This is a genomic window from Pseudomonas sp. D1-1 (genome assembly GCF_051132225.1).
GTDB lineage: Bacteria > Pseudomonadota > Gammaproteobacteria > Pseudomonadales > Pseudomonadaceae > Aquipseudomonas.
The window spans coordinates 2,780,222-3,010,907 of sequence record NZ_CP071676.1 but is presented as its reverse complement, the minus strand read 5'-3'; the positions used below and the strand labels follow the sequence as shown (position 1 = coordinate 3,010,907).

The following is a 230,686-nucleotide window of genomic DNA, read 5'->3' as shown; positions in this document are numbered from 1 at the left end:
AGGCGGACGGCAGCTCGATGCTGGCGGAAATCGTCGGCTTTACCGACCAGTGCACGCTGCTCAGCGCCCTTGGCACACCCGCCGGCATTCAAGTCGGAGCACGCATCCAACCACTTGGAATGGCGCATCGCATAGGCGTCGATGATCAGCTGCTCGGCAGCGTGCTCGACGGTTTTGGCCGACCATTGCTGGGCGATGGCGTCGGCGCTTTTGCCGATATCCATGACTGTCGCAGCACCACCGCGGTGATTGCCGATGCTCTGCCGCCGATGCAGAAACCACGCATCAGCAACCCGCTGCCCACCGGTATCCGCGCCATCGACAGCGCGATTCTGCTGGGCGAAGGGCAGCGCGTCGGCTTGTTCGCCGGCGCCGGCTGCGGCAAGACCACGCTGCTGGCAGAGATGGCCAGGAACATGGATTGCGAAGTCATCGTTTTCGGCCTCATCGGCGAACGGGGACGCGAACTGCGCGAGTTCCTCGATCATGAACTGGATGATGAACTACGCCAACGCTCGGTACTGATCTGCGCCACCTCGGATCGCTCCAGCATGGAGCGTGCGCGTGCCGCGTTCACCGCGACCGCCATCGCCGAAGCCTACCGTCAGCGCGGCATGAAAGTGCTGTTGCTGATTGACTCGCTCACCCGTTTTGCCCGCGCTCAACGGGAGATCGGCATCGCCGCCGGGGAACCGATCGGACGTGGCGGCCTGCCTCCCTCGGTGTACACCCTGTTGCCGCAGCTCGTCGAGCGCGCCGGCATGAGCGAGAACGGCTCGATCACCGCCATCTACACCGTGCTGATCGAGGCTGACTCGATGAACGACCCCATCGCCGACGAAGTCAGGTCGCTACTGGACGGGCACATCGTGCTGTCACGCAAGTTGGCCGAGCGCGGACACTATCCGGCCATTGACGTACCCGCGAGCATCAGTCGGATCCTCGGCAACGTCACCAGTCGCGAGCATGTCCGGGCCAATAACCGTTTGCGCCAACTAATGGCAGCGTACAAGCAGGTGGAAATGCTCTTGCGCCTGGGCGAATACCAGGCCGGCGCCGACCCGGTCACGGATCTGGCGGTGCAACTGAACGACAGCATCAACCGCTTCCTGCGCCAGGACCTTCGCGGGCCAGTAGCGCTTGATGAGACGCTAGCCCAGCTCAATCACATTACCTCGCAACTGGCGGACTGACCTTGGACGAAGACCTCGATATGGACCCGGAGCGCCAGGCGCTGGAGCGTGTCATTGGCCTGCTCGGCCCCTTGCGCCAGCACCGCCAGGCCAGTGCCGAGCGTGCCCGCGGGCGCCTTGCGCGGGAGCTGGCGAAGTTGCGCGAGCAACTGCTGGCGAGCGAAAGCTCAATGGACCAGGAACGTACCAATCAGAAGCGCAAGCGGCGCGCCTTAGCCGATACCCACCTGCAAACCACCCTGGAGCTGGCGGATATCGACCGCTGGCACGAAAAGGAGCGGCGCATGCTCGATCGCCTGGCACAGATCCGCCAGGACGTCAGCCAGTTGCGTTTGCATATCGAAACGCAGGAGCAGTCGTTGCAACAAGCACAACTGGACGTCAAGGCGCGACAACGTGCGGTGGAAAAACTGGCCTGCATGAGCGAGACACTCAGTGAGGAATAGGTAAGAAATGACCACTCCAATCAAGCAATCGCTGCCCCAGCGCCCCGCTGCGCCGACACCTTCCGCGGCGGCCACGAGACCCAGTGCCGCGGCATCCTCGACGCCGCCGGGCAGGGCTGCAGAGACCCAGCGCAACCGTACGGGCGATCCCGGTTCTGCCAGCGACGGCACCAGGCAGCTGAGTGCCGACGCGATGTTGTTCATGCAGATGCTTGTACCGCCGCCGCCCGCCTACTCGGGTGACCAGGGCAACTCGGGTAATGGTTCGAGTTCGTTCTCGATGTTTGCTCCGCTCGACGGGATACCAACGCAGCTGATTGATGAACTGGCCGTGCAGCTGCCGCAACACGGCAATCGCCCTTTCAGCGCCACCTTACTCATGCCCAACCTGGGTAAGGTGCAGATCCGTGCCCAGAAACGGGACAGCCATTGGGACATCGAGCTGGGCCTGGAACGGGCTGACGTGCTGGAGCGACTGAGCAAGCACCATGGCGCCTGTCAGCAAGCGTTCGCCCAGGCGTTGGAGCACGACGTCGAGCTGCGGCTACGGCCGACGGGGCATGCATGAAAAAACTCAGCCTGCGGCGCCTGTCCAGCACAGCCTCAACGGCCTCCCTGGCGTTGGGGCGCGGCCGTTTTCTGGAGTTCACCAGCGGTGCTGAACAGATACGCATGACGCTCGGCCCGCTGGCACCTTGGGGCGTCGTGGCCGGCGAGCGCCACACAGGTTTTTCCAGCCGACACGGTCCCTTGTTGTTATCCAACGCCAACGCCCTGCTGAGCCTGTGCGGAGAAGTTCCGGTTCTTGCCACCGAGCCGCCGCAAGCCTGGTATTGGCAGTTGATCAATCAACAGCTGGCTCCCGGGCTGTGCGACCTGCTCGCCCCGTTGGAGCCACTGGCCGACGAGCCACTGCTCGACGATCGTCAGCAGTGCCGGGTGTTGATAGAGCGCGGCGCCGAAACGGCTTATGGGGTGCTAAGCCTCGGTGCGGCAACCCTGTTGCAGGTGCTCGATAACGGACCTTGGCGATTCATCGAACACGTCGTGCCAGAGCATTGGGCCCTGTCTCATCCGGTCATCGTTGGCCGCATGGACTTGCTGGCCAATGAGCTGCGCTCGCTACGTCCGGGCGATGTGCTGCTGCCCACCGACGCGGTCTTCGACATCCAGGGTCGGGGAAACCTGCAGTTGGGCCACCAGCGGTGGTCGGTGTGTACCGAAGACCGGAATGATCACTTACAGCTCAGGCTGATTCACGAGGAAGGTTCCATCAATGAGCAATGACCGGCAGGATGAAGATCCGTTGTACGAATTCGACAATAACGATGAGGTGCCAGCCCAAGAGGCAAATGGCAAACAGCAGGAACAGCCAGGGCTGGCGCTCGCAAGCGACGAGCCCGCGCAAGACGCCGCGCCGCAGCAGCCATCTCCCCTGTCCGGCCTTACCCTGGCGTTGACCGTGCGGTGTGGCGAAGTGCGGCTGAGTCTCGAAGCGCTCGGTCGGCTGGCGGCCGGTAGCGTGGTCGATGTAACCGGCATGGCGCCGGGCGCCGCGACCTTGTGCCATGAAGACCGGGTGGTCGCCTACGGTGAGCTGGTGGACGTGGATGGACGCTTGGGCATGCAGATCACTCGCTTGGTATTTGATCAATGATTCTGGATGGCATGAATCCGATCATGCTCGTGCTGTTTCTGGGTGCGCTGTCGCTGATCCCCTTGTTTTTGATTGTCTGCACCGCATTCCTGAAAATTTCCATGGTCCTGCTGATCACGCGCAATGCCATCGGCGTGCAACAGGTTCCGCCCAATATGGCGCTGTACGGCATTGCCCTGGCGGCGACGATGTTCGTGATGGCTCCGGTGGCGTATGAAATCCAGCAACGGGTTGCCGACAACCCTTTGCAGTTTGGCACCGCCGAACAACTTCAGGCCAGCGTAGACACGGTCATCGCGCCACTGCAAAACTTCATGAGCCGCAACACCGACCCGGACGTCCTGGCTCATCTGGTCGAGAACACCCACCGTATGTGGCCTCCCGAACTGGCCGAAAAAGCCAGCAGCAAGGACCTGCTGCTGGCGATTCCGGCGTTCGTATTGTCGGAACTGCAGGCCGGGTTCGAGATCGGCTTTCTGATTTACATTCCGTTCATCGTCATTGATCTGATCGTCTCCAACCTGCTCCTTGCGCTTGGCATGCAAATGGTCTCGCCCATGACCATTTCGTTGCCGCTCAAACTGCTGCTGTTCGTCCTCGTCCAGGGCTGGACGCGATTACTCGACAGTCTGTTCTATTCCTATCTGTGAGGCTGCCGTGGAAGCGTTGGAGTTGTTCAAGCAGGGCATGTACCTGGTGGTAATTCTTACGGCGCCGCCGCTGATTGTCGCGGTGCTGGTGGGCGTATTGACGTCCCTCGTGCAAGCCTTGATGCAGATCCAGGACCAGACGCTGCCCTTTGGTATCAAGCTGGTTGCCGTGGGCGTGACCCTGGCGGCAACCGGCCGCTGGATCGGTGTCGAATTGATCCTGTTCATCAATATGGCATTCGACCTGATCGCTCGCACCGGAGGCGCCGTTTGATGCCGTTCAATGCCGAGTATCTGTTCGAACTGATGCTCGGTATCGCTTTAGCCATGGCCCGGATCCTGCCGTGCATGATGCTGGTACCGGCATTTTGCTTCAAATACCTCAAAGGGCCGCTACGTTATGCCGTGACCTGTGCGGTTGCGATGGTTCCGGCGCCGAGCATCGGTCGGGTGCTGTCCGGACAACATGATAACTGGCTGATGATCGGTGGCTTGTTGCTCAAGGAAATGGTCCTGGGCGTGCTGTTGGGGTTACTGCTGTATATGCCGTTCTGGATGTTCGCGACGGTCGGCGCGTTGCTCGACAGCCAGCGCGGTGCACTCAGCGGCGGCCAGATCAACCCTTCCCTCGGGCCCGACGCGACACCGCTGGGCGAGCTGCTGCAGGAAGTGCTGATCATGCTGGTCATCCTCTCCGGCGGCCTGTCGCTGATCACCCAGGTTATCTGGGACAGCTACATCATCTGGCCGCCCACCGCATGGCTGCCGATCATGACGGTGGAGGGGCTGGACATATTGCTTGGCGAACTGAACAGGACCATCCAGCACGCATTGTTGTATGCGGCGCCGTTCATAGGGCTGTTGCTGCTGGTCGAGGCCGCTTTCGCCATCGTCGGTCTTTATGCCCAGCAATTGAATGTTTCGATTCTGGCGATGCCGGCCAAGAGCGTCATCGGACTGCTGTTTCTGCTGGTGTATCTGCCCACGCTCCTGGACCTGGGTAACGCCGAGCTTGAGCGCTGGTTCGATCTGAAATTTCTGCTGAGCCTGCTGGTAAAAGTCCCGTGAGCGAAAAAACCGAAAAGGCAACGCCCAAGAAAGAGCGCGACGCGAGGGAAAAAGGCCAGGTTGGGCAGAGCCAGGACCTGGCCAAACTGCTGGTGCTGATGGTGGTCAGCGAAGTCTGTCTGGGCATGGCCGAAGAAAGCATGACGCGCCTGCAGCACCTCACCGAATTACCCTTGCGACGATTGAACGAACCCTTCACCAGCACGGCCGTCGAGCTCGGCGGCACAGCATTGTGGACGCTGATTTCCTTCATTGTGGCCAGCGTCGGCGTGGCGATCCTGATACGCCTGGCCGGCACCTGGATGCAGATCGGTTTTCTCTTTGCCCCCAAGGCCCTCGAGGTCGACCTCGGCAAGCTCAATCCAGTCGGCCAGATCAAGCAGATGTTCTCTAAACAGAATCTGATGAACCTGTTGCTGAGCATCCTCAAGGCACTGGCCATTGCGATCATTCTGTATGTCTCGATCATGCCCATCCTGGGCAAGCTGGTGCTGTTGGCCGACACCGATCTCGTTACCTACTGGCGCTCGTTGCTGGAGGTATTTCAGAGCATCTTGCGCAACACCCTTGGGCTGTTGCTGGTAATCGGGATGGTCGACTTTGCCCTGCAAAAATATTTCCACGCCAAGAAGTTGCGCATGAGTCACGAAGACATCAAGCAGGAATACAAGCAGTCCGAAGGCGATCCGCATGTGAAGGGTCATCGCCGTCAGCTGGCGCACGAATTACTCAACTCCGAACCCAGCACCGCCCCCCGGCCGGTCGAGGACGCCGACCTGTTGCTGATCAATCCAACCCACTACGCCGTGGCGCTGTTCTATCGGCCAGGCCAGACCCCTTTGCCGCTGATCCATTGCAAAGGACAAGACGATGAAGCACTGGCGCTGATCAAGCGCGCCCAGATCGCCAGGATTCCGGTGGTCCAGTGTGTCTGGCTGGCGCGCGCGTTGTACACCGTTCGTACGGGTCGACATATACCGCGGGAAACCCTGCTGGAGGTCGCGCACATTTACCAGGTCATTCGCCAGCTTGATGAGGTGACAGAGGAAATCATCCAGCTCGAAACCCACTGATCCATCCGTGCGGTCATAAAACCTTAATATCTGCGCGCTTTAATGGTGGTCAAAACTTCTGGAAGTCTACCCCATGCATTCGTTCAGCTCGCGGTCCCGATCTTCGGGATCAATCCCGCCCCCAGAGCAAACGAGCACATGGTTGTCCGAGGCTGCGGAGCGGCTCGGCATCCCCTCTGCCCAGGCACGAACATTCGCCCGCAGCACCCAACTGTCATTGCCGGGGATGACCTTGCAATTGTCACTCTGGCAGACGTCTCCGGCTCAACAATGGGTAGCGTTTGGCCTGCTGTCACGGCCAGGCGGGTTGCCGGTTGAAGCCTGGAGCGAGTTGCTGCTGCGGTCCAATTGCGCCATATCGGCGATGAACACTAGCAGCGTGAGCCTGAACGACAGCGGTGACGCCTTGCTCGTACTGCGCCTCACCTCACAACCGCACCACCAGCGCGAGATGCTTGCCGATGAGCTGAGCGATCTGTTGTCCATCGCCGAAAGCCTCGTGGCGGGCGCTACCGCACTGCAAGGTAACAAGAGCGGGGCAACTGCACCCGTCAGCACGATGCCCAAGCAAAATGAGCGCTCCGCGCAACAGGCGCAGGCGGCGATGAATCGGCAATGGCATCGTCCAGTGCTGATCGCTGCGCTGCAACATTTGGGTGTCGCCGTCCCACCCGTCGAGCAGATCAAGACTGTCGGTGTCATCCAGGCCAACGGCCGTGTCTATGAAGTGATCGCTGACAGTGATCACCAACACCTGCTCGTCAGTACACCGCTGCCCACCTCACTGATCACGGCGACCCAACGCGAACGCGCACTACTGGCCAACCTACACCTGATGATGCTGACGCAATGTGCCGTGGTTCTCGCGCCGCACGGCAGCGCGTTACAGGCGCGCTGGAACAGCGCGGGGCTGGACGGTCAGGCCTTCGCCGAATGGCTGCTGGATTTCGGCCAACTGGCGGAAAGCTTCCGGCAGACCTCGGCCATTGGTACATCAAGGAATCTCGCATGGACCCGATAGCACCGAACCTGGGACGTACCCTGCCGGATGCTCAAGTCGAGCTTCGGCACCGCCATCGCGGCGCTGATTTGAATGCCTTGGAGCGTGGCGAGGCACCTGATCACCTGCCTGCCTTCACTTCGCGTGCCCGCGCACATGTGGCGGGGCTGAGCCAGGCCTTCCATCGCGATTACCTGGCGCCGGCAGGCAGAGCCACGGGCGCGCTATGGGAAAGCGCCAAGGAACACAGCGCGGCGGTGGGCAACAGCGTTGGACGAGGGGCAAAACTTGCATTGAGCGACAGCCTGGCCAATCTGCCCTCCTCGCGTACGACGCTTGCCGCTGCGGGCCATACGGTCCAACAGATGGTCAACTGCGGAGCACCTACCTATCTACGCGAGTTGGCATTCATGCATGCCTACAGTGCGCTGAACGAGGGCCTGGCGAAAAAAAGCCCAGGGGCAATGCTGGCTTTGCAGGCCGCCGTGTCATTGACGACCATTGCCACCCAGCTCTATGTGCGCCAACCGCGCCTGGATCGTCTCGCGGCCGACTCCAGCGATGCGGTACGCGGGCACTTCGCCCTCAGCGAAGCGAAATGGAACGCTCTGCCCCCCGATAAACAGGACGCGCTGCGGGGACAGATGAAGCGCGATTCGCGCAACATCACGCGCAACCAGGTCGTCGCGGAAGCGCTTTACCTGGGCATGGGCGCCATGGGCGTTGCGCGTGGTGATGGTGCGCTGAGCGCGAGGGTTCTGGCGACCCAGTTACGCGACGTGACCTATGCCCTTTCTCGCGAAACCATGCAGGCCACCTTCAGCATGACCGCGCCTCAGGACAACACCAAGACTTACGGGGTCGACGAGGACAATATGCCAACGCTCGGCTGGGCCTACGGTGCGATGACCCTGAGCATGGGTTTCATGCTTGACTCGATCAGCGAACAGGTTCTACCGCCAGGCCAGACACTGACGAGTCCGGCACTGCTCGGGCCCGATCAGCAACCGTTGCTGGGCGAGGCACTGGCCTCCTCCATCCAGTCACTGGCCGGCACCCGAGCGGCGTTCAACACGGTAGTGGCAGCCCTGGACAATCATCTGCAACGGCATTTCGACACGCGCCAGGTCGGCACCAACCAGGAGTTGAAGCCGAACCTGCCGCTCAAGGACTATGGTCGGGTTCTCGATCAATCGCCGGCCCGTGTTGCCTGGGTCAGCCTTGCTGGCGCAATCAATATGGCCACCGGCGAAGCACTGCGCGACAAGGTCCCGCCCGCTCTTTCCGGTTTTCTCGGCAATCTGGGGACCGCTGCGGCCATGGGGCTGGCCTATCGCACGGTCAACCAAACGTTTCAGTCCCACGCTAGTGTGCGCAAGGCCGTCGACAAACAGTCGACGACAGCTGCCGCCGGGCAACAGCCAGCCTGACGCGCAACGCTACCCCGAGCGGCCGACAGTTCGGAGAGTTGTAAAAGGAGGGAAAAATGCGCCAGCAAACGTCGCTGGCGCATTTGATCGCAGGTCAGTCCAACGGGCTCAAGCCTGCCAACAACAACTGATGTCGGCAGATATCATCGAGCACCGCGCGACCTTGGGTAGACGACGGCACCGCATGCCACACGACGAAATCGCGGTGGGCATCGAGGAACAGAAAGTAGTCTGGGAACAGGTAGGACTGCGTGAAGCGCCGCTCCAGCGCCTCACGCAATTGCTGGGGCTCCAGCGCGCGACTGTCGATGTGCAAGGCGATGCCCCAATCATGGTGCTCATGGCGACTCACGAAAGAAACCCCCGCCGCTACCGGCCATATCGCTGTTTGTCCAGCAGCAACCTGTTCGTAGAATTCCGCTTTCCCCGACACCTGCATCATGATGCTCAATCCCGCAGTGGCACGATAGTATAGTCCGTGGTCTCCCGCGGATTCTCCAAGCCAGTACGCATGTCCGCTGGCCACCAGATCACCAGTTCCCGGCTATTGGAGTCCGGCCGGTCGCAGGACGGTCCCGAACAGCCGCCCGACGCTGTCGAGCAACCGGAGAGCACCACACACAGAAGGCCGCACCCAGCCCAGTTCATCTTGCTCATTGGGTAGTCTCCTTGAGTAACGAGTCGCGAAGGGGCGCGTTGCTCCTGAGCGACTGGGGATTACGCAACGCGACATATACTTCGCTCTGTTCCCCAGGCTGCAACCAGGCGCGAGGCCATGCACTGACACCCAGGACCCAGCGCCCGCCACAATTGCTTTCATCGATGCGCAGCGGTTTATCGCCAGTATTACGCGCGACCACCACGCCGATACTCCAGGCATTGCGCCCATACCACTGGCTGCGATCGGCATCGATGACCAGGCCCTGCTGCGTCGCGCATAAAGTCGACGGCGTGAACAAAGGCTCGTTACTCGGCGTAAAGCCAGTCGGTTGCACGTCACTCAACAACTGAGTGAACGCGCGCTGAATCTCAACTCGGGTGGGTTGCCCGTCGCCATGGCGCCCATTGATCCGCTGGCCGGCGGAGTCGATATCTTCCGGGTTGCCGCTTTCGACATAACGTGCCGGGTCAACCTGGTTGCCCACCAACCGAGGCGTCAGAATGAACAAGCGTTCAATCTTGCTGGTGCTGCGGCTGCTGGAGGTGAACAGCAATTTTCCGATCAGCGGAATGTCACCGAGCCAAGGGATTTTGCTGACCCTGTCGCTCGATTGCAGAGAATGGAAACCACCGACGACCAACGATCCACGCTCGGCGATGACCGCCTGAGTGCTGACACTGCCGTTTCGCACGCTGGGTTTGGTGCCATCAAGCAGTGATGCTTCGATTTGCCCGTCCTCGATATCAAGGATCAACTGCACCTGCGTCTTGCCGTTGTGCTGCATCGAGCGCGGCACCACTTGCAGGCTGGTTCCGGCAGTAATCGGCTGGATATCGGCGACCCGCTCTCCGGTCGCGGTGAGGAACTCGGTCCGGCTGAAATCGATGACAGCGGGCTGGTTCTCCAAGGTGAGGATCGAAGGATTGCTGATCACCGTCGCCGCCCCCTTGGCTTCAAGCGTACGGACCGCCAGGGCGAATCGCCCGGCGTTTTCGGCCGACAGCGTGGAGCTGCCGGATTCAAGCAAGGATCCCCTGACATTGGTCCCTCCGGCCCAGACATTCCAGTTACTGGACAACTCGGCCAACTCGTCGCGGTCGATGTCGTAGATCACTGCGTCGATTTCGATCAGGTTGCGCGGCACATCAAGCTGCTTGACCAGATTCTCGTACAAGGCGCGGCGTTTGGGCGAATCGTAGATCAGCACCGCATTGTTGCGGACGTCGGCTGCGACCCGTATCCGCGACCTGCCAGCGGAGCCGCCCTTGTTCTGAGCGCCGCCGGCGCCGGCAATCACGCGATCCAGGGTTTGCTGCAACTGATCATCGGCCAAGCCGCCCAGCAAACTCGGAGTACCTGCAAAGCTGCTTCCGCTGCTTGCCCCAGCGCCCAGTCCCGCGCCTTGCAACACATTGAAGACGCTACCTGATCCGCCTTGCGGGCGGCTATCCAGCAACTCCTTGAGGATCGTGGCTACCCCTGAAACGGTCAGCTGTTCATCACGGTAACTGATGGTGCGATCAGCGGCGTTTGCGTAACGCAAGGGCAACACCACGACATCCTGCTTTTCCTCGGGTTTGTCGACGTTACTGCTGTAGTCGCGAATGAACTGAACATACCGCGCGGGCCCGCTGACCAACACCACGCCCTCATCCGGCAGGACACCCCAGCCAAATCGTGAATCGAGCAAGCCGAGTTCAGTCAGTGCGCCTTTGAGGTCATCAACGGCGTCCGGGGATACCTCGATTCGCTCGGTTATCTGGTCACGGGCCGCGCTGACGTACAGCGTGTTGTTGTAGACGAACCACTGAAATTGATGCTGTTGGCCCAATCGATCCAGAAACGCCTGCGGGCTGTCCGCGCGGATACGCCCCTCAACGACCCCTTCGACGGGATCCATTTCAAGGCTGACGCCAAACTCTCGGGAAAATGCTTCAAGAACACTGGAAAGCTCGCTCTGTTGCGCGTCGAACGCATAGGCCGTTTGTTTCCACTCTGGCGGTATCGCCGCGAGCGCCGGGGCGCTCAGTCCCAATAACAGCCACGGTAACCACCGGTAGGCCTTATGCATATCACACTCCAGTGTGCCAATTAGTTGCTAGACGGGACTCGGCCGAAGGCGAGTCAAATAAGGTTTTATGCATCAGGCTAAGCATGGCTGCGCGCTGATTGGCCAGGGTCTCTAGCACTCCCAGCAAGGCCTCGACCGAACCGGGCGGTGACATCCAGTACACCAGCACCAAACACTGGCTTTGCGGGTCGGTACCCAACGCCCCCGGACAACGGCACGCAACGCTTGCGCCACCCTGTGCCAGGATGCCCATCAATCGATCTGGCGCGCTGGCGTCAAACGGATCCAATACGTCGATGCTGCAGCGCACTCCTTCTTCAACCCAGGCAAGCTGCACGTTCGCACCGTCAACCCAGCAATCCAGAGGTGCGACCGAACGGTCATCGAGCCACCGGGTCAGTCCCGCGCTGAACTCACTGAATTCCATCAATGATCGCTTTGGTCATGCCGTGATGAGCACGCATACCCTCGCTCATGACAACGGTCGCGGTGGCCACTGATTGGCTCGCTTGAGCGAAAGCCCTCATGTCTTCAGGGTTGCCGCTCTCAGCAGCAGCCAATGCTGCATCATTCGCCGTTTCATGGGCGTTGGAGAAATTGTTCTCCAACTGGTTCTGGACGGATTTAAAGTTGATCATGCAGGCATCTCCTTGAGATTTACGCAATATGAGTGGCGACGCCCGTCTTGCAGGTTCCAAAAAATGGCGATTCAAAATAAACAGGATTGCCGAAGCGTTAAATTGCCGTGGCCCGGAATGAGCGTTGTAGACCGATCCAATCAACGTCGTACTCGCCGGCGTCGGTGCTCAGACGAATGGACTGGAGCGGCATCGTAATGTCCTCTCTCAGTTGCCAAAGAGCCGAAGCGTTGTCGGCTGCAAGCCAAGCCTGCACTTCGCTGAAAAGCTCTGGATGGCACCTCAAGGTGGCGCTACCGGTGGGGTATGCACGGGAAGCCGCCAGGTGCTCCAGCAAGATTCTGGCACGCTCCTGGGGCTGGAACTCATCGAACAGCCGGTCAATGACAATGTTCAATAATTCCCGGCAAACATCAATCACACTGTTCCTGCATTGCTGACGTTCTGCCTCAAGCGCTTGCAGAAAACAACTGGCCTGGCCCCAGAACTCAGCGAGCGCTTGATCCAGATATTCCTGCCGCAGGTTTTCCGCCTGCAGCACCAATGCATCCGCGTCGGCCCGTGCCTGCGACAGCACATCAATGGCTGTCCGGTAGTCGGCGAACCGTTCTTGACGAACGATCAACTCGCTCCCCAGGGGGTGATCGCCCAAGGACAAATTTCGGCGAACTAACATTTTCGATGCCCAACCTGCGTATCGTTCATGCCCGAACCCGCCACAATACAGATCGCCACAATGCATCGAGTTTGCGGGAGGGAACGTTAAAAGCCGGCTCCAGTGTTGTCTCAGGTGGCCACAACAGGCGCAAGCGCGACCAGCATCGCTCGCCCAGCCAACCAGCCAGTATTTCGCGTGGGTCGGTGACCTCTTCAGTCAACCACAGCCCCGGGCGTAGCGCCTTGGCTATACCTCGGCACCAGGACCACTGCGCATAGGACAATTGATCATCTGCCGCGGCAAAGCAGATTGCGCGCACCAGAGCCAGAGCCTGCAACCTTTGTGCTTCTGTCAAAGACAGCCATTCGATTACGTTGGGCTGTGGCTCGGGCGGCGCCGAGGGAGGGATGCCCAGCAAGGTCAGCAACGCATCGTGTCGGCTGCGCCAGACGCCCATGCAAACATCAAAATCAATCCCCCGTTGCTCCCACACGCTGGACTTCCACTTCGGGTGCATCCAGCGCCATGTACAGCACCACCACCCGACCCATTGCTCATCGATCATAGCTGTGCGGGCAAACCGGTTGGCCGACGCTTGGCGCGCAAGCGCGCAAACAATGCCTGGCGCCAGTCCGGACGCAACATCAGGACCCCGCCCCCCGCGATGGACACCAGGCACAGCGGCAAGGTGACGACCATCACCCACCAGAATCCGGCATCCTCGCTGTCAATCAGAAACGGACCGAAAGGCACCAGATGTTCCGGATCCTGAAACTCCACCGCCGGCACGAATACAATCGAAAATTTCTTTGCCGCGCTGCTGTCCTGACTCATCCCAGGAATGCTGCTGGCAACCATCTGTTGAATACGCCCGCGGACACTGTCCGGATCCAGCGTCGACGCCGCATACTTGATGAACACCGAGGCGGAAGCCGGCTGAACCGGCTCGCCCGGCGCGATACGCTCCGGCAAGACGACATGCACGCGAGCGACGATGACCCCGTCGATCTGGGACAACGTCGACTCCAACTCCTGCGACAGCGCATGGATATAGCGGGCACGCTCTTCCAGAGGCGTAGAGATGACCCCTTCCTTCTTGAATATCTCTCCCAGGCTGGTCCGTGTCTGATGCGGCAGACCTGCTGCATCAAGCACCCTCACCGCGCGGTTCACATCACCGTTGGCAACGATTACGGTGACGCCGGCTTTTTCCATCTCCTTACGGGCCGCGATGTGCTCCTGGGCCAACTTGGCGATCACTGAGTTGGAGTGCTGCTCAGTCATGCCACTGAACAGCACGGTGTCGTCGCTGCATCCGGCGAGCGCGAGCAACGCCAGAACGGTTAATAAGCCGGGTACTTTCACACAGAACCTATTGCAGATTGGTCAGTTTATCGAGCACTTGTGCGCCTTTGCTCACTACCTTGGTGGTGAGTGCCGTTTGCAATGAATATTGGGAAAGGGTTCCACTCATCTTCAATATATCCATCGGATCCGTGGAAACCGACGCGGACTTCATTGCGCGCTCAGCCTGATGCGAGAGTTCGGCTTGGCCGGCGAGGCGATCCGAAATGGCACCCATCAGGCTACTTGCCAGGCCAGCAGGTTCATGATTGCCGCGCATGGCATTGTCAAACAGATCTACATCGGCCTGGGCGGGAGCGGAAACCATCTCCAGCTCATGTTCTGGGGCGACGCCCCTGAATGAATTCACATTGGAAATGGTCACCGGGTTTCTCCTGTGGAACGTAGACGACGGGATATCTGAAACGGCGTACAGGCCTTAAGTTACGCTGGCGCGCATCACGTCGAGGACGTTCTGCGCGGCATGGGCAGCGGTGTGTTCGCCTTGATTCATCGCGAGGCCGGACGGCGAGTCGGAAGCGATTCCCAACCCTAGCTGCAATCCTTGTTGAAAACCCTCCATGCCTTCGCTACCTTTTATCATCTGGCGCACTTGCTCAATATCACTCATGCCCCCACTCGTTGGCGCAGGACTGCTGCCCAAGCCACCTTGTCCTCCCGCCGTCACCCCGGGATAATCAGTTCTGCTCCCCGAGCCTCCCGTGTGCTGAGCCACTTGTTCAATCGCCTGTTTGAATTTGGCGGTTTCCCCCGTTGACAGATAGTTGTCCTCATCCAGCTCTTTACTCCAGGAACCGGAATCTGGCGCTCCAAAGGTGGCCTTGTTCTTGTCCATATAATCAGCCACTTGCTGAAGCAGTGGCTTGTCAGCCTTGGAAAAGGTCGTCCCGTCGCCTTTGCGTTCCAGTGCGTTATTCAACGCGGACTGAGCCAAGCCGCCCACCACTTGCCCCATGAGGTCTTTACTGTCCCGGCCTCCGGCATTGGCAATGAAGTTGCTACCCATCTTGTCTTTAACAACGTCCATCAGGGCGTTCTTCAAGGTCTCTTGAGGATTCGATGCCATACCCATTAGACCCATCCCGCCCTTCTCGGACAGTTTGTCCTTGACCATCTTGCCCAAGGGGCTGTCAAAGTCTGGCTTGCCGCCGGACATCATGGAGTTCGCAAGCTGCGAAACTACGCCTGACAATGAGGGCGAGGCGTTTGACGAACCGGTATTTTTTAACGGCGAAATACCAGAATTAACTATTCCGCCGACAGCTTGTGCTGCCAAGCCTATAACAGAATTCAGCATGTTCAGACTCTCACTGATATTAAACGCTTAGACCGCAACAAGCGGTCGGACGGGGGCTATTAATAGCTAATGCCTTTCATCGTCTGGGCGACGTTCGAAATAGACTTGTTCGCCGTATCGGCTTGAGCCCCGGCAATAGAGGCCATGGTATTCTGCATCAGGTTCTGCTCAGCCGCCTTATTCTGCAGCGCAATCATCTGAGCCTGTTTTTTGTCCATGCTTTCCATTGCCGCCACTTGTGCAGACGCGGCATCACCCCCGCCAGACATACGCGTCGCTTGAGATTGCTGCGCAGCGTTGCCTTTAACATCATTGACTGCTTGCTTGGTACCTTGAAATGCATTGGTGCCCGCAATTGCGGCATCGGTAATGTTCGCAAAAGGATTACTAGACGAGATTTTTCCGACCATGACAAGACTCCTCACATGCTAGCGAGATTGCTAGGTAATAATGGGTGGAAAGTTCTCCGAATCAGGTTCCAGATTTTTTTCAAGCAAAGATGCCTTGCCGAATACATCCAACGATTTGATCCGGTGATAAAGGGTTCTACGGGGTATGCCCAATTCCACACTCGCCGCATCAATCGAGTGCCCGTGACGCTTGAGGGCTTCCTGGATAAGGATGCGTTCGATAGCACGCATTTGCGCCTTGAGCGTGCGCCCCTCGATCTCCGTGCCTGAGCCTAGGGTTATCGACGCCAGCCCCAGGACATATCGCTTGGCCGCCGATTTCAGTTCACGGATATTGCCCGGCCAGGGATGGCTCAGCAGTGTCTGCATGAGCTCGGGAGATATGGGTTTCGGTGCGCACCCCAGGTCTTGCCCAGCTGCGTTCACGAACTGGGAAAACAGTGGAACGATGTCTTCGCGATGGTCACGTAGCGCTGGCAACTGGATCGTCAGCACATTGAGGCGAAAATACAGATCGCGCCTGAACTCACCCCGCTCCACCAACTCGGCCAAGGGCCGCTGGGCCGAGGCAATCACACAGATATCCAGTGGAATGACCGTGGTAGAGCCCAAACGCTCGATGGCTCGCACCTCAAGGACACGCAGCAACTTGGCTTGCAGGCTGAGTGGCATGCTGTCGATTTCATCGAGGTACAAAGTCCCGCCCTGCGCGGCCTCGATATAGCCCTTGCGCGAGCGATTGGCACCGGTGAATGCGCCGCTGACCACACCAAACAATTCACTTTCAGCCAATGATTCCGGGATTGCCGCGCAGTTCATCGCGACGAAGGCACCCTTGCGCCCGGACATCAAATGAATGCGCTGAGCCAGGGTGTCCTTGCCGGTCCCGGTCTCTCCGCAGAGCAACAGATCGACGCCAAGCAGTGAAGTACTTTGGGCAATGACCTTGATATCAGGCGCTTCGGCCAGGTTGTCCGGCCCGCAGTAAAAGTAATCGCACACACTCATATATTCCCCGTGATCGGCCCTACTTTTACGACCCCGTCGCAAGCACGAGGCGAAGCATGGCCATAAACTGCGCGATCATTAATTATGAACGCAGGTCGGACAGACCCGTTACACCAAGCCTGACGACTGCACGCGCATGGCGCCTACAGTCTATTTATTGTTCAGATGCCCACGGCAGATCCGAAAGTGCGTGTGTGACGAGCGCTGCGACCAGTTATTCCACCGAGCGTTGCTGATATTTTTCGAAACAATTTGAATGGCCATTTGATGCCACGGTTGCGCGTCAGTATTTCATGGCCGCCACGAGCACTTCTTATTGAAAGCCATTCAAAACAACAAGTGCTTTTGGGCGGCAGAGAATACCGCTCACCCAAAGCCTGTCAATCACCGTTGTCATTAACGGTAGGACTTCACAGTTCGGATACAACGCGGTTTGGACCGAAGCGCTCGAGAAAGTTCGATATACATTTCACGCTTGAGGTTATTTTTTAAAAATACATGGAACCTGGTCAATGCCCTGCACCACTCACTACTCGTGACAGTTCGACGCAATAAAACACAATGACCACCCTACAAATAGCTCAGAGAAAAAAAATGAATGAGCGCTATCATCGTTTGGTTACAGATATCTGCCAGCTCTCTCAGATCCCCTTGGCTGCAATTGATTTAGAGTTGGTTCAGTTAAGCGTGAAAGGCATTGACTTCAGCTTTTCCAACTTGGCAGATACCGTCATGATCCACGCGGACTTCGGTCCGTTACCAGTCCGCCGCAGAGAAGCCATCTTGCTTCAGCTCATGAATGTCAACTTTCATTTGTTTGGCGGAGACAGCCCCTGTTGCTTTTCACACAACGATGGCACGGGCCAAGTGCAGTTCAGTTGCACAGTGGGGCTGACCCAGATTGGCGCGCCTCAGTTCGTGCAGTTGCTGGGCCATATCGCTGAGTATGCGCAATCATGGCAGCACAGCTATTTCCTCGATGAGGGCTCGAAGCGCGAAGCTTCAGTGCGCACCAATTTGGGGGGCTTATGATAGGTCCCACACTGCCGGCAGGAAATTTTCCCCTCTTTACCCCAGCCGGATCACAGCCGACCCATATCGCCTTGACGCCCATGCGTCCTCGCGCGCGCGCCAACAACCCTGCCCCACAGATCCATCCGCTGCCACAACCTGGGCACCCCTCCCGCGCGCTTGCCAGGGAGGCTGCGCAATTGGCGCCCCGCCTGGGGCAGCCCGGCTTTGAGGGCACGGTAGCCAGGCAGCGCATGGTTCTGGAAGGTAAATATCTGCAGGAGCACCCCGATATTCCCTACGCCGATATAAGTAACAAGCTATTTGCGAAGGCCAATGGGAAAGCGCCCGCATCCATGACCGGACGCTTACTGGCCGATGCCAAGCAAGCGCAACAGACGCTGATCCACGAGTTGGAAAAGCTGACTGAGGATCCACAACGTCCACCGGATCTGGAGGCATATCACAAGGTGCTGACGGAGGCAGTGCGCGCGCAAACCGATTTGCTGGGCGCACACGTCGCTCTCTACGAACAGGCATTGACCGATCCACAACTGTCGACCGCCGACAGACAACACATAGAACGTAGCGAAAGCGCCTTCGCGCGTCATGCCCAACAGACCGTGGGCCTGATACCAGGCGCGTTGAAAACGGCCTTGACCAAAGCGGACGCAACGGTCAGCGCACTGAAGCAACTGAAGCAACCGTCAGAGGAATGGGAGCATATCAGCACGATGCTCAGTGACCTGGTCGAGCACACCTCAGTCGATGGAGAATTCAAAGATGCGCTGGATAACGCCAAACTTCCCGCCGAGCTTCAGAAGCTCCATCAGCACAACGACGGCTGGGTAGCGACTGCCAAGGCCGCGGCCGCAGGCGCCATGCCCCAAATGCTCGCGTCGGGCCTGGCGTTCGGCTTTGCGCGCGCGGTCGTAGAGTCCGCGGTCCCCGACCTGAAGGCCCAGGCATTCGCTACCGCGCCCGTGATGGCGGCGGCACATGAAGTAGGCACTAACCTGCTTAAGCCCATCAGCCAGGAGATGATGGGCGGGTGGTCGCTAAAACCGGTGAAAGCGTCAGAGGTCATTCCAAACCCTAACCCGCGCACTATTGTCGATGGCGAGCTCCAGCCCCTGCCCATCGAACAAAAAGAAATCGCCATGCAGGAGGTTGATGAACAGCGCAGCCGCCATCTCAACGCCCAGCAAGCCAACAAGAATGGAACCGGCATTGGCGAGGCTGAAGCCTTCGGCGCGTTTAGCCTGGCACAAGGCATCCGGCAAGCAATAGGACTGGCCAAGCCGCATATTCCTGTGGAGCAATTTGGTCCCCGCACGCTGGCCTCCATGGCAGGCGGCCTGTTCATGGGCGGCCTGCAATCGGCTGCGCAACTGCGCAGTAGCGTTCCGGACCGACGTGGACGCGAGCTGCCGACCCACACCTTCAAGGAAGTCGACGAACCGTTGGCGAATCGCTTGGCTAAAGCGGCATCGGACGCGGTGTTGGCCAGCGACCCGAGCAATCCTGAGGTTCGTCAAAGCCTGTTCAGTAAAACCTATGGCTCACTTGCCGGACTGGGCAGCGCCATGGGCGTCAGCTTCGCGGCAGGGCGCTTTGACTCAGACACGCCGGTGAAGCAGTTTGGCCAGGTGCTTTTGGCCGCGTTGGGCTCGCCTGCTCTCCTTATTCCTACCTATGCCGGCTTTCAAGCCGGTGCTGAGACCAAGGCTTATCAGGCGGCACTTGAACAGGAGCGCAAAGCGCAGGAGTTGCCCGGGCCGGGCGCCCCCGCCCCGCCCCCCGCGTCCAACTTCCCGCGGACACAAACGGCAATCCAGAACTTCCTGTCGCCCGACCGAGCCGACCTACCGCATGGCTCCATGCCAGGAACCTGGGGCAGAGTTGCAGAAAATACCTACCACCGTGTGCGAGGGGGGTTGCAGGTCGCGTCCCAAATCCCGACTGAACTCACCGAGCTTGCAATCAAAAAGGCTATCACTCGTGAGGGAAACAATGCTGATGACGAGGCGGCCCCACAACCACCTGAAGCTTTGCCGCAGAAGTGATGCGGCTCGATAGCATCCGATAACCGGACGCTTCAACCTGCCGCCCCATCCGTGCTGCACGGTTGAAGCGTCATCTATGCACCCTGTCACGCCTCCCACGGCGCCAGGCTGTCCACGTCAATGGCGTACCGGGCAATCGCCTCGACGCATACATCCGGCGCCAATGCCTGGGCTTGAACCAGCGCGGTCAGGGCACTCAGGACGATCTGATGCCGATCAACTTCGAAGAATCGGCGCAGCTGAGCGCGGGTGTCGCTGCGGCCGAAACCATCGGTGCCGAGCACCGTGTAGCGCGCCTCAACGTAGCTCGCTATCAAGGCTGGCACGGCCCGGACATAGTCGCTACAGGCGATGACCGGCGACGCATTGTCGAGCAACGCCTGCAGGTGGCTCCTGCGCCCAGGTTGTTCAGGATGCAGTCGATTGTGGCGTTCGACCTCGCGCGCGTCCCGTGCCAGCTCGGTGAAACTGGTGACGCTCCATACCTGGCTGTCGATGTTCCAGTCGCTGGCGAGCAGTTCAGCGGCGGCGATCACTTCGCGCAGGATAGTGCCAGAGCCCAGTAGCTGAACACTGCCACGCGCCCCTTTTAATTGCTTGCGGGCGAACAGGTACATGCCTTTGAGAATGTCTTGCTCGACACCGGCTGGAGGGTCGGGCTGCGGGTAGTTTTCATTCATCAGCGTGACGTAGTAGAGCTCGTCCACCTGGCGCTCCAGCATCTGGCGCATGCCGTGGTCGAGGATCACCGCAAACTCGCCGGCGAACGCCGGATCATAGGCTCGGCAGTTGGGTACCGTTGAGGCCATCTTTGCGCAAAGCCGCGTTGCATCTTTTCAGTCAGGAACGAAACAAATTTTCGTTATCTATCAGATAATCAATTTTTATTGCAAATTGTTGGCCAGTTACGCAATAGAAACAACAGCGCATCCAGTCGAAATCTATTCTGCCCGTGCGCAAACGAACCTGCCGAGACCGACGACATAGTCAAGCAACTGAATTAGAAGACCTATTTCCACCGGGTCTCAAATCAACCCCAGCGTCAGCGCTTTGAGCGTCGCAGCCGCGCGGGTGGTGCATTGAAGCTTGCGGAACAGGTTTTCCACATGGGTGCGCACGGTGCTAGGACTGATGCCTAGCTGGCGCGCCACCTCCTTGTTGCTGCCCCCCGTGCTGATGCGCCGGAGAATTTCCGTTTCGCGCTCGGACAACAGGCCAGCGGTCGGCTTGCAGGCCGCCATCGTTGCATCCCCGCGCGCCGCCGCAATGACTGCCTGGCAGGCTCGGTGTTCGAAGCGGCCCTGCTGCGCCTCGTCCAGCAGCAAACGGGCGGCGGCATCCTGCGTGAGGGCCGGCCGCCACGGTCGCTCGCTCAGCAACGCTTGCCAAGCCAGGGCTGCGGCGAGCAAGCGATGTTCACTGTGCAGCGCGTCGGCGTTGAGATTACGGAAGTAGCCACTGCCATCCAGTCGCTCGTAGGCGTGGGCCGCGATCTGGCCCGACACTGCAAGCGATGGTATCTGGCTACAGGCCCGCGACGTCCAGTAAGGCACCAACCGCACGAGCTCAAGATCGCCTTCCAATAACGCACCTGGGGTGTTCCAGACTCTATTGGGCACCGCTGCGCGGCCCAGGCCATGGATCAGCGCCGCCTGGCCAAGATGGTCGACCGAGGTCTCTGGCAGTCCGCCAAGTCTGGCGGCGTCCCGGACCAGCTCCGAAGCGCGTCGCGAATACCCTGCCAGCCACGGCAGCTTGAGATCGATCACATCGCCGACCAGCGTCAACGGCACCGATGGCGCGGTTTGCCGCGAAGTCGTGACCTGTGGCGTGCGCAGTTGCGCGAGCCAGTCTTCGGCGTGTTGCAGCATTTCAGCGGCGAGCGCTGCCGGATAACGACGATCGCTCCTGCTGGCAATCCATCGCAATGCGGTTTCCAGTCCATGCGTACGGGACAGGATTTCCAGATCTCCCGCCAGCGACACTTGATATACCACCTCCGGCACCTGGGGATGACGCAGGCCAGACGGCCTTCCCTCACCGTCGTATTGCTCGAACACATGGCGCAGCCCGTGTTCGACTTCGGCGCGCAAGCCCAATGTATGAGCAATATCACCTGACACCTCGCAATGGATCTGCGCCAACGGTGTGGACCGGTGCATCGCTCGCTGACCCGCCTCATCGAGGGTATGCGTCAACATCGCGTTGCGGCCCTCGACGTCATCGCCCAGCAGACGGGTAAAGCCCTGCGCATTGGCGGTGCATCCGGACCAGCGCAGCAACGCGACCTGGCGTCCGATCTCGGTGTGCTCGCCAGCGCCGTTGCACGCCTGTGCGAGCATCTGCACCAGCCGCGCGGTGCGGCGCGACTGATCGAACGGCTGGCCCATGCTCAGGTCGCCGACCATGGACAACGCCAGGATGGAATCTTCCAATTCGATACAGTCCGCTGCCGACATGTCGTTTCCTCTGCGCATCCGATTGAACAGTGTTGATGGCCTCGGATAAATGACCGATACCTCAGCCGCCGAGTATCGCTGAAACTGCGCTCACCCCCTACAGGAGATCGCATCATGTTCACACCCAAGGCCCTTGCCCTCACACTCGCCATGACCTGCTCACTGCTCGGCGGCGCGGTCCATGCCGCGGCGCAGCAACCTTCTGTCGTTATCGTTCACGGCGCTTTTGCCGACGGCTCCGACTGGAGCAAGGTCGTTCCGCTGCTGCAGGCGGAAGGCATCAAGGTCACCGTTGTACAAAATCCGCTGACGTCGCTGGCAGACGATGTCGCCGCCACGCAGCGTGTTCTGAACAACCAGGAGAACGACGTCGTGTTGGTCGGCCATTCCTGGGGCGGCACGGTCATCAGCGAGGCTGGCAGCGACAAGAAAGTACGCAGCCTGGTGTACGTCGCCGCGTTCGCGCCGGATGCCGGTCAAGCCAGTAAAGACCTGGGCAAGGACTACCCGGCACCGTCCGGCGTGAAAGATATCGCCGCCGACAAGAACGGTTTCCTGTACATGACCGCCGAGGGCATGGCCACCGGTTTTGCCCAGGATCTTTCCGCAGAACAAACCGCCGTCATGACTGCGACGCAAGGGCCGATCCGCGCCTCGGCATTCGATGACAAGACCAGCGTTGCTGCCTGGAAAGGCAAGCCAACCTGGTACGTCGTGGCCAAGGAAGACCGGATGATCCAGCCTGATCTGCAACGCGCTTTCGCCAAGAAGATCGGCGCCAAGGTCACCGAAATCGAAGCCAGCCACGTGCCGCAACAATCGCGCCCGGCAGACGTCGCAAAAGTCATCATCCAGGCCGTTCAAAAGAGCCAGTAACTCCAGGTTCGTTCCACGTTGAATCGAGGGAATTGCTGTTGCGTCTGAATGGATTGCCACCGGTCTCTGGACCCTGTGGCTGGACGCTCGGACGGGACGCACTTCCCTCGCAACGGTTATCGCATCAGGCGGGAGCTCATTTCGCCTTCCGACTTCGCTGCCGGCCAACGCCTGGCGACGCTCGACATCCGTTGGAACCTTTTACCTCCCTGTCGTCACTCATTGCGCAACAAACAAAACGGCGATCGCTTGATCCGCCATCGTGCCTGGCCTTACCCATCAATACCCTAGCGAGATTCACCGCATGTTCTCCCCAGCAACGACTTTGCCCTTCGATCAATGCTTGAGCCTGGCGAGTGACGCCACACCACTCAAGGAATCCCGCTCATGCCTGTGAATCGCGAGGTGAAAAAGCATTATTTCGATTTTATCGTCTGTGGGGCGGGAGCTGCCGGCTCCGTCGTGGCCGGTCGCCTGGCCGAGAATCCTGAGGTAGAGGTATTGCTTATCGAGGCCGGCGGCAGCGACGAACATCCCCACGTGCTGGAACCGGGGAACTGGCCGCTGAACCTGGGCACCGAGCGCGATTGGAATTTCGTGGGTGCGGCAAACCCTCATCTCAACGACAGGAAAATCCCGCTGAATATGGGCCGCGGACTGGGCGGTGGGTCCAGCGTCAATGTCATGTTGTGGGCCCGCGGTCATAAAAACGACTGGGAAGATTTTGCCGCGCAAAGTGGCGACCCGGCGTGGAGCTACGCCTCGGTCCTGAAGATATATCAACGCGTGGAAGACTATCGGGGCACCTGCGATCCGGTCCGTCGTGGCAAGGGCGGACCGGTTCATGTCGCGCCTGTACGAGATGCTCAGCCGATTGCCAACGCCATGATCAGCGCGGCTGTCGGCATGGGTATACCGGCTTTCGAGAACCCGAACGGCGCGATGATGGAAGGTCGCGGAGGTGCGGCCCTGAACGACCTCATCGTTAAGGACGGCCAGCGTAACTCCATTTACCGCGCCTACGTCGCTCCACGCATTGGCCAGCCCAACCTCACGGTCCTGACTGATACGCTTGTCAGCCGCGTGCTTTTCCGGGACCAGCGCGTCATTGGCGTGCAAACCATACGCAATGGGCAGACCGAGTGTTTTTACGCCGACCACGAAGTGGTTCTTTCTCTGGGGGCGGTCAACACCCCCAAAGTCCTGATGCAATCAGGCGTGGGACCGGAGGAAGAATTGCAGCGTCATGGCATCCCGCTCGTCCAGCATCTCCCCGGCGTTGGCGCCAATCATCAGGATCACGTGTCCTTTGCGGTTATTTTCGAATACGCGACGCCACAACCGGTGGGCTATGGTGGCTCGGAGGCGACGCTCTACTGGAGCAGCGAAAGCGCTTTGCATCTCCCGGACATGTTCCACTGCCAGGTTGAATTTCCCGTACCCAGCGCAGAGACCGCTTCACTCGGTGTTCCCGCACATGGCTGGACAATGTTTGCCGGCCTTGCCCACCCGGAAAGTCGCGGACGGGTCAAGCTCAGCGGCCCGGATGTGACCGATGCCCCGATCATTCAGCCCAACACCCTCTCTCACCCCACCGATCGACGCAACGCGCTGGAGAACATCCGTTTTGTCCAGGAACTGGGCGCACAGGCACCCTTCAAGGGCTTGGTCAAACGTGAAAGCCTGCCGGGAAAACTCGACACCCAATCGCTCGAACATTATGCGCGCAACGCCGCCGTTACTTACTGGCACCAGTGTGGTACGGCAAAAATGGGCCAGGACGCGATGTCCGTGGTCAATGGTCAGCTGCGTGTCTATGGGGTCCAGGGCCTGCGCATTGCCGATGCATCCATCATGCCGCACGTCACGAGCGGCAATACGATGGCCCCTTGTGTCGTGATCGGTGAGCGGGCCGTGGAAGCCATACGGACCACTTACGACATATAAGCTTCAAAGCAAACTCAACGAAAGCTCCTTTGGTTGGCCGCATCCAGCCAATTTTCTATGCGCTCCTTCGGAGCGCTTTTTTTCGGCGCGATTGTTCATGGTTGTCCTGTCTCAAGCATGCCAGCCCATGAGAGGCTGTTCAGGCCGGCAGCGCCAGTGTTTCGTTGCCGACCAGGCTGGCGCGGGCCAAGTCGGTAAACGCCTTGAGCACTGCCGAAGGGTTGCGCCGGTTGGGGTAATACAGACACAAGTTGTCTCGCGCGGGGGTCCACGCCTCCAGCACCCGCTCGAACTCCGCACGCTCGATTTCGCCCTGAACGTCCTGTTCCATGAAAAAACCGAGAGCCACGCCCGCCCCGACTACCGCCTTGGCAAGGCCAGGTTCGTCCAGCGTGAATTGCCCGTTCACATCCAGCCTGATGACCTCCCCGTCGCGTTCCAGATGCCACGGATAAATGGCACCGTTGGGCAGGCGGATCCGCAAGCAGCCATGGTTGAGTAGATCGGCTGGCGTTCGAGGTCGGCCGTGCTTTTCGAAGTACGCCGGCGCGCCGACGATGGCGTAACGTTGCGGTCGGTCCAGCGGGACGACAATCATGTCGCTGGGTACCAGATTGGCAGACCGCACCCCAAGGTCGAAACCGTCAGCGACGATATCCACCAGGCGCCCTTCGGTCACCAGATCGATATGCACCTTCGGGTAACGCTGCGAAAACTCCAGCAACAGCGGCATCAGTGTCATACGGGCAGCACTGGCAAATGCGTTGATGCGCAATATTCCCGAAGGTCCGACATTGTGCGAGCGCACCGTCTCAAGCGCCGCGCGAACATCCTGCAGCGCCGGCCCGACTTGGGCCATGTACATCCGGCCGGCCTCGGTGAGGGACACGCTGCGCGTCGTGCGATTGAACAGCCGCGTTTCAAGGCTCGACTCCACTTTGGCGATGGTATTGCTCAGCGCGGTCGTCGAAACGCTCAAGTCGATAGCGGCTTGCCGAAACGAGGCCCGGCGCGCCACCGCCGTTACCGCCTCCAACTCACTGAGCCCAACACGAAGATCCGCCATTTTATTGTCCTGCTTTTCGGGATTGGTCATTAAGTTTATGCCAGTTGAGCAAACTATCCCATGGACGGCAAGATTACCGGGTGCAATCAATCATCGTCAGAAAGGATGCGCTTATGAACCTCAAGCTTCCCAGCGTCGTCGAGCAGTACTTCGACATCACCAATGGCAGCGATGCATCAAGCCTGGCGGCGTGTTTCAGCACAGACTCCACCGTGTTCGACGAAAACCGGACACATGAAGGGATCGAGGCGATCGAGGCCTGGCGACGCGAGACACAGCAAGCCTTTGCTTTCCAGGTCGAGCCAACCGAGGTTATCGACGGTGCAGGCACGTTGACCGTCTTCGCTCGTGTAACTGGTGATTTCCCAGGCAGTCCAGTCAAGTTGAAGCACCTGTTTACCTTAGCGGATGGTCGGATCCGCGCATTGGAGATTACCCCGTGAATCTGGATCTGAAAGGCAAACGCATTCTGGTTACCGGCGGCACCAAGGGCGTCGGCGAAGCGGTTGTCGAGTTGCTGCTCGACGAAGGCGCAAAAGTACTGACCTCAGCGCGCCAGGCGACCACCGGGATGTCACCAGACTTGTGCGTTCCGGCGGACCTGTCGACCCGGGAGGGCTGCGAGACACTGGTGGCAGCGACCAAGCGAATACTCGGTGACGTCGACGTCATCATCCACGTCGTCGGAGGCTCATCGGCACCCGGTGGCGGCTTTGCCGCACTGGACGAGGAACACTGGCAACGCGAACTCGATCTGAACCTGTTTGCGGCCGTGCGCATCGACCGAGCCTTGTTGCCCGCCATGCTCGAACGAAACGAAGGCGTCATTATCCACGTGACGTCCATCCAGAATCGATTGCCGTTGCCTGAAGCCACGACCGCTTACGCGGCTGCCAAGGCTGCGCTCTCGACTTACAGCAAAAGCCTGTCGAAGGAGGTTTCGCCGAAGGGCGTGCGTGTTGTCCGGGTATCGCCGGGGTGGGTTGAAACCGACGCGTCGGTCGCATTGGCCGAGCGCCTGGCAGAGCAAGCAGGTACCGACTATGAAGGCGGCAAGCGGATGATCATGGACGCGCTAGGCGGCATTCCACTCGGCCGCCCCTCGAAGCCTGCTGAAGTGGCGAACCTCATCGCTTTCCTGGCCTCGCCCCGCGCGGCATCCATTACCGGCAGCGAATTTATCATTGATGGGGGCACCATTCCGACGGCGTCATGAGCACCGGGGCGACTTCGACGGTCCGCCCAAGGCATTCAGCAAGCAAATGCTCGGCGCGTGCGGAACCTGCATGCCGGTAATCGTCACCTATTCAATAGGTAAAATTATGGAAGCGGAAGAAATGAATAGATTAGGCCCGACTGGATGGAACCAACAGTTCAGCTTCAACCCCGGAAAAGCCCCGAAGCTCGAACATGCCACGTCGGTTTCTCCCCGCCCGTTGACGGAGGTGGTCCGCGAGGACATCAAAAAGGTCAGCCAGCAAACGGGCATCAGCGCGGAGCACTTGCATCAACTACATGCCATCGCGCGCAGACATCAATGCGTTATCGCGTTTCGCCCCGTTGATCCACATAACGCGCAGCTGATAGAGATGGGTTACCCGACCAAGGGGCTGAACATAAAAGGAAAGAGTTCCATGATCGGCCCCCTGTTCGGATTCATTCCGGTAAAACAGCAGCTCTGTGGCAAGGGCAGCACCGCATCGGACGATATAGAAAAAGCCAATTTGCACGTCGAGCAATGTGTGGCAAACGGCCATGCGGTTAAAGTCCCCTTGGAACTGCCTGCGGCACGAATGGATTATCTGAAGCAACATGATTTGATCAGGGCGCTTGATCCGCCCGCATTCGAGAGCACCAGGGAAGATGGGTCTACGTTTAGCTTCACTGCTGAAGAAACAACCAGCGGCAACTATCGAATAGCCACGCAGGGCCAGGTTGTAGAAGTCCTGGCACCAAAGATTCAACCTCACGGCGAGCCAGCTCGGCCTTTTACCGCCGACTACGACTTGCTGTTTCTGATGCCTCAATGGGATGACGTCCCGCAACAAAGCCAACGACGAGGCTCAGCAACGCCAGCCGCGCCAAACGAGCAGCCGTTTAATATTGGCGTCGCCCATATTCGGTCGAAATATGAAAATGTCGCCCCCACAGATACGCAGGATTCCCACCCGCCAGTCGACTATCTCACCCGCCTCGAGGAACGAGTCATCAACGACATCAACCACGAATTACGCGGCGAGTTGAAAACCCATCTGAACATGGACAATCCGTCCGACTGGAACCTCGTTCATCATGGCTCGGACGAAGGCAACCCAGGCACCAACATGCGCAATAACTTCCCAGCCACCGTCGTTGCCCCGCAAGCACTCGGTGAATTTGGCGCCATCACCGTCCTACCTGACATGGACAGGTTGAATGAGTTCCTGGTGGAGGCACGTGACGCTCGCGGAAGCGGTCGTACGGGCTATGTGCTGGTCGGTAACCGGCAATGGCTCGATGACGAACTAAAAACCAACGTCACTAACCGCAGCCAGGAGATCATGCGCAAGCTCAGTAGTCCGTCGTCCTTTTCGCCACCTGAAACGCGTCGTGGTAGTACAGCCTCCGGTGAAGGCAGCCGGCGTGGCAGTCATATTTCCCAGCCTGAACTGGATTTATTGAGAGGGGCTGCCGAGCGTCGCAGGGCTCAGTCCGGTAGGTTGCCTGAATGAATCCACGTCGACTGGTACGACACGGGATGTATGTGTGTGTGTGATTACTTTTACTGCGGGCCGGACAACCTGGCCGAAGCGCCTGATATCAAGGTCATTGCCCAAAGTACTTCACTGCTTGGCGTCGATCTGTTGCTCTGCGGAGAGACCGGGACCGGCAAGGACACCCTGGCTCAGCGCATTCATTTGATGTCCGGGCGCAAGGGTGCCTTCGTCGCGATGAACTGCGCGGCAATCCCGGAATCATTGGCTGAAAGTGAATTGTTTGGTGTGGTCAGCGGCGCATTCACCGGTGCCAATCGCTCGCGCAAGGGCTATATCGAGGCCGCGCAGGGCGGGACTTTGTACCTCGATGAAATCGACAGCATGCCACTCAGCCTGCAAGCCAAGTTGCTGCGTGTCCTTGAGGTGCGAGCCATCGAGCGTTTGGGCTCTACCACGGTCATTCCACTGGATATCTGTGTGATCGCCTCGGCCCAGCGGCCCTTGGCCGAGTTGGTGGAGCGGGGTGAGTTCAGGCGCGATCTGTATTTTCGCCTCAATGTGCTGACGATCCAGTTGCCAGCGCTACGTGACCGTCGCGAAGACATCGTTCCACTGTTTTCCCAGTTCGTGAACGCAGCTGGGCAAGACCTGGGGTGCGCACCGAAACCCATATCCCCCGAGCTCATGCAGACACTGCTGAGCCATCCCTGGCCGGGCAATATCCGTGAACTGAAATCGGCGGCCAAGCGATATATCCTGGGGCTGGCGTCGATAACCCTAGGCTCAGGCACGGAGATCGAGGGGCGCACGCTGAGGGCGCAACTGCGCGCTATCGAACGCATCCTTATCCAGGAAGCCCTCAAGCGTCACGGGCACTCGATTGATGCGGCGAGTGTGGAATTGGGCATCCCCCGTAGAACTCTTTATCACCGGATCAAATCGTTGGATGTATTCGGCAAGGCATCGTTGCTTGAAAAAATCTGCAAGCTGACTGCTACTGAACGCAAAAAATGTCTGGCTGACGTGGGAACCGGATAAGGCTATCGACCACTCACCTGATCAGATTTATTCTGCCAAGCATATGAGGAGAAAATCGAATGATATCGGGTGCGAGCCACTCTCCCGTTTCCATTGCTCCCTTGCGACATGAGCGAACCATCGGACCTGCCACGTCTTGCGTCCAAACCGCACACGTATCCAAGCTTTCCCCCTCGCATCTGAGTAAACAGGCCCTTGACGCGCTTAAGGCCGACTCCCCGGACAAAATACAGTCAGCCATCACCCGTATGGCGGACAACGCCATTGTCGATGGATCGCTGAATCTGTGCTCAACCGAGCACAACGAGGCGACATTCAAGCTGTTGCTCAGCCAGAGAAACAGCAGCCCCGGTGAATTGCTAGTGCACACCAGGAAAAATGAACAGCAGCGCGACGACATCCTGGAACTCAAGCATAAATCCTATGCAGCGGGCCCCACCGAAACCGTCGTGCTCATGGAACGGCCGCATGAAGGCGCGCGTTCGACTGACCCTCAACAAGAGGCGATGGAGACATCAAAAAAACTGAATTCACTGCCGCCGACGTTGGGCGATGGCTCCCACAAACAGAGTCTTCCCAGGCTGAGCGAATATGCCCGAGTGCAGATTCAGAAAAGAGATGCTCAGTTCGTCGGCCAGAAGGTGGATAAAAAAGATGCTAACAAGCGCTATCAAACGCTTGAACAGGAAAACCGCCAACTGCCCCCCGCATAAAAAAAATCAGAAACCGAAATCTGGCGAACAGCAATAAACCAAGCCGACCTGGTCAACCGTTCCGGCTTTTCCGCTCGCAACCAGATGGCAATTCGTAAAGGCAAAGCTCCACTGGAAGCAAAAGCCGTCGCCGCCCTCAGTATGCTTTACACCCCTATTGGCATGGCACGTAAAATCCTTGCATCCAAACAGCTGATAAAAGTCGGTCAGCAGGAACTCGACACAAGGCGCCAACTCGATGCTCTACCGCGGGCGGAAAATGCCGGAGTCATCGCGTCGCGTGCGAAGCGAGACAGCCTGGAATCGCTTGACCTGAACGATATCTCATTGGGGCGCGTAGAATCCGGCGAACCGGATAACCTGACAATCAAGGCCGGCGCCGCGGCTTATCAGGCGGTAAGCCCAGAGACACGTGCGGCCCTGGACGCGATTTTGGTGCTTCTCGAAAACCATGGAGAAGCCGCCTTAACGGACCTTTCCGAAAAATCACGACGTTCTCTCGACGAGTTTCGCGACGTGTCCTCCCGACTTTCCTTTGTGGACGCCGACGACGTTGGGCCAATTGTCTGGTAACTCGCCCAATGGCTCTGTAGCCCGTCGCTGCAGCACCGGATAAAACAATGCCTGTCCAGCAATGGCCCATGAATAAACCCGTCCTGCCTGTCACCTACGAGCAGATGGATCGCTGGGTCGCCTCGATACAGCCGGTGCTTCTCGAAGAGCGGTTCAGCAGCATCATCGGCATCTTGCGAGGGGGAGCGCCCCTGGCCTTAATGGTTTCGCATGCCACGGGCGTCGAAACGGCCTTTTTGCGTTATTACCGGGCGGATCAAAGCGTGATCTGGGACTCATCGGTCCCACTCCCTCCATCCGGCAGCAAAGTGCTGCTCTGTGAGGACATTGCCGGCGCCGGGCACACGCTGAAGGACTGCGTGGCGTTTTTGCAGCAGCGAGGTTTGATCGTCAGGATCTTCACTGTCGGCTTCGACGATCTAAGTGGTATTCGCCCCGATTATGGGTTGGACGGGCAAGGATATTTCTTGCAGTTCCCTTGGGAGCGGCAAACCGTTACCCGCGCTTATCGCGACCGCTGGAACGCCACCGGTGGCGGACGCGCCGGCACGATGGCCCATGACCACGATTACGACGTGTACGCCGTTGACCTCGACGGGATATTGCTCCCGGATATCCCGCTCCAGCGCTATGCGGCTGACCTGACCGCGGCGCTCGACGAACGCGACCGCCTCGATCCCTTCAACCAGCTGCCGCCCTTGGGGCGGGTAAAGGCCATCATCACCGGACGCCCGGAGATGGATCGAGCTCGGACTCAAGCCTGGCTTCGCCAGCACGGCCATGGCGCGATACAGCTGATCATGAGAGACATTCACTCGTGCAGCGACAGCCCGGACCAGGTTGCTCTCTACAAGGCCCGCGCATCCGTGCAGTTGGGGTGCACGCACTTTATTGAAAGCGATCCGACGCAAGCGATCATGATCGCGCATCAAGCGCCTTTGCTGCGGATGATCTGGTGGGATGCCGAATGCAGCCAGGGACGGTTGATTGGGGCGGCGGGCTGGAAACAGAGTGCGCCTGAGGCGCCATGCGCCATGCGCCATGGCTGAAGCTGCGCATTTGCAGATATTCACGCCAGAACCCGCTCGGAAAACATCCACAGCTGCTGCAAAAGGAGGTTAGATTATCGCCTTCGACCAGCAGAGGTGCGGCGTCATGCCTTCAACCCCCGATTCAACGGTGCGCACCAGAGGGCAACGCGGCGCGGACCTGTTCGTAGAAGTGCTGCGCAGCGAAGGCGTTCGCCATGTCTTCGGCAATCCAGGCACCACGGAGCTGCCGTTGCTCGATGCGCTTTCAGGCGTCTCTGATATTCACTACGTGCTCGGCCTCCAGGAAGCCTCCGTCGTGGCGATGGCCGACGGTTATGCGCAAGCGTCCGGGCGCCCCGCTTTCGTCAATCTCCATACGGCCGGTGGGCTGGGCAATGCGATGGGCGCCATCCTGAACGCGAAGATGGCGAACACGCCTTTGGTGATCACCGCAGGCCAGCAAGACACCCGCCATGGGGTAACCGATCCGCTGCTTCACGGTGATCTGGTCAGCCTGGCCCGACCGAGCGTCAAGTGGGCGGAGGAAATCCAGCATCCCGAACATATCCCGATGCTGTTGCGCCGCGCTCTTCAGGACTGCCGTACGGGGCCGACCGGCCCGGTGTTCCTTTCGCTGCCGATCAACGTGATGGAGCAGCACACGGATACCGGTGCTGGCCAGCCGTCGCGAATCGAACGGGGTGCGGTGACCGCAGCAATCGAGCCATTGGCTGACGCTTTATCGACGGTTACCCCGGGCCGGCTGGCGATGATCGTCGGTGAAGAGGTGTTCCAGTCGAATGCGCAAGCGGAAGCGGTGAGGCTCGCCGAAGCGCTCGGCGCGCCGGTGTTCGGGCCCTCTTGGCCCGGGCATATCCCGTTCCCCACCGCTCATCCTCAATGGCGAGGCGCCCTGGCGCCCAAGGCTGCCGACATCAGGGCAACATTCGCTGAATTCGACGCTGTGCTGCTTCTCGGCGGCCATTCGCTGATCAGTTACCAATACTCGGACGGCCCGGCGATTCCCCCACATTGCCGCCTCATTCAATTGACCGGCGATGGCCACCAACTGGGCAGGGTCCATGAAACGGCGCTGGGATTGATAGGCGACATAAGGCTGTCGTTGCAGCTGTTGCTGCCATTCCTGGATGAACAACTGGCCCCGCACGGCCAGGCAATCGCGACGCTGCGAAATCTCGCTGCGCACGAGCGCAATAACCGTCGGGTCGAAGTGGCCGAGCGCGCGCGCCGTGAATTCGATACGCCGGTGACCACGCCTTTCGTGGCGGCCCATGAAGCTGTCCGGGCCATCGGCCCTGACGTCTGGATCGTCGACGAAGCGCCGGTCACCATCCCTCACGTGCGTGCTTGCCTGGACTCACATTCGGCCAGCCAGTACCTGTTTACGCGTAGCGCCATCCTCGGCTGGGGCATGCCGGCGGCTGTCGGCACATCCCTTGGCCTGGACCGCAGCCCGGTGGTGTGTCTGGTCGGCGATGGCTCGGCGATGTATTCACCCCAAGCGCTGTGGACAGCTGCCCACGAGCGTTTGCCGGTGACTTTTGTGGTCATGAATAATGGCGAATACAACATTCTGAAAAACTACGCGCGTAACCAGGCGCATTACCGCAGTGCCGGCACCGACCAGTTCATCGGCATGGACATCCGCGACCCGGCCATCGACTTCCTGGCCCTCGCTTCTTCCCTGGGGATTGCGTCGCGCAGGGTCGAGCGAGCCTGCGACATTGCCGGGGCGGTCGAGGATGGTATTCGCTCGGGCCGTCCCAATCTCATCGAATTGCCGATCACGGCTTGAAGCTGCTTTGGCGCGAATCCATGTGGTTCAAGCCCGGAACCATTCCCTGCGCTCATCCAGCGTGTGGCGGATCAGTTCGATGAGCATCTGCACCTGCGGCACTGGCCGGGCCTCGGTGCTCGCCGCCATCCACAGGTGGCGCTGCATCGGCTGCTCAAACAACCCCGGCAAGGCGACCAGGCCGCGATCGAAATGGCTCATGTATTGCGGCAACAGGCCAATGCAGGCGCAGCAGCGGATCATTTCCAGCATCAGCTCATAGGATTGCACCTGCACCACGCCGGCGCGGCGTTGCTCGACGAGGGTATTCCACGGCGTGAAACTGCCCACCTGGCTGTCGGCCTGCCATTGCACCAACATGTAGTCGTCCAGCTCTTCCAACCGGCGCGGACGGCTGGCCGGGCGGGAATAACGCTTGGCGATGTAGGGCAGATAGTCCAGCCGCGCCAGCCGCTCCGGCGCCTGTGTCGCAACGCTCGGCACCGGTGTCGATTCCTGCCCGTCACTCAGCCACAGCACCAGGTCGGCACTGACCGCCTGCAGCGCCAGTTCGCTGTCCAGCGTGATGATTTGCAAGCGCACGCTGGCGTTGCGGCGCAGCAATGAGATCAGGTCACGACCCAGAAGGTCATGCAGGATCGACTCGGCCACTGCAAGGCGAATCAACGGTTGATCGGCCAGCGCTGGCGGACCATCCTCGCCCAGGGCAAGCAAGCGCGCCTGCAATTGCCGTCCTTCGCGGGTAAGCGCCAGGGTGCTGCCCTGGAAGCTGAACAGTGATCGCTGCAGGCGAGCTTCCAGTTGGGCCAACTGCTTGCGCAGCCAGGTGGCCTTGACGTTCAGGCTGCGGGACGCCTGCATGAAACAGCCACAACGGGCGCTGACCAGAAAACACTGCGCCACCTGCGGCTCGATGCTGGCGGCCAAGGCCAACCACGGCTCAGGTGCGCGCAAGGGCGCGCGGTATGCGGTGACAGCCTGGCGTCCTGCGGGCTCTATGAAAGACATGAGTGACTCCCTGTCATTTAAAAACCGATTAAGCGTGGCGAGGGAGCTTGCTCCTTCGCCACAAAAAACATGGCGGCGTGGCTACCTAACCTCCTCCAGCACCTTGCTCAACTGCGCGCCATCAATGCTCAACGTCGCGGTGTCGAGCATGCCGTCCAGGTAGGCCTTGGCGATCTGCTCCTGGCGCTGGGCACGCAACGCCTGGGTCAGGCGCTCGCGGACTTCATCCAGGGTCGCTTCCCGCGCCGGTTGCTGCTCGGTGAGCTTGATCACATGGAAGCCCGCCGCGCTCTGCACCGGGTCCGATACCGCGCCTACCTTCAACCGCACCACTGCCTCGCGTACCGTAGGCACCAATTGTTGCAACGGCTGGAAGCCACTATCACCACCGCGCTCGGCACTGGTGCGGTCCTGGGAATAACGGCTGGCCAGGGCGGCGAATTCAGCCGGCGCGGCCTGGGCCTTTTTGCTCAGCTCCACGGCTTGGCGGCGCACCGCCTCGACGGTCTGTGGCTCGGTCGCCGCAAGGAAAATCTGGCTGACCCGGTACAGCGCAGGCGCGGTCCAGTTGGCTTTTCCTGCTTCGTAGGCCTGTTTCAGCTCATCCTCGCTGGGATACCCGGCCGGCACCTGGCTGACCGACTGCAGATAATCCCGAAAGACAATCTGCTCGGTCGCAGCGCGCATCTGGCGCTCCACTTCCGGGCGCTGACGCCAGCCTTGGGCATCGGCCTGCTCCAGCACGGCTTTTTCCGCCAGTCTTGCGCGGATCCAGCCCTCCAGTGCGGCGCGGTTGCCGCGCATCTGCTGGCGTACCTCGGGGGCGAGCGTCGCAAGCAGCGCCTTGAGTTCTTCCGGGCTGACCTGCTGGCTGCCCAACCGCGCCAGGCTCGGCGACTCGCTTGTCGCCACGCTGACCGATTGCACCGCCGCCACCGGATCGTTGCCGGGACGCAAGCCGAGGGCAACAGCCACGGCGACCAGGCCCAGCGCCGCAGCGCTGATGACAAACGTTGGCTTTTTCACAGTGCGGCGGCCTCCTCCTGCGCGGCTTCAGCGGGCTCGGCGCCGGTGTGCAGGCGGGCGGCGTTCTGGCTGAACTCGCGCAGGTAGACGATGAATTCCTGAAGCAACCGGTCCCACAGTTCCAGGTTGCTGCGCAGGTGCTCGGCGCTGACGCCGGCCGCCACCACCACGTCCATTTCCATCACCAGGAATTCGCCCTGCACCGACAACCGGGCAAAACGTCGCGAGGCATTCCACAGTTCCGCCAGCCCGGCCGGCAATTCACCCTGCACGCGCAAGGCACAGCTGAAGGTGAAGTCCAGGTATTGGCCCGGCGTCGGTGTCGGATTGCCGAAGCGCACGGCATAACCGATGCCTTGGCTGGCGCTGAGCAGTTGCACGATACCGTTCTGCTCCGTTTCGTTGACCCGATAACCGGCGGCTTGCAACACCTCGGTGAGGGACGCGGGCGTGACGTGTTCAATCAATGAAGTCATGTTGGTTCTTCCTTGCGCTATCAATGGGTGATCGAGGCCTGGGGCGCATCGAAACGGTTCTTGTAGAGATCATCGCCAAAACCTTGGGCCAACTCTTCGAAACGTACCCGGGCCTTGCCGGCGAACGGCTGGCGGATCTTCATGACGTCGGTCACGTCGATGGTTTCGTAGGCGTGCAGCAGTTCCTTGGCGACGTCGTACATCTGCTGATTCTTGACCGAACATTGCTGCACTTGTGTGTCACGTTCATGCAACCGGGCTTCGAGGCGGGCCCGTTCGGTTTCCTTGCCCCGGGCCATGACCAGCAGCTCGTCGTAGGCCTTCTTGAACTTGCCGATCTGCTCGTGGCTGGCCGCGGCCTGGGCCTGGGCCTGGCTTTGCAGGCTTTCCTGGCGCCCGGCCAGTTGTTCGGCCAGGCCTTGCGCCTTGGCCAGCTCGGCGGTCAGGCGCTTGACCTGCGCCTCGGCTTCCTTGGCGCGGTTTTCCGCCGCCTGGCGGGCGACGCTGGCCTGGGCCTGCTCGCTCTGCAACGTCTGCAACTGGGCGGTGGTGCTGCGCAGTTGCGTGCGCAGGCGTTCTTCCAGGCCTTCGCCGTGGGCGCTGCCGATCAATAACGGACTGAGCAGCAGGCCCAGCAGCAACGCGGAAGGACAAGGGTTGATGGCTCGCCTTTTCATGAGGCCTCCCGGCGCTTAGAAGCGCGTGTTGATTTCAAGCTGCAGGACATCGATGTCGTACGGCGCGCCGTACACCGCTTCGGAACTCAGCCAGCGACCGGTGGCGAAGACGTTGCTCGCCAGGCCGTAGTTGCCGCCCAGGAAATAGCCCTTGGCGTTGGTGCCGCCCAAGTGGAACGAGGAATCGTTGAAGCCGTCCGGCAAGGCGTCCGGCTGGATATATTTGTAGCCGGCGAACATGTTCCAGTCGCCCTGGCGCTTGAGCTCCAGGGAGTTACCCAGGGTGAACTGGAGCATCCAGGCGTTGGCTCCGCTCTCGACTTCACCGTTCTCATCGAGGTTGTTGGCGAACTGCCCTTCCGAACGTTTGCGCATTTCACCTTCGTCATAACCGAGGTTATGCACGTAATGCGCCTGGCTGCGCAGCTTCAGGTCTTCCGGCAGATCGGTGTCCCACGCCAGGTTCAGGTCCAGCAGGTTGAACTCCGAGGCCAGGCCGACGTATTGCGGCTGTGGCGTGGCAGACGGATTGAGCGGATTGGGCGTGATGTCGCGCAGCAGGAACACGGTGTTGCCCTTCTGCATGAACGCCACGCGCGAGCCGTCGGTGTCGCAGCCCGGGTCACCGGCCCAGGGCTCGCACGGCGACGAGCGTTGGCCTTCGATGTCGTCGAAGCGGTAATAGGCCAGCGCACCCTTGACGCGGTTGCTGTCGTTGATTGCCCAGTTGGCGCCCAGTTGCGCGCCGTACAACCACTTGTTGTCGCTCTCTTCCTTGTCTGTGCCGTTGCTGGTGCTGGTGTCGTTGGTGTACTCCACCGGGAACGCGCCGACGGTGCCGAACAGGCCGAAGTCCTGGCTGAGCTTGCGGTTGAAAATCGCCGCCACGCCATCGAAGTTCAGGTCGCCGGAGTACAGCAGGTCGGTAGAGTAGAACGGGTTGGCGATACGCCCGCCGGTCAGGGTCAACTCGTCCGAGGGCTTCCAGGTCAGGTAACCCTGGTCGAGCCAGATATCCTTCTTGCCGAAGCCGCCGCCGAGGGTCTGGGTGGTGGACACCGGGTTGTTGTCCGAGCCGGTGCCGATGCGGATGCCCGCGGTCCACTCGGGCGCGATCACCGCCTTCATGCCCAGGCGCGCGCGCAGGCGGAAGAGGTTTTCGCGGTCCTCGCGGGTGTTGAGCAAGGGCGGCAGGTTCGAGCTGCTGTTGGGGTTGACATCGTAGGGGCCGCGGTCGTTGAGGCGAGCGAAGTCGACGATCTGGTTGCTGTTGGTGCCCGAGTAGTAGCGCGACTCGTCCCGCAGGCGGATATCGCCATCAAAACTGATGCGCGAGACCCAATCCGGGAAGGTGTTGGGTTGCGCCCAGTTTTCCTGTTTGGCCGTGGCCATGACTTCGGCCTTGACCTGGTCGCGGATCTGCTCACGCACGATGTTCGGCACGTACTGCACCCGCACATCCCCGGGCGCACCGGCGGGTGCGGCGGCAACGGCAGTGGCAGCCTGACGGGCCTGCACGGCTTCGCGCTCGGCCTGGGCGATCAGGCCTTCAGCCTGGTCCTGCTTCAGCACGCCCTGCTGCACCAGCAGGCGGATCAGATTGATCGTGGCGTTTTCCGAAGGCGCCGGGGCTGCCGACGCGTGGCCGGCCAGGCTCAAGACAACCAGGCCGACCGCCCACGACAATCGATTCACATTGGCAATCATCTGCACACAACTCCTGTTGGCAAACTTTCAAGAATTCGGGTTAACCCGGACGCCGTCCCTGCAAGGACAGGCGCACGGGCAAAGTCAGGGAGGCCGGAGGCCGTTCACTCAGATGCGGCGCGGCACGCAGGGCGGCGATCACTTGCTCATCCAACTGCGGGTTGCCGCTGGACTTGACCAGCTCGACACGGGTGATTTCCCCGACCGCGCTGAGCCAGACGTCGGCCTGCAGCGAAAACGCCAGGCTGCGCAAGTCAGGGTTCTCCCGCAGCAAGCGCTGGAAGGTGAACGCCAGAAACTGGCTGTAGGTGCCGTTGCCGAGGCGTCCGCCCCCTGCCCCGGCCATGCCGCCACCCTTACCCGCGCCAATGTTGAAAGCGTCGTTGCCGGCCTGGGCATCACCGTCCATCTGCATCGGGTTGGCCAGGTCATCCACCGGCGACGGCGGCGCTTCTTCCTCGGGCTTGACCTCTTCGGGTTCCGGGGTCGGTTCGGGCTCGGGCACTTTTTCCTCGACCTTGGGTTCCGGCTCCTTGGGTTTTTCCGGGGGCGGCGGTGGTGGTGGCGGCAGCGGGATGATGGTCGGCACCTTCGGCGCTTCACGGCGCACGCCGCTCATGTCGTTGGCCCATTGCCACAGCAGCCAGGCCGCCAGGCCAGCCAGCGCCAGGCCGGCGGCCCACTTGAGCAGGCGCAGCGGCGAGCGCTTCACGGGGGGCGGGTTGACGGGAAGTCTGGCGGTCATGATCAGCCCTGGCTCGGTTTGCCGGTCACCAGACCGACTTGGGACAGTTCCAGGCGCCGCAACAGGTCCAGCACCTCGATGACTTTCTGGTACTGCACCGTGGCGTCGCCGCGCACGATCACCGGGAAGTCCGGGCTCTGGGCCTTCTCGATGCGCAGGCGCTCCTCCAGCTCGGCCAGGGTCACCGGGTAGGCATCGAGGAATACCTGGCCACCGTCATTCACCGAAATCGCCTTGGTCTTGGCCTCGGACAACGACACCGAGGCGCTGGCCTTGGGCAGGTTGATCTGGATGCCCGAGACCTGCGCCGTGGCGGTGAGGATGAACATCACCAGCACCACCATGAGCACATCCACCAGCGGCGTGACGTTGATGCTGTCGACCGCTGCATCATCGTCGTCATCGTGTGACGTATTTACGCTAGCCATGGCGATGCTCCTCAGGCCGGTACGGACGATTGGACGTGATGGTCACGGCGATGAGCTGCTTCGCCGGACTGGCCTTCGCCGTGCATCTCCGCCAGGCGCGTGATGAACTCGTCGACGAATACGCGCATGTCGGCGCTGACTTCCTTGTTGCGGGTGATCAGGCGGTTGTAGCCAAACAGCGCCGGGATCGCGACGAACAGGCCCATGGCGGTGGCCAGCAACGCGGCGGCCATGCCCGGGGCGATGGCGTTGATGTTGACGTCACCGGCCATGGCCGTGCCAAGGAACACCACCATGATCCCCAGCACGGTGCCGAGCAGGCCGATGTACGGGCCGCCGGCGATGGCGTTGGACAGGGTCGAGAGCTTCGAACTCAGCGCCTGGTTTTCGCGGGTGCGCACGCCATCCATGGAGCAGCGGATCGCCTCGATGGTGGCGGCCGAGACGGTCGAGGTGTCGGCACCCTGATCGCGGCGGGTGCGGATCTCCTTGACCGCCACCAGGTACAGGCGCCACAGGGACGAATGTTGCAGGCGCTGGGCAAGTTCCTGGTCGTCGGCGAACATCTCCAGGCGCGTGCCGATCCGGGCGAACTGCTCGCGGAACGCTTCGTTGGCGGCACTGAGACGACTGACCATGCGGTTCTTGCGGATCATGATGACCCACGACTGGAACATCATCAGCACCAGCACGGCGATGATCACCCAGGCGTCCAGCGGCACGGCATTGAGCAGGAAACCGAGGCTGCCGAAACCGAAGCCGGACTGTTCTTCATCAACACCGTAGGCCACCAGTTTCGATTCGGCGCCCTGGGCGTTGGCATCGGCCAGGAGCAGCGGCGCGGGCCGGGCGACCTTGGACAGGCGCGCCTCGTCCATGGCCCCGCTGAACGGCGCGAAGGCACCGGCGGCAACGTCTGCCCCCAAGGCGATCGGCGAATTGAACGCCGGCATTGCCAGCGCCAGGCTCGCGGCTTCGCGGCCATTGACGTACAGCACGACTCGATCACCCAAGGCGGTCAATGCCAGGTGCTGCCATTGGCCGGGGTTCAGCGGCTGGGTCGAGACCGCACGCTGATCATTGATCGCTACGAACGGCACTCCTTGGTTGACCCCCACCAACAGACTGGCGGCAGCTTCGCGACGGGCCATGACGATTTGCTCGCCGCTGGCCTGGTCCTGGCGCAGCCAGGTGCTGAAGGTGAACGCGGCGCCGGCGGTGTGTTGCAGCGACGGGCTGGCCGGTAGCAACAGTGGCTGGCCGTTGAACTGCAGGGCCCGGCCGATCACGCCGTCGATGCTCACGCCCGCCGCGCCCTGGGCAGTATTGCCATAGGCCGTGGTGTCCCGTGGCGGAATTCCGGTGGCACCGTCGAAGTGATACAGCGCGGTGTAGTCCGGATCGAAGGCCAGTTGGCCGCTGGCGGTGGCCGGGGCTTTCTGGTTGCCGTAGTACATCCACAGGTCCTGGCGCTGGCCACCCTCGACGTTCGGCACATCGACCCAGATCAGGGCCATGCCCATCAACGGGTCGAAGCTTTCGATCTGGTGATTGAGCACGGTCTTGTCGTCGGCACTGACGAAGCGCAGGTCCGAACCATCCTCCTTGACGCCGTCGAAGGTGAAGTTGCCGGTGTGCAGGCGTACCAGCAACGCCGTGCGGCCCAAGGCCTGGGCGATGGCCGCGCCTTGCGGCGTGGTGTCCACCGAAATCTGTTTGCGGTAGTGCCAATCGTCCTGCCACCAGGCGTTGGCGGTCGCCGGAAGCAGCAGCCCCAGGCAGATCAACAGCGGAATGAATAAGCGTTGCATGGACATGACTCCTGGGTTCAAAACGTCGCTTGCAGGTTGAAGTGCAGGCGCGATTCCTGTTTCGTGGTGTTCGGCCCGTCGAGCAGCGGAAAGCCCCAGTCGAGGCTCCCGGACAGCCATTTGCTCAGGCTCGCGCGGGTACCGAGGCCGACGCTGGCGAGGCTGTAATCGGCATCCTGGTCGGGCAGCTCGTCGCGCAGGTACAGCTGCGCACCCTCGGCGAAGGCATAGAAGCGCCACTCCTGGACATAGCTGCCGAGAAACCTGGCCAGCGACGGCGTGCGCAGCTCCTGGGACAACAGGTAGCCGTCGTCAGCGGTGCGCTCGGCGGCCAGGTAGCCGCGTACCGACGTGGCACCGCCGGCGGAGAACTGTTCATTGGAGACCAGCGGCCCGGAGGCCAGCTGGAAGGCGGCTTTAGAGGCGGTCTGCCAGTCGTTGCCGAAGGTGAAGGTGTAATTGCCGTCGCCCTTGAGCACCGCAAAGCTTGGGCTGGCGCGGTAGCGCTTGTAGTCGAATTCCTCGTCGTCGCTGCCATAACCCAGCAGGCTACGGGTGCCTGCCACCAGGCTCAGGCCGAGGCCCAACTGGCTGGTTTCGGTGTAGCGGAAACCGTTGTAGGCGAAGGTGAACGGCGCGTACTTGAGCGGTGCCTTGTCGCTGGCGCCGCCCAGGTTGAGTTCTTCGTCGAAGTCCTTGAAATCCACCCCGACTGAAAAGCTGTTGGCCCATGCGCCACTGGACGGCAGGCTGTAGATCGCCGACACACCGTAGGAATGGCCCTTGCCCAACACGTTGCTGCCGCCGACGGTCGCCACGTTGCTGTCGGACTGGTGACCGGAGAACTGCACGCTCCAGCGCTCGCTCAGTGGCGCGGTGTAGGAACCCGACCAGACCTTGGCGTTTTCGGTGTCCTGGGGCGCGGTGAAAAAGGTCAGCGAAATACTGTGACCCAGTTGCCAGAGGTTGTTGTAGCCGAGGCTGGCGACCGTGCGCAGCTTCTCGGTGTCGGCGCTGTAGTCGTTGTTCAGACCGAGGCTGGCCTGCCAGGGATCCTGGTCCTCGACCTGCAAGTCCACGTCCATGGTGCCCGGCCGCTGGCCTTCGCGCACCAGCGGCATGACTTGGCGTCCCGGGGTCTTGTTCAACTGCGCCAGCTCGGTCTGGACCTGGGCGAAGTCCGGCACCTCGCCTTCCTTGAGCGCCGGCACATCTTCGCGGATTTCCACCGGCGAATAGTGCTTGGCACCGACCACCCGCACGCGGCCGATCTTGGTCTCGCTGACCTGCAGGTAGACGATGCCGTCTTCGACTTTCTGCTCCGGCAACTCGACGAACACCGATTGGTAGCCGCGAGCCTGATAGACCTTTTGCAGCGCCTCGCGAGCGCCTTCAATGTCGTTCAAAGTCTTTTGCGGGCCAAGGAACGGATACACCGCTTCCTCGATCGCGCGGGCATCCAGCACAGTGTTGCCCCGCACGAAGTACTCGTTGACGTCCACCAGGCGAGCCGGCGCCGCTTCGGCTTCCGGTGCTCCTTCTGCTGCGAATGCCGACGGCCCCCAGACCGCCAACAGCAGCCAGCCCCACAGCGCCGGCCGCGATTTGAAAAAATGCTCCACACCACCCCCTGAATTCAAAGTACGGCTCAATTGCTTGCGGTCGATGTCGTGGCGTGCCGGGCCAGCCAGGTGTGCAGCAGCGCGAAGTTCAAGGAGAACTCGGGCATTTGCAGCAAGGCGCCACAGAACACTTCACCGATGATTTTCTGGATAAGCCGCACGGCCCGCGCATCGCCCAGCAGCGTGGCGAGGTCCTTGCTCAGCACGTTGAAGCTCCAGACCTTCTGGTTCAGGTCCAGGCCGACGAACCAGCGGAACAGCAGGTTGTAATTGAGTTGTTCGTAGAGTTGCTGCTCGCTGGGCACCGAATAAAGCAGTTGCAGCAGCAGGATGTGCATGGCCGTCTGCGGCGCGATGAGCATGCCGGCATCGGCGTTGAGGCCCTGCAGCACGTCGCGGTGTTCGGCCAGCAAGTCGTCGATCTGTGGCCGTAACAGCACCAGGGAGTGGCCCTGGGGGATGTAGCTGGACACTTCCTTGAGCGCGCCCTGCCAGTCATCCTGGGAAACGATCCAGACCCACGGCGCACCGTAGCGATACACCGAGACCGGCTGCTTGCGCGCCGCCTCGACGATCTTCGATAGCCGCTGGTCCAGCTCCTGCATGCCCACTTTCGAATAACGTTCCATAGTCCCCATCGCCTCACTCCCGGCTTCGCGCCCCGGCTCCAAACGACCTGAAAGGTCCCCTCGAACACGTCACACAGGCATGACGGGAATGGCGATGTGCTACCGAACTTTTGTCATGAAAGCTTCATTTGAGATCGCGCCGCAGCTGTCGTGGCGAGGGAGTTCCCGCCGCGTCTTCGACGCTGCGCCGTCGCGCAGGGAACAGGTTCTTGTGGCGAGGGGATTTATCCCCGTTGGGCTGCGCAGCAGCCCCAAAGCAACGACCTCGATCTTACTGGCACACCGAGTTGTCTGGTTGGGGGCCGCTACGCAGCCCAGCGGGGATAAATCCCCTCGCCACAAGGGTAGCTGAGTGTCCAACTACCCTGTGGAGCGAGCTTGCTCGCGATGGCAACGACTCGGTTCTAAGCCCGGCACTACAAGCTCAACCGCCCCCGCTCCTCCTCGGTCAACCGCTGCCGCGCCTGCTCGTCCAACGGCCCGGCGCCCAGCACCTGCACCGGACTGGCCGGATCATAGGTGCGTGGCGCCTCACGGCTGGCGCCATCACGCGAAGGCGCCAGTTGCTCGGAGCCGAAACTCACCACCTGCACGGTAAACACCGAGGCCTGGTTCTGCCGCGCCGCATTCTGCTGCTGGCGCGCTACGTCTTCCGCCGCTTGCGTGGCCGAGGACGCCGCCGAACTGGCCGAGGTGATCGCCCCGGTGTTCACCGAAGCCGCCAGCGGCACGCCGCTGGACTTGCCCTGGGTCTGGATGTTGGCCGCGTTGACCACGGTCAACGCCGCAATGTTGACGTTACCTGACACGCGGATCCCCGCCTCGCCCGCATCAATGGTGCCCAGCGGCGCGATCAGGTCGATATCCCCCGGCGCTACCTCTGGAATCGGGTTGAGAGTGGCGATACCAGCCCCCGTGCTCGGCACCGACGGCGACAGGGTCACGTTGCCCCAGGTGTCGTACAGGCGCTTGGGCGGCGTGTAGACCACGGTGGTCTTCGAACCACGACCGGCGTTGATATCACCCTGAGCCGACCAACTGAGGATCGAACCACCAAAAGTGGTCATGATCCGGCTCTGCCCCAGCAGGATGCTGTTCTTCGCATACAACTGGATATCGCCCTCACCCTGGGTGATGACCCCGGCGGTGGACGGCGGCGCGTTGCCTTCGATGCCGAACGTCTGCCCGCCGCCGGGAGTGAGCATCTGAATGCCGCCACCAAAATCGGTGTGCACCCCTGCCCCGCCGAACATGGTGATGTCGCCCTTGTAGGTGATCGCATTGCCCGCCACGTCCTTGGTCGGGAACAACAACTCGATCGCCTCTCGTCCACGCAGATAGCTGCCCTGGCGCACGCCGCCGACTTCGTTGTACTCACGGCCACCGGCCTTGAGCTCGGCAAAGTACACGTCGCGGGCAAACACCCGTTGCTGCTCCGCCGGCAACGCCGCGAAGAAACTGCGGACCTGCTCGGTATCGCCGCTGAAGCCGAAGCGTTCCTTGAGCCACTTCACCAGCTCCGCTTCGTAGGTCTTGGCGACCTTGCCATCCTGGTCCGCCAGGGGCACACCGGCCAGGGCCTGGTTCGCCGGGTCCAGGTAGGCCTTGACGAAGCGCTGGTAATCGGCGCCGTCGAGGCCGGCGCCGGCTTGCAGCACCAGGCTCGCCCCAGGGCGCGAATCCCCCGGCACCACGGCGCCGATACTGGTGATGCTGACCTTGTCATCCATCAGGATGTTGCGTCCGGCGGTGATCTCCAGCAGGCCGGGGCCGGCGACGTTGAAGCTGCTGTAGAGGATGTCGCGCCCGGCTGAAACGATTGAGATGTCGGTGGGGTTGTTGTGGATGAAGAGGTTGCCGGCGCTGGTGTAATCCCCTGCCTGGGAGTTGTTGCTCAAAGAGCCGCCCAGTGGAATCCCGCTACTGACGATGTCTCGTCCTGCCATCATTCGTACAGCTCCGGCGCCTTCGTAGGCGATTCGCCCTGGCCACCTGCCAACGGATGCCGATGTCATCGACCGTCCGCTGGTGACAGCCAGCAAATCACCTTCCAGCGCATAGAAGCGCGCAGGGTCGTCATTGAGGGCCCATTCGCCTGAGGTACTGCTGGTGTCGAAGGCAAACAGCGGCAATATGTTCGCACTAGGGCGAGCGAGGTTGCCATCGGCTGAGAGATTGCTGGCTTTTATGACGGGACCGGATTCGACAGTCTCGACGATACCCACAAAGGCTGGCCTGAACGGCGTTGCCAGGGCTGCGGAGGATGCACCGGAACGACTGACCGACATGTCGCCGCCGTAGATGGAATCGCCGGCCATGAATTGCAACTCACTGTTGATGCCGGGAGCGAGCAACAGGGCTGGACGATTGTTGCCGTCATAACCTGTTCCATCCCATACCGAGGACTTGCCATAGTAAAGGCTGCCATTGGCCGCCACAGCCCTCACGATCGATGGGTAGACCACCGCCAGATCCGTCTCGACCTCTGGCACCACAGGCGTCAGATTCCCCCCCGATGACCACAGATCAACTGCCGTGTTGGCGGTCCATAACGAAAACCAGCTCACGCCGGATCCGTTAGTGGCGCCATCTTTGAAGGGCGATACGCTCATCATCGGCGCCCGGCCAGGGTCCGCTACGTCCATCACTACCAGGTCGCCCGAAGTTGTCAGATCGAACGTGGCATCGCCCGGCATCAGGGTCAGCCCGCCTGTTGGCAGGCTACGTGTGGCTCTGAAGGAGTCGTACGCACGCGTTTCCCCCGGAGACTGTGCCGAAGCAACGTTGCCATAGCGCAGGTCAATTCGACCGATGGCACCGCTGTCGATCTGCGCGTGGCCCCGCAGGTTGATGACCGCACCGTTCAGATGCCCGTCGACGAACGCGCTATCGGGATTCAAGGCGCCGCCTACACGCAGGTTGAGATCACCACCACCGGTCAATTGCAGGCTGCCATCAGCGCCCACACGCCCGGTGCTGCCCACGGCAAGAACCAGTCCTTGGCTGCGGCTGTTGCTGCCTGGCACAAGACGACTCCCTGCCATCTGTTCGAGCTCCCCCGCATCGCCGGCGACCTGAACATTCAGGTTACCGCCGCCCAGAGTACCGAAACCGGTAAACCCAACCATCAGGTCAGCCTTGCCGTCCTTCGCGGCGGTGTAACTACCAAAATTGATCCACCAAGCGGTGGGTTGTGCCTGCGTACCGGTTGCGACTGAGCCATTGCCCTGACGCCACAGCCAATTACCGACGTTGACCGTATCGTAACCAATGTCTCCTCCATTGGGCCGCCCTATACTCGCACTCGATACATCCAGGCTATTACCGGTCAGATTGCCGCCGACCTTCAAACTCAGGTTGCCGCCAAAGTCCGGGTACCAGGCGCGGTAAAGACTATTGGAACCGCCATCCACGAATTGCTCGTTTTCACCTAGTGCATCATTGAGCACCTTGCCCGCCGCCGCACGCGCCTTGGGTTGGTTGTACGGGTCGTTGGCGTACGTTTCGCTGGCTGAACTGCCGGCGGTATAGACGCCGTACAGCGAGTCCATTTTCAGATCACCTGCCGACAGCAGCTCCAAGTCCGCTGCGCCGGTGCGAATGACACTCCAACGTTGGCTGCCGGGCTCGTATTCAGGTGCTCCGCCAGCTTCACAATGAAGTGGATTGTCGACACATAAGTTGGGGTAATCAAAAACTTCAAAGTCAACCGGCAGCCCCACCATGCTGGTGTCGCCGAACCAATCCAGCGATCCTGCTTCGGTCCAGACCATCGACGCCACGCCGAACGTGCCGTAGTGACTATCAGCCAAATGCAGATCACCACCCGCCAGCACCGGCCGTACGACCCGACTGTCCGCCGCCTGCGTATCGGCACCGGCCACCAGTCGCAATGACCAGGACTGCGAGCCCTCGGCCAGCATCGGCGCGATGGCCCAGTTGCTCCCCGCCACTTCCGGACGCAACTGCACCGACTCGACACCGGCCGGCAACTTGATGTCGGTACCTGACGGAATTTTCGAACCCACACTCAGTGCCAGGGCGCTGCTGAGACGCAGCACGTTGGTCAAGCCGTTACTCGCGCCTTCAATGTCTGGCAACGCAACGCCTTTGGGCCAGATCAGGTTGCCTATCGTTGCGCTGCTGCCCAGCAGGCTGCCCGCCCCGAGCACCGTGCCCGCCTGCAGGGTTTGGGTCGAAGCCAACAACGTGCCGGCCGCGAACAACAGATTGCCCTGTGCGTCATGCACCGCCGCGGCCAGCACCGTGCCGGCCGGCAGTACCATTGGCTGATCCAGCGTGGCGGCGACCGGCAACCGCGTTCCCGCAGCCAGGGTCGCGCCCTTGAGCGGCACGTCGAAGTTGAGCACCGAGCCGGCCGGGAACGCGGTGTCGACCTCCAGGGTCACGCCAGTGCCGGGCACGACGATATCGCCCGCCGCAAAATCAATGCCTGGCAACAGCACCCAGCCCTTGTCATCGTTGCTGGCGGGCGGCTGGGCAAAACCGTCGGTGATGCTGCCATAGATGTTCAGGTCACCGCCGGCGCGCAGCGTCAGGCTGGCGGATTCGCCGGAGCCGTAGACGTTTTCATCCAAAACGTTATGCGGATTGAGGCTCGCATAGCGATATTGCGACAGGTCCAGATCCCCCTGGACCACCAGGTCGCCATCGGCCGTCGCACTCACCACCTCTACACCGGGGCGCAGGTGGAACACGTCGCGATAGCGGCTGTTGTTCAGCCCGGCGAGTTTGCGCTGCAACAGATCGTTGTTGTCGTGAGCGTTGGTGATAAAGGCGGTGTTGTCGGGGTCCACCACATCCTTCAGCCATGCCTGATTGATGACCTGATAAGGCTTGCCGCTGGCCGCCGGCACGTTCACCAGCGGCGCGTCGCTGTATTGCCACGTAGCAACCAACGCAATCGAACGGGCGCCTTGTACGTCCAGGGCACCACTGGCATCGATCGCCACGTCGCCCCCCGACACGCCACTCAGTCGTGGCGCGCTGAGTTGCAACGTCCCGCGAGGCCGACCGTCGTTCATACCGGACGCACTGCCCAGCGCGACTTCGGTACCGTGGCGCAAATCGATACGCACGCCGTTACCCAGGGTCAGGAGACCTTCCCTGGCGGTCAAGTCAACGATGGCACGGTTCGGCGAGTCGATGATCTTGCCGTAGCTGTCCACCCGCAGGCGTCGACCATGGGCGTCAAGCACGGCACCGCTGCCCAGGGTCAGGGCATTCTTGGCAGCCAGGTAAATGCTGCCGACCCGCTCACCACTGGCGTACACCGTGCCGTTGATCAACAGGCTGCCGTTGTCCAGGGACACGTCAATGGACGAAGCCTTGAGTTCGTTGCCGATCACCAGGTCGCCCTGCTTGAGCTGGAAGCTGCGGGAGCCGAACACTTGGCCGTCGCTCAAGCGTTGGTTCAACGCGGCGAACTGTTCGCTGAGACTGCCATTGTCGCCCAGGCGCTGGGCCTGGATTTGCACGCCACCGGCCAGGTATGGCATGAGCGTGCCACCGGCATCGTATTCGCCAGTGCTGCTGGCGAGGATTCGTCCTTGCAGGTCGACAACCCCGGCCGTGCTGCCCAAGGCCACGGCGCTGAGCCGTCCGGCCTGGTTGTGGCGCGCCGACAGATCAATGCTGGAGCCAACCGCCTGGCGGATGTTGCCGTTCTGGCTTTGCAGGATCACCTCGCCACCAGCGCTGTAGCGCGTGACATCGTTGAAGGTGACCGTGCGACCCGCCACGTCGATCAGCGCCTCATCGGCCAGGGTCAGGTCATCCGTCGCGCTCAGGGTCAGTTTGCCGCTGGGCAACACCACCGCACTGGCCAGGTTGAGGCTCGCTCCCTTGAGGGACAACTCGCCCCCGAGCCCGGAGACAGTGCCCGGCTTAGCGGTCGCGCCCGTCACATTGACCGCACCGCCCGCGGTGATGCGGTTGACCGAACCGGCTTCGCCAGTCAGCAACGGGGTGAGGATATTCAGGTTGCCACCGCTGTAGGCGTAGCCCGTTTTAGCGTCATAGGCGCCCTGGCTCTGATACACCGCCAGGCTGCCCTTGTGATTGGCGGTCAAGCGTTCGCTGGCACTGAGGTTGACGTTGGCGAAGCCCAGGGCCAGGCGGTCCAGGGTGGTGATCGAGCTCGGTTGGGCGAACTCGCCATAACCGAACTCGATGCGCTGGGCCTGGATGTCCAGGCGACCGGCACCGGTGCCGGCCCCGCCGGCGATGACCGAACCCGGCGCGCCGACGGCACCGTTCCAGATCAGGTTGGCGGTGCGAATGGTCGCCACGTCGTTGACGCTGCCTGCGCCATGAATGGCCGGCGTGCTGAGCATCAGGTTGGCCAACCGCGACTTGCCCGTCACCGGGTCATAGGTGTCGAGACTGACAGTGCCGTAGAAATTCAACGCCTCACGCGCCGACAGTTCCAGGGTTTCCAGGGCCGGGGCGCCGTATTCGGTGTCTCCGCGCAGCAGGCGATCGAGCACGGTCTGGCTCAGGGTCAGGCCGGCCGGCAAGACCTGACGCGCCGCTGCGTCGCTCAATGCCGGGGCGGTGCCGACGTTGATATTGCTCAGGGCCAGGGTCAGGTGACGGGTGCCGTAGCGCACCTTGTCGTCCAATTCCAGGCTCCCTCCGGTGGCGGCGACGATGCTGCCCTCGGAATGAATTCGGGTGACGCCGCTGCATGGCGTCAGGCTGCAGCCGCCGATGTTGATGGTGCCGCTGCTGCCCGATGAGGGTGCCAACACGTTGAGCAAGCCGTTGGAGGCGGCCAGCAAGTTCTGACCACTCACATTGAGGTCATAGATAAAACCGTCATGGGCATCGTAGGCAGCCGCGCCACGACCAATGGTATTGATGGCGGCGCCTTGTTCCATCGACACCTCGCCGCTGGCCAGCAGGAAAACCTCCGGTGCCGCCAACGTAACACCTTCACGCAAGATCACTCTGGACGAGGTTCTACCTCCACTGCTCGAGGGCGTGATGTAGTTTCCGCTCTGCCCATAGAGCGTCAAGAACTGGCCGCCAATAACCTGACGTGATGCATTCAAGGCATTCAGGCTTTCGGCATTGAGGGTCACGCCCTCGAAGCCGGCCGTGGCCCCGCGCCCATCGGCAACGACCTCCAACGCCCCATTACCTCCAACCACCGTGACGGTACCGCCGTAGCCACCTTTTTGAGGCGCGAACTTGCCGATGCCTTTAAAGGAGAACGCCTGATCTCCCGCTCCTTGCGCGAGCTTCAACTTCAAAGTCTTGGCGTCCACCGGCAACAGGGCTCGTGGCACGCCCAGGCGTGCGGCATCGGCTACAGCGAACTGGGCGTAGCTGGTTTCGTTGTACTGCGAATAGCGACGCAGCACATCGCCCGAAGTCAGGATGACCTGGCTGGACAGACTGTTGCGCTGCTCGGTATTGACCACCGACAGCACCCCGGCGGTGGTCCAGGAGCCGTTGCGCATCTGCAACGCACCCGCCGTGGAACCCTGACCCGCCAGACCGTTGACCTCGACCCGGAACGCCCCCGGCAGCAAGGCATAGGTGGACGGCATCAGCGTATAGGTACCGGCGGCCAGCCCCGGTACACCGGCGCCAAGGGTGATTTGTTGTCCGATCCTGGGGTCCACTGCGCCGCCCTCGGGCGCCACTGGCGCGTATGCACTCTGGTTGCCCGGCACAATGGCGTAGACCGGGTTGCTGGACAGGCCCGGTAAAGTAAAGCCGCCGTTGGCACCGATTTGCACCAGCGGGTTGAAGCGCGCGTCGGTGGAGCCGCCACGGCCGGAAATGAAACCGGCACCCAGCAGATCACCGCCGCCCGAAAGATCGAGTACCGAGCCTTCCTGGGCCACAACAGATTTTCCGCCCAGAATCACACCAATATTCAGATCCCCGTTGCCATAGGAGATGGCCCCTTGCCCCAGAAGCACCACCTTCTTGCCCGCGTACTCATAACTCTGACCATCGACGGTACCGCCGTAAGGCAGAACCAGACCGAGGCCACTGACTGAAGTGAGGCTGTTCGGCAGCAAGTCCACTTGGCTAGTGATGCTAGTGCCGTCGTTGGTGCCGACCTCAATCAACCCCAGCGGGGCCCGAACCACCCCGCCCTGCTCGATATTCGCACTGCCCAGTTGTAAGTGACCGAATGCCGAATAAGGTACCTGAGGCGTCACCTGGGTAGTCCGCCCGATGACCAAGCTGCGCGCCGGGTCGTAGGCAGAGGTGCCACTCAAGCTATACCCCGCCAATACCCGAGCCCCGACCCCAGTCGCCGGATACAGTTGCGCCGCTTGCAGGATCATGTCCGAAGGAGTCATTAATTGCGTGGTAAAGCCCGTAGGCAATCCTTCGCTGGAGAATCCCGCCAGGAAGCGCAAATCACCACGGCTGCTTAACTGGACCAGGTCGAACCCGGCGCGCTCCAACTCGACCGTGGTGCCATTGGCCTGTCTCAGCGTGCCTTTGCTGCTGAATCTCACATTGCCCTGTACATCCAACAAGTCGGCGTTGACGGAAAGCACCGCCTTGTTCGCAAGTGGCGATACGTCGCCTTCGATCAGCGGTCGGGTATAGGAATCCATATTCGGTAGACTGGCCGCCGGCCCCGCCAGCAGCAGATGAGCTGCATTAAGTTGAACACGGGTGTCGGCTGGCGCGGCTGAGCTCAACCCGAAGCTACGCGCATATAGGCTCAGGCTTTGGCCGAGGGACAGCGACACGTCGCCACCGATACTAATAATGCCGTTACTCAGCAGAGACAGGCTGTCGAAGCCGCCCGCCTGGACCTGGTCCACACCCAAACGCCCATGACCATAGATCAACGCATCCGCCGAGGCCTCGGCGGTGTCGCTTAGCGGGCTCGCCTGGGCGGTTTGTCCCAGTACCAGTTCACGCAACTGCAAGACCCGGTCATTGACCGCGCTTTTCAGGTAATACGGTGTCTCCAGCGCCACCGACAAACTTCCCCCTGCGGCCCCCGTGCCACCGGAACGGGCACTGAATTCGCCGTCCAGGTACAGGCCATTGGCCGACGCCAGGGAAATACTGCCACCGTTGCTCGTCACCGATGTGCGTCCCTGGCCAGGAACATCCAGCATTGCCTGGCTGCCATCCGCTTGCAGGCGTGCCCCCTCGCGCATCACCACGAACAATTCCGGCGCCGAAGCCGATCCTTTCGCGACATCAATCTGACCACCAATGACAATCTCGCCACCGTCACGCACCAGACCATAGGTCTGGCCGCGCATGTCCTTGGCAGTCACGGCCCGACTGGAGACATCGATCAACGCTTGCTCGCCTAACCAGATGGAGCGTCCATGGCCTTGGGCATTGACCGGGTTGCGAACTGGGTTGCTGACGCTCAGTTCGGTGAGACTGACTCGTCCTCCCCAGGCGTTGAGGGTGCCGTTGACGGTCAGTTGACCGATGCTGCGCAAGTCGATGCCTTGTCCCGGATCGACGCTGATCACGCTTCCACGCCCGATGTTCAATACCGTGCTGGCCATGTCTGCCGCGCTGGAGTTCGCGGTACCGGCACTGAGGCTCAGGCTCGCGCCGTGGCGCTGGGTGAGAACACCTTTGATCGCATCTTCCTGATACAGCTCCGGCGTCCAGCGCTGCAAGGCATCAGCCGGTTCTGCGTTGCTGCCGGGAGTCAAAGCCTGCTCACCGAAACGGTACACCGGCATCGTCACATCGACCCGGGTCCCGTCGGCCACGGTCAGGCCTTGATTACCGGTGATGTCATAGGCCGAGAAACCCTTGTCGAAGAAATCGCCGCCCAGTTGCAAAGTGCCAGGTTCGAGAGGAATGTTGCTGTTGCCGATCAGCACTTTGCTGGCCGCCAGCTTCAAGGTCCCGCCGCCACTCACGCCGGTACCGCGCAGTTCACCTTTGAGGATCAAGTCACCGTTACCGGACGATGCACCAATACTCGCGGTCAAGGTCAGGTCACCGCCCTTGCCGCCGCGAGTCTTGCCATCGGCCATCACGGCAGCGCCGGAGCTGACGTCAATCAGGCTGCCCTGCTGCACATCGATATCGCCAGTACTGCGCACGGACACGCTGCCGCCGTTGATGAACGGCAGGCCTTGGCGGTCGTTGCCGTCGAGCAGCAGATTGCTCCAGCGCCCGGCGGTGTTCAGCTTGACGCCTTCGCCCAAGGTGACCGTCGCCCGCTGTCCCGTGGCGGGTGAAAGTGTGACGTCTGCCATCTGGAAATTATCCGTCCTGACCTGTTTGAGCACGTTACCCAAGGCAATGCGACCGCTGCGGGCAGTCAGGTCGGCGTTCACCTCGACCTGCGGGGCATAAAGCGTGATATCGCCGCCGTCGGCGACCTTGAGTGCACCGTCGACCTGGATGCCTTCAGCCGCCGCCACCTTGACCGCGCCGAGCTGGAAGCCATTGAGCAACGCATTGTCCAGCACCAGCTTGCCTTGCCGGTCAGTGCCGACCACCGAGGTCAGGTCCAGCATCGCGGCAAGCTTGTCGGCCACCTTGCCGACGGTGACCTGGTCGAAGGTTGGGTTCAGGCCACTGTTGATCACGCCGCTGGTCTTGTCATAGATCGGCGAGTAGCTGCCCACCCATAATTGCGCGCGACGGGCCACGGCGTTCTGCGATTGCTTGTAGCCGTCGAGGTTGAGGTTCGGCGCTTGGGTCTGGCGTTCGCCCTGGTAGACCTCGCCGACGATCTGACCTTCCAGCACCGCGTTGCGGGTCGACACCACCAGCTTGCCGGCATCGCGGCCGACGGTGTAGCCGGCTTCAAAACGCTCGCGCGGGGCAATCAGCGGATTGTAGTAGTAATCAGTCTGGCCCCAGCGTTGGCTGTGGTCTTCGTAACCCTTGTAGATGCCGGTGTAGAGGATGTCCCCCGGCGCCTTGGACAAGTCATACAAACGCCCGTTGGGGCCCTTGAGCCAGGACTGGCGCAAGTAGCCGCTCTGTACATCCAGGGTACCGCCAGACAGGTTCAGTTGCGCCGCCTGTTGGGTCACCACGTCGTTACCGGTGAACGTCAGGGTGCCGCCTTGCGCTGCCCACTCACCGGCGCTGTGACCTCGGGTCCCCAAATAGCCGCCGACTTCCAACAGCCCACCCGCCGTGTACCAGCGGTCGGTGGCGTAACCGTTGGTACCCGCCGGGACGTAGACCAGATCCCGCACGTCCACCCACACGTCGTTGTTGGTCAACTTGCCGCCTTCGCGGTTGACCGAGGCGTCACGCTGTTCGTTGCCCTGGACGTTGACCTTGATGGAATTCGATTCCATCGCCACCTTGACGCCGATGGCGCCGGACACGTCGATCACCACGCCATCGCGCACCAGGCTGCGACCGGCCGCGCTGACCGCAACCTGGCCGCCGGTGGCCAGGGTGATGGAGCCGTTCTGGAAGTCGACGCTGCCGCCACTGACGATCTCGACCCGCGACTGGTCGGTGCGGTCGACCACGCTGCTGAGGTTGTTGAACTGGCCCGTGATCAGGTTGTTCGGCGTGCCGTCCAGGCCGGCCGGTCCGGCATTGCGTTGGCTGTCCAGGGCGCTGCCGCCCGCGGCGTCGAGCAGCACCGCCGTGGCGCTGCCCTGCCCCAGGGTCACACTGCCGCTGCTGTCGCTCGCGGCGTTGAGTAGGTGCACGGTGCCGCGCGTATCCACCGAACTGCTCGCGACCGCCACCCCGTTCTGCTGCACGCGATGTCCAGTGAGGGTGATGTCGCCGGTGCTGGCCTGGATCAGGCCACTGTTGATCACGGTGCCGGCGCTGCTGCCTGACTTGAGTGACGTCGCGACCTCGTTGCCACGGGTGGTGGAGCGCAAGTTGCCGCTGGTGCCCTGGCCCCGGCGGATGTAGAAGCTGTCGCCCGCCGCCAGGGTGGTCTGGCCCTTGGCGGTGATGATGGAGCCGGCGTTCTCCACTTCCGAACCCAGCAGCAAGGCATAGCCACCGCCTGCGGTTGAAGTGGCGGCGCGGTGGGTTTCAATTTGCGCACCGCGTTGCACTTCGACCTTGCCGGCGGCATCGGTGAAGGTTGGCTGGGTGCCGGTGGCATCGACGTACAACCCGCGCTGGCTGAACTGCTCATCGCTGATGTTCGCCGCCACCGCCGCCAGGTTGCGCACGTTGACCTGGCTGCTGCCGCTGAAAATGATGCCGTTGCGGTTAACCAGCATCACCGTGCCGTTGCCCTTGATCTGGCCCTGGATCTGGCTCGGTCGCGCCTGCGGGTCGTTGACCCGGTTGAGCACGGCCCAGTCCGATTGCTGCTGGAAATCCACCGTGGTGTTGCGCCCGACGTTAAAGGTTTCCCAGTTGAGAATCGCCTTGTCGGCGGTCTGCTCGATCTTCACCGTGGTCTTGCCGCCGTCCTGGGTCTGCTGCGGTCCCTTGGCGTTGAGCCAGCCCTGGGTCAGGCTGTTATCGACCTTGAGCCCGCCCTCGCCCAAACCGTCAGGCACCACCTGTAACTGGCCGAACGCGGCTTGCCGCCCGGCCGCCTGTGCCGCTTGCTGGGCGGCTATCGCGGCCACGGTGTTGTTGAGGTTGGTCAGCGAACGCTGCAACTGCGCATTGGCCCGCTGCTGCTGCGCCAGGGGTGGCGGCATGCCTGGCTGCGCCGTTGCAGGTCGCCCCGCACCGCCGGCCTGAGGCGCGCCCTTGGCGGCAAACCAGGCCGAACTGAACGCCGTCGCTGCGTGGGCATTGCCGGCCACCATCAGCAGGGCAATGGCCTGGGCCAGCGGCTTGAGTCGCAACATCGACAACTCGCCATCGCGACGTGGGGCATTCAGGTTCGTCTGGGGTTTGCAGCGCAGCATCCTACTCATCCTTTCGGGTTCGCTCTAAGGGGGCGCAACGCAGTGCTATCAAGCTGCTAGCGTTGGTTATAGGGGATAGGCGGTTACAGCCGCTCGGGACCGAACGGATGTCATGAAAATTTCATATGGCTGTGTTGGTACGGGTGTGACGAAAAAAATCAGCAACGGCTTGCGCCGTTGCTGATCGGGTATTGCGGGTCGTTCAAGCGTGGGCTTACAGCGGACGACCGATGCCGTTGCAAGTGTTGGCGTGGCCGATGCTAAGGGCGTTGGTAGCGGTCAGGAAGCTGCTACGAACAGCTTGCTTCCAGGCAGCTGGCAACGGCACAAAACGGTTGGCGGTGATCGCTGCGTCGTTGGTGCTGGCTACTAAGCCGTTATAGTGACGGGCGATGAAGCCTCGCACCTGCGTACTCTGGGTGGCGTCGGCATAGCACTGGCTGAAGATCACGTTGGTGAAGCCCAAGATCGGGTAGCCGGTAGTAGGGTAAGCCACGACGCTTGGATCGTTAGGGTTGGTGGTTGCGGCGAACACTGGCACCCAGGCGTTCGGGTTGGCGCGGTTGGCGGCGGCTGGTACTGGAACAGCAGCGATGGCCGCCGAAATGTTTGCTGGTGCCGGAGAAATACCACCAACCCGCGCCACTTTTGTGGCGTCATCAAGACCCGCTAGCGTCGACGCCGCATAGGCAGGGCTCATGTAGGTAATACGACCTTGAGCTGCGTTCACCGCATCCATGACACCTTGACTGCGGTTAGCTGATACTGCACCGGCCGGTAGGCCGCCACTATAGGTGGAGGCGAAGTTGGTGGTGACAGAGAAGCTGCCTGTTTCCGCGCACTTTGCGCGCAGGAAGCGGGTGAACAATTCCGTGGTTCCGCTGCTCTCGGCACGGTAAACCACAGTGATTGGACCGGTACGGCCAGAGCCGTTGATCTGGCTCCAGTCGGTCAGGCGACCGGAGAAGATCCCGCACAGTTGGTTAACGCTCAGATCGACATTGGCGGTGCCGGCCTTATTGAACGGAATGGCAACTGAGGTCGCTGCCGAGGGCACCTGGATCAATGGCCCCCAAGTGGCACTGTGAGTAGAGTTGTAGTAGCTCAACTCAGTCGACGTGAGCTTCGAATCGCTGGCGGCCCAGTGAACGTTCTTGCTGGTGTCGCCTGCCACGAATCTGGTGTAGTCATTGCTCAGGAAAGCCTGTTTGCCATTGCCGCTACCCACACCGATGTAGGGAGCGAAACCGGCCGTCAACACGCCAGGCGTTTGGTAAAGCGGCTGGGGCAAGGTAGCGCCGCCACCGTTGACATCCGCCATTGCCAACGGCGCGCATATACCGCTGCACAGCAATGCAACAGCCTTGGATAAACGATTGAACATGACAAGACTCCTGTCTTGAGAAGCGGCGCCTTACCCGAGTGCATCGACCGTAAGCGCGGCTGAAGGGTGTGAAACAACAACCGTTAACTACAAAGAAATCAGCAACGGCTTTCGCCGTTGCTGATCGGTGTTGCGTGTTGCTCAGGCGTGGTGTTACAGCGGACGACCAATGCCGTTGCAAACGTTGGTGTTACCAATGCTGAGAGCGTTGGTGCTGGTGAGGAAGCTGCTACGAACAGCTTGCTTCCAGGCAGCTGGCAAAGGCACAAAACGGTTGGCGGTGATTGCGGCATCGTTGCTGTTAGCCGCAGTTGCGTTGTAATGACGGGTGAAGAAATCACGCACCTGAGTGGTTTGTGCAGCGTTGGCGTAGCACTGGCTGAAGATCACGTTAGTGAAGCCCAGGATCGGGTAGCCGGTGGTTGGGTAAGCCACAACGCTTGGATCGCTAGGGTTGGTAGTTGCGGCGAATACCGGTACCCAGGCGTTCGGGTTAGCGCGGTTGGCGGCAGCAGGCACGGTGACGGCTGCGATTGCGGCCGACACGTTGGCCGGGGCTGGGGAAACACCGGCAACGCGAGCGACCTTGGTGGCGTCGTCCAGGCCGGCCAAGGTGGTGGCGGCGTAATCCGGGCTCATGTAGGTGATGCGACCTTGGGCAGCATTCACCGCATCCATCACAGCTTGGCTACCAGTGGCGGCTACGGCGCCGGCTGGCAGGCCAAGGCTATAGCTGGAGGCGAAGTTGGTGGTGATGGCGAAAGTGCCGGGCACAGCGGGTACAGCTGTAGGGCACTTGGCGTTCAGAAAGCGGGTGAACAGTTCGGTAGTACCGCTGCTCTCAGCACGATAAGTCACAGTGATCGGGCCGGAACGGCCGGAACCGGTGATCTGGTTCCAGTCAGTCAGTGTGCCGGCGAACACGCCGCACAACTGAGCGACGCTGAGGTTAACGTTGGCAGTGCCAGTCTTGTTGAACGGAATGGCTACCGAGGTGGCAACCGAAGGCACCTGGATCAGTGGGCCCCAGGCAGCGCCGTGGGCAGTGACGTAGTTGTTCAGCTCAGTGGTGCTGAGCTTCGAATCGCTGCCAGCCCAGTGCACGTTCTTGCTGGTGTTGCCAGCCACGAACTTGGTGTAGTCGTTGTTCAGGAAAGCCAGTTTGCCGTTGCCGCTGCCCACGCCGATGTAGGGGGCAAAACCGGCGGTCAGAACACCGGAAGTCTGGTACAGAGGCTGAGGCAAGGTTGCACCACCGCCATTGACATCAGCCATGGCGGCCTGAGCGGCGCAGAGGCCGGCGAGGGTCAGGGATACCGCGAGAACGTTGCGCTTAAACATGAAGAATCTCCTTTCATCGTGTTCGTACGTAGGTTGGGTGACGCGTGCTTGCCGTCATGGCGCTCGGTCCTGTGCCGATGGCGGTGGGGTGAGGCCATGGGTTAGAAATTCGCAGCTTCCGGTGACAGATAGAGGAAAAAACCTCGGGAGCTGAGGGCTGTTTTTCGAGTTTTTTCCTCGGGTGTTCGAGGGCTCTGGGTTGAGGGTCCGGGGTGGTTTTGCGGGGATACGGCAAGGGTTGTCAGGGAAGCCGGCGGCAGGCGGTCGTGCGGCGGGGAAACATGACAGAACGAGGAACCCGAGTTTGGCGCGGACATGACACGGGAGGTGTTGTGGCAGTGCAAAATAACTGGCTGGATCTCGGCTGTTGTGGCGAGGGGATTTATCCCCGTTGGGTTGCGTAGCGACCCCTTTCGGATTCCGCATCGGTGTGCCAGACAGAACTCAGCCAACTGAACTGAGGGCTGCTTCGCAACCCAACGGGGATAAATCCCCTCGCCACAAAGTACGTGCTATTGAACCAACTGATTGATCTCGATGATCGGCAGCAGCACGGCCATGACGATGATCAGCACCACCCCGCCCATGACCACGATCATCAACGGCTCCAGCAGCGCGGTCATGCCCATGGCGCGGCGTTCGATGTCGCGGGACAGGGTTTGCGCGGCACGTTCGAGCATGGGTGGCAGGCAGCCGGTCTTCTCGCCGCTGGCGATCAGGTGGATCAGCACCGGCGGAAAGACTTTTTCCACCCGCAGCGCCGCCGCCAGGTTGACCCCTTCGCGGACCTTTGCGGTGGCATCGCTGACGCTCAGGCTCAGGCGGTCGTTGGAGAGGGTCTGGCGCGCGGCCTCCAGTGCTCGCAGCAAGGGCACCCCGGCGCCGCCGAGGATCGCCAGGGTCGAGGCGAAACGCGCGGTGTTGAGGCCCAGCACAAATCGCCCGATCAGCGGCAGGCGCAGCACCCGCGCGTGCCAGTTCAACCGCGCCGCCGGCTGGCGCAGGTACAGGCGCCAACTCCAGAAGCCCCCGGCCAGGACGCAAAAACACAGCCAGCCCCAGGCCCGGATGAAGTCGCTGGCGGTGAGCATCGCCAAGGTCAGCCCGGGCAAGTCCTGGCGGGCCTGGGAGAACGCGCTGACCACCTGCGGCACCACGTAGCTGAGCAGGAAAATCACGATGGCGACCGACACCAGTCCCACCACGCCGGGATAGATAAACGCCGTGAGGATCTTGCCGCGCAGGTTGTTGCGCTCCTCGATGTAGTCCGCCAACCGTTCCATCACCTGGGCCAGGTCGCCGGACTCTTCGCCGGCGGCAATCAGCGCCCGGTAGATTTCCGGAAAATCCCGCGGCCGTGCCGCCAAGGCTTCGGCCAGGCGCATGCCACTGCGCACATCGGCGCGCACGGCGCTGAGGGTCTGGGCGATGTGCTTGCGTTCGGCCTGCTCCACCGTCGCACTCAACGCGGCCTCCAGTGGCAGGCTCGCCCCGAGCAGGCTCGCCAGTTGGCGGGTGGCCCAGGCCAGGTCGTTGTCCGAGAGCTTGGCACTGAACAGACCGCCGCCGTTGGCCTGCGCCGTGTTGCGCTCGAGCTGCACCTGCAACGCCGTTAGCCCGCGACTGCGCAGCAGGCTGAAGGCAGCGCCCTGGCTGTCGGCTTCCAAGTGCCCGGATTCGATCTTGCCCTGGGCGTCGGCGGCTTCGAAACGGTAGCGGTTCATCAGGCGTCCCGTGTTACGCGGAGGATTTCTTCAGGCGCGGTGGCGCCACTGCGCACCCAGCGTTCGCCGTCTTCGCGCATGCTGAACATGCCGGCCTGGCGGGCCGCGGCGCGCAGTGCCTGCTCCCCTGCCCCCTGATGGATCAGCGTGCGGATGTCGTCGTCGATGCAGAACAGTTCATGAATGCCGGTGCGGCCGCTGTAGCCGGTCTGGTTGCAACTCGGGCAACCCACCGGGCGCCAGGTGCCGGGCGTGGCCGGATCGGCTTGTTTGCAGTGCGGACAGAGCCTGCGCACCAGCCGCTGGGCCAGCACGCCGAGCATCGACGAGGCCAGCAGGAAGGGTTCGACGCCCATGTCGATCAGACGGTTGATCGCCGACACCGCGTCGTTGGTGTGCAACGTTGCCAGCACCAGGTGACCGGTGAGCGAGGCCTGCACGGCAATCTGCGCGGTCTCCAGGTCGCGGATTTCACCGATCATGATGATGTCCGGGTCCTGGCGGAGGATCGCCCGCAGGGCCAGGGCGAAGGTCATGTCGATTTTCGCGTTGACCTGGATCTGGCTGATGCCCGGCAGGTCGTACTCCACCGGGTCCTCCACGGTGAGGATGTTATGCACGCTGGCGTCCAGCCGCGCCAGGGCGGCATACAGGCTGGTGGTTTTGCCGCTGCCCGTAGGGCCGGTGACCAACACAATGCCGTGGGGCTGGCGGATCAGGTGGTCGAGCTTGCCGAGCACGTCCGGGTCCATCCCCAAAGTTTCCAGTTGCAAGCGTCCGGCCTGTTTGTCCAGCAGGCGCATCACCACCCGTTCGCCGTGGCCAGTGGGCACAGTGGATACGCGGATGTCGATCGGCCGCCCGGCGACACGCAGGGCGATGCGGCCGTCCTGGGGCAGGCGTTTTTCGGCGATGTCGAGCTGGGCCATGATCTTGATCCGCGACACCAGCGCGCCATGTAAGGCCTTGCGCGGCGAGACCACGTCACGCAGCGTGCCGTCGACCCGATAGCGCACCACCGAATGGCTCTCGTAGGGTTCGATGTGGATGTCGCTGGCCTCGTCCCGGGCGGCCTGGGTCAGCAGCGCATTGATCATGCGGATCACCGGCGCGCCGTCCTGGGTGTCCAGCAGGTCGGTGATCTCGGGAATGTCCTGCATCAACCGGTCGAGGTCCACCTCGTTTTCCGCCGCGCCGACCACGGCGGCGGCGCTGCCAGTGTCGGCGTAAGCGGTATTGAGCAGGCCGTCGAGCTCCTCGTCACGCACCCGTTCCAGCCGGACCTCGCCGAACTGGCGACGAACTTCACTGATCGACCAGCCCGGCGTTGAGGGGCAGACCATCAGCACCGCCTCCTCCCCGGACTGGCGCAATACCAGGCGCTGGGCCTTGGCCCAGGCGTATGGGAGGGTGTTCATGCCGACACCTTCTGCTCGATACAACACTTGTGGCGAGGGGATTTATCCCCGCTGGGGCGCGCAGCGGCCCCCAACCTGACAACAAGGTATGTCAGGTTGATGTTGTTGAATTTTTTGGAGCTGCTGCGCAGCTCAGCGGGGATAAATCCCCTCGCCACAGGTGCAGTGTTTTCTGGGTTGGTGTCCATCAGCGAGCGCCTCCTTCGACCGGCACCGCCTTGATCACCGCCCTCGGCGTTTGCAACCCGGCGGGCGTGGCGCCTGGAATCGCCCGGGCCGAGGCCGGCAGTTGCGGCGCCTGCACGTCCGGCAGCGCCCAGCTGCGCTCCGGTTGCAGCAGGCCTTGGGCGCGGCGCATGAAGTCGTAGCGGTTCAGGGTGATCCCGCGACCCGCCGCCGTGTCGCGGATGATGTAGGGCCGCAGGAAGACCATCAGGTTGGTCTTGGTGACCTGGCGCCGCTCGTTGCGAAACAGCGCGCCAATGCCGGGGATCGTCGACAGCCACGGCACCGCGTCGTTGCTCTGGCTGTAGCCGTCCTGCAGCAGCCCGCCGAGGACCATGATCTGCCCGTCGTCCAGCAGGATGCTGGTGTCGATCGCACGTTTGTTGGTGACGATCCCGGTGGTGCTGGAGGCGCGGTTGTCGACACTGCTGACCTCTTGGTAGATGTCGAGCTTGACCGTACCGCCCTCGGAAATCTGCGGCCGGACGTTGAGCTTCAGGCCGACCTCCTCACGGGTCACGGTCTGGAACGGGTTGTTACTGGTGCCGCCACCACCGGTGACGTAGCTGCCGCTGACGAACGGGATGGTCTGGCCGACGAAGATGCTCGCCGCTTCGTTGTCCAGGGTCAGCAGGTTCGGCGTCGACAAGACGTTGGTGCCGCCCTTGCTCTTCAAGGCCCGGGCCAGCACCTTGAGGTCGAGGATCTTGCCGATGCCGGGGATGTCCACGGTGCCGTTGACCAGGCCCAGGTTCAGGCCCTGGGGCAACACGTCGATGCTGGTCTTGCCGTTGAGGTTGAGCCCGGTGCCGCCGAGGTTGACCCCGCCGATCACGCCGCTGCCACCGAGGTTGCCGGTCTGCCATTGCACGCCAAACTCGCTGGCATCGTCCTCGCCGACTTCGACGATCAGGCTCTCGATCACCACCTGGGCGCGGCGCTGGTCGAGCAGGTCGATGACCTCGCGCAGGTTGCGATACAGCGGGTCCGGCGCGGAAATCAGCAAGGTGTTGGTGGTGGCATCGGCCTGGATGGTCACGCCACCGGCGCTGAAGGCGGTGTTCTGCTCGCTCTGCGTCGTGCTGGAGGTTTGCCCGCTGCTGCCTTGGCCATAGCCGCTGCCGCTGCCCGAGGTGGTGCTACTCACGGGGCTGGTTGCGCTTTCGTTGCCCTGCCCGCTCTGGCCGTTGGTACTGGCGCCCATGCTGCTGAGCACCGAGCGCGAATTGTCGTTGCCCTCGCCTTCGCTTTCCCCGGTGAGCAAGCCGCGCAGGGCCTGGGCGAGTTTGGCGGCCTGGGCGTTGCGCAGGTACACCACGTGCAGGTTGCTCGGGTTGTTCTGCGCGTTGTCGAGCTTGTAGATCAGGTTGCGCGCCAGCTCGGTCCGCTCCGGGCTGCCGGCGCGGATGATGATGGAGTTGGAGCGCGGGTCGCCGATCACATTGATCTTCTGCGTCTGGTCGCCGCCCTGGGTCTCCAGCAGGTCGGAAACCATCTGGGCGATGTCCACGGCGATGCCGTTCTGGATCGGCACCACATCGGTATCGATAGCACTTGGAGTGTCGATGCCCTCGATGAGCTGCGCGACGCGAGAGAGGTTCTCGGCGTAATCGGTCACCACAATCGTGTTGTTGCCGGGGTACGCGTTGATCGGGTTGTTCGGCGAGACGATCGGGCGCAGCACCGGGATCAGGTTGACCGCGTTCTCGTATTGCAGGCGAAAGGTGCGAGTCAGCATGCCGTTGCCGGCCGGTTTGTCAGCATTGTAGATCGGCCCACCCAGCAACTTGGCATCGGCTTCCGGGACCACTTGGGCGACACCGCCGACATCGACCACGCTGAAGCCCTGCATGCGCAATGCCGCGAGCAGCATTTCATAGGCCTGGCGGGCCGGCACCTGGCCTTCGGAGACCAGGGTCAGGTTGCCTTTGACTCGCGGATCGACCAGGAACTGCTGACCGGTGGAACGCGACAAGGCGCGCACCACCGCCTGGATATCGGCCTCGACAAAATTCAGCGTCACCGGTTGATCACCCAACGGATTGCTCGCAGGGGCATCGCTACGCGGCGTGCGGGCGCGGGCGGTCAGGTCGACCTGATGGCGCACCGGCGGTTTCTGCTCGCGGGACGCCTGGGCCCGTTGCCGGTCCAGCAACGCGTCACCGCTGCGCTGGGTACTGCCCAGCGGGATGCCCAGTTCGCTGTCCACCAGCAACGGTGGCTGCGAGGCCGGTGGCGTGCTGGTGCACGCGCCCAAAGCAAGCAACAGCAGCGGCGCGGCCTTGCGCCAATGTCGCGGGTATCTGGACCCCTTCATGAAGCTTCCTTAGCGCTTGACGCGTGGTTCATGCGAACGGTTCCGGACAGAGTGCCGGGGGTTGGGTCGGAACTGGCCGGGGCCGTGCGCTGCAAGCGGGCCTCGATCACTTCCAGGGAAAATTGTGGTGGACTGCCGAGCAGCCAATCGATCACCCCGTCCGCCGGCGCGTCGGTGAAAGTGAGTTGCCACGCGCCAGGCGCCGCGGTGCCCGGCGGTTGTAACTGGTAGTGCTCGCCCAGGCCGCTGGCATCCAGGGTCTGGCGCAGGGCGACTTCAAGGGATTGGCCCCGGGCGGGTCCGCCAACGTCGCGCAGCAGCACCTCGAGGGCTTCGGTCTGCGAGCGCAGCTTCGGGGTTTCGGCCTGCCAGTAAGCGATGGTTTTCAACGCCGGCTCGATCAACGCCAGCCAGACCAGGCCGCTACCGAGCACCAACGCCGCCAGGGCCACGGCACGTTGCTCGCGGGCGGCCAGGCCCTGCCAGGCCGTGCGAAGGTTTTGCCAACGCGCCTTCAGCTGTGCCGCGGTCAGCTTATTCATCGTTCGCTTCCTGGTTTTCGTCGGGGCTGTCTTGCGCTTCCTGCCCGGCCGGAGCCACGCGCAACGTCCACCCCTGGTCAATGGCCGCGACCTCGATGCCGGCCTGCGCCAGGGGCATTTTCCAGTCGTCGCCCGCCGCGACTTTCTGCGCTTCGGCGACGAGCTTGAGGCGCAACTCAGCGTTTTCGAACACCAGTTCCTGCACATTGCCGCTCATGAACGGCATGGCGCTGCCCGCCTGCCTTACCAGGCTGGCGAAGCGCTGCCCAGGCTCCGTCAGCGAACCGCTCTGGCGCGCGGCGATTTGCTGACGGGCCTGCTGCAAGGGATTGAGAATCACCGGTAACTGAGGAAACGCCTGCTTCACCCGTTGACTCATCTGCGCCTTGAGCCGCTGCCCCTGGGCCGCTTCACGGCTGGCATAAAGATTGAGCCCGCCCCCCCACACCGCCACCGCCAGCGCGCAGATGCCCGCCGCCCGCCCCCAGCCGCCGCGCCCGGAACGCCCCTGCGTCAACCCGGCATGCAGGCCCCAGCCCGGCGCGACGCCAGTCCAGCGCTGGGTGACGGGCAAGCTGTCAGTCGTCACTTGCGGCGGCGACTCGCCCACCCAATGCAGGCCGCTGCCCATTTCCACAAGCCACTCGTCCAGCGCATCTTCCAGCAACGGCTGGACCACCGCGTGCTGCAAGCCATGACGCACCAGCAAGTGCCCGTCTTCGATACACGCCACTGGCCCCGACAACACCGGCAAGGCGTAGGCGGCCGGATACAGGCCGCGCAACTTGAGGCCGGCCTGCAGCAGGATCTGACCTAATAGGTTCAGCGACGCACGGTCCAGCCAGGCGACCGCTACCTGCCCGTCCGCATCGCGCGGGCCGTGGGCCACTTGCATCTGTTCAGTGGCACCGAGCATCAGCGCCTGGGCCGCGCAGGTCACGGCGGCGGTGGTTTTCGCCGCGGACAACGGCGGCAGCTCCAGGCGCGTCAGCAAGCTGTCACGCGAATGCAGGAAGCATTCGACCGGCTGCTTCTTCGTGCCCTGGCCAAGCGCCCGGAGTGTGCTGAGACCGGCCTCACGCACCTGCCCTTGGCGATCCAGCCAGGCAAATGCCACCGGGCTGTCGAGGCCAAGACGATCCAGCGGCGCCAGGGCAATGCGCAAACGGCTCATACACCCACCCGCGACCAGATCACCTGAGGCAAGCGGTCCTGGCTGCATTGGAGCAAGGCATCCAGTTCGACCCGCCGTTGGCCGCTGCGCACCTGGCCCCGCAGGCGGAACCAGTCGCTGGCGATGCCGACCTTGACGGTGCTGACGTCCAGTTCGGGCATGCGCAGGCGGTTGACGAAATCCCCGCGATTGATGAACCAGTGGCCACCGTCGCGTTCATTGATCAGCGCCTGGGCGCGTTGCAGCGACAATCCCGGCACGTAGGCGGCGAGCACCGCGGCGCTGGCGGTGTTGCCGTTGAGCCAGGTGTTGGCCGGCAGGATCGTGACGTAAGGGGCCAGCATTTCCAGCAGTGCCGGGGTGACGCCCTTGACGCTGAGCAGGTCTTGTAAAGTGCGCAGCATCGGCCGGGTCGGCGCCAGCGTGTCGGAGGCGTCCGGCGAGGTGCTGCGGCCGCTGTCGAACGTGCTGCTCATGGACGCCTGGCCCGCCCGCGGCGGATTCAACAGGCGCGGGTAGCCAGCAATCACCCGCTCGACGATACGCGCCCGTACCGTGGCGGCGACACCCAACTGCTCGCACAGCCGCTCGAAGGCGCGCAGCTGTTCCTGGTCCAGCTGGTCATCGACCACCAGATTGCGCAGGTTGAACTTGCCTTGTTCATCCTCCAGTTGCCCTTCGAATGGCGTGTCGACCTGGCCGGAGCCCGGCATCAGAATAGGTTTCGCCCAAGGCTGGCCGAAGCGCGTCAAGGGATCGCGCTGGCGAACATCCCAGAGCAACTGGCGACTCACCTGCAGGCCGCCTTGCAACCGCGCCGCGCCCTGGATGCGCAGTTGCTCGGCTTCCAGGCTGCGGGTGAACAAGGTCTGGCGGGTGAGCATGCCGCCGGCAATGACGGCCACCACGGCAGCAATCAGCAAGGCACTGATCACCGCCATGCCGCGCTGCTTCGCCGCTGTCGGCGAATTCGTGCGCATCACGGCCCTTATAACTGCCAGGAGCCGATGTCGGCGTTCACACCGTCGCCGTCAGGCTGGCCGTCGGCACCAAGGGAAAAGATATCGACCTCGCCGTTCGCGCCAGGATTGAGGTAGTTGTAGGGGCGGCCCCACGGATCATTGGGCAAGCGGTCCAGGTAGGAACGCCAGGTGCTGTTCTTGGCATCGGCCGGCCGCTCCACCAGCACCTTGAGGCCCTGGTTCATGCTGGGGTAGCTGCCGTGATCGAGGCGATAAAGCTTCAAGGCCTGCATCAACCCGCCGATGTCCTGCTTCGCCGCCGTGGCACGGGCCTGGTCAGGTCGATCAAGAACCTTGGGCACTACCATCGCCGCGAGAATGCCGAGGATGACCACCACGACCATGATCTCGATCAGGGTGAAGCCCCGCTGCCCGCGTGGGCCTCGGGAACGGGCGTAACAAGGGGCGATGTGCATCTCGACGGTCCTTCCTGGATTCGATTCGAGGCGCAGTGTTGCAAGAAAATATGTCAGCGATATTGAAATTGCTCAGGAGCTTGCGTCGTCAATCTGTAAAGAACATTGCTCAGGCTTGGGTACTGCTTTCGTCCCCTCGAGCCGACCGATGTCACGCCCAGCCCCACAAGCCGGTTTCACCCTGATTGAAGTGCTGGTGGCCCTGGCGATCATTGCCGTGGCCATGTCTGCCGCAGTGCGCGTGGCGGCGGTGATGACCCAGAGCAACGGCTTGCTGCGAGACAAGTCCATCGCCTTGCTGACGGCTCGCAGCCAATTGGCGCAATTGCGCCTGGAAGGACACGCGACGCCGGGGATGAAGGTTTTTGAATGCGATCAGGGTCGCTTGCTGCTGCGCTGCGAGCAGAACCTGCGCCCGGCGGAAAACGGGCGGATGCTGCGGGTCGAGCTGAGCGTATCCGACCGCAGCCGCGAGGCGCCGCCCTTGGCTCGGCTGGAGACCTTGCTCAGTCGGGAAAAATAACCGGATGCACACGATTTTTCTGTGGCGAGGGGATTTATCCCCGTCGGGCTGCGTAGCAGCCCCTTTTCAGGCCGATAACCGAGTGGATATTCAGTTTTGGGGCTGCTGCGCAGCCCAGCGGGGATAAATCCCTCGCCACAAAGTTCAGCGGAGCAGCGACGGCAAACTCACTGAATCCGGCAGCCGCGCCAGTTCCAGCCGGGTCTGTTCGCTGCCGCGTTCGATCACCACGGCCTGCGCCTCGATCGCTACCAGCCTTACCCCTTGGGCTACCCGCTCGCCGGCCAGGAAACTGCGCGGTGGTCCGTCGTTGAGACTCAGGATCGCCACCGCGCCGCGGGCACCGGCCATCACCCCGCTGACCTTGATATCCACCGCCGCCGGTTGGTTGGAAAACCACTGCAATGCAGGACTGTCGGAACGCTCGGCCAGGCGTTGCGGGGCCACGTCCGGGGTGCGCGACTCGGCGGATGTCAGCAGCAGAGAAGACCAGGTCGCCACTCCGGCCAACGCTGCCACCAGTCCCAGCGCCTGGACGATATGCGCCGGGGAGACTCGTTCCGTGAACGTCATGACCTGATCTCCTTGTTTGATTCCAGCGTCCAGCGTACGCGTCAATTCTCTCCGTTTTATTTCACATCCTTATCATCTTCAGCGTGCACGATGATCATCAACGCAAAGGAGCGCGCTCGGATGCACGGCAAGCAACGCGGTTTTACCCTGATCGAATTGATGGTTGTGCTGGTGATCGTCGGCATCGCCAGCGCGGCCGTGAGCCTGAGCATCAAGCCGGACCCGGCGAAGCTGCTGCGCCAGGATGCCGAACGGCTGGCCCAGCTGCTGCAACTGGCCCAGACGGAAGCCCGTGCCGACGGGCGACCGATCACCTGGCGCTGGGACGCCAAGGGTTTCGGCTTCAGCCGCCGCCCGGACCAGGGCGCAGGACTGGACCGCTTCAAGGAAGACCCGCAGCTGCGCCCGCGACGGTGGCAAAGCCCGTCCATGGAGGTACGTGTGGAACCCCGGCAACGCGTGGTGCTCAATGCCGAATGGATCGGCGTGCCGCTACAGATCCGCTTGTCCGACGGCCAGAACAGTTTCACTGTGCAACGCAGCGCCGCCGGTCGGGTATGGGTTCAATGAGCGGCCGGGAGACAGGCTTCACCTTGCTTGAAGTCATGGTGGCGATCCTGCTGATGGCGGTGATCAGCCTGATCGCCTGGCGCGGGCTGGACAGCGTGACCCGCGCCGACAGCCACTTGCAGGCCAGCACCGAGCAGACCGAAGCCTTGCTGCGAGTGCTGAACCAGCTGGAGCGCGATGTGGCCCTGCGGGCCGGCGTCGAGTTGAGCGAACCGCTCAAGCCAGGGGTCGACAACGAGCCCTCGACAGCCCCGCCCGCCCTCACCCTGCGCAGCACCGAAGGCCAGGGTTTTCGCCTTGACGTTATCCGTGAGGCCGCCGATCAGGGCGGTGGCTTGCAACGGGTACGCTGGTGGCTCAAGGGCGACACGCTGTATCGCGCCCAGGGCCAGGCCCGCAGCCGCTACCCTCTACCGGCGCCGGGTGCGGGCGTGGCTGTGTTGAGTGAGGTCAGCGATGCGGGGCTGCGATTCTGGGACAGGGAAAAGGGCTGGCGCAAACTCAGCGGCAACCGGCAGGAGGATCCGCCGGGCATCGAAATCAGCTTGACCCGGCAGACACCGCAAGGGCCGGAGAAGTATCGACAGGTGCTGGGGCCGTTGGAGTAGCCCGTCCTTCAAGATTGTGGGAGCGGGGTTGCTCGCGTTTCCCCTGTGGGAGCGAGCTTGCTCGCGATGGCGGCCTGAGAGTCGGCCAGGGTTTCGTTGACTGACTGGGTACATATCCGTTGCTGCGGTAACGGCTGCTTGGGGTTCCGCCCTTACGGCGGGTCACTTTTTTCAGACGCCAAAAAAGTAACCCAAAAGGCTTTGCCCCACCACTCGGTGCCTCGCCAAGGCTCGGCATGCCCTCACTCCGGCATTGCTCCGTGGGCCCGCCGCGAAGGGCCGTCCCTGGCCCAGCGCGGCTATCCCGGCATCCATGCCGGGATGCCCACTGCACAATGCCTGCGTTCGGCCAGCGTGGTTAACGGGGCGTCTCAGATCAAGATCAGGATCAAGATCAAGATCAAGATCAAGATCAGGATCAAGATCAGGATCAAGATCAAGATCAAGATCAGGATCAGGATCAAGAGCGAGGCGGTCTGGTAGGCCGCCTGCCTCCTCTGCTTTACCCCGATCTAACTGTGGGAGCGAGCCTGCTCGCGAAGGGGCCAGCCCAGGCGCCGCTGAACTAACTCAACACCACCACCCCACCCGGTAACTCGGTGCACTTGGCGCCATAGGCATCGCGAATCAGCAGCGCCACCCCAGCCAGTTGATCGAGGCGGAAACGGGCCTGGACCTTGCGCAAGCCCAGCTCGCGGTTGAGTAACAGCAACATGCCAGGCCGATAACGGTTGATCTCGTCGATGACGCTGGCCAGGGTCGCATCGTTGAACACCAGCACCTGTTCGCGCCAGGCAACGGCGGCGGATACATCGGCCGCCTGTGGGCTGCCGACCTGGCGGGTGTCGTAGGTCAATTGCATGCCCGGCTCGAGGCGAAACTCTCGGCCCTGCACTTGGACTTGCACGACGCCTTCCAGGCAAGTTGCGCAGACGCTCTGGTCGATGTAGCGAACATTGAACCGGGCCCGCGCGGCGCTGATCCAGCCGGAGCCGGCCTGGACGTTGATCGTCGTGGTGCTGCTGCCGGACACTTCGACTTCGCCGGCGAGCAATTCCAGGCCCTGCCCGCCCTCGGCCAGCGGCAGGCGGCTGAGGCGAGTCTGGGTATTGAGTTCCAGGCTCACGCCATCGCCCAGCTCGACCCGGCGCTGTTCGCCCACTTCGGTGACGTAGTCCGCAGCGAGCCCGGAAACGCCACCCGGCACCGTGGCGCGGATCAGCAAGAAGCCCACGGAGGCGGCCAGCGCGCCACCGAGCAACGCCCGACGGCCAAAATGCCGAGGCCCCTGCGTCGCTTCGGCGGCCGGTCGCAGCCCATGCCACAGCGCCTTGGCCTGCTCGAACGCCTGCGCATGTTCGGCGCTCTGCCCGCACCATTGGCGCAAGGCACGGGCATCGGCGACGGTGGCGCGTCCCGAGGTCAGCAGGATCAACCAGTCACGGGCCTCGCCGGCCAGTCGGGCCTCGGGCGTATCGTCAGGGGACGCGATGCTGAAGATATTCAAGCGCACACACACTCATGAATGGGTCGGGTCTCTACTCTCAAGACGGTTTTCCCGCGCCGGGACCGAACCGTTGAATGACTTTTCTTTCCAGGCGCAGGGCGCAATGCCCCAACGCAGCCTTGATTTCCTTCTCCACCATGCGCGTGGAGATACCGAAACGCTGGGAGATCTCCAGGTGCGGGGCCTCTTCCAGGCGCGCGGCAATGAAAATCCTGCGGCGCCGCGCCGGCAACTCGTACAACGCCTTAAGCAGGGTCTGCAACTCCTTCTGGCCGCCCACCACCCGAGCCGGGTCCAGCGCTTCGTCGGAGATTTGCAGCAGCTCTTCGATCTCGCTGCCGGTGAGCAGACGAGCATCGGACTGCCGGCGGTCGGCGGCAATGTTCAGGGCCATGCGATAGAGGTAGGCGTTAGGCTGGACGATCTCCGGCGTGTCGCCCATGCGGTCGACCCGCAGGTAGGTTTCATGCAGCACATCGTTGGCCAGTTCCTCGGAACCCAGGCGCCTGCGCAGACGCACCTTGAAATCCTCATAGGAGGTGAGGAACAGCTTGACCATCGGGCTGCGGCCAGCGTCTTTCATTGCCCGAACACCTCTTCCCCTGCTGTGCATTCCATGCTTTTTCCTGATGAATCGGGTACCAAAAGCAGGGTCACCGGCTGGCGCAGCGAACTGGGCGCCGGACGGTCGATCCTGAGGTTCTGCAAACTGTTGACCAAGGCTTTGTCACGCAACACATCACCCGTGGAACTGACCAGCCGACTGTTTTGCACCACGCCGTCGCGTCCGATCCACACTTGCAACAACGCGCGAAAACTGCCCGGTCGGGTCAATGGCGAACGGCACAGGTTGCGCTGGATGACCGCCTGGATCGTTGCCGCATAGTTGCTGTCGCTCAATCCGGCTGTGGCGCCCGGCGGTAATGGCACCTCGCGAACCTGTACCGGTTGCAAGGTGAATGCATCCGCACGGGCATACTGCGCCGCCAGCCCGGTACCACTGAGCAGAACAGTCAGCCCTTGGGCAGGCGTAAACAGCCCCTGGACGCCCATCGTCTGGCGCCGGTTCGACAAGGCGTGATCCACCAGCACCGCCATGCCTGTGGCCCGACTGAATTGCTCCAGTGCCGGGGCCAGTTCCTGAGGCGCAATGTCCAGGTCCACCACGCCGGCCGCCTGGGCCGGCCCGGCCAGCAGACACCACGCCACCATCAGCCACCCCAAGGGCGCCCTGGCCAATCCACGCCTGCGTCCGCCCCCGGTTATGCCCTGCTGCACGACTGACGTATCCGTTGAAAAACGTCATCCTGATGGGTGTTTATGAATGTCGTATGACACCCGACACAAATCCCGCGCGCGGCACTAGACTGGTGCCGAAACGATGAGCCACCACCGTGGCGGGCCAGGAGGTCAACGATGAAACAGTGGATGAGCATGACGGCCGGAATCGGCTTGCTGATGACTTTGCCCGGGGTCCAGGGCGAAGAAGCCCCGGCCTGTATCGAGGTGACTGTCGGCGGCTACAAGACCCCGGATTACAACTGCCTGAGCCGCCAGATGGGCAACGACCCCGAGGCCGCCGCCGCGGCGCAACACGCGCAGGACAGGCTGGATGTGCCGGTCGACAAACGCGCACCGAACAGTGTCGGCCTCGCGACGCCGGCAGCCACCGGTGTGCGAATGGGCAACACTTTTGGCACGTCGGTCAAGCCCCAGCGACCGCCTGCTCCCGTACCTGGTTCGCCGCTGCCCAGATAAACGCTTTTTCTGAAGCGACAGTTTGCTTGCGCTCGGTGTGGCCGCGACGCCACGACTCGCCATACGCATAAAACAGCTGTCCAGTGTGCGTTATTCAGAATGGCTGCTATAACCAATAAGACTAAATGGATAGCCTTCCACTTATCGATGCGGTGGAGGTTTGGATGATTTCGCGTAAAAGGATCCATTGCGCGTTCGCTTTGGCTGGATAGATTCAAGGCCGATATGGAGATCCCCCCTGTGGTGTATGTACAACTATGTGAGCAAAGCGCCACACCCCTTGATTCTGCCTGCCTGGCTGAGGACGCTGCCCAGCCTCCTGAACGGCTGACTGCCGCTCGCACGTGAGCCAGGGGACGCCGTAATGGCAATTACGCAAAACAACCGGTTGGTGCAGGTCGACAGTCCCCTCGGCGGCGATGTGATACTGCTGCAAAGCATGGACGGCAGCGAAGAGCTGGGGCGGTTGTTCCATTACGAGCTGGACCTCACTTCCGAAGACCGGGCGATCAAGTTCGACCAGTTGCTGGGCAAGCCGATGGGCCTGACCCTCGAGCTCTATGACGGAGGCAAACGTTATTTCCACGGCATTGTCAGCACCTGCCGACAGCTGACCGGGCACGGGCAGTTCGCCGGGTATCGCGTCAGCCTCCGGCCCTGGTTCTGGCTGCTCACGCGCACCTCGGATTGCCGGATCTTCCAGAACAAGACCGTGCCGGACATCATCAAGCAGGTATTTCGCGACCTCGGCTTCTCCGACTTCGAAGACAGCCTGAGCGGCAGTTACCGCGAGTGGGAATATTGCGTGCAGTACCGTGAGACCAGCTTCGATTTCGTCAGTCGGCTGATGGAGCAGGAAGGCATCTATTACTACTTCCGCCATGAGAAGTCCCGCCATGTACTGGTGCTGGCCGACGCCTACGGCGCTCACTCCACGGCGGCGGACTACGCGTCGGTGCCCTTCTATCCGCCCGATCGGCAAATGCGCGAGCGCGACCATTTCTACGATTGGCAGATGGCCCGTGAAGTGCAACCCGGCTCGCTGGCGCTGAACGACTATGACTTCCTGCGGCCGCGCGCCAGCCTTGAGGTGCGCTCCAGTGTGCCGCGAAACCACAGCAACGGCGAATACCCGCTCTTCGACTACCCCGGTGAGTACGTCCAGAGCAACGATGGCGATCACTATGCGCGAACCCGCATCGAAGCCATCCATAGCCAGTTCGAGCGCGTGCAGCTGCGTGGCCGCGCTCGCGGGCTGGGGTCCGGCCATTTGTTCACGCTGACCGGTTATGACCGCGCGGACCAGAACCGCGAGTACCTGATCGTCGTCGCACGCTACCAGATCCGCCAGGAAGCCTACGAAAGCGGGCAACAGGAACAGGCTGAACAGTTCGTCAGCGAGTTGGACTGCATGGATGCCAGCCAGGCGTTTCGCCCCCTCCCCGTCACACCCATGCCGATTGTCCGCGGTCCACAGACCGCGGTGGTGGTGGGTCCCAGTGGCGAGGAGATATGGACCGACCAGTATGGTCGGGTCAAGGTGCATTTCCATTGGGATCGCCATGATCAGTCGAACGAAAACAGCTCCTGCTGGATTCGCGTCTCACAGGCCTGGGCCGGCAAGAACTGGGGCTCGGTGCAGATTCCTCGAATCGGCCAGGAAGTGATCGTCAGTTTCCTCGAAGGCGACCCGGACCGGCCGATCATCACTGGCCGCGTCTACAACGCTGAACAGACCGTGCCTTACCAACTGCCGGCCAACGCCACTCAGAGCGGCGTGAAAAGCCGATCGAGCAAGGACGGCACGCAGGCCAACTTCAACGAAATCCGCATGGAAGACAAAAAAGGCGCGGAGCAGCTGTTCATTCACGCCGAGAAGAACCAGGACATCGAGGTCGAGAACGACGAGACCCATTGGGTCGGGCATGATCGCAGCAAGACCGTCGACAACGACGAAACCGTGCAGGTCAAACACGACCGCACCGAAACAGTGGGCAATAACGAAACCATTTCCATCGGCGTCGACCGCACCGAGGATGTCGGCAGCAATGAAAAGATCACCATCGGCGCCAATCGCACCGAACGGGTCGGCAGCAACGAAACCATCACCATCGGCGCGGACCGCACGGAAAAGGTCGGCGCGAACGAAAAAATCAGCATCGCCAGCAACCGCACCGAGGACGTCGGCGGCAACGAGACCATCGACATCGCGGGCAACCGTAATGAAACGGTGCAGGGCAACGAAGGGATCGAGATCAATGGCAACCAGAGCACCCGGATCGGCCAGAACGAATCCCGCGACGTTGCCCATAACCGCAGCACGGGCATCAAACAGAACGACAGCCTGGACGTCGGCAAGCATTTCGTGCTCAACGCCGGCGATTCGATCAGCCTGACCACCGGTGCCGCCAGCATCACCATGAAGAAGGATGGCAGCATCGTCATCAAGGGCAAGAACATCACCCTCGATGGCTCTGGCGCCATCAACATCAAGGCCAACAAGAATGTGGTCGTCAAAGGCCAGAAAATTCTGCAGAACTGAGCCACGGAGCAGGCGTCATGACCGTTGAATATCATCTCCCCGTATCTTCCACCGCCACGCCGACGCGCGTGGATGGCGTCGTGATCGGGGTGCTGCTGGACGTACCCACGCCGGACGCTCCGGTCGTGGCCTTCCCCGGCTGTCCCGGCGAAACCGGCCTCGCCGCGCGCACCACCACCGCGCTCTGTCGTGACGACATCGGCGCCCAGGTCGCGCTGATGTTCGAGGCCGGTGACCCGGCCCGGCCGCTGGTGATCGGCCGCATCCAGCGCCTGCCGGCAAGCGCAACGCCAACGGTCGCCCACCTCGATGGCGAGCGGCTGGAGTTCAGCGCGAAACAGGAGATCGTCCTGCGTTGCGGCAAGGCCAGCATCACCCTGACCCGCGCGGGCAAGGTGATCATCCGGGGCACCTACCTCTCCAGCCGCTCCAGCGGGGTCAACCGCATCAAGGGCGGCTCGGTGCAAATCAACTGACAGGTAAGTCGCCTCATGGAACTGCTCAACGCCAGCAAACTGCAGGCTGCCTATACCCTGGGCATGGCGAGCGACGGCCGCGAATCCCTGGTCGTCGTGGCCAAGGGCACCTTCGATCTACCGCTGGACGGGCGTGCCGCGACCCTCGCAGACATCCAGCAACCGCTGCTGATGGCTGACACCTTCTTCGGCGAGCCGGGCCTCAGCGCGCCACGAGAGGAAATGGACTTTGCGCCTTTCAAGCCATTCTGCGACGTGCTGGTATCGGGCAAAGCTTATGCACCGGGTGGTCGGCCCGTGACGCAGTTGACCGCCGGTATTCGTGTCGGTCGGGTGAGCAAGGCTTTTTCAGTGTTCGGTCCCCGGCAGTGGCAACTGGGAATCTCAGGTATTCATGCCGGCTTACCGCAGCCTTTTACCGCGCAGGCTATCTCCTATGCCCAGGCTTTCGGCGGTTCTCATGCCATGGAGAAGATCCCCGACATGCGTCATTGTTACCAGGACAACCCGAGCGGTTGTGGCTGGTATCCAGGCAGTTGCGATGACGCTGGCATCGTCGGCCGGCCGATGCCGAACAGCGAAGAGCCGGGCAAGCCGATCGACAGCCCTTCTGGCGATTTCCGCCCCATGGCCCTCGGGCCAACTGGGCGCAGTTGGCCGCAACGCGCGCGCTTCGCCGGTACTTACGACGATGCCTGGCTGGCCGATTGCTTTCCGTTCCTGCCTGGGGATTTCGACGACCGCTATTTCCAGGCAGCGCCTGAAGACCAGCAAACCGATTACCTGCGCGGCGGCGAAGAGGTGTTGTTGCTGAACCTCACTTCCCGGGAGCGGGCAGGCTTTCGCATTCCCGAAATGGCTGTGCCGGTGACTTTTTTTATGAAAAAAGGCGGCCATGAAACGGTCTCGGCGGTGATCGACACCTTGCTGATCGACACTGACGCCCACCAGGTGCAACTGACCTGGCGGATTTCCCGGCCGCTACGGCGCAACATTTTCGAGATTGCCCAGGTGCTGGTCGGGACGATGTCCACGGCTTGGTGGCGTGCGCGTGAATTGGGCAAGGAGTACTACCCGTCGCTGGGTGCCCTGGTCAAAGCCAAACGTGCTCCTGAGGAAACCGATTGATGAGTGCTCTGTGCGTCATCGGTTCGGGGATGGTCAGCGCTGTTGGCCTCAGCGCACCGGCCAGCTGCGCGGCGATCCGCTGCGCCATCGACAACTTCCAGGAAACCCGCTTCATCGACCGCGGCGGCGAATGGATCATTGGCGCCAGCGTACCTTTGGAACAGCCCTGGCGCGGCCACACCAAGCTGATCAAGATGGCCGCTCGCGCCATCGCCGAGGCATTGCAGGGCACCCCAGGGGTCGATCCGGAAAAGACTCCGCTGTTGCTGTGCGTGGCGGAAGCCGAGCGTCCCGGACGCCTGAGCGGCCTGGATAAGGGACTGTTGCAGGCCATCGAGACAGAGCTGGGGCTGCGCTTTCATCCTGACTCCAGCGTCATTGCCCGGGGACGGGTCAGTGCTGCCGTGGCCCTGCTCGATGCGCGCACGCTGATCTACCAGGGCGGTCGTCGCCACGTACTGGTTGCCGGCGTCGATTCGTTCCTGAGTGGAGCGACGTTGACCGTCTTCGAAGCGCGGGAGCGCCTGCTCACCAGCCAGAACTCCAACGGTTTCATTCCCGGCGAAGGCGCCGCTGCCGTGGTGCTGGCCGCCCCGGTCGCCAGCGAAACGCCGCAGTTAACCTGCATCGGCCTGGGTTTCGGCCTGGAACAGGCCACCGTGGAATCCGAAGACCTGCCGCTGCGCGCCGAAGGCCTGACCCAGGCTGTACGCGCAGCGCTGAACGAAGCCGGCTGCGGCCTGGAGCAGATGGATTATCGCCTGACGGATATTTCCGGCGAACAGTACTACTTCAAGGAGGCTTCCCTGGCCCTGAGTCGCAGCCTGCGGGTACGCAAGGAGTTCTTCCATCTCTGGCATCCGGCGGATTGCATCGGCGAAGTCGGTGCCGCCATTGGCCCGGCAATGCTCGCCGTGGCCCTGGCTGCCAGTCGCAAGGGCTACGGCGAAGGGCCGAATATTTTCTGCCACCTGGGCAACGACGCCGGCGAGCGCGCGGCCGCACTGCTCAGCTACCGGATTGTGAGGGCTGCCTGATGGCCAACGAAGTCTTTGCCAACAACATGGAAGTTTCCTGCAAGGCGGCCGACGGCAAGTCGATCGCCTGTTTCCCGGATGTCTGCTTCACCCCCCCGCAAACCGCTGCCACTCCCCTCGGCGTGCCCATTCCCTACCCCAACACTGGCATGGCCAAGGACACTACCCGGGGCACGCGAACAGTGAAGATCAGTGGCAATGAAGTCATGCTCAAAGATAAGAGCTACTTCAAGACCAGTTATGGAGACGAGGCTGGAAATGCCCCGAAAAAAGGGATTATTACCAGCAAGATCAAAGGCAAGGTCTATTTCACGGCCTGGTCGATGAATGTGAAATTTGAAGCTGAAAACGTCGTGCGCAATATGGACCTGACCACTCATAACCACGGCTCGACTTCTAACACGCTGGCTTGGCCGTATCTTGATTCAGTAGCGATGGCAGACCCTGAAAACCCTTGCGTCAAGTCAGGGGCCGTGGAAAAAATCAAAGCAGCCTGCCCTCCGCCTGCCAAGTCATTGTCACGCGGCGCAACACCCGGCCCGGCTGACAATACCAGCCCCGGATGTTGTGAAGCACGCAAGTGCATGCTGGTGCCGAATTCTCCAAAAACCCGCTGTTCCAAGTGTGGGGGAAAGACACCGCATCACCCAGTGCCGGTAGCCGATTTATCGACACCCCGCCCCATCAACCCGAAGACCGGGAAGCTGAAAGTAAGGGGGGATGCTTTCGTTCCTAGCTACGATCACAACAAGGCCCCCTGCATATGCGTAGAGGGCGCCGACCACAACTCTCGCCAGGGCCCGACGGACAAGCTCATGCAGCATGGACGTATCGGCAGGAGTTACGTGGTCAAGCGAGATGAAATGTTGAACGGACGTAATGACTTCACGTACGCGGAAATCAGCGACCTTTCGGCACAGGCGGTTGCCGATGAGACAGGTTGCGACAAAGATTGCCTGAAGGCTCAGATCGACAAAGGCCACGAAGACCTGGGTGTCGGCCCGGAGTCCGGGATGCGCAGGGGAGAAGTTCGTGCACCTGCCCTTGAAAAAAAGCCGAAGAACCCCGCCCCTTTGATTTAGAGAAGCCATCATGAACCATGAAGACTCCCTGTTTTTTACCTGTGGCCTGATCGTCAACGCGGGCACACTCGTTATCCCTGCGCAGTACAACTCCCTGCCGGACGAACAGATGTCCCGGGTCGCATTCTGTTTCGATGGGAACTGGGTCTACAACGATGTAGACAATGATGTTATCGGGGCCGTCTGCTTCAGACACAGTGACAACAGCCTCTGGATGCTTGGTCGAAATGGCAACCTTCGTCATGTCAAATCCGGCTCGGCAGACTTCACGCTGGACAATATCCGCGGAAAGTTCGAAAACCACCGCATCGATACTGGCCGGCTCGGCGAGCTGCTTTGCATACGAGAAATCGAGAACGAGTTATATATCAGCGGCCAGTCATCACAGGTGTATCGCTACTTGAACGGTACCTGGGCGAATATCAGCCCTCCCGGAACGAAAGTAGGCTCGCCAACTCTGGAAAGCCTGGATGGCCTTGTTCACGCCGATATCTACGCCGTGGGTGAAAAGGGCATCATCCTGCACTACGACGGGTCACGCTGGAGCACGCTGGACTCCCCCACCAATCGCCCATTGTCATGCGTACGGTGCAAGAGTGAAAACGAGGTCTACGCATGCGGGAATGATGGGCTTCTGTTGGTTGGCAACCGCCATGGATGGCAAGTGATCGACACCGAGAGAACGATGAACTTCTGGGACATGGCGCTATACAACGGGCACCTCTACCTTTCCCATGTACACGGCCTCGTTCGGTATGACGGGCAAGACTTCGTCGATATCGATACGGGCATCGTCCCCGCTCCCGGCGCCCATAAACTGGATGCCCGAGACGGGTTGCTCTGTTCCTTTGGCGTGGACGACATACTCACGTTCGATGGCAATCGGTGGGAGCGGTTGATATGCCCACACAACACTTGAATCGGCCTTGCGCGTTCATGCTGCCGGTGCGTGGTTCATGAACAATTCGCTGTCCCTGGTGATCGAGCAACACGTCGAAGAGGCCAGCTTCCTCGCAGCCCTGCGAGACTATGCGCTGCGCGCTCCGCACTACGACATCGACCACCTCGGCAAACTCGATAACCGCATCGACGCTCACCTCGATGGCTTGCGTATCGCCGGGCCAACCGGCCTGGAGATTCTGCTGGCCCAGCTCGGCCCCGACGCTGTCGGCGAGATGTTCGCCAGCGTGGTGCTGGCCTTCGAGGCGGCCGAGGCCAAGGTGCTGTCGCGGCTCAGCGAGCATCTGCGCAGTGCGGTAGAAACCGAGCGTGGTTATCTGATGGCCCTGGGGTGGCTGGACTGGGAGCGGCTGTCGCCCTGGATCGAGCGCATGCTCGCCGCTCCGGAGCCGCTGTTCCGTCGCCTCGGCCTGGCCGCCTGCGGCATGCATCGTCGTGATCCTGGCCCGGCCCTGCTTGCCGGGCTTTGCGAGGCTGACCCAAGCGTGCTGGCGCGTGCCGCGCGCACGGCTGGCGAGCTGCGACGTCGGGACCTGCTGTCGGAAATTCGCGCCCACCGTCTGCATGAGGATGCGACCACACGCTTCTGGGCCAATTGGGCCACCGCCCAGATGGGCGACCAGCAGGCCCTCGATCCTCTGCGTCAATTTGCCGAGCAACCGGGCGAGTTTCAGTATCGCGCGCTCTGCGTATTGTTGGCCTGGCAGGACCGCGAACCCAGCATCGCCTGGATACGCCAGTGCGTTCAGGATCCCAGGGACAGGCGTTTGGGCATCCAGGCCCTGGGACTGCTGGGCGATCCGGTCAGCATCCCGTGGTTGATACAGCAGATGAACGACCTGCCTTACGCCCGGGTCGCTGGCGAAGCTTTCAGCCTGATCACCGGCGCCGACCTGGCGCTACTCGACCTGGAGCTGCGCAGCTCACCGGACTTCGCGGCAGGGCCGAACGATGACCCTGAGGACTCGAATGTCGCCATGGACCCCGATGAAAACCTGCCGTGGCCCACCCCGTCGGCAATCGAAGCCTGGTGGCAGGCCAATGGCGGACAATTCCAGGCGGGGACTCGTTACATGCTGGGGCTGGCCCACAGCGAACGCAGTTTTGAGCAAGCACTCGTCCGGGGCCAGCAACGCCAACGCGTGGCCGCCGCCTGCGGCCTCGCCCGCTTTCGGCCGGATGAGGTGCTCTTTCCAACCAGTGCACCGGTGTTGCGGCAACAAAGACTCTTGAAAATTACCCCGTGACCCCGGGAGGCATGCTGATCAAGCCACGTCATTGCAGCTGACGAAGCTCACCTCCCTCCTGCTCCAGACGCCGCAGATACGCGCTGGCGTCCAGTAGTTGATAAGGGAAATAAAGCCCTGGCGGCGTCGAGGGAAGGCCGTCCAGACCGAGCAGACGCTCCAGGAGCATTGCCACACTGAGGCCGGTCAGCGGTGCGGTACCCGCTGGGTGGACGACGGCATAGCGGGTGCGCAGCGGTTTGCCCTCGAGGTCTTCGCCAGCGAGTTCGATGATGATCTCGGTGGACATCGGCCCGCCCTGGCGTCGGGTTGAGCTGACCCCGATGCCAATGTTGAATTGAACATCAGGCGCACCTGTGGCGGTGGCCAGGCCGACAACATCAATCGACGAAAAGCCTGAGGCCTCGATCTGCGTACCATCCACAGCGTGGAAGCTGGCCTTGGAGTCCTTGCCTTCGCGCCAGACGAACACCCCGTCGCGTCGTGTCAGCGCGGCGGGCAACATTTTGTTCAGGTGTTCAAAGTCGCTGGCGACGGTCGGCCCGCCGGTGTCCTGTTCATCGACCAGCGCGTTGATGCTGATCTGCTGGACTCGGCTGAACGCCTGGGCACAGCTCAATGTAGCCACCGTCGTCGCGCCCGCCATCCATTCGTAGCCCAGGACTATGGGCGAAGCATCGGGCGTGTGCATGAATGTGGCGATTTCCGGCGCGATCTCGAAAATGCCGGAAGAAATGCTGAGGTGCGGCACCCCGCGCTTTTGTGCATAGCGCAATCCTGCCATCGCGTGGTCCATATAAAAGACCACAACCCCGCTGACCGGGCGAGCGCCAAGTCCCAGATCGTCCGCAGTGGAATCGATCACCACACCCTGCGCCCCGCCAATTTCCTCTGCGGCCTGCCGAGCCTTGGCAAGGTCACGGCCGCCGATCAACAGCGGTACGTCGGGATGAGCGGCGCGCAGCGCTCGGGCAGTCTGGTGACCAATGGCGCCGGAACCACCCATGAACAAGATAGGATCAAGTGACATCGTGAGTTCTCCTCGTTTCTGGACTAAAACCTACTGTTAGTAGGTAAACTATCACGCTCTCACGCCTTGTCACCTACCATTGGTAGGTTTTATTGATCTGGATGCGCTACCGTGCAGAAACCCATTAAAACCGCTACAGGCAACTCCCCTTCCCGCCGACTCTCGAAAGCCGAACGGCGCCGGCAGCTGTTGGACACTGCGTTATTGATCGTGCGCGAGGAAAACGCCGACAGCTTGACCCTCGGCCGCCTGGCCGTCCGCGCGGGCGTTTCCAAACCGGTGGTGTACGATCATTTCGCTACCCGCTCGGCGCTGTTGATCGAGCTGTACAAATGGATTGATACCGAGCGGGTCCGCGCTTTTCGCGAGGCCATGAGCAGGACTGCGCGAAGCCCGGAGGAAACCGCTCAGGTCCTGGCCAGCGCCTATATTCAGTGCGCAGCAGACAACACCGATGAATTCCATGCGGTCGGCGCAGCCCTGGCCGGCAGTGAAGAGAAGGCGGCGGTTTTCCAGGAGCTGCTCGACAACTGCGTACGGATGTTCGTGAGCGTACTTGAGCCTCACGCGACGTTGGCAAGCGCAGAACTTGAGCGCTGCTGCACCGGTTTGGTCGGTGCGGGGGAAGCACTTGCCGGCGCCCTGGTGCGGGGACGACATGCCCAGGATGAAGTGATTGAAGCGTTCGCCGCGTTGATTCGCGGCGTGTTGAGTCCGCCTGAATAAATGTTCATGTTCCAGCAATAAGCAATTGCCTACAGATACTCAGCTATGTCACTCGACGGTGACAAAAATCTTGGATCCAATTCCTGGAATCGCCTTGACAGGCTAATGGAGCCGATGAAATATTTCCCTCCGCTACGGTTCAGCTTCAATCATCATTTGGCGCGGATGCCATAACAATAATCAAATGGAGTTCATGATGGTTTTCCTCAGTACAGTTCCATCGGTTATCCCGTCACTCTCCTTCAGTTCCTCGTTTCCCAACTAATCGCTCTATTCGGCGCCTTGGCGCTGAAGGGACTGTTGTGCAATGCCCATCGTCGTCGGCAGAGGATAACCATGAAAATAGTAGACAGTTCGGTTCTGAAGGAATGGTATGACAGCGAATACAGCGCCTGTAATAACGGTGCTTTATTTGGTGAACTACGCGAAGAGTTCAAACAGTTTTTATCCACCCTGCCTGACGGCCCCGGCGATGCCCTTGAGCTCGGCTGCGGAGACGGTCGCAACCTTACCGCCCTGGCGCGCAAGGGCTATAGCCTGAGCGGCGTGGACATGGTCGACAGCACGGTACAGAGTCGCAAGCTCAATCCCTGGCTAAAGGATCTGTATTTCCAGCAGGCAGATATTCTGACGTACGAGCCGTTGCGTGAAGGTTACGACGTACTGGTCTGTTCCGAAGTTCTGCATTTCTTCAATCAAGATGAACTTCAGACGGTAATGGCCAAGATTATCGGTGCGGTAAAGCCTGGCGGATATATTTTCCTTGATCTGTTATCGGACCTGTCGCGGTACTTTCAAGCGAGCGGAGAACCCTTCATCTGGGACAAGGAAGCGGGCTTGTCTGTCCAGGACAGCGAAGGGTTATTTGATGCCTGGCTGGGTGATTTCGACATTTATGCGTCGCGGCATTTTTTTGATAAGCAAAGTTGGCCATTAAGCAATTCGGCAAACTTGCCAATAGCTCCCTATACCTGGCAAGGCACCTACGTCTCGGTGTGTGCGCGAAAACGTAAATGACTTTGCGACATTCAGCTTGAAAAGGATATTGAGCCATGCAGCTTTTCCATCAGGTTATCGCCAGCAATGCAAAAAAATACCCGTCCAAGCCAGCCATCATCCTCGACGGGCAAGCGACTTCCTATCAGCAACTGCAGCAGCGCGCGGATGACATTGCCTCGGTGCTCCCCCTGCTCGGCATTGCTCCCGGTGACCGGGTGGGCCTGTACGCGCCCATTTCCGTCGATTTGATCGCAGGTTATCTGGGCCTGCTACAGGCTGGAGTGATCAGCGCAGCGACGCACCACACCTTGAGTCGTACCAAGCTGATCCATCAGCTCAAGCACTCGGGCGCCCGGGTACTGATCACCGACTGCACGGATGACTTGCCTGGCCTGATTGACGAGGCTGGCCTGGAACTGGTCCTGCTTACCGTTCCAGCCCAGGTTGCGGTGCCCAAGGTCATGCAGCTTGCCGATGCCGTCGCTGCGCTCGGAGGAAAGAAGGCCGCGCCCTCCTCTGCGTTGCCCGCTGACCCTGAACGTCCCACCTCGATCTTTTATACCTCTGGGTCATCCTTCAATCCGAAAGGCGTGCTCGTCAATCACCGCATCATGTTGGCGGCCTGTGGCCGGGTGACTGCGTATCTGCAAAACATCCCTGATGATCGTGTCCTCAGTTATTCCACGCTGGCATCCGACTACGGGGTGTACAACGTGATGATGCCGCTGTATGCCGGGGCCACCAGTGTCATCGAGAGCCGGCCGGCCAGCAGCGCCGAGGAGGTGCTCGCGGTGGTCGAACGCGAGGGGGCCACGGCAATGCATGTGTTTCCCCCGGTGTTCTTCCTGTTGGCCAATACCGGCCCGCACTGGCAGGCGCGCGTGCCTGGCTTGCGCTACATCTCCAGCAGCGGGCAGGCCCTCTACAGTCGTCATATCCAGCGGATCCGCGAAGCACTGCCCGCGGTGCGGATTTTTTCCAACTACGGGCTCACCGAGTGCAAGCGCGTGAGCTACCTGCCGCCCGAAGAAATCGACCAACGACCGACCTCGGTGGGTAAGCCTTTGCCGGGAGTCAGCGTGTACCTGGTAGACGAACAGGGCCTGCGTATCGAGCAGCCTGGACAAACAGGCGAGTTGCTGGTGACCAGCGACTACCTGATGCTCGAGTACTGGAACATGCCCGAAGCCAATGCCAGCGCCTTTGTCCATGATGCCTTCGGCCAATCACGACTGTATCGCACCGGGGACCTGTTCAAGCAGGACGCCGAAGGCTACCTCTACTACGTCGCCCGCAAGGACGACGTCTTCGCGCGCAATATCTGGAACGTCAATCCGCGAGAAATCGAGCAGTGCCTGGCCGCGCATCCAGCGGTCGCCGAGGTCCTCGTGGTTCCGGTTGCCGACGAGTCGGCCGGGCACGTGCCCAAGGCTTGCATCGTGCTTGATGCCGATCATCTCCAGACCAGCGAACAGGCATTGCTCGATCACTGCAAGGCGCATCTGGACTGGCACATGGTCCCGGCCCAGTGGGCATTCCTCAAGGCCTTGCCGAAAACCGATTCGGGCAAGTTCACCACCAAAGGACTGATCTGACAGCAGGAGCGCTATGTCATGAAAATTTCCCCGCAGTCCATGGATGACACCGACCTCGACCGGGACCTGCAAAAAAGCGCCATGCTCAAGCTCGCCGGGCATTTCCACAGTCTGGCGACAGGCGCCAGCCAGGTGCCCATGCAGTCTCTTGGCAGCCACTTGCGCGCCGAGATTCAGGATCCACTGGTTCTCGATTACCACGATCGCCTGATCGAAGGGGCAGGACCGTTGTTCTCCCACTTTCTGGCCAGCGTGCCGTACATTCTCGAGGAGTTGTCCAGGATCGGCGCAGCCCTGACCCGCCTGGCCGAGGCCAATACCCGAGAAACAGGCCAGACCTTCAGTCTGTTCGAAGTGGACGCCTTTGATGGCAGTAACGGCCGCGCCGTTGCTGGCCATTCCAATGGACTGATCCGCAGTTTCACCTCATCGCCGAATCGGGCCAACCAGGTTGCCTTCGACCGGTATGCCGACCCGGCGCTGTCGCGGTTCTATCCGCAGTCGGTGTTCAAGGTGACACCGGACCTGCTGCAGCAACCCGAATACAGGCTTTTCAGCCAGGGCTTCGACTTCATTTACGAGATGGCCGCGTTCCAGTTCTACAGCCGCGACCGTGACCGCCAGATCGCCCATATCCAGCAATTTCTCAAGCCTGGCGGCCTGGTGTTTTTCGTTGAAAAGCTTAACCACCCGGACCCGGAGGAATACCTGCGCAGGGAACGGGTCAAGGATGAGCAATTCAAGACCCGCTACTTCAGCGAGGAAGAAATCCACTGGAAACGCCAGCAGATGCTTGAGCAAATGCAGAATGGCCAGGTCACCTTCGAAGAATTGGCAAGCGCCCTGTGCGCCCGGTTCAAGTGCGTCCATCTGTTGTGGAACAGCAGCAATTTCTGTGAGTTCGTCGCCTCCGACGATCCACAGCAAATCGAGCGCTTGGTTCGGCTGTTGGGCCCGGTGGTGCAGCCTGCGGACTTCTGTTTCGAGGGCTCGCGCCTGGGCGCCGTGGCAACGCTGCGCAGTGCCGGGGGGCCAGACGATGCTTGAGCTTGCCGAGCAGGCGTTCCATCCGGCCGCACAACCCTCGCTGTGTCAGCGGGCCGTCGAGCACTTGCCCGGCTGGCGCGAGCGGGCCGCCACGGCTGAAGCGAATCGACGGCTGAGCAACAGCACCTTCGACGAATTGTTTGCCGGCGGCTGGCTGGATCTGTTGACGCCGCGCGCGCCGGTGACGAGCAGCGGACACTGGCCCACATTGGTGGAAAGCGCGCGGATCGCCGCGCGGGCGTGCGCCTCCACGGGCTGGATGCTCGCGCTGGTGGGCGGCCACGGCGCCATCGCCCGACGACTGCCGCCTGCCTGCACGGACCAGCTCTACACCGACGGCCCACGACAGCTCTTCGCCTCAGCCTCCGTCAGTGCCGATAGCCGGCTGACCTTTGACTCCGCCGGGGTACGGATCGATGGGCGCTGGCGCTTCGGTTCAGGGATCGATGACGCGACCTGGCTGATGCTCAACGCCCCCTGCCCCAACCACCCGGACGCGGCTCACACCCCACGTTTCCTGGTGCTGATCGCCGCCGATGAAGTCGAAAGACTCGACAGCTGGGACAGCTGTGGTATGGCGGCGACCGGCTCCCATGACGTACTGACCCGCCAATTGCTGGTGCCGCATGCTCGCGTATTCGCGCTGCATGAAGTGTTTGCGCAGGCCACGCATGCACCGGCGTCCGACTACATCGACCGTATGCCCCTGGTGCCTTACCTCACCACGTCGATCGTCGGTCCGCTGCTGGGGTGCGCCGAGGGTGCTCTTGGCGCGTTTGTCACTGGGCTCAACGGTTCGTTGGCGGTGAGCGATCCGCGGATCGCCGAACAGGCCGCCCACTCGGCAGCACAGCTGTACAGCGCCGGGTTGTTGTATGACTCGCTGATCACCCGACTGCATGACGCCGGTATGAATGACCGGCCGCCAGATACGCGACAACTGATGCAACTCAAGCGCGACCGCGCCTATCTGGCAGGCCAGTGCGTGCAGGCCGTGCGCCGTCTGGTGGAAAGGCTCGGTGCGTCGTCCCTGGTCGCCGGCAACCCGCTCCAGCGTCACTGGCGTGATATCCAGGCCATGGCCGCGCATCGAGACGTTGCCTGGAACGAGGCGATGCTGGCCAGCGGCGATGCGCTGCTGCGGCCCGTCGCCGCCGGCACTGCAAAGAGCTGATTTGTTTTCCATCGACTATTTCAAAGAGGTCCCCCATGTTCATTCGCAACATATCCGAGGTCGAGAAAACCCCTTACTTCGTCGAGTGGGGCGCCGGCACGAGTCATCGCTTGCTCACTGAACGTGACGCCATGGGCTTTACGCTGTGCCATACCGTCGTGCGTGCAGGTACAGAGTCGCTGTTGCAATACCGCAATCACCTGGAGGCCTGTTATTGCATTGCCGGAGAAGGTGAAGTCGAAGACATGCACGGCAATGTCTTTGCGATCCGGCCTGGCGATGTCTACGTGCTCGATCAGCATGACCGGCATTTCCTGCGCGGAGGCAAGGACCAGGACCTGATCCTGGTCAGCGTCTTCAATCCGCCACTGCGCGGTGACGAACGACACAATCTCAACGACAGTTCAGGGTCGGCCTACTGATGATTTTCTGCGCCGCCACGCCCCGTCGCTTATCCGCAGGAGGTTTCCATGCGTAAGGATTACCTCGCTTTTTTCATTTCGTTGTTTCTGTCGCGGCTGGCGGATCAGATCCTGCTGTTCATCGTACCGCTGGTAGTGTTCCAGACGACCAACAGCGCATCCTGGGCCGGGCTGGCGTTTTTCGTCGAGTCGCTGCCGCGATTCCTCGCGTTTCCGTTGTGTGGCGCCCTGTGCGACAAGTACTCGCCCATCAAAATCCTGCATATCAGCCAGGTCTACCGGGCCCTGCTGTGTGTCCTGGCGATGGCGCTGCATGGGGTCTTTGGTGGTATCGCCTGGGTCGTCGTGCTGTCAGCGGTGTGCGGGGTACTGACCACCCAAGGCATCATGGCGCGCGAAGTGCTGATGCCGCACATCTTCCAGCACTACAGCTACACCAAGACCTTGTCTTACTCGCAGATCGCCGACCAGACCGGGCTGGTGCTCGGGCCATTGGTGGCGGCCCTGATGCTGGAAGTGTGGGCCTGGCATTGGGTGGTGCTGTGGATCGCCGGGTTGTTCCTGCTGGCCGATCTGAGCATGCTGGTCTGGCAACGCCTCAGCCGTATCACGCTTGAGGTTTTCGAGCAGCATCAGGACATCTGGTTGCAGCCGCTGCGGATTGCCTTCGGGCATATCCGTAACCTGGCGGAGCTGAAGAAAATCATCACCCTGGCGGTAGGCGTCAACCTGGTCGTGGGTGTCACCTTGGCCACCTCGGCGGCGATGGTGCTTGGCGAGTACAGCGCCGGCAAGGACGACTACGCGGGCCTGCAGGCGGCTGGCGCGGTGACAACGATCGTGATCCTGTTCTTTCTTGCCCGGGTCGCCCTGCCTCTGCGCGTCTCGGGAGGCGTCGGCTATTCGATGATCGCCGCGGGAGGCTTCATCAGTGCCCTGAGCCCGAACCTGGTCGGCTACGTCGTGGGCTTCCTGTTGATCGTCGGCTTCGACAAGATGTTCAACGTCTACATGCGCACGATCCGGCAACAGGTGATTCCGCCCAAGGATTTCGGCAAGACGGTGGGCGTGATCACTTTGCTCAACAACCTTTCGCAGCCGTTGGCCGGCTTGTTGGTAGCGGTGCTGGCGGCGCCCTTGGGCACGCAACCGGTAATCCTGATCCTGGCCGTGCTGGCCACGCTCCTGGGAGCCGCGGCGTGGTGGTGGTTTGCCAAGGCCCGAAGCCCCCTCACCGCCTCGATTCTGGCGGAGCAGGAAATCGGCAAGTGAAAATGGCTGGCCAACCCGCTGCAGGTCGGCTCGCCACGTCACCTCGGTTGCTCAAGCAGCAGCAGTGTCTTGCGATCCGGCTCGCCCGAATAAAACCGGTCAAGCGCCTGTTGGAACAGGGACGATCCCGGTTGGACGCTCCTGAACAACGTCAGACAGGAACGAAACTTGAGGTCGTCGGGTGAGCCAAAGATCTGCCCGGCACTCTTCCCGTGATGCAGCAGAACTGTTTCCACACAACCCTCCAGTCGCGGGCCGAGCACGTCGTGCTGAACGTAAGCACGGGCCTCGGCAATGCCAGAGATGGCGAAGCGCGCGGCCATTTCGGAACGCCCGAGGCCCTGCACCTGGGGAAAGATGAACCACATCCAGTGGCTCGTCTTGCGGCCTGCGCGTAACTCGTCCATGACTCGATCGAACACCGGGTTCTGGGCCTCGACAAAGCGGGACAGGTGGTAGATGTCTTGCATGATCCCCTCTCTTCAACCGTAAGCACCTGGGCACTCCGGGCTTCGCCGCTAGTTGTCCGTCCTGCGCCGATTGCCCAGCGGCCCTGCGTCTTTTATCTGATCGATGTTCTCAAGGAACATTTTCAGGATAGGTGACGGATTGTCGGTCCGATAACCCACCGCCAGATCAATGGTAGGTCGTGTTCCCTTGAGCGGCCTGCTGACGATCGTCCAAGGCAGCAGCGGCTCCACGTAGGCTGGCAGGATGGCAACGCCCCGCGTGGAGCTGATCAGAGAGATCCCGGTGCCGTAGTCGTCCAGCCAGTAGGAGGCGTTGACCTGCACGTTGCAACTGGCGAAATACTGCGCGATGACATCGCGTAGTACATGGGGAATCTCCGAACAGCCGATGAACGTCTCGCTCGCCAACTCGGCAGGATCGACATCGCCCACCGAGGCCAGGCGATGGTCGTTCGGCATGATGACCAGCAATGGCTCTTTCGCGACAACCTCATAACTGACATCCGGCCGCGGCTCCACGCGCAGAAAGCCAAGGTCGACGTCGCCACGTTGGATAGCGTCGGCCAGCGAGGGCGATTGCAAGCTGATGACCTTGAATTCGATGTTGGGCAGGTCATGTCGAAGCAAGCGCGTCACGCTGGGCAGCCAGTCCACCTCCTGCCCTGTCAGAAAGCCCACCGAGAACACCTTCTTCGCCGGCCTTGCCGCTCGCCGAGCCGCCGCCACGGCTTCTTCGGCATGACTGAGCGCAAGCCTGGCCTGATCCAGGAACGCTATTCCGGCCGGCGTCAGTTCGATGCCCCTGGCCTTGCGGACAAACAGCTGCGCGCCAACCTCCAACTCCAGATCGCGCAGCTGGCGGCTAAGGGATGGTTGCGCGGTATGAAGACGTTTGGTCGCGGCAGAGGTCAGGTTGCCCTCTTCGGCAACGGCAACGAAGTAACGAAGGTGACGCAGCTCCATCGAGCGATACCTCTAAGGTATGGGTATGAGCAGACAAAGTCTTTTTAAAGTATTTGGGCTTTGCCTACAGTCTGCCCGACAGATAACAGAATCTGGTAACGCCGGGCAAGCTCATCGCTGCGCCTTGCCATGCTCGTCGGCTATGGACAAAAAAGCCGCCCGCAAAAATCGCTGGTTATTCCAACTCACACTAGAGGCCTTTCCAATGAACAAGATCGCACTCATTACCGGCGCCAACCGTGGCCTGGGCCGCAATGCCGCTATTGCCATCGCTGAAAAGGGCAACGACGTCATCCTCACCTATCGCAACGGCGAGGCCCAAGCCCGGGACGTGGTCGGCGAAATCGAACGGCTCGGGCGCAAAGCCGTTGCGTTGAAACTCGATGTGAGTGACGTCTCCAGCTTCGGCACATTCGTCGCTACGCTTTCCGGCGCCCTCCAGCAAGGCTGGGGTCGAGCCGACTTCGACTTCCTCCTCAACAACGCGGGTCACGGCGCGATGGCGGCGTTTGCCGAAACCACCGAAGAGCAGTTCGATGAGCTGTTCAATGTGCACGTCAAAGGTGTTTTTTTCCTGACGCAGGCGCTCTTGCCACTGATCATCGATGGCGGTCGCATCGTCAACTATTCATCCGGGCTGACGCGTGTTTCCTTTCCCGGTTTCTCGGCGTATGCCGCCGCTAAAGGCGCGATCGAAACCCTCACGGTCTATATGGCCAGAGAGCTGGGCGGCCGTGGGATCACGGTAAATACGGTGGCCCCTGGTGCGATTGCCACGGACTTCCTGGGCGGCGCAGTGCGCGACATGCCGGATCTGAATGCGCAATTTGCTGGCATGACTGCCCTTGGCCGGGTGGGCGTCCCGGACGACATCGGGCCAATGGTTGCGAGCCTGCTGGCGGAGGACAACCGCTGGGTTACCGGGCAGCGCATCGAAGTTTCCGGCGGGCAGACAATCTGACTTTGTAGAAAACCCAGTGTGGGAGCGAGCCTGCTCGCGATAGCGTTATCACAGCCGATGGAGAGGTTGAATGCACTGGCCTCTTCGCGAGCAGGCTCGCTCCCACGGGATTCAACGGTGGGCTTAATGGCGCAGTAGTCGGCGCAACGGCACTCCATCCTTGAGCACCGGCGATTTGATGACGATGTAACTGAAGTATTTGGAGATACCGATGTTCTTGTCCAGCAACCCTTCGACCACTTCCTGATAATGCTGGATGCTGCACGTCATGAAGCGCACCAGATAATCGTAACCGCCGCTGATCAAGTGGCACTCAAGTACTTCGTCGACCAGACGAATATTCGATTCAAACTTGGCGAAGTCTTCCCGTTTATGGTCGCTGAGGGTGATTTCGGTAAATACCGTGACCGAGTCGGTGATCTTTGCGAGGTTCAGATGCGCCCTGTACCCGGAGATATAACCGGCTGATTCGAGGCGCTTGACCCGCTGCAGACAAGGGCTGGACGAAAGTCCCACGGCATCGGCGAGGCTGACATTGGTCATCCGACCGTCCTTTTGAAGTTCAACAAGGATACTGATATCAATTCGGTCTAGTTTTATTAAACCTTCCATCGGGTACCCCTTGGTCGTCTTCAGGCTGACAGTGGTTTTAGCAAATTCAACGGCGCAAAGATAGCTGATGCTGAGCGACGAGGTCGGCCATGCTGGTGATGTAGAAGTCGGCGGAATATTCTTGATTTTCAGGCTCATGGCCACGGCGAATCAGGCACAGGCCAGCCGATTTTGGCGGTTGTGCGGGCGGTCTGGACACTTGCATGATCGTTCCAGGCTCGAGTTGGTTCTGCAGCAACCATGCCTCATCCTCCAGTGGATTGTTGGCTCGCGAATGCAGGTCCTCGGGTGGAATTCCCAAGCGCTCGCAGAGCTGGTCGCGATCCTCGGCATCACGATCGCAGTAAACCAATAACCGGTAGAATTTGCGCAAATACAACATGGCACCCGGTGCGTCCTCGAACAGCGACCAGTTGCAGGCCGAACGGGCAAAGCTCATGCCCTCTTCCCAGCTGACCTTGAGCCCCAGGCGCTCCGCCAACTGGCGATGGGCAAAACACAACAAGCCGCTGAAGCCGAGATCGGAAAAGCGTGGATAGAGCCCACGTACCGCCTCGTCGAATTCCGCCAATACCTGCTCCTTGCCCGGCATGCCCGGACGGTTTTCAAGCAAGGGTTGCAGGGCCGTCCAGACACCGGAATCCCGATCGACCAGGACTTCGTCGCAATCGATCAGCAGCGCACGATAATCAGTCAGGTGCATGTGTCGCCTCCCATGGTGCGTTTATCAATCCTTATGCCTGGCTGCCTCGGTCGACAAAATCGCCAACTTGCCGACCGAGACCTGAGACTAATCCATTACCCGCTGCAATGCGGCTTCAAGGATGGCCAGTGCTTCGTCGATCTGACTTTCTTCGGTGACCAGGGGAGCGAGGAAGCGCAGGACATTTCGGTACACCCCGCATTTGATCACCAGCAGCCCGCCAATCCTTGCCTGATCGATCAGGCGCTGGGTGAGCTCGGCATCCGGGCTGCGGGCTTGATCATCCTTGATCAATTCGATTGCCAGCATGAAGCCGGTGCCGCGCACATCACCGATGCGCGGGTGGCGGGCCTGCAAGCGCAGCAGGCCCTGACGCAGCCGCTCCCCCAGGACCAGGCCACGCTCGAGCAGATGCTCCTGCTCATAAGCCTCGATCACCGCCAATGCCGCGGCACACGCCAAGGCGTTACCGCCGTAGGTGCCGCCAAGGCCACCGGGCAGTGGCGCGTCCATGATGTGCGCGCGCCCCACCACAGCCGAGATGGGCAAACCACCGGCCAGGCTCTTGGCGACGGTGACCAGGTCCGGCTGGATGCCGGCGTGCTGAAAACCGAACCATTTGCCGGTACGACCGAAGCCGGTCTGGATTTCGTCGAGGATGAGCACGATGCCGTGCTGTTCGGTCAAGGCTCGCAGCGCCTGGAGAAATTCTGGTGGAGCGCTGAGGAAGCCTCCATCGCCCTGCACCGGCTCGATGATAATCGCCGCGACCCGATCCGGCGCGACTTGGGTCGCCAGCAATTCGTTGAGTGCCTGCAACGCCATCTCACTGCTGAAACCGCGATAGGCATTCGGGTATGGCGTATGGAAGACCTCCGGCGCCAGAGGTCCGAAGTTCTGCTTGTAGGGCTGGCTCATGCCCGTCAGCGTCGTACCCAGTAAAGTACGCCCATGGAAACCGCCCCGGAAGGCAATGACGGCGGGACGATTGGTATGCGCGCGGGCGATCTTCACCGCGTTCTCCACCGCTTCCGCGCCGGAAGTGAACAGCGCCGCCTTGCAGGCTTGCTGCCCACCCACCAAGGCACACAGGCGCTTGACCAGATCGATATACGGTTTGTAGGCCACCACTTGGAAACACGCGTGACTGACTTTCTGCAATTGAGCCTGCACCGCCGCGATCACCTTCGGGTGATTGTGACCGATGTTCAACACGCCGATGCCGCCGACGAAGTCCAGATAACGCGCCCCGTCCACGTCCCACACCTCTGCCCCCTGGGCCCGGTCGATGACCAGCGGATGCGCGGTGACCAACCCTCGTGGCACGAATTGATCGCGTTGAAGGAGCAGGCTCGGGGTTTCTTCGACTTTACTGTTCATGGCATCTCCCACAGTGAACCAGGCAACCGAGAAACGGCTGCGATGTGTTCCACAGGTTAAGCGTTCGACACAATTGTCTAAGCCGAACTTGGCCTCTGGGAAATTCGGATCGACTGTTTTCACCCCGGCAAACAGCAGAATCCTTCAGCCGACTCCAGCCCCATGGAATCTGCCGGCAGAAGCCCTGTACAAAGCAGCGTCCGGTGATTACGCAGGCTGTTTCGATACATCCTGCTTTGCCACTCGGGCATGCTGGATGTTCCCTATCTTGTACGAGAAGTGACCCATGGCCCTGTTGTATAAAGCCGACCCGGTACGCGGTGAACAATGGAAACGTCTATTCGCCGAGCACGCTCCGGACATCGAATGGCGCGCCTGGCCGGACATCGGCGACCCGAAGGACATTCGCTTCCTCGCCGCCTGGCAGGCGCCGGATGACCTCGAAACACTCTTGCCGAACCTGCAAGTGCTGTTCGCTTTGTCGGCCGGGGTCGATCAGCTTGATCTTGATCGCTTGCCCACCTCCCTGCCGGTGGTCCGTCTCCTCGATCCAGGCATCACCCGGGGCATGTGCGAGTACGCCAGCTTCGCCGTGCTCAGCCTGCACCGGGATATGCTCCGTTATCGCCAGCAACAGATTGCCCGATGCTGGCAGGCGCACTTGCTGCAACCGGCGGCCCAGCGTCGGGTCGGGGTCATGGGGCTTGGTATGCAGGCCCGGCAGATCCTGGCCACCTTGCAGACCTTTGGTTTCGCCTTGTCAGGTTGGGCACGCAGCGAGCATCACATCGCCGGGGTGAATTGCTTTGCCGGTGATGAACAGCTCCCGGCTTTCCTCGGCCAATGCGACATCGTCATTTGCGTGCTGCCATTGACCGAGCAGACCCAAGGGATTCTCAATCGCCAATTGTTCAGGCATCTGCCCAAGGGTGCTGCCCTGGTCAACATGGGTCGTGGCGGGCATCTGATAGAAGAGGATCTGCTCGAGGCCCTGGCCAGCGGTCAAATCAGTGCGGCGGTGCTCGACGTCCTGCAACAGGAGCCGGCAGCGCCGGATCACCCGTTCTGGCAGCATCCGCAAATACTGCTGACGCCGCATATCGCGGCGATGACTCAACCCGAAAGTGCCTTCGGCGTGTTGCTGGACAACATCCGTCGGCATCAGCGCGGTGAGTCGATGCTCGGCCAGGTTGACCGCCAGCGATGTTATTGAGCGGTGCTTGCTCACGCAGCTACGAAAAGCACCGGCGAAAAATCCGCTGATATTTGCTGCTGGGCCTGCTGTCGATTTGAGCAATAACTGCGGTGCGTGAAGCCGCAACTGATGCAATCTACCGAATCGATCTGCGCCTCTTGTCAGGTCTCGCGGCAGGTGAGATATCAATCCTTTCGGCGGAAAAATCCGCCCGGTCACGCTCCCTTGAATACGGAGATGTTCATGTCCAGTTCGCAACGCCCGACGTATGCCTATCGCCCCATGACCGCTGCCGATGTGGCAGCGGCCCATGCCTTGTCCGTGCAGTTGAAGTGGCCCCATCGCCTGGAGGACTGGGCCATGCTGCAGCGCGTCTCGCAGGGTTTTGTCGCCGAGGACCACGGCCGCCTGATCGGCACCGCATTCACCTGCCCGCAGGGTGATTACGCCACGATCGGCCTGGTGATCGTCAGTGACGAATACCAGGGCCAGGGCATCGGTCGCAAACTGATGGAACTGGCACTCCAAGCGTGTGGAACGCAGACCGCCATGCTCAACGCGACGCTGGCCGGGGCGCCTCTTTATGCCAGCCAGGGATTCGTTGACTTTGGTCATATCCAACAACATCAGGGGAACGTATCGCCCCCGGCCCCCAAGGACCTGCCATCCGGCGAACATTGCCGCCGCCTGACCAAGGCCGATCAAACCGACCAGATCGAACTGGCCAATGCCGGCAGCGGCCTGGACAGGCGCGCCGTGCTCGGTGACTTGTTCGACTGTGTCGAAGAGGCGGTTGGTATCGAGCGCGATGGTCAGCTGCGCGCATTCGCCATCCTGCGTCCATTCGGTCGTGGTCGTTACATCGGCCCGGTCGTTGCAGAAAATCCACAGCAGGCCGAGCACTTGATCGCAGTGCTGTTGGCGCAGGTGCCGGATGCTTTCGTGCGCATGGATGTACCGTCCGACAGCGGCCTGGGTCCGTGGCTGGAAGAAGCCGGGCTGAAGCAGGTCGACACCGTCGCCCAGATGGTCCGTGGTTCCCCGCCCCAGGCCAGGGGCGGCGTAAAGCAGTTTGCGCTGGTGACCCAGGCCATCGGCTGACACCGCTACATCCTCTACTTTCCCGGAGAAACACCCTCATGCTAGAGCCCACTGCCGTGCTGTTGGCCCACGCCAACGGCACTCCCGCGTCAACCGCATTCACCGGCGGCTCATTGGGAGCCAACGATCCGTTCGACAGGCAGATTGCCTATCTCGGGACCCAAGACATTGCTGCCGGTATCGTCCAGGCGAGCGGACAGTTCAGCGTCGATGCATATCCCTACAGTGAAACGATCGTGGTCCACGCCGGACAAGTCATTCTGCAAAGCGAGGAACACTCGCTGCAACTTGATCCGGGTGACAGCGCGGTAATTGCCCGCGGCACATCGATTCGGATCGAGGCGCAACCTGGTTCGCTCTGGGCATTCTGCGCCGATACCCAGCCTGTTGAAGCGGGCAACGTCGGAGTGACCGCTCTCCCCAAGCACACCCTCCTCGCGCCCTCGACGCCACCGAGTGAAGAATTCCTGCTGAGCCCGACACCACAATGTCGCTCGAACAATTTGTTCGTCGAGGACACGACAAACCTGCGCATCGGCGTCTGGGATTCGACGCCCTATAACCGCAGGGCAAGGCCGCACACGATGCACGAACTGATGCACCTGATCGAGGGCAGCATCATTCTCCAGCTCGGCGATGGGCCGGGGTTGGCGGTGAATACTGGCGATACGGTGTTTGTGCCCAAGGGGGCTCCTTGCGCCTGGAAGAGCAGCGTCTATGTGCGCAAGTTTTATGTTTGCAAGTGATGTCTGACGGAGCTTTTTTGGTGTGAATATCCGTTGTTTCGGTCACGGCAGCTTAGGGTTCCGCCCTTACGGCGGGTCACTTTCGAAAAGCGCGAAAGTAACCAAAGCGCTTTTGCCCCACCACTCGGCACCTCGCCTAGGCTCGGTGTGCCCGCACTCCGGCATTGCTCCGTGGGCCCGCCGCGAAGGGCCATCCATGGCCCAGCGCGGCTAACCCGGCATCCATGCCGGGTTGCCCACTCCACAATGCCTACGTTCGGCCAGCGTGGTTAATGGGGCGCCGAGATCAACGTCCGCCGCGAGGCGGCCTTCGAGCCGACCTGTTTTTTGGTGAACCGCGCTTCTCCTGTGGGAGCGAGCCTGCTCGAAGAGGCCAGCTCATTCAACATCTTCATCGGCTGACACACCGCCATCGCGAGCAAGCTCGCTCCCACATTGGGTCTTCTACAGACGCAGGTTCACGGCACACATGAAATCCCTGTGGGAGCGAGCCTGCTCGCGAAGGGGCCGGTCCATTCAAAATCTTCATTGACTGACACACCGCCTTCGCGAGCAGGCTCGCTCCCACATTGGATCAGCGGCAGACGCAGGTCTCACGGCATACCGAGGAACCCTGTGGGAGCGAGCCTGCTCGCGAAGGGGCCAGTTCATTCAATATCTTCATCGGCTGATACACCGCCTTCGCGAGCAGGCTCGCTCCCACAGTTGGATCGGAGTGGGACCTGAAGAGCCAGGTCGGCTATCAGGCCGCCTCGCGGGGGACGTTGATCTCGGCGCCCCATTAACCACGCTGGCTGAACGAAGGGGTTGCGCAGTGGGCATCCCGGCATGGATGCCGGGATAGCTGCGCTGGGCCATGGATGGCCCTTCGCGGCGGGCCCACGGAGCAAGGCCTTCGTTCAGGCATGCCGAGCCTAAGCGAGGCACCGAGTGGTGGGGCAAAAGCGTTTTGGTTACTTTTGCGCGCAAAAGTGACCCGCCGTAAAGGCGGAACCCTAAGCAGCCGTTACCGCAGCAACGGATATACATACCAGAAAAAGCGCAACGCCCAGTTCAAAGCGCCATAGCCACAGCCAGACCAACCTCCTGAGTCGACGCCTGTCCCCCAAGATCAGGCGTAATCGGGCCCTCTGCAATAACCCGCTCGATGGCCTTGAGAATCCCGTCATGGGCCGCGCGATAGCGTTCATCGCCATTACCCAGGAAATCGAGCATCAAGGCACCGGACCAGATCATCGCAATCGGGTTGGCGATGTTCCGTCCATAGATATCTGGCGCCGAGCCATGGACCGGTTCGAACAACGAGGGAAATCGTCGCTGTGGATCGAGGTTGGCCGAAGGGGCAATGCCGATGGTGCCGGCGCAGGCAGGTCCGAGGTCGGACAGGATGTCACCGAACAGATTCGACGCCACGACCACATCGAAACGGTCTGGCTGAAGCACAAAGCGCGCACAGAGGATATCGATGTGTTGCTTGTCCCAGGTGACGTCCGGGTACTGCTGCGCCATGAGCGCCGTGCGTTCGTCCCAGTACGGCATGCTGATGGAAATGCCGTTGGACTTGGTCGCCGCCGTCAGGCGTTTGCGCGGCCGGGTCTGGGCCAGGTCGAAGGCGAACTTGAGAATCCGGTCCACACCGCGTCGGGTGAATACCGACTCCTGCAGCACGAACTCGTGCTCGGTGCCTTCGAACATCTTGCCGCCGACCGAGGAGTACTCGCCCTCGGTGTTTTCGCGGATCACCACGAAGTCGATGTCCCCGGCTTCACGTCCGGCCAACGGACACGGCACGCCGGGAAACAGCCGCACCGGACGGATGTTCACGTACTGATCGAAGTCCCGGCGAAACTTCAGCAGCGAACCCCACAGGGAAATGTGATCCGGCACCTTGTCCGGCCAGCCCACGGCGCCAAAGTAGATCGCATCGAAGCCCTTGAGCTGTTCGAACCAGTCGGCGGGCATCATCTGCCCGTGTTCCAGGTAATAATCGCAGTGGGCCCAGTCGAGCACTTCGATGCTCAGATCCAATTGCCATTTCTTCGCCGCCTGCTCCAATACCCGCAGCCCCTCCGGCAAGACTTCCTTACCAATACCGTCGCCAGCAATCGCGGCGATTCTGAATGGTTTGCTCATCAACCGTGCCTCCTCTTCAAATCGCTGACCGCATCACAGCCCGCCGACGTGGAAGGCTTTGACTTCAAGAAATTCATCCAGGCCATACTTGCTGCCTTCACGCCCAAGGCCCGATTGCTTGATGCCGCCGAAGGGCGCGACGTCCATGGAAATGAGCCCGGTATTGAGGCCAACCATGCCGAACTCCAGGGCCTCGCCGAACCGCCATGAGCGGCGCAGATCTTGGGTGAAAAAATATGCCGCCAAGCCATAGGGCGTAGCGTTGGCCAAGGCGAGCGCCTCTTCTTCCGTGCTGAAGCGCATCAGCGGAGCAACCGGACCGAAGGTTTCTTCGTTGGCCAGCAGCATCCCGGCATGCGTCTGCCCGAGCACCGTCGGCTGGACGAACCGGCTGTCGCCCGTGGGGATTTCGCCACAAAGCAGGCGAGCGCCCTGGCTCAACGCCTCGTCGATGTGTCGAGCGACCTTGCTGACCGCCGCCGCGTTGATCAGCGGACCGATGTTCACCTCGGCCTCGAGGCCGTCGCCAACCTTGAGCTTGCCCACCTCCTCCACCAGGCGCTGGGCGAAGCGCTCGTAGATCCCATCCTGCACCAGAATGCGGTTGGCGCAGACGCAGGTCTGCCCGGCGTTGCGGAATTTGCTGAGCATGATGCCGGTCACGGCTTGCTCCAGGTCCGCGTCGTCAAACACGATGAACGGAGCGTTACCGCCCAGCTCCAGGCTCAAGCGCTTGATGTGTTCCGAGCTCTGACGCATCAGCAGGCGTCCGACAGCGGTAGAGCCGGTGAAGGAAAGCTTGCGCACCGTCGGGTTGCCGGTCAGCTCTTCACCAATGCCGGCGGGCATGCCGGTCACGACGTTGAACACCCCGGCCGGAATCCCGACCCGCTCGGCCAGCACCGCCAGGGCCAGGGCCGACAGCGGGGTCAGGTCCGACGGCTTGACCACGATCGTGCAGCCCGCGGCCAGGGCCGGTGCGCACTTGCGGGTGATCATCGCATTGGGGAAATTCCACGGGGTGATCGCGGCGCAAACACCGACCGGTTGCTTGAGGGTCATCAAGCGCCGATCACCGCTGGGGGCCGGGATGGTTTCGCCGTAGATCCGTCGAGCTTCTTCGGCAAACCATTTGACGAAGCTGGCACCGTAGCGGATCTCGCCCTTGGCTTCTGCCAGCGGCTTGCCCTGCTCAAGGGTGAGGATCAGCGCCAGGTCGTCGAGGTTGTCGATCATCGCCTGGTACCAGCGATCGAGCAGCGCCGCCCGTTCCGCCGCCGGACGTGCACGCCAGGCCGGCCAGGCACGGTCGGCGGCTTCGATGGCGCGCCGGGTTTCACTGCCGTGTATCGCCGGTACCCGGGCAAGCACCTCGCCGGTGGCCGGGTTGATCACGTCCAGGGTGGCGGCGTTGTCGGCGCCGACCCACTGGCCGTCGATGTAAGCGAGTTCTACCAGCAGGCTGGGGTCTTTCAGGCGATTCTTGAGCATGACGTCGGGTCCTGTTCTGAGACAGCCTTCAGTCTATTGAGTCGCCCTGGACAAGGATGCTGAAAACGCCGGTCCTACAGTCTTGAATGCTGAAAATCGGCCTTCGACGGCAGGCTTTACCGTTGCACGATCAAATGCGCATCGAGCCCAGCAACCCTTGCAGAAAGCACTCGCCCGCCTCCATCTGGCTGATCTCGATGAACTCGTCAGGTTTGTGCGCCTGTTCGATCGAACCCGGGCCGCAGACCACCACCGGTACATCCAGGCGTTGCTTGAACAAACCGCCCTCGGTGCCGAACGAGACTTTCGCGGTGCCAGTGTCCGGGGCGGCAAAGTTTTTCAGGAACCGTACTGCTTCGACGCTCGGATGGGTGTCGAGGCCCGGGTAGACGTTCAGGGTCTCGATTTCAATCGCCGCCACGCTGGAGAGCTTTTGCGCCTCGCGTACGATCAGTTCGGCCCGTTCGCGCATCTGCTCGAGGAAGCCGTCCAGGTCGTCCGCCGGCAAGTTACGCACTTCGAAATCAAGGGTGCACAGGTTGGGTACGATGTTCAGCGCCTTGCCGCCGACAATCTGACCGACATGCACGGTGCTGTAGGGCACATCGTAATCGGTATCCCGGGCACCCTGCTCTTGCAACTGCTGTTGGCTCAGGCGCAGCGCGGCGATGAAATCGCAGGCCACATGAATCGCATTGACCGAGCGTGGCGCCAATGATGAGTGCGCCTCCAGCCCACGACAGTACGTACGGTAGGAACCCTTGCCCTTGTGCCCGAGAACGAACTGCATATGGGTCGGCTCGCCGATGACGCACAGAAACGGCCGGACCGGTGCCAGGTGCAGCACATCAAGCAAACGCCGTACCCCCACGCAGCCGATCTCCTCGTCATGGGACAGCGCCAGCTGCAGCGGCCTGCTCAATGGCTGCTCGGCGGCATCGAGCATGGCGTCGACTGCCAGGGCGATAAAGCCCTTCATATCGCAACTGCCACGGCCATAGATCCGTCCGTCCCGCACCGTCGCCGCAAACGCCGGGAAGGTCCAGGCCTGCCCCGCCGCCGGCACCACGTCGGTATGACCCGACAGCAGGATCCCCGGCACATCCCTTGGACCGGTACTGGCAAACAGGTTGGCTTTGTTGCCGCTGTCGTCCCGCACGATCAAGGACTCGATGCCCTTGGTCATGAGCAGATCGCGCACGTATTCGATCAAGGCCATATTCGATTCCGAAGAGACGGTATCGAAGGCCATCAGCCGTTTGAGAATCTCCAATACACGGGGTTTCATGCGTACGCCGCCACGGTCGGAGTGTTCGGTTGCTGGGTTTTCATCAGTTCGGCGCTGTCGTGGTGGCAAAGGATTTCGCTGCCACCGACTAACATCCGTCGGTCCGGCGCGACGCGGTTGCACAGCCCGTCGACCCGCACCGGGCAGCGACTGAGGAAAGTGCACAGCCCTGGCACAGCGGCTTTCGGCCCAATCGGCGGCAGCGTCTGGCAGGTCGTTGCCCCGCAGCTTTCCAGCCAGCCCTGGCGCAGTTCCGGTACGGAATGGATCAACAGATCGGTATACGGATGGAACGGAGCCTCGGCATAGGATTGACGCGTACCGGCCTGGACCTTGTGCCCGCTATACATCACCACGATGTCGTCACACAAGGCGCGCACGGTGGAGATGTCGTGGCTGATGAACAGATAGGACACTCCCAGCTCCTGGCGCAAATCGCGCAGCAATTCGAGAATTGCCGCACCGACCACGGTATCCAGCGCCGAGGTCACCTCGTCACAGAGAATCAGGTCTGGCTTGGCCGCCAAGGCCCGGGCCAGGTTGATCCGTTGCTTCTGTCCGCCAGACAGTTCGTTCGGACGCCGGTCCGCCATCGTCCGGGGCAAACGCACCAGGTCCAGCAGCTCGCCGATACGCTCGCGCAACGCGGCGCCTTTGAGGCCGAAATACATCTTAAGCGGGCGGCTCAGGATCGTGCTGACGCTGTGCATCGGATTGAGTGCGGTGTCGGCATTCTGGAAGACCATCTGTATGCGTCGGAACTGCTCCTGGGTACGCGACGGCAGGCTGCCGCCCAGGGGTTGACCATCGAAGGACAACCCGCCAAGGGCTGGCTGCAACAACCCGGCCACCACCCGTGCAAGGGTCGATTTGCCCGAGCCCGACTCACCGATGACGCCAATGGCCTGGCCTCGGCGAACCGTCAGGTCGATGTCTTCCAGCACGCGAATCGCTGGCATGCCCTGGGCATTCTTGTTGCCGTAGCCGGCGGTCAGCCCCTGGATGGTCAGCAAAGGGGTGTGTTGCGCGATGTCGCCGGGCGGACGGATCGTCGTGTCCGGCCGCGCCGCCGCCAACAGGCTGCGGGTGTATTCGTGGGCCGGGCCCTTGAGCAAAGGTGCCGTGGCGCTATGTTCGAAGATCTCGCCGCCATTGAGTACCACGATCTGATCAGCCATCTGCGCCACGACCGCCAGGTCGTGAGACACATAGACGGCCGTGGCCCCACGCTCGCGGACTACCCGTTTGAAGGCCCGCAGTACATCGATCTGGGTCGTCACATCAAGGGCCGTGGTCGGCTCGTCGAGCACCACCAGCAATGGATCGCTGATCAGCGCCATGGCCGCCATTACCCGTTGCAGCTGCCCGCCGGACACCTGATGAGGATAGCGCTGGCCGATGCGCTCCGGGTCTGGCAGGGCCAGGTCACGGAACAGCTCGATGGCCTTCGCCTCAAGCACCGCTCGGCTACCCAGGCCATGAATCAGCGCGCCTTCCACTACCTGGTCGATGAGTTTTTTCGCCGGGTTGAACGCCGCTGCGGCGCTCTGGGCGATATAGGACACGCGGTTGCCGCGCAACTTCTGCAATTGGCTCTCGCTCAACGCCAGCATGTCGTCCTCGCCGATTTGCACCACGCCGCCCGCCAGCCGACAACCGCGTCGGGCATAACCGAGCAATGCCAGGGCGATGGTGGTCTTGCCGGAACCGGACTCACCGATCAACGCCAATACTTCGCCTTTTTGCAGGGAGAAGCTGACCCCCTTGACGATGTCCACCTCCTCGCGCTCGCCGCAGGCGACCACGCGCAGGTCCTGTACCCGAATCAATTCGCTCATTTCAATGACCTCCCGTACGTCGGCTACGTCGCGACGACAACCGGTCGATGAACAGATTCACGCCGATGGTCAGGGTGCCGATGGCCAGGGCAGGAATCACGATGGCCGGCGCCCCCTGATTGAGGCCGCCGATGTTCTCGCGCACCAGCGAGCCAAGGTCGGCATCCGGCGGTTGCACGCCCAGCCCGAGGAAACTCATGCCACTGAGCAGCAGCACGATGAAACCAAAACGCAGGCCCAGGTCCGCCAGCACCGGATTGAGGATATTCGGCAGGATTTCCACGCAGGCGATATACAGTCGGCGCTCGCCCCGGGTACGGGCCACTTGCACGTACTCCAGCGCTTCGATATTCACCGCCATGCTGCGGGCGATGCGGAAGGCACCGGGGGTGTAGCTCAACACCGCCGTGCAGATCAGCAAGGTGACCGAGGAGCCGAAGGCCGAGACCATGATCAGCGCCAGCATCTTGCTCGGGATCGAAATGAACGCGTCCATCAGGCGGCTGATCAGCTCATCCAGCCACTTTGGCGACACCACCGACAACAGCGCCAGACTGGTTCCCAGGGTGCTCGACAGCACCGCGGCCACCAACGCCAGGCCGACGGTGAAACGCGCGCCGACAAGAACCCGGCTGAGCATGTCGCGGCCCAGGTAATCGGTGCCGAACGGGTACGTCGCGCTGAGGCTGTCGAAGACGTTGTCGGAGACCACTTCGCCCACCGGATGCGGCGCCAGCCACGGGCCGAAAATCGCCACCAGCAACCAGATCACACACATCGCGGCGCCGGCCAGGCCAAGCCAGGACTTTGCGTGGGCGTCTTTGCCCAACCCCAGCGCAGCGGCCGCCGTCGGCGATTTCACAATGAGGTTGTTCATTGGTTTCTCAGCCTCGGATTGGAAAGAATCGCGCACAGGTCGGCGATCAACACCAACGCCAGATACGCCGTACAGAACAACATGGTGCAGGCTTGAACCAGGGCCATGTCGCGGTTGGTCACGGCATCGACCATCAAGCTGGCAATGCCGGGATAGTTGAAGATCGTTTCGACGATCACCACCCCGCCCAACAGGTAGGACAAGCTCAGGGCGATGGCATTGGCAATGGGGCCGATGGCATTGGGCAAGGCATGCCGGAGCACGATACGGATATTGCTCACGCCCTTGAGCCGGGCCATTTCCACGTAAGGGCTGTCGAGCTGATCGATCACGGCTGCGCGGGTCATGCGTGACATTTGCGCGACAATCACGCAGCACAGCGTCATCACCGGCAATGCGTAGGTGCGCATGAATTGCCAGGGGGACGTGATGTCACTGGCATAGGACAGCGCCGATAACCAACCCAGGTTCACGGCGAATATCAGCACCGCCAAGGTGGCGACCAGAAACTCCGGCACGGCCACCATGGTCAAGGTGAAAAAACTCAGGAAGCTGTCGAGGCGCCCGCCTCGGCCCATGGCCGAGCCGATCCCCAGGGTCAACGCCACGGGCACCGACACCAGGGCCGTGGCAGCGGCGAGCATCAAGGTGTTGGGAACCCGGCCGGCCATCAGCTCGATTACCGGCGTGGCGTTGGACATCGACATCCCCAGGTCACCGCTGAGCAGGCTCGTCAGCCAATGCAGATAACGCAACACACCGGGCTGGTCCAGGCCCATTTTCGCCCGCAGGGCCGCCACCTGTTCCGGCGTGGCGAACTGTCCCAGCGCCTGTTGCGCCGCGTCCCCCGGCAGTACCGCCGTGATGGCGAACACCACCATCGAGACAATCAACAAGGTCACGACCGCCGCCCCCAGACGGCGGCCGATCAACCACAGTGTGTTGCTATTCATCATCCGACCCTCGTGCAATGTGGCCCAAACCGACCTTCATCAGGCATCCAGCCAGATCTGCTCGGCAAACATGTAGCCCATGAAACCGCCCAGGGGATTGGCGCCGTAGCCCTTTACGCGCTGGTCGGCACCGTCGATGTTGCTGATGAACACCGGTACGCCGATACCTCCGTGCTCATGCACCAGCACCTGCATGTCGGCGTACATCTTGCCGCGCTTGGCCTCGTCGGTTTCACCGCGGGCCTGTATCAACAATTGGTCGAACTGCTCGTTTTTCCAGCCTGATTCGTTCCAGGGCGCGCTCGACTGGAAGAACTGCGAGAACAGCATGTCGGCATTCGGTCGCGGATTGATGTTGCCAAAGCTCAGCGGGTGCTTGGCCCAGTGGTTGGACCAGTAGCCATCGCTCGGCAGGCGGTTGACGTTGAGCTTGAGCCCGGCTTCCTTGGCGGACTGCTGCAGCAGCACCGCGATGTCCACCGAACCGGTCGCCGCGGGCGAGCACATCAGCGGCATGCTGATGCTTTCCATGCCGGCCTTCTTCAACAACGACCTGGCCTGTTCAGGATCGTAAGCCCGTTGCGGCAAATCGGCGTTGAAGAAGCGTGCTCCGGGCGCGATCGGATGGTCGTTGCCGACCCGCGCATAGCCACGGAAGATCGCCGACTTGATCTGTTCCCGGTCCAGCAATAGCTTCATCGCCTGGGTGAACTCCGGGCTTTTGCCGGGCATCTGGTCCTGACGGATGATTAGGTCAGTGTAGTTGCCCGACGGTGAGTCGATGACCCGATGCCGGGCGCTGGCCTTGATGCGGGTCGTCGAACGCGGGTTGACCTCGTTGACGATGTGCACGTCCCCTGACAGCAGGGCGTTGATCCGTGACGATTCGTCGGCAATGCCGATGAATTCGATCTCGTCCAGGTACGGCAAGCCGGGCTTCCAGTAATTGCTGTTGCGCACGCCAACCGAACGCACCCCGGGCTTGAACTCCTTGACCTTGAACGGGCCGGTACCGATGCCCTGGGTGAAATCGCTGGTGCCCTCGGGCACGATCAACATGTGCGAGACGGCAAGGACCGAGGGCAGTTCAGCGTTGGGGCCGCTCAACTGAATCTGCACTTCATGGGTGCCGACGGCTTTGACGTCGGCGAACTGCGACGCCAGCGGCAAGACCTTGGAGCCGGTGATCGGGTCCTTGTGACGCAACAGCGAGAACACCACGTCGGCGGCGGTCAATGCCTTGCCGTTGTGGAAGGTCACTTCCTTGCGCAGGCTGATCACCCAGAGCGTGGCGTCCGTGGTCTCGATACGCTCGGCCAGTTCCAGTTGCGGCACCATGTGGCTGTCAAAACGCGTCAGCCCGTTGTAGAACATGTAATGGCGTACGTAGTCGGTGGACGACGAACCTTTGGCCGGGTCCAGGGTGTCGGCGGTGGAACTGGTCGAGCCGGCGACGCGGATGCGCCCGCCCGGCTTGCCTTTGCCTGGGCTGGCGGCCTCCTCATCGGCGAACAGCTTGCCGGCGGTGCCGAACAGGCTACCGGCGCCCGCCACGGCCACCCCGGCCAACCCGAGCATCTGCAATGCATTGCGGCGGGACATGCCGCGATTGAGCCCTTCGAAAACGCGCAGACTTTCCGTACCTGTTATCAGCTGGGTATCGATACTGTTTTTTTTGTCAGTCATGTCGGTTCTACCTTTCGCAAATGATAAGGCTCGATTGCTCGCGCTATACGCAATGTGATGAAACCTGAAGCGTCCCTCGCCACTCAGTGCAAATAGTCTTGAAGGCGGTAATACGCACCTACCAGCGGCAGGAACCAGGGCTTGCCAAAATGTCCGGGGATGGCCGGCCAGTCGAGTTCGCGCCAAGGGTTGGCCTCGACTTTCCCGGCCATGACGTCGGCCATGACCTGGCCCATGTGCACCGACATCTGCACGCCATGGCCGCTGTAGCCCATGGAGTGATAGACGCCGCCGTGCTGGCCGGCCCGGGGCAGCCGATCGGAGGTCATGTCGACCAATCCGCCCCAGCAATACTCGACCTTCACGTGGGCCAGTTGCGGAAACATCTGCACCATCGCCGCGTGCAGGACTTTGCCGCTCTTGGCATCGGACACACTGTCGGACATGGCGAACCGCGCCCGCCCGCCAAACAGCAAGCGGTTGTCCGGGGTGATCCGAAAGTAGTTGCCGATCATCCGGCTGGTGACATAGGAGCGGTGTGCCGGCAGCAAACTGTCGATCAGGGCCTGCGGCAACACCTCGGTGGCGATCACAAAACTGCCCACCGGCACGATCCGCCGCCGATACCAACCCAACCCACCCTGCTGGCAGGTTCCCGTGGCCAGCAGGATCTGCGTGGCCTGGAGCGAACCCTTGGTGGTATTGACCCGATAACCACCGGCGCTGGTTTTCCAGTCCGTTACCGATACGCCTTGGAAAATCAGCGCGCCGTGACGGGCCGCGGCCTCGGCCAATCCGACCCCGAAGCGTCCGACATGCATCTGCACGCCGTTACGCTGCAGCAAGCCGCCATGGAACTGGGCCGAGTTCACTTCAGCCCGAGCTTCCTGCGCAGACAGCAACTCGACCTCGGCATCGACCTCGCGCCGGATCAATTCGCAAGTACGTGCCAACCCTTCGTAGTGCAGGGGCTTGGCCGCCAACTTGAGCTTGCCGTTGCGCTTGAAGTCGCAGGCAATCTGCTCTTGCTCCACCAGCGAGACGACACTCTGCACGGCGCTTTCATAGGCCTGGTAATAGGCGCGCGCCTTGTCGGCGCCGAGGCTGGCACTCAATGACGCGTAGTCCTGGGCGACGCCGGTGTTGCACTGGCCGCCATTGCGCCCCGAAGCCTCGCCAATGACCCGCCCGCCTTCCAGCACCACCACATTGGCGCCCTTCAAGGCCAGGGACCGGGCGGCGGCCAGGCCAGTGAAACCGCCACCGACGATGGCCACATCGACCTGCCCGGGTAACGCACCGAGCTGGGCACCGGTAAATGCCGGTGCGGTATCGAGCCAATAAGACTCACTGCCCATGTCTAACCCCTTATGCCTTGAAGCGTGCAATGAGACTCAGAGACCGACCAGACCGGCCAACCCGCCGATGTCCGGGATCTGGTGGTAACCAAAGGCCGCGTTCGCCGGTTGCTCATGACCCCGGGCCACGAAGGCTTTGTGCTTGATCTTCATGTCGTGGGCCGACATCAGGTCGTAGCGGAAGCTCGAAGACACATGCAGGACATCCTCCGGCCCGCAGCCGAGGTTATCGAGCATGTACTCGAAGGCCGCCAGACGTGGCTTGTAGGCTTGGGCCTGTTGAGCCGTGAAGACTTTATGAAAAGGTGCGCCGAGCTTGTCGACGTTGGACATGATCTGCTCGTCCATCGCATTGGAGAAAATCACCAGGGGAATCTTGTCGGCGATTTTCGACAGGCCTGCCGGTACGTCGGCATGTGGGCCCCAGGTCGGTACGGCGTCGTAATAGAGCTGGCCTTCGCCTTTGTATTCGACCCCCCAACGCTTGCAGACCCGGGCCAGGGCAGTCTTGAGAATTTCATCATAGGGCCGCCAGTCGCCCATCACCTGGTCCAGCCGGTAGGCCGAGAAATCCTTGACGAACTGATCCATCTGCTCGGCTGGGACCCGATCGGCGAACAGCTCGCGCGTCATGGTCCCCATCTGAAAGTTGGTCAACGTGCCATAGCAGTCAAAGGTAATGAACTTGGGGCGAAGGAAGCTCATGAGTGCGGTCCTGAGTGATGGTTGAGGTCATGAGGGGCAAGCGGTTGCTCGTTCTTGAAGCCTGGCTGCAACGCTGCATCACGGTTTTATTACAGCATCATGAGACCGCGCATAAACGGTTAAAAGTATAGGCCGCTTGGCACAAACCACCGTTTTTCGGGGCCCGCTCAGCAGACTGTGCGGGATGCGCCAAGCCCGGGCATCTGCACCTTTTTCAGGGTGTTCGCGGCCATTTATGGTGCGCAAAAAACCAGTCGAACCGCCGCCGGCGGCAGAATCCACCCCGCCAACGAGAACGGGCGCATTCCCTGAGGATGCGCCCGTTGCTTGTGTTGCCGGTGAGATTTGTACTGGCCTCAGAACTCCGCGACTTTGCCCCAGGCTGAAGACTGGAATCGATCCGGGTGATAGGGACGCGGGTCAACCAGGGGAGGCATGTCGCTGACAATGTCGGCGATCAAGTGGCCCGCGCCAGGGCCGATGCCGAAGCCATGGCCACTGAACCCCGCCGCCAGCACCAGGCCAGGCAGGCTCGCTATTTCGCCAATGCCCGGGACGCCATCAGGCGTGCTGTCCACATAACCTGCCCAGGCAGCGGTGACTGACGAGTTTTTCAGCATCGGGATCAGGTCGACCGCGCGCTTGTAAGTCAGCTCGACAACCGATGCATCGGCTGCAGGATCGAGGATGCGCATCCGCTCCATCGGGGTTGGCTGGTCCAACCGCCAGCGGCCCAGGCCTTCATGCCCCGACTGGAAGCCTTGCAGACCACCGGGCGCCAGCTTGCGCCAGCGACGCTGGAACATCGGCAGGAACTGCGGAGCGAACCGCAACAGCTGCGGGGTCGGGTCAACGCGCCCTCTGCCACTGATGGCCAGCGTGAAACCGCCATCAGAGCGACGGGTCATGGAGACCTCATCCGTGTGGAGTGCGTCCGGTATCTCTTCGGCGCCCTTGGAGATCGACAGTATCGTCTGGCGAATGGACGCCTGGGGAAACCGGATGCCGTACTGACGGCAGAACGAGGACGCCCATGCGCCACCGGCCAGCACCGCGAGCTTGGTGCGAATGGTGCCCTTTTCGGTAACGACCGCCGATAGCCGGCCGCCTTCGGTCTCGACGCCACGGGCAGCGCAGCCCTGATGCACCGTGCCGCCCAGCTTGATGATCGCCCGCGCAACCGCCGGAGCGGCACGGGACGGGTCTGCCGTACCGTCGGTCGGCGAGAAGACCCCGCCTTTCCAGGACTTGCCAGTCACCCGGCCATGTTCTGCAGCCTGTTCCGCCGTCAGCATGTGCGTTGTGACATTGACGGTACGGGCAAACTCACCCCACTTTGCCCAACCCGCCAGTTCTTTCTCGTTGTTGCTCAGATAGAGCAAGCCACACCTTCTGAATCCGGTGTCCTCGCCGGTCTCCGCGGCGAACTGTTCCCAAAGTTCGAGGCTCTTGGTCGACAGCGGCAGCTCACGAGCGTCCCGATTCTGCTGACGGCACCAACCCCAGTTTCGACTCGACTGCTCCGCCCCCACGCGCCCCTTCTCCACCAGCGCGACCTTCAGGCCGCGCTTTGCCAGGTAATAGGCCGTGAAGGTTCCGATAATGCCGCCGCCGATCACGACAACGTCAGCGTGCGTCGGCAGTTCAGAATTCGTCTCTACGGAAGTTAACGGTGCAGGCATTTTGGGATGTCCATTGAAGGGCGGTGAGCGGTGGCGTTATTACAACACCATGAAACCGTGCATAAACGGCTAAAAGTATAGGCCGCCTGGTACAAAGCACCGTTTTGCGCGACCTGTTCAGCAGACTTTGCGGGACGCTCCGAACCCGGGCGTTGCGGTCGGAAGCGTCAGAGCCTGGCAGGCCATGGTTAATGGGAAGTTAGCCTGGCAGATACGGCAGATTCTCCTTTGGGCCCTTGAACAACGGCATATTTTGTCCGAGCCGCTTTGTTAGCTTATTGAGCAGACTCGACATGCCGCTCTAAAGGAACGCCTTGGATGACTATTCAATCTTCGAATCGCTACAGTGTTGATCCGCAAACGGCTCAGCGGCTTTATATCAATGGCGGTTGGTCTGCGCCGGCCAGCCCGGCCAGCCTGGCGGTGGTCAACCCGGCGACAGAAGAAGTGGTCGCCCAGGTTGCCAGCGGTTCTGCCGAGGATATCGATCGGGCGGTAGCAGCGGCGCGCGCCGCGTTTGCCGGTTGGTCTGCCACCTCCACGGCGTCGCGCGCGCTGCTGCTGGGCAAGATCCATGAGCTTATCCTTGAGCGAAAAGAAGCGTTTGCCCAGGCGATCTCCCTGGAAATGGGCTCGGCCATCGCTGCTGCTCGGGCAATGCAGGTACCCTTGGCGGCCGAACACGTTCGGGTCGCGCGCGATCTGCTGTCCACTTATTGCTTCCAGACGCTCGAGGGCACGACCGCAATCCGACGCGAACCCATAGGCGTCTGCGGCTTGATCACGCCCTGGAACTGGCCGCTTTACCAGATCACAGCAAAAGTCGCCCCGGCACTGGCGGCCGGATGCACGGTGGTGCTCAAGCCCAGTGAGCTGTCACCGCTGAGCGCCCTGCTGTTTGCACAGGTGGTGCATGACGCGGGCCTGCCACCGGGGGTCTTCAACCTGGTGAACGGCAGCGGCCATGTGGTCGGCGCCGCGATGGCCGCACACGCTGATATCGACATGATTTCGATCACCGGCTCAAACCGCGCGGGCACGCTGGTGGCACAGGCGGCCGCCCCGACGGCGAAGCGGGTCGGCCAGGAACTGGGCGGCAAATCGCCGAATATATTGCTTCCCGATGCGGACTTTGCCAAAGCCGTCCCGGCCGGCGTGCTGGCGGCGCTGCGCAACGTTGGACAATCATGCAGCGCCCCGACCCGCATGATCGTTCCCAAGGACCGACTGGCTGAAGTCGAAGCGCTGGCGGCCGCAACCGCCAACGCGATCATCGTTGGTGATCCGCAATCGCCGGAAACGGTACTCGGCCCGATTGCCAATCAAGCCCAGTTCAATCGCGTGCAGGCGATGATCGAGACCGGCCTGCACGAAGGCGCAAAACTGCTTTGCGGCGGACTTGGACGCGTGCCCGGTTTTGAAAAGGGTTACTACACCCGCCCGACAGTGTTCTCCGAGGTGGATAACGCCATGCGCATCGCCCAGGAGGAAATCTTCGGGCCGGTGCTGTGCATCATTGCCTATGAAACGATCGACGAGGCGGTGGCTATTGCGAACGATACGGTCTATGGGCTGGGCGCCCACGTCCAGTCACAGGACCTTGACCTGGCGCGCGCGGTGGCTTCTCGGATCCGCGCCGGGCAAGTGCTCCTGAATTACCCGGCCTGGAATCCGATGGCGCCGTTCGGTGGTTACAAGCGATCGGGAAACGGGCGTGAGTACGGCGTCTTCGGGCTTGAGGAATATCTGGAAACCAAGGCCATCGTCGGGTTCGGCTGATTGCCCTGTGAAAGCCCTGATGCGGTGTATTTAATGAAGCATATGAATCTGTGGCGAGGGGATTTATCCCCTCGCCACAAGGATTCAACATCCTTCACTCACAGCATTACCAATCAAAGCCCTTCATACCCGCACCCTTGAGTATCAGGCGCCGAATAAGCCGTTCAATAAACCTGACTCAACCCGCCTGTTCCGCCTCCAACCGCTTGAGCAACGCCTTGGCGGCCGCTTCGGATGAGGCGGGATTCTGCCCGGTGATCAGATGCCCGTCCTCGACCACATGGCTGCCCCAGTCCGCCCCTTTGGAATACTCGCCGCCCTTGGCCTTGAGCATATCCTCGACCAGGAACGGGACCACTTCGGTCAGCCCCACCGCCTCTTCTTCGGAATTGGTGAAACCGGTGACTTTTTTACCCTTGACCACCGGCTGGCCATCCGGGGCGTTGACGTTCTTGAACACTCCGGGCGCGTGGCAGACGGCCGCGATGGGTTTATTCGCTGCGTAAAACGCTTCGATGAGGGTCTTGGAGTCGGTGTCCTCGGCGAGATCCCACAGGGGGCCATGACCGCCGGGATAAAACACCGCATCGAAGTCATAGGGGTCGACCTCGCCCAGCGGCACGGTGTTGGCCAACGCCGCTTGGGCCTGGGTGTCGGTGCCAAAGCGACGGGTTGCATCAGTCTGGGCGTCCTCTTCATCGCTCTTGGGGTCCAGCGGTGGTTGCCCGCCCTTCGGCGACGCAAGCGTGACCGTGGCCTTGGCATCGACGAACACGTAATAGGGAGCGGCGAATTCTTCCAGCCAGAAGCCGGTTTTCTTGCCGGTGTCGCCCAACTGATCGTGAGATGTAAGGACCATTAGAATCTTCATGTGAACCTATCCTCCGCGCGGTGAATGGGCGACGTGCATGCGCCCTGTATTAGTGTCAGAGGCTGCGTTGGGGGAGACGTTCAAGCGGGTGTAGGGAACGCCATGATTTCGTCATGCCCCATTTCCGCCCTCGGCGCCGGCCAAGCCACTACCAAAGCGCAACATCGTAGGTCAGGTAGAGACGATTACTGTCACGGCCCCTGGCAAAATCCGAGCGATAGACATAGTTGCGCATTTTCACACCCAGTCCCTTGAAAGTGCCCTGCTGCACGACATAGGCCACTTCTGCATCACGCTCCCATTCCTTCACCGCGCTGTTGGACTTGCCATCGTCACCGCTGAGATAACGGCTGGAAAACGTCAGGCCGGGAATGCCAAGGCGCGCGAAGTCGTAGCCGTAACCGAGCATCCAGGTCTTCTCGTCTTCCTCGATGAATTTGCCGATCCCGGCATTGCTGAAGGAATAGACCGTCGCCCCGCTGATATAAGGCAAACCCCCTTCCCCGCTGAGTTTCTGGTAGCCGGCGCTGAAGGTGTGGCCCACGACGGCATAGGACAGCAGCCCGCTGAGCATGTCGTTATCGATGTTCCCGCCGTAGGCCGAGCCGGAATCGGCGCTGTTGAAATAGCGCAGATCGCTGGTGAGAACCCCGGGGCCAAGCGGCAGGTCGTGCTGGATGCCAGCGAAGTTCTGTCGATAGAAGTTCTCCAGCTCGCCATAGAAGTAGCTCAGGCGCAGGGTCTTGCCCAACTTGTAGTCGGCGCCCGCGTAGCTGAAGTCGCCTGACTGATCGCCACCATAACCGTCGGGCACGATCGGCATGCTGTCGCTTGAATCGCGCAGTTTGAAACGCTGCAGGTGCCCGCCAGTCAGGCTGAGATTGTCGATGTCGCTGCTGTTGATCTGGGTCCCCTGGTAGGTCTGCGGCAACAGGCGCGCGTCGTTGTAGATCAGCACCGGGTTCTTCGGCAACAGGGTGCCGTGCTTGAGGGTGGTCTTGGCCACCCGGGCCTTGGCGGTCATGCCGGCGCTGGCAAACTCGTCGGCGGCGCGCCCGTCGTCATGCACCGGTAGCAGGCCCGTGCCGCTGCGCCCGCGCCCGGAATCAAGCTTGACCCCCAGCAGGCCCAAGGCATCGACGCCGAAGCCGACGGTACCCGGGGTATAACCTGACTGGTAATCCAACAGGAAACCCTGGGCCCATTCGGTTCGCTCGCTCTTGGCGGTCTTGGCGGCCCGTGCGCTCATGCCATGTTCGTCGCGAAAGTTCTCGTTGAAGTAGACGTTGCGCAGTTGCAACTTCAACTTGCTGTCGTCGATGAAACCTTCGGCGCTGGCCGGGGACAGCGGCAACAGGCCGAGGATCGGAAACCAGGCCGCGCGGGGCAGGTAATTGCTCATGTCGGATTTCTCATTGTTGTTATTTGGCGCGCAGGCCAGCGCACTCCCCGTGTGGGGAGCGTCAGGCAAGCAACAAGGTTGTCGGGTGACTCAGGAGAACAGCGTCAGCGCCCCGGTCAGCAGGGCCAACGCGGTAATCACCAGGGAGGTGAGCACCGCCCATTTGAGGGTGGCTTTCTGGAAGTCGCCGAGGTCGCGGTCAACCATGCCCACCAGCAACAGGGTCGAGGCCACCAGCGGACTCATCAGGTGCACCGGCTGGCCGAGAATCGACGCCCGGGCGATTTCCACCGGATGAATGCCGTAGGCAGCAGCGGCGTTCGCCAGGATCGGCACCACACCGAAGTAGTAGGCATCATTGGACAGCACGAAGGTCAGCGGCATGCTGGTAATCGCCACCACCAGTGGGAACAGATGGCCCCAGGATGGCGGGATCCAGTCGACCAGGGTCTGCGCCAGGGCATCGACCATTTTGGTCCCGGAGAAGATCCCGGCAAAAATGCCCGCCGCGAACACCAGCAAGACCACGGTCATGGCGTTGCCCGAATGAGCGAGGATGCGCTCCTTCTGGATATCCAGTTGCGGGTAGTTGATCACCAGCGCCAGGACAAAACCGATCAGGAACAGGATCGCCGAATGCATCAGCCCCATCACCAGCGCGACCATCACCGCAATCACCAGCAGCAGATTGACGTAGGCCAGCTTCGGACGCTTGTGCGGCGTGTCTTCAAGAATCGCCTTGATGTAGCAGTCGCCGCCACCGCTTTGCAGCTGGATATTGCCAATGCGCTTGCGCTCGGCGCGGCCCAGCAGGTAGGCGGTGAACACCACCCAGGCGGCACCGCCGATCATGGTCGGCAGCAGCGGCACGAAATACTCGCCGGCATCCAGGCCCAACGCCGCGATGGCGCGGGTCGCCGGCCCACCCCAGGGCGTCATACCGCTCATGATGCTCAGCGACAGCATCGAGACGGTCGCCAGGATCATCGGATTCATGCCGATGCGCTTGTACAGCGGCAGCATCGCGGCGCAGGTGATCATGTAGGTCGTCGTGCCGTCACCGTCCAGGGCCACCAGCAATGACAACAGTGCGGTGCCCACGGCGATCTTCATCGGGTCGCCATTGACGCGTTTGAGAATCTTGCGGATCAGCGGGTCGAACAGGCCGGCGTCGATCATCAGGCCGAAAAACAGGATCGCGAACAGCAGCAGCGCCGCCGACGGCGCGACCATCTTCAGGCCGTCCAGCATCATCTTGCCGGTGGTTCCGCCAAACCCGCCCAGTATTGCGAAGACGATCGGCACGATTGTCAGGGCGACGATCGGCGACAGCCGTTTGGTCATTATCAGGAAGGTAAAGACCACCACCATGGCCAAGCCAAGTAAAGCGAGCATATGTCAGATCTCTTGTTGTTATTGAGTCGCTGATGCAATGACAAAAACGGCCTGGACTATCCGGCCAGGCGCCGGGAAACCGTGGCGTAGACGAAACCCGAGAAGAGCCGGCGGGCGGTGCGGACCACCGACGCACGGATGGTCTCACCCTTTTCGCCGGTGTAGGACAACACCACGTCGATGCCGCCGCTGGGGTGCTCGATGCGCACCCGCTGCAAGCGCGGCTCGCTGGCGCCGCCGAGCAGGTTGGCGACCACGCTGCCGTCGGTCACGCACGCCGTCGCCAGGCCGATCGAGCCGGTAATCGCCAGCGCGCGGTGGCAGTTGTGCGGCATGAAGTAGCGCACCTGAATCGTCCCGCCGCTCTTGGCCGCGGAAACCAGCACCGGCTTGGGAATCACCTTGTCGCTGACATCGCCCAGGCCCATCGCGAGCCCGGCTTTCAGTCGCAACGACTCCAGGCGTTGCAGGAAAGCCTTGTCGGCGTCCAGTTCGGCCGGACTCTCGTCGCCACGCTTGCCCAGTTGGCTGGCCTCGATGATCAGCATCGGCATGGCCATGTCGATACAGGTCACCGGGACGCCGTCGATCAGGTCAAGGGGTTGCCCGGTCGGGAAGAGTTTGCCGGTCTTGCTGCCCGCGGCGTCGAGGAAGGTCAGTTGCACTGGCGCCGCCGTGCCGGGCACGCCATCGATGGCGGTGTCGCCCTCATAGCTGACCTTGCCTTGCGGAGTCTGCACCTCGGCGTTGACGAAGGTGCCGGTGTTGAGGTTGCGGATACGCACCCGGGTCAGCTCGCCTGTCGCCTTGACCAGGCCCTGCTCGATGGCGAACGGGCCGACGGCGCAGAGCATGTTGCCGCAGTTGGGCGCGGTATCGACCCGCCGCTGGGACACCATGACCTGCACAAACAGGTAATCCACATCGGCCTCCGGATGCAGCGAAGGACTGACGATCGCCACTTTGCTGGTCTGCGGACTGCCACCGCCGATGCCATCGATTTCCAGCTCGTGACCGGAACCCATCAGGTTGAGCAGCAACTCGTCTCGTTCGGCGATCACCGCAGGCAAATCCCAGGCGAGAAATACCGGACCTTTGGACGTGCCGCCGCGCATGAGTACACAAGGAATTCGTTGCATGACCACTAACTCTTGTTGATCAATCTGGATAATTGATGTTCTGGACACAAGAGTGGCAGGGTTTAAAAAGTGATTCCAATGCAAAGATCGGAGCCATTATTGCGTTTCACAAAAGAATTATTCTACGATCCGGGGCGTGTTCAAGCCCCTTCCCAGCGAGATAAAAACATGGAATACGAACTGCAGGACATCCGATCTTTCGTGAAAATCGCCGAACTGGGGAGTTTTCACGAGGCCGCCGATGCGCTGCACCTGTCCCAGCCAGCCCTGAGCCGGCGCATGAAAAAACTTGAGGAAGGCCTGGGAACGGCTCTGCTTGATCGCACCACGCGCAAGGTCAGCCTGACCAGCGTCGGGCGGGATTTCCTGCCCAAGGCGCGACGCCTGCTGGATGATTTCGACGACTCGATCCTCAACATCCGCGAGTTGGCGGAACGACAGATCGGCCGAGTGACCCTGGCCTGCATCCCGACGGCGGCGTTCTACTTCCTGCCCTCGGTGATCCGGCTCTACAACGAGCGCTACCCGAAAATTCGCATCCGCCTGCTGGACCTCAGCGCCAACGAAGGATTGGAGGCAGTACTGCGCGGCGAAGCCGATTTCGGCATTAACATGATGAGCGGCCAGCACCCGGACATCGAATTCGTGCCGCTGGTCAACGAACCCTTTGTATTGGCCTGCCGGCGCGACCATGAACTGGCAGGACGCAGCGCCGTGACCTGGTCGGAACTCAGCGACTATCGATTGATCGGCGTCGGGCGCCTGAGCGGCAACCGCATGCTGCTCGATCACGCGCTGTCTGGCCTGAGCTGGCGCCCGCAGTGGTTCTATGAAGTGCAACACCTGTCCACCTCCCTCGGCCTGGTCGAGGCCGGCCTCGGGGTGTCGGCGATGCCCAGCCTGGCAATGCCTGCCGGGGACCATCCGACACTGGTCAGCGTGCCGCTGATCGAGCCGGTGGTGAACCGGTCACTGGGCCTGGTTTATCGACGAGGGGCTTCGCTGTCGCCTGCCGCAGAGAAATTCGTCTCGATCCTGCTGGAGCAGTGGCCGCAGTAGAGTGCTCTTTGCACTGGCAAATCGATGCCATACTGACCGGCCACCACTCTTGGAAGACTGCCATGCCTAACGCAATCGGACTTAACCCTGTGGCGCTCATCAGCGGCGTTGGCAGCGAGACGGGCATCGGCATGGCGATCGCCCGCAGGCTCGGTGCCGCCGGCGCCAGGCTGATCGTTACCGCCAGCAGCGCGCGCATCGAAGCGCGCATCGAGGAACTGCGCGCCGAAGGGTTTGAAGTCGCGGGACGGCCCCTCGACCTCACCGATGAAAAACAGGTACGCGAGTTTGGGTCGTGGGCGGAGTCCGTCTGGGGCCGGATCGACATCCTGGTGAACAACGCCGGCATGGCCATGCAAGGCAGTCCGGAGTCTTTCTCCGAGGTGGCAACCATGGACCTGGCGCTGTGGAACCTGTCGCTGGCGCGAAATGTGACCACGGCTTTCCTGCTGACCCGTGCCGTATTGCCCGGTATGCAGTCGCGCAATTACGGGCGCATCGTCAATATCAGCTCCACCACCGGCACCCGGTGCAGCAATCCTGGCGAGGCGGCCTACAGCGCCGCGAAGGCCGCCATGGTGGGCATGAGCATGGGCCTGGCGCTGGAAGTGGCCCGGCAGGGAATCACGGTGAACTGCGTCGCACCCGGCTGGATCGCCACCGGCTCGACCACCGCCGAGGAAGCCAATGCCGCGCGCTACACACCGATGCGCCGGGCCGGTCGCCCGGAGGAAGTCGCCGCGCTGGTCGCCTTCCTCGCCTCTGCCGAGGCGAGCTACATCACCGGGGAAGTGATGGTGGTGGACGGCGGCAACTGCCTGGTCGAGAACAAGGCGCCGGACCGGTCACTGGACTGACCGCATGACCGGTCGGCGTCGTCATTTAGGCGCCAACAGCGCCTTTCGATCGGCCTTCTCTTGTTTCATCGCCGCGATCTCACGCTCGCAGGCTTGCACGTCGAAGGAATTGTCCCACTTGGCAATGGCAAGGGTGCCGATGCCATTGCCGATCAGGTTGGTCACGGCCCGTGCTTCATTGAGGAATCGGTCGATCCCGAGCAGCAACACCAACCCGACCAAGGGGATGGAATGAATCGTGGTGAGTGTCGCGGCGAGGGTCACGAAACCGGCTCCGGCGACACCCGCCGAGCCTTTTGATGTGAGTAGGAACACACCCAGCAGGATCATCTGGTCCATGAACGTCAGCGGCGTATTGGTGGCCTGGGCGATGAAAATCGCCGCCATCGTCAGGTAGATGCAGGTGCCATCGGCATTGAAGGTGTACCCGGTGGGCAAGACCATGCCCACGACTGACTTTCTGCAGCCGAGTTTTTCCAGCTTGACCATCATTCGCGGAAGCACCGCTTCGGTCGAGCAGGTCCCCAGGGTGATGAGGATCTCGTCCTTGAAATAACGAAGGAACTGCATCAGCGGCATCCCCGACCACCGGGCGACCGCGCCCAGCACGACGACGATGAAAATCAGCGTTGTGACATACAGAGCGACCAGTAACTGGCCCAGGGACAGCAAGGTGCCGATGCCGTATTTGCCGATGGTGAATGCCATGCCGGCACCCGCGCCAATCGGCGCCAGTCGCATGACCATCGCGACTATCCTGAACAGCCCCTGCAGGAACAGATCGATGGTGTTGATCAGCGGCTTGCTGGTCTCGCCCATTTGCACCAGGGCGACACCCATCAGCACCGACAGCAGAATCACCTGGAGCATGACGCCATTGGAGAATGCGCCGACGAACGTCTGCGGGATGATGTTGAGAAAGAACTCGACGGTACCACCCTGCTCACTCGCCGCCTGGCTGTACTTGCTGATGGAGCTGCCATCAAGGGAGTTGGCATTGATGTTCATCCCGACGCCAGGCTTGACGACGTTGACCACGACCAGGCCGACGACCAGCGCAATGGTCGAAAGGATCTCGAAGTAAATCAGCGCCTTCACACCAATCCGTCCGACCTCCTTGATGCTGCCCATCTTGGCGATACCCACGACCACCGTGCCGAAGATGATCGGCGCCAAGAGCATCTTGATGAGTTTGATAAAGCCATCGGCGAAGGGCTGGAGCTTGGCCCCGACATTCGGGATGAAGTAACCGATCGCTGCGCCGATCACGATGCCGATCAGTACCTGCACATACAGCTGGCTGTACCAGCGAGACTTGGAGATTTCCACGAGAGCACCTCATTTTATTGTTGTGATGGGCATGTGGCAGGCGTCTGCGCGACGCCCGATGCCGCAGCCTCGTTGGAGGCCGCGACGATGAGGACGATCAGCCCTCGCCCAGCTCGCGCATGACCGCGTACAGGGCGGACTTGGCTTCGAAACCGACGCCAGGAATATCCGGCAGGCCGACGTAGCTGTTTTCCACGCGGATGCCGTCAGCAAAACCGCCGAACGGCTGGAACACATCGGGGTACGATTCGTTGCCGCCCAGGTGCAGACCGGCAGCGATGTTCAGGGACATCTGATGGCCGCCGTGGGGCACCACGCGGCGCGAAGACCAACCCATCTCTTCCATGACTTTCAGGGTGCGCATGTACTCCACGAGCCCGTAGGACAGGGCGCAATCGAACTGCAGGTAATCGCGATCCGGACGCATGCCGCCGTGCCGCAGCAGGTTGCGCGCGTCCTGGTGGGAGAACAGGTTCTCGCCGGTCGCCATCGGCAGTTCATAGTGATTGGCGAGCTCGGCCTGGAGCGCGTAGTCCAACGGATCGCCGACTTCCTCGTACCAGAAGAGGTTGTACTGCTTGATGGCTTCGGCGTACGCGATACCGGTCTCCAGATCGAAGCGGCCGTTGGCATCGACCGCCAGTCGCCGCCCGTCCCCGACCACTTCAAGCACCGCTTCGATGCGCCGGATATCTTCGTCCAGTGGCACCGCGCCGATCTTCATCTTGACCACGTCATAGCCACGATCCAGATAACCCTGCATTTCTGCCTTGAGCTTGCTCTGGTCCTTGCCGGGATAGTAATAACCACCCGCCGCATAGACCCAGACCTTGTCATCCGCCACGCCACCGCGATAACGGTCGGCCAACAGGCGGTACAGCGGCTTGCCTTCGATCTTGGCGACAGCGTCCCACACCGCCATGTCGATGGTGCCGACGGCCACTGAACGCTCACCGTGGCCACCCGGTTTCTCGTTGGTCATCAGGGTTTTCCAGATGGCGAACGGATCCAGGTTGACGTATTCCTTGTCGATCAGCGTTTCCGGGTCGGCCTCGGTGACTCGCGCCAGGAATCGATCACGCATCAGCGCGCCCTGGCCGTAGCGACCGTTGGAGTTGAAACCGTAACCGATCACCGGTTTGCCATCGCGAATCACATCGGTGACAACCGCCACGACCGAGCAGGTCATTTTCGAAAAATCGATATAGGCATTGGCAATCGGAGAGGCGATGGAAACAGTTTTTTCGCGGATGTCGACGATACGCATGAGGGGTTCCTCTTGTTGTGGTTGACCCCACGTTATGCTTTGCGACGAAACCCGCCCAATGCTATTAATGCCGCGCCCTATGCACAGGAGGCATTGCCCTTGGAACTCGTCTGGCTAGAAGATTTTTCAGCACTTGCGGAGTACGGCAGCTTCGTTCGCGCCGCCGAAGCGCGCCACGTTACGCAGCCGGCTTTCAGTCGCAGGGTCCGTTCGCTGGAAAACTGGATGGGCGTGGATCTGTTTGTGCGCACGCCTCAAGGCGCGACGCTGACCGAGGCTGGAAGGCAGATTCTGCCTGGCGCCCAGGAGGCTGCGAGGCGCCTCTACAGGCTGCGCACCGAGGCCCAGGAAGTCGCCGGAGTGGCCGCCAAGACGCTGCAATTTGCAGCCACGCATTCGCTGTCGTTCACGTTTTTTCCGCGCTGGCTGAGAAGCGCCGAAAATGGCGCGCCGATAGATGCCGTGCGCCTGCACTCCGACAGCATGGCGGTGTGCGAACAGATGCTGATTCATGGCCAGGTGCAGTTCCTGCTCTGCCATCGGCACCCCGACGTACCGCCACTGTTGGCGCCTGATCAATTCAGCGGGAAAAAAGTCGGCGAGGACGTCCTCATACCCTTGGCGAGTGCCTCGGCCAATGTCGGTACCTCACCGGCGACGTTGCCCTACCTGGCCTACACCGAGGAATCGGGACTCGGGCGTATCGTCGCTCACCGACTCCACGGCAAGGAGGAATACCTGCACCTCAAGCCGCTTTTCAGCAGCCATCTCGCCGCGGTGCTGATGTCCATGGCACTGGAAAGCAAGGGCGTCGCGTGGCTGCCCAAAAGCCTGACAGAACAGGAAATGGCTGACGGGCGCCTGGTCCGGGCCCTGGATGAAAGCTGGGATATTCCACTGGAAATCCATCTCACCCGCCCAACCGCGCCGATCAGCGCAGCGGCAGAGGAGTTCTGGAACAGGCTGAAGGGTCAGGGCGATTCAACTGCCCTGCTCTGCCACCTGTAAAACCCCACGAATCACCCCGGACTGCCATTCGAAATAAGGATTGTAAGTCAGCCGTGCGTGGATCTTCCCCGGCTCGCTGTACCCCCAGTCCGAATACCAGACTTCTTCCCCCGCTTCGCACCGGGCCACTTCGTCGGCATTGCGGCTGTTGCGGCAGAACCGCAAGGTGCCCGAACGACCGTAGAGCGGGTTGGCTGGCGAGAAGAGGATGCCCATGTGGGAGAACTGGCTGATGCGTTCATCGGCGATGCGGTCGCTGCGCGTCAGGATGCGCCGCTCCTGCGCAGCGCCCTTGTCACCGGTCGGCTCCGCCTGGCCATACCAGATCAACCGGCTCGCGGCATGGGTGAAGCGCCGTTGGAACAGCTCCCGCACATAGCGCACGTCGACGACTGAATCCTGCTCGGTCAGCACTATCACCACCGGCCGATCGAAGTCTTGCTGCTCGATGAGCCGGCGAACCGCTACGCTGCTGCGGTAGAACTGGGCAAAGCCGTTGGTGGGGACATTGTGGTAGCGCACGGGCGACTGCTGCGGCCGGGAATTGTCGGGCGCAAGGATCCAGGTCTTGAAATGCGCCAGCCAGGGCGTGGCCCAGTCGTAGGACTCGCTCGAGCGAAAGGCCGGGGAAAACAGCACCAGGCCCTTGATGTCCGGGTCCCTGGCGGCATAGGCCAGCGCCAGATTGGCGCCGGTCGAGAAACCGCCCAGGTAGACGTTCGCGAACTCCTTGTGCAGCAACGCAACCTGCTGCTCGACCAACTGTTGCCACTGTTCCAGTTGCACATCGATCAGGTCGGCCGGCTTGGTGCCATGCCCGGGCAGCAATGCGACGCGCACCACGTAGCCTTGGGCGGCCAGATCCCGGGCGATATCGACGAAGGACCAGGGTGAATCCCCCAAGCCATGCAGCAAGAGAATGGCCTTGGTGGAAGGAACATCGGGGCGCACTTCATAAGGCGCGTTCCAGTCCAGCTCATCGGCGCGATTCTCGGTCTGGAACAGGCGCTTTTCCTCAATCCAGGCGCGGGATGCCTGGGCATACGCCTGGAAATTTTCCGCTTCGGTCATGGCATCGGCCGCGCTGGGCTGCCGCGCGCAGCCTGCCGCCATTGCAAGGCATGCCAAGGTCGCGGCGACTCCCAGCATGAGCCGGCGCCAAGGCGACGGCACATTCCTGATCTTTGCTGACACTATCAATTGATCACTCCAGCAGCTTCGCTGCGAGAAACGTTACCGGTGCGTTTGTACAACCACTGCGCCCCATCGTCCACATAGGAAAACACCACGGGTATGACCAGCAGGCTCAACAGCGTTGACGTGACAAGCCCGCCAATCAAGACGATGGCCATCGGTGCGCGAAAGCTCGGGTCGGCCCCCAGCCCCAGGGCGATTGGCATCATGCCTGCGCCCATCGCGATTGTCGTCATGACAATCGGCCGAGCGCGTTTGCCGCAGGCGTCGAGGATCGCTTCCTGGCGGCTCAGGCCGTCGCGTCGACGCGCGAGGATGATGTAGTCGACCAGCAGGATCGAATTTTTCGTCGCGATACCCATCAGCATGATCAGGCCGATCATCGAGGGCATGGACAATGTCGAGCCGGTCACGAACAGCGCCACGAAGGCCCCAGGCACCGAGAGCACCAGGGCGGCAAGGATCGTCAGCGGTTGCAGGAAATCCTTGAGCAACAACACCAGGACCATGTAGATGCATAACACTCCGGTCAACATCGCCACGCCGAATCCGGAAGCCAGTTCGCCCATGGCCTCGGCATCGCCTACCGAGGTTCGCACCAGGCCTGGCGGTAGGTTCTGCAAGCCTGGCAAGGCCAGAACAGCCTGCTCGATGTCGCCCAACGGTTGGCCGTTCGTCTCGATCTCGATGTTGACATTGCGCGTACGGTCGAACCGTTCGATTTGCGCCGGGCCACTGGTGATCTCCAGCGTCGCCACGTTTTCCAGCGCTACCGGACCACGCGCGCCGGGCACCGGCAGACGTTTCAGCGTCTCGAAGTCCGCGCGGGCGGTGTCGCTCAGCCGCACAACGATAGGCACCTGGCGGTCGCTGAAATTGAGCTTGGCAAGCTCCTGGTCGTAATCTCCCAGGGTGGCCACGCGGAGCGTGTCGGCAATCGCGCTCGCGGTCACGCCCAGGTCGGCGGCCCTGGCGAAATCCGGCCGAACCACCAGTTCGGGGCGCATCAGGCTGGCGGTCGAGATCACCGCCCCCACGCCCGGCACGCTACGCAGCTCTCGTTCCACCTGCTGCGCATGCCGGGTGAGCAAGCTAGCGTCCTCACCCGCGAGCACCAGCACGTAGCTTTCCGACTCTCCCATACCGACCTTGATACGCGCGCCAGGCAACACGGCGAGCGCTTCGCGTAGCTGGTTTTCGAGCTGCTGCCGGGTCAGTCCCGGACGCTCGTTGCGGTGCGTCAGGTTAAGCGTCAGCACCGCCGTGCGGACATTCGCGACATCGCTGCCGGCCGGTTCGATCAGGTCCGCGCCGGCGCTGCCATCCCCCACCGCGGTGTAGACCTTTTTGACCTGCTGATTTTGCGTGACTATCTGCCGCGCTTGCTCAGCCAACGCCAGCGTGTCGCCCAGTTTGCTGCCGGGCGCAAGCGTGAGGGTGACCTGGGTCTGCCAGTCGTCATCCGGCGGGATGAAGGTGCCCGGCAAAACGGTGGCGAGCATCAGCCCTCCGGCGAAAAAAGCCACCGCGCCGAGGGTGGTCACCACGCGATGGCGCAGGCACCAGCGCGCCCAGGACAGGTAGCGGTTTATCCACCCGGGCGCATCCTGGGCCGGCCTTTTCGGCGCGCGCATCAGGTAGGCCGCCATCATGGGCGTCAGCAAGCGGGCGACGACGAGGGAGAAAAACACTGCGGTTGCCGCCGTCCAGCCAAACTGGACGAAGAACTTGCCGACCGAACCGCTCATGAAAGCCGTGGGCAGGAACACCGCGATCAGCGTGAATGCCGTGGCGACCACCGCCAGGCCGATTTCATCGGAAGCATCCATGGCGGCTTGATAAGGTTTCTTGCCCATCTGCAAATGGCGCCCGATGTTCTCGACCTCGACGATGGCGTCGTCCACCAGCACGCCGATGACCAGCGACAGCGACAATAGCGTCACGGTGTTGAGGGTGAACCCCATCCAGTGCATCACGGCGAACGTCGGTATCGCCGACAGCGGCAACGCGACGGCGGAAACGAAGGTCGCGCGCCAATCCGGCAGAAACAGGAACACCACCAGCACCGCGAGCGCCGCGCCTTCATAAAGCAGGTGCATGGAGCCCCGATAATTCTCGATCACTGGGTCGACGAAGTTGAAAGCCTGGGTGACGGTGATTTCGGGATGACGGATCTTGAGCAACTCCAGGGCGGCGCGTACGCCTTCATCCACCTCGATTTCGCCGGCCCCTCTGGCCCGGGTGATTTCAAAGCCGACCACTGGCTTACCGTCGAGGAACGCCGCCGAGCGGGGTTCGCCGACGGTATCGGAGACCGTCGCCAGCTGGTCGAGCCGGACACGCCGGCCGTCGCTCAAGGTCACGTCAAGCAAGGCGATTTCCGCGGCCGACTGCACCGTGGCGAGGGTGCGCACCGTCTGCTCGGCGCCGCCCAGGTCCACGCGTCCGCCCGATGCCTCTTGCTGGATCAGGCGCAGCTGGCGGGAGACGTCCAGGGCCGAGGTGTTCAGCGCCAGCAGACGCGCGGGATCGAGGTCGATGCGGATTTCCCGGGCCACCCCACCGACCCGAGTGACGGCCCCCACGCCAGGCACCGCCAGCAAGGCCTTGCTGACGCTGTTGTCGACAAACCAGGACAGCGCTTCGTCGTCCATCCGCTTGGCCGAAACCGTGTAGGTCAGGATCGGCGAACCGGCGAGTTCGATCTTGCGGACCACCGGGTCGCGCAAGTCGGCGGGCAGGTCGGCCCGGACCCGTGACACCGCATCACGCACGTCATCCAGCGCTTCCTGGGTGGGCTTGTCGAGGTGGAACTCGATCGAGATAGCGGCGTTGCCGTCGGTCAGGATGCTCTGGATATGCTTGACGCCCTGCACGGTTGCGAGCGAGTCCTCGAGCTTGCGGGCCACGTCATTTTCCAGTTGCGCGGGCGAAGCCCCGGGCAGCTCGGCCGACACGCTGACCATGGGCAGATCGACGTCAGGGAAGTTCTGCACCTTCATCTTCCAGAAGCCCATCAAGCCGGCGAAGGTCAGCAGGATGAACAACAGGACCGAAGGCGTCGGATTGCGGATCGACCAGGACGACAAGTTGAGGCTCATTGCGCGCTCCCGCGTGCTGGGTGGTTGTTCATTGGGTCGGTGCGCGCCTGGACAACCCGGACGAGGTCACCCTCGGCAAGAAAACCACCTCCGGTTTCGACCACCGCGGCGCCAGCGTCGATACCCGCGGTTATCTCGATACGGTCGCCAACGCGGCGGCCGACCGTCACCTTGACCTGGCGCACCTTCAAATGCGGTCCTACCTGCAACACGTAATCGAAGCCGTCACGCTGCAGCACCGAGCTCTGGGGCAGCGTCATCATCCGCTCGGCGGCCACTTCGAACTCGCCACGGGCAAACATCCCGGCACGCGCCGCCGTGCCTGCGGGCAAATCGACATAAACCAGGCCGTTGCGAGTCTGCAGGTCGACCGTCGGCGCAACCCTGCGCACCCGGCCCTCTATCGCCCCGCCATTGACCGGAGTTACCTGCGCGAGCTGGCCGGGGCTGAACCTGACAAGGTCGGGGGCCGCGACTTCGGCGCGCCATTCGAGCCGTCCGTTGCGAATCAAGCGAAACAGCTCCTGGCCAGCGGGCAGTACCGCGCCCACCGTGGCACTGCGCGCCGAAATCACCCCGTCATCGGGGGCCAGGACCTGGGTCTGGGCCAGACGCAGGTGCTGGATACGCTCCAGCGCCCTGCCCGCCTCCAGCCGCGCCTGAGCCGTGCGTTCGGCCGTCAGCTGTTGGTGAACCTCCTGCTTCGACAGCGCCCCGCTCGACTGCAATTGACGGGCGCGCTGCGCATTGGCTCGCGCCTCGGCAAGCGTCGCTTGCGCTTCGGCGGTGGCGGCGCGACGCTGGGCGAGTTCAGCGGTCATCGTCTCGGCGCTGAACGTCGCAAGTACCTGGCCGCGCCGGACCACATCGCCCACGTTGACCATGACCTCGGCCAACCGCAGGCCATCGGCCTCGGTGCCGACACTGGCTTCCTGCCAGGCGACAATGTTGCCGTTCGCCTGGATGCGGATCGGCAGCATGGACGATTGCAGTCGGGTAACGGCCACCGTCAGTGCCGGCCTGGCGGGCACGTCGACCTTGGCCTGGCGAGGGCCGGGCGAAACAGCGATCATCCCGACGGCGATGGCGCAGGCCATGGTCACGACAAACAGCACGACATGCCGTGTTTTTCTTTTCATAGGGTTCGTATTCCTGCGCAAGATGCCGCGATTGCTTGAGACGGCAACTATCCGCCAGGAAACCTTGCGCAAATCTTACCGGCAAAAAGGCGCTTACCCGGGCCGAACCGTAAGTGTTCAGTAAGAAGAAGTTCTCAACGATAGGGATGCTTTCATCCCATTGATCCGGAGACTTCCATGCCCCTGTCCATTTCGAAAACTGCAATTGCGATCCGGTTGACCACCGCCGGCACGGCGTTCGTGCTGGGCGTGTGCGCGTCGATGGCGGCCAGTGCCGACCAGCCTGAAGGCTCCGCCTGGGGGCTCGGTGTGGGTGCGGTCAGCAGCCAACAGCCGTACGAAGGCATCGACCGTGACAGCGAGGTCCTGCCGCTGATCTATTTCGAGAATGAATACCTTCGTGTCTTCGGCCCCACCGCCGAAATCAAGCTGCCGGGCCTGGAGATCAGCGACACCCAGCAGCTCGATTTCAGCCTCGTCGGCGAATACGATTTCAGTGGCTACGATGACGACGACGCGCGAATCCTGGAGGGCATGAGCGATCGCAAGGGCGGATTCTGGGCGGGCGCCAAGGTCGAATGGCGCAATGACCTGGCCGATGTCAGCGCCGAGTGGCTGGGCGATGTTTCGGGCAACAGCAAGGGCCAGCGTTTCACCCTGGGCCTGGAGCGATCCTGGCGGATCGGCGAACACATCATGCTGACGCCACGGCTGGCGGCCATCTGGCAGGACGAAAAATACATCGATTACTACTTTGGCGTTCGGGAAAATGAAGCTCGCATCGATCGGGCGGCCTATGATGGCAAGTCCGGCATCAACACCGAATTTGGCGTACGTGGAAACTATATGTTCGATGACCATCACTCCGTGTTCCTGGACCTCAAGGCGACGAGCCTTGCCAATGAAATCAAGGACAGCCCGCTGGTCGACCAGTCCACCGAGAACAGCGTGCTGTTCGGCTACCTGTACCGTTTCTGATGAGCCGCATTCTGCTGGTCGAGGACCACGAACGCCTCGCGCAACTGGTGTGCAAAGGCTTGGCGAGCGCCGGCATCGCTGTCGATGTCATCAGCCGCATCGACGCGGCGTGGGCGGCAATCCAGCAAGTGCCTTACCAGGCGCTGGTGCTTGATCGCGGCCTGCCGGACGGCGATGGGCTGCTGTTGCTGGCGCGTTTGCGTAATGCCGGGCTGGGCCTGCCGTGCCTGGTCCTGACCGCACGTGACGCGCTGCATGACCGGATCGAAGGCCTCGACGCTGGGGCGGATGACTACCTGCCCAAGCCGTTCGCCATGGACGAAATGGTCGCGCGCGTGCGAGCCCTGCTGCGTCGCCCCGCAGAGCGGCGGTCGTTGGCGCCTTCCCATGGCGACCTCAGTGTGCAGCCCGACACAGGCCTCATGTGCAGCGTCGAAGGTAGCATCCCGCTAGCGCCGGCGGAGATGCAGATCATGTTGTTGCTGCTGCGCAAACCAGGCGAAATCGTCCGGCGCAGCGCCATCGAGGCGGCGGCATGGGGCCTGAGTGAAGCCGTGACGCCGAACGCCCTGGATGTGGCCCTGCATCGGATTCGCCGCAAGCTGCTGGCGATCGGTTCCCACCAACGGATAGTCAACCTCAGAGGCCTGGGTTATGCCCTTCGGCAAGACGATCTGGCGCAATAGCATCAGCTTCAAGGTACTGGTCGCCTACGTCGCGGGCGTGGGCTTGAGCATCCTGCTGATTGCACTGGGCGCGTTCGCGCTCATCACGTCCAAGAGCGATATCCTGCTGACCACCGACGTCGCCGAGCGTACCCATGAGCTGGCCGGCAAGCTGCAGTTCGACGCGGCGGGCCGACCCACCGGGTTCGACAGCAGCGAGGGCGATCGCGTCTGGACCTTCAACAGCCTGGGCGAGGAAATCGGCTATCGGGTGCTGGATTCAGAGGCAAGCGTCCTCCTGGCTTCCACTGACGAGGCATTCTGGGCTTCGGCCGCAACGGTTCGCCCCGCGGAACAGGGGCGCTTCAAGTTCGAGCGCAAAGGCATCACGATGTACGCCGCGACCGCTCCGGTGGAGCAGGTCGACCACACCTTGTACCTGCAATTCGCCGTCAGCGAACGCCTGATGGACCTGCTGCACAAGGGCTTTGCCTGGCCTTTCATGGGCGCCGGGATCGTCCTGTTCAGCCTGGTGCTGCTCTTCGTCTTTGGCACCTGCGCCTATTTCACGCTGGGCTACACGCTCAAACCGCTGCGCGAGGTCTCGGAGTCGGCGGCGGCCATCTCCCCTCGCTCCCTGCACTCACGGCTGGATGTCAAAACCGTGCCGTCCGAGGTAGCGCCGCTGGTGACCAGCTTCAACAGCGCGCTTGAGCGCCTGGAACACGGCTACCGGGTCCAGCAGGAATTTCTAGCAACCGCCGCGCACGAACTGAAGACGCCACTGGCGCTGATCCGCGCACAGCTCGAACTGATGGCGCCAGACAAAGGCCGCGACTCGCTGCTCAACGATGCCGAGCACATGACGCGGCAGGTCCAGCAACTGCTGCTGCTGGCCGAAACCAGCGAGGCGCATAACTACAGCTTCGCCGCCGTAGATGTCATGGAGGTAGCACGGCAAGCGGCAGGTTATCTGCAACGCATGGCCGACGCGGCCGATGTGCGCCTCGTCCTGACTGGCCCGACGGCTGTGGCAGAGCCTTGGCAGGCCGACCGTAGCGCCTTGTTTACCCTGCTGAAAAACCTCCTGGAAAATGCCATCCAGCATGCGCCTCGTGGTACCCAGGTGTTGCTGGAGCTCGGCGCCGATACGCTGACTGTGCGCGACTGGGGCCCTGGCGTGACGCAGGAGCAGGTGGTGCAGATATTCACCCGTTTCTGGCGCGGGGCTCATCGCCGCGATCATGGCGCCGGGCTGGGCCTGACGATCTGCCAGGAGATTGCCCGGGCGCACGGGTGGAGCTTGATTGCACGAAGAGCGGAGCCCGGGTTGTCGTTTTGCTTGTCTCGCTGAACCGTGAAATCTGCGTCTGTCGGGGATCCAGTGTGGGAGCGAGCCTGCTCGCGAAGGCGGCGTGTCAGCCAATGAAGATGTTGAATGGGCGGGCCCCTTCGCGAGCAAGCTCGCTCCCACAGGGGGTCCATGTGAACCGTGAAATCTGCGTCTGTCGTGGTTCCAGAGTGGGAGCGAGCTTGCTCGCGATGGCGGAATGTCAGCCAATGATGATGTTGAATGGGCGGGCCCCTTCGCGAGCAGGCTCGCTCCCACAGGGGGTCCATGTGAACCGTGAAATCTGCGGCTGCCGAGGATCCAGTGTGGGAGCGAGCCTGCTCGCGAAGGCAGGCTGTCAGCCAGTGAATATATTGAATGTGCAGGCCCCTTCGCGAGCAGGCTCGCTCCCACAGGGGTTTGGTGTGAGCCGTGAGATCTGAGGGTTTCAAACGAAAGGACGGTGGATTTGCAAGATTGGGCAATCATCGGACCGGATCGTGCAAGCTTTCCCCGCCGATGCTTTCTATAGTAATCGGTGCCAAACCATCTGGAGCTGGTCCGACTATGAGCGCCCTCAATATCAATGGCCGTGAACACACGGTTGACGTAGATCCCGGCACCCCGATTCTCTGGGCCCTGCGCGACACGCTGGGCATGACCGGCACCAAGTTCGGCTGCGGCGCAGCCCTGTGTGGCGCCTGTACCGTCCACCTGGATGGCCAGGCCATTCGCTCCTGCGTGACCCCGGTGGCCGCGGCGCTTGGCAAGAAGATCACCACCATCGAGGCGGCCACCGACGGCAGCGACCCGGTGGGCAGTGCCGTGCATGACGCCTGGGTCAAACATGACGTGGCGCAGTGCGGTTACTGCCAGAGCGGCCAGATCATGAGCGCCACGGCGTTCCTCAAGGCGCAGCCCAAGGGCAAGCAACCCACGCCAGCCGAGATCGACTCGGCCATGGCCGGCAATATCTGCCGCTGCGGCACCTACGCCCGTATTCGCGCCGCGGTGGCCGATGCCGCCAAGACCCTCGCCTGACAGGAGCTCGCCATGCTGAACGAGATTTTTCCCAACGAGCTTCCGCGCGCCTTGCAGCACCTGCTTGAACGCGACGACAGCGACGGCCCCGCCACCCTGCCCCGGCGCAGCTTTCTCAAGATCGTCGGTATCGGCGGCCTGGCCTTGGGCGCGTTTCCTCACCTGGCCTTGGGGCAACAGGCCAACGGCGCTGGCGACGGCGCGCTCAAGCCGACTCAACAACCTTCGGCCTTTGTGCAGATCGCGCCGAGTGGCGAAGTCACCGTAACGATCAACCGCCTGGAGTTCGGCCAGGGTGTCCAGACCGGCCTGCCGATGATCCTCGCCGAAGAGCTCGACGCCGACTGGAGCCTGGTGCGCACACGTAACGGCAGCAACGACTCGGCCTACATGGACCCGGCGTTTGGCATTCACCTCACCGGTGGCTCCAATTCGATCAAGAACAGCTACACGCAATACCGCGAACTGGGCGCCCGCGCCCGCGCCATGCTGCTCAGCGCTGCCGCCGCGCGCTGGAACGTCGATGCGGCGAGCCTGACCACGCAAAACGGCACGGTGCTGGGGCCTGGCGGCCGCAAGGCCAGTTACGGCGAGCTCGCCGAAGCGGCCATGGCGCTGCCCGTTCCGGAGAAGGTCACGCTCAAGGATCCGAAGGATTTTCGCATCATCGGCCAGGCCACCACCCGCCTCGATGCCAAGGCCAAGAGCAGCGGCCAGCAGGATTTCGGCATTGATGTGAATCTACCGGGGCAACTGACCGCCGTGGTCGCCCGGCCACCGGTGTTCGGTGCCCGGATCGCGTCCCTGGACGACAGCGCCGCACGGGCGACCAAAGGCGTGAAAGCCGTATTGCGCGTGCCGCTGGACGGCGGCGCCGAAGGCGTTGCGGTGGTTGCCGACGGTTACTGGCCGGCGAAGCTGGGGCGCGATGCGCTTAAAGTCGAGTGGGACGTGGCCAAAGTCGAGAAAGTGGACACGGAAAAACAGCTGGCTCAGTACCGGGAACTGGCCGGCAAGCCTGGCCTGGTCCACTTTGATGCCGACATGAAACCACTCGCCACGGCGCCGCATCAGCTGGAGGCCGAGTTCATTTTCCCTTACCTGGCCCACGCGCCCATGGAACCGCTGAACTGCACCGTCCAGTTGTCCGAAGGTCGCGCCCAGTTGTGGGTCGGCACGCAATTCCCCGGCGGCGATGGCGCGGCGGCGGCCAAGGTGCTGAATCTCAAGCCCGAGCAAGTCCAGGTCAATGTACAGACGGCGGGCGGCGGCTTCGGGCGGCGTGGTGTGCCCAGCAATGATTTCGTCGTGCAGGCTTGTGAAGTGGCCAAGGCCGCCCGTGCTGCCGGCATCGATGCGCCGGTGCGCACGCTGTGGAGTCGAGAAGATGACATCAAGGGCGGCTACTACCGCCCGATGCACCTGCACCGTGCGCGCATCGGTTTTGACGACAGCGGCAAAGTCCTGGCCTGGGACCACGCCCTGGTCGGGCAATCCATCCTCACCGGCACGCTGTTCGGTGGGCAGATGAAAAACGGCATCGACCCCACCGCGACCGAAGGCATGCGCGATCCCTACCCGCTGCCGATGCGCTTGTCCGTACATCATCCCAAGCTCAACGTGCCGGTGTTGTGGTGGCGCAGCGTGGGTTCCACCCATACGGCCTTTGTGATGGAAACGCTGATCGACGAAATCGCCCGCGCGACGAAACAGGACCCGGTGGCGTATCGCATGAACCTGTTCGGCGATCAAAGCCCACGCCATCGCGCCGCGCTGCAACTGGCGGTGGACAAGAGCGAATACGGCAAGCGTCAACTGCCCGCCGGCCAGGCCTGGGGCGTGGCGGTCCACGAGTCGTTCAGTTCGGTGGTGGCTTATGTGGTGGAGGCCTCGGTGCAGGACGGGCGTGCGGTGCTGCACAACGTGACCGCCGGGGTCCATTGCAACCTGGTGGTCAATCCGCGGAGCGTCGAAGCCCAGGTTCAAGGCGCGGCCCTGATGGGCCTGTCGATGTGCCTGCCGGGCGGTGCCGTCACGCTGAAAGACGGTGTCGTGCAGCAGAGCAACTTCGCCGACTTCAGCGTGCCGCGCATTACCGACATGCCACAGATCGCCGTGCACATCGTTCCCAGCGCCGAACCGCCAACCGGCATGGGCGAACCCGGCCTGCCCGCCCTCGCCCCGGCGTTTGCCAATGCGATCGCCAGCCTGACGGGCAAACCGCTGCGGCAGTTGCCGTTCAACCTGGCGTAACCGCCAGCAAGTGACAGCCCGTGGCGAGGGAGCAAGCTCCCGCGCCACGGTTAGCGGTGATCGGCGATCAATTATCCTGGTCGCACCCCTGGGCCAGAGCGCTGTAGTCCAGCGCCCGGATCGTCCCGGTGGAGTCCAGATAGGTCATGCGCGATTCGACGACGCCGCAGCCCGAGCCCGACCCTTGCTTGACCGACAGCACCTTGGCGATGTCCAGATGATCGCCGTACATGTAGGTGTGTGGCTTGACGCTGTCCTGGGCGTTGGCGGTCAGGGCGCCGAGGCTGAGGACGGCAAACAGTGAAGCGAGGCTGAGGTTCTTCAGGTTCATGGCGATGTCTCCGGCGTTTGAGTGAGGTCCTGAGACGGCTTGTGCTGTCTCGATGGGTCTCATTTGACGCCGGCGAGGTATCCCGGATGTGTCAGCAACGGGCTTGAAGGAATCAGTTCGTATCGACAGCGGGGCTGGATACACAGCGATACATTTGTATCGAGGCTATTTTCGCTCAAGCTGCCGGTCTGGCCCATGAAACGCTTGCCCCAGCGCCGCCAGCCGCTCCGCCAAAGGCGGCAGGCATTGGCTGCTGCGGGCCAGCACACCGATGTTGTCGGCGTTGCGCTCGGCCACGGCCTGTACCGTTTGCAAGCGCTCATTGATACCCATCGACGCCGCGGACTGTTGCTGGGTCGTGCTGGCGATCAGGTCGTTGAAGTGGTTGATCACCGCGATGTCTTCGACGACAGCATGCAACAGTTGCGAGGCCTGCTGGCTGGCGGACACGCAACGCTCGACCCCTTCACGGCTGTCTTGCATGGCGATCGCAGCCTGACGGCTGCCCTGTTGCAGCTTGGCGATGATCTGCTGGATTTCCGTGGTGGAAGTCGAGGTCCGTTGGGACAGCGTCCGGACCTCGTCGGCCACCACGGCGAACCCACGCCCCTGCTCGCCGGCCCGGGCCGCCTCGATGGCCGCATTGAGGGCCAGCAGGTTGGTCTGTTCGGCGATGCTGTTGATCACGTCCAGCACCTGGCCGATCTGCTGCGCCTGCTCGGCCAGCAGTTGCACGGTTTCATTGGTCAGGTTGATCCGTCCCGCCAGTTCGAGAATTTCTTCCCGGGTCTGGTCAACCGTGGTGCGCCCCCGGTTGACTTGCTCGTTGGCCTGCCCGGCGCGCTCCAGCGTCTGGCCGACGTGGCCGGTAATACTCTCCATGGCCTGCATCAGCTGGCCGATCGCGCCGCTCATCTGTGCCACTTCGTCCAACTGGTGCCGGGCACCGTTTTCCAGGGTCCGGCCGACCTGGGACAGGTCCTGGCCGAGGTCCGACAGGTCACGGGTGTCGCGCACCACACCGTCCACCAGGTTGGTCACCTGCAGGAGGAAATGGTCGAAACGCTCGCCGGATGAGACTTTCACGCCCTGGCTGCGTTGTGTGTCGGTGTCACGACTCAACTGCGCGGCGGCGGCCAGCACCTTGTCGAGCACGTCCTGGTTGTCCGTTGCATCGGCCAGGCTCTGGTTCGCCAGGTAGATCAGGATCACGCTTTCGACGACGACATAAAAGGCATGCACAAAAATCATCGTCCACCCGCCGTGGGCATCCATCACGAACACCGGGTAGCCCTGATGCTGGAGCCAATGAAACCCGACGTGGTGAACGGCGATGGTACCGGCGGCCACGACGATCGGCAGCCAGTCGCGATAGAACGTCAATACCGCCAGCAGCACGAAGATGCCGAAGTGAAACTCGATCACGCCTCGGGTCTGGTTGATGTGCAGCGCGGCCATGACCATCAGCGCCATGGCGATGATGCAGCGCATCGCACGGGTGCCGCCGATGCCCCGGTAGAGCAGCGTCGCCAGCAGGCACGTTGGTGCGCCGATCAGCAGCGCCTGAGTGAAGGTCGAATGAAGAAATGCCAGGCCCAGCGAATACAGGAGCGTGAGCCAGAGCAGCCCGAGCATGATGCGATCGGCTTTGCGGTAGTGATCGTTAAAGCGCAGGGGCGATTTCATCGGGCTGTCCTTGTCATGAACCGGGCGTCCGTCGGCGGCATATCGACGTCTCGGGACGAAACTGTAGCGCATTGCAGCAAATTAATGGCAATTAGCTACCAATCTTTTTGTCCAGCCTCTTTGCTTTATGATGGCCCGATTCTGTATCCCTGACTGATGGAACCACCATGACTTTCGATTTCGACCAGGTGTTCGAACGCCAAGGCACCGGCAGCACCAAATGGAGCCGTTACCCGGCCGAGGTATTGCCGATGTGGGTGGCCGACATGGATTTTGCCGCCCCGCCGATGGTGATCGATGCGCTGCACAAGCGCCTGGAGCATCCGATGCTGGGCTACAGCGTGGCCCAGGACAGCCTGCGCGCCGCCATCGTCGCCGATCTCTGGAGCAAGTATGGCTGGCGCGTCGAGCCCCAGCAGATCCTGTTCCTGCCGGGGGTCGAGCCAGGTTTCAACATGGCTTTGCATGCGTTGGTCGAGCCGCAGCAGAACGTTGTGGTGCAGGTGCCCAATTACCCGCCGCTGCGTCATGCGCCGGGCCATTGGAACCTGAACAAGCTGGAGTTGCCCTTCACCCCGCTCGACGGAGAGTTCCACACGCCCCTGGGCGCATTGCGCGACGCCTTGCAGGGCGGCGGCGCGTTGTTGCTGAGCAATCCACACAACCCGCTGGGCAAGGTGTTTGGACGCGACGAACTCAAGGCCGTGGCGGACATTTGCGTCGAGCAGGACGCCTGGATCATTTCCGACGAGATCCATGCCGAACTGTGCTTCGATGGCCGCGTGCACATCCCCACCGCCAGCCTCGGCGCGGAGATTGCCGAGCGCACCATCACGCTGATGTCGGCCAGCAAGGCCTACAACATCGCGGGGCTGAAAACCTCCTTTGCGATCATCCAGAACGCCAGGCTGCGCGAGCGGGTCAACAGCGCCAGGGCGGGCATGGTCGACAGCGTCAATGCCCTGGGCCTGGAGGCGACTCGTGCCGCCTACAGCGAAGCGGGTCCGTGGCTGGAGGCATTGAAGGCCTACCTGCAAGCCAACCGGGACTACCTGGTCGACGCGGTGAAGAACCGCCTGCCAGGCGTGACCATGACCGTGCCCCAGGGGACCTACCTGGCGTGGCTGGATTGCTCCGGGCTGGGGCTGGACGATCCGCAAGCGTTTTTCCTGAAGGAAGCCAAGGTCGGCTTGAGCGCCGGGATGGATTTTGGCGATGATGCCGGGCAATTCGTGCGGCTGAACTTCGGTTGCCCGAGGGCCCTGCTGGAGGAAGGTCTTGCGCGGATGGAGCGGAGCCTGAAGGCCAGAGGCTGATCGGGCCGACAATAAGCTCTTGTGGTGAGGGGATTTATCCCCGTTCGGTTGCGCAGCGACCGTAGAAAAATGGGGCCGCTACGCGACCCAGCGGGGATAAATCCCCTCGCCACAAGAGCAGATCACCTCCAGATCGGGTCAGTCATACATATCCGGCGTATGCACAAAGCACAACTTATTGCCCTCCGGGTCCCGGCAATAAGCCCCGAAGTAATCCTTTGAATACTGGGGCCTCGGGCCCGGCGCGCCTTCGTCGAAACCGCCCATCGCCAGGGCCATGTCCCAAGCGGCGCGCACGGTCTGCGGCGAATCGGCGGCGAAGCTCACTTGCATGCCATTGCCCCAGGTCGCGGGCAGGCCATTGATCGGCACCTGGACGAACACCTGCGGCCAATGCCTGCCGGGTTGATGCCAGCCTTCCCCGGGCGGGCCCGAGTCGTCTTCGCTGTCCATGCGCACCAACCCCAGGCACCCCAGGACGGCATCGTAGAACGCGACCATTTTCGGTAGATCCCGCGCACCAATCTGAATGTGACTGAACATGCCCTTCTCCTTATGAAGCGTTGTTTGCATTGGAGAGTACGCCCGCGTCCCCGTTCAGCCGATCTTGGGCCCGCTCGACGAAACGCTAGCGGTCACGCTCATCGACAGATGGGAAAATCCGACCGAACTCTGCCTGAAACGCCACAGTCCACCCTCCATCGCAACCACCTGCCATGGAGAACGAAAATGGCCGATTACCCAACCCCACCCTTCCCCAAACAAAGCCAGCCCGTCCCCGGCAGCCAGCAGAAGATGGACCCGTATCCAGACTGCGGTGAACAAAGCTACAAGGGTTCCGGTCGCCTGGCGAACAAGATTGCGCTGATCACCGGCGCCGACAGCGGCATCGGGCGAGCGGTAGCCATCGCCTTCGCCCGCGAAGGCGCCGACGTGGCCATTTCCTACCTGAACGAGCACGAGGATGCCAAGGAGACCGCTCGCTGGGTCGAACAGGCCGGCCGGCAATGCCTGTTGCTGCCCGGCGACCTGGCGGACAAGGTCCAATGCCGCAAGGTCGTCGATGAAACCGTGGCGCGCTTCGGCCGCATCGACGTCCTCGTCAACAACGCCGCGTTCCAGATGACTCACGAAACCCTGGAAGAGATTCCGGACGAAGAATGGGTGCGCACGTTCGATATCAACATCACCGCAATGTTCAGGATCTGCCAGGCCGCGGTGCCGCACATGCAGGCCGGGGGATCGATCATCAACACCACCTCGGTCAACTCGGACATGCCCAAGCCGACGTTGCTGGCCTATGCCACGACCAAAGGCGCCATCGCCAACTTCACCGGTGGCCTGGCGCAGATGCTCGGGCCCAAGGGCATCCGGGTGAACAGCGTCGCGCCAGGGCCGATCTGGACACCGCTGATCGTTGCCACCATGCCCGAGGAAGAAGTGCAGAACTTCGGTTCGCAGACACCACTGGGGCGCCCCGGCCAGCCCGTGGAAGTGGCGCCGATCTTCGTGCTGCTGGCCTCGGATGAGTCCAGCTACATCTCCGGCTCGCGGTATGCGGTGACCGGGGGCAAGCCGATCCTTTAAATGTATGTGGCGAGGGGGCTTTTTGTGGCGAGGGGATTTATCCCCGCTGGGGCGCGAAGCGGCCCTGAATCAGGACACCTCGGTATATCAGGAAGGATCCAGAGGGCTGCTTCGCAGCCCAACGGGGATAAATCCCCTCACCACAAAAGCCCCCCGCCACTACCAAGGATCACTCCTTGGCGATCACCGAAATCTTCCCGTTGCGTTCGATGATCGCGAACTTGATCTGATCCAGGGTCTCGATGCCCTGGCTCGAGCGCGCCGCTTCCATGATGTCTGCCTCTATCAGCCGGGCGTGACGCATGCGCCCCTGCAAGATACGCCCATCCTCGACGATGATGGTCGGACCACCATCGATCAGCCGCGAAACCCAGTCGGAGCGCAGCTTGAGCAGCGAAAACCCGACATCGATGGCAATCAGCGTGACGATGACCATGAACGAATTGGTCATCGAGAAATCGTCCCCCAACAATGCCTGCTGGGTAGCCTCGCCAATGATCATCAACAGGACGAAATCGAAGGTGGTGATCTCCGCCAGCGAACGTCGCCCGGCGATCTTGAACAACACCAACAATACCGCGTACATAGCGGCGGCTCGCAATACCGAATCCATACGTCACCTATGGAAAGATGAATTGATTGAACCTGACCTCGGCGCCATTGGGCGTTGCGATGCGGCTTTTATAGTTACCGAGGCCTTCACCGAGCAGTGACAGGTGCAGGTTGGCCCGCCCCTGCCCGTCGGCCTGGACCCAGATCTTCATACCCTGCCCCGCGGCGGCCGAACGCACTGGCTGCGGTTGCACGCTCTGCACATCGAACCCCTCCAGCCAATCGCCGCCGAGCTCCACCTCCAGCACCGCGTTGGACGCGCCTTGCAGACGGACGACCAGCGGATTGACCGAGCCGTTGCGATGGAACATCTCGTATTCGACGCCAATGCTGCCGTCCGCGCTTTGCGCTTCGCGGCTGCTCAGCGGACCACGGGAAAACAGCCCGAGCAGGGTCAGGATCACCAACAGCACCAATACGTACCAGCCGACCCGCTCGAAGCGCCAGACCTTGTGCTGGAATGCCATGTCCTCTTCCACCGGGAACTGGCGGCTGCGGTGGTCGTCTTGTTCACGCTGATCGATCATGGGGCCGCTCCTATCGAAGTTCACCGGCCAAAGCACGCTGGTGATAGCCGGGCAATTGCCGCAAGGCGTACTCGCTGGAGAGCAACTGCACCTGGCGCCGGTCGCCAAAGAATCGCTCCTGGCGGCTGAACAGCGCACGCTGGCCGTTTACCTCGAACGCCCAGGCAAAACAGACCGTGCCAGCAGGTATGCCGTCCTTGTCGTCCGGCCCGAGCAGGCCGGTGGTAGCGACCGCGACGTTGGCGTCGGCGTCGCGCAGCGCGCCCAGGGCCATTTCCTCGGCGACTTCGCGGCTGGTGAGATTGAAGGTATCGATGGTGCGCGGCTTGACGCCGAGCAAGCGCTGCTTGGCTTCGGGGGAATACACCACATAGCCGCTTTCGATCAGCGAGCCACTGCCCGGCACTTCCGCCAACAGGGTGACGATCAGCCCGGCGGTGCAGGACTCGGCGGTGGTCAGGCGCAGTTCATGGTCTTGCAGATAATCAACCAGGGATTGGGCAACAGTCATGGCATTCAGTCCTTCATGGATGCTGATGGGTTGACCCCCGCGGTTTCGAATCATTCCCTTTATCGCGCCGTCGCCCGGACACGCCAAATAAATGAAACCCCTGGCCGATCCTGTACCTCATAACGGTATGAGCCTCATGCAGAGGCTGTCCTGATCAGGAGGTCGTCATGTCTGTGCTTTTCGTCAAGCTGTTCACCCATCCGGAATTTGCCTGGGGGGACATTCGCGAGCAGGAGCAGGCTCACCCTCACCATTACCTGGCCCATCTGCTGTTGCTGGCGCTGATTCCGGCGGTGTGCCTGTTCATCGGTACCACCTGGACCGGCTGGAGCCTGGCCGAAAACGAGACCGTGAGGTTGAGTCAGGCCAGCGCCTTGCAACTGTGCGCCCTGCTCTACCTGACCATCGTGATCGGCGTCTCGCTGATGGGGCTGTTCATCCGCTGGATGTCGCGCACCTTCGAGGCTCGGCCCACGGTCAACCAGTGCATCGGTTTTGCCGCCTACACCGCAACCCCGTACTTCCTGGCCGGCATCTTCGGGCTGTACCCCAGCCGCTGGCTGGCGGTGGTGGTCCTGTTGCTCGCCTCGGTCTACTCGACATTCCTGCTGTTCGTCGGTCTACCCAAGTTCATGGGCCTGAAGAAAGAACAAGGGCTATTGTATTCAGCGAGCGTCTGGGGCGTCGGTTTACTGGTGCTGGTCACGATCCTGGTGGAAATGATCCTGCTGTGGTTCAACTACCTGCAACCGGAATACCTTCGCGTGCCGGTGGGCTGAGCCCGCGTCGAGGCGCACAATGACGGAAGCCGCGGTCAGGCGAACATCCACTTCGCAATCTTCGCCTAACCCGACTATCCTGCGAGTTTTTGCACCCTGAACATCGAGGCGGCAGCGCTGGACCGCTCCGCCGCCCTTCCTAAGGCCAATGTCATATGTCTTCACCAAGCAAACGCTCTCCCAACGTGCCACAGCGACGAGAGCTGAGCCCCAGCAGCCTCGAGTTTCCGGTAGTAGGAATCGGCGCCTCTGCGGGCGGCTTGCAGGCCATCAAGCAGTTTTTTGAACACATGCCCAAGGACAATGGCATGGCGTTCGTGATCGTCCTGCACCTGGCTCCAGACCATCAAAGCATCGCCGACAAGATCATCCAGGAATCGACCAAGATGCCGGTGCTCCAGGTGAGCGAGACGGTCGCTATCCAGAAAAACCATGTCTATGTCATTTCCCCCGCCCATCATTTGTCGATGAACGACGGATATCTGAAGGTCAAGCCGGCCGAGCCGCGCCTCGGCGGGCATGTGGCTATCGACCTGTTTTTCCGTGACCTGGCCGACGTACACAAGGAGCGGGCATTCTGCCTGGTGCTGTCGGGCACCGGCTCCGACGGAGCCGTGGGCCTGTCGCGCATCAAGGAACAGGGCGGCGTGACCATCGCCCAATCGCCCCAGGACGCCGAATTCGACGGCATGCCCCAGGCCGCCATCGACACCCAGATGGTCGACCTGGTGCTTCCCGTGGTGGAAATGCCGCAAAAGCTCCTGGAGCTGTGGCGAAATTCCCAGAATATTCGCCTACCGACGGCCAACGACCCGGAAATCAAGACCCAACCGCCAACCTCCGAGCGCGAAGCAGTCGCCGCCGAGCAATCGCTGCATGACATCCTGGTGCAGCTGCGCGCTGGCACCGGGCATGACTTCAAGCATTACAAGCGGGCCACCGTGCTGCGGCGCATCGAACGGCGCATGCAGGTCACCGCCCAGCCAGATCTGGGCGCCTACTACGCGTATCTGCAGAATCACCCCGAAGAAACCAAGGCGCTGCTGGGCGACCTGCTGATCGGGGTGACCAATTTCTTCCGCGATCGCGAAGCCTTCGAAGCCCTGGAGCGCGACGTCCTGCCCAACCTGTTGAAGCCGGTCGAGCCGGGTAGCGTGCCGCCTGAGGAGATCAGGATCTGGTCGGCCGGCTGCTCCACCGGCGAAGAGGCCTATACCCTGGCCATGTTGCTCAGCGATCAGTTACAGCATGATTCGAGCAACGCCAAGCTGCAGATATTCGCCACCGACATCGACGAACGCGCCATTACCGTGGGGCGCGGCGGCGCCTACCCGGAAGCGATCATTACCGACGTGCCGCCCACTCGCCTGCGCCAATATTTCCTGAAGGAAACCACGACGTACCGTGTGCGCAAGGAAATCCGCGAGCGCGTGCTGTTTGCCAAACACAGCCTGCTGTCGGACCCGCCCTTCTCGCAGATCGACCTGATCGTCTGCCGCAACCTGCTGATCTACCTCGACCGCGAAGTGCAGCGGGAAATCCTGCAAATGTTCCACTTTGCCCTGCGCCCGGGAGGCTACCTGTTCCTCGGTTCGTCGGAGTCGGCCGATGCCTGCAGCGAGCTGTTCAGCCCGGTGGACAAGCGCAACCGGATCTTCCGCGCCAAATACGGCACTGCCGCCAGCCGCCGAACCCCGACCATGCCCCGTGGCGGTTACGTGCGCAGCACCTCGTCCCTGGCCGCGCCGCAGATCATCGCGCCGCGCAAGGTGTCGTTTGCCGATATCCACTTGCGTGCCATCGAACGGGCCGCGCCACCGAGCATAATTGTCGACAGCAATGGCGACATCCTGCACATGATCGAAACCGCCGGCCGCTATCTGCGCCACGTCGGCGGCGAGATGTCGCGTAACCTGCTGACGCTGATCAACCCGCAGCTGCGCCTGGAAATCCGCACCGCCTTGTTCCAGGTGAACCAGAACGGCCAGCCGGTCAAGTCCCGCCAGGTCAATATGGAGCGCGATGGCAAGCGCTTCCTGGTGGACCTGCTGGTCCAGCCGTATCGCGACGACGAATCCGATGGCGAGTTTGTCCTTGTCGTGTTCGAGGAGGAGGAAGTCGATCCCAGCCAGCAGGTTACCGCCATCACCAGCCAGACCGAAAACCAGGTGCTGGCCAATCTGGAGCGGGAGCTGCAGCGGACCAAGTCGCACCTGCAGGACACCATCGAGCAGGCCGAGGTCTCCAGCGAGGAGCTCAAGGCCTCCAATGAAGAAATGCAGGCCATCAACGAGGAACTGCGCTCGGCCACCGAGGAGCTGGAAACCAGCAAGGAAGAGCTGCAATCGATCAACGAAGAGTTGCTGACGGTCAATTACGAGCTGAAGACCAAGGTCGAGGAAACCGACAAGATCAACGACTACCTCACCAACCTGATCGCCTCCACCGACATCGCCACGGTATTCGTCGACCGCAGCATGCGCATCAAATGGTTCACCCCGCGGGCCACGGAAATCTTCAGCATGCTCCCGGTGGACACCGGCCGTTCACTGCTCGACATCACCCACCGCCTGGACTATGCGGAGATGGCTGCGGACGCCACCCAGGTGTTCGAGTCGCTGAACATGATCGAGCGCGAAGTCAGCAGCAAGGATGACCGCTGGTACATCGCCCGCCTGCTGCCCTATCGCTCCAGCGAAGACCACATCGACGGCACGGTGTTGACCTTTATCGACATCACCAAGCGCCGTGCCGCTGAAGAAGAGTTGCGCCTGGGCGAAGAGCGCATGCGCCTGGTGGCCGAAAGCACCCGCGACTACGCGATCATCCTGCTCGACGAACATGGCGTGATCACCAGTTGGAACACCGGCGCGCAGTTGATTTTCGGCCATACCAAGGCCGAAGCCGAAGGCGCTTATTACGACTTCCTCTTTACCCCGGAAGACCGTAGCTACGGCGCTCCTGAAACCGAACTGAGCACCGCTCGTGCCAAAGGCCGTTGCGAAGACGAGCGCTGGCATCAACGCAAGGACGGCAGCCGCTTCTTCTGCAGTGGCGAGGTCACGCTGCTCAGTGGCGACTACTTGCAGGGCTACGTGAAGATTGCCCGTGATCTCACCGGGCATAAGCGCCTGCACGAAGAACAGACCCAACGGCTCATGGAAACCCAGAACAACAGCCACTTGAAGGATGAGTTCTTCGCGGTCATGTCCCACGAACTGAAGCACCCGCTGAATCTGATCCAGCTCAACGCCGAATTGCTGCGCCGCCTGCCGGTGACCAAGAGCGTCACTGCGGCTGCCAGGGCGGTCAACACCATCTGCGACGCTGTTACCAGCCAGGCGCGTATCATCGACGACCTGCTGGACGTAGCCCGAGTACGCACCGGCAAGCTCAAGCTCAAGCGCCTGGCGGTCGATCTGGGTCGCGTGCTGCAAGACATCTACACCGTGGTGATCAACGACAACCATCCGAACAAGGTCACTCTGGAACTGCCCGAAGGGCCCGGCAGCGAGCTGATTGTCAACGCCGATCCGACCCGGCTGGAGCAGATCATCTGGAACCTGGTGAATAACGCGCTGAAATTCACCCCGAATGGCGGCCGCGTGCAGTTGATCGCCAGCCAGGACGGGCGCATGGCTCGCCTGGACGTCAAGGATTCAGGCGTCGGTATTGCCGCGGAACACTTGAGCGAAGTGTTCGACCTGTTCGGCCAGGCCGAGACCCAGCATGCGACCCATCAGCGCGAAGGGCTGGGAATCGGCCTGTCGCTGGTACGGCAGTTGACCGAAGCCCACGGCGGCAGCGTCGAGGTCAAGTCCGAAGGGCTGGGCAAAGGCTGTACGTTCACCATCCGCCTGCCCTTGAGCAGCGCCGAGCTGGCGCCCAAGCCGCAAGCCTGCGAAGAGCAATCCGGACGCCTGAGCGGCTTGACGGTGTTGTTGGTGGACGATTCCCCCGACGTGCTCGATACCCTCAAGCTGCTGCTGGAAATGGAGGACGCCAACGTCGTTGCGTTCGATCAACCGTTGCAAGCGCTGGAAGCGGCCCGGGACGCCCGTTACGACGTGGTGATCTCGGACCTGGGCATGCCGGTAATGAATGGCCATGAACTGATGCAGGCGCTGCGCGAGTTGCCCCACATCAAAAACATCCCGGCCATCGCCCTGACCGGGTACGGTGCGTCTGTCGACATGCACAAGTCGCAGCAGTCGGGTTTTGACCAGCACATCGGCAAACCGGTGTCCTATGACGAGTTGATCGAAGCGATCGAGCAATTGCGGCGGGCGCGGGTTTATTAGGACCCCGCAAAATCTGGCAGAAACGCTCATTCATGCTAGGTATTATCTGTGGCGAGGGGATTTATCCCCGCTGGGCTGCGAAGCAGCCCTTGTGTCCAGCCGATATACCGAGAAAGTAAGTATAGGGCCGCTTCGCGCCCCAGCGGGGATAAATCCCCTCGCCACAATAATTACACTTGCCACAGAGCGGCCCCTTCCTCCTAGGGGCTACTTGGCGGTGGTCTTCATCCCGATCCGCCGACGCATCTCGGCCGTGATGCCCTGGCGGGTTTTCTTCAGGTCCGCCCAAGGCTCATGCCCCACCTCGGCCAGCCGCTCATGCACGTTGTGTACGTTCCACAGGTTGGCGCCCTTGAGCTCGGCCACTTCTTCGCGATAAATCGGCACCGACACTGGCAGCCCTTCACGGGTGCGGGCGGCATAGGCACAAATGGTCGTGGCGCCCAGGCCGTTGCGCAGGTAATCGATGAAAATCCGCCCCACCCGGTTTTTCGGTCCCGATACCGCCGAGAAGCGATCGGGCAACAGCTTGGCCATGTGGCTGACAATGGCGTGGCTGAAGCCCTTGACCTCGTCCCAGCCCAACTTGCGGGTCAGCGGCACCACCACGTGGATACCCTTGCCGCCGCTGGTCTTGAGAAACGCCTTCAGGCCCAGCTCATCCAGCACCGACAAGGTCAGTTGCGTGGCTTCCACCATGCTTTTCCACGGCAGCGCCGGGTCCGGGTCAAGGTCGAGGACAAAACGGTCGGGTTTGTCCAGGTCTACCGAAGTGGCGTTCCAGGTGTGCAGCTCCACGGTACTCATCTGCACCGCACCGATGAGCGCTTCGGCGTTGTTGATGATCATCACCGGTTGCCCGGTCAGGTCCTTGTCCAGGCTGGTGATGCCGGGAATCGCCAGGCGCTCGGGGTTCTTCTGGAAGAACAGCTCGCCGGCGATGCCGTCCGGCGCGCGCACCAGGGCCACCGGACGGTCGGCCAGTTCCGGCAGGATGAATTCGGCAACGCTGGCGTAGTACTCGGCCAGTTGCATCTTGGTCGTGCCACTGCTGGCATCGATGATCCGGTCCGGGTGGGTAATGCGCACCTTGCCGTCCAGGGTCGGTGCCTGGGTGGTCTTGGCCTTGGCTTTGGTCTTGGGCTTGGCCGGTGCCGGCTCCTCCTTGGCGGCGGTTTTTTTCCTGGCGGGCTTCTCTATCGGTTTCGGCAGTTCCTGGGTAATCGCCTTGGCCGGCTTGTCGTTGCGCAAGCCATGGAACACCGCGTGGCGTACCGAACCTTCCTTGGTCATTTCAGCAAATGCCACCTCGGCCAGTAATTCCGGCTTGAGCCAGTGCACGCCCTTGGCCTCGTAACCAGTGGGGGGGTTGACCACGGCGGCTTTTTTCGTTTCCAGGGGCAACAGCTGCTGGTAGATGCTTTTGAGCGTCGTCTCGTTGAAACCGGTGCCGACCTTGCCGGCATACCGCAGCTCACCGCTGTCTACGTCATGCAGGCCCAGCAACAAGGCACCGAACGCGCTGCGCGAGCCCTTGGGCTCGCTGAAGCCGACCACGACAAACTCCTGGCGATTCTTGCATTTGAGCTTGATCCAGTCGCTGCTGCGCCGGGACACATAGGCGCTGCCCTGGCGTTTGCCGATCAGTCCTTCCATGCGCATCTGGCAAGCGCTGTTGAGCAGTGCTTCGGGGGTTTCCTCGAAGGCGTCGGAAAAGCGCAGCAACGGATCTTCATTCGCCTCAAGCACCGCTGCCAGCGCGGCCCGACGCTCCTCCACCGGCACTTTGCGCAGATCCATGCCGTTGAGGTAGGGCAAATCGAACAGGTAATAGGCGATCTTGCCGCTGCTGCCGGCATCAAAGGCGTTTTGCAGGGCCTGGAAGTCCGGCACGCCTTGCTCATTGGCGACGACCATCTCGCCGTCGAGCCAGGCCGATTCCAATCCGAGCCCGGCCAAGGCCTCGGCCTGTTTCGGCAGTTTGTGGGTCCAGTCATGGCCGTTGCGGGTGATCAAGCGCACATCGCCGTTGTCGATACGCGCCATGACCCGGTAGCCGTCGAACTTGATCTCGTAGAGCCAGTCGCCCTCGGGCGCGCTGTCCACCAGCGTCGCCAGTTCCGGCTTGAGGGTTTCGGGAATCGGGCCGGCAACGGCGCCGCTGAGGGTGGTCTTCGCGGTTTTTTTCGACGATTTCGGCGGCGCGGCTTTTTCCGGTTGTTTTACGGCTTTGGCAGCAGCGGCCTTGCCTCGGCGCTTGGGCACGATCGTGCGGTCGCTGAGCACGCTGTCCGGCTCGGCCTCGACCACGTCGTACTCGCTCTCCGGACGGGCTGCGTCGTCCTGATGCTTGATCAGGAACCATTGCTCCTGTTTACCGGGCATATGGGTGCGCACCAGGTTCCACAGGCCAGCGAGTTTCTCCCCGCGCAGCTCGAACTTGAGGCGGCCCTTTTCGTAGGCTTCGTGTACGTCGCCCTGGGGAATCCACACGCCCCGGTCCCAGACAATGACATCGCCGGCGCCGTAGTGCCCTTCGGGAATGCTGCCCTCGAAGGTCGCGTAATCGAGCGGATGGTCTTCGACATGCACGGCCAGGCGCTTGACCTTCGGATCCAGGGACGGTCCCTTGGGCACTGCCCAGCTCTTGAGCGCGCCGTCCAGCTCCAGGCGAAAATCGTAATGCAGCCGCGTGGCATCGTGCTTCTGGATGCAGTACTGCAGGGCATGGGCGGTTTTCGCCGCTTTGCGCGAGCGTTTCGCCGCCGGTTCCGGGGTGGCGGCGAAGTCGCGCATGCGGTTGTAGTCTTCAAGGGTTTTGCTGGTCATGGGCCACCTGCAACTTGCGCAAGGGTAGGATCGGCCACCGGCATGCCGGCGGTTTCCGAGAGCAACTGATCAACCACCCGGCTCAGGGCCTGTTCGATGGAGTCCCCCAGCAGCAAGCCTTGTTCATACAGCACGACCTGGCGATCGGCACTGGTGCCCTCCTGAACGATCCGGCGGGCTTGCTTGAACACGTCCTGCACGCCCAGCGCTGTGGCGGTGTCGGCGAAGGTCTGCTCGGCCAGGTTCAGCCATTCGCCAATGAGCATGGGTTGTTCCTGCCCCTCGATGATGAACTCCGCCAGGATGCCGTGGCGCTTGGCCCGGTAGCGGTTTTCCTTGAGGATCCACTGCGACATCAGGCTGTAATTGGCCCCAGGCTTGGGCTGGGCGCAGGCATGGGCAACCATCAGGCGAAACAGCGAAACCAGGCACAGGACGTCGTCGATCCGCGGGCAGGCATCGCAGATGCGCAGCTCCAGCGTCGGGTAACGCGACGACGGCCTGAGCACCCACCAGCAATCGCTGGGCTGGCGAATGGAGCCGGTGCGCGTGAGCATGTCGACGTAGCCGTTGAACGCGGCCTCGTCGGCGAAGAACTCCGGCACGCCCATCCGCGGCCATTCATCGCAGGCTACCTGGCGATAACTGCTGAAGCCGCTGTAGCCGCCGTTCCAGAACGGCGAAGACGCACTCAGCGCCAACAACATCGGCAGCCACGGCAACACTTCGTTCATGACCTTGACCCGGTCCTGATCGCCCGGTACTTCCACGTGTACATGCAGGCCCGATAACACGCTGCGGCGCGCCACTCGCTGGTAATCGTCGAACAATTGCTGGAAATGCAGCTCGTCGGTGGGCTGCAAGCCGACCGTGGTCATCGGATGTGAGCCGGCGCTCAATAATCCCAGGCCGTGGGGTGCCAGGCGCCGCGTCAGGCCGCTACGCACCTGGGCCAGGTAATCGGCGGCCTCCGCCAGGTTCTCGAAGATGGGCGAAGCCATCTCCACCTGGCTCAGGAACATCTCGTGGGCGAAATGCTCACCCAGCTCCTCCCGGCATGCCGCAATCGCCGCTACGGGCGGCTGGTCGGGCATGTGCCGGGTTTGCAGGTCGGTGACGAAATATTCCTCTTCAATGCCGAACTTCAAACGCCTGTTCATCGATGTTCCCTCCGATACCCGCACCCGTGCGGGTGACAACCAACGCCACCACGGCGATCCGTTCCACGTCCTGATAACCCGGGGTCAGCAATTCCTCGCCGAAGACATCCGGGTCCAGTTCCCGGTAAGTCCAGCCGTACTGCGCCGAATCGCGCCAAGGGCCAAGCGCCTCCAGGAACGGATCGCGACCGTCGACCATCGCCACGCCGGTGTAGAGCACCAGCGAGCCACCAGGCGTAAGCCGGGGCAACGCCTGCTCGACGATACGCAGCGACAGGCCGGCGCCCAGCGCGCCGCCACCATGGCGATAGGCGCGCTCGGCCGGGTCGGCCATGTACGGTGGGTTGGCAACGATCAGGTCAAAGCTGCCCTCGACGTCCCGGAGAACATCACTGTGGGCGACCTCGACGTTGGCAACCTCGGCCAGCGCGGCGTTGACCGCGCACAGGCGCAGGGCCAGGGGATTGATGTCCACGGCGAGAACCTCGGCCTCGCGCCGGGCGCGGGCAATCACCATGGCCCCGACACCGGCACCACAGCCGATGTCCACGGCCCGATGCACCGCGGTGAAGTTCTGTTGCAGGTGGGTATGGATCAGATGGGCGAACCGATAGCTGTCCGGGCCGAAAAATACTGCGTCATTGGCCTGGGTGGGAAACTGCGAATGGGCGAACAGCATCCCGTCCAGGCTCGACCAGCGCACGCGGCTGTATAACAGGCCGTCACGTTCCTCCAACACCTGCGCCTCCTGCAACTGACGCTGCTCATCGGCGGAAATCAGCCCAGGCGCGAACGGCCGCGACCAGCCGAAAACGTCCCGCAGGGTCTTCGAACGCTCGTTGCCGGGCCGTTTATTGACCCGTTCATGGGTTAACGGTGTCGGGGTGATGAAACGGTAGCCGTCGGCGTGCAGGCGGCGACCCAGTTGCAGCAGCGCCAGGTCGGGTTCGGACAGGCGATCTTCCTGATTCATGCAGAGCTCCTAACGAAGGGCGGATTTGAGTTCGATGAACCGGCGGGTCGCCAGCAGCCCGGCCGGATGGCTATGGGCGCGCGGCGAAAGCCAGGACAAGAGGATCTGCATCTGCGCATCGGGCGCCTTGCCCCGCAGTAATTGCTGCAGGTTCTGCACGTCCGGATCCTGCGGCGGTGCCTGGGTATCCTGCGCCGCGCCAAGGCTGCGGCGGGCGCCGGAGCGACCGCGCTCCTCCAACCAGTCACCGGCGATCCAATCGTGCAACAGCTGCTTTTCGTAAGGGCTGAAGACCCCGAACATCGCCGCGCCAGCGCCTTCGATCAGGGTCCAGAAGCGGCTGTTCTGCGGATCTTCGTGGCGCCGGATCCAGCCTTTGCCTTGCATGGCCTTGAGGAAACCTTCCAGCTGCCCCGGCTCCGCCAGCCATTGGTTGACGGTCTTGCCTTCGAATTTGCAGTAATCGGAATGCATGTGTTGGCCAAACGGGCGCTTGCGCTCAAGCATGTCGAGGACCTCGCGTTCCAAGTCAAACGACTCGATGACCGCCCGGCTGCCCTGCCCCAGGTCGTTGAGGCGATAGCCCAGGGTGACCCGACGCCAGAAGGATTCGCGATCCGCCTCCATCGGCATCAGTTGCAGCAGCGATTGCACAGCCTTGTGGGCATGGCCGGTGCTGGCGTTGTCGATGGTCACATGGAGAGTGAAGTAATACGGGTCGATGTCGAGTTCGCTCAGCTCATAGGCGCTGATCAGCAAATGCAGTGGCAGTTGTTCGTAGCCAAGGTTGTAGCCGATGACCTCGGGCAGATACTCGTCGCCGGCATAACCCAAAGCCAGTTGCACCGCACCTTGCAGATAGCGGTCATCGTGGATGTCGGGCATGTCCGACAGCCCATGTTCGGCTAGCAGCTTGCGGTAGAGCACCACATGGTTCTGGGCCGGCACACCATCGCCGAGCTCTTCCAGATAGGTACACAGCAGCCCTTCGAAACGGTGGTCATGCCAGTGCCTGAGCACGCCATACAACCAGGCGCCATCCACTAGTTTCGTCGGCGCCACGGCCTGCAGGAAGTACAAAGCCTGGGCCTTGCTGTGGAAGAACTCCCGACGACCGCCACTCTTGCGTCGTTCCAGGTAGTCGGCGTACTGCCGGGCCACGCCGGCGCTGTGCTGTTCTACCCAGGCAAGCAGCGCCGCTGGATCGTCGGGCATCTCCTGGGGCAACGCCGCGGCCTGCTCCAGCAAAGGCTGGAGAAAGGCTTGGGCATCGGCTTGCTTGTCGCTGTCGTCGGGGCCCTGCAGCAGCCGCTCGTAGCATTGACGAACGTTGCCCGCAGTGGTGAATGGCTGCGCGGTGGCAGGCCTGGATTGGAGGGATGTCAGCGCAGTCATAAAGGCCTCTTGGGTTTCTCGACGGGACGCTCGATCAGCACGTCTCTTCCATTGCAGAGCCTCGCGCACGGGAAAAAATTCCCCTGGATCGAAAAGCGCCCGGATAAACGGGAGCCTGCCGATATGCCGGGGAACCCTCGCTTCGCTAACCCCCTCGAACGCTAGGCAAGGCGGTTTTTCGTGGCGAGGGAGCTTGCTCCCGCTGGGCCGGGCTGGCGCTCCAGTGCGCAGCAGCCCCCAAAGAAAGGCCGCTGCGCGGCCAGCGGGAGCAAGCTCCCTCGCCACAAGGAAATGAGTGACCCCAACCCAAGGAGCAACCATGATTTTCACAGTGTGGGTAGCGGTGCTCGGTGCCGTTTTGCTGACCCTGGCCCTGACGTCGTCCTACCTGCGCTGGATGCCGGTCACCACCTCGGCCGTGTGCCTGGTGCTGGGCGTCGCCATTGGCCCGGCGGGGCTGGGACTGCTGCGGCTGGGGGTCGACGATTCGTCAGGCTGGATGGAGCACCTGACCGAAGTCGCCGTGGTGTTCTCGCTGTTCGTCAGCGGCCTCAAGCTGCGCCTGCCACTGAAGAACCGCAGCTGGCGCGTGGCCTACGGGCTGGCCGGTCCGGTGATGATCCTGACCATCGCCGGCCTGTGCCTGACCTTGCACTACCTGTTTGGGCTCGGATGGGGCGTGTCCATGTTGATCGGCGCGATGCTCGCACCCACCGACCCGGTGCTGGCGGCACTGGTGCAGGTCAATGATGCCCGCGACGATGATCGCGTGCGATTCGGCTTGTCCGGGGAAGCCGGGCTGAACGACGGCACTGCATTTCCCTTTGTCATCCTTGGCTTGCTCATGCTGCAGGAAGACGGCAGCGGATTTCTCGGCGAGTGGGCCTTGCGCAACGTCTTGTGGGCCGTACCGGCGGGGCTGCTGATCGGCTACTGGCTGGGGCGTGGCATCGGCCGGCTGACCTTGTCGATGCGCATCAAGAACGCCGACAGTACCCTGTCGCCAAACGATTACCTGGCCCTGGCCCTGATCGCACTGGCCTACGTGGCGGCGGAGTCGGTGCAGGCTTATGGCTTTCTTTCGGTGTTCGCCGCCGGCCTGGGATTGCGTCAGGCGGAAGTCGAGTCCACCGATGAAAACGCGCCGCCGGCCGAGCATCTGGTGCAACCGCTGGTGGGCCATGAAGCGGTAGAACCGGAGCAGGCCGTGCACGGCGACACCCAGGCCCTGGACGACGGCCAGGTGGCGGCCGGGGTGATGATGAGCGACATGCTGGCGTTCGGCAGCCTGGTGGAGCGCTCCATGGAAGTGTTCCTGGTCACACTGCTCGGCGTGGTCCTTGCCCATCACTGGGATTGGCGGGCCCTGGCCATCGGTGCCTTGCTGTTCGCGGTGATCCGCCCGTTGAGCGTGCTGGCGATGCCTTGGGGGAGATTGCTGGATGGGCCGCAACGGTTATTGATCGGCTGGTTCGGCATACGCGGCATCGGCAGCCTGTTTTACCTGTTCTACGCCTTGAACCATCACCTGCAACCCGAAGTGGCGCAGCTGTGCATCGACCTCACGCTGTCGGTGGTGGCGCTGAGCATCCTGGTGCACGGCGTAAGCACCCAACCCGCACTGGCGTGGTATGAGCGCCGAAAAAAGTGACGGTCAGCCACCCGGGTCGGTCACTTGGATGAACACCGAATACACCCCCAGCAACACCCAGAACGCCGCGAAGATCCACGGCGTGCGCACCGAAAACAGCAGCGACTTGCGATAGCCCTTGTGGGTCGACTCGCGCTCGCTGAACAGCGGCGAATCATCGTAGGCCAGGCCCATCAACGGTTCACTGCGCAGCAGTTCGCTTTGTTTGAAATGCCAATGGTCGATGATCTCGTAGGCAGCCCGAATCCCCGGCCAGGCGTTGAGCGAACTCAGGAAACCGAGCAGCGCCAGAAATGGCGGCACGATCAGCGTGAAGAGCTTGCCCCACTCCGGATTCAGGTTGGCCATGCACGACGCGAAGGCAATCACCAGGAAAGACTGTGCGGCCAGATACGCGTCGGTTCGATTGGCGAGAATACTGGTTTCGTACTGGATTTCCCGCCGATAGAAATCCAGCCGCTCCTTGGGTGAGCCAAACAGCTTGGCATTGTGCTCGGTCAGATCTTCTTCGGGCGTAGGGTAAGTCAGGATTCTGGGCATTGCGCGGATAGTGCCTCGGCTTGAATGGGGGTGCATCTAGAAATGATCGTCGTGGCTGAGTTCAAAGCAATCGACCGGTGGCGCTTGCATCCAAGCACCCCCCGAACGGCCTGGTTCCTGCCCCGCTCTCGCTCTTGCTCTTGCTCTTGCTCTTGCTCTCGCTCTTGCTCTTGCTCTTGCCCTGCTTTTGACTTTGATCTCAGCGCCCCATTAACCACGCTGGCCGAACGCAGGCATTGCGCAGTGGGCAACCCGGCATGGATGCCGGGTTAGCCGCGCTGGGCCATGGATGGCCCTTCGCGGCGGCCCACGGAGCAATGCCGGAGTGAGGGCATGCCGAGCCTAGGCGAGGCACCGAGTGGTGGGGCAAAGCGTTTTTGGTTACTTTTGGCGCTCTTCCAAAAGTGACCCGCTGTAAGAGCGGAACCATAAGCCGCCGTTACCACAGCAACGGATATACACACCAATAGACAGCCCGAGACACCATAAGACGGAGCACGTGACAAGCACCTCACTTCCATCCGACACTCCCTCCCTCACAAAAAAACGACACCGCCCATGTACCCCTCACTCGCCTCCCTGCCCCCCTGCGACCTCGACACCCTGCTCCAGAGCCTGCAACCCATCGCGCCGCTGCTCGACACCCTCATCGACACAGTGTTCTTCATCAAGGACAACCTGGCCCGCTATGCCTTCGTCAACCAGACCCTGGCCCGACGCTGCGGCTTCAAGGAGCGCAACGACCTGCTCGGCCTCACCGCCGAACAGGTATTCCCGGAACGCTTCGGCCCGCTGTACACCGAACAGGACCGCCGAGTGCTCGCCAGCGGAAGAGAACTGGCCGACCAACTCGAACTGCACCTGTATTACGGCAACCAGCCAGTGTGGTGCCTGACCCACAAACTGGCCCTGCACGACCTCACTGGCCGGATCGTCGGCCTGGCCGGAATCTCCCGTGACCTGCAACTGCCACAATCGAGCCACCCGGCGTTCCAGAAGCTGGCGGCGGTGGATGCGCACATCAAGCGCCACTTCGCCCGTACCATCAGCCTGGCCGAGCTGACCGCCATCGCCGGGTTGTCGGTTGCGCAACTGGAGCGACACTGCAAGCGCATCTTCCAGCTCACGCCCCGACAGATGATTCACAAGGCGCGCCTGGAAGAAGCCTCGCGCTTGCTGCTGGAGCAGGACCTGCCCATCACCGAGATCGCCCTGCGCTGCGGCTACACCGATCACAGCGCGTTCAGTCGCCAGTTCCGCGCCCTGACCAGCCTGTCTCCCAGCCAATATCGGGAAAACCAGCGCTGATCGCTGTTCCTTTATCGGGCCTCCGCGTGTACCACTGCTCCCATCTGTAACACCGCACCTGACGCGCCTACTCGCCAACGTCAGCAAGCAGCATCGGCAACCCTCGGTATATCAAGCGCTTACCAACGAGCTATCGGAAAAACAAAAACAGGCACGTCGATTGCTTATTTAATATCGTATACGAAATCCTCAATACGATATTTCCCAGCACTTATTCGACAGCGAGGCATTTATGAAAAACCCTGCATTGGCCGTAGCCCTCGGCGTGGTCCTGTTTCCCCTGCTTACCCTTCCCGCCCATGCCGACAAACTCGACGACATCATCGGCTCGGGGAAACTGCGTTGCGCCGTGACACTGGACTTCCCACCGATGGGCTTTCGTGATGAAAGCAACAAACCGGCAGGATTCGACGTGGACTATTGCCACGATCTGGCGAAGGTTCTCGGCGTCGACGCGGAGGTTGTAGAAACGCCATTCTCCGACCGAATCCCCGCGCTGCTCTCGGGCCGCGCCGATGTCATCGTCGCCTCCACTTCCGACACCCTGGAGCGGGCCAAGACCGTCGGCCTGACCGTGCCCTACTTCGCGTTCCAGATGGTCGTGCTGACCCGCGACGACACGGGCATCAACGGCTACGCCGACCTCAAGGGCAAGAAGCTCGGCAACACCAGCAGCACCTATGAAGCCATCGCCCTGGAGAAAGACCAGAAGAGCTGGGGCAGCGGCAGTTTCCGTGCCTATCAATCGCAGAACGACACACTGCTGGCCGTCGCCCAGGGCCACATCGATGCCACCGTGGTGACCAACACCGTCGCTGCCGCGACCATCAAATCGGGCAAGTACAAGGGCCTGAAAATCGCCGGAGACGCGCCTTACGTCATCGACTACGTATCCCTCGGCGCCAAACGCAACGAATACGGCCTGCTCAATTACCTCAACCTGTTCGTCAACCAGCAGGTGCGGACCGGCCGCTACAAGGAGCTCTTCGTGAAGTGGGTCGGCACCGAAATCCCGCCGGCCAACCTGACCGTGCCGCAGGTTTATTACTGAGGATCGCGGCATGCCGAGCACGCCTATCCGCCTGCAGGGCCGCAGCCTGGTCGAGGGTGCCGTCGAGGGCAGCCTGTTGTTCGCCGATGTCGGCCTGAGCTTTTGGGGCGGGGTTGATCCGGCCACGGGCGAAGTCATCGACCGACACCACCCGCTCAGTGGCGAGCGCCTGGCCGGGCGCGTGCTGGCGATTCCCAGCGGGCGTGGCTCTTGCACCGGCAGCAGCGTGTTGATGGAACTCATCAGCAACGGTAATGCACCGGCGGCACTGGTGCTGGCCGAAGCCGATGAAATCCTGACCCTGGGGGTGCTTGTCGCCGAGGTGGTTTTCCAGCGCTCGCTACCGGTGCTGTGCATCGGCAGCGAGGCATTCAGCACTTTGCGCGGCCAGGGCTTCGGGCGTGTCGAGGGCAACCGCCTGACCTTGTCCGGGCGTCGGCCCAACGACCAATGGCGTGGGGAAAATACTTGCGCGCAGCCGTTCCGGCCCTCCACTGTCCGCTTGAACGAACGGGACCAGGCGCTGCTTGACGGGGTCCATGGCAAGGCTGCCCAGGTGGCGATGCAAATCGTCTTGCGCATGGCCGACATCCAGGGCGCCGGACAATTGCTGGACATCACCCAAGCCCACATCGACGGCTGCATTTATACCGGCCCGGCCAGCCTGCGTTTTGCCGAACAACTGGTGCAGTGGGGCGCGAAGGTTTGCGTGCCCACCACCCTCAATTCGATTTCCGTGGACCAGCGCCGCTGGCGTGAGCTCGGCGTCGATCCGGCCCTGGGCGAGCCGGCCAGTGCCTTGGGCGACGCCTACATGGCGATGGGCGCGCAATTGAGTTTCACCTGTGCACCCTACCTGCTCGACACCGCGCCGACGGCGGGTGAACAGATCGTCTGGGCCGAGTCCAACGCGGTGGTCTATGCCAACAGCGTGCTTGGTGCGCGGACGCAGAAGTACCCGGACTTCCTCGATATCTGCATTGCCTTGTGTGGCCGAGCGCCGCTGGCCGGTTGTCATCTCGATGACCAGCGCAAGGCCGGCCTGATCGTCGAGGTGCCGAGGATCGAATCAGCGGATGACAGCTTCTACCCGCTGCTCGGCTATCACATTGGCAGCCTCACGGGGCGGCGTATCCCGCTGATCCGAGGCCTGGAAGACGCCGCGCCGACCCTGGACGACCTGAAAGCCTTCGGCGCCGCGTTCGCCACCACCAGCGCGGCGCCGTTGTTCCACATCGCCGGGGTGACGCCGGAGGCCATGGACCCGGCCCAGGTGCTGGATCACGACGCCGTGTTATCGGTGAAAACCGTGGACGCGACGGGACTGCTCGCCAGTTGGCGCGAACTCAACAGCGCCCGGCACCGCCATGTGGATGTGGTTTCCCTGGGTAACCCGCACTTCTCCCTGAGCGAATTCGCCACCCTGGCGAACCTTTGTGCGGGACGAACCAGGCACCCCGATGTGGTAGTGGCGATCACCTGCGGTCGCGCCGTGCTGGAGCAGGCTCGCCAGGCCGGTTACCTGGAGCCCATCGAGGCTTTCGGCGCGACGCTGGTCACCGACACCTGCTGGTGCATGCTGGGTGAACCGGTGATCCCTCCGGCCGCCACGACCCTGATGACCAATTCCGGCAAGTACGCCCACTACGCACCCGGCCTGGTGGGGCGCAGCGTGCACTTCGCCAGCCTCGGGGATTGCGTCGAGGCCGCCTGTACCGCCACGGCCAGCGGCCAGCCGCCGCAGTGGTTGCAACCTATCGCACGCAAGGGAAACCCGAGCCATGTTTGACTACAGCTTCCAATGGCGCCCGGCCCTGCGCGCGCTGCCCGATATGCTCGCCGGCGCCTGGGTGACCTTCGAAACGGCCGCGCTGTCGATGATTTTCGGCGTGCTGATCGCCCTGCTCCTGACGGTAATGCGCCAGGCCCGTCATCCGTTGTTGCGCGGCGTTGGCAACGGTTGGGTATCGATCGCCCGCAACACGCCGTCGTTGTTCCAGATCTACATCCTCTATTTCGGTCTCGGCTCTCTCGGCCTGCACGTCAGTTCATGGTTCGCCTTGCTGGCCGGTATCACCTTCAACAACGCCGGCTATCTGGCCGAGAACTTTCGCGGCGGACTCAAGGCGGTGCCGGGCACGCAGATGCGCGCCGCCCGTTCCCTGGGCATGAGCGCGTTCCAGGCCTACCGGATGATCATCGTCCCGCAATTGCTGCGCATCGTCTTCTACCCCCTGACCAACCAGATGGTCTGGGCGGTGCTGATGACATCCCTGGGCGTGGTGGTCGGCTTGAACAACGACCTCACCGGCGTGACCCAGGAATACAACGTCAAGACCTTCCGCACCTTCGAATACTTCGCCCTCGCGGCGCTGCTGTACTACCTGATCGCCAAGCTGATCGTCGGGCTGGCCCGGCTGTTGTCCTGGCGGCTGTTTCGTTATTGAGGGCTGGTCATGTTTTCTACAAGCCTTACCGTTAATGACGTGCTGTACCTGCTTGAGGGGGCCTGGGTCACGGTGCAATTGACCGCGTGGTCGATCCTGCTGGGCACCGTCGCCGGGTTGCTGTTCGGCTTGCTACGGGCGTTGCTGCCCCGCGCCAGCCTGCCGTTGGCCTGGGTATTGGACGTGTTTCGCAGTGTGCCGTTGCTGATCCAGTTCGTGCTGTTCAATTCCCTCAAGAGCATCGTCGGCCTGGACCTCAGTGCTTTCGCCGTCGGTTGTATCGTGCTCGGCGTCTACGCCGCCGCGTATTTCACCGAGATCGTCCGCGGTGGCGTGCTGGCGGTGCCGCTGAGCACCCGGCGGGCCAGTCGTTCCCTGGGCCTGAGCTACGTGCAGGACTTGCGCTTCATCGTCCTGCCGATCGCCACGCGGGTGGCCTTCCCTGGCTGGTTAAACCTGGTGCTGGGGGTGATGAAAGACACCGCCCTGGTGATGTGGATCGGCATCGTCGAATTGCTCCGCGCCTCGCAGACCATTGTCACGCGGATTCAAGAACCCCTGCTGGTGCTGTGCATCGCGGGCCTCATCTACTACGTCATGAGCCTGGTGGTCGCCCGCCTCGGCGCGCGCCTGGAAAGAAGGTGGCAGGAAAATGATTGAGATCGAAAACGTGCACAAATCATTCGGCAACCTGGAAGTGGTCAAGGGCGTCAGCCTGACGGTGGACAAGGGCGAAGTCGTCTCGATCATCGGCGGCTCCGGCTCCGGCAAGTCCACCCTGCTGATGTGCATCAACGGCCTGGAGCCAATCCAGAAAGGCAGCATCCGCGTGGATGGCGTGGAGGTCCACGACAGCGCTACCGATCTCAATCGCTTGCGGCAGAAGATCGGCATCGTCTTCCAGCAATGGAACGCCTTTCCCCACCTCACCGTACTGGAAAACGTCATGCTCGCGCCGCGCAAGGTCTTGGGCAAGAGCAAACAGGACGCCGAAGCGCTGGCGGTGCGCCAGCTTGAGCACGTCGGCCTGGGCGACAAGCTCAAGGCCTTCCCCGGCAAGCTGTCCGGCGGCCAGCAACAGCGCATGGCCATCGCCCGGGCGTTGGCGATGTCACCCGACTACATGCTGTTCGACGAAGCCACCTCGGCGCTGGACCCGCAACTGGTGGGTGAGGTGCTGGACACCATGCGCATGCTCGCCGAGGACGGCATGACCATGGTGCTGGTGACGCACGAGATCCGCTTCGCCCGCGACGTCTCCGACCGGGTGGCGTTCTTTTGCAATGGTCGGGTCCACGAAATCGGCCCGCCGGACCAGGTGATCGGCAATCCGCAGCAGCCGGAGACGGCGGCGTTTCTGAAATCGGTGAAATAGCGAATGGCCCCATCGCGAGCAAGCTCGCTCCCACAGGGTTCGGTGGTGACACTGATCAGCAGCCCATTTCCAGGGATTGGGTGGCCTATACAAAACCAGTGTGGGAGCGAGCTTGCTCGCGATGAGGCCCTAAAGGCCAACAAAAGGATCTGATCCATGCGCTCATCAAAAATCATCCATGTAGTCAGCTGCCACGCCGAAGGCGAAGTCGGCGATGTGATCGTCGGCGGCGTCGCGCCGCCACCCGGCGCCACCGTTTGGGAACAGTCACGCTGGATCGCCCAGGACCAGACCCTGCGCAACTTCGTCCTCAACGAACCCCGGGGCGGTGTGTTTCGCCACGTCAATCTGCTGGTGCCGGCCAAGGACCCGCGGGCGCAAATGGCCTGGATCATCATGGAGCCGGCCGACACGCCGCCGATGTCCGGCTCCAACTCGCTGTGCGTCGCCACCGTGCTGCTGGACAGCGGCATCCTGCCGATGAGCGAACCCCAGACGCGGTTGGTGCTGGAAGCACCGGGTGGCCTGATCGAAGCCGTGGCCGACTGCCGCGACGGCAAGGTGCAGCGGGTCGAGATCAAGAATGTGCCCTCGTTCGCCGACCGCCTCGATGCCTGGATCGAAGTCGAAGGCCTGGGTTCGCTGCAAGTGGACACGGCCTACGGCGGCGATAGCTTCGTCATCGTCGACGCCCAGCGCCTGGGCTTCGCCATCCGGCCTGACGAGGCGGCCGAGCTGGTGGCCGTGGGGCTGAAAATCACCCGCGCGGCGAACGAGCAATTGGGCTTCGTGCACCCGTTGAACGCCGACTGGTCGCACATATCTTTCTGCCAGATCGCCGCACCCCTTGTGACGGAAAACGGCATCGCCACCGGCGCCAACGCCGTCGTCATCCAGCCCGGCAAGATCGACCGCTCCCCCACTGGCACCGGCTGCTCGGCGCGCATGGCGGTGCTGCACGCCAAAGGCTTGATGCAACTGGGCGAGCGGTTTATCGGCCGCTCGATCATCGGCTCCGAATTTCATTGCCGGATCGATTCACTGACCGACGTGGCCGGACGCCCGGCGATCTACCCGTGCATCGCCGGACGGGCGTGGATTACCGGTACCCACCAGTTGTTGCTCGACCCAAGCGATCCGTGGCCGCAGGGCTATCGGCTTTCGGATACCTGGCCGGGGGCATGATTTCCAGCTTCCCCCAAAACATCTGTGGTGAGGGGATTTATCCCCGCTGGGCTGCGCAGCAGCCCCCTGGCCCTGACTGACACACTTAATTGCCTATACCGGGGCCGCTTCGCGCCCCAACGGGGATAAATCCCCTCGCCACACACCAAAAGGAGACACCCATGAGCAAACGCATCAACTGGAGCGGCGTATTCCCCGCTGTCACCACCCAATTCAACGACGACTTTTCGATCAACCTGGAAAAAACCCACCAAGTCATTTCCAACGTCATCCGCGATGGCGTTTCCGGCCTGGTGGTCTGTGGATCCGTGGGGGAAAACACCTCCCTGAGCGCCGAGGAAAAAATCGCCGTGACCGAAGTGGCGGTGGACGCCTCCCGTGGCAGGGTGCCGGTGATATGCGGCGTGGCCGAGTTCACCAGCGTGCAGGCCGCCAAGGTCGCCAACGCAGTGCGCAAGGTCGGTGTCGACGGGGTCATGCTGATGCCGGCGCTGGTCTACGGCTCCAAGCCGTTCGAGACCGCCGAACATTTCCGCTACGTGGCCCGGCATGCCGACGTGCCGCTGATGGTCTACAACAACCCGCCGATCTACAAGAACGATGTCACCCCGGACATCCTGATTTCCCTGGCCGACTGCGACAACGTGGTGTGTTTCAAGGATTCCTCCGGCGACACCCGCCGCTTCATCGATGTGCGCAACGAAGTCGGTGATCGCTTCGTGCTGTTTGCCGGTCTCGATGACGTGGTCCTGGAAAGCCTCGCCGTCGGCGCCGAGGGCTGGGTCTCGGGCATGTCCAACGTGTTCCCGAAAGAAGGCGAAACCATCTTCCGCCTGGCCCGCGCCGGACGGTTCGCCGAAGCCATGCCGATCTACGAATGGCTGATGCCGATCCTGCACCTGGACGCCCGCGCCGACCTGGTCCAATGCATCAAGCTGTGCGAAGCCATCGCCGGTCGCGGCAGCGCCCTCACCCGCCCACCGCGCCTGGCCTTGCCGGAAGAAGACCGCGTGTACGTGGAGCAGATCATGGCCAAGGCCCTGGCCAATCGGCCGGCGTTGCCGGATGTGGGGCTGTAAAGCCGCAGCCGATGAAAACCCTGTGGGAGCGAGCCTGCTCGCGAAAGCGGTCTGCCTGATTCGAAGGTGCTGGATGTGCCGCCGTCTTCGCGAGCAGGCTCGCTCCCACAAAGGTTGCCCTCTGTTCGTAGGGCCAACCGACCAGCAACACGTCGCCACCGCCAGTCTTTGCTACGCTTTCGCCCGGCGCAACGACGCGAACGGGAGGCGTTCCATGAACTATTTCCTGGCCCAGGCCCTGAACAACCAATGGGCCAACCACCGGCTGCTGGGCGCCTGCACGCAACTGAACACGGCCGAATACGAAGCCTACCGCACCAGCTTTTTCCCCTCCATCCAAGCCACGCTGTGCCACATCCTTGAGGTTGACCGTTATTACCTGACTGCCCTGGAAGGCGATGTTGACGGCCAGGAACGGGATTTCTACCAGACCCTGGCTTTCGCTGAGCTCAAGGAAAACCAGGGCAAGACCGACCAGCGGCTGGTGGCTTTCTGCGAAACCCTGCGGGAAACGGACCTTGCCCGCTCCATCGACCTGGTGCGCTCCGACGGCAGGGTATGCGAGCGGATCGACCGGTTGCTGTTGCACCTGTTCGAGCACCAGATCCACCACCGCGGCCAAGTCCATACCATGCTCAGCGCCACCCACGTCGAGCCGCCGCAACTCGATGAATTCTTTCTCGACTGCGACCGACGTTTCCGCGAGGTCGAGGAACAGCTGCTCCAACTCGACGGGCAGCGGGTCTGGAGCGAATATCATCCCAATTGAACCGGAGAGCTTGTCATGAACTTCACCCTTCGCTGCATTGGTTTATCGTCGTTGCTGGTCGCCACGGCGGCGTTTGCCCACCATGGCTGGAGCGAATACGACGCCAGCAACCCCTTGACGCTGGAAGGCACGATAAAGCAATCCGGGTATTCCCATCCCCACGGCACCGTGCGCCTGCAAACCACCGACAAGACCTGGACCGTAGTGCTGGCGCCGCCCTCACGCATGGAAAGCCGCGGGCTGACCAAGGACATGCTCAAGGCGGGTAACTCAGCCACCGTGGTCGGCTATGCCAACCGCAACAAACCCGATGAACTGCGCGCCGAGCGCATCACCATTGATGACAAGACCACCGAGTTGCGCTGATGCAGGCCACGGGGCCGGCCGCGCAAGGCTGGATGGACCGGCTGGCCGACTCGTCGCTGGCATTGGCCATGCGCGACGAGCTATGGCTGTACCCGCTGGTGGAGGTGCTGCACATCATCGGCTTTTCGGTGCTGGTGGGCGCGGTGGTGATGTTCGACTTGCGCGTCCTCGGCCTGTCCAAGGCCATCGCCGTGACCGCCCTCGCCCGGCACCTGCTGACCTGGGCCGTTGCGGCCCTGCTGCTGATCGTACCGGCCGGGCTGATGATGTTCAGCGCGCACCCGCAGGATTTCGCCGGCAATAACGTCTTTATCCTCAAGCTCGGTCTGATTGCGGCGGCGGGCATCAACGCCATGCTGTTTCATGCTGGAACCTACCGTTCGGTCGAACAATGGAATACCGGCCAGAAGGCCCCCGGGCTGGCGCGTGTCCAGGCACTGGTATCGATCGCGCTATGGATCACGGTGATTCTCTGCGGTCGACTGCTGGCCTACACCTGAGCCATCCCTGAGCCATACGTGAAAAAAAGACGATGGCCGCTGCCGGCCATCGCCAATCGCCCACCTCAGGCGCCCTCAGATCCGTGCCGGAGACACGATGATCTTGACGTTATGCTCCTTGTTATTGACCAATTCCTCGAAACCCTGCCCGACGATCTGCTCCAGCTGGATGCGCCCGGTTACCAGCGGTGAAATGTCCAGGCGCCCGTCGGCGATGAAGGCGATCACGTCGGCGAACTCGCCGTTATAGGCCAGCGCGCCAAGCACCTGTTTCTCGGTGGACACCAGCTCGAAGAAGTTGAACTCGCTCGGTTCTTCGAATATGCCCACCAACACGCATTTGCCGGCCTTGCGGATCAGGTCGATGGCGAACTTGGCGGTGTGCTTGTTGCCGATGCATTCGAAACTGACGTCAGCCCCCAGGCCGCCGGTCAGGCGGCTTACTTCGGCCAGGGCATCGCACTGGTTGGGATCGATGACGTGGCTGGCGCCGACTTCCAGGGCCTTGGCCTTGCGCGCGCCGGACATTTCCAGGGCAATCACCTGGGCCGCGCCGGCGGCCTTGGCGCACATGATGGTGCACAGGCCGATGGTGCCGGCGCCGACCACCACCACGTTCTGACCCAGCAGGCTGCCGGCCTTCTTCACCGCGTGCATGCCCACCGCCAGCGGCTCGATCAGCGCGCCGGCCTCGGCGGGGAAGTCCGCCGGTAGCTTGTAGAGCAGGTTGGCCGGGACGTTGACCAATTCAGCGAACGCGCCGTTGTTCATCAATCCGGTGAACGCCAGGTTCTCGCAGATGTTGTACAGCCCATGAGTGCAGTAATAACAGGTGCCGCAATGCTGGCAGGCATCGGCCGCCACCGGCTCGCCGACGCTGAAGCCTTCGACGTCGGCGCCCAATTCGACGATTTCACCGCAGAATTCATGACCGAGGATGCACTGGCCCTTGATGCCGGTCAGCGGGTGCGGCGCGTCCACCGGGATGAACACTGGCCCAGCCACGTATTCATGCAGGTCCGAGCCGCAGATGCCGCACCATTGCACGCGGATCTGCACCCAACCGGCAGGCGGTGGAACAGGCAGCGGCACGTCTTCGACGCGGATGTCGTTGCGGCCATGCCAGACGGCGGCGCGCATGCTGCGGGTCGGCTTGATTGAAACGTTCATAGCTTTGTCTCCTATTCTGGCGGGGCGGCGAATCAGTCGCCGCCCGCTTGATCAGTGCTGCTGAATGAAATCCAGGATCAATCGATTGACCTGCTCGGCTGCCTCCATCTGCACCATATGCCCCTGGCCTGGCAGCACCTCGACCCGCGCCGCCAAGCCGTCGGCATGAGCCGCCGGGATGATCGCGTCGTCACTGCCCCAGATCACCAGGGTCGAAACGTGGCCGGCCTGGACCACTTCGCGCAGGTCCACCTGTTGGCGGCCGTCCTTGAAAACACTCTCGGCCAGTTGGCGCAGGGCCGCGTCCACGCCTTCGAGGCGCTTGTACTTGAGCATGTCGTCGAGCATCTGGCGGTTGACCAGCTCGGCATTCGAGAACAGTTGCACGAGCTGCGGCTTGAGGGCATTGCGGTTGGCGGCGTCGACGAAGCCCTGCAGGTAGCTGCCATTGATCTCCGCGCCCAGGCCGGCGCTGCCGATCAGGGTCAGCGAGCGCAAGCGTTGCGGCATCAGTCGTGCGACATTCAACGCCACCGCCCCGCCCATCGAATGCCCCACCAGGTGAGCCGCGTTGATATCCAGGTGATCGAGCAAGGCCAGCACCACGCCACTCAATTCATCGAGATCGCCGCGTTGCAGGGTTTTCGCCGATTCACCATGGCCCGGCAGGTCCAGGGCAATGACCCGCCGTCCGGCGGCCAGGGCTTCATGGTTGAACAGCCAGTTGTTCAGGTCGCCGCCAAAACCATGTATCAGCACCAGGGGCGTAGCGCCCTCACCGCGCTCGAAGTAACGGATCACCCGCCCGTCCAACTCGATTTTCTGCGGTTTCGGACCGCTGTCCTCATCGGCGGCGTCGCCCGGGACGAAATTGGATTGGAACTGCTCGATAACCGCATCGATCTCGGCGTCGCTGGCCTCGCCTTCGACGACGACACCGAGCAAGGCGCCGACCGGCAGGGTTTCGTCCTGACGGGCGACCTGCCGACGCAGGATGCCGGAAAACGGCGCCTCCACGCTGCTGGAGATCTTGTCGGTCTCGACGTCCATCACTTCATCGCCCTTGGTGATGGCCTGCCCCTCTTCCTTGAGCCAGGCATCGACCCGGCCCTCGGTCATCGACAGGCCCCACTTGGGCATGGTCAGGGTAAAAATCTGGCTCATCAGCGCTTGCTCCACTCGATCACGTTGAGCACGGCTTGTTCGATCTTCGCCGCGTCGGGGATGTACAGGTCTTCCAGGGAATCGGAGAACGGCACCGGGGTATGTGGCGCGGTGACCATTTCAATCGGCGCCTTGAGCGCACCGAAGGCTTTTTGCGCGACCAGCGCCGAGATATCGGTGGCCATCGAGCAGCGCGGGTTGGCCTCGTCGATCACCACCAGGCGGCCGGTCTTCTCGACACTTTCGAGGATGCTGTCCTCGTCCATCGGGCTGGTGGTGCGCAGGTCGATCACCTCGCAATCGATGCCGCGCCCGGCGAGGTTGCGCGCCGCGTCCAGCGCGGTGTTGACCAGCCGGCCATAGGACACCAGCGTGATGTCCTTGCCGTCGCGCAGGAAGTTGGCTTCGCCGAACGGCACGGTGTAGAGCTCCTCCGGCACCTCGCCTTGCATGCTGTAGAGCAACTTGTGCTCGCAGAAGATCACCGGGTCGTTGTCGCGAATCGCCTGGATCAGCAGGCCCTTGGCGTCGTACGGCGATGACGGGCACACCACTTTCAGCCCGGGAATGTGCGTCCATAAGGACGTGAGCATCTGCGAGTGCTGGGCGGCGGCGCGCAGGCCCGCCCCGACCATGGTGCGGATTACCAGGGGCGTGGAGGCCTTGCCGCCGAACATGTAGCGAAATTTCGCCGCCTGGTTGAGGATCTGGTCCAGGCAGCACCCGGCGAAGTCGACGAACATCAGCTCGCACACCGGGCGCACACCGCAGGTGGCCGCGCCGACCGCCGCGCCGACGTAGCCGATCTCGGAGAGCGGCGTATCCAGCACGCGTCCGGGAAACTGGTCGTAAAGCCCCTTGGTGACGCCGAGCACGCCGCCCCAGGCGTCGTTTTCACCGGGTGCACCGGCGCCGCCAGCGACGTCCTCGCCCATGATGAACACGCTGGAGTCGCGGCGCATTTCCTGGGCCAGGGCTTCGTTGATTGCCTGCTGATAGCTGATTTTTCTCGCCATGATGGGATTCTCTGTTCTTGTTTTCAGGGGAATTCAGGGATAGCTGACGTAGACGTCGGTCAGCAGGTCGGCAGCCGCGGGCTTGGGATCGGACTTGGCCTTGTACACGGCGTTTTCGATCAGCAGCTCGACTTCCTTGTCGACCTGGTCCAACTGCTCGACCGTGAGCAGACCGGCCCGCGTGGTGCGCTCGCGGAACTGCATCAGGCAGTCCTGGTTCTCGCGAAAATGCTTGACCTCATCCGGCGCTCGATAGGTCTGGGCGTCGCCCTCGAAGTGGCCGTAGTAGCGGGTCAGCTTGACCTCGATCAGCGACGGCCCTTCCCCGGCCCGGGCGCGCTCGACGGCGGCACCGGCCGCTTCATGCACGGCGAAGAAGTCAAAGCCGTCGACCGTCACCCCGGGCATGCCGAAGCCGGCGGCGCGGTCGGCGATGTGATCGCAGGCCACCGACCAGTTCGACGCGGTGGCTTCGGCGTAGCCATTGTTTTCCGCGATGAACAGACACGGCAGGTTCCACACCGAGGCCATGTTCATGGCTTCGAAAACCGCGCCTTCGTTGGAGCCGCCGTCGCCGAAAAACACCACGGCGACGCTGTCGGTGCCCTTGAGCCGGGCCGCCAGGGCGGCGCCGACCACCAGCGGCGCACCGGCGCCGACGATGCCGTTGGCACCGAGCATGCCTTTCTCGAAATCGGCAATGTGCATCGAGCCGCCCTTGCCTTGGCAGACGCCGGTTTTCTTGCCGTAGATCTCGGCCATCATCCCGTAGACATCGACGCCCTTGGCAATGCAATGGCCATGGCCCCGGTGGTTGGAGGCGATGCAATCGTCATCGCCCAGATGGGCCATGACGCCAGCGGCCGAAGCCTCTTCGCCTGCATAAAGGTGAACAAAACCGGGGATCTCGCCGGTGGCGAACTCCACGTGCAAGCGCTCTTCGAAGGCGCGGATGGTGCGCATCACTTGATAGGCGTGCAGCAATTGATCGTGGGTGAGCGGTGTCGACATTTTTATTCTCCAGGGGTGTCTTCTTGAAGGTTCAAGGGGTGTTGCGGGTGCTCGCGACCGATGGCCAACAAGCGTTGTTGCGCGGCGTAGCTGAGCACCGCGTTGACGTCGATGCTCAGCGGGCCGCCGGCATCGAGGGTGATCGTGGGTCGGTCATGGACGTTGAATTCGATTTCCCGCTCGCCGTCCAGGGCCAGCGTGCCGCTGGACAGCGACAAGCCGTGGGCAACGCCTGGCTCCAAAGGGCCGGCGGCAAGCACGCCACAGCCCTGCAGCAGACCGGGGGCCAGTGGCACCAGCAGCGCTTCGGGCGATTGCGGGTCCAGGCGCATCCAGGCGCCGCCCGGGGCCTGGCGGGACACCGGCAACCACAAGCCGCACAGCGCCGACAGGCCAATGGATTGCGGTTCGGCAAAGGTCACGAAGACTTCGGCCAGATCCTGCGCCCGGCTGATGGCCCGGGCGCCGACAAAGCGCAGCGGCGACACGGCGACATCCACCAGCGCAACTTCCCGCAAGCCACGCCCGGCGTCGCAGACCAGCAGGCGTTTGTTGCGACGCAAGCCGATCAGGTCTGGAATCCGCCCGCTGGCGTACAACCCGCCGGCCAGCCCGGCACTGGTGGCCTCGCGCAGCTCCGGGAAGGCGTTGTTGGTGCCGGTGGAAAGGGTCAGTAATGGAATATCACCGACTTCGGCGGCCACTGCCTTGTGGGTACCGTCGCCGCCGAGCACCGCGATCAGCGCCACTTCGCGCTCGGCCATCAGGCGCGCGGCCCGGCGGGTGTCTTCGACGGTCTGGCGCAGGGTCAGGTCGAGAAACTCCAGGGCCGGCCAACGGCTGCTACGGGCCTGACGACTGTGGCTGTTCTTCAGCACGGCGGCGGCCATGCCGATCATGTCGGTCGGCATCAGCACCCGTTCGATGCCGGTGGCGCCGAACGCGGCCAGCAGGCGCTGGATCACCGAGACTTTGTCGGTACTGGAAAACAGCCCGGCGTTGGCGGTCAGACGGCGTACGTCACGGCCCGAGGCGGGGTTGGCGATGATGCCGACGGTGAGCGGACGGCGACTCATGTCGCCACCACGGGGTAGGCAGGCAAATGACCTGGGCAGATAGACATAGGCACCTCTTTCTTATTCTTGGAAGCCCACCTGATGTGGGTCCAAGGCCTAGAGCAAAGCCGGTGCCAGTTACCCGTTGAATGCTGGAAAGCCTCGATATAGAGCGCTTCAAACGTAAGTTCGGGTGCGCCGGGACGGTGCTTGGTGAGACGCCACATGTCAGCCTGCACGGGACGGCGGCGAGACGTTGAGACGTTGCGTCTCACCTCGGTGCCTGCGCTGCGCCGGGCTTGCCGGCGCCCGGTGATCAGCGCTTAATGTGCGCACAACGACAAGAAGCTGAACCGGAGGCCCCAATGCTTTCCGCTCACTCCCGGGCGCATGTGGATTGCGTCAGCCGCGTGCTGAAGAACGCCGCGCAGCTGCCGCAACTGCCGGTGCCGGACCTGATCTTCGACTCCTGGCGCCGCTCCATGGAGCAACATCACCTGGACCCAGGCTCATTGCAGGGCCCGCGCATCCTTTCCCACGAAGTGCTCAAGCAATGTCGCGAGCGCTCGGAACTGTTCCTCAACATCGCCAGCGATGAAGTGGCGCGCCTGCATGGCCGGGTGCGTGATGCCGACTATTGCGTGCTGCTGACCGATGCCCAGGGCCAGACCATCGACTATCGGGTGGAAACCACCCTGCGCAACGACTGCCGCAAAGCCGGGTTGTACCTGGGCACCTGTTGGTCGGAGGGTGAAGAAGGCACTTGCGGCGTGGCGGCCGTGCTCACCGCCAGGACGGCGGTGACGGTACACAAGCGCGACCATTTTCGCGCCGCGTTCATCGGCCTGACCTGCTCCGCCGCGCCGGTCTTCGATCCGCAAGGAGAACTGCTCGGGGTACTGGACGTTTCGGCGGTGCGTTCGCCGGACGATCGACGTTCTCAGCATCTGATCCGGCAAATGGTGGTGCAAAGCGCACGGGAGATCGAACAGGCGTTTTTCATGAGCAGTGCCCAGGGCTACTGGGTCTTGCGCGCCCATCGCAACGCCGGCTACGTCGACAGCCAGCCGGATTTCCTGTTCGCCTGGGATGACGATGGTTGCCTGCAAGCGCTTAACCCGGCGGCGCGCCATTACTTGCTGGAGCGCTACGGCCAGATGCCCCGGCATATCAGCCAGGTCTTCGACCCGCAGCTGTTGCACCGCGCCCGTGACGAAAGCCTCTATCCGCTCGACCCGTTCCTGCACGGCCGCCTGAGCGCGCCGCGACGCCGGGCGACCCCACGCAAGCGCGCCACGATGACCTCGACCGAGCTCGATCCACGCCTGGCCGACAGCCTGAGCCTGGCGGTGCGGGTCAAGGATCGCAACCTGCCGGTGCTGATCCAGGGCGAGACCGGATCCGGCAAAGAAGTCTTCGCCCGCCAGTTGCATCAGGCCAGCCAGCGTCGAGACCGACCTTTCGTGGCCCTGAACTGCGCGGCGATTCCGGAAAGCCTGATCGAAAGCGAATTGTTCGGTTATGTCGCCGGCGCCTTTACCGGCGCTTCGGCCAAAGGCATGCAGGGCCTGCTGCAACAAGCCGATGGCGGCACACTGTTTCTCGACGAAATCGGCGACATGCCCCTGACCCTGCAGACCCGCCTGTTGCGGGTACTGGCCGAAGGCGAAGTGGCGCCGCTGGGGGCCGCGCGGCGCAAGGCGGTGGACATCCAGGTGATCTGCGCTACCCACCGTGACCTGGAAACCCTGGTGGCAGCCGGCGAGTTTCGCGAGGATCTGTACTTCCGCCTCGGCGGTGCCCGGTTTCAATTGCCGCCGTTACGCGAGCGCACCGACCGGCTGGCGTTGATCAACCGCATCCTCGAGGAAGAATCGACCCTGTGCGGGGGCGCGGTGCAACTGAGTGGCCCAGCGCTGGAATGCCTGCTCGGTTACCACTGGCCGGGCAATGTGCGCCAGTTGCGACATGTACTGCGTTATGCCTGTGCGGTCTGCGAAGGGAGCGTGGTCCAGCTCAGTCATTTACCGGAGTCACTGCACGGCAGCGAAACCGCTGTTCGGGGGCCAGAACCCAGCGCCAGCCCGGAACGCCAGGCGCTGCTCGATGCCCTGGTGCGTCACCGCTGGAAACCCACCCCGGCGGCCCGGGCCCTGGGTATTTCCCGTGCGACGCTGTATCGCCGGGTGCATCAGCATGGCATCGAAATGCCCGGCAGGAGCCCCGGCTGAACCCTTATCGTCGGGCCAGTTCGTGACGCACGCATTGTTCGTAATAGGTCTGCTTGACGGCGGCAGGCTTGAGCCGCGATGCGCTGTTGTAGGTCTGCTCGGTAATGCCCAAGGCAGTCATGCGCATCCATGGCCGCGCAAACTTGCGCACCTGCAGCTTCTTGCGCGCCCCATACAGGCTGACACCGGACAGCTTCGACGCCTGGGCGCCCGCCGCAATGTCCGAACCCCAGCGACACACCGACTTCTGGTTAGAGGTAAGCGCCCTGGCCTGGGCTTCAAGCGAGACAGCGGTCAGCAACATGGCCGCCGCGATCCATATAGAAACGCGCATAGGTTTGTCGTCCAACATTCTGAAATGAAAGAAGTTTGACTTGGTGTGGATGAGCAAGGGGCCAGCATTTTCACTTTGCTCCCGGCCTTGGCGACGTAACTTAGAAATACTTATAGGATTGTTTCTCAAGCCGTTATTTTTAAATAACTTGTACCGTGGCGAGGGGATTTATCCCCGCTGGGCTGCAAAGCAGCCCCAACACCTGACAACTTGGTTTATCAGTAGGTCAAAGGGGCCGCTTCGCGACCCAGCGGGGATAAATCCCCTCACCACAGCAAGCTCCCTCACCACGGGTCAGTTGCTGGCCTTCGCTTCTTGCAGCAGTTGTTGAATCACTTGCTCCTGCTCTGCATAACGCCCTTCGCCAAAGTGGCTGTAGCGCACCTGCCCCTTGGCATCGATGAAGTAATGGGCCGGCCAGTACTGGTTGTTGAAGGCGCGCCAGATCGAATACTGGTTGTCGATGGCCACCGGGTAATGGATGTCGAGCTTGCGCACCTGTTCGCGGACGTTATCGATGATCTTCTCGTAGCCGTATTCCGGCGTATGCACGCCGATCACCACCAGCCCGTCCTTCTCGTATTTCTTCGCCCAACCATGCACGTACGGCAGTGTGTGCTGGCAGTTGATGCAATCGTAGGTCCAGAAATCCACCAGCACCACTTTGCCCCGCAGTGACTCGCTGTTCAGCGGTGGCGAGTTGAGCCATTGCACCGCGCCTGCCAGCGAAGGCATCGCGCCTTGGGCATCCAGGGGCGGCAGGCTGCTGGCGTCAGCCTTGCTGACCACGTAATCGATGGCCTTGGGCACGTTCTCCAGCAGGCTTTTTTCCAGGCTGGCGGACTGTTCGGAGGACGTCGCCGCCAACAACCGGTCATCTGCCCCGCTGCCGATCGCCACGGCCGCCAGCAACACCAGCCCGCCCGTCGCCCGACGCAGCCACGCGGTGATTGGCAACGACGGTTTCAGCCGACCGATCAGGCCACGCCCGGCCAGAATCAGCGTACCCAGCGACAAGGCGCTGCCCAGGCCGTAGGCAAGCAACAGCAGGCTGGTTTGCGCGCTGGCACCTTGCAGCATCGCCCCGGTCAGGATCACTCCGAGGATCGGCCCGGCGCACGGCGCCCAGAGCAGCCCCGTGGCGACGCCGATCAGCAGCGACGCCAGCGGCCCAGCCATCCGTCCAGCTCCGGCGTCGAGGCGATTGCCCAGGCTGACCAGCGGTCGTGCGAGCCAGGTGCCGACCCGGCTGAACATCAGCGACAAGGCAAACAGCACCATCACCACCAGGGCGACTTGCCGGCCGACGCTGCTGGCGCGGATGACCCACTCGCTGCTGACCACCGCCAGGCTCGACACCAGGGCGAAGGTCAGCACCATGCCGGCCAGAGTCAGCAGCACCGAGCCGCGCGATTGATTGGCGCGGGCGAACAGGAATGGCACCACGGGCAGGATGCAAGGGCTGAGGATCGTCAGGACCCCGCCGAGAAAAGCGATCAGAAGCATGGCAACACCTCAAAATGGGTAAAGCATGAATGGGAGCCAATACCTTTGTGGCGAGGGGATTCATCCCCGCTGGGCTGCGAAGCAGCCCCCTGGCTCTATCGGATACACAGAGTTTCAAGGCTTTGGGGCCGCTTCGCGACCCAGCGGGGATGAATCCCCTCGCCACAGAGGCCGGCTCGCATGGCTGCCGTGTTCTCAGTTCTGGTTGGTGCAGTGATCAGAAAACTTGCGATAGTCCAGCGCCTGCTCGTGCCCCGCGGAATCCAGATACGTCATGTGGGCAATGACCACGCCACAGGCCGGTTGCGGGTCTTCGGTCAGGGACAGCACTTTGCGCACGTCCAGGTGGCTGCCGTAGCTATAGGTCTGCGGCTGAACGTTGCTTTCGGCCCGGGCCGACAAGGTGCAGATGTTCAGCGCGGCAAACAGGCAGGCGGCGTAGATGGCTTTGGTGTTCATGACGATGTCCTCGATTCAATGGTTTATCGCAGAGGCCCGTTGTGTTGCCTCGATGGATGCCATTGAATGCCGCCCTGGTATCGCGCCTGTATCGGACCAGGGGGCTTTTTGCATCGCTGTGTATCCGCCGCGCGCCAGATACACTGCAATACAAACCGTCGCGGGCCAGGCCGGCTGGTGCCTGTAGACTGGCCAACAACAAAACGCCAAGGGGCAGAACAGCATGGATCATGTCGATCATGTGTTGATCGTCGATGACGATCGCGAGATTCGAGAGCTGGTGGGCAACTACCTGAAAAAGAACGGCCTGCGCACCACCGTGGTCGCCGATGGCCGGCAGATGCGGGCCTTCCTGGAAACCACCCCGGTGGACCTGATCGTGCTGGATATCATGATGCCCGGCGATGATGGCCTGGTGTTGTGTCGGGAACTGCGCGCCGGCAAGCACAAGGCGACGCCGGTGCTGATGCTCACCGCCCGCAACGACGAAACCGACCGCATCATCGGCCTGGAAATGGGCGCCGACGACTATCTGGTCAAGCCTTTCGCCGCTCGCGAGCTGCTCGCCCGAATCAACGCCGTGCTGCGCCGCACCCGGATGTTGCCGCCCAATCTGGTGGTCACCGAGAGCGGACGCCTGCTGGCGTTCGGTCGCTGGCGGCTGGACACCACCGCCCGCCACCTGCTGGACAGCGACGGCACCATGGTTGCCCTGAGCGGCGCGGAGTACCGTCTGTTGCGGGTGTTCCTCGATCATCCGCAGCGCGTGCTCAACCGCGACCAGTTGCTGAACCTGACCCAAGGCCGTGACGCCGATCTGTTCGATCGCTCCATCGATCTGTTGGTCAGCCGCCTGCGCCAGCGCCTGCTGGATGATGCCCGTGAGCCGGCCTACATCAAGACCGTACGCAGCGAAGGCTACGTGTTCTCGCTGCCGGTGGAGATCCTCGAGGCGTCGGTATGAAGCTGTCGCTGCGCTGGCCTCGTACCCTCGCCTCGCGCTTGTCGTTGATCTTCCTGATCGGCCTGGTCCTGGCCCAAGGCCTGTCGTTTGGCGTCCAGTATTACGAACGCTACGAGAGCGCGAAGAACACCATGCTCGGCAACCTCGAGACCGACGTCTCGACGTCCGTCGCCATCCTCGATCGCCTGCCGGCCGCCGAGCGTGAGGCCTGGCTGCCGAAACTGGCCCGGCGCAACTATGGCTACGTGCTCGACGAAGGCGAACCTGGCATGCCGATGTTGCCCGACAACGCACCGATATCGGTCAGTTCGATCCAGCAGGCCCTGGGCGAAGCCTATGCGCTGACCTATAACCAGATCCCAGGCCCGAAGATGCATTACCAGGCGCACCTGCGCCTGAAAGACGGCAACCCGCTGACCATCGATGTGCGTCCGGCCATGGCACCGCTTTCGCCCTGGCTGCCCGCGGTGCTGCTCGGGCAACTGGCGCTGTTGATCGGCTGCACGTGGCTGGCCGTGCGCATCGCCGTCAGCCCGCTGACCCGGCTGGCCCAGGCCGTGGAAACCCTCGACCCCAACGCCCACGGCGTGCGCCTGGACGAAAAAGGCCCGACCGAAGTGGTACACGCGGCAAAGGCGTTCAATGCCATGCAGGACCGCATTGCCGCCTACCTCAAGGAGCGCATGCAACTGCTGGCGGCGATTTCCCATGACTTGCAGACGCCCATCACCCGCATGAAACTGCGCGCCGAATTCATGGACGACGGCATCGAAAAGGACAAACTGTGCAGCGATCTGAGCGAGATGGAACACCTCGTGCGTGAGGGCGTGGCCTACGCTCGCAGCATCCATGGCGCCACCGAGGCCAGTTGCCGGATCAGCCTGGATGCGTTTCTCGACAGTTTGGTGTTCGACTACCAGGACACCGGCCAGGACGTACAGTTGTCGGGCAAGAACGCCGCCGTAATCGACACCCGTCCCCATGCGCTGCGGCGGGTGTTGGTCAATCTGGTGGACAACGCGCTGAAATTCGGCGGCGCGGCGCAGATCCAGGTCCAGCCTGCCACCCATGGGCAACTGGCGATCCAGGTGCTGGATCGCGGGCCCGGCATCAGCGAGGCAGAACTGGCCGAAGTGCTCAAGCCGTTCTACCGGGTGGAGAGCTCGCGCAATCGGGAAACCGGCGGCACGGGCCTGGGACTGGCCATTGCCCAACAATTGGCGAGTGCCATGGGCGGCTCGCTGACCTTGAGCAATCGCGATGGCGGCGGGTTGTGTGCCGAGTTGCGGTTGGCTTGCAATACCCCATCCGGAAGCTGATCAAGCGCCCTGTTGAATCTAATGCTGTTCACATGAGAAAGATGATGATCTGTGGCGAGTTGCCTTAACTGAACAGCATTACCCTGTGGGAGCGAGCTTGCTCGCGATAGCGGCGTGTCAGACGATTTCTGTTCAACTGACCTGACGCTATCGCGAGCAAGCTCGCTCCCACAGGGTTCGGTGTCGAAGTTTGTATATCAGTGTGTCAGCGGGCAGATGACATACACAAACTTGCACACCAGCGTCATTCCAGACACACCCCGCTTACACCCGCTTGAAAGACTCCTTGTGTCCCCGGCCACCCTGACGGCCGGGCCATGAATCCAAGGAGCCTACCCATGCCTGCCACCACCGCAACGCCACCTGCTTTCCGTTTCCAGGGCTGGTCGCTGTTCAGCCTGATCGCCGCCCTGGTGCTGTTGATGACCGCGCTGATCCTGGCACTCAACCCGGACCTCACCGAAGGCGTTCGCAGCGCCATTCGCGCCACCGCCCGGTCATCCTTTGCCCTGTTCCTGCTGGCCTTCACCGCTTCGGCATTCGCCGTGCTGGTGCCCTCGCCCTTGAGCAAATCCCTGGTGCGCGAACGGCGCTTCATCGGCTTGGCCTTTGCCTTTTCGCACCTGGTGCACGCGGTGTTGATCTATTGGTACGGCCAGCTCAACACCGAGTTCTGGCCCGGCCGCACGACCGTCGGCAATCTGCCCGGCAGTGTGGGTTATGTGTTCATCCTGCTGCTGGCCCTGACCTCGTTCAAAAGCACCACGCGGCTGATCGGCGCCACCGCCTGGAAACGCCTGCACACCACCGGCATGTGGGTGTTGGCGGCGATCTTTGCCTACTCCAACTTCAAGCGCATTCCGATGAGCGCCTGGTACGTGCTGCCCTTCGGCCTGATCTGCGCCGCCACGGCGGTCCGCCTGGTGGGCAAGCTCGCCCAGGCCAACAAGCGCCACGCCCTGCAACGTGCGGCCTGAGTAAGGGAGATCAAACATGTACGCGTCTTTTTCGAAAGCCTTGAACGGCCTGCACCTTAACCTCGACCACGCCGGCTCATGGCTCGCACCGCTGGGGCTGCGCCTGTTCCTGGCCTGGGAGTTCTTCGAGTCGGGCCTGGAAAAATGGCACGGCCAGAACTGGTTCGCGGAAATCCAGGCGGCCTTCCCGTTCCCTTTCAACCATGTGCCGGCCAGTTGGAACTGGGAACTGTCGATGTGGGCGGAGCTGATCTGCGCCATCGCCCTGCTGGTGGGCCTGGGCACACGTGTTTCGGCGCTGGTGCTGATGATCGTCACGGTGGTCGCGACGGCGGCCGTGCACTGGCCGGCGGATTGGTCGAGCCTGAGCGAACTGGCCCAGGGATACGCCATCACCAACAAAGGCTTTGGCAACTTCAAGCTGCCATTGATTTACCTGGTGGCGCTGCTGCCGTTGCTGTTGCAGGGCGCCGGGAAAATGAGTGTGGATGCCTTGCTGAAGACGCTGCAATCGGTAAAAAAATCGAAACCTTGAGCGGCTTGCGTCGGTCCAGTCCTGTATGAGCCACGGCGCTGCGTACCGCTGCCCAGGGTCGCAGCCCGACACGACAGCCCATCAGGACGAGGAACAGACATGAGCATGACCGTCGGCGATTTTCTGGTTGAGCGCCTTTACGAGTGGGGGGTTCGCCGTATCTACGGCTACCCGGGCGATGGCATCAACGGCGTGTTTGGCGCCTTGAACCGGGCCAAGGGCAAGATCCAGTTCATTCAGGCGCGTCACGAGGAAATGGCCGCGTTCATGGCCTGCGCCCATGCCAAGTTCACCGGCGAGCTGGGGGTCTGTATCGCCACTTCGGGGCCAGGGGCGTCGCACCTGATCACCGGCCTGTATGACGCGCGAATGGACCATATGCCGGTCCTGGCCATCTGCGGCCAACAAGCGCGAAATGCGCTTGGCGGCCATTACCAGCAGGAACTCGACCTGGTCAGCCTGTTCAAGGATGTAGCCGGCGCGTTCGTCCAGCAGGCCAGCGCACCGGCGCAGGTGCGCCATCTGCTCGACCGCGCCGTGCGCACGGCGGTGGGCGAGCGCCGGGTCACCGCGCTGATCCTGCCCAACGACTTGCAAGACCTGGATTACACGGCGCCGCCCCATAAGCACGGCACGTTGCATTCTGGCGTCGGTTATCGCAAACCCAAGGTCGTGCCTTACGAGGAAGACCTGCAGCGGGCCGCCGAAGTCCTCAACGCTGGCAAGAAGGTCGCCATCCTGGTGGGCGCCGGGGCGCTGCACGCCACGGATGAAGTGATTGCCATCGCTGACAAGCTCGGTGCCGGCGTCGCCAAGGCCTTGCTCGGCAAAGCCGCGGTGCCCGACGAGTTGCCGTGGGTCACCGGCGCCATCGGCCTGTTGGGCACCGAACCCAGTGACAACCTCATGGCCGGTTGCGACACGCTGCTGATGATCGGGTCCGGCTTCCCCTATGCCGAGTTTCTGCCCCGAGAGGGCCATGCGCGTGGCGTGCAGATCGACCTGCAGCCCGACATGCTCAGCCTGCGCTACCCCATGGAAGTCAACCTGCAGGGTGACAGCGCCGACACCCTGCGAGCCTTGTTGCCGCTGATCGAAGAAAAGACCGACCGCGCCTGGCGCAAGAAAATCGAACACTGGCGTGCGGACTGGGACAAGACCCTGGAAAAACGCGCGCTGGTCTCGACCAAGCCGATCAATCCGCAACGGGTCACGTTCGAACTGTCGCCACGGTTGCCGGACCGCGCCATCATCACCTGTGATTCCGGCTCCTGCGCCAACTGGTATGCCCGGGACCTGCAGATCCGTCGGGGCATGCTGTGTTCGCTGTCCGGTGGCCTCGCCTCCATGGGCGCCGCCGTGCCCTACGCCATTGCGGCCAAGTTCTGCCATCCGGATCGGCCGGTCATCGCCCTGGTGGGCGACGGTGCCATGCAGATGAACAACATGGCCGAGCTGATTACCGTCGCCAAGTATTGGCGCAGCTGGACGGACAGCACCTGGATCTGCGCGGTCTTCAATAATCAGGATTTGAACCAGGTGACCTGGGAACAGCGGGTCATGGAGGGCGATCCGAAATTCGAGGCCTCGCAGAACATTCCTGACGTGCCCTACCACCTGTTCGCCGAATCCATTGGCCTCAAGGGCATCCTCGTCGATCAGGAAAGCGACGTGGCCAGCGCCTGGGAACAGGCACTTGCCGCCGAACGCCCGGTGCTGATCGAGTTCCGCACCGATCCCGACGTGCCGCCGCTGCCGCCACATATCAAGCTGGAACAGGCGAAAAAATTTGCCTCGACCCTGCTCCAGGGCGACCCGAACGAACGGGGCATCGTGGTCGAGACCGCCAAACAGGTGCTGGGCGCACTGCTGCCCGGCCAGCGCAAGGATAAAGAGTAAGCATGCCGATCCGAGCAAGCCGTTACGAGCTGATCCTGCTGGGAAGTTTTATCGCCCTATGGACGGGGCTGGCTATCGCGCCGGTCAAGCGCAGCGACTGGCTGGCGGAAAATCTGCTGGTGTTTGCGCTGCTGATCGTCCTGGTGGCGGTCCATCGGCGGTTCAGCTTCTCGCGTCTGTCGGCGACGCTGGTGTTCGTATTCCTCTGCATCCATGAGGTCGGCGCCCACTACACCTACGCAAAAGTCCCCTACAACCAGTGGTGGCAAGCCCTGACCGGTGGCCAGCCGCTGGACCAGCTCCTGGGTTTCCAACGCAACCAGTTCGATCGCCTGGTGCACTTCAGCTATGGCCTGCTGCTGGCCTATCCGGTACGCGAGGCGCTGCTGCGGGTAATCCCGGCCCGTGGTTTCGCGGGTTATTTTCTGGCGTGGAACCTGATCCTGTCGTCATCGGCCATCTATGAGCTGATCGAATGGATCGGCGGCGCCTATATGGGCGGCGATACCGCCAAGGCCTTCGTCGGCGCGCAACAGGACCCGTGGGACTCGCAAAAGGACATGGCGCTGGCGGGCTTGGCCGCGTGCTTGACGTTGGTGGCCGCCGCCGCGGTCAACTATTTCCAGCAACGGGACTTTGCCCTGGAATGGGCACTGCGCAAGAAAGCCAGCACGTGAACGGGACCGGTCCTCGGAAAAAATGGTGCAACTGGTCAGCATTTTTTCACTTTTATTAAGTTAATCAGGCATTCAGCCGATACAAAGCCAGTGCGGGGTATTCTCGCGTTCAGCTGATGGCTTGTTTTTATGATTGAAGATGCTGGCAATGGCTCCTCCGTGATTTCCGGCGAGCGGCCAACCCGAAGTTTCACCCGCCGCACTTTCCCGGCCATCATGCTGTTGCTGTTCATCATGTCCGCTTTGGCCATCGCGGTGCTGCTCAACGTTACCCAGACCCAGGACGAGCAAGCCCGAGAACAAAGCGTGTTTTTTGCCCAGCGGGCCATCGAAGGCATGCGCACGGGCATCGGTCGTGATCTGAGCGACTACTCCAAATGGAGCGACGCTTATCGCCATCTGCACGTAAAGGTCGACAAAGACTGGGCCTACGACCAGGAAAATGTCGGCAGCAGCGTGTTTTCACTCTATGGCTACCAGGCCGTGTTCGTCATTTCTCCAGCCGGCAAGACGGTTTATTCGGTCATCGATGGCGAGATGAGCCAAGTGGCGGCCGACACGTGGTTGACAGGTGACCTGCGCGCACTCGCCAGCAAGGCCAGGGCGGCGGAAAACCGCGATGAAGTGATCGTCGAGCTGTTGCATCACGAGGACGCGCCCGCCTTCGTCGCCGTCTCGGCGATTACCACCGGCACGGACAACAGCGTGGCCGAAATTCCGGGGCCGCCCAGCCTGCTGTTATTTGTCAAAGTCCTGGATCGTGGCGCGCTGCAAAGCCTGTCCCGGGACTTCGCCCTGCCCGACGCGCATATTGCCCGCACGCCAGGTCCCAAGGACACCGCCCAAGTCTTGCTCAACGACCTGACCCGCGAAGCTTTGGCCTGGCGCCCGGCGACCCCCGGCAAGGACCTGCGCAAAGTGCTGCTGCCCTTGCTCGCGCTCGCATTGCTGTTTCTTGCCGTCATGGCCCTGGCGGTGTTGCGTCATGCGCTGATCATGCTCCGCGCCCAGGAGCAGCAGTACGCCAGCCTCCTCGCACACCGCAAGGCGTTGGAGCGCAGCGAGGAGCGCTTCCGGGACATCGCCGAGGTCTCGTCCGACTGGCTGTGGGAGGTCGACTCGAACGGAACATTGACCTATCTGTCGGAACGCTTCGAACAGGTCACGGGCTTCAACCCCAGCGAGTGGCTGGGCAAGCCGTTGCACCGACTGTTGCATCCACACAGCGGATCGATCTCGATTTCCCATTGGCTGCTCGCCGGTGCCAACAGCGCCTCCTCTGCGCCGCTCCTTTGCGAATACACCGCGCGCAACCAGCGCATACGCACCTGCAAACTCTCGGTACGGGCCATTGAAGCCGGCGCCCTGGGTTTTCGTGGCACCGCCACCGACATTACCGAAGAGTTGCGGGCGCTGGCGCAGATCAAGCACCTGTCGCTGCACGATCCGCTGACCGGGCTGGCCAACCGCAACCGCCTGTTCGATTGCCTCAGCCAACACCTCGACCAGGCGCGAGATACGCCACTGGCGATACTGAACCTGGACATGGACCGGTTCAAACCGGTCAACGACTCCCTGGGCCATGCCGTCGGCGACAAGGTGCTGAAGGAAGTTGCCCATATCCTGCAACAGAACGTGCGCGGCAGCGACCTGGTGGCGCGCCTGGGTGGCGATGAATTCGTCATCATCCTGCCGAACCCGGGCGGCGCTGGTGATCTCGACCAATTGTGCTCGCGCCTGATCGAATGCATGCAACGGCCCATGCACCTGGACGGCAATACGCTGTACCTGGGCGTGAGTATCGGGGTTGCCTGGTCGCAGCCCGCTGAGCAGCGTGCCGAAGAGCTGTTGCGCCAGGCCGACATCGCCCTGTACGCGGCCAAGGCCGCGGGACGCAATACCTGGCGCGTATACGAAGAGGCCATGGGCAATGTGGCCCGCGACCGTCGACGCTATGAGCAGCAGCTGCGCGATGCGATGCAGCAGGGCCAGCTCGAATTGCGTTACCTGCCCCGTTTCGATGTGGGCGCCGAGCAGCTGTATGGTTTTGAAGCCCAGGCCTTCTGGCACCATCCTGAGCGCGGTGAGCTGGGCGGGATCGACTTCATCCCGGTCGCCGAAGCATCCGGCCAACTGGAGGACCTGGGCAGCTGGATGCTGATCAACGCCTGTGACGAGGCGATGAGCTGGCCCACCCCGCTCAACGTGTCCATCGCCGTTTCGCCTCGCTGGTTCAGCAGCAGTTTCCTGTTCAATCAGGTGCACAAGGCTCTGGAAACAAGCGGCCTGCCCGCCCAACGGTTGACTCTGGAAGTGGCCGAAGGCGTCCTGCTGACTGACCATAAGACGCTCGCCAGGACCCTTCATGCCTTGAAGGCGCTGGGCGTGCGGATCAATATCGACAAGTTCGGCACCAACATAGCGTCCCTCCGGGAAGTGCTTGACCAGCCATTCGACGGCATCCGCTTCGATCGTAATATCCTGGCGCAACTGGGCCTGGAACATGACCAGGAAGGCGTGCTGGCGATGATTCGGTTGAGTCGCAGCGTCGGGTTGATGGTGACGGCCGAAGGTATCGAGAACGCCGTGCAGTTCAGCCAATTGCGCAGCGTGGCTTGCGATCATGTGCAAGGCCCGTATTTCGGCGCAGCCCTGGCCCGCTCGGAAATGGCCTCATTCTTTACCACGCCTCGCTGGCTGTAGCATTGGGAATGCCTGTGTGGGAGCGAGCCTGCTCGCGAAGACGGCGGCACATTCACGACTGATGCAAACTGACCCAGCGCTTTCGCGAGCAGGCTCGCTCCCACAGGGGGCTTTGTTGCGTATGCAGATGCAATGAATACCGGTGATCAAGGGTGGGAGCGAGCCTGCTCGCGAAGGCGGTCTGACGGCCGTCGCATGAATAGCCGTTTAACCCCCGGGGCTCTGGCGAAAGCTCACCGCGAGGCGGTTCCAGCTGTTGATGGTGCTGATCGCGAGGGTCAGGTCCACCAATTCTCCTTCGCTGAAACTGGCGCGGGCCAGGGCGTAGACGTCGTCTGGCACTTGGCTTTCGGCCAGCAGCGTGACGGCTTCGGTCCAGGCCAGGCCAGCTCGTTCGCGCGGGTTGAAAAACCCGCTGTCGCGCCACACCGCCACCGCGTAGAGGCGCCGCTCGGTCTCGCCCTGGCGACGGGCATCCACCGAGTGCATGTCGGTACAGAACGCGCAGCCGTTGAGCTGCGAGGCGCGGATCCTGATCAGTTGCAATAGCGCCGGTTCTATACTCAGCCGGCTGGTCAGCGCCTCCAGGCCAATCATGGCTCTCATCGCCGCGGGGGACGCACTGTAGTAATCCAGACGCGGGCTCATGGCGGGCTCCGTAGTGATCGATGAATCCACGGTAGGTCGTCGAGGCCGCGTGTGACAGGTCCAATCCGCCGAAAAACGCCCACGCAACTTCTCCGCCACAGCGCATTGCGAGTAATCTCGCGTTTTCCCCTTGCCGCAAACGATCACCCAGGAGCCCGCGGGTATGGAACTTCATGTCGTCATCAACGGCCGCAAGGACCTGACGGGCCAGTTGTACCGACAACTTCGCAGCGCCATCGAAGGTGGTCGCCTGGCGGCCGGCACGCAGCTGCCGCCCAGCCGTCTGCTGGCCGAGCAACTTTGCATCTCGCGCAAGACGGTCTCCGACACCTACGCCCAGCTGACCTACGAAAACTTCCTCACCGGCGTCATTGGCAAGGGCACCTATGTCAACGCCCGACCGGCCAACATCGTGCGCAAGCAAAGCCACCGCGAGCTCGCCGGGGCGGACGTCGTCGAGACCTGGCGCAACATGCCGGACCTGCTGCGTCACCCGCACCCCGAAAGTGCGTTGCGCTATGACTTCATCGGCGGCGCTACCGGCAAGGGCCAGTTTCCCCTGGATGACTGGCGCCGGTGTACGGCCCATGCCTTGCGCCAGATCGCCAACGCCAAGGGTTTCTACAGCCAGCCCGAAGGGTTGGCGGCGCTGCGCAATGCCATCGCCCGGCATATCGCATTCTCTCGTGGGGTCAACTGCCAGGACGAGGACGTGGTGGTGTGCAACGGCGCGCAGCAGGCGCTGGATCTGATTTCACGGGTGCTGACCCGCCCCGGCAGCCTGGTGGCCATGGAGGATCCCGGGTACCCGCCGGCACGCCTGCTGTTTGGTTCCCATGGTGCGACGGTGGCCGGGGTGCCGGTGGATGAGCAAGGCATGCGCGTGGACTTGATTCCCGACGGCACACGGCTGATCTACGTGACACCCTCCCACCAGTTCCCCCTGGGCATGCCCATGAGCCAGCCCCGGCGCGAGGCCTTGCTGTCGCGGGCCTATGAACTGGGGGCGATCATCATCGAAGACGACTACGACAGTGAATTTCGCTATGAAGGCCGGCCCACCGACTCGCTGCAAAGCATGGATGAGCGCGGGATCGTCGCCTACGTCGGGACGTTCTCCAAGACCTTGTTGCCGGAGCTTCGGCTCGGTTATGCAATCCTGCCACCGGCGATCCTCGAAGCGGTGATCCTCGCCAAGCGCCTCACCGACCAGCACACCTCCACCCTGCCCCAATGGGCGCTGGCCAAATTCATTGCCGAGGGCTGCCTGCTCAAGCACATCCGCCGTTGCCACGCCCTGTACGCAGGCCGGCGCGAGCGAATCCTGGCCCGCATGGGCGCCGATCTGGCGCCTTGGTTCGAGGCCGTGCCGACCACCGCGGGTTTCCATATGGCCGTGTTGTGCAAGGTTCCAATCGACCTGCCGCTGGTGATCGAGCTGGCGAAAAAAGCCGAGGTCGGGCTCTACAGCCTCGACGGTTTTTTTCATGCCGCACCGGTACGCTCCGGCCTGATGCTAGGCTTTGGCGCCATCGAACTGCTCGACATCGACGTCGCCCTCGACCGTTTGCGCGACATTCTCCAGCAGGTCGCCTGATCGATTGGACTGGGGATTTATCCGCCCATTGGCTGTTTTAGCCGGGTGCCGGCAGGCCTATTCTGCTTGGGTGTCATCACGTATCGGAAGCACTCCCGTTCGACTTGATTCAGGAGCCAGGACAATGTCTCGCCAAGTGATCAACACCGTACAGGTGCAAGCCGCCGCCGGACGCTCGGAAGAACTCGGCCGGCAGTTGCAGCAAATCGTCGAAACCCTGCGCGCCTTGCCAGGCTGCGATGCTTACATGGTCGATCGTTGCCCGGAGCACAACGACCGCTGGAACGTCAGCGCCCGCTGGCAATCGGAGGCGGCCATGCAGGCCCATTTCAATTGTCCCGAAGTCCAGGGGTTCATCAGCCTGATCGAAAGCCGCCTGGCTCGCAGCGTCGACTTCAACAGTTTTCCGCTGGTGTGAATCCCTTCTCCTTGTGGCACTGAAAGCTTTCGTGGCGAGGGAGCTTGCTCCCGCTGGGTCGCGCAGCGGCCCCCAGCTTTTCGCATTGTGCCAAAAACCTGGGCCTGCTTCGCAGTCCAGCGGGAGCAAGCTCCCTCGCCACAGGGGGCCCTCCGCGTGAGGCACTCATTGGTCTACCTGTCTTCCGAAAGATTGGACGTTTTTCCACAGCGCCTCGGGGCTTAGGGTGGAGCCATCGCCACAGCGCGAAGCCACTCCCACCACAAAGGACCCGCCTCGATGAAAACCCTCTACTTGATCGCTGCCCTTGGCCTGCTTCCCGTCGCTCCGCTCTACGCTCATGAAACCGCGCCTTCGGAAAAAATCCAGGTGCTGCAAGAGAAACTGCTGAAAAACCTGCCCGACAAAAAAGCCATGATGCTGACCGTCGACTATGCGCCGGGCCAGTCTTCCATCGCCCACAAGCATGACGGCACGGCCATGGCCTATGTGCTTGAGGGCGCCATTACCTCTCAGGTCAAGGGCGAACCGGCGATCACCTACAAGGCCGGTGAGTTCTGGTACGAAGCCGCCGGCTCCGAGCACCTGGTGTCGAAGAACGCCAGCGCCACCCAACCGGCGAAGCTGTTGGTATTCATGGTGATGGGCAAGGACGAAGCGGTGCTGATCCCGTTGAAAGACTGACCACCGCCGCGACTGTGCCGGGCTTTTGGCCCGGTGCAGCTCAGGCGCCCTTGATGATGCCCTTGAGCACCGTCTTGAAACTCTCGAGTTGCTCATCGCTGAACTGGCCGAACACCTTGTCCTGCTGCTCCTTGGCAATTGCCCAGAGGCCTTCGGTTTCATCGATGCCCTTGACGGTAAGGCGCACCCGATCGCCTTCATCGGTAACCAGCCCCTTGCGCCGCAAATTGGCCACCGCTTCTTCGATCTCACGCACCGGCATCGCGACTTCGCGCTGCAGATCGGCCATGTTCAGGCCGGCGTCGTTCTCCAGCACCATCAACATCCGCGCCTCGCTGGTGCGCAGTCCGGTGGACAACTGGCGCGGCTGGTAACTGGCCTGGTAGGCCCGCAGCGCCTGGGTCATCAGGTAATACAGGTTATGGCTCAAGCGACCCTGGAAATGACTGCTCGGCGGCTGGCCTTCGCCGTGCTGGGTCATGCGCGTATGCGGCAGGACCATCGAATAGGCGCCCTGATGGTAGAGCAACGGCGAGCGCCCGAAATCATCGAACGCGACGACTTTGCCGATCATGATCCAATGATCACCGCCATCGACCTGCTGGAACTTCTCGCAATGGAAACGCGCCGAGCAATCGACGAACACCGGCGCGCCCCCTTCGCCGGCCTCGAACTGGATTTCGGCGAAGCGATCATCCTTGGGCCGGGCGAAGTTGTTCGACAGGTCGATCTGGTCGGCGGCCAGCACGTTGACGGCGAAATGGCTCGCGGCTTCGAATACACCGTGGCTGCTGGAACGCTTGTCGATGCTCCAGAGAATCAGCGGCGGGTCGAGGGATACCGAATTGAAGCTGTTGGCTGTCACGCCGACCTTGCGCCCATCCTCGGTCGCGGCGGTGACCACGGTCACGCCGGTGGCAAAGTTGCCCAGGGCCCGGCGGTACGCGCGGGTGTCGAAAGCAGTTTCACAGATATCGGACATGCAAGACTCCCGGCCGCCTCAGTCGACGGCCTCGATTGTTGTTATTGGAACCGGGTTTGCCGGGCAGACGATCAAACCATGCTGGGATCGGGCTCCAGGCCCATCAATTCCCGGCCCAGGATCTGCGCACAGACGTCATAGTCGGTGTAGGCATGGGCGCCGGTCAGGTGCGCATCGCGAAACAGCCGTTGCAGTTCATTGGTTTCGAACCACGCGCCGCCGCCCGCGGCTTCCATCAGGCGGTCCACCGCCTGGATGCACATCTTGGTCGCATAACCCTGATTGGTCCGCCAGAACGCCAGGGTCTCGCGGCTCGGGTATTGATGCCGCTCGCTGTGCTCGGCGTGGTCTTCCCAGGTTTTTTCGAGAAAAGCCCGAGCCGCGGCCACTTGGTGGGTGGACTCGGCCAGGCGCATCAGCGCTGGCGTGGCGGCGCCGACCGCGGCACCGGTGTAGGCCCGCACGCGGGTCCGGGTCTTCTCGCGAAAGACCTCCAGCATGCGTTCGGCGACGCCCAGGCTGACGGTGGAAAAGCCGCTGGCGAAATACGGACGATACGGCGCATAGAAAATCTTGCTGTCGGGGTACAGGCCAAAGCCGCCGGACTTGCCTTCCATCATGTCCTTGGCTTTCTGGATCCGGTGTTCCGGCACAAAGGCGTTATTGATGATAAGGGTCTTGCTGCCGCTGCCGCGCATGCCGACCGCGTACCAGTCATCGCGGATCTCATAATCGCGACGAGGCAACACCGCAAAGCAATAATCCTGGGTGCCTTCGGCATTCTTTCGGCGGAAACCGACAATGGCCCATTCGGCGTGGTCGCAACCGCTACTCCAGCCCATTTCGCCGCTGAACGTCACGCCGCCCTCGACTTCCTCGGTGCGGCCGAAAGGCGCGATGCTGCTGCTGGCGGTGGCGTCGGGGTCGTCACCCCAGACCTCCTCCTGGGTCTGGGCCGGAAACAATGCCAACTGATGACTGTGGGTGCACAACAGGCTCATAGCCCAGGCGGTGCTTGCGCAAGCGCCGGCCAGCAGGGCGATGCAATCGGCGAATTGCGGCAAGGAAATCTCCATGCCACCGTATTTTTTCGGCTGGAAGGCCCGGTGCATGCCTATGCTCTTGAGCAGGGCAATATTCTCGGCGGGAACGGTACGGTCCTTCTCGGCCTGGAAGGCGTTGGCGGCGATGGCCGGCAGGATTGGCTTGAGGTCTTCGAGCAGCGGGTTTGGCTTTTTCATGGACGGGCTCTTTTATTATCTGGCGTCTGCCGATCCCGCCTTTGCCCGCCGGCCAGGCGGCTGCACAAACAACGGGATCAATGATTAAGGCCGGTCCAGTATGGGTTCACCGGAGCCGCTGAAAAATGCACCTTCCAGATCCAAGATTGTACTTTTCATGGTGCGCGATACCGCGATGGCGCGCTCGGTCAAATAGCCGGCACGGATGATCAAGACAGCCACCCCCGCCAGGCCCCTTAATAGAGCCATCCCTCGCAGCGCCTGGCTAAGGCCCTGCAAGCGGAGCTTTCCTTCACTTTGTCAGGTTGCGTCATGATCAATATCGAAACGCCCACCTATTACACGGCCACCAAGAAATACAACCTCAGTTTTGCGACCCTGGAACAGGACGTGGAAGCCGACGTTGTGGTCATCGGTGGCGGTTTCTCCGGCATCAACACCGCGTTGGAGCTGGCGGAGAAAGGCATTACCAACATCGTGGTGCTGGAGGCGCGTTACCTGGGCTTCGGCGGCACCGGACGCAACGGCGGCCAGATCATGGCCGGCATTGGTCATGACCTGGAAAAGATCAAGAAGGACGTCGGTGAAGAGGGTCTGCGCCAGGTCTTCGAAATCAGCGACCTGGGCGCCGACATCATCAAGGACCGCATCGCCAAGTACGATATCGATGCGGACTTCTGCCATGGCTATGGCTACATGGGTTTCAACGCCCGCCAGGAAAAGACCCTGCGGGCCTGGGAAAAAGATTTCAAGTCGATCAACAGCAAGCACGAGATCCGCTTTCTCGGCGGCTCCGACGTCCGGCAGATCATTGGGTCCAACGCGTACGGCAGCGCATTGCTGCACATGGGCGGTGGGCATGTGCACTCGCTGAACCTGCTGTTGGGCGAAGCCAAGGCGCTCGTCAGCCACGGCGTGCGGATCTTCGAGAACAGCCCGGCGCTGGAGGTCAGTTATGGCGAACGCATCACCGTGCGCACCGGCCGTGGCTCGGTCAGGGCCAGCAAGCTGTTGTGGGCCTGCGACAGCTTCCTGAACAAGCTGGAGCCGGAGCTGCATCGCTCGACCATCAACACCTACGCGTTCCAAATGATGACCGAGCCACTGTCGGATGAGCTGATCCAGCGCATCAGCCCGATTCGCGGCGCCTACAGCGACATCCGGCCGGTGATCGACTACTACCGCGTCACCAACGAGAACCGCCTGCTGTTCGGCGCGGCAACCCCGTTGGTCGAGCATATCCCGCAGGATCTGAAGGCGTGGAACCGGCGCCTGATGCTGAAGATTTTCCCTTACCTGAAGGATGTGAAGATCGACCTGGCCTGGGGCGGCCCCATGGCCTGCAGTCCAAACCTGTTCCCCCAGGTCGGCACCCTGCCCGGCCGCAGCAATGCGTTTTTCGTCCAGGGCTACTCGGGTTTCGGCGTCACGCCGAGCCACATCATCTGCAAGGTGCTGGCCGAAGGCATGAGCGAAGGCTCGGCGCGCTACGACCTGGTCAGCTCGATCAACCGTCCGACCATCATCGGCAAGGACGCGATCCGTCCGCTATTGCTGACCGCCGGCAAGTCCTGGCATCAGTTGTCGGGTTACTGGAATGGGCGCCGTTGAGATGAGCCGCTGAACACAAACCCTGTGGCGAGGGGATTTATCCCCGCTTGGCTGCGAAGCAGCCATATACACAGTGCGGATGTCAGTTTTCAGGGCCGCTGCGCGCCCCAACGGGGATAAATCCCCTCGCCACACTTCGTTACTTTTTACTCGTCAGGAGATATCCCATGCCGCTTACCACCCTCGAAAAAAACATCCAACTGTCCGACCTGGACGCCTGGGGCACCGTTGCCGACCTCGGTTCGCAGATTCTCGAAGGCGAAGTCAAAGCCTTCGGCAAGATGACCTTCGGTGCGCCCACCGACCCGGTCAGCAGCGCCTACTTCGGCACCACACAAGGCAAGTTCCGCATGGTCTATCCGTTCGCCGAACAGGCCACCGTGGTCACCGGCGAAGTGGTCCTCACCGACGAAGCCACCGGCCAGAGCACTCGCTACAAGGCCGGCGACAGCTGGTTCGTGACCAAGGGCACGCCCGTCCTGTGGGAAGTGGTCAGCGAAAGTTTCGTGAAACACTACTTCGCGGTAGCCTGACCGATTCCGGCTGCCGGCCCCCGTCGGCAGCCTCCTGGCGGAGTCTGGAAAATGAATGTCATCGCTGCACAAGACATCGCAAGTCATTGCCTGAACGCCTTCACGCAACTCATTCCCGCCAGCCGGGCGGCGTTCTATCGCGTAGACCGGCATTTGCAAGCCTACGACTTCAGCTTGCACGGCATGAGTGGCGAGATGCACCAGGACTATCTCGACCATTACTGCGCGTTCGATCCGCTGCGCCCGCGAAACTGTCTCTCCAGTCCGAGCGTCGTCCCGCTGAGCCTGGCCATGGCCCGCCAGCCGGTCCGCGACAATCATTGCTACCAGCGTTTCCTGCAGCGCTATGGCGTGGTGGATGTCGTGGAAGTGTTCGTCCACCGCGCCGGCCAGCCGCAAGCGGCGATTTCAATGCTGCGCACCGCCGAACAAGGCGCGTTCACCGGCCAGCAATTGAGCCAGCTCAGCGCGCTGCAAACGTTGCTGCACCTGGCGGTGGCCCAGTTGCCCAGCGCGGACGACGGTCTCAGCCAGCTAACGCCCAAGGAGCGGCAGATTGCGCTGTTGCTGCGCGAGGGCGCCAGTAACAAACAACTGGCCCGAGCACTCGGCATCGGCCTGCCGACAGTCAAGACCCACCTGATCAACCTGTTCCGCAAGACCGGCGTAAGCAATCGTACCGAGCTGGTCAGCAGCCTTTTCCTGTAGGGGCAGCTTTGTGGCGAGGGGATTTATCCCCGATGGGCTGCGCAGCAGTCCTGAAGCAGCGAAACCAATCTTCCTGGCACACCGAGTTGTCTGGTTTTGGGGGCCGCTGCGCAGCCCAGCGGGGATAAATCCCCTCACCACAAAACGGATCGCAGCGTTCGCTCAACCCTTTGGTTGATAGGCCGACGCTCTGCCAGGCGCCATGATCCGAGTGGCACATTCAACCACCGGAGCCTTGCAATGAGTACTTCTTCAGACTGGATCACCGTCGGCGCCCTGGCCGATGGCTTTGCCCCCGAAGCCTTCATCCTGCCGAACCTCGCCGACCTGGACGGCAAGACCTTTACCCTGCACTTCGCCAATGGCTGGCAGATCGAACATCGCTTCGAACAGGACGCGCTGAGCTGGAAAGCAGCCGACGGGCATTCCACCGGCACCGCGCCGTATCGAGCCACGTCGGTGCGTCCAGGCCTGTACCTCGTCGACTTCATCAAGCGTGAAGGTGGCCAGACGTGGTCGGTGAGCCTGGTGCTCGATACCGTCAGCGCCGCGTTCACCGCCGTGATCGGGCGCATGCCCGCCGAGGCGCAAACGCGCGAGGGCCTCTACAGCCGCGCATTGGCCGGCAAACCATTGACCTCGGTGGAAGTCGAGTTCCTCCATGGCACGCTGGATCGTTCATGGCAACCGGGCCTCTGCCCTCACGCACCGACGAGCGAACTGGTGGGGCTGCGCAACCTGTATCGCTACAGCCCGAGTGAAGTCTACGAACACATCTACCTCAACCAGCGGTTTTATTCCTGGCAGTGCCTCAAGGGCGTTGAACAAGGCCTGTGCGACACCGACCGCTGCGACACCTACAAGATTGCCGATCAGCTGTACCTGTTCGTCTGGCGGGAGAAGATCATCCCGACCCTGGGCCTGGTGCTGATCGACCTGCAGCAGCACCGTAGTGACGGCAAGATTTTCGGTTACGCCGGCGCATCCTTCGACGAGTTCTCGAACTTCCCGGTCAGCTCCTATTGCCAGGTACTCAACCAGACGGAGTACCCCGATGCCTGAGCCAAGCACTGTGGTGATCACGGGTGCCGGCACCGGCATCGGTGCCGCTTGCGCCCGCCTGTACGCCGCCGAGGGCGCCAACCTGGTGCTGATCGGCCGGCGCCGCGAGCCGCTGGGGCAACTGTCAGAGGAAATCGGCGGCCTGGTGCTGGTGGGCGACGCGGCGTGCCCGGCGACGTGGGACGGCTTCGTCGCACAGATACGCCAACGCCTCGGCCGACTTGACGTGCTGCTGGCTTGCGCCGGCGGGCTGGGCCAGGGCAGCGCCACCGGCACCAGCCCGTCGGCGTGGGAAGCGGCGCTACGCAGCAACCTGGACAGCGCCTTTTACAGCGCTCGTGCCTGCCTGCCGCTGCTGATGGAGAGCGCCGGCAATATCGTGTTGGTCGCCTCCATCGCCTCCCTGGCAGCCGGACCGCAGGTCTGCGGCTACACCACCGCCAAACACGCGCTGCTCGGCCTCAATCGCTCGCTGGCGCGGGACTACGGACCACGCGGTGTGCGCGTCAACGCGGTTTGCCCTGGTTGGGTACGCACGCCGATGGCCGATGAAGAGATGCAGGCCTTGATGCAGTTCCACGGTGAGAATCTGCAACAGGCCTATGCCCGGGTCTGCGCCGATGTGCCATTGGGCAGGGCCGCGAGCGCCGAGGAAATCGCCCGGGTTTGTCGTTTCCTGGCCTCGCCGGATGCTTCGATCATCACCGGCGCGACGCTGGTGGCCGATGGCGGATCCAGCATCGTCGATGTGCCGACGCTGGCCTTCAGCCGAATGGAGCACGCAAATGCCTGATGATCTGGATTTCTCCGGCAAGACGGTGCTGGTGACCGGCGGCGCGCAAGGCATCGGCCGGGCCATCGTCGAAGGGTTTGCCTGGCGTGGGGCGCGAGTGGTCATTGCCGACCTGGACCTGGCGGGGGCCGAGGCTGTATCCAGCGACCTGCGCGCCAGCGCTTACCCGGTGGATGCCATGGGCGTCGACCTGGCCGACGCCACGGCCATTACGCAGATGATCGCCAAGCTGGAACAACGCACCGGCAGGCTGGATGTGCTGGTGCACAACGCCGGCTATTTCCCTCTGACGCCCTTCGCCGAAATCACGCCAGCGGTGCTGGAGCGAACGCTGGCGGTGAATTTGTCAGCGTTGTTCTGGCTGACCCAGGCCGCGCTGCCGATGTTCCGTCGCCAGGGTCAGGGCTGCGTGCTGGTGACCTCTTCGGTGACCGGCCCGCGCGTAGCCTACCCGGGCCTCAGCCACTATGCGGCGTCCAAGGCCGGGGTCAACGGCTTCATCCGCAATGCGGCGCTGGAGCTGGCGGCGGAAAATATCCGCGTCAATGGTGTCGAGCCGGGGATGATCGCAACACCAGCCATGGCCAACCTGGGGGACGCCCAAGTCAACCACGACATCGCCCGCCGAGTACCGCTGGGGCGACTCGGCAAACCGTCGGACATCGCCGGAGCCATGCTGTTCCTGGCCTCGGACCTGGCCGCCTACATCACCGGCCAGACCCTGATCGTCGATGGCGGCTCAACCTTGCCGGAGGTTTGAACCCTGTTCGCGATAGCGGTGGGTCAGCTGGCATCAATGCTGAATCAACTGCCGCCATCGCGAGCAAGCTCGCTCCCACACTGTTTTGTGTCGATCACCTGATCCGGAGTCAACCCGGTCACCTGTGGGAGCGAGCTTGCTCGCGAAGGGGTCGGCACATCCAGCATCTTCATCGACTGTGGCAGCCATCGCGAGCAGGCTCGCTCCCACACTGTTTTGTGTCGTTCACCTGATCCGGAGCCAACCCGGTCACCTGTGGGAGCGAGCTTGCTCGCGAAGACGTTGGGTCAAGCCACCCCTTGCGCCTGCTGCAACTGGCTGGAGCGGAACGCCTTGGGCGACTGTTCGAATTGTTTCTTGAACGAACGGCTGAAGTGCGCCGAATCGGTGAAGCCCCATTTGTAGGCAATCGAGGTGATCGACTCATCCCGCAAGAAAGGATTGGCCAAGTCATCGGCGCTGCGCTTGAGGCGGGCGCGCTGGATGTAGCGGCACACGCTGTCATCCTGCTCTTCGAACAAGCGGTACAGGTGTCGCACCGAGATGTTCAAGCGGTTGGCCAGGCCGACCGGGCTGAGACCGGGTTGGGTCAGGCATTCATCAATGACTTTCTGTACGTAGCTGCGCAGATGACTGCCTTGCAATCCGACGCTGTCGCCGCACAGGTCGGTTTCATGCTCCAGCGCCGATCCCAACAGCGAGACAAAGGCGTTCTGCAGGGCTTCGCCCTCCCCGGCGCTGCTTTCGCCCTCCGGGGTGTCCTTGCAGAGCTGGTCCACCAATACATGCAGCATTCTTCCGCAAGCCTTGCTTGAAGAAATCTTGCCGAAGGTCTTGCTGTCGCCGCCCAGTCGCCTGGCGACGTCCCGCCGAGATAACGACAACACGGCATGCTCGATCAGGCCGAACGGGCTGATTTCAAGGGAACCCACCGAATCCATCAGCAACAGCTCGCCGGGAGCCAGCTGGATGCTCGTGCCATTTTGGGTGATACGCGAATAACCGCTGCGCTGGCTGACCAGGAAACAGTCCTGGTCATCATCGTGATCCGGTTTGCATAGCTGGCGCCTGATGGAACCGGCATTGGTGCGCAGGTTGGCGAGTGAGAGGCCGCCGCGCTGAAAGGTCGACACTTCGCCAATGAACAACGCGCGATTGAAGGCCAGCTCCGTCTCGAAATGGCCGCATGTCGCGCGCAGGTCCCGATTCCAGGTGTCCAGCCCGCCTTGCCCAGCCTGTTGCATGCTCATGGCGCTCTCCACAATGGCTTATTGTTTTTGTGCGGCAATAGTTAACATGTTATCTAAATGCACGCAACAAGTACCTGATCGCCAGAGCAGTAGCAGGAATGATGCCAGGCAAAACGAAAACTCAGAACGTCGAAAGTACCCTCCGCAGCCCATCCAGCGTTGCGAACAAGGCATCGCGCTGCAACGGGCTCAGCGCGATGTAGCGGCGGAACGAGGGCATCCGGTTGACCACTTCGCTGCCGCCCACATGCTCCAGTCGCACAGACCATTGCCGGCCTTGCAGCTCGATGTCCAGGCGCTTGAAGTCCAGCGGCATCAGGGCGGCGTAAAGCGCACGATCACCTTCGATGGCCGTCCGCAGCCGAACCGACAACGCGGCATCTCCTTTCAACTGGCGGCAACGAATGCCGCTGCGCCGAATGGCTCCGCCATGGTGCAATTGCAGGCGCGCGCTGCCCTCTCTCGACGCAGGCACGTGCAACACGAACTCGGTCGTTACCACATGCATCAGCAACTGCGACTCGGTGCGTTCGACGATCTCCAGTTGCAGGCCGCCATCGTCGGTGACCATCGTCGCCGCCCCCGGCATCGACACCGCAAACCGCGCCAGTGCGAGGTTGCGTCGCAAATGCTCCAGCGTTACCCCGGGTCGATAACCGGCCGGGGCGCGACGGGCGCTGAACAGCTCAGACAGCTTTTGCAGCAGGCTCGATAAACCCGCCGACAGGTTGCCCTGGCTCATGGGAAAACTCCTTGGCCAGCACGTCTTCGACGGTCGCCGGCTTGAATGGATTGACCTTCTGCACCACCAGGGTCCAGAACAGGGCGTAGGCCGCGGTACCGCCAAGCATCACGGCGAAAGGCACATAAATGTCCGCCGGATTCATGCCCGGCGGCGTGATGAACCACATGCCCAGGACGATGCCGACGCTGGACAGGATCTGTGGCAGCGGGAAAAACGGCGAGCGGTAGGCCCGGGGCAGATCGGGACGGCGGACGCGCAGGCTGATCACCGAAATCGTCACCAGCAGATAGGCAAAACTCCAGGCGCACACCGCCGCCAGTACCAGATGCATGATGTTATCGGTGTTACCGCCGAGCCACAGCGCATGCAGGCAAGGGATCAGCATTGCCACCAGGATGCACAGCAGCGGCGTCTTGAAACGGGGATGCAGGTAGGTGAAGACCTTGGGCAGCGCGCCATCCACCGCCATACCGTAGAGAATACGCGGCACCCCGGCCATCAGCGTATTGATGGTCGCGGCGCCGGCAAACAGGAAGCCGATCCCCAGCCACATCGGCCCGATGTCGCCCATGACCTGCTCGGCGAAGCGCGGAATCGCCATGGGCGTGTCCAGCAGGTGCACGCCGCTGGTGGCATCGAGCAGCACGTTTTCCACCTGGCGCTTCATCGCCGCGCCATAGATGAACATGCAGGCCGCGACGCTGAACAGGCCCAGCATCATTGCCCTCGGCATGGTCCTGGCTGACTGGCGCAGGTCCGGCGCCAGTGGCGTGACAAATTCGCATCCGACGAACATGAACATTGCCATGCCCACCAGCGACAGCACCGTGACCAGGTCGGTCCCGACCACGGACGCGCCGAACCAGCCCTCGAGTTCTACCGCCGGCGCGGCGATCAGCCCCAACACGCCGAACACCATCAGGGTCGTCCACATGCCGAAGGTCAGGATGATTTCGGCCCGGCCGAAAGCACTGACGCCGAATGCGTTGAGTACACCAAACACCACCACGAAACCCACGCCCAGCAGCCAGGAACCACCGGCCGATTCGACCAGGGTATTGAGGTGTTCGAAGTTCACCAGGGCCATGACCCCGGCCAGGATGGTTTCCGCCGTTCCGGCAAACACATGGACAATCAGGTACGCCGACAAAGTGCCGGTAATCGCGAAGAAGCGCCCCATGCCGCAGTTGATGTAATCGTAGACCGAGCCGGTGGTCGGCAAGATCGATGCGGCTTCGGCGAACGTCGTTGCCTGGGCCAGCATCATCACCACCGCGATCAGCATCGCCATGGCGAAGGCGCTGCCACCGATGCCGAACCCCATGGTGGCGGTCAGGATGACCGGGCTGGCCATGATCAGGCCAATGGTGCTGGCCAACGCAGTGGGAAAACCCACCGTACCCCGGTTCAGATGCTCGGTGAGCCTGTCATTGATCGACATGGTGCGGATCCTCGAAAAACGGACTTTTAGTATGGGTGCTACCGCCGTCCGGGCACTGGCGTTCAAGCCTTCCCCAGCCAGTCCCTGATTAAAACGGCGTTGCGTGCAGGATCACTGTGCGCCGCCCTCGCCCCGAGCGTCTTGCCCATGCCTGCCGCCGGTCTTGTAGCTGCCTGCCACTGCCACAGCCATGGCGGCCAGGATCAATACCTTGGCAGGCTGGTGAAAGACTTCGCAGCCCAGGCTCTCCCTAATGCGCGCTCCGCTGTCCTATCGCACTGGGGAAAACACCATGGAGCACACTCGTCAATCACGCCTGCCACGCCAGGCCATCGGCCTGGGCATCGCCTTGCTGGCGGCAGGCTCATCGGCCCAGGCCATTGAGCTTTATGCCGACGATGACACCACCGTCAGCGGCAACTTCCTCGCGGTCTACGGTCTGTTCAACAGCCGCAAGAACTACGACGGCAGCGCCGGCGGTTCGAGCTGGCGCGAAGGTTTCATCAAGTATGGCCTGAGTATCGAGCAGACACTCGACGGCCGCGGGAACCTCTACGGGACCGCCAACCTACTCAGCTCCGGCACCTGGGGCGATGGCGATGCGGCGGGCCTGAGCGACGGTTCCGAACGCACCACGAAATTCGACGAGGCCTTCGCCGGTTGGCGCTCCGGCGATCTGTTCCCGCTGTTGGGCAAGGATGGCGTCGACCTGTCCTTCGGTCGCCAGGTGATTACCCTTGGCGACGGTTTCATCATCAACGACGACGGCCTTAACGTCGGCAAGGGCGTGGCCGATGGCGAACTCAATCGCGGCGGAGCCTATTACCTCGCCGCCCGGCACGCCTTCGACAAGACCGCGGTGCTGCGCCTGGGCGACAAGGACGGCGTGCATGGGAGCCTGTTGTGGTTCAAGTCCGACAATCGCGCCCAAGCCAACACCGAGATGGCCGCCGGCACCCTGGAATACACCGCAGCACCCGGCACCCTCGGGCTGACCTACATCCATGGCATCGACGTGGATGAGCACTACGCCAGTGACTTGCAGAAACAACGCGACGGCATGGACATCTACAGCCTGCGCGGCGCGGGCGATGCCGGTATCGAAAACGCGCACTTCTCCTTCGAATACGCCTGGCAAGACAAGGACGCCGGCCCTCAGAAAGCCTGGTACACCGAAGCCGGTTATACCTTCGCCGAGCTGCCCTGGAGCCCCGACCTGACCTATCGCTACAGCCGTTATTCGAAAAACTGGGACTCGATGTTCACCGGCACGAGCCGAGGTTATGGCACCTGGTTCCAAGGCGAAGTGGCGGGCAATTACGCCGGCCCGTTCAACAGCAACACAGCCATCCAGCACGTCGGCCTCAAGCTCAAGCCAACCGAGACCGTGACGATCGGCGCATTGTTTTTCGACTACAAGACCTTGCACACCGCTCAAGCGCTGAACCTCGACGGTCGTGAGCTGGACCTGTACGTCGAATGGGCAGCCAATGAGCACCTGATCATCACGCCGCTGCTGGGCCTGTACAAGCCAGAGAAAGACGCCAGCAACGGAGGCAACCAGGTGGGCGGCAACGGCACCAATGTGTACAGCCAGTTGGTGGTGGCGGTTCCGCTCTGAGCGTCAGCCCTTGTGCTGATGCAACATGGTCTGGATCTGGTGCGTGGCCTGGCGGGTACTTTCCGCCAGCTTGCGCACCTCGTCGGCCACCACCGAAAAGCCGCGCCCGACCTCGCCCGCCCTGGCCGCTTCAATCGCCGCGTTCAACGCCAGCAGGTTGGTCTGGTCAGCAATGCCCTTGATCACGCCCACCACCGTGGCGATCTGCGCGTAAGTGACCTGGTTCTGCTCCAGCATGCGCTGGTGGGTAGACTGGGCCGAACGCTCATCACTGATGTCCCGCACCGCGCCCAGCACCCGGACCAGTCGCCCTTGGGCGTCGCGCACGGCGCGGCCACGCTCGCGGCACCAGATATAATCGCGACTCTTGTGTCGCATCCGATATTCGAAGACGTATTCGCCACTGCCTTGGCTGCCAGGAATCTCCCGGTCAAAGATCGCCATGATCTTCGGCAGGTCATCGGGATGGGTGATGCCGACCTGGGCGTCCCAGCCGTCCGGCAACTCGTCCGGCCCGTACCCCAGCAATGAGCGGAACTGACTGGAAAAGCGCATGCCGCTGGCCGGGTGCTGCAAATCGCCGTTGACCACGGTGATGTCCCAGCAGCCTTCGGTCAGGGTCGATTGCAGCAGCTCCCAGATCTGCGCCTCCTGAAAGTGCTGTCGGGATTGACGCTCAAGCTGCTCAAGCCGTGCCTGAAGCCCTTGCTCACGCTCTCCTGCCTGAGCCAGTTGTTGGCGAGCCAACGCATACGCCTGGTCGATTTGCCGGTGTCTTGATGCCTGCTCGTTCACTTGGCCCTCGGCCTGGCGTAAACGTTCAGCCGCATCCGCTGTTTGCCGGGCGTGTTGTTCAAGACTGGCCCGCAGTTGCGGATAGGCCACGAGCGCAGGCGCGTCATCGGCTTCGCCAGCCAGTACCCGCCGCACCTGCTCGATCAACGCCAATTTCTGCTTGCCGGTCTGGAGAAACATTTTCTGCCCCTGTGCCATTGATTCGAAGCACTGATCTGACCGCAAACGGGCGGTGCAGGCTTGCATCTGTCTGCACAGGTTTTGCTTGTGCCTGCCAACCGCAAAAATGGCAGCCACAGACATGCGACGCGGCAGACACGGTCAAGCCCGCCCGGCCTCCCAAGGGTTAGTCTCGGGGCTTTCCCTTGCCTGCGAACAGGAACTTACCATGAGCGATATTGCCCTGCTGCCCGAGGTCCAAGCCTTCCTTGGCCGACACCACGCGCTGTTCATCGACGGTGCTTATGTCGAAAGCCAGAGCCGACAGACCCTGGACGTGATCAACCCAGCCACGGGCCAGGTCATCGCCCAGGTCTGCGACGCCGGTCCTGGCGATATCGATGCGGCGGTCGAGTCGTCCCGGCGCGGTTTCAAGCAATGGTCCCAGGCCGCCCCGGCGGTTCGCGGGCATGTATTGCTGAAACTGGCGGACCTGATGGAGCAACACCGCGAGGAGCTGGCACAGATCGAAACCTGCCAATCCGGCAAGATCATCCATATCTCCCGCGCCTTCGAAGTCGACCAGGCTGCGCACTTCTTGCGTTACTACGCCGGCTGGGCGACCAAGATCAGCGGCCAGACCATCACCCCGTCGCTGCCCTCCTTCGCCGGCGAACGCTACACGGCGTTCACCCTGCGCGAACCGGTGGGCGTGGTGGTCGGCATCGTGCCGTGGAATTTTTCGACGATGATCGCCATCTGGAAACTCGCCTCGGCGTTGGTGACCGGTTGCAGCATTATCATCAAGCCCAGCGAGTTCACTCCGCTGAGTATCCTGCGCATCGCTGAACTGGCCATGGAAGCGGGCCTGCCGGCAGGCGCGTTGAACGTGGTGACGGGTAGCGGTCTGGTGGGCAAGGGCTTGATCGAGCATCCAGGCACCAACAAGGTATCGTTCACCGGCTCGGTGCCTACCGGCATCGCCGTGGGCCAGGCGGCGATGGGCGCCGGACTGACCCGGGCGACACTGGAACTGGGTGGCAAGAACGCTGCGGGATTCCTGCCAGATGTGGATCCCGAGGTGGCGGTCAATGGCATCATCGAGGCAGGTTTCCTGCACTCCGGGCAGATTTGCGCGGCGGCAGAGCGGTTCTTTGTCCACCGCTCGCAGATCGAACCGATCATGCGCAAGCTCGCCGAACGCCTGAGTCAGCTCAGCATCGGCTCACCGCTGGATGAAGCCACGCAATTCGGTCCGGTGACCAACCGTCAGCATCAGCAGAAACTCGGCGAGTATTTCGCCAGGGCGCGGGCACAGAACAACACGATTGTTCACGGCGGCAAGCTGATCGACAGGCCTGGCTGCTATGTCGAGCCGACCATCATCCTCGCCAACCATCGAGATGATGCGCTGCTCAATGAAGAAACCTTCGGCCCGATCGCCACCTTCCTGCCCTACGACACCGAGGAGGAACTGCTCGACCTGATGAACGACTCGCCCTACGGGCTGAGCGCCAGCCTTTGGACCAACGACCTGGGCAAGGCCCTGCGCATGGTGCCCGCCATTGAAGCCGGCACCGTCTGGGTGAACATGCACACCCTGCTCGACCCCGCCGTGCCATTCGGCGGGAGCAAGTCTTCGGGTATCGGCAGGGAGTTCGGCAGCGCGTTCATCGATGACTACACCGAGCTGAAGTCGGTGATGATTCGGTATTGAGCTCCGGTTGCATTGATTCCCCATGCTCGCTGCTCACAAAGCCCCTGTGGGAGCGAGCTTGCTCGCGAAAGCGGACGTTCAGTCAAAGACGATGTTGAACCTGACAATGCCTTCGCGAGCAGGCTCGCTCCCACACAGGTTCCGCTGTGCCGCCACCATCCCCGCCCGACACTCATCACCTGTGGGAGCGAGCCTGCTCGCGATAGCGGACTGTCAGTCAATAAATGATGTCGAACCTGACAACGCCATCGCGAGCAAGCTCGCTCCCACACAGGTTCCGCTGCGCCGCCACCATCCCCGCCCGACACTCACCACCTGTGGGAGCGAGCTTGCTCGCGATAGCGGACGTTCAGTCAAAGACGATGTTGAACCTGACAATGCCTTCGCGAGCAGGCTCGCTCCCACACAGGTTCCGCTGCGCCGCCACCATCCCCGCCCGACACTCATCACCTGTGGGAGCGAGCCTGCTCGCGATAGCGGACTGTCAGTCAATAAATGATGTCGAACCTGACAACGCCATCGCGAGCAAGCTCGCTCCCACACAGGTTCCGCTGCGCCGCCACCATCCCCGCCCAGCTCCCACATGAGGTGTGGGCGCAGTTTTCATCTGCGGTGAGCATTGACCGGCGGTACACGCCCGCGCCACGGCTGGGCGCGTTCCAGTTGGGCGGCCAGGGCCAGCAAGGTGCTTTCTTCGCCGAACCGCCCGGCAAAATGCGCGCCCAGCGGCAGGCCGTTTGCGCTCCAGGACAACGGTACCGACATCGCCGGCTGGCCGCTGGCATTGAACAGCGCCGTGAACGGCGAGTAGCTGTGGAATCGCTCGATGAGCGCTTCAAGGCTCATGCAGACGTCGTCAACGTTGAGCTCGCCAATCATCACCGGTTCGCGGGTCAGGACCGGAGAAAGGATCACGTCGTAATCCTGCATGAACACCGCCAACTGGCGGCCCAGCGCATGAATCCATTCCACCGCGCCGACGTACTGGGCGCCGCTGACGTTGCCTTTGTCCCGCAGGATGATCCGGGTGCGCACTTCCAGTTCCTCCGCCTGCACCGCAGACCCACGCATCTGGCCCAGCAGGTCGACGTAACGGCGCGTGCTTGCGCCAATGATGGTGAAAACCTGATCATAAAAATCAGGCAGCACCACCGGCAGTTTCACCGGTTCGACGCGGTGGCCCAAGGCTTCACACAACCTCGCGGCCTCGTTCACCGCCTGCACGCTTTGCTGGGAGGTGGCCCAGGGGCCGAGCTGTTCGACCAAGGCAATACGCAACGGCTTCGGATCACGCAGCAGCGCCGTCACATAAGGCTGGACCTGGACCGGCGCGGCATACGGCGCTCCCAAGTCGATTCCGGCGGTGGCGTCCAGCAGCGCGGCGCTGTCACGCACCGACAAGGTGATAACGTGGGGCGTGCCCATTCCTGCCCAGCCCTCGCCCATTATCGGACCTGACGGCATCAGGCCGCGGCTGGGCTTGAAGCCGAACACCCCACAGCAGGACGCCGGCACCCGCAACGAACCGCCGCCATCGTTGCCATGGGCGAACGGCACCACCCGGGCCGCCACCAGCGCCGCCGCGCCACCGCTGGAGCCGCCCGCGCTGCGCTCGGTGTTCCAAGGGTTTCGCGTGGCGCCAAAACGTGTCGATTCGGTGGAATAGGACGTGCCAAACTCAGGCGAAGTGCTGGTGCCCATCATCACGCATCCAGCCTGCCTCAGGCGTGTCACCACTTCCGATTCGAAGTCTGCGCGGCAGGCCCCCAGCGAACGGGAGCCGTTGGTCATCGCTGCCCCCTGGACCGGCGAAAACAAATCCTTGATCAAGGTTGGAACGCCCGCCAACAGTCCCTGCCGGACTTGCGGTCCACACACCGCCTCCCGCGCCGACTCGTACAGCCGTTCCGCCACGGCATTGAGCTGTGGCTCGACCTGTTCCAGACGTTCGATGCCCGCCTCCAGCAGTTCCCCGGGCTGGACCTCGCCACGCCTGACCCACTCGGCCAGTGCAACGGCGTCTTGGGTGTCCATCAATTGATGTATGTCTTGCAGACTCATGGTTCAGACTCCTTGTTTCATGACGATTGACGTGATCCGGCGACGTTCGCCCGGCCGTGGCCACGCGTGCGCAAACCGACGGCCACCCATAGCAGCGCCGCCGCAAGGCTGGCGAAGGCCAGCCATTGGATCGATTGACGAAGGTCCCCGGTAAATACACCCACGGCAGCCACCACCAACGGGCTGATGAACTGGCCGAAATAGAGAAACGAGGTGAAGCCGCCCAGGCCCCGCCCGCGGGTGCTGGCGGTCAAGGCGTTCATCACCGGCGCCATTACGTTCGGCACCAGCAGCCCGGCACCCAGCCCCTGGACGAATACGGCCAGCAGCACCGCGTTGTAGCTTTGCGCTCGAACCAGCAGGCACAGCCCAAGCCCCATCAACGTGAGCAACAGGGCGTTGCAACCGGCGATGCCGAAGCGGCGGCGCAGCAACGGCCAGGTCAACGAGCCGACGAGCGTTGCCAACAGGCTCAACCCCGCCGCCAGGCCGATCAGGGTGCTGGAGGTCACGCCAAGGCTGACCAGCAACGTCGGCGCCTGGATCGGCATGACAATGGTCAGGACCATGCCGCACACAATCATCAGATAGCCAACCAGCAGTTGCGGCACCGCGACCTTGGTCGGTGCCGACTCATCGAGGCGCTCGGCCGTTTGCAGCTTGCTCACCGGCGGTTCCCACAAGACTTTCATCATGGCGGGCACCAACAACAACGGCAGCAGGTAAAGAAGGAACGGCGAGCGCCACGAGTGCTCTCCAAGCGCACCCCCGACGACAAAAAACAGCGCCCCCACCAGGCCTATCGTCACCACTTGGCGGTTGACGTAGCGCAAGCGTTCCTCGCCGTGCCAATAGTCGGCAATCAAAGTCGCGCAGCAGGTCATCACCGCCGCCTCCGCGCAGCCAAACAGCAAGCGCGCGCCGACAATCGCCGGCAAGTTGTCGAGCAGCGCCGGCAACGCGCCGAGCACCGCATAGAGCAAGGTGGCGATCACCAGCAAGGCCTTGCGCCCGACCCGGTCGGCCAACCAGCCGGCCAACGGCGCGCAGAGGGCAATCGCCAACGCGGGCCCGGTGATTGCCAGCGGCACCAACAAATCGGCGCGAGGCTCGACGGGGCCGAACTCGGCGGCCAGCCTGGGAAGAATCGGCGTGACCATTACCGAGCCCATGATGGTCAGGCTGCTGCCGAGCATCAGCACCAACCCTTCACGCCGGCCAACTGCCTGACGCGGCGACGCCGTTGAAATGGAGTTTGATGAGTTCATGACGTCCCCCTAGAAACTGTGAGAAATGCGCAGGGCCGTGGTGTAGCCCTCGGCGCGGTTTCGCGCGTCGAATTCCTTGTAGACGTGCAGCCAGATCGGCGGCACGCCGGGCTTGAAATAACTCACCGCCGGCCCGACCGCGAGCACCCGGGCGCGATTGCCCGACTCCAGCCCCGGAGCATCGTCGTCGGTGAACTGGCGGTAGTAGTAGCCGCCCACACCCAGCGTCCAGGGGCCGACATGCTGGCCGACGGCGAATTCATGGCGATACTCGACGCCGCTTTTGTAGTCGGTGGCAGGGTTGCGAGTGTTCACATCGACTTCGAAGCTGGAGGACACCTCGAAGCCGGTGTCTGAGATATAGGTCGCGTTGAGGATCGGCGAGAACGTCCAGTGGTTCAGGCCCGGCGAGATCAGCCGGTCCTCGTCGTAATCGCCCGTCGGGGTCTGGATCTGGAATTGCGCGTTGACGAACAGGTTTGGCGACAACGTCCATTGCAGGATGACGGGCAATACCTGGATGTCGGCCATGCGAAACGGATCGGCTTCGAGGTTCAGCGGACCGACCGGCGTCTGCACCCTTACCGAGGCGTCCATCTGGAAGAACGGCACTACCGCGCCATAGCCGTACTTGGCGCCGAGCACGGTGTAATCGGTCATGTGCATGTAGGCGACGCCGATCGACAGCACATCGAGGGACAGGTTGTTGTCCACCGAGCGACCATGACGGTCTTTCTGCACATTGGCCGAATAGAACGCAGTACGCAGCCCGACCGTCCCGAAGGGCGTGGCCGGCGGCATCATGCCGGCACCGAAGTCGTAGACGCCGAACGCAGTGGTCGGCGCACCGTTCTCGGTAGCGTTGGCCACGGCGCAGGCGCCGAAAAGCCCCAGGGTGAGCCACGTAAAATGCCGCAGGTTTTTCTTTTTATTCTGATTCATCGAATGCCCCATCCCAACCATGTGGTGATGGGGTCATCCTAGGGAGCCGGTCCGCCAGCCGTTATCCGTTTTCAGCACAGATGCGTGCGCCGCAGGGTTTGTGAAGGGGTTTCGCCGAACAGGGTCCGATAGTCGCTGGAGAAACGGCTCAGGTGCCAGAAGCCCCAGCGTGCCGCCACCTCCTGCACGCCCCTGGCCTGGTCGCCAGCGCGCAGCTCCCGGCGCACGGCATTGAGGCGCAGCGCCCTTAAATAGGCCACCGGGTTGATGCCCAGGGTTTCCTGGAAGCAGTACTGCAATTTACGCCGGCTGGCGCCAATGTGGTTGCACAGGTCGAGGATCGACAGCGGCTCGTCGACATGGGCCAGGGCATATTCCCGGGCCCGGTCGACCATGCGCTTGCGGGCCGTCGGGGTCAGCGGCGGCGCCTGGTCGGGCGCCACCAGCTCCAGCAGGTGCAGCATCACCGTATCGCGCAGGCCACGGCGGATCGACTCGAAGCCCAACAATGACTCATGCCCCTGGCCGCCCCCTTCGAGTTCGTCGAAGAGCGCCGCCAGCTCAGCGGGCAAGGTCGAATCGCCGAGACGGTAACACTTGGGAAGATCGGTAATTCGAAAGTCGCTGCCCTGGCGCTCCAGCAGGTGCTCCAGGGCTTGCTCCTTGACGGCGACGCCGAGCAGGTCCAAGTGCTGGGGTGTGCGCAGGTCCGGCAGGTTGCGGCCGTGGGCGACCATCAGGCTCGGCTCGACAATCGGGTGCCCGCAGCAGAACACCGGCCCGTCAGCGCGCAACGGTACGCTGAAGGTAATCGCGCCCTCCCATGCCATGCCGCGCTTGGTCATGGCCTGATTAGAGCGGTCGCGCACCAGTTGCATCCAATCTGCACGGAACTCGATCAACTCGCCTTCGAAGCGTCCTGGCGTCAGTTGGTCGTAGCTCACCTGCCAGCCGCCCATGTTCCGCGCGTGCTCGTCGATGTCGCCGGTGCGGAACCGATTGATCGGCCGCGTCGGCAACCCGTCCGCCATGTCGTCGTTCATTCACCCGACCTTCGCTGATTCCAGGGTTATGGATCGAAGATCAGGCAAGTTCCATTCCGTCTCCCGGGTGACTCGCTCGATTGTGCCGAAAACGGCTAGTCAGCTGCCTGCGCCGCCGTGGGCTTCTTCAAAGAAGTAGTCCTTCCAGCTGTCGGCCTTGTTCTTCAATACACCCAGCTCATGCAGTTTGTCGGCGTAGATATAGGTGCGTTGCGGGACCACGGTGAAATCGATTTCCGGGTCGCTGACGATCTTCTCCACCAGGGCCAATGGCAGCTTGGATTGCTCTACCCGGATATACGTCTGGGCGGCGGCAGGTTTGTCGGCCTTGATGATGTTCTGGGCTTCGACCAGCGCGGCGTAGAACGCCTTGTAGGTCTTCGGGTTTTCGTCGTGGAATTTCTCCGTGGTGTAGAGCACGTTGAACGTGGCCGGCCCGCCGAGCACCTCATAGGAGCTGAGGACTTTGTGCACGTTGGGGTTCTGCAACGCCTGGTACTGGAACGGCGGGCTGGAAAAGTGCGAATTGATTTCCGACTTGCCCGCGATCAACGCGGCCGTGGCGTCCGGGTGCGGGAGGCTGACCGAGATGTCGTCGAATTTCTTGTAGTGCTCATCGCCGAACACCTTGGCCGTCTCGATCTGCAATGTGCGCGACTGGAAGCCGACACCCGCCGCCGGAACCGCGATCCGATCCTTGTCGGTGAAGTCCTTGAGCGTCTTGATCCCGGGGTTGTTGGTCAACAGGTAGTTGGGCATCGAGCCCAGCGAGGCGATGGCCTTGACGTTCTGCTTGCCCCGGGTCCGATCCCAGATCGTCAGCATCGGCGGCACCCCGGCCGACACCACGTCGAGGGCGCCGGTCAGCAACGCTTCGTTCATGGCGGTGGCGCCGGAGATGCTGTTCCAATCCACCTTGATGTCCAGGCCCTGGGCCTTGCCATGTTTCTCGATGAGCTGCTGGTCACGCACGACGTCCAGGATCAGATAACCGATGCCGAATTGCTGGGCGATGCTGATCTTGCCTTCGGCATGCGCCTGCGGCCCGACCAGCAGGCTCGCCGCCAGGGAAAGAAAAAGTACGGGACGCTTGAACGTCATAGCCGTGGCCTCTTATGGATAAATTCAGGCGCCGACTTTAAAGCTATAAAAAATAAAATTTAAATACCTGTATCGCATAACGATAGCACCTGAAGATTCAACGCGGCCGACTTGACATTATCCGGGCGGAGGATTAATCACCCAGGGACACCGAGGCGCAGCCGCTGCCCCCTCCGAACCTGCCCATTCTTGAAACGAGCCGCGCGACCATGAACGAGATGACCTGTGACATCCGCATTGCCGCCGAGTCCGTATCCCGACCGCGCGCGCTGGTGTTCCTCGCCTATCCGCAGATGGGCCTGCTCGACCTGACCGGCGCCCAGACGGTGTTCTGGGCGGCCACCAAAGCCATGACCGAACGTGGCCTGCCCGGCTACCGGATGCACACCGCCAGCCTTGAAGGCGGCCTGATGCAGACCGCCGAAGGGCTGGTCGTGCAAACCTGCGCCCTGGGTGAGTTCGACAACGCCGTCATCGACACGCTGATCGTGCCTGGCGCGCCGAACATCCGCCAGGCGATGATCGACTGCGTCGAGCTGGTGGACTGGCTGCGCGCGGCCTCGACCAAGGCCCGCCGCACCGCTTCGGTGTGCAGCGGGACCTTCCTCATGGCCCAGGCCGGCTTGCTCGACGGCCGCCGCGCCGCCACGCACTGGGCCATGTGCGAAATGCTCAAGAGTGGCTTCCCCTTGATCGAAGTGGACCTCGACGCGATTTTTATCCAGCAGGACAGCGTCTGGACCTCGGCGGGCGTCAGCGCCGGCATCGACATGGCCCTGGCCTTGGTGGAAGCCGATTGTGGTCGCGATGTCGCGCTGCAGGTGGCCCGGGAACTGGTGGTGTTTCTCAAGCGCCCCGGTGGGCAGGCGCAGTTCAGCCAGTTGCTGCTGGCACAGACCCAGGACAGCGCCGGATTCGATGAACTGCACGCCTGGCTCGCCGAGCACCTGGATGAGGCCGACCTGAGCATCGAGCGCCTGGCCCGGCAAGCGCGCATGAGCCCGCGCAACTTCGCCCGGGTCTACAAGCGCCAGACCGGACGCACCCCGGCCAAGGCCGTCGAGATGTTCCGGCTCGAAGCGGCCAGACGACTGCTGGAGGACTCCGAGCGCAACATCGATCAGATTGCCCGTTCGTGCGGCTTCGGCGACGAAGAACGGATGCGTTACACCTTCCAACGCCACCTCTCGATTTCACCACGGGACTATCGCAACCGGTTCTCCCGCTGAGCTTGAACCGCGCTGTCGCGTCAGGCTACGCACCTGGCTTGCGCCTGTGCTTCGGCCTGCTCGCCGATGAACGCACAGCAGCGTGAACGGAGCCAGCGTTCTCCCGGGTCGTTATGGGAAGTCCCTCAGGACGAGTGCCCGGTCTGGCAGGATTTCAGGGTTTTATGTCCTACCCCGAGGCGAGGGGCAGCTTTTAAGATTCAAGACGATGCCCCCGTGTCCACCGCCACCGGGACCGGACCGACAAGACAAAAGAAAGGTTGCAGCGTGCCCACACCCGCCATGATGTTCAAAAGCATCTACGACAGCCTTCGGTATCAGCCGTCCCCGAAGGCGTCGAGCCCCTCAATGGGCATCAGCCCTCACCCGCTGGTCGACGCCCTGGGCTGGGCGGTCGGCCTGGTCGTGGCCTGCGGGATTGTCATCATCAATTCCGAAACCCATTCCGACTTGGCGCCGACGCTGCTGTACGTCACCTTGTTGCTGATGGCGGCCAACCTGTTTTCAATCAACCTGGTGATCACCGTTGCGCTGATGTGCATGTTCCTGCTGACGGCGATGTTCCTTTACAACGGCGGTTACCACCGCTGGGAATCGATCACCGGGTTCTTCCGTTGCCTGACGGCCCTGTCGGCCATCGCGTTTCTCGCACTGCGCAGCAAGCATGCCTCGGACCGCCTGCGGCATAACCAGGCCTACCTGATCGAAGCCCAGGCGCAGTTGGCCCATGCCACGCGGCTGACGTACCTGGGGGAAATGGCCGCCTCCATCGCCCATGAAGTGAACCAGCCGTTGACGGCCATTACCAGCAGCGGCGAAGCCTGTCGCCGCTGGCTGGACCGTCCGGTGCCCGACCTCAAGGAGGCCCTCGACTCGCTGGACCGGATCGTCGCCAACGCGTGCCGCGCCAGTGAAGTCATCAATCGGACCCGAGCGATGGCGCGCAAATGCGACCCTCTGCGCCGGCCCGAACGACTGGACGAAATCGTCAGCGAAACACTGGATCTGGTGCGCCACCAGCTGGCTCAGCACCAAGTCAGCCTGAAAGTAGACCTGACGGCGGCAAGCCTCGTCGACGCCGATCGGGTCCAGCTGCAGCAGGTGATCATCAACCTGGTCTCCAACGCTTGCCACGCCATGGAAACGCTCCCGGTGCGCGACCGAATCCTTTACGTGCGCACCTGGACGCACGCGCACGAGGTGCTGCTGGCGGTGACGGACCGGGGAATCGGCATCACGGCCGAGACACTGCCCTCATTGTTCAACCCGTTTTTTACCACCAGGGAAAACGGCCTTGGCATAGGCCTGTCGATCTGTCGCTCGATCATCGATTTCCATGACGGCAGGATCTGGGCTACCAGCGAGGCAGGCCAAGGCACCTCGTTCACCTTTTCGTTGCCGTTGTTAGCCAAAGCCTGACCTGTGCGGACCCCTGCCATGAACCCAAGCCACGCCATGCCCCCTGCCCTCGCCCATGAACCGATTGTCTACGTGGTCGACGACGACGCATCGTTACGCGAAGCCCTTCGCAGTCTGCTGCGGTCCATTGGCCTGTTGGTCGAACTGTTCGACTCGGTGACGGACTTCATGGGCCATCCACGTCCCGACGCACCCAGTTGCCTGTTGCTCGATGTGCGCCTTCGCGGCACCAGCGGGCTGGACTTCCAACAGCAGTTGGCGAATGCCGGAATTCATCTGCCGATCGTATTCATGACCGGGTATGGCGACATTGCCATGACCGTGCGGGCCATGAAGGCTGGCGCGGTGGATTTCCTGACCAAGCCGTTTCGCGAACAGGACCTGATCGATGCGGTGTCCGCCGCCCATCAGCGCGACCGACTGCGCCGCGAAGCCGAGCGTGGCCAGCAGGCGCTTCAGGACCGTTACGCCACGTTGACCGCCCGGGAGCGCCAGGTGATGGCACTGGCAGCGTCGGGCCTGATGAACAAGCAGATCGCCGGGCAAATAGGCTTGAGCGAGATCACCGTCAAGATCCACCGAGGCCAGGCCATGCGCAAGATGGCTGCGCGTTCGTTTGCCGACCTGGTGTGCATGGCCCAGGCCCTGGAACCGGGCCGTGATCGTTGAAAGTTCATACCCACGTATACTAGGCGCGGCTTTTGGACAGCGTATCTTGCAGTAATAGGGGCGCTTTAATAGCGACCTGATATTACTGCCAGGTTTCGAAATGTCCGACACTGCACTTATTGCTGTTATCGATGACGATGAATCGGTTCGAGTTGCATTGGATGGTTTGCTGCGCTCTCACGGGTATCGCGTCAGGACTTATGCCAGTGCCGTCGCCTTCCTGTCTTCAGCCGGGTTTGAAAACACCGCGTGCGTGCTGTCGGACATACAAATGCCGGGCATGACGGGCATTCAGTTGTGCGATGAGCTCTATGCCCGAGGGATCGACATTCCGCTTGTTTTCATCACGGGCCTGCCTGTTGTGCCCGCGCTGGCCATACCGGGGGGTTGCGGTCCCGTGGCGGTTTTCCCCAAGCCGTTCAGGTGTGGGGAGTTGGTTGCTTGCATTGAGTCGATTCTTGAACGGTCGGTTTAGATTGGTGTGTATATCCCGCGATGGCAGTAGGTCAGCCAATGAAGTGTTGGACGGGCTGGCCCCTTCGCGAGCAGGCTCGCTCCCACAGGGGTTCTCTGTATGCCGTGAAATCAGCGCCTGTCGAAAATCCAATGTGGGAGCGAGCTTGCTCGCGATGGCGGTGGGTCAGCCGTTGAAGATGTTGAATGGGCTGGCCTCTTCGCGAGCAAGCTCGCTCCCACAGTGACTCAATGTGGGACATGAAATCTGTGTTTGTCGAAAATCCAATGTGGGAGCGAGACTGCTCGCGAAGGTGATGGGTCAGTTGCATAACTGCCAGCATGTGCCCCGCTCTTGCTCTTGCTCTTGCTCTTGCTCTTGCTCTTGCTCTTGCTCTTGCTCTTGCTCTTGCTCTGCTTTTGACTTTGATCTCAGCGCCCCATTAACCACGCTGGCCGAACGCAGGCATTGCGCAGTGGGTAACCCGGCATGGATGCCGGGTTAGCCGCGCTGGGCCATGGATGGCCCTTCGCGGCGGCCCACGGAGCAATGCCGGAGTGAGGGCATGCCGAGCCTAGGCGAGGCACCGAGTGGTGGGGCAAAGCGCTTTTGCTTACTTTTGGCGCTCTTCCAAAAGTGAGCCGCCGTAAGGGCGGAACCCCAAGTGGCCATGACCGCGGCAACGGATATGCATGCAGCACCCAAGACCCGAGCACCTTTAATACCTCCGTATACCCCCCTCACACCCACGCATACCCCCACTGACCCTATGTAGAAGTGTCTAACCCAAAGCCACCCCCTACCATCTCCCACAGCGAACCGAAGCTGAATGCGCCCGATGATTTCAACCATCAGGCCCCACACCTTCGGGTACCTCGCAACACGGTCACGCTGAAACCTCAAACAATTCAACGTATCGATTTTCGTCTTCGGGAGCTCATCATGAAACAGCACATCTTGATTGTCGGCGCCGGTTTCGGCGGCGTATGGAGCGCACTCAGCGCCGCCCGCCTGCTCGACCAGCATGATCGCAACGACGTACAGATCAGCGTCCTGGCCCCCCAGGCGGAACTGCGCATCCGCCCGCGGTTCTACGAGCCGAACGTCCATACCATGATGGCGCCGTTGGGCGCGCTGTTCGATGCGGTCGGCGTGAACTTCGTCCAAGGCGTGGCCGAGAACATCGATGTCAGCCGCAAGCAGATCAGCTACCGCGACGTGTCCGGCAGCCTCGCGACGCTGGGCTACGACCGACTGGTACTGGCCGCGGGCAGCAAGCTGGTTCGCCCTGACCTGCAAGGCATGCTTGAACACGCATTCGATGTCGATGAGATCGAACAGGCAACACGCCTCGAAGCCCACCTCAATTCGCTCGGGAACCTGCCGGACAGTCCCGCACGCAATACCGTCGTCGTCGCAGGCGGTGGTTTCACCGGCATCGAAACCGCCACCGAAATGCCCGCCCGTCTGCGCGCCGTCCTCGGCAGCGACGCCGATGTCCGTGTGATCGTGGTCGACCGCGGGCCGAAAATCGGTGCGGCACTGGGTGAGGGAATCAGCCCTTCGATCATCGAAGCGTCCGAGCACCTGGGCATCGAGTGGATCCTCAATGCCTCGGTCGAATCGGTGGATGCCGGCGGTGTCACCCTCTCGGATGGCCAGCGCATCGAGTCCAGCACCGTTATCTGGACCGTAGGCTTTCGCGCGAGCCCTCTCACCGAACAGGTGCCCGCAACCCGCGACCGCCAGGGCCGGCTGCATGTCGACGGGCATTTGAAGGTGCTCGGGCAGAACGATATCTACGCCAGCGGCGACGTGGCCTATGCCGCCACCGACGACTTGGGCAACTACGCGGTCATGTCCTGCCAGCATGCCATCGCCCTGGGTCGTTATGCGGGCAACAACGTTGCCGCCGACCTGCTCGGCGTCGCGCCGATGACCTACAGCCAGCCCAAGTACGTGACGTGCCTGGACCTGGGCGCCTGGGGCGCGGTGTACACCGAAGGTTGGGACCGCCAGCTCAAATTGGTTGGCGAGGAAGCCAAGGAGCTCAAGACCCAGATCAATTCGGTCTGGATCTACCCGCCCGCCGCCGATCGGGCAACCGCCCTGGCCGCAGCCGATCCATCGATTCCCGTAGCCTGATTCCTCTCGCCTGATTCACGCGCCCGGCCCGGCCAGTCCTTCTGCGCCGGTCTTTCCCAGACGCCTGCCAAGTTTGTTTCGGCGGGCGTTTTTTCTACCCGCGCGGCAAGCCAGCCTGGATATCGCCACTGCCCAGCAAAATCCGTTGCAACGTCCATCGCCCTGCATGAGCGACACACGGTAAGGTAGGCAAAAATCCGGATCGAGGTGTGTCGTGGCGTCCTACTCCCTGCGTCAGTTGAAGTACTTCGTGACCACCGTGGAATGCGGCAGCGTCGCCGAAGCCTCGCGCAAGCTGTACATCGCCCAGCCATCGATTGCCACGGCGGTAAAAGGCCTGGAGGACAGTTTCGGCGTGCAATTGCTGATCCGCCATCACGCCCAGGGCGTCTCGCTGACGCCCGCCGGTGCGCGTTTCTATCGCAAGGCCCAGGAACTGCTGCGCATGGCCCGGGAATTCGAACAGAACGCGCTGGCGGACAACGACGTCGTCAGCGGGCAGATCGACATCGGCTGCTTCGAGACCGTCGCCCCGCTCTACTTGCCACGGCTGATCGCCGGGTTCCGAGAGCGTTTTCCCGGGGTGGAAATTCGCGTACAGGATGGCGAACAGCAGGAGCTGGTCCAGGGCCTGACGGGGGGACGTTTCGACCTGGCGATTTTTTATGAGCACGATCTCGACAGCACCATCGAAACCGAAGCGCTCACCGCGCCGCAGCGGCCCTATGCATTGCTGCCGGAGGGGCATCGTTTCGCCGATCAGGGCCAGGTGTCATTGCGGGACCTGGCGCTCGAACCGATGATCCTTTTGGACGTGCAGCCCAGCCGGACCTATTTCGTGAGTATTTTCGAAGAACTGGGCCTGACGCCGAACATTGTCTTCAGTTCGCCCTCCATCGAGATGGTGCGCGGCATGGTCGGTCAGGGATTCGGCTTCGCCGTGCTGGTTACGCGGCCGCAATCGAGCTGCACCTACGACGGGCAGCGAGTGGTGTGCGTCAACATCGCCGAAGACGTGACAGGTTCAGCGCTGGTGGCCGGCTGGCTCAAGCGCGCGCACTTGACCAAGCCGGCGCAGCTGTTCGTGGATTATTGCAAGGAGCAGTTCGGCGAGTGGCTGGCGTAGCCCATCCACCCGGCCGTCGCCTGACACACTGCTTTCCTCTGTGGCGAGGGGATTTATCCCCGCTGGGCTGCGCAGCAGCCCCTCAATCTGTGCTCACGGTCTATCAGATAGGCCGCGCCCGTTTTCTGGGGCTGCTTCGCAGCCCAGCGGGGATAAATCCCCTCGCCACAATTTTTGTCGTGCTATCTACTATCTAGCGAGCCGCCCAGGCATTGAAGCGTTGCTCAAGCTCTTCACCGTGGTCCACCCAGAACTCGGCATCCACCGCTCGCGCTTGCGCCAGGTTGGCCTCGGCGGTGGGCAGTTGCTCGCGTATTTCGGCGGGCAGCAAGGCCAACGTCTGGCGATGCACCGGTCCGTAGGGAATGTTTTCCGAGAAGACTTTCTGCGTCTGCGGCTGGCTGGCAAAGGCAATGAATTTCTCGGCCAGGGCCTTGTTCGGCGTACCTTTGACCACCGCCCAGTACTCTGGGTCATACAGGCTTTGTGGCCAGACGATGCTCAGTTTCATGCCTTCCTTCTGTGCCGAGGCGATGCGCCCGTTGTAGGCGGCGCTCATGGCAACGTCCCCGGCCACCAGCCATTGCGCCGGCTGCGCACCCGCCTCCCACCACTGGATGTTCGGCTTGATCTGATCGAGCTTGGCGAAAGCACGTGTCACCCCTTCAGGGGTGTTCAACACCTTGTACAGATCCTCGGCCTTGACGCCATCCGCCAGCAAGGCGATTTCCAGGGTGTACTTGGCACCCTTGCGCAATCCGCGTTTACCCGGGTAGTCGCTCACGTTCCAGAAATCCGCCCAGGATTGGGGCGCCTTGGCGAGTTTGCTCTGGTCGTAGGCCAGAACCATCGACCAGACATATGTCGCCACGCCGCATTCGGTAAGCGCACCCGGAACAAAATCCGCAGCTTTTCCAATCGCCGCCGGGTCGAGTTTTTCGAACAGACCTTCCTCACAACCGCGCAGCAGCTCGGGACTTTCCACCTCGACCACATCCCAACTGGTGTGCCCGGCCGCGACCATGGCCTTGATCTTCGACAGCTCGCCGTTATATTCGCCGGCGACGATGCTTCCTGCACCGCTGGCGTTGAAGGGTTGGAAGTAGGCCTTGTCCTGGGCCAACTTGGTGGCGCCGCCGAATGAGATCACGGTCAGGCTTGGTGGCGCGGCCAGTACGCTGCTGCTCAGCAACGCCAGGGCACACGCAATGTTGCAACGCAAGGATATGGACATGAAGCGGTTCCTCGAAAATGCCGGCTCGCCCGCACGAGCCGGCGACGGGGCTCAGAGGCGACCGTAAGCGCGGGCGGTGCGGTCTACAGCGGTAGCAAAATCGTTCATCCTGGACTCCTTTTTTCGGTCACAGGCCATCGGGTTCGCTCAAATGCTTCGCCAGGCGGTCCATCAACCGGTCGCAGGCAGCCATTTGCTCAACGCTCACGTATTCGTCGGGCTTGTGCCCCTGGTCCATGCTGCCGGGCCCGCAAACCACCGTCGGGATACCGGCCTGATCAAACAGCCCACCTTCGGTGCCGAACGCCACGGTGCCGAAGGCCTCGCTGCCGCACAGCCGGGCTATGAGACGCGCGGCTTCGCTGTCCGGCGCAGTCGCCAGGCCCGGGTAGGCGGACAGGTGTTCGAAACGAATCGCGGTGTCGGCGCTAACCGCGCGCATCCTCGGCAGCAGCGCCTGTTCGGCGTAATCCTGCAATTTCTCGACCACCCCCTGCGGGGCAAAATCCGGCAAGGCGCGCACCTCGAAATCGAAGCGGCAGTCGGCCGGAACGATGTTCAGTGCGGTCCCGCCCTGGATCACGCCGACCTGCACGGTCGAGTAAGCCGGATCAAAGCGCCCATCGTGTCGCGACGGTTCGGCCAGCTCCGCACCGATCTCTCCCAGGCGACCGATCAGGCGCGCCGCCTGCTCGATGGCGTTGACTCCATAAGGCGCGTAGGCCGAGTGACACGGTGCGCCTCGGACGTGGCAGCGCATCGCCAATTTGCCTTTATGACCGAGCACCGGTTGCAGCTCGGTGGGCTCACCGATCAGGCACAAGGCCGGTTGCGGGATGCGTTGCGGCAGCACCTCCAGCAGACTGCGCACGCCCAGGCACCCAACTTCTTCGTCATAGGAAAACGCCAGGTGCAGCGGGCGTCTGAGCGGGCTGGACAGGAATGTCGGCACCGCCGCCAGCACCGAGGCCAGGTAGCCTTTCATGTCCGCCGTACCGCGCCCGAACAGCTTGCCGTCCATCTCGCTCAGGCAGAACGGATCAACCGTCCAGGCCTGGCCGTCCACCGGCACCACGTCGGTATGCCCGGACAACATCACACCGCCAGGCACCGACGGGCCGATGCTTGCCAACAGGTTGGCCTTGGTGCGCTCGGCGTTGTAGATCAGCTCGCTGCTTACCCCCAGGCCTTGCAGGTAATCGCCCACGAACTCGATCAGCGCCAGGTTCGAATCACGACTGACCGTGGCAAAGCCCACCAGCTCGGCGAGCAGTGCGCGACTGCGCAACTCACTCATCGCCCGGCACCCCGTAGCTCGGCGCCAGGGTCGGGTTGAGCGCGCGGGTCAGGTAGTCCTGCAGTTGCGGTTGATAGGCGAGCCAGAGTTTTTCCAGTTCGCCGATGGGATTCTCGTCGGCCCAGTCCACCCGCAGATCGACGATGGGCCAGGTCAGGTCATCCACCACCGACAGCGCTGCCGAATGCACCGCACCGGCCTCTCCACCCGCGGCCTGCCCAGCCTGCAACGCCCCAAGCAGGCGTGACGCGAGACTGCCCTCGCCCTGCTCGAACGCCGCGACCATGGCCGCGATGACTCCGTCGCTCGCCAGCAGATTGCCGGCCGCCACACACTGCTCACCTGGCTGGGCGCCGTGAATACCCAACGCGTGGCGACCGCTGAAGACCGCCGTACGTCCGTGGGCATCCACCACCGCGACCTGGCGATATTCGCTATAGCCGTTACGCGCCAAGGCATGATCCAGCGCCTCTTGCGCCGTCTGGCCGGCGGCCAGTTCATCAAGAATCAGCGGCCCCAGGGCCGGCAAGGTGATGTTCTGGCTCGACACGGCACCGGCACCGGCCCGCAGCCAGGGGCAACGGGCGCCGACGGCGATGCTCGATGAGCTGATGGCGATGCCCAGCTGGCCAGTCTCGGCGCAGCGTCCGACGATGGAAAACGTCATGTCGTGCTCCTTATTCGGGAATGACCGCAATCACGTCGATTTCCATCAGCCACTGCGGCTGGCCGAGGGCGCTGACCACCAGCCCGGTGGAAATCGGGAATACGCCCTTGAGCCATTTGCCGACCTCCTGGTACACCGGCTCGCGGTAGCGCGGGTCGATCAGGTAGGTGGTTGTCTTGACGATATGGCTCAGGTCGCTGCCGGCTTCCTCCAGCAGTTGCTTGACGTTGCGCATGGCCTGTTCGGCCTGGGCCCGTGGGTCGCCGAGGCCCACCATTTGACCGTTGAAGTCGGTGCCGACCTGACCGCGCACGTACACGGTATTGCCGGCGCGAACCGCCTGGCACAGGTCGTTGTCCAGCGTCTGGTTCGGATAGGTGTCTTTGGTGTTGAACATGCGGATGCGAGTATGAGTAGGCATCAGCGGACTCCCATGAGGCTGGTTTTCGAAGGTTGCGACTGGCGCTGGGAGGCATCCCGGTAATCGAGATACGTGCGCTGCTTGATGATGTGGTCGCTGATGTGCCGGGCGTCGTGCCACACGCCCCAGATGAACGCCGAGCCCCGCCGCGACAGCCATGGCAGGCCGACAAAATAGAGGCCCGGCTCGCTGCAGACCCCGCGCTGATGCCGTGGCTTGCCGTTGGCTTTGAACGCATCGACTTTCAGCCAGCTGTAATCCACCGAATACCCGGTGGCCCAGATGATGGTGCTGATGCCCGCCTCGGTCAGATCCAGTTCCAGGATCGGCTGGGTCATGCATTCCGGGTCGGGCAATAGCCGACGTGCCTCGGGCTCGGGCGGCAGATTCAGGCCGTTGCGCGCGATGTAGGCATCGGCGGCGTCAAGCAATGCCAGGTAGTTTTCATCGCCACGGGCAATGTTTTCATTGAGGTTGGGTTCGAAACTCACCGTGCTGCCGTTGAACGCCCGGGTCAGTCCCACCAGCGTGATGCCCTCATGGGCCAGCCGCCGGAAATCCACGGTGTGCCCACCCCGCGCGCCACTCACGGCAATGGTCACGTGCTCCTTGCCTGGCTTGACCGCTTCGGCGTCCCACTCGCCCAGCACCCCCAGCCACCAGCAGAAATCGCGGTTGCGATAGGCCCGCGGCGGACGATCATGGGCGCCCACCGAGAGGTAGACCCGCTTGCCGGCGCGCTGCAATTCATCGGCGATCTGCACCCCCGACGACCCGGCGCCGACCACCAGCACGGCGCCCTCGGCCAACTGCGCGGGGTTGCGATATTGCGCCGAATGAATCTGCGTCACCGCAGCCATGTCAGGCGCGATGGGCGGGATGACGGGCCGCTGAAATGGCCCGGTGGCGACCACCACGTTGGTAGCCTCGATCCGGCCGTTCGACGTTTCAATGGCGAAGCCCGGGCGACCGGCATTGCGCTCGACGTTGCGCACCTCCACGCCGGTGCGGATCGGTGCGTCGAATTTGCGTGCATAGGCTTCGAAGTACTCGGCCACCTGGTCCTTGGAAGCAAAGGCGTCCGGATCGAGCCCTTCGAATTCCAGTCCTGGAAAGCGGTCATGCCAGGCCGGGCCATTGGCAACCAGCGAATCCCAGCGCGCCGTGCGCCAGGCTTCGGCAATGCGGTTGCGCTCCACCACCAGATGCGGCACGCCCTGGCGGCTCAAATGTTCACTCATGGCGACACCGGCCTGGCCGGCGCCTATTACAAGCGTATCGATAAGTAGGGTTTCAACGGGCATGTCTGGCACTTCCGGCAGAGGGTCTGGTTCAGGTCGGCATGGCGCCGCCTCGGGTTCTGATTTCTTGTTGTTCGAAACGAGCTGTCGAGGCGATTGTGTTGGCAGGTGGGGATTTGCGAAACGAGGCTTTTTATTGCGGCTGGGAAGGAAAAAACTGGCAGGCAAAAAACTGCGCCAAGCAAGGGCGGCGCGGGCAAAAACGGGCAGATAAAAGCGCTTTAACGGTGCATTCAGACCGGTCGAGCCGCAAACGCCTTGATCTCAAATTTCTCGTGTTGGCGTTGAAACGGCTGGGTATCCAGCCACGCCCGAGTAAATTGTACAAAATCGTAAAATACTTATACAAAACGCTTTAACTCGTACAATCCATGCAGTACGCTCCGAAAACTTGTACATGAACAATATTATGTACAACTTTCGGAGCCTGACATGTCCGCATTCCTCAAGGGTTTCGCCCACGCCTTCGCCGCGCTGGACGCCAGTCGCCTGGACCAGCTCGACAGGCTCTACAGCGCCGACGTGCTGTTCCAGGATCCGTTGCACCGGATCGAAGGCCTGCCTGCCCTGCGCGAATATTTCGCCCAGCTCTACGCCAATGTCAGCGATCTGCACTACGAGTTCCAAGGGTATGACGAAATCGCTCCCGGCGAAGGTTACCTGCGCTGGACCCTGCGCTTTCGGCACCCACGTTTGAACGCCGGCGCGCCGGTCGAATTGCCCGGCTGCAGCTACCTGCGCTGGAATGATCGGGTCTATTCACACCGGGACTTCTTTGATGCCGGCGCCCTGCTCTACGAGCACTTGCCCGTGTTCGGGCCGCTCATTCGCTGGCTCAAGCGGAGGCTGGCATGAGCCGCATCTGGCTGACCGGCGCCAGCAGCGGCATCGGTGCCGAACTGGCGAAGGTGTTGCTTGAACAAGGTCATCGCCTGGCGTTGAGCGCGCGGCAAGCCGGCCCGCTGCAAGCATTGGCCGACCGTTATCAGGATCAGGTCCTGGTGCTCCCGGGCGACTTGACCGACCGGGATCAGGTAGTCGCGATCATCCAGCACATCGACCGGGAATGGGGCGCCCTCGATCAGGTGATTCTCAACGCCGGCACCTGCGAATACCTGGAGCCGGGACACTTCGACGCGCGCCTGGTGGAACGGGTGCTCAATACCAACCTGCTGGGCACCTACCACTGCCTGGAAGCCGCCCTGCCCTTGTTGCGTCGAGGCCAGAACCCGCATCTGGTCGCGGTGTGCAGCGCAGTGACCTGGCTGGCCCTGCCGCGCGCCGGTGCCTACGGCGCATCCAAGGCCGCGTTGCGCTACCTGTTTGAATCGTTGCGCATCGACCTGGCCGCCGAGGGCATCGACGTCACGCTGGTGAGCCCCGGATTCGTTGATACGCCGCTGACCCAGCGCAATGATTTCGCGATGCCCATGCGCTGGCCGGCCGAACGCGCGGCCCGGCACATCGCACGGCGACTGCCTGCCCGCCCTCTGGAAATCGCGTTTCCGGGGTTGTTCATCGTGATCATGCGGCTGCTCGGGCATCTGCCCGCACGCTGGCGGCTGGCGCTCGGCCGGCGCCTGGCGCGCAAATCCGGGGAGGCTTGAAGCATGCGCATCGCAATTATCGGCAGCGGTATCTCGGGCCTCACCTGCGCCTATCTGTTGTCTCGCCAGCATCAGGTCAGCCTGTTCGAAGCCGACAACCGGATCGGCGGGCATACCCATACGGTGGATGTCGAATGGGCAGGCCAACGCTACGGCGTGGACACCGGCTTCATCGTGTACAACGACTGGACCTACCCCAACTTCATTCGCCTGATGGACCAGTTGGGCGTGGCTTCGCGCCCGACGGAGATGAGCTTTTCGGTGCACGACCCGGCCAGCGGCCTGGAATACAAGGGCCACACCCTGGGCAGCCTGTTCGCCCAACGACGCAACCTGCTGTCGCCGGGGTTCTGGGGCATGCTCCTGGATATCCTCAGGTTCAACCGGCAGGCGACCGCAGACCTGCTGGCGCAGCGCATCGATGCCTCGACCCGGCTGGGAGATTACCTGCACGCCCAAGGTTACGGCCGACGTTTCATCGAGCAATACATCCTACCCATGGGGTCGGCGATCTGGTCGATGTCACCGGCTGGGATGATGGAATTCCCGCTGCAGTTTTTCCTGCGTTTCTGTCACAACCACGGCCTGCTGTCGGTTGATCAGCGTCCGCAATGGCGGGTGATCGAAGGCGGATCGCGCGGCTACATCGAGCCGTTGTGCGCGGGTTTGCGCGAGCATATCTACCTCGATTGCCCGGTGCGCCGGGTAAGCCGCGACGCCGATGGGGTCACCGTGCACAGCCGTCGTGGTATCGAGCGGTTCGACAAGGTGGTATTCGCCTGCCACAGCGACCAGGCCCTGGCTTTGCTGGAAACGCCCAGCGTCGCTGAAGCCGAGGTGCTCGGTGCGCTGGCCTACGCCCGCAACGAGGTGCTGCTGCATACCGATACCCGCCTGTTGCCGCAGCGCCGGAAGGCTTGGGCGAGCTGGAACTATCGGCTTGGCGGCCCGCCCGAGACGCCGGCCGCGCTGACCTACAACATGAACATCCTCCAGGGCCTGGATGCCCCCGTGACGTTTTGCGTGAGCCTCAACCAAAGCGAGTCGGTGGACCCGACCCAGGTACTCGCGCGCTTCGACTACGCCCATCCCCAATACAGCCTCGCCGGCGTGGCCGCACAGGCACGCCAGGGCGATCTGCAAGGACGCCAGCACAGCTATTTCTGCGGTGCCTACTGGGCCAACGGTTTTCATGAGGATGGCGTGGTCAGTGCGCTTGCCGTGGCGCGGCATTTCGGAGAAACCCTTTGAACAGCAGTTTGTGTCACGGCTGGATCGGCCACCGACGCCAGACGCCACGGGTGCACGCGTTTCGCTACCCGATCGGCATGCTTTACCTGGACCTCGCCGAGCAGGAACAGGTGCTCGGCCTGTCGCGTTTGCTGCGCCCGTGGCGCATGGCCCCGTTGTGCTGGCGAGAACGTGATTACCTGCCGGCCCTGACCCGTGAAGGTATTCCGCTGATCCAAGCGGTGCGGACGATCGTCGAGCAGGCTCTGGGATCAGCTCCCCAAGGCGCGATCCACCTGCTGACCCAACCGCGCAGCTGGGGCCTGTCGTTCAACCCGGTGAGTTTCTATTTCTGCCACGAAGCCGACGGGCGCCTGGTGGCAATTCTCTGCGAAGTGCGCAACACCCCCTGGCGCGAGCGCCACCATTATGTGTTGCCGGCAAGCCCTGGCGAGCCCCATGCGTTCCAGGTCGCCAAGGCGTTCCATGTCTCACCCTTCCTGCCACGGGACATGGATTACCGCATGCGCTTTTTGATCCAGGACACCCGCATCCGCGTACGCATGGAGAACTGGCGTGCCGGCCACAAGGTGTTCGAGGCCGACCTTGCCTTGCAACGTGCGCCCCTGGACGCACCGGCATTGCGTCGTTATTTCCTGGCCTTCCCGTGGATGAGCCTGCGCACCGTTAGCGCCATTTACTGGCAGGCGCTGCGCCTGCTTTTCAAACGCACGCCCCTGCACGACCACCAGGCCAGCCATGGCGACCTGAGTGTCGGCGAACCTGTCCATGAGGATCCTGACGATGTCCGAACCCACCCTGAGCGTCACTAAGGCCGGCGGTACCTGCCCATTGAGCGGCGGTCTGTTCAAACAGGCCGTACTCGCGCAACTGCGCCGTTTGCGTCATGGCCACCTGCGCCTGATGCTGGAGGGCGAGCCCCTGAGCTTCGGCGACGCGACCAGCCCATTGGTGGCCGACATCGAGATACTCGACAATGCCGTTTGGGGCATGGTCGCTGGCAACGGTTCGATCGGTGCCGCCGAGGCTTACATTCAAGGTTACTGGCGCAGCAATGACTTGACTGCCGTCACTCGCCTGTTCGTCGCCAATCTCAGCGTGCTCGACGCGATGGACAGCGGCCTCGCTCGCCTGGGGCGGCCGTTGCTGCGCGGATTGCACTGGCTCAACCGCAACAGTCGCAAAGGCTCGCTGCGCAACATCATGGCCCACTACGACTTGGGCAACAGCCTGTTCGAACGCTTGCTCGACCCGACCATGATGTATTCGGCGGCCATGTTCGAAAATCCCGACCAGAGCCTAGAACAGGCGCAGATCAACAAACTCCAACGCATTTGTCGCAAGCTCGACCTGCGCCCAGGTGACCATCTGTTGGAGATCGGCACCGGTTGGGGCAGCCTGGCTATCCATGCCGCCACCCAATACGGCTGTCGGGTCACCACCACGACGCTTTCCGAGGAGCAATACGCGCACACGTGCCAACGTGTCGAGGCGCTCGGCCTGCAACAACGCATCGAAGTGCTGCGCAAGGACTACCGCGACCTGGAGGGACGCTTCGACAAACTGGTGTCGATCGAAATGATCGAAGCGGTCGGCCATCGCTACCTGCCCGAATACTTCCGCTGCTGCGCCGCGCTGCTCAAGGACGACGGGTTGATGCTGTTGCAAGCCATCACCATCCGTGACCAACGCTACGAGCAGGCCCGCCGCTCGGTGGATTTCATCCAGCGCCACATCTTTCCAGGGGGCGCGTTGCCCTCGCTGTCGGTGTTGTTGCAGACCGCCAGCTCCCAGACGCCGCTCAACCTGTTGCACCTGGAGGACTTCGGCGAGCACTACGCGCGCACGCTACGGCACTGGCACGACAACTTCCGGCAATCGCGCCAGGCCTTGCTGGAGCTGGGCTATGACGATACGTTCCAGCGCCTTTGGGAATTCTACCTGTGCTACTGCGAAGGCGGATTCCAGGAGCGTGCGATCGGTGTCGCGCAACTGCTGTTCGCTGCGCCAGCGGCGCGCCCGGTGCCCTTGCAGGAACACCTGCAAGGATGAAGAGCCGCAGCTGGCTGATAGGCAATGCGCTCTGGCTGCAATTGGGCTGGTGGGGCTGTGTATTGGGTGCGCAACAGCCTGCATGGCTGCTGGCGGTCGTCGCCGGGTTAGGCGTCCATCTGGGGTTGTGTCCCGATCCGAAAAGCGAGTGCCAGGCGCTGTTGCGTGTCGGGGCAAGCGGGATGCTGTTGGACGGGAGCCTCGGCGCCCTGGGCCTGTTCGGGTTCGACGAGAGCCCCTTGCCCTTGTGGCTGGCCCTGCTCTGGCTGGTCTTCGCCACGGGTTTGCGGCATAGCCTGGCCTGGGCAGGCAGCCCCGTCTGGCGTGGCGCCCTGGCCGGCATGCTTGGTGGCCCTCTCGCCTATTGTGCCGGCGCTCCGCTGGCTGGCGTGACGCTGCCGCTGGGCGTAACCGGCACCGCGTTGATCCTGGCACCGTTATGGGCGATGTGGCTGCCATTGGCCGTGCGTCTGGCCGACCCGCGCTGATCCGGCGCGGCGGTTCTTACCAAGGCTCATCGAGGAAAATCGGCAACCGTAACGGCGCGATTGGCTCTTCACGCTGGCCGCACATTTCATCATGGACGACCTGCTGCACCAGCATGCAAGGCAAGCGTGGAACGTCACGCAGCAGCTCGCGCAGATGCGTCGTGGAGCGCACATGCAACGTACGTCCCGACTCATCGAGCAATGTGCGTGTTTGTCCATCCAGCTGAGCTCGCAGCAGGTAGATGCCGCCCTCCAGCGACAGCAGCTCCAGCCCGACGACTCGCCCCTCCACAGCCAGCGCAACCAGATCCTTCAGGGTCATGGCGTACTGCTCCTGGCGCGGGTTGGATCAAGCCCGAGCAAACGCTGACGCAGTTCGGGTTTACGGGTACGAGGATCAAGCCAGATGGCAAAAAAATGTCGGGCAAACAGCGGATCGTTGACCTCTTGAGATAGGCGCCCATCGACATAAAAGCGTGCCCCTTTTCCAGGCAGGTTCAGCCCGGTGATTCGGGTGCCAGGCTTGACGTCGACAAAGGCCCGCCGCATATGCGCCGCCCAGGCGTCCATGCGCTGCGCCCCGAAGGGCGTAGCGCTGACGCGCTGGATTTCTTCGAGACTGGTTTCAACCAAGGCGTGCCGGGGGATCGTGCGTCGGTAAACCAGTTCCAAGGCAAAAGGAGTGTCCAGGCTCGGAGTAGGCGCCGCGCTCCAGAGCCGGGCCTGATAGAGATCAAAACCATACCAGCGAAACTCCGCCTCACCGACCAGACGGGCTTGGGGCAACTCAGCCCGCCAATCCGCAGCGGCGTGGTTGGCGCACAACGCCAAGGCGAGACTGACGATAGCGAGCAGCCCTCTGTCGGCTGCGAAAAAGCTGTGCATTGACGAATTTCCGGATTCTCAGAGGTCTCCGATAATTGTACAAAATGCACAACTTGTACAGATACTGTATAAAAATTGCAGGACGCTTCGCTAAACGCTTTCCTGCACATCAACCTGAAGCGGAACCACTCTCCTGGTCACCGGCCCTGTCGGCGCGGTCGTTGCGGCCTCGACCAAGGCATCGACAGCCTGTTCGGCCAGCGTCACCACCGGGTGGGACAACACTGCCTGGACCAAGCCGGTTTTCAACGCTTCGCGCGTGAGCGGCGTGAGGTCATGACACACCACGATGGGCAGGCGCTGTTGCTGTGCCTGGAAGCTGCGCAAAGCCCGCAGCACTCCGGCAATGCCGCCGCCCGCCACATAAAGCCCCGCCAGATCGGGCTCAGCCGTGAGCAAGTCGAGGGTGTTGCCATAGGCGAACTCATCGTCTTCCAGGGTCAGGCGCGAGGCCAGCAGTTCCCATTCGCTGGAATGCTCCACCAGATAGCTGCGAAAGCTCAGCTCGCAGAGTTCCTGGCACTGGAAGCGCTGGCTGCTGAGCATGACCACCGCCGGTCCGGGCTGCCTGGCGAGGCGGCTGATGAACCAGCCCGCCGTACGGCCCGTGAGGCGGTTATCGAGACCGGCATAACCGGTGCCGGCGGTACTCGACAATTCCGACAGCAGCGCAACCACCGCAATGCCCGTCTCGCGCAGCTGGCCAACGGCCTCGCGTACCCGAGGATGGTCGACTGCCACCACCCCCAGGCCGTCCACCTGATCGCGCAGCGCCAGGATGCGTTGCGCCACGTTGACCGGGTCAAGATCGTCGAGATAACCGATGACCACGCGAATCCGCGCGCGGGTGCAAGTCGCGGCGGCGTTTGACAGCGCGTGAGCCAGCCCCTGGTAAAACGGCACGCCGCTTTTTTGCAACAAGAACCCCAGACGCAACGTGGGACGGTCGTTGAGCACACGCTGTTCGATCACGCCCTTGGCATGGAAGCCCAGTCGTGCGGCGGCGGTGGCGATGCGTTGGGCGGTATCGGCCCGCACATCGGCACGCAGATTCAGCACCCGGTCGACGGTAGACAGGCTGACCCCGGCTTCGCGAGCGACATCGGCCATGGTGGGACGCAGTTTGCGCCGTGGATTTTCTGACATGTCTTGACACCTCTGCCCGGCATCATGAGGGGTTTTGACAGATTAAGCCACGCCCCCATGGCCGCCCTTCCGGCAACCCAATAGCATCAGGGCCAAGCCAATAAAAACACTATCGCCGGAGTGCTCCATGACGAT

The 230,686-nt window shown here is 62.2% G+C and carries 204 protein-coding genes and 4 pseudogenes (2 of these 208 cut by a window edge); 103 read left to right on the top strand and 105 right to left on the bottom strand.

The window, feature by feature from the left end:
* The 11 genes from J3P86_RS13565 to J3P86_RS13515 form a co-directional block, all read left to right on the top strand.
* Positions 1-1,193, top strand: the 3' portion of a protein-coding gene (locus J3P86_RS13565; protein WP_434698162.1) for a FliI/YscN family ATPase. 157 nt of this gene lie to the left of the window's left edge; the window shows 1,193 of its 1,350 coding nt (coding positions 158-1,350); its start codon lies beyond the left edge, outside the window; it ends in the stop codon at positions 1,191-1,193.
* 2 nt (positions 1,194-1,195) lie between these two features.
* Positions 1,196-1,639: a type III secretion protein gene (locus J3P86_RS13560; RefSeq protein WP_434698161.1), complete on the top strand. Its 444-nt coding sequence runs from the start codon at positions 1,196-1,198 to the stop codon at positions 1,637-1,639.
* A 7-nt stretch (positions 1,640-1,646) separates the two neighbouring features.
* Positions 1,647-2,207 carry a type III secretion system HrpP C-terminal domain-containing protein gene (locus J3P86_RS13555; protein WP_434698160.1) on the top strand — a complete coding sequence of 187 codons (561 nt, stop codon included), beginning with the start codon at positions 1,647-1,649 and terminating at the stop codon, positions 2,205-2,207.
* Positions 2,204-2,926, top strand: coding sequence for a type III secretion system protein (locus tag J3P86_RS13550; protein ID WP_434698159.1), 723 nt, complete (start codon positions 2,204-2,206; stop codon positions 2,924-2,926). The genes J3P86_RS13555 and J3P86_RS13550 overlap by 4 nt, the downstream gene beginning before the upstream one ends.
* The gene (locus tag J3P86_RS13545; RefSeq protein ID WP_434698158.1) at positions 2,916-3,296 is read left to right on the top strand and encodes a FliM/FliN family flagellar motor switch protein; all 381 of its coding nucleotides are present in this window, start codon (positions 2,916-2,918) and stop codon (positions 3,294-3,296) included. Before J3P86_RS13550 ends, J3P86_RS13545 begins: the two co-directional genes overlap by 11 nt.
* On the top strand, positions 3,293-3,946 hold the full coding sequence (sctR, locus tag J3P86_RS13540) for a type III secretion system export apparatus subunit SctR (protein WP_434698157.1): 654 nt from the start codon (positions 3,293-3,295) through the stop codon (positions 3,944-3,946). Before J3P86_RS13545 ends, sctR begins: the two co-directional genes overlap by 4 nt.
* A 7-nt stretch (positions 3,947-3,953) precedes the next feature.
* A complete protein-coding gene (sctS, locus tag J3P86_RS13535; RefSeq protein ID WP_434698156.1) occupies positions 3,954-4,220 on the top strand; it encodes a type III secretion system export apparatus subunit SctS in 267 nt (88 codons plus the stop codon).
* Positions 4,220-5,014, top strand: coding sequence for a type III secretion system export apparatus subunit SctT (sctT, locus tag J3P86_RS13530; protein WP_434698155.1), 795 nt, complete (start codon positions 4,220-4,222; stop codon positions 5,012-5,014). Before sctS ends, sctT begins: the two co-directional genes overlap by 1 nt.
* On the top strand, positions 5,011-6,087 hold the full coding sequence (gene sctU, locus J3P86_RS13525; RefSeq protein ID WP_434698154.1) for a type III secretion system export apparatus subunit SctU: 1,077 nt from the start codon (positions 5,011-5,013) through the stop codon (positions 6,085-6,087). Before sctT ends, sctU begins: the two co-directional genes overlap by 4 nt.
* 142 nt (positions 6,088-6,229) lie before the next feature.
* A complete protein-coding gene (locus J3P86_RS13520) occupies positions 6,230-7,108 on the top strand; it encodes a CesT family type III secretion system chaperone (protein ID WP_434698153.1) in 879 nt (292 codons plus the stop codon).
* A complete protein-coding gene (locus J3P86_RS13515) occupies positions 7,096-8,517 on the top strand; it encodes a hypothetical protein (RefSeq protein ID WP_434698152.1) in 1,422 nt (473 codons plus the stop codon). The genes J3P86_RS13520 and J3P86_RS13515 overlap by 13 nt, the downstream gene beginning before the upstream one ends.
* 94 nt (positions 8,518-8,611) lie before the next feature.
* Here J3P86_RS13515 and J3P86_RS13510 read toward each other — a convergent pair whose 3' ends face one another.
* The 12 genes from J3P86_RS13510 to J3P86_RS13455 all read right to left on the bottom strand — a co-directional run bounded on the left by J3P86_RS13510 (position 8,612) and on the right by J3P86_RS13455 (position 16,625).
* Complete coding sequence (locus J3P86_RS13510; RefSeq protein ID WP_434698151.1) at positions 8,612-8,959, bottom strand: type III secretion protein HrpV; 348 nt, start codon at positions 8,957-8,959, stop codon at positions 8,612-8,614.
* A 5-nt stretch (positions 8,960-8,964) separates the two neighbouring features.
* Positions 8,965-9,174, bottom strand: a complete 210-nt coding sequence (gene hrpT, locus J3P86_RS13505; RefSeq protein ID WP_434698150.1) for an HrpT family type III secretion system protein — start codon at positions 9,172-9,174, stop codon at positions 8,965-8,967.
* The gene (sctC, locus tag J3P86_RS13500) at positions 9,171-11,249 is read right to left on the bottom strand and encodes a type III secretion system outer membrane ring subunit SctC (protein WP_434698149.1); all 2,079 of its coding nucleotides are present in this window, start codon (positions 11,247-11,249) and stop codon (positions 9,171-9,173) included. The genes hrpT and sctC overlap by 4 nt, the downstream gene beginning before the upstream one ends.
* Position 11,250: 1 nt before the next feature.
* A complete protein-coding gene (locus J3P86_RS13495; protein WP_434698148.1) occupies positions 11,251-11,676 on the bottom strand; it encodes a type III secretion protein in 426 nt (141 codons plus the stop codon).
* Positions 11,663-11,887, bottom strand: a complete 225-nt coding sequence (locus J3P86_RS13490) for a type III secretion protein (protein ID WP_434698147.1) — start codon at positions 11,885-11,887, stop codon at positions 11,663-11,665. Before J3P86_RS13490 ends, J3P86_RS13495 begins: the two co-directional genes overlap by 14 nt.
* Before the next feature lie 97 nt (positions 11,888-11,984).
* Positions 11,985-12,512, bottom strand: a complete 528-nt coding sequence (gene sctL, locus J3P86_RS13485) for a type III secretion system stator protein SctL (RefSeq protein ID WP_434698146.1) — start codon at positions 12,510-12,512, stop codon at positions 11,985-11,987.
* Positions 12,513-12,588: 76 nt separating this feature from the next.
* Positions 12,589-13,062, bottom strand: coding sequence for a type III secretion protein (locus J3P86_RS13480; RefSeq protein WP_434698145.1), 474 nt, complete (start codon positions 13,060-13,062; stop codon positions 12,589-12,591).
* Between the two features lie 44 nt (positions 13,063-13,106).
* Positions 13,107-13,910 (bottom strand): type III secretion system inner membrane ring lipoprotein SctJ, encoded by an 804-nt coding sequence (gene sctJ / locus J3P86_RS13475; RefSeq protein WP_434698144.1) that lies wholly within the window; start codon positions 13,908-13,910, stop codon positions 13,107-13,109.
* A gap of 7 nt (positions 13,911-13,917) precedes the next feature.
* Positions 13,918-14,274, bottom strand: coding sequence for a type III secretion system inner rod subunit SctI (gene sctI, locus J3P86_RS13470; RefSeq protein WP_434698143.1), 357 nt, complete (start codon positions 14,272-14,274; stop codon positions 13,918-13,920).
* Between the two features lie 54 nt (positions 14,275-14,328).
* Positions 14,329-15,207, bottom strand: a complete 879-nt coding sequence (locus J3P86_RS13465; RefSeq protein ID WP_434698142.1) for a hypothetical protein — start codon at positions 15,205-15,207, stop codon at positions 14,329-14,331.
* Between the two features lie 59 nt (positions 15,208-15,266).
* A complete protein-coding gene (locus J3P86_RS13460; RefSeq protein WP_434698141.1) occupies positions 15,267-15,617 on the bottom strand; it encodes a hypothetical protein in 351 nt (116 codons plus the stop codon).
* A 30-nt stretch (positions 15,618-15,647) separates the two neighbouring features.
* Positions 15,648-16,625, bottom strand: coding sequence for a sigma 54-interacting transcriptional regulator (locus J3P86_RS13455; RefSeq protein WP_434698140.1), 978 nt, complete (start codon positions 16,623-16,625; stop codon positions 15,648-15,650).
* A gap of 561 nt (positions 16,626-17,186) precedes the next feature.
* Between J3P86_RS13455 and J3P86_RS13450 the strand changes: the two genes are divergently transcribed.
* Entirely contained in the window at positions 17,187-17,657 is a 471-nt protein-coding gene (locus tag J3P86_RS13450) for a CesT family type III secretion system chaperone (protein ID WP_434698139.1), read from the top strand.
* Between the two features lie 233 nt (positions 17,658-17,890).
* Positions 17,891-19,702, top strand: a complete 1,812-nt coding sequence (locus J3P86_RS13445) for a hypothetical protein (RefSeq protein ID WP_434698138.1) — start codon at positions 17,891-17,893, stop codon at positions 19,700-19,702.
* Between the two features lie 86 nt (positions 19,703-19,788).
* On the opposite strand, the pseudogene J3P86_RS13440 reads toward J3P86_RS13445, so the two are convergent.
* Together J3P86_RS13440 and J3P86_RS13435 are read right to left on the bottom strand one after the other, a co-directional pair.
* Positions 19,789-20,511: pseudogene (locus tag J3P86_RS13440) on the bottom strand (transketolase-like TK C-terminal-containing protein); the annotation flags it as partial.
* Between the two features lie 216 nt (positions 20,512-20,727).
* On the bottom strand, positions 20,728-22,161 hold the full coding sequence (locus tag J3P86_RS13435) for an HD domain-containing phosphohydrolase (protein ID WP_434698137.1): 1,434 nt from the start codon (positions 22,159-22,161) through the stop codon (positions 20,728-20,730).
* Positions 22,162-22,275: 114 nt separating this feature from the next.
* Here J3P86_RS13435 and J3P86_RS13430 point away from each other — a divergent pair, with 114 nt between their 5' ends.
* Positions 22,276-23,037, top strand: coding sequence for an alpha/beta hydrolase (locus tag J3P86_RS13430; protein WP_434698136.1), 762 nt, complete (start codon positions 22,276-22,278; stop codon positions 23,035-23,037).
* Positions 23,038-23,424: 387 nt separating this feature from the next.
* On the top strand, positions 23,425-24,984 hold the full coding sequence (locus tag J3P86_RS13425) for a GMC family oxidoreductase (protein WP_434698135.1): 1,560 nt from the start codon (positions 23,425-23,427) through the stop codon (positions 24,982-24,984).
* 139 nt (positions 24,985-25,123) lie between these two features.
* Here J3P86_RS13425 and J3P86_RS13420 read toward each other — a convergent pair whose 3' ends face one another.
* On the bottom strand, positions 25,124-26,050 hold the full coding sequence (locus J3P86_RS13420; protein WP_434698134.1) for a LysR substrate-binding domain-containing protein: 927 nt from the start codon (positions 26,048-26,050) through the stop codon (positions 25,124-25,126).
* Positions 26,051-26,163: 113 nt separating this feature from the next.
* Between J3P86_RS13420 and J3P86_RS13415 the strand changes: the two genes are divergently transcribed.
* From J3P86_RS13415 to J3P86_RS13380, 8 genes are all read left to right on the top strand, one after another.
* Complete coding sequence (locus J3P86_RS13415) at positions 26,164-26,493, top strand: nuclear transport factor 2 family protein (protein WP_434698133.1); 330 nt, start codon at positions 26,164-26,166, stop codon at positions 26,491-26,493.
* Complete coding sequence (locus J3P86_RS13410; protein ID WP_434698132.1) at positions 26,490-27,266, top strand: SDR family oxidoreductase; 777 nt, start codon at positions 26,490-26,492, stop codon at positions 27,264-27,266. The genes J3P86_RS13415 and J3P86_RS13410 overlap by 4 nt, the downstream gene beginning before the upstream one ends.
* Positions 27,267-27,336: 70 nt before the next feature.
* The gene (locus tag J3P86_RS13405; protein ID WP_434698130.1) at positions 27,337-28,761 is read left to right on the top strand and encodes an anthrax toxin-like adenylyl cyclase domain-containing protein; all 1,425 of its coding nucleotides are present in this window, start codon (positions 27,337-27,339) and stop codon (positions 28,759-28,761) included.
* Between the two features lie 30 nt (positions 28,762-28,791).
* Complete coding sequence (locus J3P86_RS13400; RefSeq protein ID WP_434698129.1) at positions 28,792-29,784, top strand: sigma 54-interacting transcriptional regulator; 993 nt, start codon at positions 28,792-28,794, stop codon at positions 29,782-29,784.
* 59 nt (positions 29,785-29,843) lie between these two features.
* Positions 29,844-30,497 carry a hypothetical protein gene (locus tag J3P86_RS13395; protein ID WP_434698128.1) on the top strand — a complete coding sequence of 218 codons (654 nt, stop codon included), beginning with the start codon at positions 29,844-29,846 and terminating at the stop codon, positions 30,495-30,497.
* Positions 30,498-30,581: 84 nt separating this feature from the next.
* Positions 30,582-31,070 (top strand): hypothetical protein, encoded by a 489-nt coding sequence (locus J3P86_RS13390; RefSeq protein ID WP_434698127.1) that lies wholly within the window; start codon positions 30,582-30,584, stop codon positions 31,068-31,070.
* Positions 31,071-31,138: 68 nt separating this feature from the next.
* Positions 31,139-32,119, top strand: a complete 981-nt coding sequence (locus J3P86_RS13385) for a phosphoribosyltransferase family protein (protein WP_434698126.1) — start codon at positions 31,139-31,141, stop codon at positions 32,117-32,119.
* A 106-nt stretch (positions 32,120-32,225) separates the two neighbouring features.
* A complete protein-coding gene (locus J3P86_RS13380; protein WP_434698125.1) occupies positions 32,226-33,917 on the top strand; it encodes a thiamine pyrophosphate-binding protein in 1,692 nt (563 codons plus the stop codon).
* A 27-nt stretch (positions 33,918-33,944) separates the two neighbouring features.
* Here J3P86_RS13380 and J3P86_RS13375 read toward each other — a convergent pair whose 3' ends face one another.
* The 21 genes from J3P86_RS13375 to gspG all read right to left on the bottom strand — a co-directional run bounded on the left by J3P86_RS13375 (position 33,945) and on the right by gspG (position 68,457).
* On the bottom strand, positions 33,945-34,925 hold the full coding sequence (locus J3P86_RS13375; RefSeq protein ID WP_434698124.1) for a LysR substrate-binding domain-containing protein: 981 nt from the start codon (positions 34,923-34,925) through the stop codon (positions 33,945-33,947).
* A gap of 81 nt (positions 34,926-35,006) precedes the next feature.
* Complete coding sequence (locus tag J3P86_RS13370; RefSeq protein WP_434698123.1) at positions 35,007-35,951, bottom strand: peptidylprolyl isomerase; 945 nt, start codon at positions 35,949-35,951, stop codon at positions 35,007-35,009.
* Complete coding sequence (locus tag J3P86_RS13365; protein ID WP_434698122.1) at positions 35,948-36,427, bottom strand: YbjN domain-containing protein; 480 nt, start codon at positions 36,425-36,427, stop codon at positions 35,948-35,950. The genes J3P86_RS13370 and J3P86_RS13365 overlap by 4 nt, the downstream gene beginning before the upstream one ends.
* Before the next feature lie 20 nt (positions 36,428-36,447).
* Positions 36,448-37,104 (bottom strand): DNA repair protein, encoded by a 657-nt coding sequence (locus J3P86_RS13360; RefSeq protein ID WP_434698121.1) that lies wholly within the window; start codon positions 37,102-37,104, stop codon positions 36,448-36,450.
* A gap of 15 nt (positions 37,105-37,119) precedes the next feature.
* A complete protein-coding gene (locus J3P86_RS13355) occupies positions 37,120-38,811 on the bottom strand; it encodes a putative porin (protein WP_434698120.1) in 1,692 nt (563 codons plus the stop codon).
* A 40-nt stretch (positions 38,812-38,851) separates the two neighbouring features.
* Positions 38,852-39,556 (bottom strand): energy transducer TonB family protein, encoded by a 705-nt coding sequence (locus J3P86_RS13350; RefSeq protein WP_434698119.1) that lies wholly within the window; start codon positions 39,554-39,556, stop codon positions 38,852-38,854.
* A 2-nt stretch (positions 39,557-39,558) separates the two neighbouring features.
* The gene (locus tag J3P86_RS13345) at positions 39,559-39,984 is read right to left on the bottom strand and encodes an ExbD/TolR family protein (protein ID WP_434568441.1); all 426 of its coding nucleotides are present in this window, start codon (positions 39,982-39,984) and stop codon (positions 39,559-39,561) included.
* 11 nt (positions 39,985-39,995) lie between these two features.
* Positions 39,996-41,795, bottom strand: a complete 1,800-nt coding sequence (locus J3P86_RS13340) for a DUF2341 domain-containing protein (RefSeq protein WP_434698118.1) — start codon at positions 41,793-41,795, stop codon at positions 39,996-39,998.
* 17 nt (positions 41,796-41,812) lie between these two features.
* Entirely contained in the window at positions 41,813-43,417 is a 1,605-nt protein-coding gene (locus tag J3P86_RS13335) for a ShlB/FhaC/HecB family hemolysin secretion/activation protein (RefSeq protein ID WP_434698117.1), read from the bottom strand.
* 26 nt (positions 43,418-43,443) lie between these two features.
* Positions 43,444-44,046 carry a transposase gene (locus J3P86_RS13330; protein WP_370871120.1) on the bottom strand — a complete coding sequence of 201 codons (603 nt, stop codon included), beginning with the start codon at positions 44,044-44,046 and terminating at the stop codon, positions 43,444-43,446.
* Positions 44,047-44,462: 416 nt separating this feature from the next.
* Positions 44,463-56,894: a filamentous haemagglutinin family protein gene (locus tag J3P86_RS13325; protein WP_434700588.1), complete on the bottom strand. Its 12,432-nt coding sequence runs from the start codon at positions 56,892-56,894 to the stop codon at positions 44,463-44,465.
* A gap of 214 nt (positions 56,895-57,108) precedes the next feature.
* On the bottom strand, positions 57,109-58,278 hold the full coding sequence (locus tag J3P86_RS13320; protein WP_434600755.1) for a substrate-binding domain-containing protein: 1,170 nt from the start codon (positions 58,276-58,278) through the stop codon (positions 57,109-57,111).
* Between the two features lie 153 nt (positions 58,279-58,431).
* On the bottom strand, positions 58,432-59,619 hold the full coding sequence (locus J3P86_RS13315; protein ID WP_434600754.1) for a substrate-binding domain-containing protein: 1,188 nt from the start codon (positions 59,617-59,619) through the stop codon (positions 58,432-58,434).
* A 512-nt stretch (positions 59,620-60,131) separates the two neighbouring features.
* A complete protein-coding gene (gene gspF / locus J3P86_RS13310; protein ID WP_434700587.1) occupies positions 60,132-61,343 on the bottom strand; it encodes a type II secretion system inner membrane protein GspF in 1,212 nt (403 codons plus the stop codon).
* Entirely contained in the window at positions 61,343-62,761 is a 1,419-nt protein-coding gene (gspE, locus tag J3P86_RS13305) for a type II secretion system ATPase GspE (protein WP_434700586.1), read from the bottom strand. The genes gspF and gspE overlap by 1 nt, the downstream gene beginning before the upstream one ends.
* Positions 62,758-62,949 carry a hypothetical protein gene (locus tag J3P86_RS13300; protein WP_434700585.1) on the bottom strand — a complete coding sequence of 64 codons (192 nt, stop codon included), beginning with the start codon at positions 62,947-62,949 and terminating at the stop codon, positions 62,758-62,760. Before J3P86_RS13300 ends, gspE begins: the two co-directional genes overlap by 4 nt.
* Positions 62,949-65,303, bottom strand: a complete 2,355-nt coding sequence (gene gspD / locus J3P86_RS13295) for a type II secretion system secretin GspD (protein WP_434700584.1) — start codon at positions 65,301-65,303, stop codon at positions 62,949-62,951. The genes J3P86_RS13300 and gspD overlap by 1 nt, the downstream gene beginning before the upstream one ends.
* Positions 65,300-65,845, bottom strand: coding sequence for a type II secretion system protein GspM (gene gspM, locus J3P86_RS13290; protein WP_434700583.1), 546 nt, complete (start codon positions 65,843-65,845; stop codon positions 65,300-65,302). The genes gspD and gspM overlap by 4 nt, the downstream gene beginning before the upstream one ends.
* On the bottom strand, positions 65,838-67,019 hold the full coding sequence (gene gspL / locus J3P86_RS13285) for a type II secretion system protein GspL (protein ID WP_434700582.1): 1,182 nt from the start codon (positions 67,017-67,019) through the stop codon (positions 65,838-65,840). Before gspL ends, gspM begins: the two co-directional genes overlap by 8 nt.
* The gene (gene gspK / locus J3P86_RS13280) at positions 67,016-67,999 is read right to left on the bottom strand and encodes a type II secretion system minor pseudopilin GspK (protein WP_434623677.1); all 984 of its coding nucleotides are present in this window, start codon (positions 67,997-67,999) and stop codon (positions 67,016-67,018) included. Before gspK ends, gspL begins: the two co-directional genes overlap by 4 nt.
* 8 nt (positions 68,000-68,007) lie before the next feature.
* Positions 68,008-68,457, bottom strand: coding sequence for a type II secretion system major pseudopilin GspG (gspG, locus tag J3P86_RS13275; RefSeq protein ID WP_434568451.1), 450 nt, complete (start codon positions 68,455-68,457; stop codon positions 68,008-68,010).
* A 148-nt stretch (positions 68,458-68,605) separates the two neighbouring features.
* Between gspG and gspI the strand changes: the two genes are divergently transcribed.
* Positions 68,606-68,980, top strand: a complete 375-nt coding sequence (gspI, locus tag J3P86_RS13270; protein ID WP_434700581.1) for a type II secretion system minor pseudopilin GspI — start codon at positions 68,606-68,608, stop codon at positions 68,978-68,980.
* A 144-nt stretch (positions 68,981-69,124) separates the two neighbouring features.
* Here the strand turns inward: gspI and J3P86_RS13265 are convergent, their stop codons facing one another.
* A complete protein-coding gene (locus J3P86_RS13265) occupies positions 69,125-69,553 on the bottom strand; it encodes a type II secretion system protein N (protein ID WP_434700580.1) in 429 nt (142 codons plus the stop codon).
* Positions 69,554-69,673: 120 nt separating this feature from the next.
* On the opposite strand from J3P86_RS13265, the gene gspH reads away from it, so the two are divergent.
* The 3 genes from gspH (at position 69,674) to J3P86_RS13250 (ending at position 71,214) form a co-directional block, all read left to right on the top strand.
* Positions 69,674-70,123, top strand: coding sequence for a type II secretion system minor pseudopilin GspH (gene gspH, locus J3P86_RS13260; protein WP_434568454.1), 450 nt, complete (start codon positions 69,674-69,676; stop codon positions 70,121-70,123).
* Positions 70,120-70,731, top strand: coding sequence for a type II secretion system protein GspJ (locus J3P86_RS13255; protein ID WP_434623682.1), 612 nt, complete (start codon positions 70,120-70,122; stop codon positions 70,729-70,731). Before gspH ends, J3P86_RS13255 begins: the two co-directional genes overlap by 4 nt.
* A gap of 201 nt (positions 70,732-70,932) precedes the next feature.
* A complete protein-coding gene (locus J3P86_RS13250) occupies positions 70,933-71,214 on the top strand; it encodes a hypothetical protein (protein WP_434700704.1) in 282 nt (93 codons plus the stop codon).
* Positions 71,215-71,296: 82 nt separating this feature from the next.
* On the opposite strand, the gene J3P86_RS13245 is transcribed toward J3P86_RS13250, so the two are convergent.
* Genes J3P86_RS13245 through J3P86_RS13235 form a run of 3 tightly spaced genes read right to left on the bottom strand, consistent with a single transcriptional unit; the run spans position 71,297 to position 73,450 of the window.
* Positions 71,297-72,238: a FecR family protein gene (locus J3P86_RS13245; protein ID WP_434700643.1), complete on the bottom strand. Its 942-nt coding sequence runs from the start codon at positions 72,236-72,238 to the stop codon at positions 71,297-71,299.
* Positions 72,239-72,275: 37 nt separating this feature from the next.
* Complete coding sequence (locus J3P86_RS13240) at positions 72,276-72,821, bottom strand: sigma-70 family RNA polymerase sigma factor (RefSeq protein WP_305501123.1); 546 nt, start codon at positions 72,819-72,821, stop codon at positions 72,276-72,278.
* The gene (locus J3P86_RS13235; RefSeq protein ID WP_434700578.1) at positions 72,818-73,450 is read right to left on the bottom strand and encodes a TonB C-terminal domain-containing protein; all 633 of its coding nucleotides are present in this window, start codon (positions 73,448-73,450) and stop codon (positions 72,818-72,820) included. The genes J3P86_RS13240 and J3P86_RS13235 overlap by 4 nt, the downstream gene beginning before the upstream one ends.
* 204 nt (positions 73,451-73,654) lie before the next feature.
* On the opposite strand from J3P86_RS13235, the gene J3P86_RS13230 reads away from it, so the two are divergent.
* The 8 genes from J3P86_RS13230 to J3P86_RS13195 all read left to right on the top strand — a co-directional run bounded on the left by J3P86_RS13230 (position 73,655) and on the right by J3P86_RS13195 (position 82,468).
* The gene (locus J3P86_RS13230) at positions 73,655-73,996 is read left to right on the top strand and encodes a hypothetical protein (protein ID WP_434623688.1); all 342 of its coding nucleotides are present in this window, start codon (positions 73,655-73,657) and stop codon (positions 73,994-73,996) included.
* 364 nt (positions 73,997-74,360) lie between these two features.
* Positions 74,361-76,538: a type VI secretion system Vgr family protein gene (locus J3P86_RS13225; RefSeq protein WP_434700576.1), complete on the top strand. Its 2,178-nt coding sequence runs from the start codon at positions 74,361-74,363 to the stop codon at positions 76,536-76,538.
* A 17-nt stretch (positions 76,539-76,555) separates the two neighbouring features.
* The gene (locus J3P86_RS13220) at positions 76,556-77,014 is read left to right on the top strand and encodes a DUF6484 domain-containing protein (protein WP_305501128.1); all 459 of its coding nucleotides are present in this window, start codon (positions 76,556-76,558) and stop codon (positions 77,012-77,014) included.
* Between the two features lie 15 nt (positions 77,015-77,029).
* Positions 77,030-78,142, top strand: coding sequence for a DUF2169 family type VI secretion system accessory protein (locus J3P86_RS13215; protein ID WP_434700575.1), 1,113 nt, complete (start codon positions 77,030-77,032; stop codon positions 78,140-78,142).
* Positions 78,142-79,179 carry a hypothetical protein gene (locus tag J3P86_RS13210; protein ID WP_434700574.1) on the top strand — a complete coding sequence of 346 codons (1,038 nt, stop codon included), beginning with the start codon at positions 78,142-78,144 and terminating at the stop codon, positions 79,177-79,179. The genes J3P86_RS13215 and J3P86_RS13210 overlap by 1 nt, the downstream gene beginning before the upstream one ends.
* Positions 79,179-80,261, top strand: coding sequence for a PAAR-like domain-containing protein (locus tag J3P86_RS13205; RefSeq protein WP_434700572.1), 1,083 nt, complete (start codon positions 79,179-79,181; stop codon positions 80,259-80,261). Before J3P86_RS13210 ends, J3P86_RS13205 begins: the two co-directional genes overlap by 1 nt.
* A 10-nt stretch (positions 80,262-80,271) precedes the next feature.
* Positions 80,272-81,180 (top strand): hypothetical protein, encoded by a 909-nt coding sequence (locus J3P86_RS13200; protein ID WP_434700570.1) that lies wholly within the window; start codon positions 80,272-80,274, stop codon positions 81,178-81,180.
* Positions 81,181-81,217: 37 nt separating this feature from the next.
* Complete coding sequence (locus tag J3P86_RS13195) at positions 81,218-82,468, top strand: TIGR02270 family protein (protein ID WP_434700568.1); 1,251 nt, start codon at positions 81,218-81,220, stop codon at positions 82,466-82,468.
* Positions 82,469-82,496: 28 nt separating this feature from the next.
* Here J3P86_RS13195 and J3P86_RS13190 read toward each other — a convergent pair whose 3' ends face one another.
* Positions 82,497-83,498, bottom strand: a complete 1,002-nt coding sequence (locus tag J3P86_RS13190; RefSeq protein WP_434700566.1) for an NAD(P)-dependent oxidoreductase — start codon at positions 83,496-83,498, stop codon at positions 82,497-82,499.
* A 111-nt stretch (positions 83,499-83,609) separates the two neighbouring features.
* Between J3P86_RS13190 and J3P86_RS13185 the strand changes: the two genes are divergently transcribed.
* The 7 genes from J3P86_RS13185 (at position 83,610) to J3P86_RS13155 (ending at position 90,733) form a co-directional block, all read left to right on the top strand.
* Positions 83,610-84,224, top strand: coding sequence for a TetR/AcrR family transcriptional regulator (locus J3P86_RS13185; RefSeq protein WP_434623704.1), 615 nt, complete (start codon positions 83,610-83,612; stop codon positions 84,222-84,224).
* Between the two features lie 336 nt (positions 84,225-84,560).
* On the top strand, positions 84,561-85,241 hold the full coding sequence (locus tag J3P86_RS13180; protein ID WP_434700565.1) for a class I SAM-dependent methyltransferase: 681 nt from the start codon (positions 84,561-84,563) through the stop codon (positions 85,239-85,241).
* A 35-nt stretch (positions 85,242-85,276) separates the two neighbouring features.
* A complete protein-coding gene (locus J3P86_RS13175) occupies positions 85,277-86,818 on the top strand; it encodes a class I adenylate-forming enzyme family protein (RefSeq protein ID WP_434700563.1) in 1,542 nt (513 codons plus the stop codon).
* An 18-nt stretch (positions 86,819-86,836) separates the two neighbouring features.
* Complete coding sequence (locus tag J3P86_RS13170; RefSeq protein ID WP_434700561.1) at positions 86,837-87,865, top strand: class I SAM-dependent methyltransferase; 1,029 nt, start codon at positions 86,837-86,839, stop codon at positions 87,863-87,865.
* On the top strand, positions 87,858-89,039 hold the full coding sequence (locus J3P86_RS13165) for a hypothetical protein (protein ID WP_434700560.1): 1,182 nt from the start codon (positions 87,858-87,860) through the stop codon (positions 89,037-89,039). Before J3P86_RS13170 ends, J3P86_RS13165 begins: the two co-directional genes overlap by 8 nt.
* Before the next feature lie 35 nt (positions 89,040-89,074).
* Entirely contained in the window at positions 89,075-89,461 is a 387-nt protein-coding gene (locus J3P86_RS13160) for an ectoine synthase (protein WP_305501143.1), read from the top strand.
* Positions 89,462-89,509: 48 nt separating this feature from the next.
* Positions 89,510-90,733 (top strand): MFS transporter, encoded by a 1,224-nt coding sequence (locus J3P86_RS13155; protein WP_434623717.1) that lies wholly within the window; start codon positions 89,510-89,512, stop codon positions 90,731-90,733.
* 38 nt (positions 90,734-90,771) lie between these two features.
* On the opposite strand, the gene J3P86_RS13150 is transcribed toward J3P86_RS13155, so the two are convergent.
* Together J3P86_RS13150 and J3P86_RS13145 are read right to left on the bottom strand one after the other, a co-directional pair.
* On the bottom strand, positions 90,772-91,203 hold the full coding sequence (locus tag J3P86_RS13150) for a DUF1810 domain-containing protein (RefSeq protein WP_434700559.1): 432 nt from the start codon (positions 91,201-91,203) through the stop codon (positions 90,772-90,774).
* Between the two features lie 48 nt (positions 91,204-91,251).
* Positions 91,252-92,166 carry a LysR family transcriptional regulator gene (locus J3P86_RS13145; protein WP_434700558.1) on the bottom strand — a complete coding sequence of 305 codons (915 nt, stop codon included), beginning with the start codon at positions 92,164-92,166 and terminating at the stop codon, positions 91,252-91,254.
* A gap of 205 nt (positions 92,167-92,371) precedes the next feature.
* Here J3P86_RS13145 and J3P86_RS13140 point away from each other — a divergent pair, with 205 nt between their 5' ends.
* Positions 92,372-93,127, top strand: a complete 756-nt coding sequence (locus J3P86_RS13140) for an SDR family NAD(P)-dependent oxidoreductase (protein ID WP_434700641.1) — start codon at positions 92,372-92,374, stop codon at positions 93,125-93,127.
* Positions 93,128-93,250: 123 nt separating this feature from the next.
* Here J3P86_RS13140 and J3P86_RS13135 read toward each other — a convergent pair whose 3' ends face one another.
* The 3 genes from J3P86_RS13135 to gabT all read right to left on the bottom strand — a co-directional run bounded on the left by J3P86_RS13135 (position 93,251) and on the right by gabT (position 95,822).
* The gene (locus J3P86_RS13135; protein WP_434623723.1) at positions 93,251-93,739 is read right to left on the bottom strand and encodes an Lrp/AsnC family transcriptional regulator; all 489 of its coding nucleotides are present in this window, start codon (positions 93,737-93,739) and stop codon (positions 93,251-93,253) included.
* Between the two features lie 46 nt (positions 93,740-93,785).
* A complete protein-coding gene (locus J3P86_RS13130) occupies positions 93,786-94,442 on the bottom strand; it encodes an HAD family hydrolase (RefSeq protein ID WP_434700556.1) in 657 nt (218 codons plus the stop codon).
* Positions 94,443-94,529: 87 nt separating this feature from the next.
* A complete protein-coding gene (gene gabT, locus J3P86_RS13125) occupies positions 94,530-95,822 on the bottom strand; it encodes a 4-aminobutyrate--2-oxoglutarate transaminase (protein WP_434623727.1) in 1,293 nt (430 codons plus the stop codon).
* 286 nt (positions 95,823-96,108) lie between these two features.
* Between gabT and J3P86_RS13120 the strand changes: the two genes are divergently transcribed.
* From J3P86_RS13120 to J3P86_RS13110, 3 genes are all read left to right on the top strand, one after another.
* Positions 96,109-97,035, top strand: coding sequence for a 2-hydroxyacid dehydrogenase (locus J3P86_RS13120; protein WP_434700554.1), 927 nt, complete (start codon positions 96,109-96,111; stop codon positions 97,033-97,035).
* Positions 97,036-97,260: 225 nt separating this feature from the next.
* Positions 97,261-98,118: a GNAT family N-acetyltransferase gene (locus J3P86_RS13115; RefSeq protein ID WP_434700552.1), complete on the top strand. Its 858-nt coding sequence runs from the start codon at positions 97,261-97,263 to the stop codon at positions 98,116-98,118.
* 38 nt (positions 98,119-98,156) lie between these two features.
* Positions 98,157-98,864: a cupin domain-containing protein gene (locus tag J3P86_RS13110; RefSeq protein ID WP_434700550.1), complete on the top strand. Its 708-nt coding sequence runs from the start codon at positions 98,157-98,159 to the stop codon at positions 98,862-98,864.
* Positions 98,865-99,917: 1,053 nt separating this feature from the next.
* On the opposite strand, the gene J3P86_RS13105 is transcribed toward J3P86_RS13110, so the two are convergent.
* The 10 genes from J3P86_RS13105 to J3P86_RS13060 form a co-directional block, all read right to left on the bottom strand.
* Positions 99,918-100,997: a tartrate dehydrogenase gene (locus tag J3P86_RS13105; RefSeq protein WP_434700548.1), complete on the bottom strand. Its 1,080-nt coding sequence runs from the start codon at positions 100,995-100,997 to the stop codon at positions 99,918-99,920.
* 33 nt (positions 100,998-101,030) lie between these two features.
* Positions 101,031-102,488 (bottom strand): NAD-dependent succinate-semialdehyde dehydrogenase, encoded by a 1,458-nt coding sequence (locus J3P86_RS13100; RefSeq protein ID WP_434700547.1) that lies wholly within the window; start codon positions 102,486-102,488, stop codon positions 101,031-101,033.
* Positions 102,489-102,618: 130 nt separating this feature from the next.
* Entirely contained in the window at positions 102,619-103,776 is a 1,158-nt protein-coding gene (gene argE, locus J3P86_RS13095; RefSeq protein WP_434700545.1) for an acetylornithine deacetylase, read from the bottom strand.
* On the bottom strand, positions 103,773-105,614 hold the full coding sequence (locus J3P86_RS13090) for an ABC transporter ATP-binding protein (RefSeq protein WP_434700543.1): 1,842 nt from the start codon (positions 105,612-105,614) through the stop codon (positions 103,773-103,775). The genes argE (J3P86_RS13095) and J3P86_RS13090 overlap by 4 nt, the downstream gene beginning before the upstream one ends.
* A 1-nt stretch (position 105,615) precedes the next feature.
* A complete protein-coding gene (locus J3P86_RS13085) occupies positions 105,616-106,491 on the bottom strand; it encodes an ABC transporter permease (RefSeq protein WP_434568485.1) in 876 nt (291 codons plus the stop codon).
* Complete coding sequence (locus J3P86_RS13080) at positions 106,488-107,444, bottom strand: ABC transporter permease (protein WP_434623746.1); 957 nt, start codon at positions 107,442-107,444, stop codon at positions 106,488-106,490. The genes J3P86_RS13085 and J3P86_RS13080 overlap by 4 nt, the downstream gene beginning before the upstream one ends.
* A gap of 39 nt (positions 107,445-107,483) precedes the next feature.
* Positions 107,484-109,130 carry an ABC transporter substrate-binding protein gene (locus tag J3P86_RS13075; RefSeq protein WP_434623747.1) on the bottom strand — a complete coding sequence of 549 codons (1,647 nt, stop codon included), beginning with the start codon at positions 109,128-109,130 and terminating at the stop codon, positions 107,484-107,486.
* Between the two features lie 83 nt (positions 109,131-109,213).
* The gene (locus tag J3P86_RS13070; protein WP_434623749.1) at positions 109,214-110,488 is read right to left on the bottom strand and encodes an NAD(P)/FAD-dependent oxidoreductase; all 1,275 of its coding nucleotides are present in this window, start codon (positions 110,486-110,488) and stop codon (positions 109,214-109,216) included.
* Between the two features lie 36 nt (positions 110,489-110,524).
* Positions 110,525-111,193, bottom strand: coding sequence for a haloacid dehalogenase type II (locus tag J3P86_RS13065; protein WP_305494668.1), 669 nt, complete (start codon positions 111,191-111,193; stop codon positions 110,525-110,527).
* A gap of 356 nt (positions 111,194-111,549) precedes the next feature.
* Complete coding sequence (locus J3P86_RS13060; protein ID WP_434623751.1) at positions 111,550-112,875, bottom strand: NAD(P)/FAD-dependent oxidoreductase; 1,326 nt, start codon at positions 112,873-112,875, stop codon at positions 111,550-111,552.
* A 318-nt stretch (positions 112,876-113,193) separates the two neighbouring features.
* Here J3P86_RS13060 and J3P86_RS13055 point away from each other — a divergent pair, with 318 nt between their 5' ends.
* The gene (locus tag J3P86_RS13055; protein WP_434623753.1) at positions 113,194-114,654 is read left to right on the top strand and encodes an aldehyde dehydrogenase family protein; all 1,461 of its coding nucleotides are present in this window, start codon (positions 113,194-113,196) and stop codon (positions 114,652-114,654) included.
* A gap of 178 nt (positions 114,655-114,832) precedes the next feature.
* Here the strand turns inward: J3P86_RS13055 and J3P86_RS13050 are convergent, their stop codons facing one another.
* The 4 genes from J3P86_RS13050 to J3P86_RS13035 form a co-directional block, all read right to left on the bottom strand.
* Positions 114,833-115,525 carry a type 1 glutamine amidotransferase domain-containing protein gene (locus J3P86_RS13050; protein WP_434623755.1) on the bottom strand — a complete coding sequence of 231 codons (693 nt, stop codon included), beginning with the start codon at positions 115,523-115,525 and terminating at the stop codon, positions 114,833-114,835.
* Positions 115,526-115,673: 148 nt separating this feature from the next.
* Positions 115,674-116,927 (bottom strand): OprD family porin, encoded by a 1,254-nt coding sequence (locus J3P86_RS13045; RefSeq protein ID WP_434700542.1) that lies wholly within the window; start codon positions 116,925-116,927, stop codon positions 115,674-115,676.
* A 90-nt stretch (positions 116,928-117,017) separates the two neighbouring features.
* Positions 117,018-118,322, bottom strand: a complete 1,305-nt coding sequence (locus tag J3P86_RS13040) for a CitMHS family transporter (RefSeq protein WP_305494673.1) — start codon at positions 118,320-118,322, stop codon at positions 117,018-117,020.
* Positions 118,323-118,378: 56 nt separating this feature from the next.
* Complete coding sequence (locus J3P86_RS13035; protein ID WP_434623760.1) at positions 118,379-119,461, bottom strand: 4-oxalomesaconate tautomerase; 1,083 nt, start codon at positions 119,459-119,461, stop codon at positions 118,379-118,381.
* 168 nt (positions 119,462-119,629) lie between these two features.
* Here J3P86_RS13035 and J3P86_RS13030 point away from each other — a divergent pair, with 168 nt between their 5' ends.
* Positions 119,630-120,520, top strand: a complete 891-nt coding sequence (locus tag J3P86_RS13030) for a LysR family transcriptional regulator (protein WP_024777250.1) — start codon at positions 119,630-119,632, stop codon at positions 120,518-120,520.
* A 62-nt stretch (positions 120,521-120,582) separates the two neighbouring features.
* The gene (locus J3P86_RS13025; RefSeq protein WP_434623764.1) at positions 120,583-121,377 is read left to right on the top strand and encodes an SDR family NAD(P)-dependent oxidoreductase; all 795 of its coding nucleotides are present in this window, start codon (positions 120,583-120,585) and stop codon (positions 121,375-121,377) included.
* A 21-nt stretch (positions 121,378-121,398) separates the two neighbouring features.
* Here the strand turns inward: J3P86_RS13025 and dctA are convergent, their stop codons facing one another.
* A complete protein-coding gene (gene dctA / locus J3P86_RS13020) occupies positions 121,399-122,706 on the bottom strand; it encodes a C4-dicarboxylate transporter DctA (protein ID WP_434623766.1) in 1,308 nt (435 codons plus the stop codon).
* Positions 122,707-122,803: 97 nt separating this feature from the next.
* A complete protein-coding gene (locus tag J3P86_RS13015) occupies positions 122,804-123,973 on the bottom strand; it encodes a mandelate racemase/muconate lactonizing enzyme family protein (protein WP_434700540.1) in 1,170 nt (389 codons plus the stop codon).
* Positions 123,974-124,072: 99 nt separating this feature from the next.
* Here J3P86_RS13015 and J3P86_RS13010 point away from each other — a divergent pair, with 99 nt between their 5' ends.
* A complete protein-coding gene (locus J3P86_RS13010) occupies positions 124,073-124,981 on the top strand; it encodes a LysR family transcriptional regulator (protein WP_434700640.1) in 909 nt (302 codons plus the stop codon).
* On the opposite strand, the gene J3P86_RS13005 is transcribed toward J3P86_RS13010, so the two are convergent.
* From J3P86_RS13005 to J3P86_RS12995, 3 genes are all read right to left on the bottom strand, one after another.
* Positions 124,955-126,094: an alpha/beta hydrolase gene (locus tag J3P86_RS13005; protein WP_434631320.1), complete on the bottom strand. Its 1,140-nt coding sequence runs from the start codon at positions 126,092-126,094 to the stop codon at positions 124,955-124,957. The two genes, J3P86_RS13010 and J3P86_RS13005, sit on opposite strands and share 27 nt — an antisense overlap.
* 83 nt (positions 126,095-126,177) lie before the next feature.
* Positions 126,178-129,276: an efflux RND transporter permease subunit gene (locus tag J3P86_RS13000; protein ID WP_434700539.1), complete on the bottom strand. Its 3,099-nt coding sequence runs from the start codon at positions 129,274-129,276 to the stop codon at positions 126,178-126,180.
* On the bottom strand, positions 129,273-130,415 hold the full coding sequence (locus tag J3P86_RS12995; RefSeq protein ID WP_434700538.1) for an efflux RND transporter periplasmic adaptor subunit: 1,143 nt from the start codon (positions 130,413-130,415) through the stop codon (positions 129,273-129,275). The genes J3P86_RS13000 and J3P86_RS12995 overlap by 4 nt, the downstream gene beginning before the upstream one ends.
* A 177-nt stretch (positions 130,416-130,592) precedes the next feature.
* On the opposite strand from J3P86_RS12995, the gene J3P86_RS12990 reads away from it, so the two are divergent.
* The 5 genes from J3P86_RS12990 (at position 130,593) to J3P86_RS12970 (ending at position 136,682) form a co-directional block, all read left to right on the top strand.
* Positions 130,593-131,393: a MipA/OmpV family protein gene (locus tag J3P86_RS12990; RefSeq protein WP_434623774.1), complete on the top strand. Its 801-nt coding sequence runs from the start codon at positions 130,593-130,595 to the stop codon at positions 131,391-131,393.
* Positions 131,393-132,079: a response regulator transcription factor gene (locus J3P86_RS12985; RefSeq protein WP_434568519.1), complete on the top strand. Its 687-nt coding sequence runs from the start codon at positions 131,393-131,395 to the stop codon at positions 132,077-132,079. Before J3P86_RS12990 ends, J3P86_RS12985 begins: the two co-directional genes overlap by 1 nt.
* Positions 132,048-133,412 carry a sensor histidine kinase gene (locus J3P86_RS12980; protein ID WP_434700537.1) on the top strand — a complete coding sequence of 455 codons (1,365 nt, stop codon included), beginning with the start codon at positions 132,048-132,050 and terminating at the stop codon, positions 133,410-133,412. The genes J3P86_RS12985 and J3P86_RS12980 overlap by 32 nt, the downstream gene beginning before the upstream one ends.
* A gap of 543 nt (positions 133,413-133,955) precedes the next feature.
* Positions 133,956-134,429, top strand: coding sequence for a (2Fe-2S)-binding protein (locus J3P86_RS12975; RefSeq protein WP_305494711.1), 474 nt, complete (start codon positions 133,956-133,958; stop codon positions 134,427-134,429).
* 12 nt (positions 134,430-134,441) lie between these two features.
* Positions 134,442-136,682, top strand: coding sequence for a molybdopterin cofactor-binding domain-containing protein (locus tag J3P86_RS12970; protein WP_434700536.1), 2,241 nt, complete (start codon positions 134,442-134,444; stop codon positions 136,680-136,682).
* A gap of 67 nt (positions 136,683-136,749) precedes the next feature.
* On the opposite strand, the gene J3P86_RS12965 is transcribed toward J3P86_RS12970, so the two are convergent.
* Both J3P86_RS12965 and J3P86_RS12960 read right to left on the bottom strand, forming a co-directional pair.
* Entirely contained in the window at positions 136,750-137,013 is a 264-nt protein-coding gene (locus tag J3P86_RS12965; RefSeq protein ID WP_434623781.1) for a DUF2790 domain-containing protein, read from the bottom strand.
* 165 nt (positions 137,014-137,178) lie between these two features.
* On the bottom strand, positions 137,179-138,699 hold the full coding sequence (locus J3P86_RS12960; RefSeq protein ID WP_434700535.1) for a methyl-accepting chemotaxis protein: 1,521 nt from the start codon (positions 138,697-138,699) through the stop codon (positions 137,179-137,181).
* A gap of 167 nt (positions 138,700-138,866) precedes the next feature.
* On the opposite strand from J3P86_RS12960, the gene J3P86_RS12955 reads away from it, so the two are divergent.
* Positions 138,867-140,015 carry a MalY/PatB family protein gene (locus J3P86_RS12955; protein WP_434700533.1) on the top strand — a complete coding sequence of 383 codons (1,149 nt, stop codon included), beginning with the start codon at positions 138,867-138,869 and terminating at the stop codon, positions 140,013-140,015.
* 138 nt (positions 140,016-140,153) lie between these two features.
* Here the strand turns inward: J3P86_RS12955 and J3P86_RS12950 are convergent, their stop codons facing one another.
* A complete protein-coding gene (locus tag J3P86_RS12950; RefSeq protein WP_434568526.1) occupies positions 140,154-140,558 on the bottom strand; it encodes a VOC family protein in 405 nt (134 codons plus the stop codon).
* 186 nt (positions 140,559-140,744) lie between these two features.
* Here J3P86_RS12950 and J3P86_RS12945 point away from each other — a divergent pair, with 186 nt between their 5' ends.
* Positions 140,745-141,602, top strand: coding sequence for an SDR family oxidoreductase (locus J3P86_RS12945; protein ID WP_434700531.1), 858 nt, complete (start codon positions 140,745-140,747; stop codon positions 141,600-141,602).
* 169 nt (positions 141,603-141,771) lie between these two features.
* On the opposite strand, the gene J3P86_RS12940 is transcribed toward J3P86_RS12945, so the two are convergent.
* From J3P86_RS12940 to J3P86_RS12930, 3 genes are read right to left on the bottom strand one after another with little or no spacing between them, the layout of a single operon-like run.
* On the bottom strand, positions 141,772-142,215 hold the full coding sequence (locus J3P86_RS12940; protein ID WP_434568528.1) for a DUF421 domain-containing protein: 444 nt from the start codon (positions 142,213-142,215) through the stop codon (positions 141,772-141,774).
* Positions 142,216-142,222: 7 nt separating this feature from the next.
* Positions 142,223-142,741: a hypothetical protein gene (locus tag J3P86_RS12935; protein ID WP_434700530.1), complete on the bottom strand. Its 519-nt coding sequence runs from the start codon at positions 142,739-142,741 to the stop codon at positions 142,223-142,225.
* Positions 142,742-142,751: 10 nt separating this feature from the next.
* A complete protein-coding gene (locus J3P86_RS12930) occupies positions 142,752-143,252 on the bottom strand; it encodes a CinA family protein (RefSeq protein ID WP_434568530.1) in 501 nt (166 codons plus the stop codon).
* Positions 143,253-143,419: 167 nt separating this feature from the next.
* On the opposite strand from J3P86_RS12930, the gene J3P86_RS12925 reads away from it, so the two are divergent.
* Complete coding sequence (locus J3P86_RS12925) at positions 143,420-144,031, top strand: Yip1 family protein (protein ID WP_434568531.1); 612 nt, start codon at positions 143,420-143,422, stop codon at positions 144,029-144,031.
* A 155-nt stretch (positions 144,032-144,186) separates the two neighbouring features.
* Complete coding sequence (locus J3P86_RS12920; protein ID WP_434700528.1) at positions 144,187-148,332, top strand: CheR family methyltransferase; 4,146 nt, start codon at positions 144,187-144,189, stop codon at positions 148,330-148,332.
* A 207-nt stretch (positions 148,333-148,539) separates the two neighbouring features.
* Here J3P86_RS12920 and ligD read toward each other — a convergent pair whose 3' ends face one another.
* From ligD to J3P86_RS12900, 4 genes are read right to left on the bottom strand one after another with little or no spacing between them, the layout of a single operon-like run.
* Positions 148,540-151,161 carry a DNA ligase D gene (gene ligD / locus J3P86_RS12915; RefSeq protein WP_434700527.1) on the bottom strand — a complete coding sequence of 874 codons (2,622 nt, stop codon included), beginning with the start codon at positions 151,159-151,161 and terminating at the stop codon, positions 148,540-148,542.
* A complete protein-coding gene (locus tag J3P86_RS12910; RefSeq protein WP_434623800.1) occupies positions 151,158-152,321 on the bottom strand; it encodes a carboxylate-amine ligase in 1,164 nt (387 codons plus the stop codon). Before J3P86_RS12910 ends, ligD begins: the two co-directional genes overlap by 4 nt.
* Positions 152,293-153,294, bottom strand: coding sequence for a methyltransferase (locus J3P86_RS12905; RefSeq protein WP_434623802.1), 1,002 nt, complete (start codon positions 153,292-153,294; stop codon positions 152,293-152,295). Before J3P86_RS12905 ends, J3P86_RS12910 begins: the two co-directional genes overlap by 29 nt.
* Positions 153,295-153,303: 9 nt before the next feature.
* Positions 153,304-154,689, bottom strand: a complete 1,386-nt coding sequence (locus tag J3P86_RS12900; protein WP_434623804.1) for an iron-containing redox enzyme family protein — start codon at positions 154,687-154,689, stop codon at positions 153,304-153,306.
* 319 nt (positions 154,690-155,008) lie between these two features.
* Between J3P86_RS12900 and J3P86_RS12895 the strand changes: the two genes are divergently transcribed.
* Positions 155,009-156,340 (top strand): cation:proton antiporter, encoded by a 1,332-nt coding sequence (locus tag J3P86_RS12895; protein WP_434623806.1) that lies wholly within the window; start codon positions 155,009-155,011, stop codon positions 156,338-156,340.
* A gap of 3 nt (positions 156,341-156,343) precedes the next feature.
* Here the strand turns inward: J3P86_RS12895 and J3P86_RS12890 are convergent, their stop codons facing one another.
* On the bottom strand, positions 156,344-156,880 hold the full coding sequence (locus J3P86_RS12890) for a hypothetical protein (RefSeq protein WP_434604881.1): 537 nt from the start codon (positions 156,878-156,880) through the stop codon (positions 156,344-156,346).
* 558 nt (positions 156,881-157,438) lie between these two features.
* Between J3P86_RS12890 and J3P86_RS12885 the strand changes: the two genes are divergently transcribed.
* The 11 genes from J3P86_RS12885 (at position 157,439) to J3P86_RS12835 (ending at position 166,960) form a co-directional block, all read left to right on the top strand.
* Positions 157,439-158,188 (top strand): helix-turn-helix domain-containing protein, encoded by a 750-nt coding sequence (locus J3P86_RS12885; protein ID WP_434700526.1) that lies wholly within the window; start codon positions 157,439-157,441, stop codon positions 158,186-158,188.
* A 232-nt stretch (positions 158,189-158,420) separates the two neighbouring features.
* Positions 158,421-159,239 (top strand): ABC transporter substrate-binding protein, encoded by an 819-nt coding sequence (locus tag J3P86_RS12880; RefSeq protein WP_434623812.1) that lies wholly within the window; start codon positions 158,421-158,423, stop codon positions 159,237-159,239.
* A gap of 10 nt (positions 159,240-159,249) precedes the next feature.
* Positions 159,250-161,028 carry a cis-3-hydroxy-L-proline dehydratase gene (gene lhpI / locus J3P86_RS12875; RefSeq protein ID WP_434700524.1) on the top strand — a complete coding sequence of 593 codons (1,779 nt, stop codon included), beginning with the start codon at positions 159,250-159,252 and terminating at the stop codon, positions 161,026-161,028.
* On the top strand, positions 161,021-161,686 hold the full coding sequence (locus J3P86_RS12870; RefSeq protein WP_434568542.1) for an amino acid ABC transporter permease: 666 nt from the start codon (positions 161,021-161,023) through the stop codon (positions 161,684-161,686). Before lhpI ends, J3P86_RS12870 begins: the two co-directional genes overlap by 8 nt.
* A 9-nt stretch (positions 161,687-161,695) precedes the next feature.
* Positions 161,696-162,346 (top strand): amino acid ABC transporter permease, encoded by a 651-nt coding sequence (locus J3P86_RS12865; RefSeq protein WP_434568543.1) that lies wholly within the window; start codon positions 161,696-161,698, stop codon positions 162,344-162,346.
* Entirely contained in the window at positions 162,339-163,061 is a 723-nt protein-coding gene (locus tag J3P86_RS12860; protein WP_305494738.1) for an amino acid ABC transporter ATP-binding protein, read from the top strand. Before J3P86_RS12865 ends, J3P86_RS12860 begins: the two co-directional genes overlap by 8 nt.
* 156 nt (positions 163,062-163,217) lie before the next feature.
* Entirely contained in the window at positions 163,218-164,246 is a 1,029-nt protein-coding gene (locus J3P86_RS12855) for a trans-3-hydroxy-L-proline dehydratase (RefSeq protein WP_434604877.1), read from the top strand.
* Positions 164,247-164,407: 161 nt separating this feature from the next.
* Positions 164,408-165,325, top strand: coding sequence for a dihydrodipicolinate synthase family protein (locus J3P86_RS12850; RefSeq protein ID WP_186632069.1), 918 nt, complete (start codon positions 164,408-164,410; stop codon positions 165,323-165,325).
* A 214-nt stretch (positions 165,326-165,539) separates the two neighbouring features.
* Positions 165,540-166,094: a DinB family protein gene (locus tag J3P86_RS12845; RefSeq protein ID WP_434604876.1), complete on the top strand. Its 555-nt coding sequence runs from the start codon at positions 165,540-165,542 to the stop codon at positions 166,092-166,094.
* 15 nt (positions 166,095-166,109) lie between these two features.
* Positions 166,110-166,460 (top strand): DUF6152 family protein, encoded by a 351-nt coding sequence (locus J3P86_RS12840; protein ID WP_434623818.1) that lies wholly within the window; start codon positions 166,110-166,112, stop codon positions 166,458-166,460.
* The gene (locus J3P86_RS12835; RefSeq protein WP_434623820.1) at positions 166,460-166,960 is read left to right on the top strand and encodes a DUF6644 family protein; all 501 of its coding nucleotides are present in this window, start codon (positions 166,460-166,462) and stop codon (positions 166,958-166,960) included. The genes J3P86_RS12840 and J3P86_RS12835 overlap by 1 nt, the downstream gene beginning before the upstream one ends.
* Positions 166,961-167,035: 75 nt before the next feature.
* On the opposite strand, the gene J3P86_RS12830 is transcribed toward J3P86_RS12835, so the two are convergent.
* From J3P86_RS12830 to J3P86_RS12810, 5 genes are all read right to left on the bottom strand, one after another.
* Positions 167,036-168,100, bottom strand: a complete 1,065-nt coding sequence (locus J3P86_RS12830; protein WP_434700639.1) for a 2,3-butanediol dehydrogenase — start codon at positions 168,098-168,100, stop codon at positions 167,036-167,038.
* An 81-nt stretch (positions 168,101-168,181) separates the two neighbouring features.
* Positions 168,182-169,294 carry an acetoin dehydrogenase dihydrolipoyllysine-residue acetyltransferase subunit gene (locus tag J3P86_RS12825; RefSeq protein WP_434700522.1) on the bottom strand — a complete coding sequence of 371 codons (1,113 nt, stop codon included), beginning with the start codon at positions 169,292-169,294 and terminating at the stop codon, positions 168,182-168,184.
* Positions 169,294-170,310, bottom strand: a complete 1,017-nt coding sequence (locus J3P86_RS12820; RefSeq protein WP_305494746.1) for an alpha-ketoacid dehydrogenase subunit beta — start codon at positions 170,308-170,310, stop codon at positions 169,294-169,296. The genes J3P86_RS12825 and J3P86_RS12820 overlap by 1 nt, the downstream gene beginning before the upstream one ends.
* 33 nt (positions 170,311-170,343) lie before the next feature.
* Positions 170,344-171,321 (bottom strand): thiamine pyrophosphate-dependent dehydrogenase E1 component subunit alpha, encoded by a 978-nt coding sequence (locus J3P86_RS12815; protein ID WP_434604870.1) that lies wholly within the window; start codon positions 171,319-171,321, stop codon positions 170,344-170,346.
* A 2-nt stretch (positions 171,322-171,323) separates the two neighbouring features.
* Complete coding sequence (locus tag J3P86_RS12810) at positions 171,324-172,397, bottom strand: ATP-NAD kinase family protein (protein WP_434568550.1); 1,074 nt, start codon at positions 172,395-172,397, stop codon at positions 171,324-171,326.
* Positions 172,398-172,741: 344 nt separating this feature from the next.
* On the opposite strand from J3P86_RS12810, the gene J3P86_RS12805 reads away from it, so the two are divergent.
* Positions 172,742-174,607 (top strand): sigma-54-dependent Fis family transcriptional regulator, encoded by a 1,866-nt coding sequence (locus J3P86_RS12805; protein ID WP_434623824.1) that lies wholly within the window; start codon positions 172,742-172,744, stop codon positions 174,605-174,607.
* 4 nt (positions 174,608-174,611) lie between these two features.
* Here the strand turns inward: J3P86_RS12805 and J3P86_RS12800 are convergent, their stop codons facing one another.
* The 3 genes from J3P86_RS12800 to J3P86_RS12790 form a co-directional block, all read right to left on the bottom strand.
* A complete protein-coding gene (locus tag J3P86_RS12800) occupies positions 174,612-174,941 on the bottom strand; it encodes a hypothetical protein (RefSeq protein WP_434700521.1) in 330 nt (109 codons plus the stop codon).
* A 294-nt stretch (positions 174,942-175,235) separates the two neighbouring features.
* Positions 175,236-176,447, bottom strand: coding sequence for a cytochrome c biogenesis protein DipZ (locus J3P86_RS12795; RefSeq protein WP_434700520.1), 1,212 nt, complete (start codon positions 176,445-176,447; stop codon positions 175,236-175,238).
* A 195-nt stretch (positions 176,448-176,642) separates the two neighbouring features.
* Positions 176,643-176,906, bottom strand: a complete 264-nt coding sequence (locus tag J3P86_RS12790) for a DUF2790 domain-containing protein (RefSeq protein ID WP_434700518.1) — start codon at positions 176,904-176,906, stop codon at positions 176,643-176,645.
* 223 nt (positions 176,907-177,129) lie between these two features.
* Between J3P86_RS12790 and J3P86_RS12785 the strand changes: the two genes are divergently transcribed.
* From J3P86_RS12785 to J3P86_RS12755, 7 genes are all read left to right on the top strand, one after another.
* Entirely contained in the window at positions 177,130-177,870 is a 741-nt protein-coding gene (locus J3P86_RS12785; RefSeq protein WP_123344949.1) for a response regulator, read from the top strand.
* Positions 177,867-179,189 carry an ATP-binding protein gene (locus J3P86_RS12780; protein WP_434604862.1) on the top strand — a complete coding sequence of 441 codons (1,323 nt, stop codon included), beginning with the start codon at positions 177,867-177,869 and terminating at the stop codon, positions 179,187-179,189. Before J3P86_RS12785 ends, J3P86_RS12780 begins: the two co-directional genes overlap by 4 nt.
* Positions 179,190-179,527: 338 nt before the next feature.
* Positions 179,528-180,166 carry a ferric reductase-like transmembrane domain-containing protein gene (locus J3P86_RS12775; RefSeq protein ID WP_434623831.1) on the top strand — a complete coding sequence of 213 codons (639 nt, stop codon included), beginning with the start codon at positions 179,528-179,530 and terminating at the stop codon, positions 180,164-180,166.
* A 16-nt stretch (positions 180,167-180,182) separates the two neighbouring features.
* Positions 180,183-180,701: an HvfX family Cu-binding RiPP maturation protein gene (locus J3P86_RS12770; protein WP_434623833.1), complete on the top strand. Its 519-nt coding sequence runs from the start codon at positions 180,183-180,185 to the stop codon at positions 180,699-180,701.
* 99 nt (positions 180,702-180,800) lie between these two features.
* On the top strand, positions 180,801-182,600 hold the full coding sequence (locus J3P86_RS12765) for a thiamine pyrophosphate-requiring protein (protein ID WP_434700516.1): 1,800 nt from the start codon (positions 180,801-180,803) through the stop codon (positions 182,598-182,600).
* Between the two features lie 2 nt (positions 182,601-182,602).
* Positions 182,603-183,277 (top strand): DUF2238 domain-containing protein, encoded by a 675-nt coding sequence (locus tag J3P86_RS12760; RefSeq protein ID WP_434568558.1) that lies wholly within the window; start codon positions 182,603-182,605, stop codon positions 183,275-183,277.
* Positions 183,278-183,406: 129 nt separating this feature from the next.
* The gene (locus J3P86_RS12755; RefSeq protein ID WP_434623836.1) at positions 183,407-185,980 is read left to right on the top strand and encodes a bifunctional diguanylate cyclase/phosphodiesterase; all 2,574 of its coding nucleotides are present in this window, start codon (positions 183,407-183,409) and stop codon (positions 185,978-185,980) included.
* A 207-nt stretch (positions 185,981-186,187) separates the two neighbouring features.
* Here the strand turns inward: J3P86_RS12755 and J3P86_RS12750 are convergent, their stop codons facing one another.
* On the bottom strand, positions 186,188-186,628 hold the full coding sequence (locus J3P86_RS12750; protein WP_434623838.1) for a carboxymuconolactone decarboxylase family protein: 441 nt from the start codon (positions 186,626-186,628) through the stop codon (positions 186,188-186,190).
* A gap of 163 nt (positions 186,629-186,791) precedes the next feature.
* Here J3P86_RS12750 and J3P86_RS12745 point away from each other — a divergent pair, with 163 nt between their 5' ends.
* The 3 genes from J3P86_RS12745 to J3P86_RS12735 all read left to right on the top strand — a co-directional run bounded on the left by J3P86_RS12745 (position 186,792) and on the right by J3P86_RS12735 (position 189,327).
* On the top strand, positions 186,792-188,225 hold the full coding sequence (locus J3P86_RS12745) for a PLP-dependent aminotransferase family protein (RefSeq protein WP_434700515.1): 1,434 nt from the start codon (positions 186,792-186,794) through the stop codon (positions 188,223-188,225).
* A gap of 124 nt (positions 188,226-188,349) precedes the next feature.
* Positions 188,350-188,643, top strand: a complete 294-nt coding sequence (locus J3P86_RS12740) for a putative quinol monooxygenase (protein ID WP_305494768.1) — start codon at positions 188,350-188,352, stop codon at positions 188,641-188,643.
* Between the two features lie 279 nt (positions 188,644-188,922).
* The gene (locus J3P86_RS12735) at positions 188,923-189,327 is read left to right on the top strand and encodes a cupin domain-containing protein (protein WP_305494770.1); all 405 of its coding nucleotides are present in this window, start codon (positions 188,923-188,925) and stop codon (positions 189,325-189,327) included.
* Positions 189,328-189,367: 40 nt separating this feature from the next.
* On the opposite strand, the gene J3P86_RS12730 is transcribed toward J3P86_RS12735, so the two are convergent.
* Both J3P86_RS12730 and J3P86_RS12725 read right to left on the bottom strand, forming a co-directional pair.
* Entirely contained in the window at positions 189,368-190,309 is a 942-nt protein-coding gene (locus J3P86_RS12730; protein ID WP_434700514.1) for a p-hydroxyphenylacetate 3-hydroxylase reductase component, read from the bottom strand.
* 71 nt (positions 190,310-190,380) lie between these two features.
* Positions 190,381-191,550, bottom strand: a complete 1,170-nt coding sequence (locus J3P86_RS12725) for a p-hydroxyphenylacetate 3-hydroxylase oxygenase component (protein WP_434623846.1) — start codon at positions 191,548-191,550, stop codon at positions 190,381-190,383.
* Positions 191,551-191,862: 312 nt separating this feature from the next.
* On the opposite strand from J3P86_RS12725, the gene J3P86_RS12720 reads away from it, so the two are divergent.
* The 6 genes from J3P86_RS12720 to J3P86_RS12695 all read left to right on the top strand — a co-directional run bounded on the left by J3P86_RS12720 (position 191,863) and on the right by J3P86_RS12695 (position 197,017).
* Positions 191,863-193,161, top strand: a complete 1,299-nt coding sequence (locus J3P86_RS12720; RefSeq protein WP_434623848.1) for an NAD(P)/FAD-dependent oxidoreductase — start codon at positions 191,863-191,865, stop codon at positions 193,159-193,161.
* Between the two features lie 167 nt (positions 193,162-193,328).
* Positions 193,329-193,694: a cupin domain-containing protein gene (locus J3P86_RS12715; RefSeq protein ID WP_305494777.1), complete on the top strand. Its 366-nt coding sequence runs from the start codon at positions 193,329-193,331 to the stop codon at positions 193,692-193,694.
* Positions 193,695-193,745: 51 nt separating this feature from the next.
* Positions 193,746-194,402: a response regulator transcription factor gene (locus J3P86_RS12710; RefSeq protein ID WP_434697819.1), complete on the top strand. Its 657-nt coding sequence runs from the start codon at positions 193,746-193,748 to the stop codon at positions 194,400-194,402.
* Positions 194,403-194,642: 240 nt separating this feature from the next.
* A complete protein-coding gene (locus tag J3P86_RS12705) occupies positions 194,643-195,464 on the top strand; it encodes a molybdenum cofactor biosynthesis F family protein (protein ID WP_434623852.1) in 822 nt (273 codons plus the stop codon).
* A complete protein-coding gene (locus tag J3P86_RS12700) occupies positions 195,457-196,257 on the top strand; it encodes an SDR family NAD(P)-dependent oxidoreductase (RefSeq protein ID WP_434700513.1) in 801 nt (266 codons plus the stop codon). Before J3P86_RS12705 ends, J3P86_RS12700 begins: the two co-directional genes overlap by 8 nt.
* Entirely contained in the window at positions 196,250-197,017 is a 768-nt protein-coding gene (locus tag J3P86_RS12695) for an SDR family oxidoreductase (RefSeq protein WP_434623856.1), read from the top strand. The genes J3P86_RS12700 and J3P86_RS12695 overlap by 8 nt, the downstream gene beginning before the upstream one ends.
* Before the next feature lie 287 nt (positions 197,018-197,304).
* On the opposite strand, the gene feaR is transcribed toward J3P86_RS12695, so the two are convergent.
* The 3 genes from feaR to J3P86_RS12680 all read right to left on the bottom strand — a co-directional run bounded on the left by feaR (position 197,305) and on the right by J3P86_RS12680 (position 200,453).
* Entirely contained in the window at positions 197,305-198,267 is a 963-nt protein-coding gene (feaR, locus tag J3P86_RS12690) for a transcriptional regulator FeaR (RefSeq protein WP_434604827.1), read from the bottom strand.
* A gap of 121 nt (positions 198,268-198,388) precedes the next feature.
* Positions 198,389-199,009, bottom strand: coding sequence for a DUF3156 family protein (locus J3P86_RS12685; protein ID WP_434700512.1), 621 nt, complete (start codon positions 199,007-199,009; stop codon positions 198,389-198,391).
* Positions 198,954-200,453 carry an APC family permease gene (locus J3P86_RS12680; RefSeq protein ID WP_434604823.1) on the bottom strand — a complete coding sequence of 500 codons (1,500 nt, stop codon included), beginning with the start codon at positions 200,451-200,453 and terminating at the stop codon, positions 198,954-198,956. The genes J3P86_RS12685 and J3P86_RS12680 overlap by 56 nt, the downstream gene beginning before the upstream one ends.
* 292 nt (positions 200,454-200,745) lie before the next feature.
* Here J3P86_RS12680 and J3P86_RS12675 point away from each other — a divergent pair, with 292 nt between their 5' ends.
* Positions 200,746-202,074 (top strand): alginate export family protein, encoded by a 1,329-nt coding sequence (locus J3P86_RS12675; protein WP_434700511.1) that lies wholly within the window; start codon positions 200,746-200,748, stop codon positions 202,072-202,074.
* 15 nt (positions 202,075-202,089) lie between these two features.
* Here the strand turns inward: J3P86_RS12675 and J3P86_RS12670 are convergent.
* Positions 202,090-202,281, bottom strand: a pseudogene (locus tag J3P86_RS12670) (methyl-accepting chemotaxis protein); the annotation flags it as partial.
* Positions 202,282-202,386: 105 nt separating this feature from the next.
* Positions 202,387-202,629: pseudogene (locus J3P86_RS12665) on the bottom strand (PAS domain-containing protein); the annotation flags it as partial.
* Positions 202,630-203,257: 628 nt separating this feature from the next.
* Here J3P86_RS12665 and J3P86_RS12660 point away from each other — a divergent pair.
* Positions 203,258-204,745: an aldehyde dehydrogenase family protein gene (locus J3P86_RS12660; RefSeq protein ID WP_434700509.1), complete on the top strand. Its 1,488-nt coding sequence runs from the start codon at positions 203,258-203,260 to the stop codon at positions 204,743-204,745.
* A 603-nt stretch (positions 204,746-205,348) separates the two neighbouring features.
* On the opposite strand, the gene J3P86_RS12655 is transcribed toward J3P86_RS12660, so the two are convergent.
* The 5 genes from J3P86_RS12655 to J3P86_RS12635 all read right to left on the bottom strand — a co-directional run bounded on the left by J3P86_RS12655 (position 205,349) and on the right by J3P86_RS12635 (position 211,160).
* Complete coding sequence (locus tag J3P86_RS12655; protein ID WP_434700508.1) at positions 205,349-206,806, bottom strand: amidase; 1,458 nt, start codon at positions 206,804-206,806, stop codon at positions 205,349-205,351.
* A 17-nt stretch (positions 206,807-206,823) separates the two neighbouring features.
* Complete coding sequence (locus J3P86_RS12650) at positions 206,824-208,074, bottom strand: MFS transporter (RefSeq protein ID WP_434700507.1); 1,251 nt, start codon at positions 208,072-208,074, stop codon at positions 206,824-206,826.
* Between the two features lie 9 nt (positions 208,075-208,083).
* Positions 208,084-209,016, bottom strand: coding sequence for a SphA family protein (locus J3P86_RS12645; RefSeq protein WP_434700506.1), 933 nt, complete (start codon positions 209,014-209,016; stop codon positions 208,084-208,086).
* Positions 209,017-209,087: 71 nt separating this feature from the next.
* A complete protein-coding gene (locus J3P86_RS12640; protein ID WP_434604814.1) occupies positions 209,088-210,059 on the bottom strand; it encodes a helix-turn-helix domain-containing protein in 972 nt (323 codons plus the stop codon).
* A gap of 99 nt (positions 210,060-210,158) precedes the next feature.
* Positions 210,159-211,160, bottom strand: coding sequence for an ABC transporter substrate-binding protein (locus J3P86_RS12635; RefSeq protein ID WP_434623876.1), 1,002 nt, complete (start codon positions 211,158-211,160; stop codon positions 210,159-210,161).
* A gap of 209 nt (positions 211,161-211,369) precedes the next feature.
* Between J3P86_RS12635 and J3P86_RS12630 the strand changes: the two genes are divergently transcribed.
* The 6 genes from J3P86_RS12630 to J3P86_RS12605 all read left to right on the top strand — a co-directional run bounded on the left by J3P86_RS12630 (position 211,370) and on the right by J3P86_RS12605 (position 218,202).
* Entirely contained in the window at positions 211,370-212,389 is a 1,020-nt protein-coding gene (locus J3P86_RS12630; protein ID WP_434623878.1) for a GlxA family transcriptional regulator, read from the top strand.
* Between the two features lie 348 nt (positions 212,390-212,737).
* A complete protein-coding gene (locus J3P86_RS12625) occupies positions 212,738-213,808 on the top strand; it encodes a sensor histidine kinase (protein WP_434700505.1) in 1,071 nt (356 codons plus the stop codon).
* An 18-nt stretch (positions 213,809-213,826) separates the two neighbouring features.
* The gene (locus J3P86_RS12620) at positions 213,827-214,477 is read left to right on the top strand and encodes a response regulator transcription factor (RefSeq protein WP_434700504.1); all 651 of its coding nucleotides are present in this window, start codon (positions 213,827-213,829) and stop codon (positions 214,475-214,477) included.
* 100 nt (positions 214,478-214,577) lie between these two features.
* Positions 214,578-214,952 (top strand): response regulator transcription factor, encoded by a 375-nt coding sequence (locus J3P86_RS12615; protein ID WP_434700503.1) that lies wholly within the window; start codon positions 214,578-214,580, stop codon positions 214,950-214,952.
* 921 nt (positions 214,953-215,873) lie between these two features.
* Entirely contained in the window at positions 215,874-217,076 is a 1,203-nt protein-coding gene (locus tag J3P86_RS12610) for an NAD(P)/FAD-dependent oxidoreductase (RefSeq protein WP_434700501.1), read from the top strand.
* Positions 217,077-217,290: 214 nt separating this feature from the next.
* Positions 217,291-218,202 (top strand): LysR family transcriptional regulator, encoded by a 912-nt coding sequence (locus J3P86_RS12605; RefSeq protein ID WP_434568588.1) that lies wholly within the window; start codon positions 217,291-217,293, stop codon positions 218,200-218,202.
* A 193-nt stretch (positions 218,203-218,395) separates the two neighbouring features.
* Here the strand turns inward: J3P86_RS12605 and J3P86_RS12600 are convergent, their stop codons facing one another.
* The 5 genes and pseudogenes from J3P86_RS12600 to J3P86_RS12580 form a co-directional block, all read right to left on the bottom strand.
* Positions 218,396-219,436 carry an ABC transporter substrate-binding protein gene (locus J3P86_RS12600; RefSeq protein ID WP_434700499.1) on the bottom strand — a complete coding sequence of 347 codons (1,041 nt, stop codon included), beginning with the start codon at positions 219,434-219,436 and terminating at the stop codon, positions 218,396-218,398.
* A 127-nt stretch (positions 219,437-219,563) separates the two neighbouring features.
* Positions 219,564-220,733: an acetylornithine deacetylase gene (gene argE, locus J3P86_RS12595; protein WP_434700498.1), complete on the bottom strand. Its 1,170-nt coding sequence runs from the start codon at positions 220,731-220,733 to the stop codon at positions 219,564-219,566.
* The gene (locus J3P86_RS12590) at positions 220,726-221,400 is read right to left on the bottom strand and encodes a DUF1028 domain-containing protein (RefSeq protein ID WP_434700497.1); all 675 of its coding nucleotides are present in this window, start codon (positions 221,398-221,400) and stop codon (positions 220,726-220,728) included. Before J3P86_RS12590 ends, argE (J3P86_RS12595) begins: the two co-directional genes overlap by 8 nt.
* A 10-nt stretch (positions 221,401-221,410) precedes the next feature.
* Positions 221,411-221,821, bottom strand: coding sequence for a RidA family protein (locus tag J3P86_RS12585; protein WP_434700496.1), 411 nt, complete (start codon positions 221,819-221,821; stop codon positions 221,411-221,413).
* Positions 221,821-223,157: pseudogene (locus tag J3P86_RS12580) on the bottom strand (flavin-containing monooxygenase). The gene J3P86_RS12585 and the pseudogene J3P86_RS12580 overlap by 1 nt, the downstream one beginning before the upstream one ends.
* A 397-nt stretch (positions 223,158-223,554) precedes the next feature.
* On the opposite strand from J3P86_RS12580, the gene J3P86_RS12575 reads away from it, so the two are divergent.
* Genes J3P86_RS12575 through J3P86_RS12550 form a run of 6 tightly spaced genes read left to right on the top strand, consistent with a single transcriptional unit; the run spans position 223,555 to position 228,520 of the window.
* A complete protein-coding gene (locus J3P86_RS12575) occupies positions 223,555-223,977 on the top strand; it encodes a nuclear transport factor 2 family protein (RefSeq protein WP_434623896.1) in 423 nt (140 codons plus the stop codon).
* Positions 223,974-224,729: an SDR family NAD(P)-dependent oxidoreductase gene (locus J3P86_RS12570; RefSeq protein WP_434700495.1), complete on the top strand. Its 756-nt coding sequence runs from the start codon at positions 223,974-223,976 to the stop codon at positions 224,727-224,729. The genes J3P86_RS12575 and J3P86_RS12570 overlap by 4 nt, the downstream gene beginning before the upstream one ends.
* A 3-nt stretch (positions 224,730-224,732) precedes the next feature.
* Positions 224,733-225,980: an NAD(P)/FAD-dependent oxidoreductase gene (locus J3P86_RS12565; protein WP_434700494.1), complete on the top strand. Its 1,248-nt coding sequence runs from the start codon at positions 224,733-224,735 to the stop codon at positions 225,978-225,980.
* On the top strand, positions 225,977-226,792 hold the full coding sequence (locus tag J3P86_RS12560; protein ID WP_434700493.1) for a DUF1365 domain-containing protein: 816 nt from the start codon (positions 225,977-225,979) through the stop codon (positions 226,790-226,792). Before J3P86_RS12565 ends, J3P86_RS12560 begins: the two co-directional genes overlap by 4 nt.
* Positions 226,764-228,032: a class I SAM-dependent methyltransferase gene (locus J3P86_RS12555; RefSeq protein ID WP_434700492.1), complete on the top strand. Its 1,269-nt coding sequence runs from the start codon at positions 226,764-226,766 to the stop codon at positions 228,030-228,032. Before J3P86_RS12560 ends, J3P86_RS12555 begins: the two co-directional genes overlap by 29 nt.
* Entirely contained in the window at positions 228,029-228,520 is a 492-nt protein-coding gene (locus J3P86_RS12550) for a DUF2878 domain-containing protein (RefSeq protein ID WP_434700490.1), read from the top strand. Before J3P86_RS12555 ends, J3P86_RS12550 begins: the two co-directional genes overlap by 4 nt.
* A 16-nt stretch (positions 228,521-228,536) precedes the next feature.
* Here the strand turns inward: J3P86_RS12550 and J3P86_RS12545 are convergent, their stop codons facing one another.
* From J3P86_RS12545 to J3P86_RS12535, 3 genes are all read right to left on the bottom strand, one after another.
* The gene (locus J3P86_RS12545; protein WP_434604779.1) at positions 228,537-228,842 is read right to left on the bottom strand and encodes a DUF6482 family protein; all 306 of its coding nucleotides are present in this window, start codon (positions 228,840-228,842) and stop codon (positions 228,537-228,539) included.
* Positions 228,839-229,405: a chalcone isomerase family protein gene (locus J3P86_RS12540; RefSeq protein ID WP_434700488.1), complete on the bottom strand. Its 567-nt coding sequence runs from the start codon at positions 229,403-229,405 to the stop codon at positions 228,839-228,841. The genes J3P86_RS12545 and J3P86_RS12540 overlap by 4 nt, the downstream gene beginning before the upstream one ends.
* Positions 229,406-229,495: 90 nt before the next feature.
* Positions 229,496-230,551 (bottom strand): LacI family DNA-binding transcriptional regulator, encoded by a 1,056-nt coding sequence (locus J3P86_RS12535; RefSeq protein WP_434700486.1) that lies wholly within the window; start codon positions 230,549-230,551, stop codon positions 229,496-229,498.
* Positions 230,552-230,678: 127 nt separating this feature from the next.
* Between J3P86_RS12535 and J3P86_RS12530 the strand changes: the two genes are divergently transcribed.
* Positions 230,679-230,686: the beginning of a TIM barrel protein gene (locus tag J3P86_RS12530; protein ID WP_434700484.1), read on the top strand. It continues 916 nt past the right edge of the window; the window shows 8 of its 924 coding nt (coding positions 1-8); the start codon lies at positions 230,679-230,681; the stop codon falls past the right edge of the window.

Coding starts and splice junctions, on each gene's coding strand:
- J3P86_RS13555 (WP_434698160.1), top strand. CDS start 1,647: ATGACCACTCCAATCAAGCAATCGCTGCCCCAGCGCCCCGCTGCGCCG.
- J3P86_RS13550 (WP_434698159.1), top strand. CDS start 2,204: ATGAAAAAACTCAGCCTGCGGCGCCTGTCCAGCACAGCCTCAACGGCC.
- J3P86_RS13545 (WP_434698158.1), top strand. CDS start 2,916: ATGAGCAATGACCGGCAGGATGAAGATCCGTTGTACGAATTCGACAAT.
- sctR (WP_434698157.1), top strand. CDS start 3,293: ATGATTCTGGATGGCATGAATCCGATCATGCTCGTGCTGTTTCTGGGT.
- sctT (WP_434698155.1), top strand. CDS start 4,220: ATGCCGTTCAATGCCGAGTATCTGTTCGAACTGATGCTCGGTATCGCT.
- J3P86_RS13515 (WP_434698152.1), top strand. CDS start 7,096: ATGGACCCGATAGCACCGAACCTGGGACGTACCCTGCCGGATGCTCAA.
- J3P86_RS13510 (WP_434698151.1), bottom strand. CDS start 8,959: ATGATGCAGGTGTCGGGGAAAGCGGAATTCTACGAACAGGTTGCTGCT.
- hrpT (WP_434698150.1), bottom strand. CDS start 9,174: ATGAGCAAGATGAACTGGGCTGGGTGCGGCCTTCTGTGTGTGGTGCTC.
- sctC (WP_434698149.1), bottom strand. CDS start 11,249: ATGCATAAGGCCTACCGGTGGTTACCGTGGCTGTTATTGGGACTGAGC.
- J3P86_RS13495 (WP_434698148.1), bottom strand. CDS start 11,676: ATGGAATTCAGTGAGTTCAGCGCGGGACTGACCCGGTGGCTCGATGAC.
- J3P86_RS13490 (WP_434698147.1), bottom strand. CDS start 11,887: ATGATCAACTTTAAATCCGTCCAGAACCAGTTGGAGAACAATTTCTCC.
- J3P86_RS13480 (WP_434698145.1), bottom strand. CDS start 13,062: ATGCACCCGAAGTGGAAGTCCAGCGTGTGGGAGCAACGGGGGATTGAT.
- J3P86_RS13465 (WP_434698142.1), bottom strand. CDS start 15,207: ATGCTGAATTCTGTTATAGGCTTGGCAGCACAAGCTGTCGGCGGAATA.
- J3P86_RS13460 (WP_434698141.1), bottom strand. CDS start 15,617: ATGGTCGGAAAAATCTCGTCTAGTAATCCTTTTGCGAACATTACCGAT.
- J3P86_RS13455 (WP_434698140.1), bottom strand. CDS start 16,625: ATGAGTGTGTGCGATTACTTTTACTGCGGGCCGGACAACCTGGCCGAA.
- J3P86_RS13450 (WP_434698139.1), top strand. CDS start 17,187: ATGACCACCCTACAAATAGCTCAGAGAAAAAAAATGAATGAGCGCTAT.
- J3P86_RS13445 (WP_434698138.1), top strand. CDS start 17,891: ATGGTTCTGGAAGGTAAATATCTGCAGGAGCACCCCGATATTCCCTAC.
- J3P86_RS13435 (WP_434698137.1), bottom strand. CDS start 22,161: ATGTCGGCAGCGGACTGTATCGAATTGGAAGATTCCATCCTGGCGTTG.
- J3P86_RS13430 (WP_434698136.1), top strand. CDS start 22,276: ATGTTCACACCCAAGGCCCTTGCCCTCACACTCGCCATGACCTGCTCA.
- J3P86_RS13425 (WP_434698135.1), top strand. CDS start 23,425: ATGCCTGTGAATCGCGAGGTGAAAAAGCATTATTTCGATTTTATCGTC.
- J3P86_RS13420 (WP_434698134.1), bottom strand. CDS start 26,050: ATGGCGGATCTTCGTGTTGGGCTCAGTGAGTTGGAGGCGGTAACGGCG.
- J3P86_RS13415 (WP_434698133.1), top strand. CDS start 26,164: ATGAACCTCAAGCTTCCCAGCGTCGTCGAGCAGTACTTCGACATCACC.
- J3P86_RS13405 (WP_434698130.1), top strand. CDS start 27,337: ATGCCGGTAATCGTCACCTATTCAATAGGTAAAATTATGGAAGCGGAA.
- J3P86_RS13400 (WP_434698129.1), top strand. CDS start 28,792: ATGTGTGTGTGTGATTACTTTTACTGCGGGCCGGACAACCTGGCCGAA.
- J3P86_RS13395 (WP_434698128.1), top strand. CDS start 29,844: ATGATATCGGGTGCGAGCCACTCTCCCGTTTCCATTGCTCCCTTGCGA.
- J3P86_RS13390 (WP_434698127.1), top strand. CDS start 30,582: ATGGCAATTCGTAAAGGCAAAGCTCCACTGGAAGCAAAAGCCGTCGCC.
- J3P86_RS13385 (WP_434698126.1), top strand. CDS start 31,139: ATGAATAAACCCGTCCTGCCTGTCACCTACGAGCAGATGGATCGCTGG.
- J3P86_RS13380 (WP_434698125.1), top strand. CDS start 32,226: ATGCCTTCAACCCCCGATTCAACGGTGCGCACCAGAGGGCAACGCGGC.
- J3P86_RS13375 (WP_434698124.1), bottom strand. CDS start 34,925: ATGTCTTTCATAGAGCCCGCAGGACGCCAGGCTGTCACCGCATACCGC.
- J3P86_RS13365 (WP_434698122.1), bottom strand. CDS start 36,427: ATGACTTCATTGATTGAACACGTCACGCCCGCGTCCCTCACCGAGGTG.
- J3P86_RS13360 (WP_434698121.1), bottom strand. CDS start 37,104: ATGAAAAGGCGAGCCATCAACCCTTGTCCTTCCGCGTTGCTGCTGGGC.
- J3P86_RS13355 (WP_434698120.1), bottom strand. CDS start 38,811: ATGATTGCCAATGTGAATCGATTGTCGTGGGCGGTCGGCCTGGTTGTC.
- J3P86_RS13350 (WP_434698119.1), bottom strand. CDS start 39,556: ATGACCGCCAGACTTCCCGTCAACCCGCCCCCCGTGAAGCGCTCGCCG.
- J3P86_RS13345 (WP_434568441.1), bottom strand. CDS start 39,984: ATGGCTAGCGTAAATACGTCACACGATGACGACGATGATGCAGCGGTC.
- J3P86_RS13340 (WP_434698118.1), bottom strand. CDS start 41,795: ATGCAACGCTTATTCATTCCGCTGTTGATCTGCCTGGGGCTGCTGCTT.
- J3P86_RS13330 (WP_370871120.1), bottom strand. CDS start 44,046: ATGGAACGTTATTCGAAAGTGGGCATGCAGGAGCTGGACCAGCGGCTA.
- J3P86_RS13325 (WP_434700588.1), bottom strand. CDS start 56,894: ATGCTGCGCTGCAAACCCCAGACGAACCTGAATGCCCCACGTCGCGAT.
- J3P86_RS13320 (WP_434600755.1), bottom strand. CDS start 58,278: ATGTTCAATCGTTTATCCAAGGCTGTTGCATTGCTGTGCAGCGGTATA.
- J3P86_RS13315 (WP_434600754.1), bottom strand. CDS start 59,619: ATGTTTAAGCGCAACGTTCTCGCGGTATCCCTGACCCTCGCCGGCCTC.
- gspF (WP_434700587.1), bottom strand. CDS start 61,343: ATGAACCGCTACCGTTTCGAAGCCGCCGACGCCCAGGGCAAGATCGAA.
- gspE (WP_434700586.1), bottom strand. CDS start 62,761: ATGAACACCCTCCCATACGCCTGGGCCAAGGCCCAGCGCCTGGTATTG.
- J3P86_RS13300 (WP_434700585.1), bottom strand. CDS start 62,949: ATGGACACCAACCCAGAAAACACTGCACCTGTGGCGAGGGGATTTATC.
- gspD (WP_434700584.1), bottom strand. CDS start 65,303: ATGAAGGGGTCCAGATACCCGCGACATTGGCGCAAGGCCGCGCCGCTG.
- gspM (WP_434700583.1), bottom strand. CDS start 65,845: ATGAATAAGCTGACCGCGGCACAGCTGAAGGCGCGTTGGCAAAACCTT.
- gspL (WP_434700582.1), bottom strand. CDS start 67,019: ATGAGCCGTTTGCGCATTGCCCTGGCGCCGCTGGATCGTCTTGGCCTC.
- gspK (WP_434623677.1), bottom strand. CDS start 67,999: ATGCGCACGAATTCGCCGACAGCGGCGAAGCAGCGCGGCATGGCGGTG.
- gspG (WP_434568451.1), bottom strand. CDS start 68,457: ATGCACATCGCCCCTTGTTACGCCCGTTCCCGAGGCCCACGCGGGCAG.
- gspI (WP_434700581.1), top strand. CDS start 68,606: ATGTCACGCCCAGCCCCACAAGCCGGTTTCACCCTGATTGAAGTGCTG.
- J3P86_RS13265 (WP_434700580.1), bottom strand. CDS start 69,553: ATGACGTTCACGGAACGAGTCTCCCCGGCGCATATCGTCCAGGCGCTG.
- gspH (WP_434568454.1), top strand. CDS start 69,674: ATGCACGGCAAGCAACGCGGTTTTACCCTGATCGAATTGATGGTTGTG.
- J3P86_RS13255 (WP_434623682.1), top strand. CDS start 70,120: ATGAGCGGCCGGGAGACAGGCTTCACCTTGCTTGAAGTCATGGTGGCG.
- J3P86_RS13240 (WP_305501123.1), bottom strand. CDS start 72,821: ATGAAAGACGCTGGCCGCAGCCCGATGGTCAAGCTGTTCCTCACCTCC.
- J3P86_RS13235 (WP_434700578.1), bottom strand. CDS start 73,450: ATGGTGGCGTGGTGTCTGCTGGCCGGGCCGGCCCAGGCGGCCGGCGTG.
- J3P86_RS13230 (WP_434623688.1), top strand. CDS start 73,655: ATGAAACAGTGGATGAGCATGACGGCCGGAATCGGCTTGCTGATGACT.
- J3P86_RS13225 (WP_434700576.1), top strand. CDS start 74,361: ATGGCAATTACGCAAAACAACCGGTTGGTGCAGGTCGACAGTCCCCTC.
- J3P86_RS13220 (WP_305501128.1), top strand. CDS start 76,556: ATGACCGTTGAATATCATCTCCCCGTATCTTCCACCGCCACGCCGACG.
- J3P86_RS13215 (WP_434700575.1), top strand. CDS start 77,030: ATGGAACTGCTCAACGCCAGCAAACTGCAGGCTGCCTATACCCTGGGC.
- J3P86_RS13210 (WP_434700574.1), top strand. CDS start 78,142: ATGAGTGCTCTGTGCGTCATCGGTTCGGGGATGGTCAGCGCTGTTGGC.
- J3P86_RS13205 (WP_434700572.1), top strand. CDS start 79,179: ATGGCCAACGAAGTCTTTGCCAACAACATGGAAGTTTCCTGCAAGGCG.
- J3P86_RS13200 (WP_434700570.1), top strand. CDS start 80,272: ATGAACCATGAAGACTCCCTGTTTTTTACCTGTGGCCTGATCGTCAAC.
- J3P86_RS13195 (WP_434700568.1), top strand. CDS start 81,218: ATGAACAATTCGCTGTCCCTGGTGATCGAGCAACACGTCGAAGAGGCC.
- J3P86_RS13190 (WP_434700566.1), bottom strand. CDS start 83,498: ATGTCACTTGATCCTATCTTGTTCATGGGTGGTTCCGGCGCCATTGGT.
- J3P86_RS13180 (WP_434700565.1), top strand. CDS start 84,561: ATGAAAATAGTAGACAGTTCGGTTCTGAAGGAATGGTATGACAGCGAA.
- J3P86_RS13175 (WP_434700563.1), top strand. CDS start 85,277: ATGCAGCTTTTCCATCAGGTTATCGCCAGCAATGCAAAAAAATACCCG.
- J3P86_RS13170 (WP_434700561.1), top strand. CDS start 86,837: ATGAAAATTTCCCCGCAGTCCATGGATGACACCGACCTCGACCGGGAC.
- J3P86_RS13165 (WP_434700560.1), top strand. CDS start 87,858: ATGCTTGAGCTTGCCGAGCAGGCGTTCCATCCGGCCGCACAACCCTCG.
- J3P86_RS13160 (WP_305501143.1), top strand. CDS start 89,075: ATGTTCATTCGCAACATATCCGAGGTCGAGAAAACCCCTTACTTCGTC.
- J3P86_RS13155 (WP_434623717.1), top strand. CDS start 89,510: ATGCGTAAGGATTACCTCGCTTTTTTCATTTCGTTGTTTCTGTCGCGG.
- J3P86_RS13150 (WP_434700559.1), bottom strand. CDS start 91,203: ATGCAAGACATCTACCACCTGTCCCGCTTTGTCGAGGCCCAGAACCCG.
- J3P86_RS13145 (WP_434700558.1), bottom strand. CDS start 92,166: ATGGAGCTGCGTCACCTTCGTTACTTCGTTGCCGTTGCCGAAGAGGGC.
- J3P86_RS13140 (WP_434700641.1), top strand. CDS start 92,372: ATGAACAAGATCGCACTCATTACCGGCGCCAACCGTGGCCTGGGCCGC.
- J3P86_RS13135 (WP_434623723.1), bottom strand. CDS start 93,739: ATGGAAGGTTTAATAAAACTAGACCGAATTGATATCAGTATCCTTGTT.
- J3P86_RS13130 (WP_434700556.1), bottom strand. CDS start 94,442: ATGCACCTGACTGATTATCGTGCGCTGCTGATCGATTGCGACGAAGTC.
- gabT (WP_434623727.1), bottom strand. CDS start 95,822: ATGAACAGTAAAGTCGAAGAAACCCCGAGCCTGCTCCTTCAACGCGAT.
- J3P86_RS13120 (WP_434700554.1), top strand. CDS start 96,109: ATGGCCCTGTTGTATAAAGCCGACCCGGTACGCGGTGAACAATGGAAA.
- J3P86_RS13115 (WP_434700552.1), top strand. CDS start 97,261: ATGTCCAGTTCGCAACGCCCGACGTATGCCTATCGCCCCATGACCGCT.
- J3P86_RS13110 (WP_434700550.1), top strand. CDS start 98,157: ATGCTAGAGCCCACTGCCGTGCTGTTGGCCCACGCCAACGGCACTCCC.
- J3P86_RS13105 (WP_434700548.1), bottom strand. CDS start 100,997: ATGAGCAAACCATTCAGAATCGCCGCGATTGCTGGCGACGGTATTGGT.
- J3P86_RS13100 (WP_434700547.1), bottom strand. CDS start 102,488: ATGCTCAAGAATCGCCTGAAAGACCCCAGCCTGCTGGTAGAACTCGCT.
- argE (WP_434700545.1), bottom strand. CDS start 103,776: ATGAAACCCCGTGTATTGGAGATTCTCAAACGGCTGATGGCCTTCGAT.
- J3P86_RS13090 (WP_434700543.1), bottom strand. CDS start 105,614: ATGAGCGAATTGATTCGGGTACAGGACCTGCGCGTGGTCGCCTGCGGC.
- J3P86_RS13085 (WP_434568485.1), bottom strand. CDS start 106,491: ATGAACAACCTCATTGTGAAATCGCCGACGGCGGCCGCTGCGCTGGGG.
- J3P86_RS13080 (WP_434623746.1), bottom strand. CDS start 107,444: ATGAATAGCAACACACTGTGGTTGATCGGCCGCCGTCTGGGGGCGGCG.
- J3P86_RS13075 (WP_434623747.1), bottom strand. CDS start 109,130: ATGACTGACAAAAAAAACAGTATCGATACCCAGCTGATAACAGGTACG.
- J3P86_RS13070 (WP_434623749.1), bottom strand. CDS start 110,488: ATGGGCAGTGAGTCTTATTGGCTCGATACCGCACCGGCATTTACCGGT.
- J3P86_RS13065 (WP_305494668.1), bottom strand. CDS start 111,193: ATGAGCTTCCTTCGCCCCAAGTTCATTACCTTTGACTGCTATGGCACG.
- J3P86_RS13060 (WP_434623751.1), bottom strand. CDS start 112,875: ATGCCTGCACCGTTAACTTCCGTAGAGACGAATTCTGAACTGCCGACG.
- J3P86_RS13055 (WP_434623753.1), top strand. CDS start 113,194: ATGACTATTCAATCTTCGAATCGCTACAGTGTTGATCCGCAAACGGCT.
- J3P86_RS13050 (WP_434623755.1), bottom strand. CDS start 115,525: ATGAAGATTCTAATGGTCCTTACATCTCACGATCAGTTGGGCGACACC.
- J3P86_RS13045 (WP_434700542.1), bottom strand. CDS start 116,927: ATGAGCAATTACCTGCCCCGCGCGGCCTGGTTTCCGATCCTCGGCCTG.
- J3P86_RS13040 (WP_305494673.1), bottom strand. CDS start 118,322: ATGCTCGCTTTACTTGGCTTGGCCATGGTGGTGGTCTTTACCTTCCTG.
- J3P86_RS13035 (WP_434623760.1), bottom strand. CDS start 119,461: ATGCAACGAATTCCTTGTGTACTCATGCGCGGCGGCACGTCCAAAGGT.
- J3P86_RS13030 (WP_024777250.1), top strand. CDS start 119,630: ATGGAATACGAACTGCAGGACATCCGATCTTTCGTGAAAATCGCCGAA.
- J3P86_RS13025 (WP_434623764.1), top strand. CDS start 120,583: ATGCCTAACGCAATCGGACTTAACCCTGTGGCGCTCATCAGCGGCGTT.
- J3P86_RS13015 (WP_434700540.1), bottom strand. CDS start 123,973: ATGCGTATCGTCGACATCCGCGAAAAAACTGTTTCCATCGCCTCTCCG.
- J3P86_RS13005 (WP_434631320.1), bottom strand. CDS start 126,094: ATGGCGGCAGGCTGCGCGCGGCAGCCCAGCGCGGCCGATGCCATGACC.
- J3P86_RS13000 (WP_434700539.1), bottom strand. CDS start 129,276: ATGAGCCTCAACTTGTCGTCCTGGTCGATCCGCAATCCGACGCCTTCG.
- J3P86_RS12995 (WP_434700538.1), bottom strand. CDS start 130,415: ATGAAAAGAAAAACACGGCATGTCGTGCTGTTTGTCGTGACCATGGCC.
- J3P86_RS12990 (WP_434623774.1), top strand. CDS start 130,593: ATGCCCCTGTCCATTTCGAAAACTGCAATTGCGATCCGGTTGACCACC.
- J3P86_RS12985 (WP_434568519.1), top strand. CDS start 131,393: ATGAGCCGCATTCTGCTGGTCGAGGACCACGAACGCCTCGCGCAACTG.
- J3P86_RS12980 (WP_434700537.1), top strand. CDS start 132,048: ATGCCCTTCGGCAAGACGATCTGGCGCAATAGCATCAGCTTCAAGGTA.
- J3P86_RS12975 (WP_305494711.1), top strand. CDS start 133,956: ATGAGCGCCCTCAATATCAATGGCCGTGAACACACGGTTGACGTAGAT.
- J3P86_RS12970 (WP_434700536.1), top strand. CDS start 134,442: ATGCTGAACGAGATTTTTCCCAACGAGCTTCCGCGCGCCTTGCAGCAC.
- J3P86_RS12965 (WP_434623781.1), bottom strand. CDS start 137,013: ATGAACCTGAAGAACCTCAGCCTCGCTTCACTGTTTGCCGTCCTCAGC.
- J3P86_RS12960 (WP_434700535.1), bottom strand. CDS start 138,699: ATGAAATCGCCCCTGCGCTTTAACGATCACTACCGCAAAGCCGATCGC.
- J3P86_RS12955 (WP_434700533.1), top strand. CDS start 138,867: ATGACTTTCGATTTCGACCAGGTGTTCGAACGCCAAGGCACCGGCAGC.
- J3P86_RS12950 (WP_434568526.1), bottom strand. CDS start 140,558: ATGTTCAGTCACATTCAGATTGGTGCGCGGGATCTACCGAAAATGGTC.
- J3P86_RS12945 (WP_434700531.1), top strand. CDS start 140,745: ATGGCCGATTACCCAACCCCACCCTTCCCCAAACAAAGCCAGCCCGTC.
- J3P86_RS12940 (WP_434568528.1), bottom strand. CDS start 142,215: ATGGATTCGGTATTGCGAGCCGCCGCTATGTACGCGGTATTGTTGGTG.
- J3P86_RS12935 (WP_434700530.1), bottom strand. CDS start 142,741: ATGATCGATCAGCGTGAACAAGACGACCACCGCAGCCGCCAGTTCCCG.
- J3P86_RS12930 (WP_434568530.1), bottom strand. CDS start 143,252: ATGACTGTTGCCCAATCCCTGGTTGATTATCTGCAAGACCATGAACTG.
- J3P86_RS12925 (WP_434568531.1), top strand. CDS start 143,420: ATGTCTGTGCTTTTCGTCAAGCTGTTCACCCATCCGGAATTTGCCTGG.
- J3P86_RS12920 (WP_434700528.1), top strand. CDS start 144,187: ATGTCTTCACCAAGCAAACGCTCTCCCAACGTGCCACAGCGACGAGAG.
- ligD (WP_434700527.1), bottom strand. CDS start 151,161: ATGACCAGCAAAACCCTTGAAGACTACAACCGCATGCGCGACTTCGCC.
- J3P86_RS12910 (WP_434623800.1), bottom strand. CDS start 152,321: ATGAACAGGCGTTTGAAGTTCGGCATTGAAGAGGAATATTTCGTCACC.
- J3P86_RS12905 (WP_434623802.1), bottom strand. CDS start 153,294: ATGAATCAGGAAGATCGCCTGTCCGAACCCGACCTGGCGCTGCTGCAA.
- J3P86_RS12900 (WP_434623804.1), bottom strand. CDS start 154,689: ATGACTGCGCTGACATCCCTCCAATCCAGGCCTGCCACCGCGCAGCCA.
- J3P86_RS12895 (WP_434623806.1), top strand. CDS start 155,009: ATGATTTTCACAGTGTGGGTAGCGGTGCTCGGTGCCGTTTTGCTGACC.
- J3P86_RS12890 (WP_434604881.1), bottom strand. CDS start 156,880: ATGCCCAGAATCCTGACTTACCCTACGCCCGAAGAAGATCTGACCGAG.
- J3P86_RS12885 (WP_434700526.1), top strand. CDS start 157,439: ATGTACCCCTCACTCGCCTCCCTGCCCCCCTGCGACCTCGACACCCTG.
- J3P86_RS12880 (WP_434623812.1), top strand. CDS start 158,421: ATGAAAAACCCTGCATTGGCCGTAGCCCTCGGCGTGGTCCTGTTTCCC.
- lhpI (WP_434700524.1), top strand. CDS start 159,250: ATGCCGAGCACGCCTATCCGCCTGCAGGGCCGCAGCCTGGTCGAGGGT.
- J3P86_RS12870 (WP_434568542.1), top strand. CDS start 161,021: ATGTTTGACTACAGCTTCCAATGGCGCCCGGCCCTGCGCGCGCTGCCC.
- J3P86_RS12865 (WP_434568543.1), top strand. CDS start 161,696: ATGTTTTCTACAAGCCTTACCGTTAATGACGTGCTGTACCTGCTTGAG.
- J3P86_RS12860 (WP_305494738.1), top strand. CDS start 162,339: ATGATTGAGATCGAAAACGTGCACAAATCATTCGGCAACCTGGAAGTG.
- J3P86_RS12855 (WP_434604877.1), top strand. CDS start 163,218: ATGCGCTCATCAAAAATCATCCATGTAGTCAGCTGCCACGCCGAAGGC.
- J3P86_RS12850 (WP_186632069.1), top strand. CDS start 164,408: ATGAGCAAACGCATCAACTGGAGCGGCGTATTCCCCGCTGTCACCACC.
- J3P86_RS12845 (WP_434604876.1), top strand. CDS start 165,540: ATGAACTATTTCCTGGCCCAGGCCCTGAACAACCAATGGGCCAACCAC.
- J3P86_RS12840 (WP_434623818.1), top strand. CDS start 166,110: ATGAACTTCACCCTTCGCTGCATTGGTTTATCGTCGTTGCTGGTCGCC.
- J3P86_RS12835 (WP_434623820.1), top strand. CDS start 166,460: ATGCAGGCCACGGGGCCGGCCGCGCAAGGCTGGATGGACCGGCTGGCC.
- J3P86_RS12830 (WP_434700639.1), bottom strand. CDS start 168,100: ATGCGCGCCGCCGTCTGGCATGGCCGCAACGACATCCGCGTCGAAGAC.
- J3P86_RS12825 (WP_434700522.1), bottom strand. CDS start 169,294: ATGAGCCAGATTTTTACCCTGACCATGCCCAAGTGGGGCCTGTCGATG.
- J3P86_RS12820 (WP_305494746.1), bottom strand. CDS start 170,310: ATGGCGAGAAAAATCAGCTATCAGCAGGCAATCAACGAAGCCCTGGCC.
- J3P86_RS12815 (WP_434604870.1), bottom strand. CDS start 171,321: ATGTCGACACCGCTCACCCACGATCAATTGCTGCACGCCTATCAAGTG.
- J3P86_RS12810 (WP_434568550.1), bottom strand. CDS start 172,397: ATGAGTCGCCGTCCGCTCACCGTCGGCATCATCGCCAACCCCGCCTCG.
- J3P86_RS12805 (WP_434623824.1), top strand. CDS start 172,742: ATGCTTTCCGCTCACTCCCGGGCGCATGTGGATTGCGTCAGCCGCGTG.
- J3P86_RS12800 (WP_434700521.1), bottom strand. CDS start 174,941: ATGCGCGTTTCTATATGGATCGCGGCGGCCATGTTGCTGACCGCTGTC.
- J3P86_RS12795 (WP_434700520.1), bottom strand. CDS start 176,447: ATGCTTCTGATCGCTTTTCTCGGCGGGGTCCTGACGATCCTCAGCCCT.
- J3P86_RS12790 (WP_434700518.1), bottom strand. CDS start 176,906: ATGAACACCAAAGCCATCTACGCCGCCTGCCTGTTTGCCGCGCTGAAC.
- J3P86_RS12785 (WP_123344949.1), top strand. CDS start 177,130: ATGGATCATGTCGATCATGTGTTGATCGTCGATGACGATCGCGAGATT.
- J3P86_RS12780 (WP_434604862.1), top strand. CDS start 177,867: ATGAAGCTGTCGCTGCGCTGGCCTCGTACCCTCGCCTCGCGCTTGTCG.
- J3P86_RS12775 (WP_434623831.1), top strand. CDS start 179,528: ATGCCTGCCACCACCGCAACGCCACCTGCTTTCCGTTTCCAGGGCTGG.
- J3P86_RS12770 (WP_434623833.1), top strand. CDS start 180,183: ATGTACGCGTCTTTTTCGAAAGCCTTGAACGGCCTGCACCTTAACCTC.
- J3P86_RS12765 (WP_434700516.1), top strand. CDS start 180,801: ATGAGCATGACCGTCGGCGATTTTCTGGTTGAGCGCCTTTACGAGTGG.
- J3P86_RS12760 (WP_434568558.1), top strand. CDS start 182,603: ATGCCGATCCGAGCAAGCCGTTACGAGCTGATCCTGCTGGGAAGTTTT.
- J3P86_RS12755 (WP_434623836.1), top strand. CDS start 183,407: ATGATTGAAGATGCTGGCAATGGCTCCTCCGTGATTTCCGGCGAGCGG.
- J3P86_RS12750 (WP_434623838.1), bottom strand. CDS start 186,628: ATGAGCCCGCGTCTGGATTACTACAGTGCGTCCCCCGCGGCGATGAGA.
- J3P86_RS12745 (WP_434700515.1), top strand. CDS start 186,792: ATGGAACTTCATGTCGTCATCAACGGCCGCAAGGACCTGACGGGCCAG.
- J3P86_RS12740 (WP_305494768.1), top strand. CDS start 188,350: ATGTCTCGCCAAGTGATCAACACCGTACAGGTGCAAGCCGCCGCCGGA.
- J3P86_RS12735 (WP_305494770.1), top strand. CDS start 188,923: ATGAAAACCCTCTACTTGATCGCTGCCCTTGGCCTGCTTCCCGTCGCT.
- J3P86_RS12730 (WP_434700514.1), bottom strand. CDS start 190,309: ATGTCCGATATCTGTGAAACTGCTTTCGACACCCGCGCGTACCGCCGG.
- J3P86_RS12725 (WP_434623846.1), bottom strand. CDS start 191,550: ATGAAAAAGCCAAACCCGCTGCTCGAAGACCTCAAGCCAATCCTGCCG.
- J3P86_RS12720 (WP_434623848.1), top strand. CDS start 191,863: ATGATCAATATCGAAACGCCCACCTATTACACGGCCACCAAGAAATAC.
- J3P86_RS12715 (WP_305494777.1), top strand. CDS start 193,329: ATGCCGCTTACCACCCTCGAAAAAAACATCCAACTGTCCGACCTGGAC.
- J3P86_RS12710 (WP_434697819.1), top strand. CDS start 193,746: ATGAATGTCATCGCTGCACAAGACATCGCAAGTCATTGCCTGAACGCC.
- J3P86_RS12705 (WP_434623852.1), top strand. CDS start 194,643: ATGAGTACTTCTTCAGACTGGATCACCGTCGGCGCCCTGGCCGATGGC.
- J3P86_RS12700 (WP_434700513.1), top strand. CDS start 195,457: ATGCCTGAGCCAAGCACTGTGGTGATCACGGGTGCCGGCACCGGCATC.
- J3P86_RS12695 (WP_434623856.1), top strand. CDS start 196,250: ATGCCTGATGATCTGGATTTCTCCGGCAAGACGGTGCTGGTGACCGGC.
- feaR (WP_434604827.1), bottom strand. CDS start 198,267: ATGAGCATGCAACAGGCTGGGCAAGGCGGGCTGGACACCTGGAATCGG.
- J3P86_RS12685 (WP_434700512.1), bottom strand. CDS start 199,009: ATGAGCCAGGGCAACCTGTCGGCGGGTTTATCGAGCCTGCTGCAAAAG.
- J3P86_RS12680 (WP_434604823.1), bottom strand. CDS start 200,453: ATGTCGATCAATGACAGGCTCACCGAGCATCTGAACCGGGGTACGGTG.
- J3P86_RS12675 (WP_434700511.1), top strand. CDS start 200,746: ATGGAGCACACTCGTCAATCACGCCTGCCACGCCAGGCCATCGGCCTG.
- J3P86_RS12660 (WP_434700509.1), top strand. CDS start 203,258: ATGAGCGATATTGCCCTGCTGCCCGAGGTCCAAGCCTTCCTTGGCCGA.
- J3P86_RS12655 (WP_434700508.1), bottom strand. CDS start 206,806: ATGAGTCTGCAAGACATACATCAATTGATGGACACCCAAGACGCCGTT.
- J3P86_RS12650 (WP_434700507.1), bottom strand. CDS start 208,074: ATGAACTCATCAAACTCCATTTCAACGGCGTCGCCGCGTCAGGCAGTT.
- J3P86_RS12645 (WP_434700506.1), bottom strand. CDS start 209,016: ATGAATCAGAATAAAAAGAAAAACCTGCGGCATTTTACGTGGCTCACC.
- J3P86_RS12640 (WP_434604814.1), bottom strand. CDS start 210,059: ATGAACGACGACATGGCGGACGGGTTGCCGACGCGGCCGATCAATCGG.
- J3P86_RS12635 (WP_434623876.1), bottom strand. CDS start 211,160: ATGACGTTCAAGCGTCCCGTACTTTTTCTTTCCCTGGCGGCGAGCCTG.
- J3P86_RS12630 (WP_434623878.1), top strand. CDS start 211,370: ATGAACGAGATGACCTGTGACATCCGCATTGCCGCCGAGTCCGTATCC.
- J3P86_RS12625 (WP_434700505.1), top strand. CDS start 212,738: ATGGGCATCAGCCCTCACCCGCTGGTCGACGCCCTGGGCTGGGCGGTC.
- J3P86_RS12620 (WP_434700504.1), top strand. CDS start 213,827: ATGAACCCAAGCCACGCCATGCCCCCTGCCCTCGCCCATGAACCGATT.
- J3P86_RS12615 (WP_434700503.1), top strand. CDS start 214,578: ATGTCCGACACTGCACTTATTGCTGTTATCGATGACGATGAATCGGTT.
- J3P86_RS12610 (WP_434700501.1), top strand. CDS start 215,874: ATGAAACAGCACATCTTGATTGTCGGCGCCGGTTTCGGCGGCGTATGG.
- J3P86_RS12600 (WP_434700499.1), bottom strand. CDS start 219,436: ATGTCCATATCCTTGCGTTGCAACATTGCGTGTGCCCTGGCGTTGCTG.
- argE (WP_434700498.1), bottom strand. CDS start 220,733: ATGAGTGAGTTGCGCAGTCGCGCACTGCTCGCCGAGCTGGTGGGCTTT.
- J3P86_RS12590 (WP_434700497.1), bottom strand. CDS start 221,400: ATGACGTTTTCCATCGTCGGACGCTGCGCCGAGACTGGCCAGCTGGGC.
- J3P86_RS12585 (WP_434700496.1), bottom strand. CDS start 221,821: ATGCCTACTCATACTCGCATCCGCATGTTCAACACCAAAGACACCTAT.
- J3P86_RS12575 (WP_434623896.1), top strand. CDS start 223,555: ATGTCCGCATTCCTCAAGGGTTTCGCCCACGCCTTCGCCGCGCTGGAC.
- J3P86_RS12570 (WP_434700495.1), top strand. CDS start 223,974: ATGAGCCGCATCTGGCTGACCGGCGCCAGCAGCGGCATCGGTGCCGAA.
- J3P86_RS12565 (WP_434700494.1), top strand. CDS start 224,733: ATGCGCATCGCAATTATCGGCAGCGGTATCTCGGGCCTCACCTGCGCC.
- J3P86_RS12555 (WP_434700492.1), top strand. CDS start 226,764: ATGTCCGAACCCACCCTGAGCGTCACTAAGGCCGGCGGTACCTGCCCA.
- J3P86_RS12550 (WP_434700490.1), top strand. CDS start 228,029: ATGAAGAGCCGCAGCTGGCTGATAGGCAATGCGCTCTGGCTGCAATTG.
- J3P86_RS12545 (WP_434604779.1), bottom strand. CDS start 228,842: ATGACCCTGAAGGATCTGGTTGCGCTGGCTGTGGAGGGGCGAGTCGTC.
- J3P86_RS12540 (WP_434700488.1), bottom strand. CDS start 229,405: ATGCACAGCTTTTTCGCAGCCGACAGAGGGCTGCTCGCTATCGTCAGT.
- J3P86_RS12535 (WP_434700486.1), bottom strand. CDS start 230,551: ATGTCAGAAAATCCACGGCGCAAACTGCGTCCCACCATGGCCGATGTC.